The 221,495-nt window shown below is 70.0% G+C and carries 222 protein-coding genes and 1 riboswitch (2 of these 223 only partly in view); of the genes, 103 read left to right on the forward strand and 119 right to left on the reverse strand.

Annotated elements, in window-relative coordinates; all coding sequences use genetic code 11:
* Window positions 1–19, reverse strand: partial view of an MFS transporter gene (locus tag D9R14_RS01005; RefSeq protein ID WP_121621429.1) — the 5' portion only. 1,160 nt of this gene lie to the left of the window's left edge; only the first 19 of its 1,179 coding nucleotides appear in the window; it begins with the start codon at window positions 17–19; its stop codon lies off the left edge, out of view.
* Between the two features lie 151 nt (window positions 20–170).
* Between D9R14_RS01005 and D9R14_RS01010 the strand changes: the two genes are divergently transcribed.
* A complete protein-coding gene (locus tag D9R14_RS01010) occupies window positions 171–1,073 on the forward strand; it encodes a LysR family transcriptional regulator (RefSeq protein ID WP_121621430.1) in 903 nt (300 codons plus the stop codon).
* Window positions 1,074–1,172: 99 nt separating this feature from the next.
* Window positions 1,173–1,367, forward strand: coding sequence for a hypothetical protein (locus tag D9R14_RS01015; RefSeq protein ID WP_121621431.1), 195 nt, complete (start codon window positions 1,173–1,175; stop codon window positions 1,365–1,367).
* A 12-nt stretch (window positions 1,368–1,379) separates the two neighbouring features.
* On the opposite strand, the gene D9R14_RS01020 is transcribed toward D9R14_RS01015, so the two are convergent.
* Window positions 1,380–2,648 carry a glycerate kinase type-2 family protein gene (locus D9R14_RS01020; protein WP_245420461.1) on the reverse strand — a complete coding sequence of 423 codons (1,269 nt, stop codon included), beginning with the start codon at window positions 2,646–2,648 and terminating at the stop codon, window positions 1,380–1,382.
* 318 nt (window positions 2,649–2,966) lie between these two features.
* Between D9R14_RS01020 and D9R14_RS01025 the strand changes: the two genes are divergently transcribed.
* A complete protein-coding gene (locus D9R14_RS01025; RefSeq protein ID WP_147452922.1) occupies window positions 2,967–4,037 on the forward strand; it encodes a COG3904 family protein in 1,071 nt (356 codons plus the stop codon).
* Window positions 4,038–4,073: 36 nt separating this feature from the next.
* Here D9R14_RS01025 and D9R14_RS01030 read toward each other — a convergent pair whose 3' ends face one another.
* Window positions 4,074–4,991, reverse strand: a complete 918-nt coding sequence (locus D9R14_RS01030) for a LysR family transcriptional regulator (protein WP_170168434.1) — start codon at window positions 4,989–4,991, stop codon at window positions 4,074–4,076.
* Between the two features lie 109 nt (window positions 4,992–5,100).
* On the opposite strand from D9R14_RS01030, the gene D9R14_RS01035 reads away from it, so the two are divergent.
* The 8 genes from D9R14_RS01035 to D9R14_RS01070 all read left to right on the forward strand — a co-directional run bounded on the left by D9R14_RS01035 (window position 5,101) and on the right by D9R14_RS01070 (window position 13,305).
* Entirely contained in the window at window positions 5,101–6,492 is a 1,392-nt protein-coding gene (locus tag D9R14_RS01035) for an acyclic terpene utilization AtuA family protein (protein WP_121621434.1), read from the forward strand.
* Window positions 6,489–6,920 (forward strand): AtuA-related protein, encoded by a 432-nt coding sequence (locus D9R14_RS01040; protein ID WP_121621435.1) that lies wholly within the window; start codon window positions 6,489–6,491, stop codon window positions 6,918–6,920. The genes D9R14_RS01035 and D9R14_RS01040 overlap by 4 nt, the downstream gene beginning before the upstream one ends.
* Before the next feature lie 18 nt (window positions 6,921–6,938).
* Window positions 6,939–7,958: a Bug family tripartite tricarboxylate transporter substrate binding protein gene (locus tag D9R14_RS01045; RefSeq protein ID WP_184759585.1), complete on the forward strand. Its 1,020-nt coding sequence runs from the start codon at window positions 6,939–6,941 to the stop codon at window positions 7,956–7,958.
* A gap of 184 nt (window positions 7,959–8,142) precedes the next feature.
* A complete protein-coding gene (locus D9R14_RS01050; RefSeq protein WP_121621436.1) occupies window positions 8,143–9,084 on the forward strand; it encodes a TAXI family TRAP transporter solute-binding subunit in 942 nt (313 codons plus the stop codon).
* A gap of 201 nt (window positions 9,085–9,285) precedes the next feature.
* Entirely contained in the window at window positions 9,286–11,418 is a 2,133-nt protein-coding gene (locus D9R14_RS01055) for a TRAP transporter permease (protein ID WP_121621437.1), read from the forward strand.
* Between the two features lie 7 nt (window positions 11,419–11,425).
* On the forward strand, window positions 11,426–11,806 hold the full coding sequence (locus D9R14_RS01060; RefSeq protein WP_245420463.1) for a DUF1850 domain-containing protein: 381 nt from the start codon (window positions 11,426–11,428) through the stop codon (window positions 11,804–11,806).
* 46 nt (window positions 11,807–11,852) lie between these two features.
* Window positions 11,853–12,752 carry a methyltransferase domain-containing protein gene (locus D9R14_RS01065; RefSeq protein WP_425510215.1) on the forward strand — a complete coding sequence of 300 codons (900 nt, stop codon included), beginning with the start codon at window positions 11,853–11,855 and terminating at the stop codon, window positions 12,750–12,752.
* A gap of 91 nt (window positions 12,753–12,843) precedes the next feature.
* Entirely contained in the window at window positions 12,844–13,305 is a 462-nt protein-coding gene (locus D9R14_RS01070; RefSeq protein ID WP_121621438.1) for an acyl-CoA thioesterase, read from the forward strand.
* A gap of 90 nt (window positions 13,306–13,395) precedes the next feature.
* Here the strand turns inward: D9R14_RS01070 and D9R14_RS01075 are convergent, their stop codons facing one another.
* Window positions 13,396–14,331 carry a peptidylprolyl isomerase gene (locus tag D9R14_RS01075; protein ID WP_245420465.1) on the reverse strand — a complete coding sequence of 312 codons (936 nt, stop codon included), beginning with the start codon at window positions 14,329–14,331 and terminating at the stop codon, window positions 13,396–13,398.
* Window positions 14,332–14,706: 375 nt separating this feature from the next.
* On the opposite strand from D9R14_RS01075, the gene rpmF reads away from it, so the two are divergent.
* Both rpmF and D9R14_RS01085 read left to right on the forward strand, forming a co-directional pair.
* Window positions 14,707–14,892: a 50S ribosomal protein L32 gene (rpmF, locus tag D9R14_RS01080; protein ID WP_121621440.1), complete on the forward strand. Its 186-nt coding sequence runs from the start codon at window positions 14,707–14,709 to the stop codon at window positions 14,890–14,892.
* 345 nt (window positions 14,893–15,237) lie between these two features.
* Window positions 15,238–15,645, forward strand: a complete 408-nt coding sequence (locus D9R14_RS01085) for a hypothetical protein (protein ID WP_121621441.1) — start codon at window positions 15,238–15,240, stop codon at window positions 15,643–15,645.
* Between the two features lie 131 nt (window positions 15,646–15,776).
* Here D9R14_RS01085 and D9R14_RS01090 read toward each other — a convergent pair whose 3' ends face one another.
* Together D9R14_RS01090 and hisS are read right to left on the reverse strand one after the other, a co-directional pair.
* A complete protein-coding gene (locus D9R14_RS01090; protein ID WP_121621442.1) occupies window positions 15,777–17,276 on the reverse strand; it encodes a phosphomannomutase/phosphoglucomutase in 1,500 nt (499 codons plus the stop codon).
* A 344-nt stretch (window positions 17,277–17,620) separates the two neighbouring features.
* The gene (gene hisS / locus D9R14_RS01095) at window positions 17,621–19,165 is read right to left on the reverse strand and encodes a histidine--tRNA ligase (protein ID WP_121621443.1); all 1,545 of its coding nucleotides are present in this window, start codon (window positions 19,163–19,165) and stop codon (window positions 17,621–17,623) included.
* Window positions 19,166–19,600: 435 nt separating this feature from the next.
* Here hisS and D9R14_RS01100 point away from each other — a divergent pair, with 435 nt between their 5' ends.
* On the forward strand, window positions 19,601–20,230 hold the full coding sequence (locus D9R14_RS01100; protein ID WP_121621778.1) for a GNAT family N-acetyltransferase: 630 nt from the start codon (window positions 19,601–19,603) through the stop codon (window positions 20,228–20,230).
* 37 nt (window positions 20,231–20,267) lie between these two features.
* On the opposite strand, the gene D9R14_RS01105 is transcribed toward D9R14_RS01100, so the two are convergent.
* Window positions 20,268–20,597, reverse strand: coding sequence for a DMT family transporter (locus D9R14_RS01105; protein ID WP_121621444.1), 330 nt, complete (start codon window positions 20,595–20,597; stop codon window positions 20,268–20,270).
* Between the two features lie 163 nt (window positions 20,598–20,760).
* On the opposite strand from D9R14_RS01105, the gene D9R14_RS01110 reads away from it, so the two are divergent.
* Both D9R14_RS01110 and sfsA read left to right on the forward strand, forming a co-directional pair.
* A complete protein-coding gene (locus D9R14_RS01110; protein ID WP_121621445.1) occupies window positions 20,761–21,237 on the forward strand; it encodes a PaaI family thioesterase in 477 nt (158 codons plus the stop codon).
* 9 nt (window positions 21,238–21,246) lie between these two features.
* The gene (sfsA, locus tag D9R14_RS01115) at window positions 21,247–21,960 is read left to right on the forward strand and encodes a DNA/RNA nuclease SfsA (RefSeq protein ID WP_121621446.1); all 714 of its coding nucleotides are present in this window, start codon (window positions 21,247–21,249) and stop codon (window positions 21,958–21,960) included.
* Between the two features lie 194 nt (window positions 21,961–22,154).
* Here sfsA and D9R14_RS01120 read toward each other — a convergent pair whose 3' ends face one another.
* From D9R14_RS01120 to D9R14_RS01130, 3 genes are all read right to left on the reverse strand, one after another.
* Entirely contained in the window at window positions 22,155–23,189 is a 1,035-nt protein-coding gene (locus tag D9R14_RS01120) for an ABC transporter substrate-binding protein (protein ID WP_121621447.1), read from the reverse strand.
* 103 nt (window positions 23,190–23,292) lie between these two features.
* Window positions 23,293–24,066 (reverse strand): ABC transporter permease, encoded by a 774-nt coding sequence (locus tag D9R14_RS01125; RefSeq protein WP_170168435.1) that lies wholly within the window; start codon window positions 24,064–24,066, stop codon window positions 23,293–23,295.
* Window positions 24,066–24,830, reverse strand: coding sequence for an ABC transporter ATP-binding protein (locus D9R14_RS01130; RefSeq protein ID WP_210210791.1), 765 nt, complete (start codon window positions 24,828–24,830; stop codon window positions 24,066–24,068). Before D9R14_RS01130 ends, D9R14_RS01125 begins: the two co-directional genes overlap by 1 nt.
* Window positions 24,831–25,182: 352 nt before the next feature.
* On the opposite strand from D9R14_RS01130, the gene D9R14_RS01135 reads away from it, so the two are divergent.
* The 3 genes from D9R14_RS01135 (at window position 25,183) to D9R14_RS01145 (ending at window position 29,367) form a co-directional block, all read left to right on the forward strand.
* Window positions 25,183–26,778 carry a UbiD family decarboxylase gene (locus D9R14_RS01135; protein ID WP_121621450.1) on the forward strand — a complete coding sequence of 532 codons (1,596 nt, stop codon included), beginning with the start codon at window positions 25,183–25,185 and terminating at the stop codon, window positions 26,776–26,778.
* Between the two features lie 169 nt (window positions 26,779–26,947).
* Complete coding sequence (locus D9R14_RS01140; protein WP_170168436.1) at window positions 26,948–28,534, forward strand: class I adenylate-forming enzyme family protein; 1,587 nt, start codon at window positions 26,948–26,950, stop codon at window positions 28,532–28,534.
* A 179-nt stretch (window positions 28,535–28,713) separates the two neighbouring features.
* Window positions 28,714–29,367 (forward strand): flavin reductase family protein, encoded by a 654-nt coding sequence (locus D9R14_RS01145; RefSeq protein ID WP_121621452.1) that lies wholly within the window; start codon window positions 28,714–28,716, stop codon window positions 29,365–29,367.
* On the opposite strand, the gene D9R14_RS01150 is transcribed toward D9R14_RS01145, so the two are convergent.
* From D9R14_RS01150 to D9R14_RS01160, 3 genes are read right to left on the reverse strand one after another with little or no spacing between them, the layout of a single operon-like run.
* The gene (locus D9R14_RS01150; protein ID WP_121621453.1) at window positions 29,342–30,481 is read right to left on the reverse strand and encodes an alginate O-acetyltransferase AlgX-related protein; all 1,140 of its coding nucleotides are present in this window, start codon (window positions 30,479–30,481) and stop codon (window positions 29,342–29,344) included. The genes D9R14_RS01145 and D9R14_RS01150 overlap by 26 nt on opposite strands.
* Before the next feature lie 50 nt (window positions 30,482–30,531).
* The gene (locus D9R14_RS01155; RefSeq protein ID WP_121621454.1) at window positions 30,532–31,950 is read right to left on the reverse strand and encodes an MBOAT family O-acyltransferase; all 1,419 of its coding nucleotides are present in this window, start codon (window positions 31,948–31,950) and stop codon (window positions 30,532–30,534) included.
* A 24-nt stretch (window positions 31,951–31,974) separates the two neighbouring features.
* Entirely contained in the window at window positions 31,975–32,757 is a 783-nt protein-coding gene (locus D9R14_RS01160; protein WP_121621455.1) for an NAD kinase, read from the reverse strand.
* Window positions 32,758–33,035: 278 nt separating this feature from the next.
* Between D9R14_RS01160 and D9R14_RS01165 the strand changes: the two genes are divergently transcribed.
* Window positions 33,036–35,282 carry an FUSC family protein gene (locus tag D9R14_RS01165; RefSeq protein WP_170168437.1) on the forward strand — a complete coding sequence of 749 codons (2,247 nt, stop codon included), beginning with the start codon at window positions 33,036–33,038 and terminating at the stop codon, window positions 35,280–35,282.
* Window positions 35,283–35,319: 37 nt separating this feature from the next.
* Here the strand turns inward: D9R14_RS01165 and D9R14_RS01170 are convergent, their stop codons facing one another.
* A complete protein-coding gene (locus tag D9R14_RS01170; RefSeq protein WP_170168438.1) occupies window positions 35,320–36,255 on the reverse strand; it encodes a helix-turn-helix domain-containing protein in 936 nt (311 codons plus the stop codon).
* Window positions 36,256–36,641: 386 nt separating this feature from the next.
* On the opposite strand from D9R14_RS01170, the gene D9R14_RS01175 reads away from it, so the two are divergent.
* Window positions 36,642–36,935, forward strand: a complete 294-nt coding sequence (locus D9R14_RS01175; protein ID WP_121621458.1) for a hypothetical protein — start codon at window positions 36,642–36,644, stop codon at window positions 36,933–36,935.
* 35 nt (window positions 36,936–36,970) lie between these two features.
* Entirely contained in the window at window positions 36,971–37,252 is a 282-nt protein-coding gene (locus D9R14_RS01180; protein ID WP_184759587.1) for a hypothetical protein, read from the forward strand.
* Between the two features lie 148 nt (window positions 37,253–37,400).
* Here D9R14_RS01180 and D9R14_RS01185 read toward each other — a convergent pair whose 3' ends face one another.
* Window positions 37,401–38,534, reverse strand: a complete 1,134-nt coding sequence (locus tag D9R14_RS01185) for a 2'-deoxycytidine 5'-triphosphate deaminase (RefSeq protein WP_121621460.1) — start codon at window positions 38,532–38,534, stop codon at window positions 37,401–37,403.
* 87 nt (window positions 38,535–38,621) lie between these two features.
* Window positions 38,622–38,704, forward strand: a riboswitch (SAM riboswitch).
* Between the two features lie 84 nt (window positions 38,705–38,788).
* Here D9R14_RS01185 and D9R14_RS01190 point away from each other — a divergent pair.
* The 13 genes from D9R14_RS01190 to D9R14_RS01250 all read left to right on the forward strand — a co-directional run bounded on the left by D9R14_RS01190 (window position 38,789) and on the right by D9R14_RS01250 (window position 49,652).
* Complete coding sequence (locus D9R14_RS01190; RefSeq protein ID WP_121621461.1) at window positions 38,789–40,009, forward strand: O-succinylhomoserine sulfhydrylase; 1,221 nt, start codon at window positions 38,789–38,791, stop codon at window positions 40,007–40,009.
* Between the two features lie 254 nt (window positions 40,010–40,263).
* A complete protein-coding gene (locus D9R14_RS01195; protein ID WP_170168458.1) occupies window positions 40,264–40,980 on the forward strand; it encodes an SDR family NAD(P)-dependent oxidoreductase in 717 nt (238 codons plus the stop codon).
* 249 nt (window positions 40,981–41,229) lie between these two features.
* A complete protein-coding gene (locus D9R14_RS01200) occupies window positions 41,230–41,436 on the forward strand; it encodes a hypothetical protein (RefSeq protein WP_121621463.1) in 207 nt (68 codons plus the stop codon).
* A 142-nt stretch (window positions 41,437–41,578) separates the two neighbouring features.
* Entirely contained in the window at window positions 41,579–42,379 is an 801-nt protein-coding gene (ubiE, locus tag D9R14_RS01205) for a bifunctional demethylmenaquinone methyltransferase/2-methoxy-6-polyprenyl-1,4-benzoquinol methylase UbiE (protein ID WP_121621779.1), read from the forward strand.
* 34 nt (window positions 42,380–42,413) lie between these two features.
* Window positions 42,414–44,018, forward strand: coding sequence for a 2-polyprenylphenol 6-hydroxylase (gene ubiB / locus D9R14_RS01210; protein WP_121621464.1), 1,605 nt, complete (start codon window positions 42,414–42,416; stop codon window positions 44,016–44,018).
* Between the two features lie 97 nt (window positions 44,019–44,115).
* Entirely contained in the window at window positions 44,116–44,376 is a 261-nt protein-coding gene (locus D9R14_RS01215; protein ID WP_121621465.1) for a FitA-like ribbon-helix-helix domain-containing protein, read from the forward strand.
* Window positions 44,373–44,801: a type II toxin-antitoxin system VapC family toxin gene (locus tag D9R14_RS01220; protein ID WP_121621466.1), complete on the forward strand. Its 429-nt coding sequence runs from the start codon at window positions 44,373–44,375 to the stop codon at window positions 44,799–44,801. The genes D9R14_RS01215 and D9R14_RS01220 overlap by 4 nt, the downstream gene beginning before the upstream one ends.
* Window positions 44,801–46,015 (forward strand): bifunctional phosphopantothenoylcysteine decarboxylase/phosphopantothenate--cysteine ligase CoaBC, encoded by a 1,215-nt coding sequence (gene coaBC / locus D9R14_RS01225; protein WP_121621467.1) that lies wholly within the window; start codon window positions 44,801–44,803, stop codon window positions 46,013–46,015. Before D9R14_RS01220 ends, coaBC begins: the two co-directional genes overlap by 1 nt.
* The gene (gene dut, locus D9R14_RS01230) at window positions 46,012–46,476 is read left to right on the forward strand and encodes a dUTP diphosphatase (RefSeq protein WP_121621468.1); all 465 of its coding nucleotides are present in this window, start codon (window positions 46,012–46,014) and stop codon (window positions 46,474–46,476) included. The genes coaBC and dut overlap by 4 nt, the downstream gene beginning before the upstream one ends.
* Window positions 46,477–46,498: 22 nt before the next feature.
* Window positions 46,499–46,939: an RrF2 family transcriptional regulator gene (locus D9R14_RS01235; RefSeq protein ID WP_121621469.1), complete on the forward strand. Its 441-nt coding sequence runs from the start codon at window positions 46,499–46,501 to the stop codon at window positions 46,937–46,939.
* A 56-nt stretch (window positions 46,940–46,995) separates the two neighbouring features.
* Window positions 46,996–47,982: a cysteine synthase A gene (gene cysK / locus D9R14_RS01240; protein WP_121621470.1), complete on the forward strand. Its 987-nt coding sequence runs from the start codon at window positions 46,996–46,998 to the stop codon at window positions 47,980–47,982.
* A 102-nt stretch (window positions 47,983–48,084) separates the two neighbouring features.
* Window positions 48,085–48,996, forward strand: coding sequence for an aldo/keto reductase (locus tag D9R14_RS01245; protein ID WP_121621471.1), 912 nt, complete (start codon window positions 48,085–48,087; stop codon window positions 48,994–48,996).
* Window positions 48,996–49,652: a DUF6064 family protein gene (locus tag D9R14_RS01250; RefSeq protein ID WP_121621472.1), complete on the forward strand. Its 657-nt coding sequence runs from the start codon at window positions 48,996–48,998 to the stop codon at window positions 49,650–49,652. The genes D9R14_RS01245 and D9R14_RS01250 overlap by 1 nt, the downstream gene beginning before the upstream one ends.
* Before the next feature lie 24 nt (window positions 49,653–49,676).
* Here the strand turns inward: D9R14_RS01250 and D9R14_RS01255 are convergent, their stop codons facing one another.
* Window positions 49,677–54,509 carry an NAD-glutamate dehydrogenase gene (locus D9R14_RS01255; RefSeq protein ID WP_121621780.1) on the reverse strand — a complete coding sequence of 1,611 codons (4,833 nt, stop codon included), beginning with the start codon at window positions 54,507–54,509 and terminating at the stop codon, window positions 49,677–49,679.
* 331 nt (window positions 54,510–54,840) lie between these two features.
* Here D9R14_RS01255 and D9R14_RS01260 point away from each other — a divergent pair, with 331 nt between their 5' ends.
* The 19 genes from D9R14_RS01260 (at window position 54,841) to D9R14_RS01350 (ending at window position 74,483) form a co-directional block, all read left to right on the forward strand.
* On the forward strand, window positions 54,841–55,410 hold the full coding sequence (locus D9R14_RS01260; RefSeq protein WP_121621781.1) for a peroxidase-related enzyme: 570 nt from the start codon (window positions 54,841–54,843) through the stop codon (window positions 55,408–55,410).
* Between the two features lie 320 nt (window positions 55,411–55,730).
* On the forward strand, window positions 55,731–56,501 hold the full coding sequence (locus D9R14_RS01265; RefSeq protein WP_121621473.1) for an ABC transporter ATP-binding protein: 771 nt from the start codon (window positions 55,731–55,733) through the stop codon (window positions 56,499–56,501).
* Between the two features lies 1 nt (window position 56,502).
* The gene (locus D9R14_RS01270; protein WP_121621474.1) at window positions 56,503–57,216 is read left to right on the forward strand and encodes an ABC transporter ATP-binding protein; all 714 of its coding nucleotides are present in this window, start codon (window positions 56,503–56,505) and stop codon (window positions 57,214–57,216) included.
* A 52-nt stretch (window positions 57,217–57,268) separates the two neighbouring features.
* Entirely contained in the window at window positions 57,269–58,480 is a 1,212-nt protein-coding gene (locus D9R14_RS01275; protein ID WP_121621475.1) for an ABC transporter substrate-binding protein, read from the forward strand.
* 60 nt (window positions 58,481–58,540) lie between these two features.
* Window positions 58,541–59,422 (forward strand): branched-chain amino acid ABC transporter permease, encoded by an 882-nt coding sequence (locus D9R14_RS01280; protein WP_121621476.1) that lies wholly within the window; start codon window positions 58,541–58,543, stop codon window positions 59,420–59,422.
* Window positions 59,423–59,432: 10 nt separating this feature from the next.
* The gene (locus D9R14_RS01285; protein WP_121621477.1) at window positions 59,433–60,428 is read left to right on the forward strand and encodes a branched-chain amino acid ABC transporter permease; all 996 of its coding nucleotides are present in this window, start codon (window positions 59,433–59,435) and stop codon (window positions 60,426–60,428) included.
* 178 nt (window positions 60,429–60,606) lie between these two features.
* Window positions 60,607–61,584, forward strand: a complete 978-nt coding sequence (locus tag D9R14_RS01290) for an HlyD family secretion protein (protein WP_121621478.1) — start codon at window positions 60,607–60,609, stop codon at window positions 61,582–61,584.
* A gap of 56 nt (window positions 61,585–61,640) precedes the next feature.
* Window positions 61,641–62,573 carry an ABC transporter ATP-binding protein gene (locus D9R14_RS01295; RefSeq protein WP_245420507.1) on the forward strand — a complete coding sequence of 311 codons (933 nt, stop codon included), beginning with the start codon at window positions 61,641–61,643 and terminating at the stop codon, window positions 62,571–62,573.
* Window positions 62,570–63,736, forward strand: coding sequence for an ABC transporter permease (locus tag D9R14_RS01300; protein WP_121621479.1), 1,167 nt, complete (start codon window positions 62,570–62,572; stop codon window positions 63,734–63,736). The genes D9R14_RS01295 and D9R14_RS01300 overlap by 4 nt, the downstream gene beginning before the upstream one ends.
* A 329-nt stretch (window positions 63,737–64,065) precedes the next feature.
* Entirely contained in the window at window positions 64,066–65,730 is a 1,665-nt protein-coding gene (ccoN, locus tag D9R14_RS01305; RefSeq protein WP_121621480.1) for a cytochrome-c oxidase, cbb3-type subunit I, read from the forward strand.
* An 11-nt stretch (window positions 65,731–65,741) separates the two neighbouring features.
* Entirely contained in the window at window positions 65,742–66,503 is a 762-nt protein-coding gene (gene ccoO, locus D9R14_RS01310) for a cytochrome-c oxidase, cbb3-type subunit II (protein ID WP_121621481.1), read from the forward strand.
* Window positions 66,504–66,506: 3 nt separating this feature from the next.
* Window positions 66,507–66,668, forward strand: a complete 162-nt coding sequence (locus D9R14_RS01315; protein WP_121621482.1) for a cbb3-type cytochrome c oxidase subunit 3 — start codon at window positions 66,507–66,509, stop codon at window positions 66,666–66,668.
* 4 nt (window positions 66,669–66,672) lie between these two features.
* The gene (ccoP, locus tag D9R14_RS01320; protein ID WP_121621483.1) at window positions 66,673–67,554 is read left to right on the forward strand and encodes a cytochrome-c oxidase, cbb3-type subunit III; all 882 of its coding nucleotides are present in this window, start codon (window positions 66,673–66,675) and stop codon (window positions 67,552–67,554) included.
* Window positions 67,555–67,939: 385 nt separating this feature from the next.
* Window positions 67,940–69,418 carry a cytochrome c oxidase accessory protein CcoG gene (ccoG, locus tag D9R14_RS01325; RefSeq protein WP_121621484.1) on the forward strand — a complete coding sequence of 493 codons (1,479 nt, stop codon included), beginning with the start codon at window positions 67,940–67,942 and terminating at the stop codon, window positions 69,416–69,418.
* Window positions 69,419–69,443: 25 nt separating this feature from the next.
* Complete coding sequence (locus D9R14_RS01330) at window positions 69,444–69,947, forward strand: FixH family protein (protein ID WP_121621783.1); 504 nt, start codon at window positions 69,444–69,446, stop codon at window positions 69,945–69,947.
* Window positions 69,948–70,160: 213 nt separating this feature from the next.
* Window positions 70,161–72,368, forward strand: coding sequence for a heavy metal translocating P-type ATPase (locus D9R14_RS01335; protein ID WP_121621485.1), 2,208 nt, complete (start codon window positions 70,161–70,163; stop codon window positions 72,366–72,368).
* Entirely contained in the window at window positions 72,365–72,514 is a 150-nt protein-coding gene (gene ccoS / locus D9R14_RS01340) for a cbb3-type cytochrome oxidase assembly protein CcoS (RefSeq protein WP_121621486.1), read from the forward strand. Before D9R14_RS01335 ends, ccoS begins: the two co-directional genes overlap by 4 nt.
* Window positions 72,511–73,635 (forward strand): hypothetical protein, encoded by a 1,125-nt coding sequence (locus tag D9R14_RS01345; RefSeq protein WP_121621487.1) that lies wholly within the window; start codon window positions 72,511–72,513, stop codon window positions 73,633–73,635. The genes ccoS and D9R14_RS01345 overlap by 4 nt, the downstream gene beginning before the upstream one ends.
* 92 nt (window positions 73,636–73,727) lie before the next feature.
* Window positions 73,728–74,483, forward strand: a complete 756-nt coding sequence (locus tag D9R14_RS01350) for an SDR family oxidoreductase (protein WP_121621488.1) — start codon at window positions 73,728–73,730, stop codon at window positions 74,481–74,483.
* A 9-nt stretch (window positions 74,484–74,492) separates the two neighbouring features.
* Here D9R14_RS01350 and D9R14_RS01355 read toward each other — a convergent pair whose 3' ends face one another.
* A complete protein-coding gene (locus tag D9R14_RS01355) occupies window positions 74,493–75,989 on the reverse strand; it encodes a TrkH family potassium uptake protein (protein WP_121621489.1) in 1,497 nt (498 codons plus the stop codon).
* Between the two features lie 19 nt (window positions 75,990–76,008).
* Window positions 76,009–76,401: a Co2+/Mg2+ efflux facilitator ApaG/CorD gene (gene apaG / locus D9R14_RS01360; RefSeq protein ID WP_121621490.1), complete on the reverse strand. Its 393-nt coding sequence runs from the start codon at window positions 76,399–76,401 to the stop codon at window positions 76,009–76,011.
* A 230-nt stretch (window positions 76,402–76,631) separates the two neighbouring features.
* Between apaG and pdeM the strand changes: the two genes are divergently transcribed.
* A complete protein-coding gene (gene pdeM, locus D9R14_RS01365) occupies window positions 76,632–77,345 on the forward strand; it encodes a ligase-associated DNA damage response endonuclease PdeM (protein ID WP_121621491.1) in 714 nt (237 codons plus the stop codon).
* Window positions 77,346–77,354: 9 nt separating this feature from the next.
* On the opposite strand, the gene D9R14_RS01370 is transcribed toward pdeM, so the two are convergent.
* The 4 genes from D9R14_RS01370 to D9R14_RS01385 all read right to left on the reverse strand — a co-directional run bounded on the left by D9R14_RS01370 (window position 77,355) and on the right by D9R14_RS01385 (window position 81,396).
* Window positions 77,355–78,557, reverse strand: coding sequence for an MFS transporter (locus tag D9R14_RS01370; protein ID WP_121621492.1), 1,203 nt, complete (start codon window positions 78,555–78,557; stop codon window positions 77,355–77,357).
* Window positions 78,558–78,779: 222 nt separating this feature from the next.
* Complete coding sequence (locus D9R14_RS01375; protein ID WP_121621493.1) at window positions 78,780–79,355, reverse strand: Smr/MutS family protein; 576 nt, start codon at window positions 79,353–79,355, stop codon at window positions 78,780–78,782.
* Complete coding sequence (gene mltA, locus D9R14_RS01380; protein ID WP_121621784.1) at window positions 79,352–80,476, reverse strand: murein transglycosylase A; 1,125 nt, start codon at window positions 80,474–80,476, stop codon at window positions 79,352–79,354. Before mltA ends, D9R14_RS01375 begins: the two co-directional genes overlap by 4 nt.
* Window positions 80,477–80,676: 200 nt before the next feature.
* Window positions 80,677–81,396, reverse strand: coding sequence for a Tim44/TimA family putative adaptor protein (locus tag D9R14_RS01385; protein ID WP_121621494.1), 720 nt, complete (start codon window positions 81,394–81,396; stop codon window positions 80,677–80,679).
* Window positions 81,397–81,851: 455 nt separating this feature from the next.
* On the opposite strand from D9R14_RS01385, the gene D9R14_RS01390 reads away from it, so the two are divergent.
* Genes D9R14_RS01390 through D9R14_RS01400 form a run of 3 tightly spaced genes read left to right on the forward strand, consistent with a single transcriptional unit; the run spans window position 81,852 to window position 84,817 of the window.
* Window positions 81,852–82,817, forward strand: a complete 966-nt coding sequence (locus tag D9R14_RS01390) for a tripartite tricarboxylate transporter substrate binding protein (RefSeq protein WP_121621495.1) — start codon at window positions 81,852–81,854, stop codon at window positions 82,815–82,817.
* Between the two features lie 42 nt (window positions 82,818–82,859).
* Window positions 82,860–83,324 carry a tripartite tricarboxylate transporter TctB family protein gene (locus D9R14_RS01395; protein WP_121621496.1) on the forward strand — a complete coding sequence of 155 codons (465 nt, stop codon included), beginning with the start codon at window positions 82,860–82,862 and terminating at the stop codon, window positions 83,322–83,324.
* A complete protein-coding gene (locus D9R14_RS01400) occupies window positions 83,324–84,817 on the forward strand; it encodes a tripartite tricarboxylate transporter permease (RefSeq protein WP_121621497.1) in 1,494 nt (497 codons plus the stop codon). The genes D9R14_RS01395 and D9R14_RS01400 overlap by 1 nt, the downstream gene beginning before the upstream one ends.
* A gap of 42 nt (window positions 84,818–84,859) precedes the next feature.
* Here the strand turns inward: D9R14_RS01400 and D9R14_RS01405 are convergent, their stop codons facing one another.
* The gene (locus D9R14_RS01405) at window positions 84,860–87,742 is read right to left on the reverse strand and encodes an EAL domain-containing protein (protein WP_121621785.1); all 2,883 of its coding nucleotides are present in this window, start codon (window positions 87,740–87,742) and stop codon (window positions 84,860–84,862) included.
* Between the two features lie 606 nt (window positions 87,743–88,348).
* On the opposite strand from D9R14_RS01405, the gene D9R14_RS01410 reads away from it, so the two are divergent.
* Window positions 88,349–88,531 (forward strand): DUF1192 domain-containing protein, encoded by a 183-nt coding sequence (locus D9R14_RS01410; protein WP_394010125.1) that lies wholly within the window; start codon window positions 88,349–88,351, stop codon window positions 88,529–88,531.
* A 322-nt stretch (window positions 88,532–88,853) separates the two neighbouring features.
* The gene (locus D9R14_RS01415) at window positions 88,854–89,327 is read left to right on the forward strand and encodes a hypothetical protein (protein WP_147452923.1); all 474 of its coding nucleotides are present in this window, start codon (window positions 88,854–88,856) and stop codon (window positions 89,325–89,327) included.
* A 55-nt stretch (window positions 89,328–89,382) separates the two neighbouring features.
* On the opposite strand, the gene rpmE is transcribed toward D9R14_RS01415, so the two are convergent.
* A complete protein-coding gene (gene rpmE / locus D9R14_RS01420; protein WP_121621499.1) occupies window positions 89,383–89,607 on the reverse strand; it encodes a 50S ribosomal protein L31 in 225 nt (74 codons plus the stop codon).
* 116 nt (window positions 89,608–89,723) lie between these two features.
* Here rpmE and D9R14_RS01425 point away from each other — a divergent pair, with 116 nt between their 5' ends.
* Window positions 89,724–91,535: an ABC transporter transmembrane domain-containing protein gene (locus D9R14_RS01425; protein ID WP_394010210.1), complete on the forward strand. Its 1,812-nt coding sequence runs from the start codon at window positions 89,724–89,726 to the stop codon at window positions 91,533–91,535.
* Between the two features lie 10 nt (window positions 91,536–91,545).
* On the opposite strand, the gene D9R14_RS01430 is transcribed toward D9R14_RS01425, so the two are convergent.
* The 4 genes from D9R14_RS01430 to D9R14_RS01445 form a co-directional block, all read right to left on the reverse strand.
* The gene (locus D9R14_RS01430; protein ID WP_121621501.1) at window positions 91,546–92,001 is read right to left on the reverse strand and encodes a GNAT family N-acetyltransferase; all 456 of its coding nucleotides are present in this window, start codon (window positions 91,999–92,001) and stop codon (window positions 91,546–91,548) included.
* A gap of 10 nt (window positions 92,002–92,011) precedes the next feature.
* Window positions 92,012–92,290, reverse strand: coding sequence for a type II toxin-antitoxin system RelE/ParE family toxin (locus D9R14_RS01435; RefSeq protein WP_121621502.1), 279 nt, complete (start codon window positions 92,288–92,290; stop codon window positions 92,012–92,014).
* 188 nt (window positions 92,291–92,478) lie between these two features.
* Complete coding sequence (locus tag D9R14_RS01440; protein ID WP_121621503.1) at window positions 92,479–93,501, reverse strand: peptidoglycan -binding protein; 1,023 nt, start codon at window positions 93,499–93,501, stop codon at window positions 92,479–92,481.
* 3 nt (window positions 93,502–93,504) lie between these two features.
* Window positions 93,505–94,602, reverse strand: a complete 1,098-nt coding sequence (locus D9R14_RS01445; protein ID WP_184759589.1) for a flagellar motor protein MotA — start codon at window positions 94,600–94,602, stop codon at window positions 93,505–93,507.
* Window positions 94,603–94,960: 358 nt separating this feature from the next.
* Between D9R14_RS01445 and D9R14_RS01450 the strand changes: the two genes are divergently transcribed.
* From D9R14_RS01450 to trxA, 6 genes are all read left to right on the forward strand, one after another.
* Complete coding sequence (locus tag D9R14_RS01450; RefSeq protein WP_170168441.1) at window positions 94,961–97,423, forward strand: sensor histidine kinase; 2,463 nt, start codon at window positions 94,961–94,963, stop codon at window positions 97,421–97,423.
* The gene (tsaE, locus tag D9R14_RS01455; RefSeq protein ID WP_121621505.1) at window positions 97,420–99,021 is read left to right on the forward strand and encodes a tRNA (adenosine(37)-N6)-threonylcarbamoyltransferase complex ATPase subunit type 1 TsaE; all 1,602 of its coding nucleotides are present in this window, start codon (window positions 97,420–97,422) and stop codon (window positions 99,019–99,021) included. The genes D9R14_RS01450 and tsaE overlap by 4 nt, the downstream gene beginning before the upstream one ends.
* A gap of 13 nt (window positions 99,022–99,034) precedes the next feature.
* Window positions 99,035–99,757: a nucleotidyltransferase family protein gene (locus D9R14_RS01460; protein ID WP_121621506.1), complete on the forward strand. Its 723-nt coding sequence runs from the start codon at window positions 99,035–99,037 to the stop codon at window positions 99,755–99,757.
* Window positions 99,758–99,770: 13 nt separating this feature from the next.
* A complete protein-coding gene (gene addB, locus D9R14_RS01465; protein WP_121621507.1) occupies window positions 99,771–102,812 on the forward strand; it encodes a double-strand break repair protein AddB in 3,042 nt (1,013 codons plus the stop codon).
* Entirely contained in the window at window positions 102,809–106,333 is a 3,525-nt protein-coding gene (addA, locus tag D9R14_RS01470) for a double-strand break repair helicase AddA (protein WP_170168442.1), read from the forward strand. The genes addB and addA overlap by 4 nt, the downstream gene beginning before the upstream one ends.
* An 85-nt stretch (window positions 106,334–106,418) precedes the next feature.
* On the forward strand, window positions 106,419–106,739 hold the full coding sequence (gene trxA, locus D9R14_RS01475) for a thioredoxin (RefSeq protein ID WP_121621509.1): 321 nt from the start codon (window positions 106,419–106,421) through the stop codon (window positions 106,737–106,739).
* An 85-nt stretch (window positions 106,740–106,824) separates the two neighbouring features.
* On the opposite strand, the gene truA is transcribed toward trxA, so the two are convergent.
* Genes truA through def form a run of 3 tightly spaced genes read right to left on the reverse strand, consistent with a single transcriptional unit; the run spans window position 106,825 to window position 109,105 of the window.
* A complete protein-coding gene (truA, locus tag D9R14_RS01480; RefSeq protein ID WP_121621510.1) occupies window positions 106,825–107,592 on the reverse strand; it encodes a tRNA pseudouridine(38-40) synthase TruA in 768 nt (255 codons plus the stop codon).
* A 30-nt stretch (window positions 107,593–107,622) separates the two neighbouring features.
* On the reverse strand, window positions 107,623–108,546 hold the full coding sequence (gene fmt / locus D9R14_RS01485; protein ID WP_121621511.1) for a methionyl-tRNA formyltransferase: 924 nt from the start codon (window positions 108,544–108,546) through the stop codon (window positions 107,623–107,625).
* A gap of 40 nt (window positions 108,547–108,586) precedes the next feature.
* Complete coding sequence (gene def / locus D9R14_RS01490; protein WP_121621512.1) at window positions 108,587–109,105, reverse strand: peptide deformylase; 519 nt, start codon at window positions 109,103–109,105, stop codon at window positions 108,587–108,589.
* Between the two features lie 81 nt (window positions 109,106–109,186).
* Here def and D9R14_RS01495 point away from each other — a divergent pair, with 81 nt between their 5' ends.
* Complete coding sequence (locus D9R14_RS01495) at window positions 109,187–110,371, forward strand: DNA recombination protein RmuC (protein ID WP_121621513.1); 1,185 nt, start codon at window positions 109,187–109,189, stop codon at window positions 110,369–110,371.
* A gap of 17 nt (window positions 110,372–110,388) precedes the next feature.
* Here D9R14_RS01495 and D9R14_RS01500 read toward each other — a convergent pair whose 3' ends face one another.
* The 6 genes from D9R14_RS01500 to D9R14_RS01525 form a co-directional block, all read right to left on the reverse strand.
* Complete coding sequence (locus D9R14_RS01500; RefSeq protein WP_121621514.1) at window positions 110,389–110,628, reverse strand: hypothetical protein; 240 nt, start codon at window positions 110,626–110,628, stop codon at window positions 110,389–110,391.
* Window positions 110,629–110,680: 52 nt separating this feature from the next.
* Window positions 110,681–110,920 carry a hypothetical protein gene (locus tag D9R14_RS01505; protein WP_184759591.1) on the reverse strand — a complete coding sequence of 80 codons (240 nt, stop codon included), beginning with the start codon at window positions 110,918–110,920 and terminating at the stop codon, window positions 110,681–110,683.
* Between the two features lie 191 nt (window positions 110,921–111,111).
* Window positions 111,112–111,819, reverse strand: coding sequence for a dienelactone hydrolase family protein (locus tag D9R14_RS01510; RefSeq protein WP_121621515.1), 708 nt, complete (start codon window positions 111,817–111,819; stop codon window positions 111,112–111,114).
* Window positions 111,820–111,958: 139 nt separating this feature from the next.
* On the reverse strand, window positions 111,959–112,300 hold the full coding sequence (locus D9R14_RS01515; RefSeq protein WP_121621516.1) for an iron-sulfur cluster assembly protein: 342 nt from the start codon (window positions 112,298–112,300) through the stop codon (window positions 111,959–111,961).
* Window positions 112,301–112,500: 200 nt separating this feature from the next.
* The gene (locus D9R14_RS01520) at window positions 112,501–112,995 is read right to left on the reverse strand and encodes a hypothetical protein (protein ID WP_121621517.1); all 495 of its coding nucleotides are present in this window, start codon (window positions 112,993–112,995) and stop codon (window positions 112,501–112,503) included.
* Window positions 112,992–113,858: a xanthine dehydrogenase gene (locus D9R14_RS01525; RefSeq protein ID WP_121621518.1), complete on the reverse strand. Its 867-nt coding sequence runs from the start codon at window positions 113,856–113,858 to the stop codon at window positions 112,992–112,994. The genes D9R14_RS01520 and D9R14_RS01525 overlap by 4 nt, the downstream gene beginning before the upstream one ends.
* A 287-nt stretch (window positions 113,859–114,145) precedes the next feature.
* Between D9R14_RS01525 and D9R14_RS01530 the strand changes: the two genes are divergently transcribed.
* Both D9R14_RS01530 and grxD read left to right on the forward strand, forming a co-directional pair.
* Complete coding sequence (locus tag D9R14_RS01530; protein ID WP_121621519.1) at window positions 114,146–114,379, forward strand: BolA/IbaG family iron-sulfur metabolism protein; 234 nt, start codon at window positions 114,146–114,148, stop codon at window positions 114,377–114,379.
* A gap of 53 nt (window positions 114,380–114,432) precedes the next feature.
* A complete protein-coding gene (gene grxD, locus D9R14_RS01535) occupies window positions 114,433–114,765 on the forward strand; it encodes a Grx4 family monothiol glutaredoxin (protein WP_121621520.1) in 333 nt (110 codons plus the stop codon).
* A 7-nt stretch (window positions 114,766–114,772) separates the two neighbouring features.
* Here the strand turns inward: grxD and D9R14_RS01540 are convergent, their stop codons facing one another.
* The 21 genes from D9R14_RS01540 to D9R14_RS01635 all read right to left on the reverse strand — a co-directional run bounded on the left by D9R14_RS01540 (window position 114,773) and on the right by D9R14_RS01635 (window position 126,208).
* Window positions 114,773–115,204, reverse strand: a complete 432-nt coding sequence (locus tag D9R14_RS01540) for a group II truncated hemoglobin (protein WP_121621521.1) — start codon at window positions 115,202–115,204, stop codon at window positions 114,773–114,775.
* Window positions 115,205–115,233: 29 nt separating this feature from the next.
* On the reverse strand, window positions 115,234–115,401 hold the full coding sequence (locus D9R14_RS23010; protein WP_170168443.1) for a hypothetical protein: 168 nt from the start codon (window positions 115,399–115,401) through the stop codon (window positions 115,234–115,236).
* Between the two features lie 10 nt (window positions 115,402–115,411).
* Complete coding sequence (locus D9R14_RS01545; protein ID WP_121621522.1) at window positions 115,412–115,756, reverse strand: DUF6156 family protein; 345 nt, start codon at window positions 115,754–115,756, stop codon at window positions 115,412–115,414.
* A gap of 14 nt (window positions 115,757–115,770) precedes the next feature.
* A complete protein-coding gene (locus tag D9R14_RS01550; protein ID WP_121621523.1) occupies window positions 115,771–116,217 on the reverse strand; it encodes a Rieske (2Fe-2S) protein in 447 nt (148 codons plus the stop codon).
* 11 nt (window positions 116,218–116,228) lie between these two features.
* Window positions 116,229–116,468 (reverse strand): hypothetical protein, encoded by a 240-nt coding sequence (locus tag D9R14_RS01555; protein ID WP_121621524.1) that lies wholly within the window; start codon window positions 116,466–116,468, stop codon window positions 116,229–116,231.
* 63 nt (window positions 116,469–116,531) lie between these two features.
* Window positions 116,532–116,843, reverse strand: a complete 312-nt coding sequence (locus D9R14_RS01560) for a ferredoxin (RefSeq protein ID WP_121621525.1) — start codon at window positions 116,841–116,843, stop codon at window positions 116,532–116,534.
* A gap of 74 nt (window positions 116,844–116,917) precedes the next feature.
* Complete coding sequence (locus D9R14_RS01565) at window positions 116,918–118,117, reverse strand: DegT/DnrJ/EryC1/StrS family aminotransferase (RefSeq protein ID WP_121621526.1); 1,200 nt, start codon at window positions 118,115–118,117, stop codon at window positions 116,918–116,920.
* Window positions 118,114–118,383: a DUF6129 family protein gene (locus tag D9R14_RS01570; RefSeq protein WP_121621527.1), complete on the reverse strand. Its 270-nt coding sequence runs from the start codon at window positions 118,381–118,383 to the stop codon at window positions 118,114–118,116. Before D9R14_RS01570 ends, D9R14_RS01565 begins: the two co-directional genes overlap by 4 nt.
* 35 nt (window positions 118,384–118,418) lie before the next feature.
* On the reverse strand, window positions 118,419–118,775 hold the full coding sequence (locus D9R14_RS01575) for a DUF3024 domain-containing protein (protein WP_121621528.1): 357 nt from the start codon (window positions 118,773–118,775) through the stop codon (window positions 118,419–118,421).
* A gap of 12 nt (window positions 118,776–118,787) precedes the next feature.
* Window positions 118,788–119,027 carry a nitrogen fixation protein NifZ gene (locus tag D9R14_RS01580; RefSeq protein WP_121621789.1) on the reverse strand — a complete coding sequence of 80 codons (240 nt, stop codon included), beginning with the start codon at window positions 119,025–119,027 and terminating at the stop codon, window positions 118,788–118,790.
* On the reverse strand, window positions 119,027–119,353 hold the full coding sequence (locus D9R14_RS01585; protein ID WP_121621529.1) for a nitrogen fixation protein NifZ: 327 nt from the start codon (window positions 119,351–119,353) through the stop codon (window positions 119,027–119,029). Before D9R14_RS01585 ends, D9R14_RS01580 begins: the two co-directional genes overlap by 1 nt.
* Window positions 119,350–120,132 (reverse strand): 4Fe4S-binding leucine-rich repeat protein, encoded by a 783-nt coding sequence (locus D9R14_RS01590; protein ID WP_121621530.1) that lies wholly within the window; start codon window positions 120,130–120,132, stop codon window positions 119,350–119,352. The genes D9R14_RS01585 and D9R14_RS01590 overlap by 4 nt, the downstream gene beginning before the upstream one ends.
* A complete protein-coding gene (locus D9R14_RS01595; RefSeq protein ID WP_245420469.1) occupies window positions 120,125–120,664 on the reverse strand; it encodes a tetratricopeptide repeat protein in 540 nt (179 codons plus the stop codon). Before D9R14_RS01595 ends, D9R14_RS01590 begins: the two co-directional genes overlap by 8 nt.
* Before the next feature lie 14 nt (window positions 120,665–120,678).
* Window positions 120,679–121,011 (reverse strand): HesB/IscA family protein, encoded by a 333-nt coding sequence (locus D9R14_RS01600; RefSeq protein WP_121621531.1) that lies wholly within the window; start codon window positions 121,009–121,011, stop codon window positions 120,679–120,681.
* 12 nt (window positions 121,012–121,023) lie between these two features.
* Window positions 121,024–121,248: a YfhL family 4Fe-4S dicluster ferredoxin gene (locus D9R14_RS01605; RefSeq protein WP_121621532.1), complete on the reverse strand. Its 225-nt coding sequence runs from the start codon at window positions 121,246–121,248 to the stop codon at window positions 121,024–121,026.
* Window positions 121,249–121,262: 14 nt separating this feature from the next.
* A complete protein-coding gene (nifB, locus tag D9R14_RS01610) occupies window positions 121,263–122,774 on the reverse strand; it encodes a nitrogenase cofactor biosynthesis protein NifB (protein WP_121621791.1) in 1,512 nt (503 codons plus the stop codon).
* A gap of 375 nt (window positions 122,775–123,149) precedes the next feature.
* Complete coding sequence (locus tag D9R14_RS01615; RefSeq protein WP_121621533.1) at window positions 123,150–124,010, reverse strand: SIR2 family NAD-dependent protein deacylase; 861 nt, start codon at window positions 124,008–124,010, stop codon at window positions 123,150–123,152.
* 1 nt (window position 124,011) lies between these two features.
* On the reverse strand, window positions 124,012–124,230 hold the full coding sequence (nifT, locus tag D9R14_RS01620; protein ID WP_121621534.1) for a putative nitrogen fixation protein NifT: 219 nt from the start codon (window positions 124,228–124,230) through the stop codon (window positions 124,012–124,014).
* Window positions 124,231–124,299: 69 nt separating this feature from the next.
* A complete protein-coding gene (nifS, locus tag D9R14_RS01625) occupies window positions 124,300–125,496 on the reverse strand; it encodes a cysteine desulfurase NifS (RefSeq protein WP_121621535.1) in 1,197 nt (398 codons plus the stop codon).
* Between the two features lie 51 nt (window positions 125,497–125,547).
* Window positions 125,548–125,847, reverse strand: a complete 300-nt coding sequence (locus tag D9R14_RS01630; protein ID WP_121621536.1) for a NifU family protein — start codon at window positions 125,845–125,847, stop codon at window positions 125,548–125,550.
* Window positions 125,848–125,887: 40 nt separating this feature from the next.
* Window positions 125,888–126,208 (reverse strand): iron-sulfur cluster assembly accessory protein, encoded by a 321-nt coding sequence (locus D9R14_RS01635; protein WP_121621537.1) that lies wholly within the window; start codon window positions 126,206–126,208, stop codon window positions 125,888–125,890.
* Window positions 126,209–126,585: 377 nt separating this feature from the next.
* On the opposite strand from D9R14_RS01635, the gene D9R14_RS01640 reads away from it, so the two are divergent.
* A complete protein-coding gene (locus D9R14_RS01640) occupies window positions 126,586–127,176 on the forward strand; it encodes a hypothetical protein (RefSeq protein WP_121621538.1) in 591 nt (196 codons plus the stop codon).
* Between the two features lie 38 nt (window positions 127,177–127,214).
* Here the strand turns inward: D9R14_RS01640 and D9R14_RS01645 are convergent, their stop codons facing one another.
* Window positions 127,215–127,628 carry a Rieske (2Fe-2S) protein gene (locus D9R14_RS01645; RefSeq protein ID WP_121621539.1) on the reverse strand — a complete coding sequence of 138 codons (414 nt, stop codon included), beginning with the start codon at window positions 127,626–127,628 and terminating at the stop codon, window positions 127,215–127,217.
* 157 nt (window positions 127,629–127,785) lie between these two features.
* Between D9R14_RS01645 and D9R14_RS01650 the strand changes: the two genes are divergently transcribed.
* Window positions 127,786–128,244, forward strand: a complete 459-nt coding sequence (locus D9R14_RS01650) for a hypothetical protein (RefSeq protein ID WP_121621540.1) — start codon at window positions 127,786–127,788, stop codon at window positions 128,242–128,244.
* 131 nt (window positions 128,245–128,375) lie between these two features.
* Entirely contained in the window at window positions 128,376–128,690 is a 315-nt protein-coding gene (locus D9R14_RS01655; RefSeq protein ID WP_121621541.1) for a hypothetical protein, read from the forward strand.
* Window positions 128,691–128,711: 21 nt separating this feature from the next.
* Here the strand turns inward: D9R14_RS01655 and D9R14_RS01660 are convergent, their stop codons facing one another.
* From D9R14_RS01660 to nifH, 10 genes are all read right to left on the reverse strand, one after another.
* Window positions 128,712–129,407 carry a nitrogen fixation protein NifQ gene (locus D9R14_RS01660; protein ID WP_121621542.1) on the reverse strand — a complete coding sequence of 232 codons (696 nt, stop codon included), beginning with the start codon at window positions 129,405–129,407 and terminating at the stop codon, window positions 128,712–128,714.
* 10 nt (window positions 129,408–129,417) lie between these two features.
* Window positions 129,418–129,714, reverse strand: coding sequence for a ferredoxin III, nif-specific (gene fdxB, locus D9R14_RS01665; RefSeq protein ID WP_121621543.1), 297 nt, complete (start codon window positions 129,712–129,714; stop codon window positions 129,418–129,420).
* Between the two features lie 100 nt (window positions 129,715–129,814).
* Window positions 129,815–130,015, reverse strand: coding sequence for a CCE_0567 family metalloprotein (locus tag D9R14_RS01670; protein WP_121621544.1), 201 nt, complete (start codon window positions 130,013–130,015; stop codon window positions 129,815–129,817).
* A 20-nt stretch (window positions 130,016–130,035) separates the two neighbouring features.
* Window positions 130,036–130,527, reverse strand: a complete 492-nt coding sequence (locus D9R14_RS01675) for a NifX-associated nitrogen fixation protein (protein ID WP_121621545.1) — start codon at window positions 130,525–130,527, stop codon at window positions 130,036–130,038.
* Window positions 130,528–130,537: 10 nt separating this feature from the next.
* The gene (gene nifX, locus D9R14_RS01680) at window positions 130,538–130,936 is read right to left on the reverse strand and encodes a nitrogen fixation protein NifX (protein WP_121621546.1); all 399 of its coding nucleotides are present in this window, start codon (window positions 130,934–130,936) and stop codon (window positions 130,538–130,540) included.
* Between the two features lie 23 nt (window positions 130,937–130,959).
* Window positions 130,960–132,342, reverse strand: a complete 1,383-nt coding sequence (gene nifN, locus D9R14_RS01685; RefSeq protein ID WP_121621547.1) for a nitrogenase iron-molybdenum cofactor biosynthesis protein NifN — start codon at window positions 132,340–132,342, stop codon at window positions 130,960–130,962.
* 4 nt (window positions 132,343–132,346) lie between these two features.
* Window positions 132,347–134,266 (reverse strand): nitrogenase iron-molybdenum cofactor biosynthesis protein NifE, encoded by a 1,920-nt coding sequence (gene nifE / locus D9R14_RS01690; protein WP_121621548.1) that lies wholly within the window; start codon window positions 134,264–134,266, stop codon window positions 132,347–132,349.
* A 153-nt stretch (window positions 134,267–134,419) separates the two neighbouring features.
* Window positions 134,420–135,979: a nitrogenase molybdenum-iron protein subunit beta gene (gene nifK, locus D9R14_RS01695; RefSeq protein WP_121621549.1), complete on the reverse strand. Its 1,560-nt coding sequence runs from the start codon at window positions 135,977–135,979 to the stop codon at window positions 134,420–134,422.
* Window positions 135,980–136,060: 81 nt separating this feature from the next.
* Window positions 136,061–137,563, reverse strand: coding sequence for a nitrogenase molybdenum-iron protein alpha chain (gene nifD, locus D9R14_RS01700; RefSeq protein ID WP_121621550.1), 1,503 nt, complete (start codon window positions 137,561–137,563; stop codon window positions 136,061–136,063).
* Window positions 137,564–137,622: 59 nt separating this feature from the next.
* The gene (gene nifH, locus D9R14_RS01705; RefSeq protein ID WP_121621551.1) at window positions 137,623–138,501 is read right to left on the reverse strand and encodes a nitrogenase iron protein; all 879 of its coding nucleotides are present in this window, start codon (window positions 138,499–138,501) and stop codon (window positions 137,623–137,625) included.
* 435 nt (window positions 138,502–138,936) lie between these two features.
* Between nifH and D9R14_RS01710 the strand changes: the two genes are divergently transcribed.
* Window positions 138,937–139,401: a SufE family protein gene (locus D9R14_RS01710; RefSeq protein ID WP_245420471.1), complete on the forward strand. Its 465-nt coding sequence runs from the start codon at window positions 138,937–138,939 to the stop codon at window positions 139,399–139,401.
* Between the two features lie 222 nt (window positions 139,402–139,623).
* Here D9R14_RS01710 and D9R14_RS01715 read toward each other — a convergent pair whose 3' ends face one another.
* The 10 genes from D9R14_RS01715 to D9R14_RS01760 all read right to left on the reverse strand — a co-directional run bounded on the left by D9R14_RS01715 (window position 139,624) and on the right by D9R14_RS01760 (window position 153,512).
* Window positions 139,624–140,904: a cysteine desulfurase gene (locus D9R14_RS01715; RefSeq protein WP_121621552.1), complete on the reverse strand. Its 1,281-nt coding sequence runs from the start codon at window positions 140,902–140,904 to the stop codon at window positions 139,624–139,626.
* A complete protein-coding gene (sufD, locus tag D9R14_RS01720; RefSeq protein ID WP_121621553.1) occupies window positions 140,901–142,229 on the reverse strand; it encodes a Fe-S cluster assembly protein SufD in 1,329 nt (442 codons plus the stop codon). Before sufD ends, D9R14_RS01715 begins: the two co-directional genes overlap by 4 nt.
* A 3-nt stretch (window positions 142,230–142,232) precedes the next feature.
* Window positions 142,233–142,994, reverse strand: coding sequence for a Fe-S cluster assembly ATPase SufC (sufC, locus tag D9R14_RS01725; RefSeq protein WP_121621554.1), 762 nt, complete (start codon window positions 142,992–142,994; stop codon window positions 142,233–142,235).
* Between the two features lie 34 nt (window positions 142,995–143,028).
* A complete protein-coding gene (gene sufB / locus D9R14_RS01730; RefSeq protein ID WP_121621555.1) occupies window positions 143,029–144,516 on the reverse strand; it encodes a Fe-S cluster assembly protein SufB in 1,488 nt (495 codons plus the stop codon).
* Between the two features lie 53 nt (window positions 144,517–144,569).
* Complete coding sequence (locus D9R14_RS01735; RefSeq protein WP_121621556.1) at window positions 144,570–144,764, reverse strand: 4Fe-4S binding protein; 195 nt, start codon at window positions 144,762–144,764, stop codon at window positions 144,570–144,572.
* A 629-nt stretch (window positions 144,765–145,393) separates the two neighbouring features.
* Window positions 145,394–147,259 (reverse strand): nif-specific transcriptional activator NifA, encoded by a 1,866-nt coding sequence (nifA, locus tag D9R14_RS01740; RefSeq protein ID WP_121621557.1) that lies wholly within the window; start codon window positions 147,257–147,259, stop codon window positions 145,394–145,396.
* A gap of 476 nt (window positions 147,260–147,735) precedes the next feature.
* Window positions 147,736–150,099 (reverse strand): putative bifunctional diguanylate cyclase/phosphodiesterase, encoded by a 2,364-nt coding sequence (locus D9R14_RS01745; protein ID WP_121621558.1) that lies wholly within the window; start codon window positions 150,097–150,099, stop codon window positions 147,736–147,738.
* A gap of 167 nt (window positions 150,100–150,266) precedes the next feature.
* Window positions 150,267–151,262, reverse strand: coding sequence for an Hsp33 family molecular chaperone (locus tag D9R14_RS01750; protein WP_121621559.1), 996 nt, complete (start codon window positions 151,260–151,262; stop codon window positions 150,267–150,269).
* 43 nt (window positions 151,263–151,305) lie between these two features.
* Complete coding sequence (gene argF / locus D9R14_RS01755; RefSeq protein ID WP_121621560.1) at window positions 151,306–152,313, reverse strand: ornithine carbamoyltransferase; 1,008 nt, start codon at window positions 152,311–152,313, stop codon at window positions 151,306–151,308.
* Window positions 152,310–153,512, reverse strand: coding sequence for an aspartate aminotransferase family protein (locus D9R14_RS01760; RefSeq protein WP_121621561.1), 1,203 nt, complete (start codon window positions 153,510–153,512; stop codon window positions 152,310–152,312). Before D9R14_RS01760 ends, argF begins: the two co-directional genes overlap by 4 nt.
* Window positions 153,513–154,051: 539 nt before the next feature.
* Here D9R14_RS01760 and D9R14_RS01765 point away from each other — a divergent pair.
* Window positions 154,052–154,573 carry a GcrA family cell cycle regulator gene (locus D9R14_RS01765; protein WP_121621562.1) on the forward strand — a complete coding sequence of 174 codons (522 nt, stop codon included), beginning with the start codon at window positions 154,052–154,054 and terminating at the stop codon, window positions 154,571–154,573.
* Window positions 154,574–154,838: 265 nt separating this feature from the next.
* On the opposite strand, the gene D9R14_RS01770 is transcribed toward D9R14_RS01765, so the two are convergent.
* Together D9R14_RS01770 and mnmA are read right to left on the reverse strand one after the other, a co-directional pair.
* Window positions 154,839–155,486, reverse strand: coding sequence for a class I SAM-dependent methyltransferase (locus tag D9R14_RS01770; RefSeq protein WP_121621563.1), 648 nt, complete (start codon window positions 155,484–155,486; stop codon window positions 154,839–154,841).
* A gap of 104 nt (window positions 155,487–155,590) precedes the next feature.
* Window positions 155,591–156,763: a tRNA 2-thiouridine(34) synthase MnmA gene (gene mnmA / locus D9R14_RS01775; protein ID WP_121621564.1), complete on the reverse strand. Its 1,173-nt coding sequence runs from the start codon at window positions 156,761–156,763 to the stop codon at window positions 155,591–155,593.
* Window positions 156,764–156,956: 193 nt separating this feature from the next.
* Here mnmA and D9R14_RS01780 point away from each other — a divergent pair, with 193 nt between their 5' ends.
* The gene (locus D9R14_RS01780) at window positions 156,957–158,633 is read left to right on the forward strand and encodes an electron transfer flavoprotein-ubiquinone oxidoreductase (protein ID WP_121621565.1); all 1,677 of its coding nucleotides are present in this window, start codon (window positions 156,957–156,959) and stop codon (window positions 158,631–158,633) included.
* A 283-nt stretch (window positions 158,634–158,916) separates the two neighbouring features.
* The gene (locus D9R14_RS01785) at window positions 158,917–160,614 is read left to right on the forward strand and encodes a formate--tetrahydrofolate ligase (protein ID WP_121621566.1); all 1,698 of its coding nucleotides are present in this window, start codon (window positions 158,917–158,919) and stop codon (window positions 160,612–160,614) included.
* Window positions 160,615–160,689: 75 nt separating this feature from the next.
* Here D9R14_RS01785 and D9R14_RS01790 read toward each other — a convergent pair whose 3' ends face one another.
* Window positions 160,690–161,043 (reverse strand): DUF1428 domain-containing protein, encoded by a 354-nt coding sequence (locus D9R14_RS01790; protein WP_121621567.1) that lies wholly within the window; start codon window positions 161,041–161,043, stop codon window positions 160,690–160,692.
* Between the two features lie 279 nt (window positions 161,044–161,322).
* On the opposite strand from D9R14_RS01790, the gene D9R14_RS01795 reads away from it, so the two are divergent.
* Together D9R14_RS01795 and yihA are read left to right on the forward strand one after the other, a co-directional pair.
* Window positions 161,323–163,572: a transglycosylase domain-containing protein gene (locus D9R14_RS01795; RefSeq protein WP_121621568.1), complete on the forward strand. Its 2,250-nt coding sequence runs from the start codon at window positions 161,323–161,325 to the stop codon at window positions 163,570–163,572.
* 85 nt (window positions 163,573–163,657) lie between these two features.
* Window positions 163,658–164,356, forward strand: coding sequence for a ribosome biogenesis GTP-binding protein YihA/YsxC (yihA, locus tag D9R14_RS01800; RefSeq protein WP_121621569.1), 699 nt, complete (start codon window positions 163,658–163,660; stop codon window positions 164,354–164,356).
* Window positions 164,357–164,824: 468 nt separating this feature from the next.
* Here yihA and D9R14_RS01805 read toward each other — a convergent pair whose 3' ends face one another.
* Complete coding sequence (locus tag D9R14_RS01805; protein WP_121621570.1) at window positions 164,825–165,019, reverse strand: hypothetical protein; 195 nt, start codon at window positions 165,017–165,019, stop codon at window positions 164,825–164,827.
* Between the two features lie 226 nt (window positions 165,020–165,245).
* Window positions 165,246–165,791: a cold-shock protein gene (locus D9R14_RS23460; RefSeq protein WP_394010102.1), complete on the reverse strand. Its 546-nt coding sequence runs from the start codon at window positions 165,789–165,791 to the stop codon at window positions 165,246–165,248.
* 501 nt (window positions 165,792–166,292) lie between these two features.
* On the opposite strand from D9R14_RS23460, the gene D9R14_RS01815 reads away from it, so the two are divergent.
* Together D9R14_RS01815 and D9R14_RS01820 are read left to right on the forward strand one after the other, a co-directional pair.
* Complete coding sequence (locus D9R14_RS01815) at window positions 166,293–167,987, forward strand: SulP family inorganic anion transporter (protein ID WP_121621572.1); 1,695 nt, start codon at window positions 166,293–166,295, stop codon at window positions 167,985–167,987.
* Window positions 167,988–167,996: 9 nt separating this feature from the next.
* Window positions 167,997–168,692: a nitroreductase family protein gene (locus D9R14_RS01820; RefSeq protein ID WP_121621573.1), complete on the forward strand. Its 696-nt coding sequence runs from the start codon at window positions 167,997–167,999 to the stop codon at window positions 168,690–168,692.
* A gap of 5 nt (window positions 168,693–168,697) precedes the next feature.
* Here the strand turns inward: D9R14_RS01820 and D9R14_RS01825 are convergent, their stop codons facing one another.
* Both D9R14_RS01825 and D9R14_RS01830 read right to left on the reverse strand, forming a co-directional pair.
* The gene (locus D9R14_RS01825) at window positions 168,698–168,931 is read right to left on the reverse strand and encodes a hypothetical protein (protein ID WP_121621574.1); all 234 of its coding nucleotides are present in this window, start codon (window positions 168,929–168,931) and stop codon (window positions 168,698–168,700) included.
* A 237-nt stretch (window positions 168,932–169,168) separates the two neighbouring features.
* On the reverse strand, window positions 169,169–169,444 hold the full coding sequence (locus D9R14_RS01830) for a metal-sensitive transcriptional regulator (RefSeq protein ID WP_121621575.1): 276 nt from the start codon (window positions 169,442–169,444) through the stop codon (window positions 169,169–169,171).
* A gap of 139 nt (window positions 169,445–169,583) precedes the next feature.
* Here D9R14_RS01830 and D9R14_RS01835 point away from each other — a divergent pair, with 139 nt between their 5' ends.
* A complete protein-coding gene (locus tag D9R14_RS01835; RefSeq protein WP_121621576.1) occupies window positions 169,584–172,217 on the forward strand; it encodes a heavy metal translocating P-type ATPase in 2,634 nt (877 codons plus the stop codon).
* 19 nt (window positions 172,218–172,236) lie between these two features.
* Here D9R14_RS01835 and pncB read toward each other — a convergent pair whose 3' ends face one another.
* Both pncB and D9R14_RS01845 read right to left on the reverse strand, forming a co-directional pair.
* The gene (gene pncB, locus D9R14_RS01840) at window positions 172,237–173,529 is read right to left on the reverse strand and encodes a nicotinate phosphoribosyltransferase (protein WP_121621577.1); all 1,293 of its coding nucleotides are present in this window, start codon (window positions 173,527–173,529) and stop codon (window positions 172,237–172,239) included.
* Between the two features lie 145 nt (window positions 173,530–173,674).
* Window positions 173,675–173,962 carry a YARHG domain-containing protein gene (locus D9R14_RS01845; protein ID WP_121621578.1) on the reverse strand — a complete coding sequence of 96 codons (288 nt, stop codon included), beginning with the start codon at window positions 173,960–173,962 and terminating at the stop codon, window positions 173,675–173,677.
* 175 nt (window positions 173,963–174,137) lie between these two features.
* Between D9R14_RS01845 and gcl the strand changes: the two genes are divergently transcribed.
* The 7 genes from gcl to D9R14_RS01880 all read left to right on the forward strand — a co-directional run bounded on the left by gcl (window position 174,138) and on the right by D9R14_RS01880 (window position 182,180).
* Entirely contained in the window at window positions 174,138–175,913 is a 1,776-nt protein-coding gene (gcl, locus tag D9R14_RS01850; RefSeq protein WP_121621579.1) for a glyoxylate carboligase, read from the forward strand.
* Between the two features lie 233 nt (window positions 175,914–176,146).
* The gene (gene hyi / locus D9R14_RS01855) at window positions 176,147–176,926 is read left to right on the forward strand and encodes a hydroxypyruvate isomerase (protein ID WP_121621580.1); all 780 of its coding nucleotides are present in this window, start codon (window positions 176,147–176,149) and stop codon (window positions 176,924–176,926) included.
* 185 nt (window positions 176,927–177,111) lie between these two features.
* Window positions 177,112–177,990, forward strand: coding sequence for a 2-hydroxy-3-oxopropionate reductase (locus D9R14_RS01860; protein WP_121621581.1), 879 nt, complete (start codon window positions 177,112–177,114; stop codon window positions 177,988–177,990).
* 278 nt (window positions 177,991–178,268) lie between these two features.
* Complete coding sequence (pyk, locus tag D9R14_RS01865) at window positions 178,269–179,783, forward strand: pyruvate kinase (protein ID WP_121621582.1); 1,515 nt, start codon at window positions 178,269–178,271, stop codon at window positions 179,781–179,783.
* 224 nt (window positions 179,784–180,007) lie between these two features.
* Window positions 180,008–180,481: a CYTH domain-containing protein gene (locus D9R14_RS01870; RefSeq protein ID WP_121621583.1), complete on the forward strand. Its 474-nt coding sequence runs from the start codon at window positions 180,008–180,010 to the stop codon at window positions 180,479–180,481.
* A gap of 290 nt (window positions 180,482–180,771) precedes the next feature.
* Complete coding sequence (locus D9R14_RS01875; RefSeq protein WP_121621584.1) at window positions 180,772–181,083, forward strand: YMGG-like glycine zipper-containing protein; 312 nt, start codon at window positions 180,772–180,774, stop codon at window positions 181,081–181,083.
* 155 nt (window positions 181,084–181,238) lie between these two features.
* Window positions 181,239–182,180, forward strand: coding sequence for an ArgK/MeaB family GTPase (locus D9R14_RS01880; protein WP_121621585.1), 942 nt, complete (start codon window positions 181,239–181,241; stop codon window positions 182,178–182,180).
* Window positions 182,181–182,208: 28 nt separating this feature from the next.
* Here the strand turns inward: D9R14_RS01880 and D9R14_RS01885 are convergent, their stop codons facing one another.
* The 4 genes from D9R14_RS01885 to D9R14_RS01900 all read right to left on the reverse strand — a co-directional run bounded on the left by D9R14_RS01885 (window position 182,209) and on the right by D9R14_RS01900 (window position 184,067).
* Entirely contained in the window at window positions 182,209–182,481 is a 273-nt protein-coding gene (locus D9R14_RS01885) for a hypothetical protein (RefSeq protein WP_121621586.1), read from the reverse strand.
* Between the two features lie 132 nt (window positions 182,482–182,613).
* On the reverse strand, window positions 182,614–183,024 hold the full coding sequence (locus D9R14_RS01890) for a TIGR02301 family protein (RefSeq protein WP_121621587.1): 411 nt from the start codon (window positions 183,022–183,024) through the stop codon (window positions 182,614–182,616).
* A gap of 39 nt (window positions 183,025–183,063) precedes the next feature.
* Window positions 183,064–183,528 carry an NUDIX hydrolase gene (locus tag D9R14_RS01895; protein ID WP_121621588.1) on the reverse strand — a complete coding sequence of 155 codons (465 nt, stop codon included), beginning with the start codon at window positions 183,526–183,528 and terminating at the stop codon, window positions 183,064–183,066.
* Window positions 183,529–183,671: 143 nt separating this feature from the next.
* The gene (locus D9R14_RS01900; protein WP_245420477.1) at window positions 183,672–184,067 is read right to left on the reverse strand and encodes a hypothetical protein; all 396 of its coding nucleotides are present in this window, start codon (window positions 184,065–184,067) and stop codon (window positions 183,672–183,674) included.
* Window positions 184,068–184,286: 219 nt separating this feature from the next.
* Between D9R14_RS01900 and D9R14_RS01905 the strand changes: the two genes are divergently transcribed.
* Both D9R14_RS01905 and D9R14_RS01910 read left to right on the forward strand, forming a co-directional pair.
* Window positions 184,287–184,850: an HD domain-containing protein gene (locus D9R14_RS01905; protein WP_121621793.1), complete on the forward strand. Its 564-nt coding sequence runs from the start codon at window positions 184,287–184,289 to the stop codon at window positions 184,848–184,850.
* On the forward strand, window positions 184,847–185,353 hold the full coding sequence (locus D9R14_RS01910; RefSeq protein WP_121621590.1) for a tyrosine phosphatase family protein: 507 nt from the start codon (window positions 184,847–184,849) through the stop codon (window positions 185,351–185,353). The genes D9R14_RS01905 and D9R14_RS01910 overlap by 4 nt, the downstream gene beginning before the upstream one ends.
* Before the next feature lie 33 nt (window positions 185,354–185,386).
* Here D9R14_RS01910 and D9R14_RS01915 read toward each other — a convergent pair whose 3' ends face one another.
* Window positions 185,387–185,836, reverse strand: coding sequence for a potassium channel family protein (locus D9R14_RS01915; protein WP_170168444.1), 450 nt, complete (start codon window positions 185,834–185,836; stop codon window positions 185,387–185,389).
* 104 nt (window positions 185,837–185,940) lie between these two features.
* Window positions 185,941–186,258, reverse strand: coding sequence for a hypothetical protein (locus D9R14_RS01920; protein WP_121621592.1), 318 nt, complete (start codon window positions 186,256–186,258; stop codon window positions 185,941–185,943).
* Window positions 186,259–186,389: 131 nt separating this feature from the next.
* Between D9R14_RS01920 and D9R14_RS01925 the strand changes: the two genes are divergently transcribed.
* On the forward strand, window positions 186,390–186,830 hold the full coding sequence (locus D9R14_RS01925; RefSeq protein WP_245420479.1) for a cupin domain-containing protein: 441 nt from the start codon (window positions 186,390–186,392) through the stop codon (window positions 186,828–186,830).
* A 7-nt stretch (window positions 186,831–186,837) separates the two neighbouring features.
* Here the strand turns inward: D9R14_RS01925 and gmk are convergent, their stop codons facing one another.
* The 7 genes from gmk to fabD all read right to left on the reverse strand — a co-directional run bounded on the left by gmk (window position 186,838) and on the right by fabD (window position 193,555).
* Window positions 186,838–187,512 (reverse strand): guanylate kinase, encoded by a 675-nt coding sequence (gene gmk / locus D9R14_RS01930; protein ID WP_121621594.1) that lies wholly within the window; start codon window positions 187,510–187,512, stop codon window positions 186,838–186,840.
* 11 nt (window positions 187,513–187,523) lie between these two features.
* Window positions 187,524–188,444 carry a YicC/YloC family endoribonuclease gene (locus D9R14_RS01935; RefSeq protein ID WP_245420481.1) on the reverse strand — a complete coding sequence of 307 codons (921 nt, stop codon included), beginning with the start codon at window positions 188,442–188,444 and terminating at the stop codon, window positions 187,524–187,526.
* 41 nt (window positions 188,445–188,485) lie between these two features.
* Window positions 188,486–189,556, reverse strand: a complete 1,071-nt coding sequence (mltG, locus tag D9R14_RS01940) for an endolytic transglycosylase MltG (protein ID WP_170168445.1) — start codon at window positions 189,554–189,556, stop codon at window positions 188,486–188,488.
* A gap of 131 nt (window positions 189,557–189,687) precedes the next feature.
* The gene (gene fabF / locus D9R14_RS01945) at window positions 189,688–190,950 is read right to left on the reverse strand and encodes a beta-ketoacyl-ACP synthase II (RefSeq protein WP_121621595.1); all 1,263 of its coding nucleotides are present in this window, start codon (window positions 190,948–190,950) and stop codon (window positions 189,688–189,690) included.
* 121 nt (window positions 190,951–191,071) lie between these two features.
* A complete protein-coding gene (locus D9R14_RS01950) occupies window positions 191,072–191,308 on the reverse strand; it encodes an acyl carrier protein (protein ID WP_013165911.1) in 237 nt (78 codons plus the stop codon).
* Window positions 191,309–191,714: 406 nt separating this feature from the next.
* On the reverse strand, window positions 191,715–192,455 hold the full coding sequence (fabG, locus tag D9R14_RS01955; RefSeq protein WP_121621596.1) for a 3-oxoacyl-[acyl-carrier-protein] reductase: 741 nt from the start codon (window positions 192,453–192,455) through the stop codon (window positions 191,715–191,717).
* A 119-nt stretch (window positions 192,456–192,574) separates the two neighbouring features.
* Window positions 192,575–193,555, reverse strand: coding sequence for an ACP S-malonyltransferase (gene fabD / locus D9R14_RS01960; protein ID WP_121621597.1), 981 nt, complete (start codon window positions 193,553–193,555; stop codon window positions 192,575–192,577).
* 202 nt (window positions 193,556–193,757) lie between these two features.
* Here fabD and D9R14_RS01965 point away from each other — a divergent pair, with 202 nt between their 5' ends.
* From D9R14_RS01965 to D9R14_RS01975, 3 genes are all read left to right on the forward strand, one after another.
* Window positions 193,758–195,170: an exopolysaccharide biosynthesis polyprenyl glycosylphosphotransferase gene (locus D9R14_RS01965; RefSeq protein WP_121621598.1), complete on the forward strand. Its 1,413-nt coding sequence runs from the start codon at window positions 193,758–193,760 to the stop codon at window positions 195,168–195,170.
* Between the two features lie 23 nt (window positions 195,171–195,193).
* Window positions 195,194–196,156 (forward strand): glycosyl hydrolase family 18 protein, encoded by a 963-nt coding sequence (locus D9R14_RS01970; protein WP_121621599.1) that lies wholly within the window; start codon window positions 195,194–195,196, stop codon window positions 196,154–196,156.
* A gap of 212 nt (window positions 196,157–196,368) precedes the next feature.
* Window positions 196,369–197,142, forward strand: coding sequence for an FkbM family methyltransferase (locus tag D9R14_RS01975; protein WP_121621795.1), 774 nt, complete (start codon window positions 196,369–196,371; stop codon window positions 197,140–197,142).
* A 41-nt stretch (window positions 197,143–197,183) separates the two neighbouring features.
* Here D9R14_RS01975 and D9R14_RS01980 read toward each other — a convergent pair whose 3' ends face one another.
* The 6 genes from D9R14_RS01980 to D9R14_RS02005 all read right to left on the reverse strand — a co-directional run bounded on the left by D9R14_RS01980 (window position 197,184) and on the right by D9R14_RS02005 (window position 205,076).
* Window positions 197,184–198,026 (reverse strand): FkbM family methyltransferase, encoded by an 843-nt coding sequence (locus D9R14_RS01980; protein WP_121621600.1) that lies wholly within the window; start codon window positions 198,024–198,026, stop codon window positions 197,184–197,186.
* Between the two features lie 28 nt (window positions 198,027–198,054).
* Window positions 198,055–199,386 carry a hypothetical protein gene (locus D9R14_RS01985; protein WP_147452924.1) on the reverse strand — a complete coding sequence of 444 codons (1,332 nt, stop codon included), beginning with the start codon at window positions 199,384–199,386 and terminating at the stop codon, window positions 198,055–198,057.
* A complete protein-coding gene (locus D9R14_RS01990) occupies window positions 199,383–200,216 on the reverse strand; it encodes a WecB/TagA/CpsF family glycosyltransferase (RefSeq protein ID WP_121621602.1) in 834 nt (277 codons plus the stop codon). The genes D9R14_RS01985 and D9R14_RS01990 overlap by 4 nt, the downstream gene beginning before the upstream one ends.
* Before the next feature lie 63 nt (window positions 200,217–200,279).
* Window positions 200,280–201,155 (reverse strand): polysaccharide biosynthesis/export family protein, encoded by an 876-nt coding sequence (locus D9R14_RS01995; RefSeq protein WP_121621603.1) that lies wholly within the window; start codon window positions 201,153–201,155, stop codon window positions 200,280–200,282.
* 275 nt (window positions 201,156–201,430) lie between these two features.
* Window positions 201,431–203,569 (reverse strand): exopolysaccharide transport family protein, encoded by a 2,139-nt coding sequence (locus tag D9R14_RS02000; RefSeq protein WP_170168446.1) that lies wholly within the window; start codon window positions 203,567–203,569, stop codon window positions 201,431–201,433.
* A gap of 205 nt (window positions 203,570–203,774) precedes the next feature.
* The gene (locus tag D9R14_RS02005; RefSeq protein ID WP_121621604.1) at window positions 203,775–205,076 is read right to left on the reverse strand and encodes a lipopolysaccharide biosynthesis protein; all 1,302 of its coding nucleotides are present in this window, start codon (window positions 205,074–205,076) and stop codon (window positions 203,775–203,777) included.
* 194 nt (window positions 205,077–205,270) lie between these two features.
* Here D9R14_RS02005 and D9R14_RS02010 point away from each other — a divergent pair, with 194 nt between their 5' ends.
* Window positions 205,271–205,660: a hypothetical protein gene (locus D9R14_RS02010; RefSeq protein ID WP_121621605.1), complete on the forward strand. Its 390-nt coding sequence runs from the start codon at window positions 205,271–205,273 to the stop codon at window positions 205,658–205,660.
* Between the two features lie 15 nt (window positions 205,661–205,675).
* On the opposite strand, the gene D9R14_RS02015 is transcribed toward D9R14_RS02010, so the two are convergent.
* On the reverse strand, window positions 205,676–205,951 hold the full coding sequence (locus D9R14_RS02015) for a hypothetical protein (protein ID WP_121621606.1): 276 nt from the start codon (window positions 205,949–205,951) through the stop codon (window positions 205,676–205,678).
* 250 nt (window positions 205,952–206,201) lie between these two features.
* Between D9R14_RS02015 and D9R14_RS02020 the strand changes: the two genes are divergently transcribed.
* Both D9R14_RS02020 and D9R14_RS02025 read left to right on the forward strand, forming a co-directional pair.
* Window positions 206,202–206,702: a DUF721 domain-containing protein gene (locus D9R14_RS02020; RefSeq protein ID WP_245420483.1), complete on the forward strand. Its 501-nt coding sequence runs from the start codon at window positions 206,202–206,204 to the stop codon at window positions 206,700–206,702.
* Window positions 206,703–206,934: 232 nt separating this feature from the next.
* Window positions 206,935–207,609, forward strand: coding sequence for a DsbA family protein (locus D9R14_RS02025; RefSeq protein ID WP_121621798.1), 675 nt, complete (start codon window positions 206,935–206,937; stop codon window positions 207,607–207,609).
* A gap of 39 nt (window positions 207,610–207,648) precedes the next feature.
* Here the strand turns inward: D9R14_RS02025 and D9R14_RS02030 are convergent, their stop codons facing one another.
* Window positions 207,649–208,065, reverse strand: coding sequence for a tautomerase family protein (locus D9R14_RS02030; RefSeq protein ID WP_121621607.1), 417 nt, complete (start codon window positions 208,063–208,065; stop codon window positions 207,649–207,651).
* A 104-nt stretch (window positions 208,066–208,169) separates the two neighbouring features.
* Here D9R14_RS02030 and D9R14_RS02035 point away from each other — a divergent pair, with 104 nt between their 5' ends.
* Window positions 208,170–209,045 (forward strand): LysR substrate-binding domain-containing protein, encoded by an 876-nt coding sequence (locus D9R14_RS02035; protein WP_121621608.1) that lies wholly within the window; start codon window positions 208,170–208,172, stop codon window positions 209,043–209,045.
* A gap of 45 nt (window positions 209,046–209,090) precedes the next feature.
* Here D9R14_RS02035 and thiE read toward each other — a convergent pair whose 3' ends face one another.
* The 4 genes from thiE to D9R14_RS02055 all read right to left on the reverse strand — a co-directional run bounded on the left by thiE (window position 209,091) and on the right by D9R14_RS02055 (window position 214,258).
* The gene (thiE, locus tag D9R14_RS02040) at window positions 209,091–209,729 is read right to left on the reverse strand and encodes a thiamine phosphate synthase (RefSeq protein ID WP_121621609.1); all 639 of its coding nucleotides are present in this window, start codon (window positions 209,727–209,729) and stop codon (window positions 209,091–209,093) included.
* A gap of 348 nt (window positions 209,730–210,077) precedes the next feature.
* On the reverse strand, window positions 210,078–211,403 hold the full coding sequence (glcF, locus tag D9R14_RS02045; RefSeq protein ID WP_121621610.1) for a glycolate oxidase subunit GlcF: 1,326 nt from the start codon (window positions 211,401–211,403) through the stop codon (window positions 210,078–210,080).
* 82 nt (window positions 211,404–211,485) lie between these two features.
* Entirely contained in the window at window positions 211,486–212,715 is a 1,230-nt protein-coding gene (gene glcE, locus D9R14_RS02050; RefSeq protein ID WP_121621611.1) for a glycolate oxidase subunit GlcE, read from the reverse strand.
* Between the two features lie 46 nt (window positions 212,716–212,761).
* Window positions 212,762–214,258: an FAD-linked oxidase C-terminal domain-containing protein gene (locus tag D9R14_RS02055; RefSeq protein ID WP_121621612.1), complete on the reverse strand. Its 1,497-nt coding sequence runs from the start codon at window positions 214,256–214,258 to the stop codon at window positions 212,762–212,764.
* A gap of 151 nt (window positions 214,259–214,409) precedes the next feature.
* On the opposite strand from D9R14_RS02055, the gene D9R14_RS02060 reads away from it, so the two are divergent.
* The 3 genes from D9R14_RS02060 (at window position 214,410) to D9R14_RS02070 (ending at window position 216,471) form a co-directional block, all read left to right on the forward strand.
* A complete protein-coding gene (locus D9R14_RS02060; protein ID WP_121621613.1) occupies window positions 214,410–215,345 on the forward strand; it encodes a LysR family transcriptional regulator in 936 nt (311 codons plus the stop codon).
* A gap of 120 nt (window positions 215,346–215,465) precedes the next feature.
* Entirely contained in the window at window positions 215,466–216,179 is a 714-nt protein-coding gene (locus D9R14_RS02065) for an AzlC family ABC transporter permease (RefSeq protein WP_121621614.1), read from the forward strand.
* Window positions 216,166–216,471, forward strand: coding sequence for an AzlD family protein (locus tag D9R14_RS02070; protein ID WP_121621615.1), 306 nt, complete (start codon window positions 216,166–216,168; stop codon window positions 216,469–216,471). The genes D9R14_RS02065 and D9R14_RS02070 overlap by 14 nt, the downstream gene beginning before the upstream one ends.
* Before the next feature lie 2 nt (window positions 216,472–216,473).
* Here the strand turns inward: D9R14_RS02070 and D9R14_RS02075 are convergent, their stop codons facing one another.
* Both D9R14_RS02075 and D9R14_RS02080 read right to left on the reverse strand, forming a co-directional pair.
* Window positions 216,474–216,929: a DUF3592 domain-containing protein gene (locus D9R14_RS02075; RefSeq protein WP_121621616.1), complete on the reverse strand. Its 456-nt coding sequence runs from the start codon at window positions 216,927–216,929 to the stop codon at window positions 216,474–216,476.
* Between the two features lie 88 nt (window positions 216,930–217,017).
* A complete protein-coding gene (locus D9R14_RS02080; RefSeq protein WP_170168447.1) occupies window positions 217,018–217,734 on the reverse strand; it encodes a thioesterase domain-containing protein in 717 nt (238 codons plus the stop codon).
* A 252-nt stretch (window positions 217,735–217,986) separates the two neighbouring features.
* On the opposite strand from D9R14_RS02080, the gene D9R14_RS22785 reads away from it, so the two are divergent.
* Window positions 217,987–218,295, forward strand: a complete 309-nt coding sequence (locus D9R14_RS22785; RefSeq protein WP_147452925.1) for a hypothetical protein — start codon at window positions 217,987–217,989, stop codon at window positions 218,293–218,295.
* Window positions 218,296–218,314: 19 nt separating this feature from the next.
* Here D9R14_RS22785 and D9R14_RS02085 read toward each other — a convergent pair whose 3' ends face one another.
* The 4 genes from D9R14_RS02085 to D9R14_RS02100 form a co-directional block, all read right to left on the reverse strand.
* Window positions 218,315–218,989, reverse strand: a complete 675-nt coding sequence (locus D9R14_RS02085) for a LutC/YkgG family protein (protein WP_121621618.1) — start codon at window positions 218,987–218,989, stop codon at window positions 218,315–218,317.
* Window positions 218,986–220,458, reverse strand: a complete 1,473-nt coding sequence (locus tag D9R14_RS02090) for a lactate utilization protein B (RefSeq protein ID WP_121621619.1) — start codon at window positions 220,456–220,458, stop codon at window positions 218,986–218,988. The genes D9R14_RS02085 and D9R14_RS02090 overlap by 4 nt, the downstream gene beginning before the upstream one ends.
* A gap of 4 nt (window positions 220,459–220,462) precedes the next feature.
* Window positions 220,463–221,266 (reverse strand): (Fe-S)-binding protein, encoded by an 804-nt coding sequence (locus D9R14_RS02095; RefSeq protein WP_121621620.1) that lies wholly within the window; start codon window positions 221,264–221,266, stop codon window positions 220,463–220,465.
* A 137-nt stretch (window positions 221,267–221,403) separates the two neighbouring features.
* Window positions 221,404–221,495: the end of a L,D-transpeptidase family protein gene (locus tag D9R14_RS02100; protein ID WP_121621621.1), read on the reverse strand. Its footprint extends 451 nt past the window's final position; only the last 92 of its 543 coding nucleotides appear in the window; its start codon lies beyond the right edge, outside the window — the gene reads right to left on this strand; it ends in the stop codon at window positions 221,404–221,406.

Genomic DNA, 221,495 nt, shown 5'->3' on the forward strand with positions numbered 1-221,495 from the left:
CATAGAGAGCGACGGGCATGGTGGTTCGGGTCCGTGGTGCGCGAACGATGTGCGGTGCAACATGGACTGTGCCACGTCCATGAACTAGCATGCCGATCATCACAGCATTCATGAATTGAAGTCAGCAATGAGTCGATTGCCCTTGGCTCGGACGTTGGACCGTTAAAGGCATGAGCCAGGACATCAACCGCTCGGGCGAGATGGAGGTGTTCGTGCGCGTGGTGGAGCAGGGCGGCTTCTCCGCCGCCGCCCGCCTCTCGCGCCTCACCCCTTCCGCCGTTTCGAAGCTGGTGGCGCGGCTGGAGCGGCGGCTCGGCGTGCGGCTGCTCCAGCGCTCCACCCGCAGGCTCCAGCTCACCCCGGAAGGCGCCGCCTTCTACGCCCGCGCCACCCGCATCCTCGACGAGATCGCCGCCGCCGAGCAGGAGGCCGCGGCCGGCGCCGCGCCGCGCGGGCGCCTGCGGGTCAACGCCTCGGTGCATTTCGGCATGGCCTACCTGCTGCCGCTCCTGCCCGCCTTTCTCGAACGCCATCCGGAGATGAGCGTCGACGTGGCGCTCACCGACACGGTGGTGGACCTGATGGAGCAGCGCGCCGACGTCGCCATCCGCGTCGGCCCCATGCGCGATTCGCGCCTCGTGGCGAAGAAGCTGGGCGAGAGCCGCAACATCGTCGTGGCGGCGCCGTCCTACATCGCCCGCCACGGCCTGCCGCGCACCCCGCACGAACTGGAGCGGCACAACCGGCTGCGCTTCTGCTTCACGCGCATCGTCGAGGGCTGGCCGTTCCTGGACGGGACCGGCGGCATCGTCACCGTGCCGCCGGACGGCAATGCGCTGGTGAGCGACGGCGAGGCCATCAAGGCGCTGGCGCTCGCCGGCCTCGGCCTCGTGCGGGTGTCGGAATTCCAGGTCCGCGCCGAGGTGGCGCAGGGCCTGCTGGTGCCAGTGCTGGAAGATCTCAATCCCGGCGACCTGTCCGAGGTGCATGCGGTCTATGTGGGCGGCGCGGGGCCGCTCTCGTCGCGAATCCGGGCGTTCGTGGACTTCCTCGTCGAGAACGTGCGGATCTGACCGCCGGCAAGGACAGCCCGCAAGGCCGGCGGTGGATCGCCCTGCCGCCTTCGGGCGTTGGACCGGGACGGCATGCGCCGGGCACCAAGGGAGCGACCCATGACCGAGAAGGCGATCATCAACGAGCGCGCGCGCCAGCGCATGGAGCGCGACTACGATCCGAACCAGACCGCAGGCGCGGCGCCCGCGCCCGAGGTGCGGATCGCCAACGCGCTCGAATACATCGCCTTCCAGCTCGGCCAGATCAACCGCAAGCTCGACGGCATCATCACGCAGCCGAAGGACAAGCGTTAGCGTCCGCGCCGCTCACCGCACCAGGATGGCACGGAAGTCGTTGACGTTGGTCAGCGTCGGCCCCGTCGTCACCAGGCGGTCGAGGGCGCTGAAGAAGCTGTAGCCGTCATTGTTGGCGAGGAAGGCCTCGGCGTTCAGCCCCTTGGCCTCGGCTTCGGCCAGAATGGCGGCGTCGAACCAGGCCCCCGCATTGTCCTCCGTGCCGTCCACCCCGTCGGTGTCGCAGGAGATGGCGGAAACGCCGGCGATGCTCTTCAGCGCCACCGCCAGCGAGAGCAGGAATTCCACCGAGCGCCCGCCGCGCCCCTTGCCGCGCACCGTGACGGTGGTCTCGCCGCCCGAGAGCAGCACGCACGGCGCGCCCGCCGGCAGGCCGTGGCGCGCGGCCGAGGTGGCGATGCCGGCGAAGACGATGCCCGCCTCCCGCGCCTCGCCCTCGATGGCGTCGCCCAGGATCAGCGGCGCGATGCCCAGCGCGCGCGCCTTGGCGGCGGCGGCCTCCAGCGCCATCAGCGGGGTGGCGATCATGTGCACGTCCTGGCCGGGGATGGCATCGCCCGCCACCCGGTTGGCGCGGAGCACCGCCTCCATCTTCGGGTCGATGTCCACCTTCCAGGCCTTCAGCAGGCCGAGCACCGCCTCGGGGTCGGAGGCCTCGGGAATGGTGGGGCCGGAGCCGATGGCGCCGGGATCGTCGCCCGGTACGTCGGAGATCAGATAGGTGACGGCGCGCGCCGGGGCGATCGCGGCGGCAAGCCGCCCGCCCTTGATGGCGGAGACCGACTTCCTCACCTTGTTCATGACGCCGATGGGCGCGCCGGACTTCAGCAGCGCGCGGTTGAGCGCCTGCTTGTCCTCCAGCGTCAGCCCTTCCGCCGGCAGGGTAAGGAGCGCCGAGGCGCCGCCCGACATCAGGCAGACCACGAGATCGTCCGGCCCCGCCGAGCGGGCGAGCTCCAGGATGCGGCGGGCCGCGTCGAGCCCCGCCTGGTCCGGCACCGGATGGGCCGCCTCGACGATCTCGATGTGACGCGTCTCGCAGCCATGGCCGTAGCGGGTGACGATGAGGCCCTCGCAGGGCCGGCCCCATTCCTCCTCGAAGGCGCGCGCCATGCGAGCCGAGGCCTTGCCGGCGCCGATCACGATGGTGCGCCCCTTCGGCGGCTCGGGCAGCCTGCCGGCGAACTTGCCCTCGGGGAGCGCGGCGGCGAGCGCGGTCTCGAACAGAGCGATCAGGATGTCCCGGTCGGTCATCGTGGCGGCGGGTGAGGTCTCGGGCATATCCGGCTCGGGCGTTTCCTGGTTTTCGTTCTGGCAGCCGATCACTAGACCGGCGGCTGCGCGCCATCAATGTGCCGACGGAAAAGGATGCTTCGCGCGGGCGGAAAAGGCGCGCGCCTTTGTCCCCCAGGCTACGGCCCCGGCCGAAGCCAGACGCTGCGCCAGCGCACGCCCCGGGGGCCATCCCGGAGAGGGTGGGAGGGCAGGAGCGCGGGGGTCGCGCGGCCCCCTCCAGTTGGAGGAGGCGCGGCCGGCCAGCCTTGATCTAGACTGCACTGGTCGGCGCGCCTGCCGGCGCGCAACATGGGAGGGCGGTCCATGAGAACGGGGTTGGCGAGCGTTGCCGGCGCGCTCGTGCTCGGCATCTGGAGCGGCGGCGCCGGCGCCGAGCCCATGCGCTTCACCTCGGACTGGCAGGGCGGCAATTGCGAAAGCTGCAGCTGGATCCGGGCCGAGGGAACGATCGAGCACGACACGCCCGAGAAGTTCCTTCAATTCCTGAAGGACGACGAGGGGTTCGAGGGCAAGTTCGTCTATTTCAACTCGCCCGGCGGCAACCTCGCGGCGGGGCTGAAGCTCGGCCGCATCATCCGCCAGCGCAAGTTCAACACCGCCGTGGGCAGTTCCAGGGAGGACCAACCCGGCTCCTCCGAACGGCGGACGACGCCGGCCCGGTGCGCCTCCGCCTGCGGCTTCGCCTTCCTGGGCGGCGTGGTGCGCGTCGCCAAGGCCAACGAGATCGGGCTGCACCAGTTCTACATGAGCTTTGCCCAGGAGCGGCCCGATGCGAAGGTGTTCTCCGCCATCGATGCGTCCAACGACCAGATCCTGACCGGCCTCCTGCTGGAATACACCACCGGCATGGGCGTCGATGCCCGCTATGTCCGCATCGCCGCGGCGACGCGGCCCAACGAGATGCACTATCTCAGCGAGCGGGAGGTCAACGACCTGCGGGTGAACTGGGAACCCGACGAATTCCTGCCCTGGACAATCGAGGCCGTCGGCGACGGCATCATGGCCGTCTCGAAGTCCAAGGGGCGAAATCTCACCGCCGCCCTGTTCTGCCGGAAGGACAAATCGGTCTGGTTCCGGTTCTCGGTCATGAAGGAGGGCGAGCGGCACCGGCTGGAGGGGCTCGGCTCCGTGCGGGAACTCGCGGTGTTCGGGTTTCCGGCAGGCGTCGCGGATTTCGTCGTCGAGGACCGGTCCTGGAACCAGACGCTCGACGTCCGCCTGCGCCAGTTCGACCTCGCCAGGCTGCCCAAGGACGCGGACGACTTCGTCATCGATCCGGTGGAGTCGTTCAAAGGCGGACACGGCGTGTTCACCAAGCTCAATCCCAAGGGCGCGGAGATGAATTTTCGGGCGGCGCTGAGGAACTGCCTCTAGGGCGCACGGCGGGAGGCGGAACGGCTGCGGGCGGCGTCAGCGCGGGGGCGCGGTGCCGGGCGTGATGCCGGCGGCGCGGAAGGCCGCGCGCACCGCCGCGGCGAGAGCCGCCGCGGCCGGCGAGAGCTCGCGCCCGGCGCGGGTGATGAGGCCGAGCCCGCGCGCCACCAGCGGCGCCTGGAGCGGGCGCACCGCGACGCCTTTGCGCGGGAACATGGCGAAGGTCAGTTCCGGCAAGGCTGTGATGCCGAGGCCCGAGGCGACCAGCGCCACGGCGGAGGGAATCTGCTCCACCTCGTAGCGCGGCACCAGAGCGAGGTCCGCCGCGGCCATGGCGTTGTCCACCATGCGCCGCACCGAGGTGGTGCGGGCAAGCGCGACGAACGCAAACGGCGCGAGCGCCGCCCAGGCGAGCGGCGTGCGGCCGGCGAGCGGATGGCCGCGCGAAGTGATGAGGTGCATCCGGTCGGCGCCCAAAGGCTCAAAGGCGAGCGTGTCGCCCACCGGCCGCATGGTCACGGCGAGGTCGGCAACGCCCTCTTCCACCAAAGCGGCGGCGCGCTCGTGCAGCACGTCGAACACCGAGACCTCGGCCTCGGGATACTGCGCCCGGAGCCCCGCCACCGCCTGCGGCAGGATGGCCGAGGCGATCGAGGGCAGCAGCGCGATGGCGATGCGCGGCCGGCGCGCGCCGCGCTCGGCGATATCCCGCAGCCCGGACCGCACGTCGCGCACCACCTCCTCGGCGAGGCCGGCGAGCGCCCGCCCGTCCGCGGTCAGCGCCACCTTTCGGGTGGTGCGCTCGAACAGGCGCACGCCCAGCTCCTGCTCGATGCGCCGGATGGTCTCGCTCAGCGCCGGCTGCGAGATGCCCAGCATGCCGGCGGCCTGCGTGAAGCTCGGCGCCCGCGCGGCGGCGGCGAACACTTCGAGCTGGCGAATGGTGATGTTCATAACATCGCCCTTATAATTCATCGTATCGATCTATTTGACTTGATGAATTGCGCCTGTCTACGCTTTTCCCATGCCCACGCCAGACGGGCGGACGACGACGGGGAGACGTATGGCAGAAGGTCCGGACGCGCTCGTGCGCATCGGCAGCGGGGCCGGCTTCGCCGGCGACCGGCGCGACGCCGCCGTGCCGGTGGTGGAGATGCTCCGCGCGCTCGACGGCCCGCGCTACCTGATCTTCGAGACCCTCGCCGAGCGCACCCTCGCGCTCTGCCAGCTTGCCCGCAGGCAGGACCCGGAGCGGGGCTACAGCCCGGCGCTGGAGGGCTTCCTCGCCCCTGTGCTGGAGCGGTGCCTTGCGAGCGGCATCCGGATCGTGGGCAATTTCGGCGCCGCCAACCCCGTCGCCGGCGCGCGCCGCATCGCCGCCATGGCGCGCGCGCTCGGCCGGGCGCCGAGGATCGCCGTGGTGGACGGGGCGGACCTCGCCGGCCGGCTCGACCCCGAAGGCTTCGCCGCGCGCGAGGTGGGAGGGCGCCTGCTCGCCGGCCATCCCATGCCGGTCTCGGCCGATGCCTATCTCGGCGCCCGGCCCATCGCCGATGCGCTCGACGCGGGCGCCGACATCGTCGTCACCGGACGGGTGGCCGATCCCGCCCTCGCGCTCGGGCCGCTGATGCACGCCTTCGGCTGGCGCGACGACGATTGGGACCTGCTGGCGGCCGGCACGCTCGCCGGCCATCTGCTCGAATGCGGCAGCCAGGTGAGCGGCGGCTATTTCGCCGATCCCGGCATCAAGGACGTGCCCGGCCTCGACGAGGTGGGCTTCCCGGTGGCCGAGATCGCCGCCGACGGCAGCTTCGTCATCGGCAAGCCGCCCGGCACCGGCGGGCGCATCGACCGCTTCACCGTGACCGAGCAGATCCTCTACGAGATCCACGATCCCGCCGCCTATCTCACACCCGACGTGGTCCTCGACGTCACCGGCGTCCGGGTCGCGGAGGTGGGGGTGGACCGGGTGCGGGTGTCGGGCGCGCGGGGGCGTCCGCGGCCCGAGACGCTCAAGGCCACCGTATGCGTCGAGGCCGGCCATCTGGCCGAGGCCGAGATTTCCTACGCCGGCCCCGGTGCCGCGGGCCGGGCGCGCCTCGCCGCCGACGTGGTGCTGGCGCGCCTCGCCCGGCGCGCGCCGGGCCTCGCGGTGCGGGTGGATGCCATCGGCATCGCCAGCCTGTTCAACGACACCGCCGGCGCGGCGCTCGCCGCCGCCTTCCCCGAAAGCCGCGCCGAGGATGTGCGCCTGCGCTTCAGCGCCCAGAGCACGGACACGGCGGCGCTCGGCCTGCTGCTGGACGAGGTGGAGGCGCTCTATTGCGCCGGACCCGCGGGCGGCGCCGGCGTGCGGCGGCATCTGACGCCGCGGCTTGCCAGCGCCTCCTGCCTCGTGGAGCGCGACCTCGTTACGCCCGCAATGTCGCTGCTCGGTCCGGAGGCCGCGCCATGACCCCCCACACCGCGACGGACGTTGCTGCGCCGCCGGACCGAACCGAAGCGCGCGTGCCGCTGCGCCTCGTCGCCCATGCGCGGGCGGGCGACAAGGGCAACCGGCTGAACCTCGCTTTGGTCTGCCGCACGCCCGAGGCCTTTCCGCTGATTGCCGCGCAGGTGACGGCCGAGCGGGTCGCCGCGCTGTTCGCCGCCCGCCGGCCCGGCCTGGTGGTGCGCTACGACCTGCCGAACCTCTGCGCCTTCAATTTCGTGCTCGACGACGTGCTGGACGGCGGGGTGAACGCCTCGCTCGGCCTCGACGGTCACGGCAAGTCGCTCTCGTTCCTGCTCCTCGCCCTGGAGGTCCGCGTGCCTGCGGATCTCGTCCGGGCGCTCGCCCCTCCGGCCGCGGCCACGGCCGCGCCGGCAACACCAAGACCCTGACATTCCGGGAGAACCGCCATGAGAACCGCCATCAGCCAGACGACCCCCGTTTCCAGGCCGCCGCGACGCCTGATGCTCGCAACCCTCGCCGCGCTCGCGGCCGCGCCGCTCCTCGCCTTCGCCGCGCCGGCGGCGGCGCAGGAGGCCTATCCGACCCGGACAATCCGCTTCGTCGTGCCGTTCTCCGCCGGCAGCGCCACCGACACGCTGGCCCGCGTGCTGGGCGAGAAGGTGTCGTCCATCCTCGGCCAGCCGGTGGTGGTGGAGAACCTGCCGGGCGCCACCGGCCAGATCGCCGCCAGCAACGTCGCCCGCGCCGCGCCGGACGGCTACAGCGTGCTGATTACTTCGAACTCCACCCACGCCTCCAACCAGGCGCTCTACAAGAAGCTCTCCTACGACCACATCAAGGATTTCGAGCCGGTCACCACGCTCGGCACCATCACGCTCGCGCTGGTGGTGAACCCGTCGGTGCCGGTGGCGACGACCAAGGACTTCATCGCCTATGCCAAGGCGAACCCCGGCAAGCTCTCGTTCGGCGCCGGCTCGACCTCCTCGCGGCTCGCGGTGGAAATGCTGAAGACCGGGGCGGGCGTGGACATCCTCTACGTGCCCTACAAGAGCAACCCGCAGGCGGTCAGCGACCTGCTCGGCGGGCAGATCCAGGTGATGTTCGCCGACATCTCCACCACCCTGCCGCAGGCGCGCGCCGGCAAGCTGAAGGCGCTCGGCGTGTCGAGCGCGGAGCGCTCCAAGCTCGCGCCCGAACTGCCGACCATGCGCGAGGCGGGCATCGCCGACTACGAGCTGATCGCCTGGTTCGCCGCCTTCGTGCCGGCCAAGACCCCGGCGCCCGTGATCGCCACGCTCAACAAGGCCATGGTGCAGGCCATGGGCGACCAGAGCGTGCAGACCGCGCTGCTGAACGCCGGCATCGAGCCCAATTCCTCCACGCCGGAGGCCCTCGCCAAGCTGGTGGCGTCGGAGACCAAGAAGTGGGCCGAGATCACCAAGGCCGCCGGCATCGAGCCGGAATGATCGCTTCCCCAACGACAGTTCGGTAGATTACAACCATCCGGTGCGGGCCCGCGGCCCGCACCGGATGGTCCGCTTTTCGCGGGGCGGACACTTAGACTTTAGTCGCGGGAAAGGAAAAACCTGCTGGCCTTTGTCCGGCAAGCGGGTAGCTTCTCGCCAACCACATCAGCAGGAAGGGACGCCAATGAAAAAGCTCGTCATGGCGACGCTCGCCGGGGCCCTCGCACTCGCGCCCGTCGCCGCCAATGCGGAATTCGTGAACGTCCTCACGGGCGGCACCTCGGGCGTGTACTATCCGCTCGGCGTCGCCATCTCCAAGGTGATCGGCGAGAAGGTTCCGGGCGCGCGCCCCTCGGTGCAGGCCACCAAGGCTTCGGTCGAGAACCTGAACCTGATCCAGCAGGGCAAGGGCGAGGTCGCCTTCACCCTCGCCGACAGCCTCGCCGACGGCGCGGCGGGCAAGGAAGAGGCCGGCTTCAAGGCGCCCCTCACCAAGGTGCGGGCGCTGGGCGGCATCTATCCCAACTACATCCAGATCGTCGCCTCCAAGGAGTCCGGCATCAAGTCCATCGCCGACCTGAAGGGCAAGCGCCTGTCGGTGGGCGCGCCGCGCTCGGGCACCGAGCTGAACGCCCGCGCCATCCTGAATGCCGCCGGCATCAAGTATGAGGACCTGGGCAAGCTCGAATACCTGCCGTTCGCCGAGTCGGTCGAGCTGATGAAGAACCGCCAGCTCGACGCCACCCTCCAGTCCGCCGGCCTCGGCGTCGCCTCCATCAAGGATCTGGCGAACTCCGTGCCGATCGTGGTGGTGGAGGTGCCCGGCGCCGTGATCGACAAGATCGGCGCGCCCTATCTGAAGGCCACCATCCCGGCCAAGACCTATGAGGGCCAGGACGTCGACGTCGCCACCGCGGCGGTGCCGAACTTCCTCGTCACCCGCGCCGACCTCAAGGACGACGAGGTCTATGCCATCACCAAAGCGATCTACGAGAACCTGCCGGAGCTGGCGGCGGCCCACGCGGCGGCCAAGACCATCAAGGTCGAGAACGCCATGAAGGGCTCGCCCGTGCCGTTCCATCCCGGCGCCGCGAAGTACTTCAAGGAAAAGGGCGTGACGCCCTGAGGCCCGGCCGGCGTCCCGCAGGCCAGGGCGCCTTTCGGTCCCAGCGCCCGGACCGGGCGGGTTGAATCACAATCCGCCCGATCCGAGTTCCGGACTTCATCTCGAAGGGCGCGCGGGCGTCGTCACGGCAGCCCCGGTCCGCACCGCCTTCCTCCCGGCGCGCGTCGCCGCCCCACTGACCTGCACAGCTGCGGCCCGCTCATGACCTCCTCGCTCCACACCCCGAACACGGTTCCCCCCGTCAGCCACGACATCAACAATCCCAACCACGGCGCCGCCGTGGTGGTGGACGATGCGCTGCTCGATCTCACATGGGGGCCGGGCGCGTGGGGCCGGGCGGTGTTCTGGATCGCCGTGGCGTTCTCCGCCTTCCAGGTCATCACCGCCGCCTGGAGCCCGCTGGCGAGCCAGATCGTGCGCTCGGTGCATGTGGGCTTCCTGCTGCTGGTGGTGTTCGCCATCGCCGCCAACCACAAGACCGGCCCCGAGCGGCTCGCGCTGTGGGCGCTCGGCATCGTCTCGTTCGTGGTCGGCCTCTATCACTGGGTGTTTTATTCCGACCTGATCGCGCGGGCGGGCGACCCGAGCACGATGGACATCGCGGTGGGCGTGCTCGCGGTCGCGCTCGTGTTCGAGGGCTCGCGGCGCCTGATGGGCGCGTCGCTGCCCCTTATCTGCGCGGCCTTCATCCTCTACGGGCTGTTCGGCCAGTATCTACCGGCGCCGCTCGACCACCGGCCGTACGACTTCGTGCAGGTGGTGGACCAGATGTTCCTCGGCACCGAGGGCATCTACGGCACGCCAACCTACGTCTCCTCCTCCTTCATCTTCCTGTTCATCCTGTTCGGCGCGTTCCTGGAGCGCGCCGGGATGATCCAGCTCTTCAACGACTTCGCCATGGGCACGGTGGGCCACACCAAAGGCGGCCCGGCCAAGGTGTCGGTGATCTCCTCGGCGCTCATGGGCACCATCAACGGCTCGGGCGTCGCCAACGTGGTCACCACCGGCGCCTTCACCATCCCGCTGATGAAGAAGTTCGGCTACCGCCCCGCCTTCGCCGGCGCGGTGGAGGCCACCGCCTCCATGGGCGGGCAGATCATGCCGCCGGTGATGGGCGCGGTCGCCTTCATCATGGCCGAGACCATCGACGTGCCCTATGCCGACATCGCCACCGCGGCGGTGATCCCGGCGTTCCTCTATTTCTTCACCGTGTTCGCCATGGTGCACCTGGAGGCAGGCAAATACGGCCTGCTTGGCCTGCCCAAGGCGGAATGCCCGGACGCGCTGAAGGCGCTGGTCACGCGCTGGTACCTGCTGTTGCCGCTGGCGGCGCTGGTGTGGCTGCTGTTCTCCGGCTACACGCCGCTGTTCGCCGGCACGGTCGGCCTGGCGCTGACCGCGCTCATCGTGCTTGGCACGCCGATCGCGCGGCTGATCGGCCCCTACGGCCTGCGGGTCGTGTTCTGGATCGCGCTCGGCCTCGCCGCGGCGAGCTTCCTGGAATACGGCATCAACGGCGTCGCCTTCGCGGTGCTCGGCCTCGTCGTGCTGCTGTTCTTCGTGAAGGGCGGGCGCGAGACCCTGCGCATCAGCCTGGAGAGCATGGCGGACGGCGCGCGCAACGCGCTGCCGGTGGGCATCGCCTGCGCGCTGGTCGGCACCATGATCGGCATCTTCACGCTGACCGGCGTCGCCACCACCTTCGCCACCTTCGTGGTGGAGGTGGGCAAGAGCTCGCTGTTCCTGTCGCTCGTCCTGACCATGATCGCCTGCCTGATCCTGGGCATGGGGCTGCCGACCATCCCCAACTACATCATCACCGCCTCGATCGCGGGACCGGCGCTGCTGGAACTGGGCGTGCCGCTCATCGTCTCCCACATGTTCGTGTTCTATTTCGGCATCATGGCGGATCTGACCCCGCCGGTGGCGCTGGCCGCTTTCGCCGCGGCGCCCATTGCCGGAACGTCGGGACAGGCCATCGGCTGGATCGCGACGCGCATCGCGCTCGCCGGCTACGTCGTCCCCTTCATGGCGGTCTACGCGCCGGCGCTGATGCTGCAGGAGGGCGACCCCATGGCGGCTTCCATCGGCTTCTGGCCGGCCGTGGTCTATGTGTTCCTGAAGGCGGTCCTCGCCATCATCCTGTGGGCGGGGACCGCGACCGGCTATCTGCTCGGCCCGCTGAACGTGGTGGAGCGCCTGATTGCGTTCGGCGCGGCGGCGCTGCTCATCCTGTCATTGCCGCTGACCGACGAGCTGGGCTTCGGCGCCGCCGCCCTCCTGCTCGCCTGGCACTATTGGCGGACCCGGCCGGCCCGCGCGGCCGCGGCCTGAGCGGGCGGTGGGCGCGCTCGCCTGCCTGATCGCCGGCGGGCAGATGGTGCGCCTCGGCGCCGCCTTCACGCTCGCCTGGACCCATTCGGTACAGAAGAGCGATTGGCAGGAGGACTGGCGCGCCACGCCGGACGGCCTGGTGGTGGTGGAGATGCGGGTCGAGGGCTCCGGCGCCGGCATGGAGCCGCCCGAGGGCGCCGTGCTGGAAGGCGGGCGCTACGTCGCCCGGCCGCAGGCTGCGCCCCTGAAAGAGGTGATGCTGCGCCGCTCCGGCGCCACCGCCGACTGGCGCATCTGCATCGATGGGCGCTGCCGCGCCATGGGCGACATGATCCCGGCGGACGCCGACCCGGTCACGCTGGCTCTGTGCCCAGACGTGCCGGGCTGAGCGCCCTCGGGATGCGCCCGGCTGCGGGAAGGCCTATATGCGGAGCATGAGCGACGACGCATCCGGGGCCATGGCGGGCCCGCTCCTGTTCGACCGCGCGCTGCTGCGCCGGCGGCTCGACCGCGCGGCCGGGCTCGGCCCCGCGACCTTCCTCATCGACCGCGCCGCCGAGGACCTCGCCGACCGCCTCGGCGCGGTGAGCCGGCGCTTCGAGACCGCCCTCGATCTCGCCACCCCCACCGACGCCGCCGTCCGCGCCCTTGAGGGACACCCGGCCGTGGGGCGGGTGATCCGCGCCGCGCCGCTCGACGCCGGCCTCAGGCCCGGCGACGTGGTGGCCGATCCCGAGGCCCTGCCGTTCGCCGGCGAGTGGCTCGACCTCGCGGTCTCGCTGCTGGCGCTGCACTGGGTGAACGACCTGCCGGGCACGCTCGCCCAGGTGCGCCGCGCGCTCCGGCCGGACGGGCTGTTCCTCGCCGCCATGCTGGGCGGGCGCTCGCTGAGCGAGCTGCGCCAGGCCTTCGCCGAGGCGGAGAGCGAGACCACCGGCGGCCTCTCGCCGCGCGTCGCCCCGTTCGCGGACGTGCGCGACCTCGGCGGCCTGCTGCAGCGGGCCGGCTTCGCGCTGCCGGTGACCGACGTGGACAAGGTGGTGGTGCGCTACGGCTCGCCGTTCGCCCTGTTCGACGACCTGCGCCGCATGGGCGCCACCAATGCGCTCACCGAGCGCCGCCGGGTGCCGCTGCGGCGGGCGACGCTGCTGCGCGCGGCCGAGATCTACCAGCAGCGCTTCGCCGATCCCGACGGGCGCGTGCGCGCCACCTTCGAGATCCTGTGGCTCTCCGGCTGGGCGCCCCATGCGAGCCAGCAGAAGCCGCTCAAGCCCGGCTCCGCCCGCATGAGCCTTGCCGAAGCGCTCGCGCCGAAGAGCCAGAACCGGCCTTGAGCCCACCCGCTTGGCACCGTATTGCGGGGGCGGGGCGCCGCCATCGGCGGGCGCGCGGCATGAGGGATGCGACGATGACGGGGACCGGACGATGAGCGGCCAGGGTTCGGCAGGCGGGCGCGAGGCGCCCTTCACGCGGGCGGACTTCACCCACACGCTGGAACTCACCACCAGGTGGGCGGACGTGGACGTCTACGGCCACGTGAACAACGTGGTCTATTATTCCTATTTCGACACGGTGGTGAACGAGCGCCTGATCCGCGCCGGCGTGCTCGATCCCGCCACCAGCCCGGTGATCGGCCTCGTGGTGGAGACGCGCTGCACCTATTTCCGCAGCCTCAACTTTCCGGCGCCGGTCATCGCCGGCATCAAGGTGGCGAAGCTCGGCACCTCCTCGGTGCGCTACGACATCGCCTTGTTCCAGGGCGAGGAGGCGGCCTGCGCCGCCCAGGGCACCTTCGTGCACGTCTATGTGGACCGCGCCAGCCAGCGCCCGGTGCCGATCCCGGACGACGTGCGCGCCGTGCTGGCGGAGCTGGTGCCGCAGGGCTGACACGCCGCCGAAACGAAAGCGCCGGCCCGGACGGGGTCCGGGCCGGCGCATGGTTCCTCAGCCGCGGGCGCTGCCGCGCGGCGGGCGCGCTCAGGGCTTGGTGGGCGCCGGCGCCGCGGGGGCGGCAGGCGCGGCGGGAGCCGCAGGAGCGGCCGGGGCCGCCGCGGCGGTCTTCTCGACCTTGCCCTCGGCGCGCAGCTTGGTGACCAGGTCGGCCTGCGACTTCTGCACCAGGAAGCGCTCGATCTCCTCCTCCACCTGCGCGAACGGGGGCACCGCGCTCTCGCGCTTGTCCTCGATCTTGATGACGTGCCAGCCGAACTGGGTCTTCACCGGGTCGGACACCTGGCCCTTGTCGAGCTTGAAGGCGGCCTCGGCGAATTCCGGCACCATCTGCTCCTTGGTGAAGTAGCCGAGGTCGCCGCCGTCCTCGCTCGAATCCTTCGAGTTCTCCTTGGCGAGCTTGGCGAAGTCCGCCCCGGCCTTGGCCTTCTTGGCGATCTCCTTGGCCTTGGCCTCGTCGTCCACCAGGATGTGGCGCGCGCGCACCTCGGTCTCGGGCTTGCGCTGCTTGGAGAACTCCTCATAGGTCTTGCGCTTCTCCTCGGCGGAGACGGCCTTGGTCGCCGCGTCGGTCAGGAGCACGTCCACCAGCGCCTTGGTGCGGGCGAACGCCATGCGCTGCTGGAACTGGGGCGTCTGGTCGAGCTTGGCGGCGGTCGCGGCCTGCGCCAGCAGCGTCAGGTCGGTGAGGTAGGACAGCACGTATTCCAGCCGCTGCGGCCCCTGGAGCTGGGGCGGGATGTTCGGGCCCATCTCCTCGGCCGCGAGCGCGAGGTCGCTGGCGCGGATGGGGCTGCCGTTCACCGTCACGAGGACCGGGTCGGCGCCGGCCGCGGGCGCCGCGGCCGCCGGCGGGGTCGCGGCCGGCGCGGTGGCGGGCGGCGTGGCCTGGGCGAAGACGGCCGTGCCCGTCGCCGCAACGAGGGCAAGCGCGAGAGCGGCGGTGTGGACGGAACGCTTCATGGGTCCGGTTTCCTCGGAAGTAGGTGTGCCCCTCGGGCGGCCCATGCGGAGCCGCCAGCGCCCATCCATCGCGGGCGGATGGGCCTTTTCCATGGCAGCGCGGCGGCAGCGCGGCGCGCGCGGAGGATAAAGTCCCGCCCGGGGCGAGCGGCGCGCACCCTCGCTTACCTCGTGAGGCAATACAAGGCCTCGCCCGCAACATGATCGTGACCGCGGCGGGCCCGGCTTTCGGCCGCGTGGCGATTCAGCCGGGGCGGGGCTTCCGCTTCCGCCAAAGAGACTGTATAAGGCGCGCCTTCAATTCGATCGCTGGTTTGGCATAACCTGCGCGAACCGCCGCAGCGGGCAGAAGGCTCGCTTTGAGGAGTTTAGGACATGGCCGTCCCCAAGAGAAAGACTTCGCCGTCGCGTCGCGGCATGCGCCGTTCCGCCGATGCGCTGAAGCAGCCGACCTACGTGGAAGACAAGGATTCCGGCGAGCTGCGCCGTCCGCACCACCTGGACCTGAAGACCGGCATGTACAAGGGCCGGCAGATCCTGAAGGCGAAGGCCGAGGCCTGAGCCCGCGCCGAGGCGCGGCCGGCCCTGAGCGCCGCCGCCCGGAGCGCGGACCTTGGGCACGCAGGCGATTCGCCGCGCGCCGCCGGGCCGCCCGGGAGCGAAACGCCGAGATCGATGAGATCGATCGGCCGCGCCGGTGCAACTCAACTGGGCGAACGGGCAGGACCGCGCTGCGGGAGCAGGTTCTGATCGCCGCCCGTCCGGGCACCCCGGATGAGTTCCGCTTAGCGTTCTCCGTCATCGTCCCTTCGCTGCGGGCGGTGACAGTCCTGGCACGATTTGCGATCCCCTCGGCAGCCGCGGCGCGGCGCGCCGGGACAAGGGGGTCCGATCGAGGAGAAGCCGATGCTGACGCCTATTCCGCTGCTCATCGTCCCGCTTGCGATCTTCAATATCCTCGCCTTCCTGACTCCCGGCCTCGACTGGCGCACCTCGCTCACCGTGGTGGAGATGCTCTCGGGGGCGAAGTGGGACATCAGCCTCGCGGAGGCGTTCATCGCCTTCAGCCTCGTGGTGCTGTTCTTCGAGGTGCTCAAATCGACGCGCATCACCTCGCGCTCGATCATCGATCACATGTTGTCGATGCTGCTGTTCGCGGTCGCTCTGGCCGAGTTCCTGCTGGTTCCGCAGGCCGGCAACTCGGTGTTCGCGCTGCTGTTGTGCATCATGCTGTTCGACGTGGTGGCCGGCTTCTCGATCTCGGTGCGCGTTGCCCAGCGCGACTTCGCCATCGAGCCGCGCGACCACACCTAGATCGGCCCGGCCTTTCTACACGCGAAGCCGCATCCGCTTCGCACGCGAATGCGTTCGGCCTGTCCGGCTCGGGGTGACGCGGTGCGGAGCCGGCGCCAGCCCACCGGTCCGCACCCTCGCCGCCGCAGCCGTCAGATGGTCTGGTTGTAGGCGCCGACTTCCGGATGGGTGCGCAGCACGCCGTCCACCTCGGCGAACATCTCGCGCATGCGGGCTTCCGAGACCGGGCTCTCCACCACCACCACCAGTTCGGGCTTGTTGGAAGAGGCGCGCACCAGGCCCCAGGAGCCGTCCTCGCAGGTGACGCGCACGCCGTTCACCGTCACGAGGTCGCGGATCTTCTGGCCGGTCACGAGCGCGCCCTTGGCGGCGAGGTCCTCGTAATACTTCACCACCTCAGCGACGATGCCGTACTTGGCCTCGTCGGCGCAGTGGGGCGACATGGTGGGCGAGGACCAGGTCTTGGGCAGCGCCTCGCGCAGCTCGGAGAGCTTCTTGCCGGGATTGCGGTCCATCATGTCGAGCACGGCGATGGCCGAGACGAGGCCGTCGTCATAGCCGCGGCCCACCGGCTTGTTGAAGAAGTAGTGGCCGGACTTCTCGAAGCCCACCAGCGCGCCGGTCTCGTTCACCCGGCGCTTCATGTAGGAGTGGCCGGTCTTCCAGTAGTCGGCCTTGACGCCGAGCTTGATGAGCTCCGGATCGGTGGCGAACAGGCCGGTGGACTTCACGTCCACCACGAAGGTGGAGTTGGGATAGATCTTGGCGAGGTCGCGGGCCAGCATCACGCCCATCTTGTCGGCGAAGATCTCCTCGCCATGGTCGTCCACCACGCCGCAGCGGTCGCCGTCGCCGTCGAAGCCGAGCGCGAGGTCCGCCTTGTGCTCCAGCACCGCGTCCCGCATGGCATGGAGCATCTCCATGTCCTCGGGGTTCGGGTTGTATTTCGGGAAGGTGTGGTCCAGCTCGCAGTCGAGCGGGATCACCTCGGCGCCCAGCGCCTCCAGGATGCGCGGCGCGAAGGCGCCGGCGGTGCCGTTGCCGCAGGCGGCGATCACCTTGATGGGGTGCTTGAGCTTCGGCCGGTCGGTGAGGTCCTTGATGTAGACCTCCGGGAAGTTCTCCACGAAGTGGTAGGCGCCGCCGCCCCTAAGGTCGAACTTCGCGCCGAGCACGATCTCCTTCAGGCGGGTCATCTCGTCCGGCCCGAAGGTGAGGGGGCGGTTGACGCCCATCTTCACGCCGGTCCAGCCGTTGTCGTTGTGCGAGGCCGTGACCATCGCCACCGCCGGAACGTCGAGCGCGAACTGGGCGAAATAGGCCATGGGCGACATGGCGAGGCCGATGTCATGCACCTTCACGCCCGCCGCCATGAGGCCGGAGACCAGCGCCAGCTTGATGGACGAGGAATAGGAGCGGAAGTCGTGGCCGGTGACGATCTCCGGCTTCACGCCCATCTCATGGATCAGCGTGCCCAGGCCCATGCCCAGCGCCTGCACGCCCATCAGGTTGATTTCCTTCTGGAACAGCCAGCGCGCGTCATATTCGCGGAAGCCCGTCGGCTTCACCATGGGCTCGGATTCGTACGCATAGGTGTTCGGCACGAGGACGGGCTTGGGCGTCGGGAACATGAGGGGGCTTCTCCGCGCGGGCAGAATGTGTCGCGGATGTGCCGATAGCACGGAATCGTGACCAAACACATGGCGGCGCAGCATTTGGGGCCGGGATGGGGCGTGGATGCTCTGGTCAAGCCGGAGCATGACGGCAGTTCGGGATGGGATGGGCGGCATCCGCATTCCCGCCGTCGCGGCTTGGGGATGGAGCGACCGGCATCCGTATCCCCGCCGTCGCCCTCCGGCTTGACCGGAGGGCCCATGCTGCGGCCGGGCGCGACGCGGGGAGGTCGCATGGATGCTCCGGTCAAGCCGGAGCATGACGGCGGTTTGGGATGGGGTGGGCGGCGTCCGCCGCCCCCTCAGTCCGCGAGGCCCAGCGTGCCCTGCGCGCGCCGCTCCAGGATGGCGCGGATGGCGGCGACCATCTCGGTCTCGGGCACGGCGAGCTGCGCCGGGCGGGCGGCGCGGTATTCGGCATTGTCGGCGATGGAGGCGGCGATCCGCGCGCCCTCCACCAGGTCCTTGATCTGGACCTCGCCGGCCGCCTTCTCGTTGGAGCCCTGGATCACCACCGCCGGAGCGCCGCGCCGGTCGGCATATTTCATCTGCGCCTTCATGCCGGCGCCGCCGAGATACATCTCGGCGCGGATGCCGTTGGCGCGCAGGTCCGCCACCATCTTCATGTAGTCGGCGATGCGCGCCGGCTCCTTGTCCATGGCGAGCACCACCACCGGGCCGATCTCGGCATCCGCATCGAGCTTGCCGAGGGCCGCGAGCGCCGCGAGCAGCCGCGACACGCCGATGGAGAAGCCGGTGGCCGGCACCTTCTCGCCGCGGAAGCGGGCCACGAGGCCGTCATAGCGCCCACCGCCTGCCACCGAGCCGAACCGCACCGGGCGGCCATCCTCGTCGGTGATCTCGAAGGTGAGCTCGGCCTCGTAGACCGGGCCGGTATAGTATTCGAGGCCGCGCACCACCGAGGGGTCGATCTTCACGCGGTCGGAGTAGCCGGCGGCCTGAATTAGTTCTTCAATCTGAAGAAGCTCATCGATCCCCTCAGTGCCAATTTCGCTCGTAGAAATGAGTCTTTTCCAATCGAGTAATGGGGCTGCACCAGAAGTAGAATTATGAGATGTGAATGACAGGACAGTTGCAATTTCCCTGTCATTGAGTCCTGCGCCCTTGGTGAAGTCGCCGCTCTCATCCTTGCGGCCAGGGCCGAGCAGGAGGGCGACGCCCTCGGCGCCGAACTTGTCGAACTTGTCGATGGCCCGCAGCACGGTCAGCCGCCGGCCGAAATTCTCGTCGCCGCCAAGGCCGATGGCCTCCAGCACGCCGTCGAGCACCTTGCGGTTGTTGACCCGCACCACATAGGAGCCGCGCGGGATGCCCACCGCCTCCAGCGTGTCGGCGGCCATCATGCAGATCTCCGCGTCGGCGGCCACCGAGGGCGCGCCCACCGTGTCGGCATCGAACTGCATGAACTGGCGGAACCGGCCCGGCCCCGGCTTCTCGTTGCGGTAGACGTAGCCGGCGCGCCAGGAGCGGTAGGGCTTGGGCAGCTTGTCGAAATTCTCCGCCACGTAGCGGGCGAGCGGAGCGGTGAGGTCGTAGCGCAGCGACAGCCACTGCTCGTCGTCGTCCTGGAACGAGAACACGCCCTCGTTCGGCCGGTCCTGGTCCGGCAGGAACTTGCCGAGCGCGTCGGTATATTCGAACGCCGGGGTCTCCAGCGCCTCGAAGCCGTACAGCTCGTACACGCCGCGAATCTTCTCCAGCATGGCGCGGGTGGCGGACAGCTCGGCGCCGGTGCGGTCGGCGAGGCCGCGCGGCAGGCGCGCCTTCGGCCGGTCGCTCTTCTTGGTATCGCTCGGCTGGTCGGTCGGCTTATCGGTCTTGGCCATGGCTGCTCGCGCCCGCGAAGCGGGAATCCTGATGTTCAAAGGCTGGGGGCGTCTTAGAGGAGCCCCGCCGGTGCGGCAAGGCTGGGCGTCCCCCCGGCGGATGGCCGATTCGCGCGCTCGGGGATCGCGGCCGAATGAGGGCCGAGCCCGGATGGTGCAGCGCAGCAGAAGTGCACAAACCGCATGGCAGCACGTTTCCCGTTTCATTTCATGGCCGTAACCGCTCTTTGCCCGATGGCGGGAAAGGGACGGAGCACTTGATCCAGGTCAATATGCTTGACCTTTGTTGCAACGCACATAAGTTCCGCTGCGGAGGAACCCCGGGGGCATCCGAGGACGCCGTGGCGCATGCGCCCGGCAGGGTGTCGTTGGCGACAAGCCGCCGGCCGAGAGCGAACGCTCACGCCGGAGACGACGCCACAAGTGGAGACCACCATGACCGATCAGGTCGCACCGGGCATCATCCGCAAGCTGTGGGCGGGCGAAGCGGAAATCTTCCGCGATCACCTCCTGCGCCTCGATGCGGACAGCCGCCGGTTTCGGTTCGGCTCGGCCGTATCCGACGAATTCGTCGCGCGCTACGCCGCCCGCGCCTTCCGGTCCGGCGCCATCGTCCACGGCTGCTTCGTGGACGGGGAACTGCGCGCCGCGGCCGAGCTCTACCCGCTCGGCGACGTGCTGCCGGGGGAGGCGGAGGCCGCCTTCAGCGTCGAGCACGCCTACCAGAACCACGGGCTCGGCACGCTTCTTCTGGAGCGCGTGATTCTCATCGCCCGCAATCGCGGTATCCGCACCTTGTGCCTCAATTGCCTGGCGCAGAACCGGCGCATGCAGCAGATCGCGCGCAAGTTCGATGCCGAGCTGAGCTTCGACAGCGACGAGGTGGTCGCGTCGCTGAACGCCCCCTTCCCCACCGCCCTGTCGCTGGCGCGCGAGGCGGCGGCGGACGCGCAGGGCATGGCGGGCGCCGTGCTCCAGGCCCAGCGGCTCGCCACCGGGCGGATGTTCGACCTGTTCCTGCCCGCCGGCCCTGCGGCCGCCGCGCCGGAGCTGGCCGGCTCCTGACCGGAAGGAGCGCGGCTTGTCCGCGCTCCGTCGCCCTTCAGTGGGCCGCGGTCTTCGAGAACAGGTTCACCACGATCACGCCGGCGATGATGAGGCCGAGGCCGATCATGCCGGCAAGGTCCAGCGCCTGGCGGTAGTAGACCCAGGCGAAGCCGGCCACCAGAACGATGCCCACCCCGGACCAGATCGCATAGGAGATGCCGACCGGGATGTCGCGCAGCGTGAGCGACAGGAAATAGAAGGCAGTGCCGTAGCCCAGCGTCACGATCACCGACGGCCAGAGCCGGGTGAAGCCCTCGGCCGACTTGAGCGCCGAGGTCGCCACCACCTCGGCGACGATGGCGATGAACAGATAAGCGTAGCTCATGGCGCTTTCCCCCCAGGTTGGCGCGCCGCCTACTGAGGCGCGGGCGCACGGCCAAGTCAATGGCCGCGCCTGCGGCGCCGTCCCGCATCCGGCGGGGCTGCGCCGTGCGGCAGATGCGCTATCTTTCCGGCACCTCCCGCCCCTCTCCCGGAGACCCATCCCGATGGCCGATGCCGCCGCGCGCCCCGCCGCCTTCGTTCCCGCCGATCCGAACTTCGAGGCGCGCGTGCGCGACAGCTTCGCCCGCCAGCCCTTCATGGAGATCATGGGCGCGGCGCTCGGCGCCATATCGCCGGGACGGGTCGAGGTGGTGCTGCCGTTCGACGCCAAGGTGACCCAGCAGCACGGCTTCTTCCACGGCGGCGCCATGGGCGCCATCGCCGACGTTGCAGGCGGCTATGCCGCCTTCTCCCTGTTCCCGGCCGACGCGACCGTGCTGACGGTGGAGTACAAGATCAACATCATGGCCCCCGGCAAGGGCGAGCGCCTGGTGGCGGCGGGCGAGGTGCTGCGCTCCGGCCGCACCCTGACGGTGGTTCGGGTGGACGTGCATGCGGAGGCGGACGGCCGGCGCGTCCACTGCGCCACCGGCACCCAGACGCTGATCCGCCTCGACGGCAAAAGCGACGGCAAGGCCTGAGCGCCCGCCATGCGCTTTCCCCTGCCCCTCGTGCCGGCGCGTCTGCTGCGCCGCTACAAGCGCTTCCTCGCCGACGTGGTGCTGGCTGACGGAACCGAAGTCACGGTCCACGTCGCCAATTCCGGCGCCATGCTGGGGCTCATGGAGCCCGGCGCGCGTGTCCTGCTCTCGCCGGCTGCGGGGCCGGGCCGCAAGCTGCCGTTCGGCTGGGAACTGGTGGAGGCGGATTTCGGCGCCGGCCCGGAATGGGTGGGCGTCAACACCATGCATCCCAACCGCCTGGTGGCGGAGGCGATCGCCTCGGGCCTCGTGCCGGAACTGGCCGGCTACCAGCGCCTGCGCCGCGAGGTGAAATACGGCCGCAACAGCCGCATCGACATCCTGCTGGAGGACGACGCGCGCCCGCCGTGCCTCGTGGAGGTGAAGAACGTCCACCTCATGCGCCGGCCCGGCTTTGCGGAATTCCCCGACTGCGTGACGGCGCGCGGTGCCAAGCATCTGGTGGAGCTGGGCGAGATGGCCAAGGCCGGCAGCCGGGCGGTGATGGTCTATCTGAGCCAGATCGGCTCGGCGCGGCAGATCGGCTTCGCGCGCGACCTCGATCCCGGCTACGGCGTCGCCTTCGACGCGGCGCGCGCGCTCGGGGTGGAGGCCATCGGCCTCGTCTGCCGGCTCGACGCCGAGGGGATCGAGGTGGCGCGGCACGTGCCGGTGGTCGGCTGACGCCAAGGCCGGCGGCGACGAAAAAAGGCCGCCGCTCCGAAACCGGAGACGGCGGCCCAGAAGCGCCCGGGGGCGCCTTGCACCTGTTTTTGGCGCCTGGAGGGCGCCTTGCACCTGTTATTGGCGCCTGGGGCGCCTTGCACCTGTTGCGTGCCGGGCCTCCTACCGGGGCCCGGCCGATCGTCAGCCGCGGCTCACTTGACCGGACCGTAGGCCTTCCACAGCGGCTCGAAGGAGGCGTCGACCACGTCCTTGTAGGCCGGCGCCGGCTCCTTGATGAGGCCGTTCGGCACCAGGAGGTCCATGGTCTTGCCGATCATCGCCTCGTTCATGTAGGGCACGTAGGTCTTGGCCTGGGTCTCCACCGAGATGCGCATGGCCTTGGGCTGGCTGTCGCCATACTCCTTCAGCGCGATCTGCGTCACCTCTTCGACGTTCTTCGGGTCGGCGATGAACTTCTGCGCCTTGACGATGGCCCGCACCACCTTCTCGGCGACCGGGCGGTTCTTGGCGAGATAGTCGCGCGTGGTCTGCAGCACCACATAGCCCATGTCCTGGAACAGGACCGGGCCCTGGCCCACGGTGGTGTTGAGCACATAGACCCATTCGCCGAGCCCCTCGACCGCGATCGGCCCCCACGGCTCGGTGACCATGGCGGCGTCGATCTCGCCCGCCTTGCCGGCGGCGAGCTGGCGGTCGGCACCGCGGATCGGAACCAGCGTCGCGTCCTTCTCCGGGTCGATGCCGGCCGTCTTCAGAATGTAGCGCGTGGACACGTCGGTGAAGCCGCCGCGCGACAGGGTGCCGATCTTGAGCCCCTTGAGGTCCTCCACCTTCGGCGCGCGGCCGAGCTTGTCGGCGATCTCCTTGCGCAGGATGATCGCGCCGGCATAGTTCGACTGGATGTTCATGATCGTGACGATCGGCTGGTTCGCCTTCGCCGTCTTCACGTTGTTCTCCAGCGCCCCGTTGAGGAACTGGAGCGAGCCGCCCATCAGCGCGGCGGTGGCCGGCGGGCCGCCGGAGAAATATTCGAGCGTGACGTCGAGGCCCTCTTCCTTGAAGAAGCCCTTGTCGCGCGCGACCACCAGCGGCAGGCCGAAGATCGACTTCACCGACACGCCGATATTGAGCTTGGTGTCCTGGGCGGCGGCCGGCGCGGCGATCGCGAGGCCGAGCGCGGCGATGGCGATGGCGGCGAACCTGCGCCTTGTGTGTTCCCCATTCATGGCGTTCTCCCTCAACAGGTTGGTCTTGTTTTCCGTCCGGCTCTGCGGCGCCGGGGAACCGTGTGCCCCGGCCAGCCCGCGGAGGACCGGCCGGGGGCGGGGCTCAGCTCAGGGCCTCGTCGCGCCACCGCAGAAGGCGGTTCGAGGTGGCGACGAAGGCACGGTCGATGCTGAAGGCGAGCACCATCAGCACGATGAGCGGCATGATCATGCCGGTGGTGTCGAAGGCGCCGGCGGCGCTATCGATCATGTAGCCGATGCCGGCGCGGGCGGAGATGAACTCGCCGACGATGGCGCCGATGATGGCGAAGGAGATGGACACCCGCAGCGCCGAGAAGATCCACGGCACGCAATTGGGCAGCAGCACCTTGTAGAACACCTGGTAGCGCTTGGCGTGGATCACCCGCATCATGTTGATGAGCTGCGGGTCCGCCGCCTTGATGCCCTCGTAGGTGTTGAGCATGATCGGCACCACCACCAGCGAGAAGGCGAGCAGGAACTTCGACGCGAAGCCGATGCCGACGAACATCACGATCAGCGGCGCCAGCGCCACGCGCGGCAGGCTGTTCATGGCGATCACGAAGGGTTCCAGTGCCGCCCCGAGCACCCGGCTGACGCCGAGGACGAGGCCGAGCATCACGCCCACCACCGCGCCGGCGGCAAGGCCCGCGAGCGCCTCCTGCATGGTGATGTAGGTGTGGTAGGTGATCTCGTTCTCCTTCAGGGATTCCCAGAAGGCGACCGCGATCAGCGACGGGCTGGAGGTCCAGAACACCGGGATGAGGCCGAAGCGGGCCGAAAGCTCCCAGCCGCCGACGATGACGACCAGCAGCACCACCTTCAGAATGGTGACCTGACGCGCGCTGTCCTGATCCATCATGCCCTCCCCTGCATCGCCTTGAGCGCCTCGCCGCGCAGGTCTTCCCAGATCGCGTCGTGCAGCTCGGTGAAGCGCGGCATGTGGCGCACCTGGTCGAGGGTGCGCGGACGCGGGATGCCCACCTCGTATTCGGCGAGGATGCGGCCCGGACGCGAACTCATCACCAGGACGCGGTCGGCGAGCGCCACCGCCTCGGCGAGGTCGTGGGTGATGAAGAGCACGCTCTTCCGGTTCTCCTCCCAGTATTTCAGGAACATCTCCTGGATCAGCAGCTTGGTCTGGGCGTCGAGCGCCCCGAACGGCTCGTCCATGAGGATGAGGCGCGGATCGTCCACCAGGGTGCGCGCGAGCGAGACGCGCTGGCGCATGCCGCCGGAAATCTCGCGCGGGAAGTGGTCCTCGAAGCCGTCGAGGCCCATCACGGTGAGCATCTCGCGGGCGCGCTGCTCGCGCTCCGCCTTGGCGATGCCCTTCACCTCCAGGCTGATGACGGTGTTCTGGAGCACGTTGCGCCACGGCAGCAGCGCGTGCTGCTGGAACACGTAGCCGAGGGGCGCCTCGGTGCCGCCGGGAGGCGCGCCGAACACTTCCACGGCGCCGCTCTGCACCGGCGTGAGGCCGGCGATGAAGTTCAGGAGCGTGCTCTTGCCGCAGCCGGACGGCCCGACGACGGAGACGAACTCCGCCTCCTTCAGCGTGAGGTCCACATGGTCGAGGATCTGCAACTGGCGCTTCTGCCGGTCCATGAGACGGTAGCTCAATCCGGCAATCCGCACCGCATCCCTGCGATCCGGACCACCCGACCCCGCAACCACCTGAAGCCCAGATCGAGCCGCTCCCATGCGCATCTTCCCATTCGTAAGCTTTATTTATCGCATACCTATACCTAAATCTGAGGCGAGGTCCAGCCAGGGGCCGAATATGGTTCATGCCGTTTATGAGGGGGAGTGAGCGGTTTCCTATATTATAATACCGTTAATGCACAATATCTCATTGGCCTATGAAGAAATTTCAATCCCGTCGCGCCGCCGACGGCGTTCACTAGAACCGTAGAGCTGAGTTACGAATACGCGTAAATACGCGCTTAAATACCAAATCATCCAGGAGCCGCCCATGACCCTCGCCCACAAGCCCACGGCCGACCTCGCCAGCATCCAGAACCACCCCAACCGGCACCTCTTGGACCTGCGCGGCACGCTTGCCTGGCTGGAGCAGCAGGGCGACCTCGTGGTGACCGACAAGGAGGTCAATCCGGACCTGGAACTGACCGGCCTCCAGAAGCTGATGGACGGCGCCTGCCCGGTGCTCTTCAACAATGTGAAGGGCAAGCCCAACCATCGCCTGCTCACCAACCTGTTCGGCGACATCAACGCCGTGAACAAGATGTTCGGCTGGGCGTCCGACAAGGAGCGCACCCAGAAGCTCGCTTATGCCCTCTCCCATCCGCTGCCGCCGGTGGAGATCTCCCAGGCGGATGCGCCCTGCCAGGAAGTGGTGATCGAGAACCCGGACGACGTGAACCCCTTCCTGGTCGCCATCCGCCACACCGAGCTTGAAAGCGAGATGACCATCGGCTCCGGCATCCGCTGCGTCTCGGGCGCGGCGTTCGGCGGCGGCACGGACCTCGGCTACAACCGCATGAATTTTCGTTGGGGCAATGTCGGCACGTTCCAGATCTCGCCCGGCTCCCACATGTGGCAGGTGGTGAGCGAGGCTTACCGCAAGAATGAGCGCGTGCCGCTGACCTTCTGCTTCGGCGTGCCCGCCGCCTGCACCCTGCTCGCCGGCGCCGCGTTCGACTATGTGATCCTGCCCTATGGCTGCGACGAGATCGGGGTCGCCGGCGCGGCGCAGGGCTTCCCGGTGCGCCTCGTGAAGGCCCGCACGGTGGACGCCTATGCGCTCGCCGACGCCGAGATCGTCATCGAGGGCTATATCGACCCGCGCGACAAGCGCTTCGAGACCGCCGAGGCCGAGGCCGACCAGACCCAGGGCCGCCACCATTTCCACCCGGAATGGGCCGGCTACATGGGCAAGGCCTACCGCGCGCCCACCTTCCACGTCACCGGCATCACCACCCGCAAGCAGGAATCGAAGCCGATCGTGTTCGCGCTCGGCGCCCATACGCTGGACGAGCACAACATCGACACCTCGATCCGCGAAGCGGCCATGTTCGAGCTGTGCAACCGCATGCAGCCCGGCATCGTGCAGGACGTGAACATCCCCTACTGCATGACCGACTGGGGCGGCGTCATCATCCAGGTGAAGAAGCGCAACCGCATCGAGGAAGGCTGGCAGCGCAACTTCCTCTCGGCGCTGCTCTCCACGTCCCAGGGCATGCGGGTGGCCATCGCGGTCAGCGAGGACACCAACATCTACTCCATGGACGAGATCATGTGGTGCATCACCACCCGCGTGAACCCGCGCACGGACATCCTCAATCCCACCCCGGGCGGGCGCGGCCAGACCTTCATGCCGGCCGAGCGCATGACCGCCGGCGACAAGGAATGGACCGCCACCAACACCTCCTACGAGGGCGGCATGGGCATCGATGCCACCGTGCCCTACGGCTACGAGGAGGACTTCCTGCGGCCGCAATACCCGGTCTCGAAGGTCAAGCTGGAGGACTTCCTCTCGCGCGACCAGATCACCAAGGTGCAGGCGCGCATGAGCGGCTGGACCGAGCTGCTCGCCAAGACCGGCCACTGAGGCGTTCATCGGCGCCGGCCAGCATGGCCGGCGCCCGGCATCGGCGACCGGCGCGGCTCAGCCGCGCCGGTCGCCGCGGAAGGCGGGCGGAGCGGCGGACTGGGCCGCACCGTCCGCCTTCCCAAACCATTTGCGAATGCAGCGACATTTGCGGGCGCGGGAGGCCCCCATGGACGACATCTTCAGCGGCCATCAGCTGGACATTCCCTTTGCGTCCGTACCGGAACTCCTGGCGCGCTATCGCGACCGCGACCCGGGCCGGCTCGCCCTCGTCGACCTCGACCAGGGCAGCGAGATCACCTTCGGCGCACTGGCGGACGTGGTCGACCGCATCGCCGCCCGGCTGCTGGCGCTCGGCGTCGGCAAGGGCGACAAGGTGCTGCTGCTCTCCGACGAGTGCATCGAGAAGCTGCTGCTCTGGCTCGGCGCGTGGCGCATCGGCGCCGTCGTGTGCCCGCTCAACATCGAGCTCAACAACGCCTACATCGCCGACTTCGCGGACGTTCTGAAGCCGAAGGTCGTGCTCTACGAGAACGGCCTCGACTACGGCGCCATCACCGGAGCCGGCCCCACCGTCCGCTTCGGCGCCTGGCGGCAGGACGGCGCGGCTGACCCGGCCGACGACTTCTTCTCGACGCTTCCCGCCGCCGTGGCGCCTGCGGATCTGCCTGCGCCGTACGGTCCGCTGGACATGGCCGCGGTGTTCTGCACCTCGGGCACCACGGACCGGCCCAAGGCGGTGGTCTACGACCATGCCGCCTACTGGCTCAGCGGCCTCTCCACCCTCGACATGCTCGGCCTCACCGAGGATGACAAGGCGCTGGAATATCGTTCGTTCGGCTGGAACTCGGCGCAGGTTCTCTCGCTGATGCCGTTCCTCCAGAAGGGCACCACGCTCCACATCGCCAAGCGGTTCTCGCACTCGCGCTTCTTCGAGTGGATCCAGAAATACGGCATCACCTTCGCGGCAGGCGTTCCGACCGTGCTGAACATGCTGCTCAACAAGCCGCTCGGCTATACCGCGGACGACCTGCCGACCCTGCGCCTGATGTCCTGCTCCTCCGCGCCGCTCAGCGCCGAGCAGTGGGTGAAGTTCGAGACGATGTACGGCATCACCCTGCTCCAGCTCTACGGCATGTCGGAGGCCGGCTGGATCTGCGGCAACCGCCACTACAAGGCCAAGCTCGGCACGGTGGGCCTGCCGGCCAAGCACCAGGAATTCGCCATCGTCGACGGCGAGGGCAACGAATGCCCGCCCGGCGTCGAGGGCTCCGTGACCATCGGCGGGCCGCAGACCGCGCTTGGAACCCTGCGCGACGACGGCACCATCGAGCCGGTGCGCGGCCTCCGCATCAAGACCGGCGACCTTGCGGTGCGCGACGCGGACGGCTTCATCACCGTCACCGGGCGCACCAAGGACCTGATCATCCGCGGCGGCATGAACATCGCGCCCGCCGAGATCGACGGCGTCATCCTGGCGAGCGACATGGTCCTCGAAGGCTCCGCCATCGGCGTGCCCGACCCGATCTATGGCGAGGAGGTGGTGTGCGTGGTGGTTCCGAAGAGCCCCGACATCACCGGCGAGCAGATCGCCGCCTATCTGCGCGCGCGCCTTCCGGCGCCGAAAGTGCCGAAGAAGATCTACTTCGCCGAGAGCCTGCCCAAGAGCGACCGCGGCAAGGTGCTGCGCGACAAGCTCCGCGAGACCCTGCCGGAGCTGACCGAGGCGGCGGTTGTGAACCTCAAGGCGTCCTGAAAGGCGGCGCCCTGAGACGCGGTGCCCCGCCCCGCTCGCATGAGCGGGGCTGCGGTCATGCGAAGTCGCGGCATGACCGCGCCGCAGACATTGCCTAAGATCAGGCCGATCCGCCCCCTGGGCGCGCCCTGGCCGCCGCGCGGTCGGGTGCGCCGACTAATTCCCGCGCAGAGGCCCCCATGTTCTACGAGCCCGCCAAGAACGACCACGGCCTGCCCCACTCCCCGCTCAAGGCGATCATCGCGCCGCGGCCCATCGGCTGGATCTCCAGCCTGTCCGCCGACGGCATCGCGAACCTTGCGCCCTATTCCTTCTTCAACATGATCGGCGACGACCCGGCGCTGGTGATGTTCTCCTCCACCTCGCGCAAGGATTCGGTGGCGAACATCGAGGCCACCGGCGAGTTCGTGTGCTCGCTCGCCATCGCCGACCTGATCGACGAGGTGAACGTCTCATCGGCAGCCGTGCCGCCGGACGTGAGCGAGTTCGACCTGACCGGCCTCGCCAAGGCGCCCTCGCGCCTCGTCAAGCCGCCGCGCGTCGCCGCCGCCCCGGCCGCGCTCGAATGCGTCCATGTGGAGACCATCCAGCTCAAGGGCCGCGACGGGCGCAAGGCGGACCAGTACATGGTGATCGGCGAGGTGGTCGGCGTGTTCATCGACGACGCCGCCATCGTCGACGGCCGGTTCGACGCCGCGCGCGTCCACTCGCTCGCCCGCTGCGGCTATCTGGACTATTCCGCCATCGAGCACCTGATGGAGCGCGCGCGCCCCGGCCGCGCCAGCCTGCCCGGCATGGTGGAGGCGCTCAGGGCGAAACACGCGGCGGAGTAGCCGCGGCGGGCGGCGGATTGCGCTCCGGCGCGCCCCGGCAGGGCATGAACCGCTCGCTCGGCGCGAAGATCAGGATGTCCGGCTTGAACCGGTCCACCGCATTCAGGTCGAAGCGGCAGTTGCGGTGGTGCATCCAGGCGAAGGCCGAGGTGCGCTGGGCCAGATATCCGCTCCAGAAATGCTGGGTGTAGCTGTCGCCGATCAGCATGACGCGCGGCCCGGGCCGGCCGGTCTCCTGGGCGTGCGGCGGAAAGGGATCCTTCGGATCGGCCGCCGGCATGACGCCCTCGATGGGTGTCAGGTTCTGCCGGCCATCATAGGGCGCCTTGAGCGGGTACACGACGTCCGGAAAGTCCGGCTTGGTCGAGCCCATGATGCGCAGCAGGTCGCCCCTCATATTGGGCCGCGGGGGGCCGATGGCATCCGCGGGATCGACCGCCAGGTCCAGCCGCCCGACCGCTGCCATGACCGCATTGTAGGCGAGCAGCGAGCCGCGGTGGTTCCAATGGCTGTCGAGGAGGAACTGGACCGGCCCTCCTGCCTTTCCCGCCTGGATCACCGGCCGCACGTCGACGAAGGCGAGGCCGCGCGCCTTCATCTCGTCCCGCAGCAGGTCGTACTCCGTCGGAGAGGTCCGGCGGTTGCGCGCATATTCGGGCAGCAGCTCGTAGTTGACGGTGGCGCCGTTGGGCGGCACGAACATGACGAACGTCCCGCCGAGCCGGCGCATCTCCGCATCCAGCATCGTGGCCACGTCCGCCAGCTCGCGCACCATGGCCGGCCGCACCAGCTGGCCCACCGACTGTTCCAGCGCCTGCTGGTCCTTGATGAAGAGCTGCCCCTTCTCGCCGACGAGCACGCGCCGGCTGCCGGTGGTGCCGAGCCATTTCTCATAGGTGCCGTGCGCCACCAGAACCGCGCCGCGGAAGCCGAACACGTTGTTGATCCAGGGGTCGAGACGCTCGGCCGCCCGCTCCCACCAGTGCGCCTCCGGCTCGATCACGGTGCGGGCCGGCGCCGGAAGATCGGGCAGCACGAGGCCGAAGGTCGGCAGCGTCAGCACCGCAAAGAACACGAAGGCCCAGTAGCGGCGGAAGGCCATCAGAAGCGGCATGGCTCAAGCCTCCTGGCGCGGCACGGGGAATGGGTAGCGTCAAGCATGGGTCAGAAGCGGAAATAGAGGAAGGGACTGTAGGCCGCGGCGCCGACCGAGATGGCGCACAGCACGAACAGCAGCGCCACCACGATCGAATCCACCATGCCGTAGATGCGCAGGCGCAGCCGCTCCGGAAGCTTGCGCCCGCCCGGCCGGGGCAACCCGAACATGGAGAGCGGCCAGCCGATGAGCATCACCACCACGGTGCTGATCTGGATGGTGGAGATCACGCTCGCCGAGAGCGAGCCCAGCCCGTTCAGCCCGATGAGGCCCTGGAACATCTCCAGCGCGCGCGGGATGCTGTCGGAGCGGAACCACACATAGGAGGTGCACACCACCAGCAGCACGTAGGCATGGGCGACGACGCGCGGCGCGGCGGCGAGCCAGGTGCCGAAGCGGGTGCGCTCCAGCACCAGGAAGGTGCCGTGGTGCAGGCCCCAGACCACGAAGGTCCATTGCGCGCCATGCCACAGGCCGCAGAGGAAGAAGACCGTCCACAGATTGAGCAGGGTGCGCGCCTCGCCGAGGCGATTGCCGCCCAGCGGAATGTAGAGATAGTCGCGGAACCAGCTGGACAGGCTCATGTGCCATCGCCGCCACAGGTCGGCGATGGAGATCGACCCATAGGGCAGGTTGAAGTTGCGCGGGAACTTCAACCCCATCGCGAGGGCGAGGCCGATGGCCATGTTGGAATAGCCGCCGAAGTCGAAATAGATCTGCAGCGCATAGGCCTGCATGCCGAGCCAGGCCTCGGCGAGATTGGGCGGGTTGGGCGAATCGAACACCGCGTTCGCCAGCGGCGCCAGTTCGTCGGCGATCAGCACCTTCCAGCTGAGGCCGATGACGAAGATGCGCAGGCCCGCCGACACCCGCCCGAGCGTGGTCCGCCGGTCGCGGATGCGCCGGTTGATCGTCGAGTAGCGCACGATCGGGCCGGCCACCAGCTGCGGGAACATGGTGATGTAGAGCGCCAGTTCCTCGAACCGGCTGTTCGCGCTGGCGCGGCGCCGATAGACGTCCACGAGATATGAGATGGCGTGGAAGGAAAAGAAGGAGATGCCGAGCGGCAGGGGCAGGTACACCACGGGCAAGGCGAGCCCGGCGGGAGCGAGAATGTGATTCAGGTTCTCCGCGAGAAAGCCGGAATACTTGAATATAATCAGGCCGGACAGGTTCAGCGTCACGCCCACAGCCAGCATGCGCAGGCGCCAGCGCTCCGATCGCGGATCGATCACCAGGGCCATGACATAGTTCATGACGATGTAGACCGCGAGCACGATGACGTTCGCCAGCCCGCCCCAGGCATAGAAGACCAGCGAAAAGGCGAGCAGCACGAAGTTCCGCACCCGCGTGCCGCGTGCAATGAAATAGCACAGCAGAAACAGAGGCAGGAAATAATAGAAGAAGGAGACGGAAGAGAAGACCATGTCAGATCGCGACTGAGGTTGGCGCTAATAGACGAACTGTTCGCGCAGAATGCGTTCCTCAAGCCCATGATCGGGATCGAACAGCATGTCCACGGAAGAGTTGCGGTCCAGGCGCGCGGAAACGGCGATGATGTCGCGCACCTCCTGGTGATCCGCCACCGCGCTCACCTGACGCTTCTCAGCCTCCAGCACGGCGATGTCGATGCGGGCGTGATCGGGCACCAGGGCGCCGCGCCAGCGGCGGGGCCGGAACGGCGAGATGGGCGTGAGCGCCAGCAGCGGCGTGCCGAGCGGCAGGATCGGGCCGTGCGCCGAGAGATTGTAGGCCGTGGAGCCCGCCGGGGTGGCGACGATGATGCCGTCGCAGATCAGTTCTTCGAGCCGCACCCGCCCGTCGATGGAGATGCGCAGCTTCGCCGCCTGGAAGGTCTGGCGCAGCAGCGAGACCTCGTTGAAGGCCGGCGCGCGGTGCCGCCCCCCGGAGGCGTCCACCGCCTCCATGATGAGGGGATGGATGCGCACCCGCTGGGCGCTGGCGAGGCGCTCGGTCAGGCCGTCCTCGCGATAGGTGTTCAACAGGAAGCCGACGGTGCCCCGGTTCATGCCGTAGATCGGGATGTCTCGGTCACGGAAGCGGTGCAGGGTCTGGAGCATGAGGCCGTCGCCGCCGAGCGCGACGATCACGTCCGCATCGTCCTCGGCTGCGGCACCATATTGCTCCGACAGCCTCAGCCGCGCGGTCTCCGCCTCCGGCGTCGCGCTCGCCACGAAGGCGATATTCTCGAACGGGCGGGACGTCTCAAGCATGAACCATCCGATGGGGGGTCTAACCGCCTGGCGCGGCACCGGATGCGCGGACCGGCGGCCCCTTCTAGAGCCAATTGCCGTCCGCAACAAGCGAGCGCCGGGCGCGCCCACGGCCTGCCGCACAGGCAGCACGGCACCTTGCGCGCCCGTGTCCGGCAGCCGGCCCCGGGAGCCGGGGCGCGTTCGCGCCGGGTCAGCCTGAGGGCATGGGCGCCCTCTGGACACCTCGCGCGAACCGTGACTTGGTGCGGCGTCACGCCGGAGCCCGAGCGCGCACCATGAGCGAAACCCCCGCCACCGCCCTCGGCACCAGCGAAGGTTCGACCGGAGGCCCCTATGCCGGCCGGGTGGTGCGGTGGCTCGCGATCCACGATCCGGGAGGCATCGATACAACCCGCGCGCTGCAGCTTGCTGTCGCGTTCGTGATCGTCATCACGCTGGGGTATTCCACCTCCCGCGCCTTCGGCCTCGGGCTCGATGTTCCGTTTCCGCTGATGGCGGGCGCCGGGGCGCTGGTGCTCGTGACCTTCACCCCGGCGGCCAGCCGGCGCACCGAGGCGCGCACCATGGGGCGCATCTTCGCGCTCGCCATGGCCTTCCTGCTGGTGCTGATCGCGGTCGGCCCCGGCGAGGGGCACGGCAACGAGATGGTGCAGAAGCTGCTGCTGGTGCCGCTCTCCTTTCTCGCTCTGGTGCTGCGCCGGTCCGGCATGGACGGCCAGCGGCTCGGCCTCTCGCTGATCGTGGTCGCGACCGTGGGCACCATCCTCGCGCCGACGCGGGCGCAGGCGGTCTATTTCCTGGTCGCCTTCTGTCAGGGGGCGGCGGTCATGGTCGCCCTGCGGCTGTCCCCCTGGCGGCCCTCGGCGGTCCAGGCGTTCGTGAACTCGGCCCACGACGTCGAGGAGATGCTTGCGGCCTATCTGCGCGATATGTCCGAGGCCGTGCGCGCCGGCCGGCCGTTCCCGGCCGATCTCGGCCCCGAGGTGGGCGCGGCGCGGGCGCGGGTGTGGAACGCGCTCGCCAACGCCTCCGCCGAGGACCCCGGCGCACGCATGGATTTCGAGCACCTGCGGGCGAAGATCTATCGTCTGCGCGTCGCGGTGCTTCTGCTGGCGAGCTGCATTCCTGCCACCGGCCGCGGCGGGCCGGACTGGCGCGCGCCGTTCGCCAATGCCGCGGACCACATCGCCCGCCGCCTGGAGGTGCTCGACCGCGTCGACGACAAGGCGGAAGAGCGCTTCGAGCGCGCCATCGAGACCCTGAGGGCGGCGGCCTTCGACACGTCGCTCGATCCGGCGGCGCGCTTCGCGCTCCTGCGCGCAGTGACGGCCTTCGAGCGCCTGTCCCTGGTGGTCACGGGCATCGCCGCGCAGGAGATCGCGCCCTTCCCGCCGCCCCATGCGGAGGAGGACCAGCCGCCGGCGCCCGCGCCGGTGCCGCTGCTGATCCGCGGGCCGGATGGACGGCGCACCTTCTCGGCGCCGCTCAAGGTGGCCTGTCAGGGGCTCGTCGCCACCGCCATCACCACCTCGCTCGACCTCGCCTTCCACCTGGAGCATGCCTACTGGGCCACCATGACGGTGATGTTCGTGCTCGGGAACAGCGTCGGCGAGACCTTCATGCGGGTGCGCTACCGCACCGTGGGCACGCTGATCGGCGTCGCGCTCGGCATGGGCATCTTCCTGGTGCTCGATGCCCACCTCTGGCTGCTCGCCGCCTTGTGCGTGTTCGCCCAGATGATCGGCATCGTCACGCAGAAGGACCGCTACGACGTCGCCTCGGCCGCCACGGGCTTCTCGGTCATCCTCGGCCTGCACCTGATCGCCGGCCTCGGCCCGGAAGGCATGCTCGCCCGCATCTACGAGACCGTGATCGGCGCCGGCATCGCCCTCGTCGTCTCCTATGCGGTGCTGCCGGTCTATCTCACCGACCAGTTCCGGCCCGAGGTGCGCGCGCTTCTGAAGCGCTGCCGCGACAGCTTCGCCAGCTGGTGGCCGCGCACGCAGGGCGAGCGCATCAGCATGGCGCCACTGGCGCGCGAGGTGCGTCAGCTGGATCTGCGCGTGCCGCAGCTCGGCGCCGAGCAGGTGTTCGGCCATTCCGCCGGCGACGTGGTCAACATCGCCTCGACGCTCGACGTGCTGATGACCTATCTCGCGCTGCTGGAAGACGTGACGCAGCGCCTCGCCCTCGCCGCGCCGCAGGACGAGGTGGTCGCGCTCGCCGAGACGGCCCGCTCGCGCACCCTTAACGCATTCGCCCAGGCGCTGGGCGAGGCCAGCGCCGACCAGGGCGCGGCCGCCGCTCCGGCGGTGGAGGCGGCCGTGCCCATGGTGCTCGCGCTGGCCGACGATCCGCAGGTGGAGCAGGCGCTGCCGCTGGTGGCCGATTATCTCGCCTACTCGGAAGCGGTGCAGCGCCCGCTCGCTGAATTGCGCATCATGCTCAGCGACCAGGCGCCCTGGAATCGCGCGGCGGCGCTCGCCGCCGGCCGGGCCGCGCCGCAGGCGGCAAGTCCGTAGGATCGCGCCGCCGCGCCAGCCCCACGGGCCCGGCGCGCTAGTGCTGCGCGCCCGAACCCGCGCCCGCGGCGGCGTCCTCTTGCGCGCGCATGGCGAAGGCGTGCCGCGCCGTGCAGTCCAGGAGGGCGAAGGAGGCGGCGAGGAAGTCGGCGACGCCTGCGCGCCCGGCGGCCGAAAGGCCGTAGCCCTGGTGCTCGCCGTCCCGCCCGGAGGCGCGCACCACGAGGCCCGCCTCCATGGCGTCCCGCAGCACCTGGAGCACATGGGTGCGCGAGAGATGGAAGCGCCGCGCCAGATCCGCAACGGTCGGCGGCGGCGCGTCGACCTCCCGCGACACGAGGAGCGCGAACAGCAGGATGATCCCGCCGTCGCGGTCGGCGAAGGGGATCAGGCGGGGCGCGCCGTCGAGCACGCGGAAGCCGTGCCGGAAGCTCTCGCCGATCGCGGTCACCAAAGCGCGGCAGAACAGCGGGTCGTCGAGCACCGCCAGCACCCGCGCGGCCACGCCGCCCAGCGGCTCCATGGCGGCGAAATGCAGCCGCCACCGGGTGCGGAACGAGGCCCACATGCGCTCGGTCGGGGCCAGCGGGCGCTCGCGCCGGTCGCCCTTGCCCTCCGCCGGGGCGAGGTAGCCGCTCCAGCGCATGAGCGCGAGCAGCGCCTTGGCCCGCCCGTGGCTGCACAGGCCGGTCTCCTGGCACAAGGCGGTCATGCGGGCGGCGGTGATGCCCGCGCCTCCGGGCTGCGCGTCCAGATAGAAGGCGAGGAACGAGAACATCATCCGCCCGCGGTCGTTCAGCACGCGGTTGAGCAGCGGATGGTTGTCGTAGGTCTCCACGGTCCCGCGCGCCGAGGCGAGCAGCGCCGCCCCGAAGCCGGGGGAAGCCTTGAGGGCCGCCTGCGCCTCCGGCCCCGCGCCAGCGGCGAGCCAGTCCGGCCAGGAATCGGCAACGTCGATTGAAGGGGCGAGCATGGCCCCGCTCGGCTGGGGCATACCGCTCGGTCCGTTCGTGTCGTGCCATTCTAGTGCGGGCAGCCGGGGATTTGAACCAACCTCCCCGATATGCCCGCCCGGCGGAGCGGCCGCATGCCGTACCGCGCTCCCGCACGTCGCTCCTCCCCGGCGCGATCTTGAGCGGGATCGGCCCGCGCCGACCTGTCGTGACGGCAGATGCGGCTCATCTTCGCCATTGGTCGCGCCGCGTTTGCGGTTCTAATGGCGCTCCGAGGCACGCTCGTCCGATTCGACCGGCGAAGGCATGCGAGTGTCCGCCCGCACGTCCGCGTCCCCGTCCCCGCGACGGTCGATCCGGGCCTCGGGCTTCGGGCGCCTCCGGGCGCCAACAAGGGAGTAAAGCCATGTCCAAGATCGCGCATCTCGTGCTGGCCGGCGCGGCCACGGCCCTGTTCTTCGGCGCGGCCCCCCAGCCGGCGCATGCGGTGGTCTATTGCAAGACCGTGGGCGTACCCAAGGGGTGCGTCGCCCGTCCGGCGGCTCCTGCTGCCCGCGCGGCGGTCTATTGCACCCGTCCCGGCTATCCGGTGGGCTGCGTGGGCGGCGTCGGCGCTCCGGGCGTCGGCGTGGGCGCACCCGGACCCGGCGTGGCCCCGGCCAATCTCGGCGGCCCGGTGAACCGCGTCGGCGTCCGCTGAGACGCCCAGCGAACCATAAGCAAGGAGACGAACCCATGAAGACCACGATTGCCGCGACGGCGCTCGCGCTCGCGACGCTCGCCATGGCCGGCGCCCCGGCGCTCGCCGACAAGGCCGCGGCCGACCAGTGCGCGGCCGGCCTCGATGCGCAGGCCCAGACCATTTACCAGGCCACCGCACCTGGCTTCGCCGCCGCGTCGGACAAGCGCGGCTTCGTCACCGACAAGGTGCGCGGGCTGGTGATGGGCGGCAGCGTGCCGCAGGGCACCGCCCGCGAAGCCGCCCAGGCGGCCGTGGTCTGCCTCGAGAAGCTCTGAGAGCGCGCCGGTCCGTCCGCGGACCGGCGCCCGGTCTCACGGGAATCCGAGCGCGCGTCGTCCGGACCGCGGGGTGTTCCGGACGGCGCTACGTTCTCGTTGCGGGAACGAGAGCGCGCCTTGCCGCCCGGCGCCTGCGCCGGGCGGCTCAGGCGCCGCCGTCGCGACCCGCGAACGGCTTGAAGTGCTTGGACAGCTTGAGGCCCTGCCCCTGGTAGTGGGACTTCAGATCCGCCCCGTAGAGCCGCTCCGGCCGCCCGGCCATGCGCTCATAGACGAGCCGGCCCACCGTCTGCCCGTGCTCCAGGATGAACGGCACCTCGCGCGAGCGCACCTCCAGCACGGCCCGCGCGCCCACGCCGCCCGCCGCGGCGCTGCCGAAGCCGGGATCGAAGAAGCCCGCATAATGCACCCGGAACTCGCCCACCAGCGGGTCGAACGGCACCATCTCGGCCGCATAGTCCGGCGGCACGTGCACCGCCTCGCGGGAGGCGAGGATGTAGAAGGCGTCCGGATCGAGCACCAGGCTCGGCGTGCCGCCATTCCGGCGCACGCGGATCGGCTCCCAGAAATCCTCGACCTCCAGGTCGCCCGGCTGGTCCACGTCCACGACGCCCGTGTGCCGCTTGGCGCGGAAGCCCTGGAAGCCGGAGAGCGCCTCGCCGGCGAGGTCGACCCCGAGCGCGATGCCGCCCGCCGCCACGTCCGGTGAGGCCGCGTCCACCAGCCGCTCGCTCTCCTGGAGATTGAGAAGCTCAAGGTCGGACAGCCGCGCCACCCCCCGCCGGAAGCGGACCTGCGACAGGCGCGAGCCGGTGCGCACCAGGATGGGGAAGGTGCGCGGGGAAATTTCCAGATAGAGCGGTCCCGAATAGCCCGCTGGTATCGTGTCGAACGCCCGCGCCCCATCGGTGATGACGCGCACGAACACGTCGAGCCGGCCGGTGGAACTCTTCGGGTTCGCCGCCGCCGCGAGGTCGAACGGCAGCTTCAGGTGCTCGAACAGCTTGACGAGATAGACGCAGCCGGTCTCCAGCACCGCGCCGGAGCCGAGGTCCAGCTCATGGAGCGCCAGCTCGGACAGACGCTCCTTCACGGTGCGCCCGGCACCGGGCAGGAAGCTCGCGCGGATGCGCCAGGCGGTGCGCCCCAGCCGCAGATCGAGGCTGGCGGGCTGGATCTGATCCGCGTCCAGCAGCCGCTTGGTCGCAATGGCGCCTTGGGTCACCAGCGCCGAGATCGCCTCGGCGGGAAGGATCCCAGGCTTGGAAAGCTCGGCCACGGTCGCCCCCTTATCCGTTTTCCCGGTCCCGATCGTTCGATCTAACGAACAAATCCCTTGACGCCAAGGTCGCCGCAACCTTATCTCGATCCCGTTCGTGGTGAATTTGGGCCGGCCGGCTTGCAGCCACGTTAAACAACTTTGAGCTAAAAGGCCGGGGACGAGCGGTGCGGCGAACGGCATCTGCCGCGACTTTGAGGTCGCGCGCAAGCCTTGCGCTCCGGCTTCGCTCCCGGCCTGCCCTGGAGGCAGACATGTCGGTGGCGCCCAAGACCCCTTCCCGCTTCGTGCCCAAGGACCCCAAGGCGCTCCACCCGGAGACGCGCTTGGTGCATGCCGGCACCACCCGCTCGCCGTTCGGCGAGACCTCCGAGGCGCTCTACCTCACGCAGGGCTTCGTCTACGACAATGCGGAGGCCTGCGAGGCGCGCTTCAAGGGCGAGGATCCCGGCTTCGTCTATTCGCGCTATTCCAACCCCACCACCGCCATGTTCGAGGAGCGCATGGCGCTGCTCGAAGGGGCGGAAGCCGCCCGCGCCACCGCGTCCGGCATGGCTGCGGTGAACGCCGCGCTGCTGTGCCAGCTCAGCGCGGGCGACCATGTGCTCGCGGCCCGCGCGCTGTTCGGCTCGTGCCGCTGGATCCTGGAGGACTTCCTGCCGCGCTTCGGCGTCGAGACCACGCTGGTGGACGGCACCGACCTCGATGCCTGGCGTGCGGGCGTGAAGCCCAACACCAAGGTGCTGTTCCTGGAGAGCCCCACCAACCCGACGCTCGACATCATCGACATCGCCGCGGTGGCCGAGATCGCTCACAAGGCGGGCGCCCGCCTGGTGGTGGACAACGTGTTCGCCACGCCGCTGCTCCAGCACCCGCTGGAACTCGGGGCGGACATCGTCGTCTATTCCACCACCAAGCACGTGGACGGCCAGGGCCGCTGCCTCGGGGGCGTCATCCTGTCCTCGCAGCAGTTCGCGACCGAGCACCTGCAGACCTTCCTGCGCCAGACCGGCCCCTCCATCTCGCCCTTCAACGCCTGGGTGATGCTGAAGGGCCTGGAGACGCTGGCGCTCCGCGTCGAGCGCATGCAGGCGAGCGCCGGCAAGATCGCCGACGCGCTGGCGGGCGAGGCGAAGATCGCGAAGGTGATCTATCCCGGCCGCGACGACCATCCGCAGGCCGCGCTCGCCCGCCGGCAGATGTCCGGCGGCGGCACGCTCGTGACCTTCGTGGTGGACGGCGGCAAGGACGGCGCGTTCCGCTTCGCCAATGCGCTGCGCCTCATCCGCATCTCCAACAATCTGGGCGATGCGAAGAGCCTCATCACCCATCCCGCCACCACCACGCACCAGCGTTTCACCCCCGAGGCGCGGGCGGAGATGGGCATATCCGACGGCCTGCTGCGGCTCTCGGTGGGGCTGGAGCACCCCGACGACCTGATCGACGACCTGAAAGCCGCCATCGCGGCGCTCTGAGGCCGGGCAAGCGAGCCGCAGTGCGGCCCTTCCTTCGCTCCGATGGCCACGGCTGGCGCTTGACCTTTGGCGCGGCGGGGTGCTGCTAGGGGGCACCGTCCAGGCGGGAATGCGCCTGGGCGGTGAAACGGGCCCTGAACCTTGTTGGAGCATTGTCTCGGCCCGATTGTGCCGCTGGCAGGCTGGGACAGAGGTGAGGGCCGGCCAGGGGTCCGCGCGAGGGAAGAATGAGCACCGAAGAGCCGCCGCGCATCATGCTGCTCACCGGCGCGTCCCGCGGCATCGGGCACGCGACGGTGAAGCGATTCTCGGCCGCCGGCTGGCGCGTCATCTCCTGCTCGCGCCATGCCTTTCCGGAGCAATGCCCCTGGGGCGCCGGGCCGGAGGACCACATCCAGGTGGACCTTTCGAGCCCGCTGAGCACCAAGGACGCGGTGGCGGAGGTCAAGCGCCGCCTGCCCGAGGGCAAGCTGCACGCGCTGGTGAACAATGCCGCCATCTCGCCCAAGGGGCAGGGCGGCTCGCGCCTCGGCACGCTCGACACCGATCTGGAGACCTGGGTGGACGTGTTCCAGGTCAATTTCTTCGCGCCCATCATCCTGGCGCGGGGCCTGGCGGCGGAACTGGAGAAGGCGCAGGGCTCGGTGGTGAACGTCACCTCCATCGCCGGATCGCGGGTGCACCCCTTCGCCGGGGCGGCCTATGCCACTTCGAAGGCGGCGCTGGCGGCGCTGACGCGGGAGATGGCCTCCGACTTCGGCCGGCGCGGCATCCGCGTGAACTCCATCGCGCCGGGCGAGATCGACACCGCGATCCTCTCGCCGGGCACCGAGAAGATCGTCGCGCAGATCCCCATGCAGCGCCTGGGGACGCCGGACGAGGTGGCGAAGATCATCTACGTGCTGTGCAGCGAGACCTCGTCCTATCTCAACGGGGCGGAGATCCACATCAATGGCGGCCAGCACGTCTGACCGCCCCGCGGGCGGTCTGCCGGCCGCTCTACAGAATTAATAGCTTGTTAACCAAGCCTCTTGTGGGCAGGGGATGCCGCATTTGGCCCCCACATCATCCCATCCCCGTCAAATTCACGCCCGCTTCTCCGGCCTATTTTGCCGCGTGCCATAGATGCACGCCCCCCGAGCGGGGTTTTGTTTCAGGTTTGTAAAAATCTGTAACAGGCTCTGCTTGGAATGCGCCGTGATTATTGATGGAGCGTGACTATGACGATCACCATCAACCTGCCGATCTTTCCGCTGCGCCGAGAGATCGCTGCCCTCAAGCGGCACCTTGGCCGCAAGCTGACGACCCCCGCGGCCACCCGCGCCTCGGCATCGGTGCGCGAGGACACGCGCTATTCGCTCGACGGGTTCGAATTCGACGTGGCCGCCATGGCGCATCTGCCGCAGGGACCGCGTTCCGCGCGCTGAGCGCGGCAGGGCGCGGGGCGTTCGGCCCTGCGCGGGCGCGCCGCATGCGGCGCGCCGTCTCGTCCCGGCCCCGTTTGTGGCGCCCGCCGCCGTCATCCGATAAGGTCCGCCGCCTACACGAACGGATCGCGGCGCCAACATGATGACGGACCCCACCCCCGACACCTTCCGCGACGCGCCGCAAAGCGGCGGGGCGGCCGAGACCCATTTCGGCTACCGCACCGTGCCGCTCGACGAGAAGCAGTCGCTGGTGGACGACGTGTTCCACAAGGTGGCGCGCCGCTACGACATCATGAACGACCTCATGTCCGGCGGCCTCCACCGGGTGTGGAAGGACGCGCTCCTCTCCAAGGTGCGCCCGCCTCAGAGCCCCCGGCCCTTCCGCCTTCTGGACCTCGCCGGCGGCACCGGGGACGTCTCCTTCCGGGTGGTCGAGGCCGGCGGGCCGGGCACCACCGCAGTGGTCGCCGACATCAACGCCGAGATGCTGGCGGTGGGCCGCGAGCGCGCCGAGAAGCGCGGCCTCGCCGAGCGCGTGGAGTTCGCCGAGGCCAATGCCGAGGCGCTGCCCTTCCCCGACCGCAGCTTCGACGCCGTCACCATCGCCTTCGGCATCCGCAACGTGCCGCGCATCCCGGTCGCCCTCGCCGAGATGCGGCGCGTGCTGAAGCCGGGCGGGCGCGCCTTCGTGCTGGAGTTCTCCAAGGTGGACGTGCCCGGGCTGGATGCGGTCTACGACGCCTATTCCTTCCGCGTCATCCCGGCGCTCGGGCGCATGGTGGCGGGGGATGCGGAGCCCTATCAGTATCTCGTGGAATCGATCCGCCGCTTCCCCACCGCCGAGGCGTTCGCCCAGCTAATGCGGGAAGCCGGCTTCGCCCGCGTTGATTTCATGCGCATGACCGGCGGCGTGGTCGCGCTTCATTGGGGCTTCCGCATCTGATGGGCGACAGCTGCCTGCGCGAAGGGCGCGCGCCGTGATCTTCGTCATCGCCGATGCCGCCCGCCTCGCCCGTGCCGGCTATGTGCTGGCGCGCGAGGGCGTGCTCTCGCTCATGCCCATCGAGCCGGCCCCGCCGCTCGCGCGTCCGTTCCTGCGCCTCGCCCGCATCATCGCCCGGCGCGATGCCGGAACCCGCGCGGCGCGCTTCTCGGCGGCGCTGTCGCGGCTGGGGCCCTCTTACGTGAAGCTCGGCCAGTTCCTCGCCACCCGGCCCGACGTGGTGGGCGCCGCCGTGGCGCGGGATCTGGAGGTCCTGCAGGACCGCATGCCGGTGTTCGGCCAGGACGTGGCCGAGGCCACGGTGGCCGCCGCATTCGAGCGTCCGCTGAACGCCGTTTTTCCGGTGTTCGGCCCGGCGGTCGCCGCCGCCTCCATCGCCGAGGTGCACAAGGCCGAGGTGTGGGAAGACGAGCGAGACGACGAACAGGGGAATAGGCGGGACCAGGGCGGGACCAGGCGGGACGTGGCGGTGAAAATCCTGCGTCCCGGCATCGAGCGCCGGTTCGGCGCCGACATGGCGAGCTTCCGCCGCCTCGCCCATTTCGCCGAGGAGAACTTCCCCGAGGCCCGGCGCCTCAGGCTCGAAGCGGTGGTGGAGACGCTCGCCCGCTCGGTCTCCATGGAGATGGACCTGCGCCTCGAAGCCGCCGCCTATGCCGAGCTCGCGGAGAACACCCGAGAGGACGCGGAAATCCACGTGCCGCAAGTGGACTGGAACCGGTCCGGCCGCGAGGTGCTCACCACCGAGTGGATCGACGGCATCAAGCTGTCCGACAAGGCCGCGCTGGTGGCGGCCGGGCACGATTTGAAGGCCATCGCCCGCATCGTGATGCAGACCTTCCTGCGCCAGGCCATGCGCGACGGCTTCTTCCACGCCGACATGCACCCGGGGAATCTGTTCGTTGATTCCCAGGGCCGCCTCGTGGTGGTGGATTGCGGCATCATGGGCCGGCTCGGGCTCAAGGAGCGGCGCTTCCTGGCCGAAATCCTCTACGGCTTCATCACCCGCAACTGGCGCCGCACCGCCGAGGTGCATTTCGAGGCCGGCTACGTGCCCGCGCACCATTCGGTGGACGACTTCGCGCTCGCCATCCGCGCCATCGGCGAGCCGATCCACTCGCGCCGGGCGGACCAGATCTCCATGGCGCGCCTTCTGGCGCTGCTGCTGGAGGTGACGGCGCTGTTCGACATGCGCACCCGCCCGGAACTGATCCTGCTGCAGAAGACCATGGTGGTGGTGGAGGGCGTCGCCCGCTCGCTCGATCCCAAGCTCGACATGTGGAGCACCTCCGCCCCGGTAGTGGAGGAATGGATCGCCTCCAATCTCGGCCCCGTGGGTCGGCTCCAGCAGGCGGGCGCCGGCATCGGCGAGGTGGGGCGCTTTGCCGCCGACATCCCGGCGCTCCTCTCGCGCACCTCCCGCGTCGTGGAGCAGATGGACGTCGCCACGCGCGACGGGCTGCATCTGTCACCCGATACGCTCGACGGCATCGGCCGCGCCGAGGCGCGGCGCGCCTTCTGGGGCAACCTCGCCCTGTGGGCCATCGCCGCCGGACTGCTGCTCAACTGGCTGCGGTGAGCGCTCGCCGGCAGATGGCGAATGGGATAGAGTGATTGCACTGCAATCACTCCCTCGATGGGCGAGGTGATCGCCAAGGAAATGCCGGGAGGCAGCGATGGCCAGCATCACCATCCGCAATCTCGATGAAGAGACCAAGCGCCGGCTGAAGCAGCAGGCGGCCCGCCACAACCGCTCCATGGAGGAGGAGGCTCGCCAGTTGCTGCGCAAGGCCGTGGTGGAAATGCGTGAGCCGTCCATCGCTGCCGCGATTGCCGCGATCGTCGATCCCATCGGCGGTGTCGAGCTGGACCTTCCGCCAAGGGCGCGGGAGCGCGAGCCGCCGACATTCGACGACTTTCCGGACGATGAGCCGTGATCGTCCTCGATACGAACGTCCTGTCCGAACTCATGCGGCCGCGCGCCGACAGGTCGCCGGCGGTCGTGGCCTTCATGTCGGGCTATCGCCAGTCGGACTGCTTCATTGCGGCAGTCACCCTGGCGGAGATGCTCGTGGGCGTCGCGCTCAAGCCACCCGGCCGGCGCCGCGATGCACTGGCCCGCTCGGCGGAGATGATCGCCGGCCAGTTCGCGGACCGCGTCCTTCCGTTCGATGACCGGGCCGCGCGGATCTATGCGTCGATCTGGGCAGGGCGGCGCCAGCGCGGCCTCCATTGCGCGGCGCTGGATCTCCAGATCGGCGCCATAGCGCTTGCCAGCGGCATGTCGCTTGCGACCCGCAACCTCTCCGACTTTGCCGAATGCGGCCTCACCCTCGTCGACCCCTGGCAGGATACGCCCTGATGCTCGCCAAAAAACGCATCCTCCTCGTCATCGGCGGCGGCATCGCCGCCTATAAGTGCCTGGAGTTGATCCGGCGCCTGAAGGAGCGCGGCGCCAAGGTGCGCGCCATCCTCACCACGGCGGCGCAGGAGTTCGTGACGCCGCTCTCGGTGGGCGCCATCACCGGCGAGCGGGTGTTCACGGATCTGTTCGACCTCACCGCCGAGCACGACATCGGCCATATCCGCCTGTCGCGGGAGGCGGACCTCGTGGTGGTCGCACCCGCCACCGCCGACCTCATCGCCAAGATGGCGAACGGCTTTGCCGACGATCTTGCGTCGACCGCCCTGATCGCCACCGACAAGCCGGTGCTCATCGCTCCCGCCATGAACCCGCGCATGTGGAGCCACCCGGCGACCCGGCGCAACGTGGCGCGGCTGAAGGAGGACGGCGTGCTCACCGTGGGTCCCAATTCGGGCGCCATGGCCGAGCGGGACGAGTTCGGCGCCGGCCGCATGGCCGAGCCGATGGAAATCCTCGGCGCCATCGAGGAGATGCTGAGCCCGCAGCAGCAGATCCTCAAGGGAAGGCGGGTGCTCGTCACGTCGGGGCCGACCCATGAGCCCATCGACCCGGTGCGCTTCATCGCCAACCGCTCGTCCGGCAAGCAGGGCCACGCCATCGCCGCCGCCGCCCGCGCGGCCGGGGCGGAGGTGGTGCTGGTCTCCGGCCCCGCCGAGGTGGCGGACCCGCAGGGCGTGCGCACGCTGCATGTGGAGAGCGCGCGGGACATGATGGCGGCGGTCGAGGAGAACCTGCCGGTGGACTGTGCGATCTTCGCCGCCGCCGTCGCCGACTGGCGGGTGGCGGACGCTTCCGATCAGAAGATCAAGAAGGACGCGGGCGGCGCGCCCACCCTGCACCTCGTCGAGAACCCCGACATCCTCGCCTCCATCGCCCGCCACCACACGCTGCGCCCCCGCCTCGTGGTCGGGTTCGCCGCCGAGACCGAGCAGGTGGTGGCCCACGCCAAGGCCAAGCGGGAGAGGAAGGGCTGCGACTGGATCGTCGCCAACGACGTCTCGCCCGCGACCGGCATCATGGGCGGCGACCTCAACACCGTGCATCTGGTTTCCGCCGCGGGGGTGGAGGACTGGCCCTCCGCCTCCAAGGCCGAGGTGGCGCGCCGCCTCGTGGCGCGCATCGCCGCCGCGCTCGGGGAGGCGGGACGATGAGCGCGCCGGTGCTGCTTCTCCAGCGCCTGCCCCACGGAGCGGACCTGCCGCTGCCCCATTATGCGAGCGCCGACGCCGCCGGCCTCGACCTTGTCGCGGCGGTGCCTGGCGATGCGCCGCTGGTGCTGGCGCCCGGCGCCTTCGCGGCGGTGCCGACCGGGCTCGCCATGGCCCTGCCGCGCGGCTTCGAGGGTCAGGTGCGGCCGCGCTCGGGCCTGGCGCTGAAATTCGGCGTCACCGTGCTGAACGCACCCGGCACGGTGGATGCGGACTATCGCGGCGAGGTGAAGGTGATCCTCGTCAACCACGGTCCCGCACCGTTCATCGTCGAGCGCGGCATGCGCATCGCCCAGATGGTGGTGGCGCCGGTCGCGCAAATAATGCTGGAAGAATCCGGGGATTTGGGCCAAACTGCACGCGGCGTCGGTGGTTTTGGGTCAACCGGGCTAAGCGGCGCCTGAATTTTCAACAAGTCACAGTGCTATGCCGCGTTTATCCGACAAAAGCCTTCTCGCCATTGCCGCCGTGGTGGACGTCGCCGTCCATGCGCGCGGAACGCCCGTGGCCGCCAAGGCGCTGGCCGCGCGCCACGGTCTGCCGCCGCGCCGTCTGGAGCCTGTGCTTCAGGCGCTGGTCCATGCCGGGGTCCTGAAGGGCGTGCGCGGCCCGCGCGGGGGCTATGAGCTGGCCCGCGAGCGCCGCCGTGTCTCCGTCGCCGAAATCGTGCGGGTCGCGGAAGGCGCCGAGGAGGAGCGGGAGATCGTCCTGCCGCCCCTCGTGACCGAGGTGGTGCAGCCCGCGGTGGCTGCCGCCGAGGAGACCTTCGACGCCGCGCTCGACGGCGTGACGCTGGAAGACCTCTGCCGCGCCGCCGACCGCAACGGACACGGCTCCGAGAACGATCGCATCGACTTCGCCATCTGAAGGACGGACGCCGCGTCACGCTGCACCGAACCACAAGAACACACAGGAGAAACCCCATGGCTGATGCTGCCGTGAAAGTCGTCCCGAACACCGGGCCGCGTCCCGGGCGCGGCCGGGTCTACGACTCCATCACCGAGACCGTCGGCAACACGCCTTTGGTGCGCCTGAAGCGCCTGCCGCAGCTGCGCGGCGCCAAGGCCGACATCCTCGCCAAGCTCGAATTCTTCAACCCCATCGCCTCGGTGAAGGACCGCATCGGCGTCGCCATGATCGACGCCATGGAGGCGGCCGGGGCGATCGACCAGGATACGGTGCTGGTGGAGCCGACCTCCGGCAATACCGGCATCGCGCTCGCCTTCGTCGCCGCCTCGCGCGGCTACCGCCTCATCCTGGTCATGCCGGAAAGCATGTCGGTGGAGCGCCGCAAGATGCTGGCGCTGCTCGGCGCCGAACTGGTGCTCACCCCGGCGAGCCTCGGCATGAAGGGCGCGGTCTCGCGCGCCGAGCAATTGCTGCGCGAGCTGCCCAAGGCGGCGATGCCGCAGCAGTTCAAGAACAAGGCGAACCCGGACGTCCACCGCCGCACCACGGCGGAGGAGATCTGGAACGACACCGACGGCAAGGTGGACGCGGTGGTGGCCGGCGTCGGCACCGGGGGCACCATCACCGGCATCGGCCAGGTGCTGAAGCCGCGCAAGCCCTCGCTGCGCATGATCGCGGTGGAGCCGGAGGACAGCCCGGTCCTGTCCGGCGGCCAGCCCGGTCCGCACAAGATCCAGGGCATCGGCGCCGGCTTCGTGCCGGAGGTCCTCGACCGCGCTGTGATCGACGAGGTGGTGACGGTCGGCAACCAGACCGCCTTCGACACCGCCCGCGCGCTGGCGCGCTACGAGGGCATTCCCGGCGGCATCTCCGCGGGCGCGGCCGTCGCGGCCGCGCTCGAGGTGGCGGTGCGGGACGACATGGCCGGAAAGACCATCGTCGCCATCGTCCCGTCCTTCGCCGAGCGCTACCTCTCGACGGCCCTGTTCGAGGGGCTCTGAGGCTCCGGCCCCGCGCGCACACCAAAGCGTGAAGGCGCGGGGCTGACCTTCCGGCAGCGGGGGCGGTTACTTTCGCATGCGCGAAAGGACACCGCCGCCGCCATGCCATTGACCCGCCGCCGCTTTCTGGAACTCGCCCCCGGCGCGGCGCTGGCCGCCCTGCCGATGCCGTCCGCCGCCCAGCCGTCCGCCCTCCTGACGCGGGTGATCCCGTCGAGCGGCGAGGCTGTGCCTGCGGTGGGGCTCGGGACCTGGATCACCTTCAATGTCGGCAATGATCCCGTCCTGCGCGCCGAGTGTACCGACGTCATGTCGGCCTTCTTCGCCGCCGGCGGGACGCTCATCGATTCCTCGCCCATGTACGGCTCGTCGCAGCCGGTGATCGGCCATGGCCTCGCGCGGCTGAAGCCGCAGCGCCTGTTCTCCGCTGAGAAGGTCTGGACCAGCGGCGCGAGCGCCGGCGCGGCGCAGATCGAGCGCTCGCGCCAGCTCTGGGGTGTCCCCCGCTTCGACCTGCTCCAGGTGCACAATCTCCTGGACTGGCAGACGCAGCTGCCGCGGCTGCAGGCCATGAAGGCGGCGGGGCAGGTGCGCTATGTGGGCATCACCACATCGGAGGGCCGGCGCCACGCCGAGCTGGAGCGCATCATGCGCGAGCAGCGGCTCGACTTCGTGCAGCTGAGCTACAACGTGCTCGACCGCGAGGCGGAGGCGCGCCTGCTGCCGCTCGCCGCCGACCGGGGCATCGCCGTGCTCGTCAACCGGCCGTTCCGCCAGGGCGCGCTGACCCGCGCGCTCGCCCGCGCGCCGCTGCCGGGATGGGCGGGGGACATCGGTGCGACCACCTGGGCGCAGGCGCTGCTCAAGTTCATCCTCGCCCACCCGGCGGTGACGGTGGCCATCCCCGCCACGAGCCGCGTGGACCATGTGCGGGAGAACCTCGCCGCCGCCTCCGGCCCGCTGCCCGGCCGGGCGCTGCGGGAGCGCATCTCCGCGGACGTGAAGGCGCTGTGATGGGCGAGTGGTGGACCTACAGTCCCGAGGACTTCCTGATGTTCTCGCCGCGCGTCTACTGGCGCATGTTCGCGCTGACCAACGGGGCGCTGTGGCCGCTGCCGCTCGTCGGGCCGGCGCTGGCACTGGCGGCCGGACTGCTGTGCCTGCGGGCACGGGGCGCGCGCGTCGCGCTGGCGATGCTCGCGGCGCTGTGGGCGTTCGTGGGCTGGGCGTTCCTGTGGAACCTCTACGGGGTCGTCAACTGGGCGGTGTTCTATGCCGCGCCGCTGTTCGCGCTTCAGGCCGTGCTGCTGGCCCTTGCGGCCGCGCGAGGTCCGGCACAACAGCGCCCACCTGTGCCGCGGCAGGCCGCGGGCGCGGTCCTGGTGGCGCTCGCCGCCGCCTATCCGCTGCTCGCGCCCCTTGCGGGCCGCCCCCTGTCGGAGGCGGAGGTGTTCGCGCTGGCGCCCGACCCCACCGCCATCGGCACGCTGGGCATCCTGCTCATCGCCGGCGGCGGGGCCGGGCTGTGGCCGGTCCCGGTTCTGTGGTGCCTGTTCAGCGCCGCGACCCTGTGGGCGCTCGGCACCGCGCAGGCCGCCCTCCCGTTTGCGGCCGCTGTGGCCGCGCCGGCGGCCGCCTTGTTCTGGCGCGGCGCCCCGGCACGGGCCTGACCGGCGCCCGTCAGTCGGTCCCCGTCACCCCCGCGCGAGGTCCGACAACAGGCTCGCCGCGAGCGTCAGCTTGGAAAGGCTGAGGCCGGTCGCGGCGATGTCCTTCACCGTCGCCCGCATGCGCTCCACCTCGGTGCGGCGCGCCGCGACATAGGCTTCCACCGCCTGCTCCCCGGCGCCGCCGGTGGCCAGCATCTCCACCGTCGCGCGGCGCAGGAAGGTCTCGATCTCACCCAGCGCGCGGTCGAGAGCCAGGCGGTCGTAATAGTCGGTGGTGGCGATGATGCGCGCCTGGGTGATGAGATCGTCCACCGCGAAATAGCGTCCGGCGGCATAGAAGGTGGAGGCGGCATCCGTGATCGCGCGGCCCGTGGCCTGCGCCACCAGGGCGATGTCCGTGGCCGCCGCGAGCGCCGGCATCAGGACCAGCCGGCGCGCGAGGTCGGCGGGAACCTCCTTCGCCTCCAGCTCGCCGGAGCGCGCGGCGCGGCGTTCCCGCCAGGCTTCGGGCAGGCTCTCCTCGATGGTGTCCACCACCGCGGCGATGCCGTCCGCATACTGCGCCACCACCGCCTCGGCACCGTCGGCGAACGAGGCGTTGCGCAGGAACCAGACGATGCGGCCGACCAACAGGTCCTGCACACTGGTGTAGAGGTCGAGCTGGACCGCACCCTCCACCTTGTTGTCCAGAGCGTCGATGGCCGCCGTCAGCTCCGGCAGTCGGTAGACGTCGCGCACCGTCACATAGGCGCGCGCCACCGCGCCGGCATCGGCGCCGGTCTGGTCGGCGATGCGGGCGAACGCGGTCGGGCCGCCTTCGTTGATCAGGCCATTGGCGAGCCGGGTGGCGATGATGTCGCGCTTGAGGCGATGGTGCGCCACCGCGTCGGGGAAACTGCCCTCGACCGCGTCCGGGAAATAGGCCGAAAGCTCGCGGACGAAATAGGGGTCGTCCAGCGCCGGACAGGCGAGCAGGTCCTCGTGCAGCGTGAGCTTGGCATAAGCGAGCAGCACCGCCAGCTCCGGCCGGGTGAGGCTCTCCCCGCGCGAGCGGCGGTCGGAAAGCTCCATGTCGGTGGGCAGGAACTCCACTGCCCGGTCGAGTTCGCCGCGCAGCTCCAGCATCTGCATCAGGCGCTGGTCGAAGGCGAGCTCGCTCACGCCGCGCCGCTCGGCGAGAGAGAGCGCCAGCGTCTGGCGGTAGTTGTTGACCAGCACGAGGGCGGCGACATCGTCGGTCATCTGCTTGAGCAGCGCGGCGCGGTCGGGCCGGGTGAGGACGCCCTGCTCCAGCGGCAGAGCGAGCGCGATCTTGATGTTCACCTCCACGTCGGAGGTGTTCACGCCGGCGGAATTGTCGATGGCGTCGGTGTTGAGCCGCACCCCGCGCCGCGCCGCCTCGATGCGGGCGCGCTGGGTCATGCCGAGGTTTGCGCCCTCGCCGATGACGCGCGCGCCGAGCTCGCCGGCGGCGATGCGCACCGGGTCGTTGGCCCGGTCGCCGGCCTGGGCGTCGGTCTCGGTGGAGGCGCGCACATAGGTCCCGATGCCGCCGAAGAACAGCAGGTCCACCTTCGCCTTGAGGATGGCGTTGATGAGTTCGGCCGGCGCCATCTCCGCCTTCTCCACGCGCAGCAGCGCCCGCACCTCGGCGGAAAGCGGGATGCTCTTGGCCGAGCGCGCGAACACGCCACCACCGGGCGAGATCAGGCTCGCGTCATAGTCGGCCCAGGAGGAGCGCGGCAGGTTGAACAGGCGCTGGCGCTCGGCGTGGCAGCGGGCCGGGTCCTGCGGGTCGGGGTCGAGGAAGACGTGGCGGTGGTCGAACGCCGCCACCAGCTTGATGGCGGAGGACAAGAGCATGCCGTTGCCGAACACGTCGCCCGACATGTCGCCCACGCCCGCCACGGTGACCGGGGTGGTCTGGATGTCGATGTCCAGCTCGCGGAAATGCCGCTTCACCGCCTCCCAGGCGCCGCGGGCGGTGATGCCCATGGCCTTGTGGTCGTAGCCCACGGAGCCGCCCGAGGCGAAGGCGTCGTCGAGCCAGAAGCCGTGGCGCGCCGAGATGGCGTTGGCCGTGTCGGAGAAGGTGGCGGTGCCCTTGTCGGCGGCGACCACCAGATAGGGATCGTCGCCGTCGAGCCGCACGGTGTCGGCGGGGTGCACCACCGCGCCGCCCTTCAGATTGTCGGTGATGTCGAGCAGAGCGGAGACGAACACCTCGTAGGCCGCCGTGCCCTCGGCCATCACCGCCTCGCGCGGGCCGGAGGGCAGGCGCTTCGGCACGAAGCCGCCCTTGGCGCCCACCGGCACGATGACGGCGTTCTTCACCTGCTGCGCCTTGACGAGGCCGAGCACCTCGGTGCGGAAATCCTGCGGCCGGTCGGACCACCTGAGGCCGCCGCGCGCCACCGGCCCGAAGCGCAGGTGCACGCCCTCGACGCGGGGCGCATAGACGAACACCTCGTAGAGCGGGCGCGGCAGAGGCAGCCCTTCCACGTCGGCGCTGCGGAACTTGATGGCGATCGCCTCCCGCTCGCGGCCCTCGGCGTCGCGCTGGTAGTAGGTGGTGCGGATCGCCGCGCCGACGAGGTTCACGAAGCGGCGCAGGATCCGGTCGTCATCGAGGCTGGAGACCTTGGCCAGCTCGGCGTCGATGGCCGCGCGCAGCGGCGCCTCGCGGGCCTCGCGCGCCTCGGGAGCGGGGTCGAGCGCGGGATCGAAGCGGGCGTGGAACAGCGCCACGATCTGCCGGGCGAGCGTCTCGTGGGCGGCGAGCGCGGTCCACAGATAGTCCTGCGAGAAGGGGATGCCGGCCTGACGCAGATAGCGGCCGAGCGCGCGCACCAGCGCCGCCTCGCGCCAGCTCAGCTCGGCGTCGAGCACGAGCGTGTTGTAGCCGTCATTCTCGGCGGCGCCGCGCAGCACCGCGTTCAGGCAGTCCTCCAGCCGGGCGGGCGAGGCGGCCATGGAGATGGCGCCGCCGTCGGCGCGCTCCAGCGACATGTCGTGCAGCCAGGAGCGCGTCGCGCCCTCGCCCGCGGGCTCGATGCGGTAGGTGCGCTCGTTGATCGCCTTGAGGCCCATATTCTCCAGCATCGGCACGCGGGTGGAGAGCGGCAGCGGCTGGCCGAACGAAAGCAGGCGCAGGGAGATGCGCCCCTCCCCGTCCTCCGGGCGGCGATAGAAGTCGATGGCGATCGGCCGCTCGTCCGACATCCGCTCCAGGAGGTCGATGTGGGAGAGCGCTGTGTCGATGTCGTAGGCGGCGACGTAGCCGGCACCGAAGGCGCCGCCATAGCGGGCGGTGAGCGCCTCGGCCGCCTCCGGCGCGTGGCGCGCGGCGATGGCCGCGCCAAGCTTCTCGCTCCACGACATCACGAGGCCCGCGACCTTCGCCTCCAGGCCGGCGCGGTCGGCGGGCGGAATGCGCCCGCCCCGGCGGCCGATGATGAAGTGCACGCGCGTCAGCGGAACGTCCGGCAGGAACACCGGGGTGAAGGTGGAGACGTGACCGTCATAGGACGAGGCGAGCAGGGCGCCGACCGCCTCGCGCACCGTGGAATCGTAGCGGTCGCGCGGCAGATAGACGAGCACCGACACGAAGCGGTCGAAAGGGTCGAGCCGCGGCAGCACGCGCACGCGCGGCCGGTCGTAGAGAGACAGGATTTCGCTGGCATAGGCCAGGAGCGTATCGGCGTCGATCTGGAACAGGTCGTCGCGCGGGTAGGTCTCCAGCGCCGTCGAGAGGGCCTTGCCCGAATGGCTCTGCGGATCGAGCCCGGCCCGCTTGAGCACCGCCTCGGCCTTCAGGCGCAGATAGGGGATCTCGCGCACCGAATGGGTGTAGGCGGTTGAGGTGAGCAGGCCGATGACGCGCAGCTCGCCGGTCAGCCGGCCCTTCTCGTCGTGGATCTTGATGCCCACATAATCCATGAACGCCCGGCGGTGGACGCGCGAGCGCAGGCTCGCCTTGGTGAACAGCAGCGGCTGGGGACCTTCGAGGAAGGCGCACACCTCCGGCGTCGTCACCACCGGGTCGGCGCCGAGCCGCAATTCGTGGACCGAGGGGTCGCGCAGCACGCCGAGCCCGCTGTCTGCGACCGCGACGAGACCGCCATCGGCGGCAAGGTCGTAGCGCCGCACGCCGAGGAAGATGAAATTGTCCTCGGTCAGCCAGTCGACGAGGTCGGCCGCCTCCTCGCGGGCGTCCTCGTCGTAGCTGTGCTTCTCTTTCCTCAGGCTCTTGCCCAGCGTGCGCACCTGCTTGCGCATCGCGTGGAAGTCCTCGTTGATGGCGCGCACGTCCGCCAGCGTCTGCTCCAGAGCACCCTTGAGCTCCGCACGCGCCGCAGTGCCGAGCGCGGCCACGTGCAGGTGGATCAGGCTTTCGTGGCGCGCCTCCTCGTCCTTGCGGCCCTTTGCCGGAAGGAGCGTAACGCCGCCGTCCTTGGTGCGGTCGAGATGCAGGATCGGGTGGGCCACCAGTTTCAGCTCAATGCCGCGGTCGGCCAGTTCCCCGGCGAGCGAATCGAACAGGAAGGCCATGTCGTCGTTCACGGTCTCGATCACCGTGACGGCGCCGCCCATCGCCTCGGGATTGAACACCCGCACGTCGCTGCCGCCGGGCGCGGCGACCCGCTCCATCACGTGTGCCCAAGCCTCCCGCACCAGCGCGGCGAGGGCAGAGGCGGGCAGGCGGGCGATGTCCTCGGGCGCGGGCGCGGCGAGGAACAGCTCCACAAAGGCGTCCGGGACCGGCGGCTCGGCGCCGCCGAGGAGTTCGCGCACCCGGTCGGCGCGCGCCGCGAAGTCGACATCCGCACCGGCGGCTTGAAATTCACGGACGTTCATGGCCATTCCCCCAAGGCTGCCGACACCCTTGAAAGTGGGTGCGCGGTCGACCACCCTTCGGGCGCCCCGAAGGCAGTCAGCATGTGGTGCGCCACCGCGACGCGAAGATGACGAGGCAAGGCTTATGGCAACGAAAATGCGTGCTTCCGGTCGCAAGGGCCAGGAAAACCAGAGCAGCGCTGAAAAAACGCGCACGCCCGAAAAGAAGGCGCCCGTCGCCAAGCCGGCGAAGGCCTCCCGCGCGGTCGCCGCCAAGGCCTCCGGCAAGGCTGCCGCCAAGCCCGCCGCGCGCCCGGCGCCCAAGGCCGCCGCCGCCCGCGGCCGCGACGACCTGCCGGCGATCGCGCTCGGGCTCGCCCCGGCGGAGCTGGACGCGCCGACGAAGGCCTATTTCGACAAGTGCATGGAGAAGATCGGCTTCGTTCCGAACGTGCTTGCCGCCTATGCGTTCGACATGGCGAAGCTTTCCGCCTTTTCCGCCATGTATAACGACCTCATGCTGGCGCCATCGGGCCTGACGAAGCTGGAGCGGGAGATGATCGCGGTGGCGGTCTCCAGCGTGAACCGCTGCTATTACTGCCTCACGGCCCACGGCGCGGCGGTGCGCCAGCTCTCGGGCGATCCGGTGCTCGGCGAGCAGATGGTGATGAACTATCGCGCCGCGCGGCTCGACGGCCGCCAGCGGGCCATGCTCGACTTCGCGGTCAAGCTCACAGAGCGCCCGCACGAGGTGGAGGAGGCGGACCGCGACGGCCTGCGGCGTCTCGGATTTTCCGAGCGGGACATCTGGGACATCGCCGCGGTAACGGCGTTCTTCAACATGTCGAACCGGATCGCCTCCGCCACCGACATGCGGCCTAACGAGGCCTACCACGCCCAGGCGCGCACGCCGGCGGGCTGACCCTAAGCCCGGCCGGGACGGGAGACCGCACCGGCCGGCTCGCGCGCACCGCAAGGACAGTGCCGCGACTTTACCTTTGTCCCGAAGCGGAAAATCATAAGGCAGCCGTGATATTTCACAACCGCGTGGCCAAGCCGTTAGACGAAGGCAGCATCGTTTTCCGAATTGCTTCATGCCGCTGGACCGCCTATTGACGGCGCCACGGCGCGCCGTGCTACGGTGCGCTGCAAAGAGAAGCGTGCCGCTCAAGGCGCCGTTCCAGGGACGAGTGTCGGCGGGCCCGAGAGCCGCCGGCCGAACAGCGAGGGCATACCGCGATCATGGACACTGTCTCAGACGTGCCCTACATCGTTGAAGCAACGGGTCTCACCAAAGAATTCAAGGGGTTTGCGGCGGTCAAGAACGTCGACCTGCGGATTCGCCGCAACACCATCCACGCCCTCATCGGGCCCAATGGTGCCGGCAAGACAACGTGCTTCAACCTCATCACCAAGTTCCTTGAGCCGACACGCGGAACCATCCGCCTGAACGGGCGCGACATCACGCGCACGCCGCCAGCGGACGTGGCGCGGCTCGGCATGGTTCGCTCGTTCCAGATCTCGGCAACCTTCCCCCACCTCACCGTTGTCGACAATGTGCGCATCGCGCTGCAGCGGCCGATGGGCAATTCGTTCCATTTCTGGAAGTCGGAGTCCTCGCTCGACAGCCTGAACGAGCGCGCCATGGCGCTTTTGGCCGATGTGGACCTGACCACCTATGCGGACCACCTGGCGGTGGAGCTGCCCTACGGCCGCAAGCGCGCCTTGGAGATCGCCACCACGCTGGCGCTCGACCCGGAGATGCTGCTGCTCGACGAGCCGACCTCGGGCATGGGCCGCGAGGACATCGCCCGCACCGCCGACCTCATCCGGCGCGTCTCCAAGAACCGCACCATCCTGATGGTGGAGCACAACCTTTCGGTCGTGGCGGACCTGTCCGACACGATCACGGTGCTCGCCCGCGGCGAGATCCTCACCGAGGGTCCCTATGCCGAGGTGTCCAAGAACCCGCAGGTGATCGAGGCCTATATGGGCACCGGTGGAGCGCATTGAGATGGCCGTGAACGGATCGCCTTTGCTCGACGTGAAGGACCTGCACGGCCACTATGGTGAGAGCCATGTGCTGCACGGCATGACCTTCGAGGTCCATCCCGGCGAGGTGGTGACGCTGCTCGGCCGCAACGGCGCCGGCAAGACCACCACCATGCGGGCCATCATGGGCCTGCTGCGCAAGCGCACCGGCTCCATCCGCTACGAGGGCGCGGAGACGGTCGGGCTGCCGCCGAACAAGATCGCCCGTCTCGGCATCGCGATCTGCCCCGAGGAGCGCGGCATCTTCTCCTCGCTCTCGGTGCGCGAGAACCTGCTGCTGCCGCCGGTGGTGCTGCCCGGCGGGCTGAGCGTCGACGAGATCCACGAGCTGTTCCCGCGGCTCGAGGAGCGGCGCAACAGCCAGGGCACCAAGCTTTCCGGCGGCGAGCAGCAGATGCTGGCGATCGCGCGCATCCTGCGCACCGGCGCCAAGCTGCTGCTGCTCGACGAGCCGACCGAGGGGCTCGCGCCCGTGATCGTGCAGCACATCGGCGAGATCATCCGAACCCTGAAGAAGAAGGGTTTCACCGTGCTGCTCGTCGAGCAGAACTTCCATTTCGCCTCGACCGTCGCCGACCGCCACTATGTGGTGGAGCACGGCCGGGTGGTGGACATGGTGGAAAACGACAAGATCGCGGAAAACGCGGCGCGTCTTGAAGCTTTCCTCGGCGTCTGAGCCGGGCTTCCTTGCACAATCATGCCGGCTTCGGCCGGCGGGAGGAGAACAGATGCGTCTTGCAGCCATTTTCCTGGCAGCCAGCTGCCTTGCCGGTGCCGGCGCGGCCTATGCCGCCGATCCCATCCCGGTGAAGATCGGCGTGCTCAACGACCAGTCGAGCCTCTATGCCGACCTCGGCGGACAGGGCTCGGTCTGGGCCGCCAAGAAGGCGATCGAGGACTTCGGCGCGGCGGCCAAGGGCCTGAAGGTGGACGTGATCTTCGCGGACCACCAGAACAAGGCGGACGTGGGCACCTCGGTGGCCCGCCAGTGGTATGACGTGGACGGCGTCGACGCGATCGTCGACACCCCGAACTCGGGTGTCGCGCTCGCGGTCTCCGGCGTCACCAAGGAGAAGAACAAGGTCTTCATCAATTCCGGCGCGGCCACTTCCGACCTCACCGGCAAGGCCTGCACCCCGAACACGGTGCACTGGACCTACGACACCTGGGCGCTCGCCAACGGCACCGGCAAGGCGATCGTGAAGACCGGCGGCAATACCTGGTTCTTCCTCACCGCCGACTATGCCTTCGGCCACGCTCTGGAGCGCGACACCGAAGCGGTGGTGGTCGCCAATGGCGGCAAGGTGCTCGGCAAAGTCCGCGTGCCGCTCAACAATGCCGACTTCTCGTCCTTCCTGCTGCAGGCGCAATCCTCGAAGGCGAAGATCATCGGCCTCGCCAATGCCGGCGGCGACACCATCAACTCCATCAAGCAGGCGGCCGAGTACGGCATCGTCGCGGGCGGCCAGAACCTCGCCGGACTGCTGATCTTCCTCACCGACGTGCACTCGCTCGGTCTCAAGACGGCGCAGGGCCTGAACCTGACCGCCGCCTGGTACTGGGACCAGACCGACGCCAACCGCAAGTTCGCCGACGAGTTCGCCAAGGCCAATGGCGGCAAGCGGCCGACCATGGTGCAGGCGGGCGTCTATTCCGGTGTGCTGCACTATCTGAAGGCGGTCGAGGCGCTGAAGTCCGCCAAGGACGGCGCCGCGGTGGTGGCGGAGATGAAGAAGATCCCCACCGACGACCCGCTGTTCGGCAAGGGTGAGGTGCGCGCCGACGGCCGCCACATCCACCCCATGTACCTCTACCAGGTGAAGACCCCGGCCGAATCCAAGGGCCCGTGGGACTACTACACCCTGAAGGCGACCATCCCGGCCAACGAGGCGTTCCGCCCGCTGTCCGAGAGCGATTGCCCGCTCGTCAAGAAGGGCTGATCCCTTTGTCCCGGGCCGGCCTTTCGGGGCCGGCCCGCCTTTCCTGAAGAGACACTCGCGATGTTCGAACTCCTCGGCATTCCGCCTCAGGCGCTGTTTGGCCAGCTTCTGCTCGGCCTCATCAATGGCGCGTTCTACGCCATGCTGAGCCTCGGGCTCGCGGTGATCTTCGGCCTGCTCAACGTCATCAACTTCACCCACGGCGCGCAATACATGATGGGCGCGTTCGGGGCGTGGATGCTGCTGAACTATCTCGGCATTCCCTTCTGGGGGGCGCTGGTGCTCTCACCGCTGGTGGTGGCGGTCATCGGCATGGTGATCGAGCGAACGCTCTTGCGAAGGCTCTACCACCTTGACCATCTCTACGGCCTGCTGCTCACCTTCGGCCTCGCGCTCATCATCGAGGGCCTGTTCCGGCGGCAGTACGGCTCGTCGGGCCTACCCTACGACAACCCGCTGCCGGGCGGCACCAATCTCGGCTTCATGTTCCTGCCGAACTATCGTGGCTTCGTGGTGGTGGCCTCCCTCGTCGTCTGCCTCGCGACCTGGTACGTGATCGAGCGCACCAAGCTCGGCTCCTACCTGCGCGCCGCCACGGAGCGGCCGGACCTGGTGCAGGCCTTCGGCATCGACGTTCCGCGCATGATCACGCTCACCTACGGCTTCGGCGTCGGCCTCGCCGCGCTTGCCGGCGTGCTCGCCGCGCCCGCCTACCAGGTGAGCCCCACCATGGGCTCCAATCTCATCATCATCGTGTTCGCGGTGGTGGTGATCGGCGGCATGGGCTCCATCATGGGCGCCATCGTCACCGGCTTCGGCCTCGGCGTCATCGAGGGCCTCACCAAGGTGTTCTATCCCGAGGCCTCGTCCACAGTGATCTTCGTCATCATGGCCATCGTGCTCATGGTGAAGCCCGCCGGCCTGTTCGGCACGGCCAAGTGAGGGCGCGCACATGAGCACTTCCCCGACCACCGCCGCGCCGCCCGCCGCCACCGTCCGGACGCCCCGCACCGGCATGCTCGCTTTGTTCGGCATCGCCGCCGTCGCCGTGATGCTGGTGGCGCCGTTCGGCGTCTATCCCGTGTTCCTGATGAAGGTGATGTGCTTCGCGCTGTTCGCGTGCGCCTTCAACCTGCTGCTCGGCTATACCGGGCTCCTGTCCTTCGGCCACGCCATGTTCTTCGGCGGCGCGGCCTATATCTGCGCCCACACCATCAAGGTGCTGGGCTTCTCGCCCGAGATCGGCATCCTTGCCGGCGTTGCCTTCGCCGCCTTCCTCGGGCTGCTGGCGGGCCTGCTCGCCATCCGCCGCCAGGGCATCTATTTCGCCATGGTGACGCTGGCGCTGGCGCAGATGTTCTTCTTCTTCTGCCTCCAGGCGCCGTTCACCGGCGGCGAGGACGGCCTGCAGGGCGTGCCGCGCCGGCCGCTGTTCGGGCTGATCGACATCAGCAAGGACATCAACCTCTATTACGTGGTGCTGGCGATCTTCGTGTTCGGCTTCCTCGTCATCTACCGCACCATCCATTCGCCGTTCGGGCACGTGCTGAAGGCGATCCGCGAGAACGAGCCGCGCGCCATCTCGCTCGGCTACCGGGCAAACCAGTACAAGCTGCTCGCCTTCGTGCTCTCGGCCGCGCTGACCGGGCTTGCCGGCTCCACCAAGGTGCTTGTGTTCCAGCTCGCCTCGCTCACCGACGTTGCCTGGCAGATGTCCGGCGAGGTGGTGCTGATGACGCTGGTGGGCGGCATGGGCACCATCCTCGGCCCCATCGTCGGCGCCGCCATCATCGTCACCATGCAGAACTACCTCGCCGGCCTCGGCGAATGGGTTCTGGTGATCCAGGGCGTCATCTTCGTCGCCGCCGTGTCGCTGTTCCGCCGCGGCATCGTCGGCGAGATCATCGCCATCGTCAGCTACTACCGCAGCGGCAAGCAGCAGCCCTGACCGGCTGCCGATCGGGGAGACGGAGGCACGCCTCCGTCTCGGACCGGCGCTCCGCGGCCCCGCGCCGCATTGGCCGATGCGCCGCCGGCGTGACTCTTCCCGCACGATGCGCTCTGCTGCGGTCCTCACCGGGACCGGCCGCGCCGGTCCCGGCTGGATGTTCCGTCCGAGGCCGCTTATGTGCCCGATTCACCGCCTGCGCCGCGCATCGTTCGCCGGCCTGCTTGCCATCATGCCGCTCGCCCTCGCCGCCTGCGGACAGAACGGCGCTCAGGTTTTTTCCGGCTATGTGGAGGGCGACCTGCTCTTCATCGGCCCCGAGGAGGCCGGCCGCCTCACCGGCCTCGCCGTCCGGGAGGGCGACAAGGTCAAGGCCGGGGACGTTCTGGCCCGGGTGGAGGACGACCTCCAGCAGGCCGAGGTGCGGGCCGCCGAGGCGCAGCTGAAGCAGGCGCAGGCGCAACTCGAGAACGCCCGCTCGCCGCTCCAGCGGCCCGAGGAGATCGCCATCCTGGAGGCCTCCGAGACCCGCGCCACGTCAGCACTGGACCTCTCGCGCATCGAGCTTGCCCGGCAGAAGCAGCTGGTGCCCAAGGGCGCCTCCTCGCAGGCCAATCTCGACGCCGCCCAGCATGACTACGACGAAAAGCAGGCCGCCCTCGACGAGGCCCGCCGGCGCATCTCCGCCGCCGGCATCGCCGCGCGCGAACACGAGATCGAGGCGGCCCAGCAGGCGGCCGACGCCGCCAAGGCGCAGCTGGAGGTGGCGCGCATCCGCCTTGCCCGGCGCGCTTTGAAGGCCCCGGCCGACGGGGCGGTGCAGACCGTCTATTACCGCGTCGGCGAACTGGTGCCGGAGGGCCGCCCGGTGGTCTCGGTGCTGCCGCCGGGGCTGGTGAAGGTGCGCTTCTTCGTGCCCGAGGCGGCGCTGCCCAAGGTGGCGGTGGGCCAGGAGATCGACGCCACCTGCGACGGCTGCCCGCCGCTCAAGGCCAGGGTGTCGTTCATCGCCGACGCGGCGGAGTACACGCCGCCGATCATCTACAGCCGCGAGGAGCGCGCGAAGCTGGTCTATCTGGTCGAGGCGCGGCCCGCCGATCCCGCCGCCGCCCGGCCCGGCCAGCCGGTGAGCGTGACCCTGGGGCCGAAGCCGTGAGCGAGCGCGCCGCCGCGCCGGCCGGGACTGGCGAGCGATCTGCCGCCGACGTCGCCATCGCGGTGGAAGGGCTCAGCAAGCGGTTCGGCGCGAACCTCGTGGTGGACGACCTCACCATGACGGTGAGGCGCGGCCAGATCTACGGCTTCCTCGGCCCCAACGGCTCGGGCAAGACCACGACCATCCGCATGCTGTGCGGGCTGCTCACGCCCGACGCCGGCCGCGGCACCTGCCTCGGCATGGACATCCTGACCCAGGGCCGGGAGATCCGCGCCCATGTGGGCTACATGACGCAGCGCTTCTCGCTCTACCAGGACCTGTCCGTGAAGGAGAACCTGGAGTTCGTCGCCCGCCTCTACGGCGTGCCGAAGCCCGAGGCGGCGGCGCAGGCGGCGCTGGAGCGGCTCGGCCTCAAGGGACGCGGGCGCCAGCTCGCGGGCGAACTGTCGGGGGGCTGGAAGCAACGCCTCGCGCTCGGCGCCTGCATCCTGCCGGGGCCCGACCTGCTGCTGCTCGACGAGCCCACCGCCGGCGTCGACCCCCAGGCGCGCCGCGAGTTCTGGGCGCAGATCCACGCACTGGCCGCCGAGGGGCTGACGGTGCTGGTCTCCACCCACTACATGGACGAGGCCGAGCGCTGCCACGAGATCGCGTACATCGCCTACGGCCGGCTTCTGGCCCAGGGCACGGTTGCCAACGTGATCGCCGCCTCCGGGCTTCACACCTACACCGTGGACGTGAAGGGCGAGGGGCCGCGCGAGGCGAGCCAGCGCATCACCGACCTCTCCCAGAAGCTCTCCGCGGCGCTGGGCGTCGACATGGTGGCGCCGTTCGGCACCTCGCTGCACATCTCCGGCCGCGACGCCGCGGCGCTGGAGGCCGCCATCGCCCCGTTCCGTGGCGAGCCGCACCTCGTCTGGCGCAAGGACGAGCCGACCCTGGAGGACGTGTTCATCGACCTCATGCGCGGCAAGGACGCGCGGCGATGACGGCGCGCACCGGCGTCGCCGGTTTCCTCGGCCGTGTCACGGCGATGATCGTGAAGGAATACATCCAGCTCACGCGGGACCGCGTGACCTTCGCCACCATGATCATGATCCCGCTGCTGCAGCTGGTGCTGTTCGGCTACGCCATCAACACCACGCCGCGCCACCTGCCGACCGCCGTGTTCTCGCACGAGAATTCCGACGTCTCCCGCGCCATCCTCGCCGCGCTGCGCAACACCGCCTTCTTCTCCTTCGTGCGCGAGGCGCAGAGCGTGGAGGAGGCGGAGCACCTGGTGCGCGCGGGGGAGGTGCTGTTCTTCGTCGAGATCCCGGCCGGCTTCGAGCGCAGCCTCAGGCGGGGCGACCGCCCTCAGATCCTGGTGGCGGCGGACGCCACCGACCCGGTCGGCACAGGCAACGCGCTCGCCGCGCTCTCCGGCGTGGTCGCTTCCGCGCTGGTGCGCGAGCGCTTCGTCGGCGCCATCGCCGAGGAGGCGCAGGGGCGCGAGGCCACCAGCCAGGATGCGTTCGAGATCGTCCAGCACCGGCGCTACAATCCCGCCGGCACCAGTCAGCTCAACATCGTTCCGGGCCTGCTCGGCACCATCCTCACCATGACCATGCTGATCTTCACCGCGCTCTCCGTGACGCGCGAGATCGAGCGCGGCACCATGGAGAGCCTGCTCGCCATGCCGATCCACCCGGTGGAGATCATGCTGGGCAAGATCGTGCCCTATGTGATGGTGGGCATCCTCCAGGCGGTGCTGATCCTCGGCGCCGGCATCATCCTGTTCGCGGTGCCGGTGGAGGGCAGCGTGGCGGTCCTCTCGGCGGCGACGCTGCTGTTCATCACCGCCAACCTGTCCATCGGCTACACCTTCTCCACCCTGGCGCAGAACCAGCTCCAGGCGGTGCAGATGTCGTTCATGTTCTTCCTGCCCTCCATCCTGCTGTCGGGCTTCATGTTCCCCTTCTCGGGCATGCCGCAATGGGCGCAGTGGATCGGCGAGGGACTGCCGCTCACCCATTATCTGCGCATGGTGCGCGGCATCCTGCTGAAGGGCTCCGGCCTGTCCGATCTGGTGCGCGACGGGGCGGCGCTGTTCGGCCTGATGCTGCTCGCCATGGGCATCGCCGTGGCGCGCTTCCGCCAGACGCTTGATTGATCCGGCAAGGTACAAGGCGCAGCTTTGCCGCGCGGCAAGATGCCGCCAAGCTGACCGGCCGAAATCTCTCTTTCGGCGAATGAAAAACAGGCGCCGGGACGAGCCGAAAGCGACATCAACCTGAGGGTGAGTTGGTCGGGCAATAGTATGGTGGAAGATCAATCCGCCGGAAGTCGCTGATAAACCGCGACCCGCCGCCGCAGCGCGCATGCGCCACGCGGCCTCACGCACCTTTGACCTGTATCAAGGTGAAATTGGGACCGCCGCGCATGGTGCGGCCTGGGTCCAGCGGCCGAGATTCCATTGCTGCGGAGCGAGGGGTTCTGCATATGTCAACCATACAAGATCCAATCCAGGCCCCGGCCAAGTCGATGAGATTCGGCGAGATGGCGGCGCTGGTGGGCTTCTCCGCCTTCGCCTTTCTCTCCATCATCATTGCGGCCAAGGCGTACACACCGGAATACGCGTTCCACGCCTATCTGTTCGCCGCGGCGAGCATCGCCAGCGTGTTCGCGATCGGCAACCGCTACATGAACCGCCCGGCGGGTGCGGTGCCGCAGTTCATCGACGGCAAGCCGAACTACAATTTCGACGTGGTGAAGGTGGGCACCATCTTCGCGGTGGTGTGGGGCATCGCCGGCTTCCTGGTGGGCGTGATCGCCGCGCTCCAGCTCGCCTTCCCCATGTTCAACTTCGACCTGCCCTGGATTTCCTTCGGCCGGCTGCGGCCGCTGCACACCTCGGCGGTGATCTTCGCGTTCGGCGGCAACGTGCTGATCGCCACCTCCTTCTACGTGGTGCAGCGCACCTCGCGCGCGCGCCTCGCGGGCGATATCGCGCCGTGGTTCGTCATCCTGGGCTACAACTTCTTCATCGTGATCGCGGGCACCGGCTATCTCCTGGGCATCACGCAGTCGAAGGAATACGCCGAGCCGGAATGGTATTCCGACCTGTTCCTGACGGTGGTCTGGGTCACATATTTCCTGGTCTTCCTGGTGACGGTTCTGAAGCGGACCGAGCCGCATATCTATGTGGCCAACTGGTTCTACTTCGCCTTTATCATCACCATCGCGGTCCTGCACCTGGGCAACAATGCGACGATCCCGATCTCACTGTTCTCGCCCAAGTCCTACATCGTCTGGTCCGGCGTGCAGGACGCCATGTTCCAATGGTGGTACGGACACAACGCGGTGGGCTTCTTCCTCACCGCCGGCTTCCTCGCCTTGATGTACTACTTCATCCCGAAGCGGGCGGACCGGCCGGTCTATTCCTACCGGCTGTCCATCGTCCACTTCTGGGCGCTGATCTTCATCTACATCTGGGCCGGCCCGCATCATTTGCACTACACGGCGCTGCCGGACTGGGCGCAGACGCTGGGCATGACCTTCTCGGTGATCCTGTGGATGCCCTCCTGGGGCGGCATGATCAACGGCCTCATGACGCTCTCGGGCGCCTGGGACAAGCTGCGCACCGACCCGGTCATCCGCATGATGGTGGTGGCGGTCGCATTCTACGGCATGTCGACCTTCGAGGGTCCGATGATGTCGGTGAAGGCGGTGAACTCGCTCAGCCACTACACCGAATGGACCATCGGCCACGTGCATTCCGGCGCGCTGGGCTGGGTCGCCTACATCTCGTTCGGCGCCATCTACTGCCTGGTGCCCTGGCTCTGGCATAAGAGAGAAATGTATTCGATGAAGGCCGTGTCCTGGCACTTCTGGGTCTCGACCCTCGGCATCGTGCTCTACATCTCCTCCATGTGGGTGGCGGGCATCCTCCAGGGCCTGATGTGGCGCGCTTATACCAAGCTCGGCTTCCTGGAATACTCGTTCATCGAGACGGTGGAAGCCATGCACCCGCTCTACGTGATCCGGGCGGCCGGCGGCATCCTGTTCCTCGCGGGCGCCCTCATCATGGCCTGGAACGTCTGGAAGACCATCACCATGCCCGAAGCCGCCGCCGAGCCCAAGCTCGCGCTGGCGCCGGCGGAATGACGGAGGCAGACATGGCGTCCCAAGGAACGTCCACCAGCACGTCGATCTGGTCCAAGCACCAGATTTTCGAGAAGCACTCCTACTGGCTGATGCTGGGCATCCTCGTGATGATCTCCATCGGCGGCCTGGTGGAGATCGCACCGCTCTTCTACCTGAAGAGCACCATCGAGAAGGTGGAGGGCATGCGGCCCTACACGCCGCTGGAACTCGCCGGGCGCAACATCTATGTGCGGGAGGGCTGCTACAACTGCCACTCGCAGATGATCCGCCCGCTGCGCGACGAGGTGGAGCGCTACGGCCACTACTCGCTGGCGGCCGAAAGCATGTACGACCGCCCGTTCCAGTGGGGCTCCAAGCGCACGGGCCCGGACCTTGCCCGCGTCGGCGGCAAGTATTCGGACCTCTGGCACCTGGAGCACCTCAACAATCCGCGTGCGGTGGTGCCGGCGTCCATCATGCCGTCCTATCCGTGGCTGGCGCAGACCCGCCTGAACGCCAAGCACATCGCGGAAGACTTGCGCGTGCAGCAGATTCTCGGCGTGCCCTACACGGACGAGATGATCGAGAAGGCGCAGCAGGACCTGAAGACTCAGGCCACCAGCGACGCCGACGACGCGGACGGCCTGCAGAAGCGCTACCCGAAGGCCCAGGTGCGCGACTTCGACGCCAATCCGGGCACCATCACCGAGGCGGACGCGCTGATCGCCTACCTCCAGATGCTCGGCACGCTCGTGGACTTCAAGCTCTACGACAACAAGGCGAACGTGAGGTGAGCCATGAGCGATACCTATAACGCCCTCGCCGGGTTCGCCCAGACCTTCGGTCTCATCCTGTTCGTCGCCGCTTTCGCGGCGGTGGTGGCCTACGTTTTCTGGCCGTCGAAGAAGCGCAAGAAGGACTTCGACGACGCCGCCCAAATTCCTCTCAAGGAGGATTGATCCGGTGAGCACGACACACGATCACCACGGTCCCGTGGACCCGGCAACGGGCGTCTCCACCACCGGCCACGAGTGGGACGGCATTTCCGAGCTGAACAACCCGCTGCCGCGCTGGTGGCTCTGGGTGTGGTACGCCACCATCGTCTGGGCGGTGGGCTATTGGCTGCTGTACCCGGCCTGGCCGCTGATCTCCGGCGCCACGCCCGGCCTGCTCGGCTGGAACTCGCGCGCGGCGGTGCAGATCCAGATCGCCGACCTCAACGCGCTGCGCGCCGAGAGCGCGGCCAAGCTCGCCAGCGCCTCGCTCGAACAGATCGAGCAGACACCGGCGCTCCTGAACCTCGCCCGGGCGCAGGGCCGTGTCGCCTTTGCCGACAATTGCGCGCCCTGCCACGGCGCGGGCGGCGGCGGTGCCACCGGCTATCCCAACCTCAACGACGACGACTGGCTCTGGGGCGGCTCGCTGCCGCAGATTCAGCAGACCATCCAGTACGGCATCCGGTCCGGTGATCCGGACGCGCACCAGGGCAACATGCCCGCCTTCGGCAAGGACGGCATTCTCCAGAAGCCGGAAATCTCGGCCGTGGCGGACTATGTGCGGGTGCTCGCCGGGCTGCAGAAGCCGGGCGCCGACCAGGCCAAGGGCCAGGAGGTCTATGCCGCCAACTGCGCCGCCTGCCACGGCGACGACGGCAAGGGCAACCAGGAGCTCGGCGCCCCGAACCTGACTGACGGCATCTGGCTCTACGGCTCCGACAAGGCCACCATCGAGCAGGGCATCATCAACGGCCGCGGCAACGTGATGCCCGCATGGCACGCGCGTCTCGATGCCACCACCATCAAGGCGCTGACGGTCTACGTCCACTCGCTGGGCGGCGGCCGCTGATCGCCCGCACCGTGGGGACCGCAGGGGTCCCCGGTGAGAAGCAAGGGCGCTGCGCGAAGCCGGACCGGCTCGCGCAGCGCCCGTATTCCGCGATGTCAAAACGTCGCGCGGCCAATCGCGGCGCGACGAGATGGCGGCCTGACCGGTGCAACATTCTAGATTACGAATGTTGCAAGACCTCCAAGGTCTCTCCCGGGCCGGCCTGACTCAGGATGTCCGTCGCCCTTCGGCGCCGGGCGCATCCTGGGACCAATCCTCCGAGGGGGCACGGAGGGCGCCCGGGCCGCACGGTACGACGGCCAGGATCGGGCAAGGAAGGTCCAGGAAGGACCGTGGCATCTGCTCCCGCCGAAGCGAGGCGGGGCCAAACTCGGCGATCGATACGATGACTGCCCTGTCAACGAAGCCCAAGCAGACGAGCGCGGCGGACGCCGCGGTGCTGGCGCATGCCGCGGACGTGGACGACATTCCGCTCTACGAGGCGCGCAAGCAGATCTATCCGCAGAGCGTCCACGGCCGCTTCCGCACCATCAAGTGGATCGTGCTCGCGATCACGCTCGGCATCTATTACTTCCTGCCCTTCGTGCGCTGGGACCGGGGCCCGGACGCGCCGAGCCAGGCGGTGCTGATCGACTTCCCCAACCGGCGCTTCTACTTCTTCTTCCTGGAGATCTGGCCGCAGGAATTCTACTACGTCGCCGGCCTGCTGATCCTCGCCGCCCTGATCCTATTCCTGATGAATGCGGTCGCGGGGCGTGTGTGGTGCGGCTACATGTGCCCGCAAACCGTGTGGACCGACCTGTTCATGGCGGTGGAGCGCCTGATCGAGGGCGACCGGCGCGAGCGCATGCGCTCGGACGCGGCGCCCTGGACGCTCGACAAGTTCGCCCACAAGACACTCAAGCACTCGGTCTGGCTCTTGATCGCCTGGTGGACCGGCGGCGCCTGGGTGCTCTATTTCGCCGACGCGCCGACTTTGGTGGTGGAACTCGCCACCTTCCAGGCGCCGGCGATCGCCTACATGTCCATCGGCGTGCTCACCTTCACCACCTATGCCCTCGCCGGGCACATGCGCGAGCAGGTGTGCACCTATATGTGCCCGTGGCCGCGCATCCAGGCGGCGCTGACGGACGAGTATGCGCTCAACGTCACCTATCTCTACGACCGCGGCGAGCCCCGCGCCTCCGTGAAGAAGGCGGCTGCGGCGCGCGCCCACGGCGAGAAGGCCGGCGACTGCATCGACTGCGACCAGTGCGTCGCCGTATGCCCCACCGGCGTCGACATCCGCAATGGCATGCAACTCGCCTGCATCCAGTGCGGCCTGTGCATCGATGCGTGCAACACCGTGATGACCAAGGTGGGCCGCCCGGGCAACCTCATCACCTATGAGAGCGAGGCGAACCTTGAGGCGCGCATCGCCGGCAAGCCGTTCGTGCAGCGCATCATCCGGCCGCGCACGGTGCTCTATGTGGCGCTGATCGTGCTGGCCTGCGGGCTGATGCTGACGGCGCTGATCGGCCGTTCCACCGAGGGCATCGCCGCGATCCACGACCGCAATCCGGTGTTCGTGCGCCTGTCCGACGGCGCGATCCGCAACGCCTACACTGTTCGGCTCACCAACAAGCAGCTCGCCGAGCGCACCTTCGCGCTCTCGGTGGACGGCGTGCCGGGCGCGCAGCTGGAGGTGATCGGCGACGAGGCGGACCGGCTGGTGGTGGGACCCGACCAGACGCGCGAGCTGCGGGTGCTGGTGACCACCCGCGACAAGCTGGAGCCCGGCGCCTCGCTGCCGGTCACGTTCGTGCTGCGCGATAAGGATGCGGACCTGAGCGCCAGGGTCGCGGACCACTTCATCGGGCCTTGAGGGGGCGATCATGACGGAGCATGCCATGACGGCAGACCGAGGCGGCGGCGGACGTCCCCGCGAGATCACCGGTCGGACGGTGCTGTTCGCCCTCCTCGCCTTCTTCGGCGTGGTGGTGGGCGTGAACGTGGTCATGGCGCGGTTCGCCGTCACCACCTTCGCCGGGGTGGAGACCGAGAGCTCCTACAAGGCCGGCCTCGCCTTCAAGGGCGAGCTCGCCGCCGCCGAGCGGCAGGAGGCGCGCCACTGGGCGGTGGACGTCAGCCTTGAGTCCGCCGGCCAGGACCGCACCGTCCTGGTGCGCGCCACGGACGCCGCCGGGCAGCCGCTGGTCGGGCTCGTGGCCGACGGGCGGCTGGCCCATCCGACCGACGGACGCCGGGACGTCGACCTCGATATCGAGCCTTTGGGCCAGGGTCGCTACCGCGCCAAGGCCGCGGCGGGGCCGGGCCAGTGGGATCTGGTGATTGATTTCTCGCAAGGCGGCGAACGCGTGTTCCGGTCCAAGAATCGGGTGCAGCTTCCGTAAGCCTCCGAGGGCAAGCCGGCCGCGAGCCGGGATCCCGAGGGAGCGTCGAGACTGTCGGACAGCACGTCCAGTCACCGGCTGTCCGGGCCTTGGAGTACGATAGGACGGCCGGTTCGTCGCGCCGGCGCGCTATCGTACTCCTTCTCTAATTTCAGGCGGCCGGCGCGGACAGGGCTGGCCGCGGTGCACGCGGGAAGGATGCCCGGAGTGGGTATGGCCCAGGCAGTCGACTACTCGATGTTCGTCGCCAAGGGGGAGGACGGCCTTCCCCAGATGAGCCTCGCCGTCGACGGCATCGACTGCGCCGCCTGCATCGGCGACATCGAGAAGGGGGTCGCGGCGCTGCCCGGCGTGGTGCGCGCCCGCCTCAACTACTCCACCCACCGCTTGACCGTCGCCTTTGAGGAGGACACGGCGCCTGCTGCGGTGGTGGGGCGGCTGGAGGCGCTCGGCTATCGCGCCCATCCGTTCGCCGGCCGCGCCGAGGAGAGCGAGGCGCGCCACGCGCAATGGCTGCTGCGCTGCCTCGGCGTGGCGGGCTTCGCGGGCATGAACATCATGCTGCTGTCGGTCTCGGTGTGGTCCGGCAACGTCACCGACATCACCCCCGAGACGCGCGACTTCTTCCACTGGATTTCCGCGCTCATCGCGCTTCCGGCGGCGGCCTATGCGGGCCAGCCCTTCTTCCAGAGCGCCATGCGGGCGCTGCGCACCCGCACGCTCAACATGGACGTGCCGATCACCCTCGGCGTCCTGCTCGCGCTCGGCATGAGCGTGGTGGAGACCGCGCTGAGCCAGGAGCACGCTTATTTCGACAGCGCCATCATGCTGCTGTTCTTCCTTTTGGCGGGCCGCTACCTCGACCATGAGGCGCGCCGGCGCACCCGCGCGGTGGCCGGGAACGTCGCGGCGCTGCGGGGCGACATGGCGCACCGGCTGGAGGCGGACGGCGCGCAGGTGCTGGTGCCGGTGCAGGCGCTCAAGCCCGGCGACCTGATCCTGGTCGCGGCCGGCGAGCGGGTGGGCGCGGACGGCGAGGTGGTCGCCGGCGCCTCCGCCGTCGACGAGGCGCTGGTGACGGGCGAGACCCTGCCGCGGGTGCTGGCGGCCGGCGATCATGTCTATGCAGGCAGCCTCAATGGCGCCGGGGCCATCACGGTGCGCGTCACCGCTGGCGGCGAGAATACGCTGGTGGACGACGTGCAGCGCCTGCTCGACGGCGCGCTCGCCGCCAAGAACCGCTATGTGCGCCTCGCAGACCGGGTATCGCGCCTCTACGCCCCCGTGGTCCACCTCACTGCGCTCCTGTCCGCCATCGGCTGGCTCGCCTACGGCGCCGGGCTGCACCAGGCGGTGATGATCGCGGTGGCGGTGCTCATCATCACCTGCCCCTGCGCCCTCGCGCTCGCGGTTCCGGCGGTCCAGGTGACGGCCACCGGCCGCCTGTTCCGCGCCGGGCTCCTGGTGAATGCCGGCGACATGCTGGAGCGGCTCGCCGGCGTCGACACCGTGGTGTTCGACAAGACCGGCACGCTGACCCTCCCCGATCCCGCCTTGCGCCTGCCTGCGGGGGCCGACCCCGCGCTTCTCGCGCTCGCCGGCCGGCTCGCGGCCGCGAGCCGCCATCCGCTCGCCCGCGTGGTCGCGGCCCATGCGGACGGCCCGCCCCTCGCCGAGGTGCAGGAGGACAGCGGCCAGGGCGTGCGCGCCCTGGTGGACGGCGTCGAGGCCCGCCTCGGCAGCCTCGCCTTCTGCGGCGCACAGGCGCCCGCCGATCTGCCTCCCAGCTCCTCGCTCATGGCCGTGCGGCACGGCGCGCGCACGCTCGTCATGGGCGTCGACCAGGAGCTTCGGCCCGACGCCATAGCCGTGGTCGACGCCCTCAAGGCGCGCGGGCTCGATGTCCTGATCTTCTCCGGCGACCGCCCGGCGGCGGTGGCGCCGGTGGCCTGCGCGCTCGGCATCGCGCGGTTCGAGGCCGGCATGAAGCCCGCCGACAAGATTGCCGCGCTCGACCGGCTCAAGGCCGAGGGCCGCAGCGTGCTGATGGTGGGCGACGGGCTCAACGACGCACCGGCGCTCGCCGCCGCCGCGGTCTCGCTCTCCCCCGCCACCGGGGCCGCGGTGACGCAGGCCCATGCGGACGCCGTGTTCCTGGGCCGCCGCCTGCTGCCGGTGCTGACGGCGGTGGACGGCGCGCGGGTGGCGGCACGGCTGATGCGCCAGAACCTCGGGCTCGCCATCCTCTACAATTTCATCGCGGTGCCGCTTGCCATTGCGGGGCTTGTCACGCCTCTGGTGGCGGCGCTCGCCATGTCCGGCTCGTCGATCCTCGTCACGCTGAATGCCTTGCGCGCGGCGCGGCCTGGCCGCAAGGATGAGGCCGCCGAAGCCATCGCCCTCAAGGAGGCGACCGCATGAACGTGCTCGTCTATCTGGTGCCGCTCGCGCTGCTGCTCGGGCTGGGCGGTCTCTTCGCCTTCCTGTGGAGCCTGAAGAGCGGCCAGTATGAAGACCTCGACGGGGCCGCGGTGCGCGTCCTGTCCGACGACGACCTCGCCAAATGAGACCGGCGGTGGGCGTCGCCGCGCCGCGCGCGGGCATGCTGGTATGCGTGTGCGACCCGCAGCTGGACGTGCCCGCCAACGACAATGCCCGCGGCCCCGCCGGCATCGTGCCGCTGGCGCTCGGCTTCGCCTTCGCGGTGCTGGCGCAGACGGTGGCTTCCGCCGCGCTGCCGCTCGCGGGCGCCCAGCTCGCCCCGCGGGAAGGGCTGGCGACCCTGCCATTCGCGGCGATGCTGCTCGGTGCCGCGCTCGCCTCCTTCCCCGCCTCGTTCCTGCGCGATGCGTTCGGCCGGCGCACCGGCTTCGCGCTCGGCGCCTCGCTCGGCATCGCCGGCGGCGTGCTGCTCGCGGCGGCGCTGGTGCAGCGCCAGTTCGCCTGGGCCTGCCTCGGCGCCCTGTGGCTCGGCATGGCGCAGGGCTTCTCCTTCTTCTACCGGCACGAGGCCGCGGCCGCGTCGGGCCGCCCGGCCGCCGCCACAGCCGGCGTTCTCGCGGGCGGCCTTCTGGCCGCGCTCGCCGGGCCGACGCTGGCCGCGTTCGCGGAGGACCTCGTCGCCCCCTATTTCCTGGTGGGCGCGGCCGGGCTCGCGGCGCTCGCGCACACCGCCTCGCTCGGCGTCGCGGTGCGCCTCGCGCCCGATCCGCTGCCGGTGTTCCGCGCCAAGGAGTGCGCACCGCTCTCGGCCATCGCCGTGCCGACGGCGCTCGGCGCGCTCGCCTGGTTCGGCATGAACGCGGTGATGTCCGGCGCACCGCTCGGGCTGGTGGGCTGCGGCATCGGCGAAGCCGCTGTGTTCGGCTTCGTCGCCCTGCACGTGGCCGCCATGTATGCCCCCGCCGTGCCGCTGGCGCTCCTGGGCGACCGGGTGCCGCCCTATGCACTCGCCGTGCTCGGCGTGGCGCTGGTGGCGCTCGCGGTGCCACTCGACCTGATGCGCACACCGGAGGCGATCACCGCTGCGCTGGTGATGGTCGGCGCCGGCTGGTCGGTGGCGACCGTGGGCGCGACCTCCGCCATCTACCGCGCCGGCCCGCCGGGGCGCCTCGCGCTGGCGCTGCATGACGGCGGCCTGTTCCTCGCCGCCATCCTCGGCGCGATCGCCGGCGGCCTCATGGCCTGATGTCGGAGCGCGGGTTCCGGCGCCGCGCGTGCGCGGCTATAAGCTGGCCCTGATCCGAAGGGCGCTTCGCCGCCCGCCGAGCGAGGCGCGTCATGTCCCATCCCTTCTCCCTGTCCGGGCAGACCGCCCTCGTCACCGGCTCGGCGGCCGGGCTCGGCTTCGAGATCGCCGCCGCGCTGGCGCAGGCGGGCGCGCACGTGCTGGTGAACGGGCGCGACCAAGGCCGCCTCGCCGCCGCCGCCACGGCCATCATCCGCAAAGGCGGCCATGCCGAGCCGTTCCTGCTCGACGTGTTCGACGCCGAGGCGGTGACGGCGCGCATGGCCTCGGCGCCGCCGATCCACATCCTCGTCAACAATGCCGGCGCGCGCGACCGGCGCGGCTTTCTCGACATGGAAACCGCGGATTTCCGCGCCCTGATCGAGCTCGACCTCATCGCGCCGGCGCACCTCACCCGCGCGGTGGCGCGAGCCATGGCGAAGCGCGGCGAGGGCGGGCGGATCATCAACATCACCTCCATTGCCGGCCCGCTCTCCCGCGCCGGCGATGCGGCCTACACCACGGCGAAAGGTGGATTGGAGGCGCTGACTCGGGCGCTCGCGGCGGACCTCGGGCCGCACGCCATCACTGTGAACGCCATCGCGCCCGGCTACTTCCTCACCGAACCCAATGCGGAACTCGCGCGCGACCAGGCGGTGGGCGAATGGCTCTCCCGGCGCACCTCGCTCGGGCGCTGGGGCCAGCCGGGCGAGATTGCCGGGGCGGCCGTGTTCCTCGCCTCGCCGGCCGCCTCCTACGTCACCGGCCATGTGCTGGCGGTGGACGGCGGCTATCTCGCGCACTTCTGAGGCGGCGCGTCAGCGGTTCCAGAAGCGCGGCAGCACCAGCACCAGGACGGTGAGGATTTCGAGCCGCCCCAGCATCATGGTGAGGGTGAGCAGCCAGATGGCCGCGTCCGGCAGGCTGCCGAAATTGGAGGCCGGCCCCACCACCGGGCCGAGCCCCGGCCCCACATTCGCAAGGCAGGCGATGGCCGCCGAGAAGGCGGTGACGATATCGAGCCCCATCAGATTGAGCCCGATGGCGGCCACCAGGAACGTGAAGATGAAGAGGAACACGAAGCCCAGCACCGAGGCCACCACGTCGTCCGCCACCGGCGCGCCGCCGTAGCGCACAGGGAAGACGCCGCTGCGGAACGAGACCCGCTTCAGGTGCTGCCGGATCGCCTTGCCGGTAATGGCGATGCGCATCGCCTTGAGCCCTCCGGAGGTCGACCCGGTGCAGCCGCCGAGGAACATCACGACGAAGAAGATGGCGTCCGACAGCGGGCCCCAATTGGTGTAGTCGACGGCCATCAGGCCGGTGGTGGTCATGAGCGAGACCACCGTGAACAGCGCCCCACGCAGCGCGGTCTCGCCGGAGGCGATGCCCTGGAACACCTGCTGAACGAACGACAGCGCGGTGAAGAACAGAATCAGGCCGAGGAACACCCGCACCTCGGAATGGGTGATGAAGCGCCGCGTGTCGCCGGAGAGCGCCCGCACATAGAGGGGAAACGGCAGCGCACCGACGATCATGAAGACGATGGCCACATAGTCCACCGCCGGATTCTTGAACACGCTCAGCGAATAGTCGGAATTGGCGAAGCCGCCGGTGGAGAGCGTCGACATGGCGAGCGTCACCGCGTCGAACGTCCCGAGCCCGGCCATGGCGTAGGCGACGGCGCACAGGAGCGTCAGCAGCAGATAGGCGGTCAGCAGCCCCTTGGCGACCGCGCCGGCCCGCGGCAGGAACTTGTCCGACTTGTCGGAGGATTCCATGCGGAACAGCTGCATGCCGCCGATGGAGAGCACCGGCAGCACGGCGATGGCGATGGCGATGATGCCGACCCCACCGAACCAGTGCAGCAGCGCCCGCCAGAGCAGGATGCCCGGCGCCTGGGCGTCGAGGCCGCTCATGGTGCTGGCCCCGGTGGTGGTGAGGCCGCTCATGGCCTCGAACACCGCCTTGGTGAAGGAGAGCTGCGAGGACCCCCACATGAGCGGCAGGGCCGCGAACAGCGCCAGGACGATCCAGACACTCGAGGTCAACAGGAAGGCCTGGCGAAGGTCGAGCTTCTGCACCTTGTGCTCGCGCCCCGACATCCACAGCAGGACGCCGACGAAGATGGTGACGGCCGCGGCGCCGATGAACGACTGGTGGCCGCCCGAGCGCGCGGCGAAGTCCACGAACGCGGGCAGCAGCATGCTGACGCCGAGGATGGCGAGCAGGATGCCGAGCGTCGCCGCGACCGGGCGCAGGTTCAGCGTCGACAGCGCCTGCGCCTCGACGGCCGGAAGGCGGGCGGTGTTCATGCTGCCCCGCTCCTCGATGTCAGTTGAGCACGCGACGCATGTCCGGCATGTCGAGCGAGAACGCCGGCACCTCCACCGAAAAGGCCTCGCCGCTTTCGGTGACCATGTCGTAGCGCCCGCTCATGATGCCGGTGGCGGTGGTGAGCGGCACCCCGCTGGTATATTCGAAACGCCCGCCCGGCGGCAGCACCGGCTGCTCGCCCACCACTCCCGGGCCGTGAACCTCTTCGGTGCGCCCGTTGGCGTCGGTGATGATCCAGTGGCGCGCCTTCAACTGCACGATCTCGGAACCGAGGTTGGTGACTTCGATGGTATAGGCCCAGAAATAGCGCCCCTGGTCCGGCTCCGAGCGCTCGGCCACGTAGCGCGGCGTCGCTGTCACCTGGATCTGGCGCGTGGTCGCCCGGTACATCCCTGCCTCACCCCCCTGGCACGTCCATGGCACGCGGACGTCCGGCCCGCGAGGGGACAGTGGACCGGCCTGCGCCCGGGTGCAATATGCCGGTGGCGACGACAAGGGACGGGTGTCCGAAAGGCACGGCCGGCCGGGCCGCCGGCGTGCCGGCTCCCGCGCGGCAGGCCGGCTCCGCGGCTCCCACAGCTCCGCTTGCTCCCTGCCGGCGGATCAGCACAATCGCCCCCATGCTCGCGCGCGCCGAATCACCTCCCGCTCCGCCCTGCGCCGCCGTCGAGGCGATCTGCGGGCGCGAGGCGCTGCTCGATCCCTCCGGCGCGCTGTTCCTGGTGGAGGAGCGGGCGCTGGTCGTGGCGGACATGCACCTGGAGAAGGGCTCCGCCTTCGCCCGGCGCGGGCAGATGCTGCCGCCCTATGACACTGCCGAGACGCTGGCGCGCCTCGCCACTCTCGTCGCCCGGTTCGGGCCGCGCCTCATCGTGGCGCTGGGCGACAGCCTGCATGACCGCTGGGGCGCCGAGCGCATCGGCGCGGAGGCGCGCGCGGCGCTCGCCGCGCTGCAGGCGGGCCGTGACTTCCTCTGGATCGCCGGCAACCACGACCCGGAGCCGCACGGGCTCGGCGGCGCCTGCGCGCCCGGTCTCGACATCGGCGGCGTGCGCCTGCGCCACGAGCCGGGCACCGGCCTCACGAGCGGGGCGGGCGAGATCTGCGGCCATCTCCACCCCGTCGCCCGCGTGGCGCGGCGCGGGCGCGCGCTCCGGCGGCGCTGCTTCGTGACCGACGGCGCGCGCATGGTATTGCCCGCCTTCGGCGCCTATGCGGGCGGCCTCGAAGTCTCCGCCCCGGCCATCGCCGGCCTGTTCGGGCGCGCGGGCTTCACCGCGCACCTTCTGGGCGAGGGCCGCACCTATCGGCTGACCTCCGACGCCTGCTTCTGAGCCGCGCCCTCAGCGCAGGCGCCACAGCACGGCGAGCAGGACCGCCGCCGTGACGGCGAGTCCCACCAGCGCCGCGAACACCGCATCCGCCCCGCCCGCCGCCAGCAGATAGGCGGCGACGGACGGCGAGAGCGCCTGCGCCAGGAGCGCCGGCCGCGCCAGCCGTCCGGACAGGACCGGGTAGCGCTCCGCCCCCAGCAGGGCGAGCGGCGCCGTGCCCTTGGCGATGGAGAAGATGCCGTTGCCGGCCCCATACGCCACCAGCGCCACCGCCACCACCGGGAAGCCGGCGGCGAGCAGGCCGACGCCGGTTCCCATGAACGCCACCGCGCCGGTCATGGTCCAGAGCGGGTGATGCCGCCCGCCGCTCGCCTGCTCCACCAGCCGGGCGAAGACCTGGGCGGGGCCGATCAGCGTGCCCGCTGCCACCGCGGCGGCGAGGGTGACGCCCTGCGCCTGGAGCAGCATCAGAAGCTGTATGGAGATGATGGCGGTGATGGTGCCGGTGGCGGTGATGATGCCGGCCAGCAGCAGGAAGCGGGTGCGCTCGGCGCCCACCAGCACCACCGTACGGCCCGCTTCCCCCCGCGCGCGCGGCGCCGGCTTCGGCAGCGGCGCGGGCAGCGCGAGGAACAGCAGCGGCATGCACACGCCAAGATGGATCGCGGCATAGGTGAGGCAGGTGCCGCGCCAGCCGAGATGCGCCTCCAGGAAGGCTGAGATCGGCCAGCAGACCGTGCTGGCGAAGCCGCCCCACAGGGTCAGCGCGGTGATGGCGCGCCGGGCGGCGGCGCCGTGGATGCGGCTCAGCGTGGCGAACGCCGCGTCGTAGAGGCACGCCGCCATGCCGGCGCCCATGACGCACCAGCCCAGGGCGAACACCGCAAGGTTCGGCGCCAGGCCGAGGGTCGCGAGGCCGAGCGCCAGCAGCCCGCAGCCCGCCGTCATCGCCGGCCGCCCGCCCCGCGCCCCGATCAGCACCCCGACCCGTGGCGCCGCCAGCGCCGCCACCAGGAGACCGAGCGACATGGCCCCCATGACCCATTGCAGCGGCCAGCCGGTATCGGCGGCGATGGCGGGGGCGAGCACGGCGAGCAGGTAATAGGACGAGCCCCAGGCGAGAATCTGCACCACGCCGAGCGCGGCGATGGTGCCCCGTCCGGCGCCGGGGACGGGCGCGAGCGGCGCGGCAGCGGGGGCGCTGCCGGTCATGGACGGCACGCGCCGGGCGATGGGTGGGGGAGTTCCTGCCGGAGTGCTCGGCGGGATATTTGGAGGGGAGCCCGGCAGCGCGCATCGCGCCTTCGCATCGCCTCCCGTCCCATGGTGCGCTCCCCCGCCAGATGCCCGATCGAAGTCCGGCTCTTAACAGCGATTCGCCAGCTTGCCGAGTGCGTTATCGGCAGACCTAGACGCCCCGCTGCGGCGCTCCGCTCATGCCTGCCGGCGGCGGATGCGCACATAGAGGGCGCCCTCGCCGCCATGGCGGCGCCCGGCTTCCTCGAAGCCCACCACGATCGCGCGCAGGTCCGGCTCGGCGAGCCAGAGCGGCACCGCGCGGCGCAGCACCCCGCGCGCGCCCTCATGGAGCCCGAGATCGGCGACGGCGGTGCCGCGCTCGCCCTTCCCGGTTATGACGAGCACCACGCTGAGCCCGCCGGCTTGGGCCTCCTGGAGGAACTGGCGCAGGCGCCGGTGGGCGGCGGCCTGGGAGAGCCCGTGCAGATCGAGCCGGGCATCCACCGCGGCGCCGCGCGCGAGGCGGCGCCGCGCCTTCGGCTCCAGCGCGGCGAGCGGCGGAACGGCGGGCGCGGGGACAGGCACGGACGACCGGCGGAGAGCCGTCCCGCGCGCCGGCGGTTCAGCCAGCGGCGGCGCGGGCTCCGGCTCCGGCGGCGAGGCATCGGCAGGGACGGGCTGCGGGCGCAGCGGCGTGACCGAGCGGGTCACCTGGTCCCACAGCGCCCGCTCCTTCTCGTCGAGCGTCCGGCGCCGCCCGCGCCGGCTCATCTCGGGGCGCCTGCGGCGGGGGGCGGGGCGAGGCGCGGCACCAGAAGCGTGAAGCCGCCGGGATGGCGGATGCGTCCGGCGCGGGAGCCCGCCTCCCGCCCCGCGCCGAGATAGAGGTCCGCCCGCGCCGGCCCGCGGATCGCCGAGCCGGTGTCCTGGGCGATCGTGAGATGGCGGAACGGCTCGGCGCTGCCCGGGGCCGACAGCGGCAGGTCGGCCTCCACGAACACGGGCGAGCCGTAGCTGTGCAGGTGCCGGTCCACGGCGATGGAGCGCCCCGCCGTCAGCGGCACGCCCTGCGCGCCCATGGCGCCCGCCTCCGGCGGCAGGTCCAGCGCCTTGAAGAACACGTAGGACGGGTTCTCGCGACGCAGCGCCCGCCCGGCCTCGGGGTCGGCCTCCATGAAGGCGCGGATGCGGTCCATGGACATCTCGTCCCGCGGCACGATCCCGCGCTCGATCAGCAGCCGGCCGACGGGCAGATAGCGGTGGCCGTTGAAGCCGTCATAATTGAGCTTCAGCACCCGGCCGTCCGGCAGGCGCACCCGGCCGGAGCCTTGGATCTGCATGAAGAACAGGTCAACCGGGTCCTTCAGGAAGACGATCTCCAGCCTTTGGCCGGCGAGCGCCCCGTCCTCGATGGCGGCGCGGTCGAAATAGGGCACGAGGCGGCCATCCACCCGCCGGCCCACGGGCCCGGAATTGGCGGTCGGGCTCTCCATCACGAGGTCGGGCGGCCGGGCGTGGACCGGCACGGAGAAGACCTCCGAGGGCGTGAGCGCGCCTTCGGTCTCCACCTCGTAATAGCCGGTGTAGAAGCCCTGCGCGCCGCCGTCCGGAACCACGCGGAAGGGCCGGAAATTGGCCTCGAAGAACAGCCGTGCCAGCGCGGGCGACGGCGTCGCCGGGCCGAGCCGGCGGGCGGCGGCGCAGGCCTGGGCCAGGCCCGCCTTCAGCGTCGGCACCGATCGGGGGCCGGCCTCCGGCAGGACGCGGCCCAAGGCGGCGCAGCTCTTCAGGAAGGTCACGAAGGCGGCAGCCGCGTCGTCCTCGGCCCATCCCCTGAGCGCGCCGTAGGCGACCGGGTCGAGCCGCGCCCCGGCAAGGGCGGGCGGCGGCATCACCGCCGGCGCGGGGGAGGACGCGGCGGGCGCCGCAGACAGGCACAGGCTGAAGCTCAGCGCGACCGCGCCGGCGGCGATGCCGGCGCGGCAGGCCCGAGATCCAGCGGACGCAAACGCAATGCGGCGGCGCCATCCGGCACCGCCGCGAAGAGAATGGATGATCGGCGCACCGCGCACCGCAGCCTCGCCTTCCCGCCTTACTGGGCGGCTTCGGTGGCCACCAGCTTCCAGTTGGGATCGCGGGCGCCGAGTTCGCGGGCGAAGGTCCACACGTCGGTCACGTCGGCCACGGTGTCGGGACTGCCGTCCACCACCGAGCCGTCGCGCGCCCGCGTCACCGAGATCAGCTTGGAGACGAAGCGCACCGTGAGCTGGGCGTTGCGCCCGCGCACCGTGGCGTCCTGCATCTCGGCGCGCTCGATGGAGACGAAGTGCGATTCCATGGTCTCGCCCCGGCTCTCGCGGTCGGCGATGGCGGCGACGAAGCCCTCATAGACGTCCTTCGCCAAAAGGTCCTTCAAGAGCTTGCGATCGCCGGCCGCGAACGCGGTGACGATCATCTCGTAGGCCGCCTTGGCGCCGGTCAGGAAGTGCTTGGCGTCGAAGTCGCTCTCCTGGCGGGCGATCTCGTCGAGCGCCGCGGCGATGGCGGTGCCCTCCTCGGTCACGCCCTCCCAGCGGAAGCCGGCGGGCTGCGGCTCGGCCTCCTCGGCACCGGGCGGGGGCGCCGCCGGGGTGCGCTCGGGCAGCGTCACCACGTTGCTTTCCGGCGCCGGCTGCGGCGGGCGCGCGGCGTCGCGCGAATAGGGATCATAGGGCGGCCGTTCGCGCCCGGTGCGCTGGCCGAGCACGCTGCGCAGCCGCACGAAGATGAACACGGCCAGAGCCAGAAAGATGATCGTGTAGATGTCGAGCACTGCGCTTCGCCATGCCTTGCGCCCCGGCGACCCCCGCCACCGGGACATCGTTGCCTCGTTAAAGGCCGGAGCCCCGCAGCCTCGCAAGGCGCGGAAACCGACCTCTCGAACCGGAAGACGCCGCGGCGGTCCATGCCGCATCCCGCGCCGCGCGCCCTCCCGACCTTCCGGATACGCACGCCGCGCCCATTGGGCGTCGCCTTCCGCGTATCCTGTCTTATCGCGTACGCCTTGTTACGGCGCACCTCGCTTTATGTACGTCGCCTGCGGCCGAGCGCCAGACCCAACCAGCGCGCAGCGCGCGTTTTCCGACACCTTACGGCAGGGGAAGGCGCCGCGCCACCTCCGCTCGCAGGCGCGAAGCGACCCGATTGACCGTCCCGGCGCCCTACCATACAGTTTATCAAAACGATTAGAATTCGGCCGCAGAGCCGTGCTCAGGGAGAAAACGCCACATGCGCCGCCTTCTTGCCGCGGGGCTCGCCCTCGCTTTTTCCGCGCTCGCAGCACCGGCCTCCGCCGCGGGATATCCGGACCGGCCCATCACCATGATCGTCCCGTGGGGCGCCGGCGGCGGCACCGACGCGGTGGCGCGCATCGTCGCATCCCTGCTGGAGCGCGACCTCGGCCAGCCCGTGGCGGTGGTGAACCGCACCGGCGGCCAGGGCGTGGTGGGCCACCAGGCGATCGCCGACGCGACGCCGGACGGCTACACGCTCGGCCTCATCACGGTGGAGATCGCCATGATGCACTGGGCCGGCCTCACCCCCCTCACCCCCGCCTCCTACACGCCGCTGGCGCTGATGAACGAGGACCCGGCCGGCGTGCAGGTGCGCACCGACGCGCCCTACAAGACGGCGCAGGAGCTGCTCGACGACATCAAGAAGAACCCCGGCAAGTTCAAGGCCTCCGGCACCGGCCAGGGTGGCATCTGGCACCTCGCGCTCGCCGGCATGCTCTCCTCGCTGAAGATGGACCCGGCGAGCGTGCCGTGGGTGCCCTCCAACGGCGCGGCGCCGGGCCTGCAGGATCTCGTCGCCGGCGGTGTCCAGGTGGTCACCTGCTCGCTGCCCGAGGCGCGCTCGCTGATCGACGCCGGCCGCGTCAAGAGCCTCGCCATCATGAGCCCCGAGCGCTCCAAGCTGATGCCCAACATCCCCACCCTCAAGGAGGCCACGGGTTCGGACTGGGCGATCGGCGCCTGGCGCGGCGTCGCCGCCCCCAAGGGCCTGCCGGCCGACGTGTCTACCAAGCTCCAGGCGGCGCTCAAGAAGGTCTATGAGAGCAAGGAATACCAGGACTTCCTGTCCGGCCGCGGCTTCGGCGGCAAGTATGCGGACGGTCCCGGCTTCGGCGCCTTCATGGCCGCGGCGGATGCCTCGCTCGGCAAGGTGATGAAGGAGGTGGGGCTCGCGAAGTAGCGCGCCGCCGCCACCCCTGCCCCACCCGCAAGAGACGGTGCCATGCGCGTCAGCGATCTCATCGTGGGCCTTCTGGTCCTCCTCGGCGCGGCGGCGCTCTATTCCGCCGCCTCCACCTTCCCGCCCATACCGGGTCAGCAGTACGGGGCCGACGTGTTCCCGACGCTGACCGCGGCGGGGCTCGCCGCCTGCGGCTTCATCCTGTGCGCCGGCGCGGTCCGGGCCGGGCCGTTCCCGCTCGCGCAGGCGACCTGGATCCGCGAGCCCGGCGCCCTGCCGCGTGCCCTCGCCACCATCGCGCTCACCGCCGCCTACCTGGTGCTGGCGCCTTTGCTCGGCTTCATCCCGGCGGCGAGCCTGGTGCTCGCCGGCCTGTTCCTGCTGGTCAGGGTGCCGCTCAAGGTGGCGGTGCCCGTGGCGCTCGCCACCGCGCTCTTGACCTGGTGGGCATTCGCCCACGGCCTGCGCGTGCCGCTGCCCCGCGGCTTCATCGAAGGGTATCTGTGATGGACGCCATCGAGGCCGGCATCGCCATGGTGATGCGGTGGGACGTGATTCTCACCATTCTGGCAGCCTCGGCATTCGGCATGGTGGTGGGCGCCATTCCCGGCCTCACCGCCACCATGGCGATCGCGCTCCTGGTGCCCATCACCTTCTTCATGGAGCCGCTGCCGGCGGTGGGCGCCATGATCGCCTGCTCGGCCATGGCGATCTTCGCCGGCGACATTCCCTCCACCCTCATGCGCATGCCCGGAACGCCGGCCTCCGCCGCCTATACGGAGGAATGCTACGCCATGACCCGCAAGGGCCAGGCGGAGGTGGCGCTTGGCGCCAACGTCCTGTTCTCGGCACTCGGCGGGCTGTTCGGCACCTTCATCCTCATCCTCGCCGCGCCGCTGCTCGCCGAGGTGGCGCTGGGCTTCTCCTCGTTCGAGTATTTCTGGCTGGCGCTGCTCGGGCTCGCCTGCGCCATCTTCATCGGTGCGGGTTCGCCGGTGAAGGGGCTCATCTCGCTGCTGCTGGGCCTGTTCATCGCCCAGGTGGGCATCGACAATCCGGGCGGTCTGCCGCGCTTCACCTTCGGCTCGACGGAGCTGCTCGGCGGCATCGACTTCATTCCCGCCATGATCGGCCTGTTCGCCATGTCGGAGGTGATCCGCACCATGGCCACCGGCGCCCGCGACTGGAACGTCAAGCAGGTCTCCATGGGCAACCCCCTGAAGGGCTGGGGCACCATGTTCGTGAAGTACTGGCCGCAGCAGATCCGCGGCAACCTCACGGGCACCGCCATCGGCATCCTGCCCGGCGCGGGGGCGGACATCGCCGCCTGGGTGTCCTACGCCACCAGCCGCAAGTTCTCGAAGCAGCCGGAAAAATTCGGCACCGGCCACGTGGAAGGCATCATCGAGAGCACCTCCTCCAACAATGCGGCGCTCGCGGGCGCCTGGGTGCCGGCGCTGGTGTTCGGCATTCCCGGCGACAGCATCACCGCGGTGGTGATCGGCGTGCTGTACCTCAAGGGCCTCAATCCCGGGCCGATGCTGTTCGTGAACAACCCGCAGACCATCTATGCGGTGTTCACCATCTTCATTCTCGCCAACCTGCTGATGATCCCGCTCGGCCTCCTGGCGCTGAAGGCGGGCACGGCGCTGCTGCGCTTCCCGCGCCGCATCCTGATCCCGATCATCCTCATGTTCTGCATCGTCGGCTCGTATGCGGTGAACAATTCCCCCTACGGCGTGGTGCTCATGCTGGTGTTCGGCGTGCTCGGCTTCCTGATGGAGGAGCACGAGATCCCGATCGCGCCGTGCGTGCTCGGCATCGTGCTCGGCAAGCTGCTGGAGGAGAGCTTCGTCACCTCCATGATCAAGGCGGACGGCGACCTGCTGGCCTTCTTCGAGCGGCCGATCTCCGGCACGCTCGGGGCGCTCACCATCCTGGTGTTCGTGTGGCCGATCTGGTCGTCCCTGCGGGCGCGACGGCAGCGCCGGGCAGCGTGAGGACCGGGACCGAGGCAGGAGGCGCGCCGCCGGCGCGCCGGACTATTCGGCCGCGGCCCGCCGCTTCTTGGCCTCCACCGGAGCCGGCTCGATCAAGGCGCGGCATTCCTCGGCGGTGAAGGGCTCGCCGAAGACCAGGCCCTGGGCGTATTCGCAGCCCAGCTCCGCCATTTCCACCGCTTCCTGCTCGCGCTCCAGGCCCGAGGCGATGACGTCCATGCCGAGGTCGTGGGCGAGGTCCACCAGCGAGCCGACGATCACCGGCCGCGCGGCCCGCGCCGGGCCCTTGGAGGTGTCGCGCACGAAGCGCTGGTCGATCTTGATGGCGTCCACCGGGAAGCGCTGCAGATAGGGCAGAGAGGAATAGCCGGCGCCGAAATCCGTCAAGCACAGCCCCGCGCCCAGCTCGCGCATGCGCGCCAGCACCACCGCGGCGTATTCCGGATTCTCCATCACCAGGCTCTCGGCCACCTCCAGCTTCAGCGAGCCCACCGCCACCGCGTTGCGGGCGAGCACCGACTTCAGATCCTGGATCAGATCGTGCCGCAGAAGCTGGCGCGAGGAGACGTTGACGTGCATGAACAAAGGCGGATCCACGCGCAGCATGCGCTGCCACTGGCCGAGCTGGCGCGCCGCCTTGTCGAGCACGAACAGGCCAAGGTCGAGCACCAGCCCGGTCTCCTCCGCAAGGCGCCAGAATTCGGAGGCCGCAAGCTCGCCGAGGCGCGGGTGGTTCCAGCGCACGAACGCCTCGAAGCCGCCGATCGCCCGGTCCTCCAGGCGCACCACGGGCTGGTAGCGCACCGTGATCTCGTTCTTCGAGAGCGCCTGGCGCAGCTCCGCTTCCAGCACCACGCGGTCGATCTTCTGCTGGCGCATGGCGGGGCGGAACACCTCGATGCGGTCGCCGCCGATGCGCTTGGCGTAATACATCGCCAGCTCGGCGTCCTTCAGCACCTCGTCGCGCTTGCCGACCTCGGGGCCGGAGAGCACGAGGCCGATGGAGGCGGTCACGAACACCTCCTTGTCGGCGAAGGTGATGGGCGCGCGCAGCGAGCGGCGCAGGGTGTCGGCGAAGGTGGTGATGCGCTCGGGGTCGCGCTCCGACATGAGGATGAGGCCGAACTGGTCGCCGGACATCCGGGCGAGCGTGTCCTGCGGCTTCATCAGGCGCATCAGGCGCCGCGCCACCGTCAGAAGGATGGAGTCGGCCATCGCCATGCCGACCTTGACGTTGACCTCCTTGAACCGGTCGAGGTCGATCACCATCACGGTCGGCTTCACCTTCTCGTCCAGCTTGGCGAAGGTGAGCGCCTGGCCCAGCCGGTCGAGGAACAGCTCGCCGTTGGGCAGGCCGGTGAGGTTGTCGCGCACCGCGTCGTGCAGCAGGCGTTCCGCGGCGATGCGCGCGCCGGTGACGTCGGTCAGCGTGCCGATGCAGCGCACCACCTCGCCGTCCGCGCCCACCACCGGGCGGGCCTTGAGGTTGAACGTGAGATAGTGCCCGTCGATGGCCCTCAGGCGGAAGTCCTGGTCGATGCGCCCGCGCCGCTGATCGATGATGCCGTCGAGCGTCGCCCGGAAGCGGTCGCGGTCGGCGGGGTGGAGCACCTCCAGCCAGCCCGCCGCCTCGGTCTCCAGCGAATGGCGCTTGAGGCCGAGCGCCTCCTCCGCCTCGGGCGATGTGTAGATGCGGTCCGTGTCGACGTCCCAGTCCCACACCATGAGGCCCGAGCCGGCGAGCGCCAGCGCGCGGCGCTCCAGTTCCGAGGCCGAGCCCTGCACCCCGCCGATGCCGGCGAACGCATGCTGCATCACCGTGAAGCCGATCAGCATGACGATCAGCACCAGGCCGCCGGAGAGCGCGGCCGCCGCCAGATCGTTGGTGACGAGGCCCGCCACGGTCAGCCCGGCCATCACGACCCAGACCACCAGAAGCGACCAGGTGGGAATGATGAGCACGGCGCGGTCGTAGCCGTGCTGGGAGAGCCAGACCACCACCGCGAGCCCGGCCACCGCGACCGCCAGCAGCGACAGGCGGGCGATGCCGGCGGCGACCGGCGCATCGAGGATGGCGAGCACCACCAGGGCCGCGAGGAAGGTCAGCCAGCCGGCCGCCACGTGCACGTAGCGCACGTGCCAGCGGTTGAGGTTGAGATAGGCGAACAGGAATACAAGCAGGGTCGCGGTCAGGATCGCCTCGCCGGCTGCGCGCCAGAACTGCTCGGCGATGGGCGACAGGCCGAACACCTTCGACCAGAAGGCGAAATCGAGGCCGATATAGCCGAGCACCGCCCAGGCCAGCGCCGCGGCCGCCGGGAACATCACCGAGCCCTTCACCACGAACAGGATGGTGAGGAACAGGGCGAGCAGGCCGGCGATGCCGATGACAATGCCGTGGTAGAGCGTGAAGGCGTTCACCCGGTCCTTGTAGGCGTCGGGCTTCCACATATAGAGCTGCGGCAGGTTCGGCCCGCCCAGCTCGGCGACGAAGGTGACGGTGGAGCCGGGATCGAGCGTGACCAGGAAGACGTCCGCGTCGGGCGAAGCCTGCCGCTCCGGCTTGAAGCCCTGGCTGGGGGTGAGCGAGACGAGGCGCCGGTTGCCGAGATCCGGCCAGAACAGGCCCGATCCCACCATCCGGTAGTAGGGCGCGACAATGAGGCGGTCCACCTGCTCGTCGGTGTTGTTGGAGAGCGCGAAGGCGATCCAGTCCACATGGTTTCGGCCGTCGGCACTGCGCACCTCGATGCGGCGCACGACGCCTTCCGAATCGGGGGCCGTGGAGAGCTGGATGCGGTCGCTGTCTGTGGTCTGGCGCTGAACCGCAGGCAGGAGATCGATCAGGTTCGCGTCGAGGCGAACGGCCACGGCATCCACGGCCCGGGCATCGCCGGGCGAGGCAAGCAAAGCGGCGATCGCCATCAGGACGACAAGGAAAACCTGCAAATCCGGGCCTCCGCACCCGCTGTCCGGACTGGCCGGACCAGTCTTGAAGCGCCAGGTTCGCCGCCTCGTCGGCGCCCGAAACCCGGCGGCCCCCACCTTTGCGAGGCCATCCGCCGTCATGGGCCGGATGGCCTGCCAGCGGACGGCGGCGCGGCCGAAGCCGCGCTTGCCGGCGCATTCGTCCGGCGGAAGCGAGTGCTCTATCGACGCCGTTGGACCGAAGCAAGGCAGCCGCCGCGCTGCGCCCGGCCTGCCCCGTCCGAGGGCGTCCTCCCCGCGCACAGGTCGCGGCACGGGGGTACTTGAACGGGCACCTTAAGCGGGACAAGCCCGCGCGGAAATCCCTTTTTCGCCTGACCTAGGAGCAGCCCCGCGGCATGAGCGACATTTGGGCATGGCCGCAGGGCGCCTGCCGCCGCCGGTTCACGAACCCGTGATAGACGCCCCCGCACCACGGCATCGTCCGGCGCCGGCGGAGGAGGTTTCTTCGCGGCCCCGGTCACGGCACAATGTCCGCCCCAGCGCCGTGTGAACGCCGGGCGAGGTCCCTCGCCTGCTGGGTCGGACATCAAGGAGACGATCGTGGAGGAAGACCGTCCCGCTGCAGCCCCCGCGCCGATCATCGGGGCGGACCTCTCGCGGCTCTCGGTGGCCGAGATCGAGGCCCGCATCGCCGAACTGAAGACGGAGATCGCCCGCCTGGAGGAGGCACTTTCCCGCAAGAAGGCATCGCTCGACGCCGCGAATGCGGCCTTCAAGTTCTGACGCGGCGCGAGAGCCGAAACTCTTCCGGCTGCGGCGGCAGCGCGGTACGGCATTTTGCGAGGGGCAGGGGTTTTATCCCCAAGCCGTTAATCTCCCGTTAATTTTCGCCGCACATAATCAACTTGTCCGTCGAAGGTGATTCTCCCGGACATCTGGCAACTCTCCCTGTCAGACTACAGAGCCGCCGCAAGGCGGCTCTTCTTTAAGCCCGCCCCCGCAATCCCCGCTATTTGCCAGCCGCCCGGCTTTACCCAGCCCCGGCCGCGGCGCATGTCTGTCCGGCGCCCACCGCCGCTGCGGGCGACAGGATTGGCGAAGGATCATGGGACGTTCCGGGCAGACACGGGAGACGGGGGATCGGCTGGCACGGCTCGTCACCGATGTGCTCGACGCTGCCGCCGAGGCGCGGCGGACGCTGGCGCGCATCTGCGCCCAGGCCGAGGAACAGACCACCGGCGGCGATCCCGCCGCATTCTCGCACGCCGCATTCTCACGCTTCGTGGAGGAAACCGCGCTCGCTGCCTTGCTGCTGCGGGCGGCGCGCGAGGGCGACCTCGGGGCGGACGCCGCCCGGCGCGAGATGGAGCGGCTTGGCCCCTGTCCGGCGGGCGCCGCGCAATGGCCCGCCGCGCTTCAGGCCGATGCCGCGCGGCTCGCCGGCCTGCGGCGCGCCCTCGCGGCCCAGGATGCGGAGGCTGCGGCCGACATCCTCCACGCTCCGGCCCAACGCAAAGAGCCGCGACGGCGGCCTTCCGGCCGCCCGCGGCTCCGACTGGTCGAAAGCGAGGGTCGCTAGCTCTGCGGCCGGCCTGCGGCGTGCGCGCGCATGGCGCGCCGGCCGGCCCGCGCGATCACTTCTTGAGAAGCGCGCCGAACTTGTTCTTGAAGCGCGAAACGCGGCCGCCGCGGTCCATGATCTGCTGGCTGCCGCCGGTCCATGCCGGATGGGTGCGCGGATCGATGTCGAGCTGAAGGGTGTCGCCCTCCTTGCCGTAGGTCGACCGGGTCGTGTACTCCGAGCCGTCCGTCATCACCACCTTGATGAAGTGATAGTCGGGATGGATGTCGCTCTTCATCGGTTCAATCCTTTTCGCCGCGTCGTGCCCCTTTACAGGGCGCCGCGACGCTCAATTTCGGTTCCTGCCGGAAGTGGCGGGTCTATAGCCGAGTGCATGCTTTGACACAAGCCGGCCTGACCACCGATCTCGCGCCCGCCGCGCGCGACCCCGAAACACCTGTTCCCGCAACGCCCAAGGCGCGGCGCGACCTGAAGCCGCTCGCCGGCCTGTGGCCCTACGTGTCGCGCTGCCGCGGCCGTATGCTGGCCGCGCTCGCTGCGATCCTGACGGCAGCGCTCGCCACGCTCGCTTTGCCGGTCGCGGTGCGGCGGATGATCGATTTCGGGTTCGCCGTCGACCACCAGGGCATGATCGACCGGTATTTCGCCGTGCTGGTGGCGGTCGTGGCGGTGCTCGCCGCGGCCTCGGCCGCCCGCTACTACCTCGTTACAACCCTGGGTGAGCGCGTGGTGGCGGACCTGCGCACCGCGGTGTTCGCGCGCCTCGTCTCGCTGGACGGCGCCTTCTACGACCAGGCGCGCACCGGCGAACTCACCTCGCGTCTCACCGCCGACACCACGCAGATCAAGTCGGCGGTCGGCGCCTCGGCCTCCACCGCCTTGCGCAACCTCGTCTTGTGCCTCGGCGGGGTGGCGATGATGGTGGTGACGAGCCCGCGTTTGTCGGGCCTCGTTCTGGTGGCGATCCCGATCATCGTCCTGCCGCTGATGGCCTCGGGCCGCAAGGTGCGCCGCCTCTCGCGCCTCGCCCAGGACACGCTGGCCGACGCCTCGGCCTATGCGTCGGAGGCGGTCTCCGCCATGCGCGCACTCCAGTCGTCCAGCGCCGAGGGCGCGGCCCGCGCCCGCTTCGAGGGCGAGGTGGAGCGCGCCTACGGCGCCGCGCTCGCGGCCTCGCGCTCGCGCGCCTGGCTCACCGGCATCGCCATCTTCCTGGTGTTCGCCAGCATCGTCGCGGTGCTGTGGGCGGGCGCCCAGTCGGTGCTCAACGGCACCATGACCTCGGGCGAGCTGTCGCAGTTCGTGCTCTATGCGGTGCTCTCCGCCGCCTCGCTCGGCAATCTGTCGGAGACTTGGGGCGAGGTCTCCGCCGCCGCCGGCGCCGCCGAGCGCATCGGCGAGCTGCTCAAGACCGAGCCTCAGGTAAAGGCGCCGGAGCGCCCGCTCGCTTTGCCCGCCCGGATCTCGGGCGCCATCCGCTTCGACGAGGTGAGCTTCTCCTACCCCACCCGCCCGGACGCGCGGGCGCTGCACGGCGTCTCGTTCGCGATCCGCCCGGGCGAGCGCGTGGCGCTGGTCGGCCCCTCGGGCGGCGGCAAGAGCACGGTGTTCCAGCTCCTGGAGCGCTTCTACGACCCGCAAGGGGGCCGCATCCTGCTCGGCGACGACGACATCCGCCTGTGCGACCCGGAGGCGGTGCGCCGCCAGATGGCGATGGTGCCCCAGGAGGCGGTGATCTTCGCCGACACCGTGCGTGGCAACATCCGCCTCGGCCGCCCGGACGCCACGGACGCCGAAGTGGAAGCGGCAGGGCGCGCCGCGCTGGTGGACGAGTTCACGCAGAAGCTGCCCGAAGGCTGGGACACGCCGGTGGGAGAGCGCGGCGTGACGCTTTCCGGCGGCCAGCGCCAGCGCATCGTCATCGCCCGTGCCATCCTGAGGGAAGCACCGATCCTGCTGCTCGACGAGGCGACGAGCGCCCTCGACGCGGAGAGCGAGAAGCTGGTGCAGACCGCGCTGGAGCATTCCATGGCCGGGCGCACCAGCCTCGTCATCGCCCACCGGCTCGCCACGGTCCTGTCCGCCGACCGCATCCTGGTGATGGAGGATGGGCGCATCGTCGACGAGGGCACCCACTCGGAACTGGTGGCGAAGGGCGGGCTCTATGCCCGCCTCGCCACGCTCCAGTTCAATCAGGGAAACTGAGCGAACGGGATCAGGCGGGCCGCCATTCCATCCGGAAGGTGCGCCGGCCGGAGAGCGGGTTTGCGCCCTCGGCGACGATGGCGAGGCCGATCTTCTGGTAGAAACGCACCGCGCGCGGATTGTCCTGGTTCACGTCGAGCGCGACCAGGGTGGGCGAGATCGCCCGCGCCTCATCCATCAGCGCCTCGGCGGCGCCCTGCCCCCAGAAGCCGGGTCCGACCACGAGCTGGTCGAGATAGCCGGTGCCGGGATGGATCACGACGAAGCCGGCGAGCACGGCCGTCGCCGCCTCTCGCGCGACGCGCACCCGCGCCCCACCCGCCGCGAGCTGTGCCAGATGGTCCATGATCCATGGCCGGCGCGCCTCGAAGTCGATCTCCGGCATGGCCCTGGCCCAGCTCGCGACCCACAGGTCGATCATCTGCGGCAGGAGCTCGGGCGCGGCGTCGTCAAGGGCGTAGGTCATGGCGATCGGCTCAGTGTCGGCGGGATGTGTGCCGCACATGGAGGGTGGTGACGGCGTCCGGCCGCGACAGATAGAAGACCCGGAACGACCGACGCGGCACGGACAGGACCAGCACGCCGGGCGCGTCCGTTTGGCGCCCGCTCTCCGGGTGGTCCGCCAGTATTGCGACGGCGCGCTCGATGTCGGCCACCACGCGCCGCGCGGCCGGCGGACGTTCCCTCGCTATGAAATCGAGGATGGCGCGCAGGTCTGCCGCCGCCCTGGGGCTGAAGAGCAGCTGGCGCGCCACGCGTCGTCACCGATGGCGTGTCATGCGGTACAACGCTCGAAAAGCGCACGTATCTCGGCGTCCGCGACCGAGTCACCGGCCTCGACCTGGACCTTCTGCGGGACAGTCCGGAAGGCGATCCAGCAGGAGTTGCAGCCTCTTGTCCATCCTTCAATCCTAGCGCCGCCGAGGGGGCGGCGGAAGGCCCCTCACCGCTCGGTCAGCTTCAGCTCGATGCGGCGGTTGCGGGCGCGCGCTTCGTCGGAGGTGCCGGTGTCGAGGGGCTGGAATTCGCCGAAGCCGGCGGCGATCAGGTGGCGCGGGCTCACGCCGCGGCTGATGAGATACTGCACCACGGCGATGGCGCGCGCCGCCGACAGCTCCCAGTTGGAGGGGAATTGCGCGGTGGCGATGGGCCGGTTGTCGGTGTGCCCGTCGATGCGCAGCGCCCAGTCGATGTCGGGCGGGATGTTCTTCTCCAGTTCCAGGATTGCCGAGGCGAGCTTGTCGAGCTGAGGCAGAGCCTCGGCCTTGGGCACCGCCGAGCCGGGATCGAAGAACACCTCCGACTGGAACACGAAGCGGTCGCCCACCACGCGGATGTCCGGCCGGTTGCCGAGGATGTCGCGCAGGCGACCGAAGAATTCGGAGCGGAAGCGGGTCAGCTCCTGCACCCGCTGGGCCAGGGCCACATTGAGGCGCCGGCCGAGGTCGGCGATCCGTGCCTGGCTCTCCTGGTCGCGCTTCTCGGAGACGCCCAGCGCCTCCTCCAGGGCCGCCATCTGCCGGCGCAGCGCGGCGATCTGCTGGTTGAGGAGGGAGATCTGGTCCGCCGCGCGGGCGGCGGCGTCGAGCCCGGCGTCGCGCTCGCGCTTGAGCGCGTCCTCGCGGCTGGCATCGGGGGCGGCCGGCGCGCTCGCCTGGGCGCGCTGGAGCGTGTCGCGCTCGGCCTGCGCCGCGTCAAGGCCAGCGCGCAGGGCGGACAGCTCGCCCTCCATATTCTGCCCGCTCGCCCGTTCCAGCGAGAGCAGCTCGGTCAGCTGGCGGATCTGCGCCTGGAGGCGCTGCATCACGTTGTCTTTGCCCGACATCTCCTGGGTCAGGAAGAACTGCGTGAGCATGAACACCGACAGCAGGAAGATGAACACCAGGAGCAGCGTGGACAAGGCGTCCACGAACCCCGGCCAGTAGTCGATGCCGCGCTCGCGCGCGCCGCGCCGTCCGAGGGCCATGGGTCAGCCCCTCCGCCGCGCTTCCGCCGAGGCGGCGTCGATGCGCTCGACGAGGCGGCGCACCTCCTCCTGCTGGCTGCCCTGAGCCTCGATCATCTGCTTCAGAAGCGCCTGTTCGGAACGCATGTGGGTGACGAGGCCCTGGAGGCTCTCGGCCAGCTGCGCCATGGCGGTGGTGACGCGCTGGGAGCCGGCCTCCGTCATGGTCTTCTCCAGCCGGCCCATGGCGGCGATCAGCGGGTCCATGTCGATCGGCGACGGCGGCGGCAGAAGGGCGAAGGGCGGCGGCGCGGGCGGGCTTGCGGGCACGGCGGCCCGCTCGGCCGCGGGCGGCAGGCGCTCCGGCGCGCGCGCCGCCTCGCGGGCAGGCAACGGCGCCTGGTCGAGATCGCGCACGGTGGTGGAGAGCCAATCCTCGAGGTCGGTGTAGAAGCGGTTCTGCGCCTGGCCCGCCTGCAGGTCCAGGAAGCCCAGCACCAGCGAGCCGGACAGGCCGAACAGCGAGGACGAGAAGGCGATGCCCATGCCGCCGAGCGGCGCGGCGAGGCCGGTCTTCAGGTCCTCGAACACCGAGCCGGAATCCGGCCCCACCTGGAGCGCGCCGATCACCGAGCTGATGGAGGAGACGGTCTCCAGCAGGCCCCAGAAAGTGCCGAGCAGGCCGAGAAACACCAGAAGGCCGGTGAGGTAGCGCGCCAGCTCCCGGCTCTCGTCGAGGCGGGTGCCGATGGAATCGAGGATCGAGCGCATGGTCGCCTGCGAGATCGCCATGCGGCCGATCCTGTCGCCGAGCAGCGAGGCCATGGGCGCGAGCAGGGTCGGCGGGCGCGAGACGGCAAGTCCCGGATCGGCGAGGCGGAAGGAGTTCACCCAATCAACTTCCGGAAACAGCCGCGCCACCTGCCGGATGGCGAGGATGATGCCCACCGCCAGCACGCCGAAGATCACCCCGTTGAGCCCGGGATTGTTCATGAAGGCTTCGAGGATCTGCCGGTGCAGCACCGCGGCCAGCGCCGCGCACAGCAGCAGAAAGACGATGATGCGGACGAGGAAGATGCGGGGGGACGACACCTTCAGATATGGATCCACCACGCGCGCCATGGGCCTGCCCCGCTTTCCCTGGATTGCGATTCGCGCCCTGGATTGCGATTCGCGCCGATCCGGCGATCAGCGCCGGTGAACCGCCATTCGAGGCGAAGTCGCCGCCGAATGCGCCGCCGACTATGGCACACCATACCTCAAATGGAACCGCGCCGGGCCACAGGACGATGACATTGGCCGCTCGCGGGCGGCCCTGGCGGCCACGCTCGTGTTCCGCCGGCGCCGCCCTGCGGCCGCGCAAGCGATGCTGCGCCCCTTCAATGCCGGCGGGGGCTCCGTTACAGTCGTTTTGTGATTCGCGGGTGCCGCCGGCGCCCCCGCCGTCGAGGAAAGGATACCCGGTCTGATGGCGGGGCGCATGCGGCAACCGCGCTGCCGGAACACCGGCCCGGACACCGGCCGGAACAACCGGGCCGCTCCCTCCTTCGCCGGTGGCGTCCTCGCGGCTCTTGCCGCGACACCAGCCGCCGCGGCCATCCCCGGCGTTCCCGGCGAACTCGTTTCCCAGTGGCTGCCCTGGCTCGCCGCCGGTGCCGGAGCGCTGGCCGGTCTCGGCGCGCTTGGCGTGCGCCGCAAGAGCCGGCAGGTGCAAGCGCGGGCCGAGGCGCAGGCGCGTGCGGACGCCGCCGCCGCGGCGCGCGCCCGGGCCCAGCTCCGCACGCTCAAGGCCCTGCTCTCGGGCGACGCGCCCCACGCCGTGGTGTGGTCGGCACGGGACGAGGCGCCCGAAGGCCTCGGCTTGCCGGAACCGTCCTTCGCCTCCCTCCTCGGACCCGAGGGCGCGGCGGAGGCGGACGCGGTCCTCGCGGCCCTGCGCGCCGCGGCCGATCCGACCCATGTCGCGCGCACCCTCGCGGCGGCGGACGGCCGCGGCCTGATGCTGGAGGGCCACGCGCTCGGCGGGGCCGGCATGCTGCTGCTGCGCGGCCTCGCCCATGCCGATGCCGGCCCGTCCGACCCGGCGCTGGAGATGCTGCTCGACGTGGTGCCCACGCCGGTCTGGCAGCGCCGCCCGGACGGCACGCTGGCCTACGGCAACGCGGCCTTCCTGCGCACGGCCGGCGCCGCCACGCTCGACGAGGCGCGGAACGCCGGCCTCGACCTGCTCGACGCCAAGGCCCGCGCCGCGGCCGTCGAGGCGACACGGGACACGAGCGTTTTCCGCGGCCGGGTGAAGGTGGTGGCGGAAGGCCGGCGCTGCCAGTTCGACGTGGTGGAGATGTCCGGTCCGTTCGGCACCGCGGGCTGCGCCATCGACGTGACCGAGGCGGAGGCCGCCCGCGCCGAGACCGCGCGCACCATCGCCGCGCACCGCCGCACGCTCGACCAGCTGACCACGGCGGTGGCGATCTTCGGCCCTGACGCCCGCCTCGTATTCCACAACGCCGCCTATGAGCGCCTGTTCGACCTGCCCCCCGCCTTCCTCGACCAGCGGCCCTCGGACGGCGAGATTCTGGAGGATCTGAGGGTCCGGCGGAAGGTGCCGGAGCAGGCGAACTTCCGCGCCTGGCGCGCCGAGCTGAAGGACGCCTACCGCGCCATCGAGCCGATCAACGACTTCTGGCACCTGCCCGGCGGACAGATGCTGCGCGTGGTCATCACCCCCAACGCCGAGGGCGGCGTCACCTATCTGTTCGACGACCTTTCCGAGCACATGGCGCTGGAGAGCCGCTACAACAGCCTCATCCGCATCCAGGGCGAGACCCTCGACGGCCTCGCGGAAGCCGTGGCGGTGTTCGGCTCGGACGGGCGGCTCGACCTCTACAACGTGGCGTTCATGACGCTCTGGTCGCTGGATGCCCAGGTGCTGGGGGACAAGCCCCACATCGACGCGGTGGCCGCTTTGTGCCGGCCGCTGCACGGGGAGAGCCAGGCCTTCTCGCGCATTCGCGGCGTCGTCACGGCCATCGAGCGGCGCGAGCCGCTGAGCTTCCGCATCGAGCGCCCCGATGCCCGCGTGCTGGACGGCAGCGCCCAGCCGCTGCCGGACGGCGGCACCATGGTCACCTTCCGCGACGTGACCGACAGCGCGCAGATCGAGCGCGCCCGCGCCGAGCGCGAGCGGGCGCTGGTGGAGCGCAACGAGGCGCTGGAGGCGGCGGACAAGCTGAAGAATGCCTTCGTCGGCCACGTCTCCTACCACCTGCGCACGCCGCTCAACACGCTGGTGGGCTATGCCGACATGCTGCGCGAGGGCATCGCCGGCCCGCTCAGCACGCGCCAGCGCGACTATCTCGACCACATGCGCCAGTCCTCGGACGCGCTGCGGGCGCTGATCGACGATTTGATCGACCTCGCCGCCATCGATGCCGGAGCCATGGAGCTGGACTTCGCCGAGGTGGACGTGGCCGAGGCCCTTGCCGGCGCCGCCGATGCGGTGAGCGGGCTCGCGGCTGAGGCCAAGGTGCGCCTCGTGGTGACGGCGCCCGCCGACGCCGGCCGCTTCACGGCCGATGCCCGGCGCGTGCGCCAGATCCTGTTCAACCTGCTCTCCAACGCCATCGCCGTCTCGCCCGAGGGCGCGGCCGTGACGCTCGCCGCCGAGCGCCGGCCGGACGGCCTCGTGCTCAGCGTGCGCGACGAGGGGCCGGGCGTGCCGTCCGAGGTGGCGAAGACGCTCTTCGACCGCTTCGAGAGCCGCAGCGCCGGTCCGCGCCACCGGGGGGTGGGGCTGGGCCTCGCCATCGTGCGCTCGTTCGTGGAACTGCACGGCGGAGCGGTCAGCGTGAAGGCCGCGGGCGGGCGCGGCACGCTCGCCACCTGCCTGTTTCCCGATCGCGGCGCGCTGCGCACCGACACCGCGGGAGAGGCGGCGGAATGAGCATGCGCTTCCACCGTGTCCAAGGCCGGCCCAACGCATTCGAGGTGGACCTGCCGGACCTTCCGGCGGTCGCCCGCCTGGGCGAGGCCCTCGCCGCCTGGTTCGGGGTGAAGGACACGCTCACGCTCTCCGGCGACCTCGGCGCCGGCAAGACGGAGCTGGCGCGGGCCATCGTGCGCGCATTCGCGGGCGAGCGCTTCCTGGAGGTCCCGAGCCCGACCTTCCCGATCATCCTCAGCTACGACCTGCCGCGCGGCCGCTTGGTGCATGCCGACCTCTACCGCATCTCGTCGGACGAGGAGCTGGACGAGATCGGCTGGGACGAGATCGGCGACGATGCCTTTCTCCTGGTGGAATGGTCCGACCGCGCTGGCGGCCGGCTGGCGCCCGAGCGGCTCGACATCGCCCTCGTGCCGGCGCTCGATCTCGGTCCGGAGGCGCGGCGGGCGCACCTCACCGGACATGGCGCCTTCGGCGAGCGCCTGCACCGGCTCGCCATCGCCGACGAACTGGTGCAGGCGAGCGGCTTCGGCGCGGCCGACTGGCGCTTCCTGCAGGGCGACGCCTCGGCGCGCTCCTACACCCGGCTGGTGCTGCCGGACCGCAGCGCCATCCTCATGAACGCCCCCCAGCGGCCGGACGGCCCGCCGGTGGCGCGCGGCCTGTCCTACAGCCGGCTGGTCCACCTGGCCGAGGACGTGAAGCCGTTCGTCGCCATGGACCGAGCGCTGATCGCCCAGGGCCTTTCCGCGCCCGCCATGGAAGCGGCGGACCTCGATGCCGGGCTGCTGGTGATCGAGGACCTCGGGCGCACAGGCGTTGTGGCCGGCACCCCGCCCGCGCCCATCAAGGAGCGCTACGAGGCCGCCATCGAGCTCCTGGCGGAGCTGCACGGGCGGGTCCTGCCCGACCTGCTGCCTGTGGCGCCGCGCATCGACCATGCGCTCGCGTCCTATGACAAGGACGCCTTCCTCGCCGAGCTGGACCTGATGCTCGACTGGTACCTGCCCGCCCGCGGCATGCCGGCGGACGCGGTGGTGCGCGAGGAATTCCGCCTGCTCTGGCGCAACACGCTGTCACCGGTTCTGGCCGAGCCGAAGACCTGGGTGCTGCGCGACTACCACTCCCCGAACCTGATCTGGATGGACGAGCGCGAGGGCCTGCGCAAGGTGGGCCTGATCGACTTCCAGGACGCGGTGCTCGGTCCGGCCGCCTATGACGTGGTCTCCCTCACGCAGGACGCGCGCGTCGACGTGCCCGAGGCGCTGGAACTGCATCTCGTCAGCCACTACGTGAAGCAGCGCCGCGCCCAGGACCCCAACTTCGACACCCGCGGCTTCGCCCGCTCCTACGCCACCATGGGGGCGCAGCGGGCGAGCAAGATCCTCGGCATCTTCACCCGGCTTGATCGGCGCGACGGGAAGCCCCATTACCTGAAGCACCTGCCGCGCATCCGGCGCTATCTGGCGCGCAGCCTCGGCCACCCGGAGCTCAGGTCGCTGAAGACCTGGTACGAGGCCGTGCTGCCCGCGAAGGACCTCGCCCGGAACGGCGGCGAGGACGGCACGAGCGACAAAGGCAAAGACCCGAGCCAGTGAGGGACCCCATCCCGTGACGCGCATCGAAACCGCCATGGTGCTCGCCGCCGGCCTCGGCACGCGGATGCGCCCGCTCACCGACACCGTGCCGAAGCCGCTGCTGAAGGTCGCCGGGCGCGCCCTGCTCGACCGCGTGCTCGACCGCGTCGCCGAGGCCGGCATCGGCACCGCCATCGTCAACGTGCACCACCATGCGGACCTGATGGAGGCCCACCTCGCGGCCCGCCAGGGACCGCCGCGTATCGTCGTCTCGGACGAGCGCGACGCGCTGCTGGAGACCGGCGGCGGGGTGGTGCGGGCTTTGCCGCGGATCGGCGACAGGCCGTTCCTGTCCATCAATTCCGACACCATCTGGATCGAGGGCCTCAAGCCCAACATCCCGCGCCTCGCCGAGACCTTCGACCCCGCGCGCATGGACGCGCTGCTGCTGGTGGCCGCGAGCGCGCTCTCCATCGGCTATGATGGGCTCGGCGACTTCACCATGGACACTGACGGCCGTCTGACGCGGCGCGGCGAGCGCATGGTCTCGCCCTTCGTCTATGCGGGCGCCGCGGTGCTGGCGCCGAAGCTGTTCGAGGGCCTCGCGGAAGAGCGCTTCTCGCTCAACCGCGTGTTCGACGCCGCCGCCGCGGCCGGCCGCCTGTGCGGGATCCGCCTCGAAGGGATATGGATGCACGTGGGCACGCCCGATGCCATCGCCCTCGCCGAGGAGGCGATCCGGCGCTCCAGCGACTGAGCAAAACGCGCCGATGCCCCGGGTCCTGACCCTTCCCCCCTCCGCCGCCTTCCTGCCCGCCTTGGCGCAGGGGCTTATGGACGGCGCCGTGGTGGAGGGCTTCGCCCCGCGCGGCGATCCGCTGGCGCTCGCCGGCGCCACCGTCTTCCTGCCCACCCGGCGCGCCTGCCGCGCCTTCGCCGACGCGCTGCTGGAGGCCTCCGGCCGCGAGGGGCTGCTGCTGCCGCGCATCGTGCCGCTCGGCGACGTGGACGAGGATGCCCTCGCCTTCTCCGAGGACGCGCCGCTGCTCGCCGCGCCCCATGCCATGAACCCCACGGCGCGGCGCATCGCGCTGGCGGCGCTGGTGGCACGCTGGCGCGCGGCGCTGGCAGCGGGGGCCGGGCAGGCGGCGGTGGCGGCCGGCCCGTCGGCGACCTTCGCGCTCGCCGACGCGCTGGCGCACCTGTTCGACGACCTCACCACCGCCGGCATCGGCCCGGAGCGCCTGAAGGGCCTGGTGCCGCGCGAGCACGACCCCTATTTCGAACTAAGCCTCGACTTCCTGCGCATCGCCCGCGCCGGCCTCACAGCCCATCTCGCCGAGACCGGACAGGTCGAGCCGGCCCAGCGGCGCGACGCGCTGGTGGAGGCCGAGACGGCGCGCCTTCGGGCGCTGGGCGCACAGGCCGGCCCGGTGATCGCCGCCGGCTCCACCGGCTCGCTGCCCGCCACCGCGCGGCTGCTGAAGACCATCTCGCGCCTGCCGCTCGGCGCCGTGGTGCTGCCGGGCCTCGACCAGATGGCTGAGGATGCCGCCTTCGACCGGCTCGCCAAGCCGGACGACGGCGCGCCGGACCATCCGCAATACGGCCTCGCGCGCCTGCTGAGCTTCCTGGAGGTGGCGCGGCGCGACGTGATTGCGCTCGCCCCGCCGGCCCGCCCCGCGCGCGAACGCCTCGCCAGCGAGGCGCTGCGCCAGGCGGAAACCTCCGACGCCTGGGCGAGCCTCGACGCCCGCCTGCCGCCGGAGGCGCGCGCCGACGCCATGGCCGGCGTCAGCGTGGTGGAGGCGCAGGACCCGCGCGAGGAGGCGCTCGCCATCGCCCTCCTGCTGCGCGACGCCCTGGAGCGGCCAGGCGCAAGCGCCGCCCTCGTCACCCCGGACCGCGACCTCGCCCGCAGGGTCGCGGCGGAGCTGGAGCGGTTCGGCGTCAGCGTGGACGATTCCGCCGGCACCCCGCTCTCGGAGACCGGCATGGGCCGGCTCGCCAGGCTCGCCACAGCGGCGGCGGCGACGGACCTGGCGCCGGTGACGCTGTTCGCCCTTCTGTCCCATCCGCGCGCCACGCTCGGGCTCGATCCGGACGCGAAGGCCGAGGCGCTCGCGGCGCTGGAGCTGGCGGTTCTGCGCGGCCCGCGGCCGAGCCCCGGCGCGTCCGGCCTGCTGGCGGCGCTCGACGCCTTCGACCGGACCGCGCTCCATCCGCGCGACCCGCGCCGCCGGGTGAGCGCGCCCCGCCTCGCGGCCGCACAGGATCTCGCGCACCGCCTCGCCGCCGCCCTGGCGCCGCTGCTGGCGCTCGCGGGGCGCACGCCGCGTCCGTTCCCCGATCTGGTCGCCGCCCACCGCGCGGCGGTGGAGGCGCTCGCCGGCCCGCTGGACCGGGATGCCGACGACCCGGCCGAGGCCGCCCTCGCCGCCGCCTTCACCGAGATCGGCGACGGCGCGGCGCACGGGCCGGACCTGACCCTGTCGGACTATGCCGACGCCGTCGTCACCCTCTTCGGCGACGCCATGGTGCGCCCGCTGGCCCGCGGACCGGAACGCCTGCGCATCCTCGGCCCGCTGGAAGCGCGCCTGCTCGCCTTCGACCGCATGATCCTCGGCGGGCTGGTGGAAGGCACCTGGCCGGCTTTGCCGGAGACCGACCCCTGGCTTAGCCGCCCCATGCGCGCCGAACTGGGGCTCGATTTGCCGGAGCGGCGCATCGGCCTTTCGGCGCACGACTTCGCCCAGGGCTTCGCCGCGACGGAGGTGGTGCTCACCTATGCGGCGAAGGTGGGCGGCGCGCAGAGCGTGCCCTCGCGCTTCGTGCAGCGCCTTCGCACGGTCGCCGGCCCGGCGCTGTGGCAGGAGGCCGCCGTACGGGGTGGGTACTGGCGCGCGGCCGCGGCCGGACTGGACGTGGCGCCGGCGGTGCCGCGCCTCGCGCGGCCCGCCCCGGTCCCGCCGCTCGCGCTGAGGCCACGCCGGCTGACCGTGACAGAGATCGAGACGCTGCTGCGCGACCCCTATTCCATCTATGCCCGCCACGTGCTCGGCCTTGCCCCCCTCGATCCGCTGGATGCCGCGCCGGGCGGCGCCGAGCGCGGCAGCGCGCTGCACGCGGCGGTGGGCCAGTTCGCCCGCGACTTTCCCCACGAGCTGCCGCCCGATGCGCTCGAACGCCTCATGGACTACGGCCGCGAGGCGTTCCGCCCGCTGGAGGCGTTCGCCGCCGAGCATGCGCTGTGGTGGGCCCGCTTCGAGCGCGCCGCGGCCTTCCTGGTGGCGCTGGAGCGCGAGCGCCGGCCGGCGCTCGACCGGGTGGTGGCGGAGACCTCCGGCACGCTCACGCTCGATCTGCCCGCCGGACCGTTCGAGCTCGCCGCCCGCGCCGACCGCATCGAGCTGCGCACCGACGGGCGCGCCGACATCCTCGACTTCAAGACCGGCACCGCCCCCACCGCCCGGCAGGCGGCCTCCCTCTCGCCCCAGCTGCCCCTGGAGGCGGCCATGGTGCGCAAGGGCGCCTTCAAGGAAGTGCCGGCCGCCGAGGTGGGCGAACTTTCTTATGTCGAACTGAAGGGCGGCGCGACGGGCGGGGAGGTGAAGCCGATCACCGGCAAGAGAAGCGCCACGGAGCTGTCGGACGACGCCCTTGCCGGCCTGACGAGCCTGCTCGCCGCGTTCGACGATCCGGCGCAGGGCTATCGCTCGCTGGCGGCGCCCCAGTGGCGCGGGCGGTTCGGCGACTTCGACCATCTCGCGCGGGTGCGCGAATGGGCATTGGGCGGGGAGGAGGACGAATGAGCGCGCCGCCGCCCGATCCTGCCCGCGGCCCCCACGCCGAGGCGACCCGGCGCCAGGAACTGGCGTCGCGGCCGGAGCATTCCGCCTGGGTCTCCGCCAATGCCGGTTCGGGCAAGACCCATGTGCTGGCACAGCGCGTGATCCGCCTGCTGCTCGCCGGCACGCCGCCGGGGCGCATCCTGTGCCTCACTTATACCAAGGCCGCCGCCGCCAATATGGCGAACCGGGTGCTGAAGATCCTCGGCGAATGGGTCAGCCTCGACGATCCGGGGCTCGACGCCGCCATCGCCGGCGCCCATGGCGGACCGGCGACACCGGCGCTGCGCGCCCGGGCGCGGCGCCTGTTCGCCGCGGCGCTGGAGACGCCGGGCGGGCTGAAGATCCAGACCATCCACGCCTTCTGCGGCGCGCTGCTGCACCGCTTCCCGTTCGAGGCGCAGGTGGCCGCCGGCTTCCGCGAGCTGGACGACGCCGGGCGCGCCGAGATCATGGGCCGGCTGCGCGCCGACCTCGTGGTGGAGGCCGCAGCCGATCCCGACGGGCCGCTCGGCCGTGCTCTGTTCGGCCTCATGGCGGAGATGTCCGACGCGAGCCTCACGGCGATGCTGGAGGCGGCGGTGGCGCAGCGCGCCGGCATCGCAGCGCTGGGAGCAGACGCGAGCACCCGCCGGGCGGGCCTTGCCGCCGCCCTCGGCCTCCCTCCCGCCATCACCAGCGACGGCGTGCGCGCCGCCATGCTCGCGAGCCCCCATCTTCCGCGCGGCGCATGGCCCGGCGCGGCCGAGGCCATCGCCGCGGCCGGCAGCGCCAACGACAGGAAGCGCGCCGCCACCCTCCTCGCGGCGGCCGAGGCGGAAAGCGACGCCGAGGCGCTCGCGGCCTATCTGGACGTGTTCTTCACCGACAAAAGCGAGCCGCGCGCGGCGCTCCTCACCAAGGCGGCGTCCGCCGCCGAGCCGGGCCTTGCCGCGCAGTTCGCGGACGAGCAGGCGCGCCTTGTCGCACTCCAGGAGGACCTGCGCGGGGCGCTGGCCCTGGAGCGCACGCTTGCCGCCCATACGCTCGGCGCGCGCATCTGCGCCCGCTACCAGGCGGAGAAGGCGGCGCGCGGGCTGCTGGACTTCGACGACCTGATCGAGAAAGCGTCCGGCCTGCTGAACGCCGTGCCGGCCTCCTTCGTCCATTTCAAGCTCGACCAGGGCATCGACCACATCCTCGTGGACGAGGCGCAGGACACCAGCCCCGCCCAGTGGAAGGTGGTGGAGGGACTGACCTCCGACTTCTTCTCCGGCGCCGGTGCGCGCGAGAGCGTCACCCGCACCGTGTTCGTGGTGGGGGACGAGAAGCAGTCCATCTTCTCGTTCCAGGGGGCGGAACCGGCGGCATTCGGCGGCATGCGCGCCACGTTCGAGCAGAAGGCCGGCCGCGAACGCTTCGCCCGGGTGGAACTGCCCCACTCCTTCCGCTCCGCGCCCGGCGTGCTGGCGGCGGTGGACGCGGTGTTCCGGAGCGAGGCCGCCCATCGCGGCCTGACACTGGAGAACATCGCCCCGGCCCACGCGCCGATCCGCGCCGATGCGCCGGCCCTGGTGGAGGTGTGGCCCACCACGACGCCCGAGCCGAAGCCGGAGGTGGACGACTGGCGCCGGCCGCTCGACGCGATCCCGACCGACGATCCGGTGAACGCGCTCGCCAGCCGCATCGCCCGCTTCGTTCAGGCGGCGGTGGCGCAGGGCATCGCGGTGCCCTCGCGCCAGAACCGGCCGCTGAAGGCGGGCGACGTCCTCATTCTGGTGCGCCGGCGCGGCAAGATCTTCGAGGCGGTGATCCGGGCGCTGAAGGAACTGGGCGACCCGCGCGTCGCCGTCGCCGGGGCGGACCGCCTCGTGGTGGCGCAGCACATCGCCGCCATGGACCTGATGGCGCTCGCCGACGCGCTGCTCTCGCCCGAGGACGACCTGGCGCTCGCGGCCGTGCTGAAGAGCCCGCTGTTCGGCTTCACCGACGACGACCTGATGGCGTGGTGCCCCGGCCGCACCGGGCGCCTCGCCGACGCCCTGGCCGTGCACGCCGCCGCCGAGCCCAGGCTCGCGCAGGCGCTGGAGCGGCTGACGCGCTGGCGCGGCGCGGCACTTTGCCAGCGCCCGTTCGACTTCTATGCCGGCGTTCTGGGCCGCGACGGCGGGCGGCGCGCCTTCCTCGCCCGGCTCGGCCCGGAGGCGGCGGACGCCATCTCGGAATTCATGACGCTGGCCCGCACCTACGAGCAGTGGGAGGCGGCGAGCCTGCCCGGCTTCCTCGCCTTCCTGCGGCGCGGCGGCGCCGAGGTGAAGCGCGACATGGAGGGCGGCCGCGACGAGGTACGCGTCATGACTGTCCATGGCGCCAAGGGGTTGGAGGCGCCGCTGGTCATCCTCGCCGACACGGTGGACATGCCGCGCTCGCGGACCGAGGGCGGCTTCCTCAGGCTCGCGGCGGACGCCGGCGCGCCGGTGCCGGTTCTGGCGCCGCGCAAGAGCGAGGACCCGGGCGCCGTTGGGACGGCGCGGGCGCGGGAGACGGCGCGCGAGCAGGAGGAGCACCGCCGCCTGCTCTATGTGGCGCTGACCCGGGCGGAGGACGCTCTGGTGGTGTGCGGGGCGGAGACTCGGCAGCCGGCCAAGGGCAAGGCCCACGCCCGGCCGGAGGGGTGCTGGTACGACCTCGTGCGCGACGCGCTGGCCGATGAAGCCGTTGAATCTCAGGCGCTTGGCTTCGAGGGCACGGTGCTGCGCTGGGGGTCGGGCCTGCGCCTGGCGGGGGCGCCGGGGGCGCCCGCGGAGGCGGCACCGCCCGGGCCGGCCATGACCTTCGGCCGGCCGCCCCCGGAACCGGCGCGCCGACCCCTGCGCCCCTCGCGGACCGCCGTGCCGAAAGGGGCGCAAGCCTCTGGAACGCAAGGCTTATCACCCGCCATGTCGCCGCTGGTGCGGGGCGATCTCGTGCACCGCCTGCTGGCGGCGCTGCCGGCCCTGCCCGACGCCGAGCGGGAGGCGGCGGGCTGGCGTTTCCTGGCCGAGACCAGCCGCCTGGTCCCGGAGAAGACCCCAGAATCTACCCGAATCCCGCAATTGGTCCCGCGGGACATCCTGGACGAGGCGCTGGCGGTCCTGCGCCATGCGCCGCTCGCGGACCTGTTCGGCGCCGGCGGCCGCGCGGAGGTGCCCGTCATCGGCGTTCTGACCGCAGCCGACGGCACCCGCCTTGCCGTCAACGGCCGCATCGACCGGCTCGTCGCGGACCCGGAAAAGCTGCTGCTCGCCGACTTCAAGACCGATCGGAATCCGCCGCAAAGCCTTGCGGAAGTTGATCCGGCTTACATCTCCCAGCTCGCCGCCTATGGCGCCGTGCTCGGCCGCGCGCTGCCCGGCCGCACTCTGTCCGCCCGCCTCGTCTATACCGCCGGGCCGGTGGTGATCGATGTGCCGCAGGCCATGCTCGATGTCGCGCTGTCCCGCCTCTTGAGCCTCACCTCGGCGTGACGTGCCTTGACGGGATGGGGAGCGTCTCCCTACGTTCGGCATCAACATCGGGTATTTCGCCCCTTCGCCGCCTACGAGGTATGCCATGGCCGTGGAAAAGGTTTCCGATCAGAGCTTCGACGAGGACGTGCTGAAGTCGTCCGCGCCGGTGATTGTCGACTTCTGGGCGGAGTGGTGCGGCCCCTGCCGCATGGTGGCCCCGATCCTGGACGAGGTGTCCGGCGAGATGGGCGAGAAGGTCCGCATCGTGAAGCTGAACGTGGACGAGAACCCCAACACCGCGTCCAAGTACGGCATCATGTCGATCCCGACCTTGCTGCTGTTCAAGGACGGCAAGATCGCGTCCCGCCAGGTGGGCGCCGCCCCCAAGGCGAAGCTGGTGCAGTGGATCAACGGCGCCATCTGACGCGAACCGCCGGCGCGCGGCGCCGGCGTAAAGTCTCGCCGATCGGGCGCCCGGCCTTCGCCGCGGCGCCCTTTTGCCGTTGGCCTCAGCCGCCCGGCGCGGGCGCTTCGTCGGGGCGATAGTCGACGCCGACGAGATAGAGGCCGCAGGCCGGCGCCATGGGGCCGCAGCGCCGGCGGTCGGCGGCCTTGAGCGCCGCCTCCAGATCGTCCGGGCTCCACACCCCCTCCCCTACACGCACCAGCGAGCCCACTATGGAGCGCACCTGGTGGTGCAGGAACGAGCGCGCCGAGGTGGTGATGCGGATGGCGTCGCCGTCGCGCGCCACGTCGAGCCGGTCCAGCGTCTTCACCGGCGAGGCGGCCTGGCACTCGGCGGCGCGGAAGGTTGAGAAATCGTGCCTGCCCAGCAGCCGCTGCGCCGCCTCGTGCATGCGCGCGGCATCGAGCCGCTTCGGCACCCGCCAGGCCCGGTCGCGGTCGAGCGCGAGGTCGGGGCGGCGGTTGACCAGCCGGTAGAGATAGTGCCGCTTCACCGCCGAGAAGCGGGCGTCGAAGTCGGCCGCCACCCTCTCCGCCGCGAGCACCGCCACCGGATGGGGGCGAAGCTGCGCCGTCATGGCGTCGCGCACCTGGTCCGGCCGCCAGTCGCGCGACAGGTCGACGTGCGCCACCTGCCCGGTGGCGTGGACGCCGGCATCGGTGCGGCCGGCGCCGGAGACCGTCACCTCTTCGCCGCAGAAGCGCGCGAACGCCTCCGCCAGCACCCCCTGCACGGTGGGCTGGCCGGCCTGGACCTGCCAGCCGCAGAACGGGGTGCCGTCATATTCGATGGTGAGCTTGTAGCGGGGCATGACCGATGGGACGCGGCGGGCGGCGCCGCGTCAAGCGAGCCGGGTTCCCGGCGGAACCTTGTTGCCGGACAGGAAGGCCGCCGCGCCGGCCGGCTGCTTGCCGGCCTTCTGCACTTCGAGCAGGCGCACCGCCCCCGCGCCGCAGGCGATCGTGAGCGCATCGTCCAGCACGGTGCCGGGTTCGCCCGCGCCGTCCGCGAGGGTCGAACGCAGCACCTTCACCCGCGCCTCGTCCGCCCCCAAGGGGAACCAGGCGCCGGGGAAGGGCGAAAGGCCGCGGATGCGGTCGTGCACCTCGCGCGCGGGCCGCGTCCAGTCGATGCGGGTCTCCGCCTTCTCGATCTTGGCGGCATAGGCGACACCCTCCGCCTTCTGCGGCGTGAAGGCGAGCGCGCCGCGCTCCAGCGCCGCCAAAGCGCGGGCCATCAGATCGGCGCCCACCAGCATCATGCGGTCGTGCAGGTCGCCGGCGGTCATGTCCGGACCGATGGGGATGCGCTCCACGAGGCCCACCGGCCCGGTGTCGAGGCCCGCCTCCATGCGCATCACCGCGACGCCGGTTTCCCTGTCCCCCGCCATGATGGCGCGCTGGATCGGCGCGGCGCCGCGCCAGCGCGGCAGCAGCGAGCCGTGCAGGTTGAGGCAGCCCAGTTCGGGCACGTCGAGGATCGCCTGCGGCAGGATCATGCCGTAGGCCACCACCACGGCCACCTCGGGCGCGAGGTCTTGGAACGCCGCCAGTTCCTCCTCGCTCCTCAGGCTGCGGGGCGTGCGCACGGGAATGCCGAACCCCTCGGCGATGCGATGGACCGGCGAGGGCGTGAGATCGAGCCCGCGCCGGCCGGCGGGTGCCGGCGCGCGGGTATAGACCGCCGCCACGTCGTGGCCGCGCGCGACGATCTCGGTGAGGGTGGGCACGGCGAAATCCGGCGTGCCCATGAAGACGATGCGCATCTTGGGTCTCGTTCGCTGCGGCCACGGGCGGCGCGCCGTGTCAGCCTTCGGCGTCGCGCTTCGCCTGCTTGGCGAACTTCTTGATGACGCGGTCGCGCTTGAGCTTGGACAGGTGGTCGATGAACAGCACGCCGTTCAGGTGGTCGATCTCGTGCTGCACGCAGGTGGCGAACAGGCCGTCCGCCTCCATCTCGCGCAGCTTGCCTTCGAGGTCCATGAAGCGGATCGCCACGCGCGCCGGGCGCTCCACCTCCTCGTAATATTCGGGAATGGAGAGGCAGCCCTCGCTGTACACCGACAGCTCGTCCGAAGCGGCGACGATCTCGGGGTTGATGAGGGCGAGGGGCTTCTTGTCCTCGCCGTCGCGCGCGGTGTCGATGGTGACGATGCGCCGCTCCACGCCCACCTGGATCGCCGCGAGGCCGATGCCGGGCGCGTCGTACATGGTTTCGAACATGTCCTCCACCAGCTTGCGCACCTCGCCGTCGATCTTCGCGACCGGCTTGGAGATGGCGCGCAGCTTGGGCTCGGGGAGGATGAGGATGGGCCGGATGGACATAAGCGGCAGATAAGCGATGACGTGCGGATGGTCAATGTGTTCGCACTTTGTTCACGCCTTGTGATGCAGTAGAAGAAGATCATGTTCGACGTGCTCTTCGTCCTTGCCGGCCGTGCTGTGACCCCCGCCGAGGCGCTTGCCGCTGGGGCGGCGGCCGTGGCGGTGCTGCTGCTGGTAATCCTCGCCGCCATGTGGCGGCTGTCGCGCGCGCGGGCCGTCGCCCATGCGCAGGACACGGTGCGCGCGCTTGAGCTGGAGCGGCGCCTGCGCGAATTGGCGCGCATCCAGGCGGAGACGGCGGGGCGCGTCCAGTCCATGGGCGAGACGCTGGCCCACCGCCAGGGAGAACTCGCCCGCGCGGTGGCGGAGCGGCTCGACGCCACATCGCACCGGCTCGGCGAGAGCATGTCGTCCTCGGCCCGCGCGACGCACGAGAGCCTCGCCCGGCTGGCCGAGCGCCTCGCCATGGTGGAGCAGGCGGAGCGGAGCCTTTCCGACCTCTCCTCGCAGGTGCTCTCCTTGCGCCAGACCCTCGCCAACAAGCAGGCGCGCGGCGCCTTCGGCCAGGCGCGCATGGAGGCGATCGTCGCCGACGGCCTGCCCAAGGACAGCTTCGCCTTCCAGCACACGCTGGCAAGCGGGCGGCGGCCGGACTGCGCCATCTTCCTGCCCGGCGACCCGCGCCCGCTCCTGATCGACGCCAAGTTCCCGCTGGAGGGCGTGACGGCGTTCCGCGAGGCGACGACCATGGAGGCGCGCAAGGCCGCCGGCCAGCGCCTGCGCTCCGACCTGATGAAGCATGTCGGCGACGTGGCCGAGCGCTATCTCGTGCCGGGGGAGACGCAGGACATCGCCCTCATCTTCGTGCCCTCCGAATCGGTCTATGGCGAGATCCACGAGCATTTCGACGCCGTGGTGCAGGACGCGTTCCGGCGCCGCGTGGTGCTGGTCTCGCCCTCGCTGCTGATGCTGGCGGTGCAGATGGTGCAGGCCATCGCCAAGGATGCGCGCATGCGCGAGCAGGCGGACCGCATCCGCGCCGAGGTGGGGGCGCTGGTGGCCGACGTGGCGCGCCTGCGCGAGCGGGTCGGCGACCTCGGCAAGCATTTCGCTCTTGCCGGCGATGACGTCGCCAAGGTGCTGGTCTCCGCCGACAAGATCGCCCGGCGCGGCACGCGGCTGGAGCAGTTGGAGTTCGAGGCGCCGGCCCCGCCCGCCCCGGCGCTGCCGGTGGCGGCGAACGACGAGCGGCCGGCAGCGGAATGAGGCCGGCGCCGGCTCGCCTAGAGCGGCACGCCGAAGAAGTCCTCGTCCGCCCCGCCCCAGGCCTCGTGCAGCGCGAGGGCGCTGCGCCAGCGGGCGAGTTCCTCTTCGCTCGCCTGGCGGTGGGTGATGGCGCCGTCCGCCTGCTCGCCCAGGAGATAGGGCCGCGCATTGCGCAGGAAGCGGTTCAGCGCCCTGGTGTCGTTGGGACGCACCACGCAGCGGGGCGTCTCGTCCACGAGGATGGTGGTGGGCAGCATGGTCCCTTCTCCTTCGCCGATGGCACGGGACCGGAGCCGCGGCCCCGCGCGCTCAGAAGCCGTCCGCCTTGCGTCCCCAGGGGTGCGCCCCCGGCACGAGCCCGGCCTTGATGCCGGCCTTCTCGATGTCGGCGAGGCTCCGGTAGAAGGTCGCCTCGTGCACCAGCGTGCCGGTCTTCGTGGTGATCGCCACGTAGCGCGCCGGCAGGTCGGCCTCGCACAGATAGCCGCCGCCGGGATCGTCGACGCTGCGCACGTTGCCGTCCCAATCCACGAAATACCCGCTCGACATCAGGCGCCTCCCCTGCGGCCGGCCGTCCGGCCGGCCCTCCGGGCCGGCGCAGCAAGGAGCTTGCCAAGCGCCCGGACCCCCGCGGCGCGGCCGTGCGCCCGGCGCGGGCGTCGCGAATGCCACAGGGCGCGGAGCCGCGCGTCGATTTCCGCACATGGCGTCATGGCGCGCCGTCCTCCTGCGCGTCGCCCTCAGTCCATGGGCGGGCCCATGTCATCCTTCTTATCGGCGTCCTTCTTCTTTCCCTTCTTGTCGGTCTTCGCGAGCGCGTAGGCGCCGGCATTCTTCATCGACGCCGGCGGCGCGCCCTGAACATATTGCGCGATCCAATTGAGGGTGCGCGCCTGCGCCTTGCCGGCGCTGTCGGCGTCGTAACCGGCCGCGCCCTCGGCCGCGAAGCCGTGGGCGGCGCCGGGATAGGTGAAGGCGCTCACGTCCGGCCGCACGAAGCGGAACTGCGTCACCTCCTCGACCGGAATGAGCTGGTCCGCCTCGCCGAAATGCATCAGCGTCGGCACCTTGCACTTGCCGCGCTGGGTGCCGGAGACGCCCTCGCCGTAATAGCCGATGGCGCAGGCGATGCCCTGCACCTCGTTGGCGGCGAGGAAGGCGAGATAGCCGCCGCGGTCATAGCCCACCACCGCCACCTTGCCCACGTCCTTCACCGCGTCCACCGTCGCCTGGACGGCTGCGAGCGACCAGGCGGTGTCGGCGTCCGGCGCGAGCGCCGGCGCGACCGCCACATAGCCTTCGGCGGCGAAGCCGTCGGCGATCCGGCGCACGCCGTCGCCGGACGCCAGCGCCTCCGGCAGGATGACGACGGCGCCCTTCGGCGCCTCCGGCGGGTCCGCCCGATAGGCGGCAAAGGTCTGGGCGTCGCTCGCAGTCAGTTCGATCATGGCAGCCCTCATGGGTTGGCGTTCACCCGGCACCGTCGCGCGCCGCAGCGGTGAACACCCCTCCCCTGCATTTAGAGGGCCAGTTTCCGAACAATCGGGACAAATATTCTGCAGGAAATTCCGGAAAATACTTGGCGCGTTAAAGCAGACCCAGTTCGAGCTGCACCTCTTCCGACATGCGGGAGCGGTCCCAGGGCGGGTCGAACACGAGGTTGACCTTCACCTCGGCGACGTCCGGCAGCGTGCGCACCGCCTCCTCCACCCATCGCAGCATCTCCCCGGCCACCGGGCAGCCCGGGGCGGTGAGCGTCATGTCGATCTCCACCGCGGCGGCGGTGCGCCAGTCGATGCGGTAGATCAGGCCGAGGTCGTAGATGTTCACCGGGATTTCCGGGTCGTGCACCGTGCGCAGCGCGGCGATCACGCGCTCCGTCCTCTCCGCCGTGTCGGGGGGCAGGGTGGCAATGTCGAGGTCCGTCATGTCGTGCCGCCTTTCCTGGCGCCGGACGGCGCCTGCGAGGGCCGGTCTCATCGCACCGGAGCCGCCGCGGCGATGCCTGCCGTGCGTGGCAGGGCAAAGGCTTGCGACGCCTCCGGTCTCATGAGGGGGAGCCGTGCAAGCGCGATGCCACGCACGGCCGCGGGACGGGATGACGCAGGATCGCGGGCGTTTCGGCTCTGTCAGCGCAGCCCCGCGGCCAGTTCCGCCACCACCGGCCACCCCACCGCGCCCGTGGGATCGAGCACCCGCAGCGCGTCGAGCATCGCGGCCGCCGCCTCCGGCTCCTCCCGGCGCAGGTGGATGAAGGCCAGTGCCTTCAGGGTGTAGAGCGCGAACCGCGCGGCCCCGTCGGCGGCGAGCGGCTGCGGCGACCAGGCGCGCCAGTCGGCGGGCCAGCCGGCCTGCCGCGCCGCCTCTTGAAGCCCGCTCCGGGCGGCGCCGAGCGCCGCGTCCAGATTGCCCTGGTAGGTGTGGATTTTGTAGAGGCAGAAATAGACCGGCAGGGCCTCCGGCGCCGCCGCCAGCGCCTTCCGGAACAGCGCCTCCGCCGCCGCACGGTCCCGCCGGTAGGCGACGACGCCCTGCTGGAGCAGGTCGTCGATCTCCCGCGGCAGGTCGCCGAAATTGGTCGTGTCCGGCGAAAGGCGCAGCTCGATCGGATGCGGTGCGCTCATCGCACGAGGTGCATCTGCGGGGCGGAGGTCGCCCGCTCGGCCTTGTGCCGGGCGAGCGCGCGCGTGACGCCCTTGGCGATGGCGCCGGCGCGCGTATCGATGCCGGTCCAGCTCGCGCTGCGCCCGCGCGGATCGACCTCCAGCAGCTTCATGCCCTTCGGCACCTCCGTGCCGTCGCGGGCCACGCCGCGCACGAAGCCGTCGAACGGCGCACGCACCGGCGTGCCGGCCAGATAGCCGACGATGAAATCCTTGTAGACGCGGGTGCCGATCTCGATCGCGGTGTGCCAGCGTCCCGCCGCCTCGGCCCGCGCGAAGCGCGCCGCAAGCTGGCCGCCGAGGCTGGAGGGCACCCCGTCCGGCGGCGCGGTGGTGCCATCGGTGATGACGCGGCCGGCGAGGCCGGGGCGGGTCTCCACCGCCACGTCGCAATTGAAGCCGCTGGAGAAGCCCGGCCCCACCCCCACCGTGAACTGGCCGAGACGCCTGAGGTCCGGCGTCACCTGGTATTTGTGCATGCGGGCGTCGACCAGGATGTCGATCGCGCCGATGACGATGAGGTCGAGCAGGCCGAGATCGGTCACCATCACGCCGGCCCCGGTGGTGAGGCGCTCGCGGATCTCCATGCTGCTCCCGGCGCGCGCCGCCACCACCCCGGCGAGCGCCGCCGCATCGTCGTAGAGCGCGTCGTGGAACGCCATGCGGCGGCGGATCACCGGCGGCACGGGATCGTGCGAGAGGACGACGCCGTAGCCGGCCCAGAACAGGTGGACCGCCACGGCGGACGCGATCTCGTTGGTGCCGAGGATGACGGCGAAGGGGGGAAGGGCCCCGCGCCGGCTCCCCTGTCTCATGTCGCTCATGTGCGGTCCTCAACTGGGCTGATGCCGAGAAGCAAGAGCCAGGCCGTTTCCGGGCACCACCCGGCCGGACCGCGCCGAACCGCTATTTCCCACAGGGGCGAACGGCATGCGGGCGGCGTCGCATCCCGGACAGCGCGCCGCGCCGCCCTGTCGCATGTCCGACACGCTGTTCCGGGCAAGGCCGGCCGGCGCGCCGCCGCCCCGCGCCATCGGCGCCGCGGCGGTTGCGGCGGGCCGGTTGGTTTCCCGCTTGCATGAAGCAGCGCAATTTCGAGGGAGACACAGCGATGGCCATGGCGGCAGCCGACATCGAACAGCTCGTGAAGGCGGCGTTTCCGGATGCCGAGGTGGTGATCGTGGACCTCGCCGGCGACGGCGACCACTACGCCGCGCGCATCACGTCGGAGGCCTTCAAGGGCAAGAGCCGGGTGCAGCAGCACCAGATGGTCTACGCGGCGCTGAAGGGGAACATGGGCGGCGTGCTCCACGCCCTCGCTCTGGAGACCATCGCCCCCGCCTGACCCGCGCCGGGCCGGGCTTTCATCCGCAACAGGATTTTCTCAGGAGACATGCCATGGGCAGCACCAGTGACCGCATCAAGTCCATCATCGACGGCGCCGACGTGGTGCTGTTCATGAAGGGCGCTCCCGCCGCCCCGCAGTGCGGCTTCTCCGGCGCCGTGGTCCAGGTGCTGGCGCAGGTGGGCGTGCCGTTCGCGAGCTTCGACGTGCTCTCGGACCCCTATGTGCGCGAGGGCATCAAGGAATTCTCGAACTGGCCGACCATCCCGCAGCTCTATGTGAAGGGCGAGTTCGTGGGCGGCTGCGACATCGTGCGCGAGATGTTCAAGGCCGGCGAGTTGCAGGCCCTGCTGGCCGAGAAGGGCATCCTCGCCCCGGCACAGTGAGCGCAGTTCAGGCCCCCGGCCGGTGGCCCGCGTCGTGCGGATTGCCGGCCGTGTTGCGCATCCAGTCGGCGAGCTTGGCGAGGGTGGCGTAGATCGCCTCGCGCGCCGCGGCGTCCGCCACGGTCTCGTCCAGCGCGCCGCGCATGCACAGGAGCCACGCGTCGCGCTCCGCGTCGCCGATGGGAAAGCCCAGGTGCCGCTGGCGCAGGCGCGGATGGCCCTTTTCCGGCGTGTAGAGCGCCGGCCCGCCGGTCCATTCGGTGAGATAGCGCTTCAGCACCTGCCGGATGGGGGCGAGGTCGTCGGGATGCATGGCGCGGATGCCCTCCGCCTCCGGCAGGCGGTCCATTCGGTCGTAGAAGGCCTCGACCAGGCGATCAATGACCGCCACGCCGCCGAGGCGCTCGAACATGGTGATCTCCTGAACCGCCTCGCTCATATCCGTCCTTCCCGGCGCGGAGCGCGCCGCTATTCTTCCATGTTCGGCAGGAGGATAACCTCCGCCGGCGCGCCCGGCCCCTGGCCGGGAACGAAGTCGAGCGCGCTCACCAGAGAGAGCCCGCCGTCGCTCTCCATCAGCACCACCGCCTCGGGCGGCAGGCTGGCGAGCGCCTCCAGGAGCTGGGCGACCGTCATTGCCGCCCCCTCAGCCGCCGCCGACGAGGCGGCCGGCCTCGTCGTAGAGAAGCTCGGAAGGCTCCTCGTCCAGCATCGCCACCACCGCCCGGGCCAACGCGCCGCTGGCGTGATAGCCGTAGCTGTGGGTCAGCTCCACCTCGCCATAGACCACCTTCTCGAACCCGGTCAGCCGGCCGGCCGCGTCGTAATAGGCGCGGATATAGGTGTTGCGATGGCCGAGCCCTTCCTCGGGAAGCGGGCTCACCAGGTTGAAGGGCAGCTTCACGCCCGAATAGGACAGGAAATAGCGGCAGGCGACGCGCGCGCCATCCCCCGACGGGGTCGAGGATGCGGCGCTCGAAGAAAGGGACATTGCAGCCATTCGCCTCAGCCCGGATGGATCATGATGTCCATGGTCTCGTCGTCGCCGTCATAGCCGCTCGCGCCGTCATCCTCGACGAGAGCGATGCCGCACAGGCACACGTCCGATCCCATGAGCGCCAGCGGGATGGGCTCAAGGCTCGCGCCCTGGCACGGGCCTTCCAGGCACAGGCCGCTCGCGATCTCGAACTTCGCCCCGTGGCGGCCGCAGCGCAGATGCGCCTTGTCGGGCGTGAAAAAGCTGCCGTCGCCGATATTGAGCCAGACCTTCCCGTGCGGGCAGGCATTGAGGTAGCCCACGAATTCGCGCGGGCGCACCCGCACCACGACGATGCCGTAGGGCCGCGCCTCGCCCTCGTCCGTCCGCCGCGACAGGCTGAAGGCCTTCGCGCCGCCGGGCGGGATGCTCTCGGCCTCGCAGATGGCATAGACCTCGATGCCCGGTTGCGTCATGGCCGGCGCCTTCAGGCGGCGGCGCCGGCGGCGGCCGCCTTCAGCGCATCGAACTCGGCGCGGGGAATGCGGAACACCCCGCGCCCGCCGGACAGCGGCTGGAAATAGGACGGGTCCGAATTCTCGCGCAGGTAGAAGAACCATTCCTGCGGCGTCAGGCCCGACGGGCGCTCGCCGATCTCCACCACCGTGGCGTCGGGCGCGAAGCGGGCGTGGACGAGAATCTTGGCTTCCGTGGTCTGGGCGTCCATGGGATCACTCCGTCTCGTGGGTGGGCGGGCGAGGCGCGGCGCGCCTCCCCGCGATTGAGGGCGTCAGAAGCCCGAGAACTCGCCGAGCAGTTCCACCTTGACGTTCTCGGTGCCCAGCACCTGCGCGAAGCAGGCGATGCGGGACTTCGAGCCGACGCCGACGATGGTGTCGAGCTTCTCGTTCTCCTCGCGCGTGGTCTTGGAGATGCCCTTGCGGCCCTCCAGCACGAAGATGTGCGCCGCGTCGCCGCAATTCTCCGGGCTCTGCTCGGGCAAGGTCGGCACGACCTCGCGGATGGCGCTCCAGAGATTGGTGCCCTCGGGCACCTCGATGCTCTTGCTGGCGGGAAGAACCGTGACAGTAATCGTGGACATTGCCCTGCTCCGTTGGTGTCGATCTTGTCGTGACCTTCGGCTTGACGTGCCGTCTTGGTCGGCTCTCTGCGGCCTCAGTAGATGGCGGCGCCTGCCCCCACGTTCACCGAGGCGTCCTTCATCGTCGCGACGATGAACTCGATCTCGTCCTCGGCGAGGTGCCCATGGAACGGCAGCGCCACCGCCCGGTCGGCCACCTTCTCGGTGACCAGGAGGTCGCCCTTGCGATATCCGAGGTCGAAATAGTGCCGCTGGAGATGCAGCGGGTTGGCGTAGGCGGCGGCCTCGACGCGCTCGACGCCGAGATCCTCGACAATGGCGTCGCGGCTCGATTTCGAGAAGCGCGTGCCGAGATGGACCAGGTAGAGGAACCAGTGCACCTCGGTGACGTCCGGCCCCACATAGGGGTCCTTGATGCCTTCGAAGGACTGCACATACTGGTAGTAGAGCTGCTCGGTGAGGCGGCGCCGCTCCAGGATCTCGTCGATCCGCTTGAGCTGGGCGAGGCCGAGCGCGGCGGTGAGGTCGCTGATCGGCGCCTGGAACGGCGCGTTCATGGAGACCACGACGGAGGAGCGCTCCTCCAGCCGGTGGGAGCGCAGGCGCCGCAGCGCCATGGCGATGTCCACGTCGTCGGTCACCAGCATGCCGCCCTCGCCGCACACCAGCGGGCCGGGCTGCGAGAAGTCGAACACCGCGACATCGCCGAACGTGCCCACCAGCCGGTCCTTGTAGCGCGAGCCGATGGCCTCGGTGGAATCCTCGATCAGGATCAGCCCGCGTTCGTCCGCGAGCGCGCGCAGCGGGTCCCAGGCGGCCGGGTGGCCGTTGGTGTTGGCGGCGACGATGGCCTTGGTGTTTTCGGTAATCTTCAGCGCCGCCTTCTCCGGCACCAGCGTTCCGGCCCAATAGTCGATGTCGGCGAACACCGGCCGCGCGCCGCAGAGCGTCACGGCGTGGGCGGTCTCGCGGAAGGAATAGGCCGAGCACACCACCTCGTCGCCCGCACCGATGCCGTAGGCCTTCAGCGCCAGAAGCAAACCGAGCGTGCCGGAGGGCACGGCGACGGCATAAGCGCGTCCGACATAGGCCGCGAAGGCGGCCTCGAACGCCTCCATCACCGGCCCGCCGGACAGACGCGGCGAGCGGATCACCGCGTCGATGGCAGCAAGCTCCGCCGTCGTCACGTCCGGGTCGGACAGGGGAATGAAGCGGCCCTCGGGCAGGCTGGGTGCGGCGTCGAGGTCGTCGTCCATCACCGCGGGCTCGCTCATGGCGCATCGCTCCGTCTGGCGAGCACGAGGCCGGTGGCCCGCGCGGGATCGTCGGTGAGCTGGACGCAGTGGTCGCGGGCGTCCATCAGGTGGAGGTCGTAGGCGCCCACCGTGCGGAACGGCGCCTCCACCACGTCGGAGGCGTCGCAGCGGGTGAAGGCGACGCCGGGAAAGCGCGCGCGCAGGGCCGGAAAGACCTGCCCGTCCGCCGGCGGCGCCGCCAGCATGCCGGCGATCACGCCGAGGTCGTCCTCGTTCAGCGCCATGGTCCCACTCCCTCAAGGCGCCCGCGCGGGCGGGCTCACTGCCAGAACTTGCGGTGCTCGTCGAAGGTCAGCACATCGAGCACGGCGGACAGCCGGGCATGGCGGCAGTCCCACGCCCACAGCCCCTTGCCGTGGTCCTTGCGGAACAGGTCCCACTGTCCCTGCTCCTCGTCGAACAGCAGCAGCGCGATGTCGACGATGCCGCCGTCCGGGTCGATGTTGCGCGAGCAGCAGGCGCTCTCGATCCGGTAGCCGCCGGGCACCGGCTGTACCGCCGGCTCGACATAGCGGTAGCGGCGCCGCGTCTTCAGCGCCCGCTCCACCCGGCGCTTGTCGAGATCGTTCGGCTGGGCCTTGCCGCCCATGGACATGCCGAGCATTGTCGCGGCCATGGCGCGCCCCCATCACACCGGCTCGATCTCTTCTTCGAGGCAGCCCACCACGAGCCGCTCGGTGAACTCGACCAGGTAGATCGGCGTGTTGCTGTCGGTGTGCATGCCCACCTGGACGATCTCGCCGGTGGTGCCCTCGGCCGCCAGCAGCGCGTCCTCCGGCACGTCCGGATAGCCGCCGTCGTTGCGCAGCTCGATCAGGGTCTTCACCCTCTGGCCCCACTGGAATTTCGGGGAGCGCGGCTCGAACATCATCGCGCCATCCCCCCGACGGCCGGCAGCGGCAGGTCGATGTCCTCGTCGCGGTTGACGACCGGGTCGAGTTCCTTCTTCTTCATGCCGACGCGGTTGCCGCTCTCCATGAATTCGACGCCGTAGATGTAGAACTGCTGGAGAAACGTGCCGATGGAGACCACGTAGCCTTCCTCGCCCTTCTTCGCGAGGATCTCGCCGATCTCCTTGCCGGCATAGGTGCCGTCATTGCGGATGGTGCGCTTGGCCTTCACCTTCTCGCCGAAGGAGAAATACGGCGGCTCGGTGATCTCCACCACGTCGCTGTCGCGGACGATGTTGCTCATCTCGGCATCTCCCTCATGAACTCTCCGGGCTCGGGCCGAAGCGCGCCGCGGGCGCGGGCCATCTCGCGCACCATCATGTCGGTGTCCTCCAGAAGGTCGCCGAGCAGCGTCGGGGAAAGCCGGCTCGCCACCTCGTGGCGCACGCGCCAGTCGGGGTCGGCCTTCAGCCGCGCCAGCAGGTCCGGCGCGAGGCGCCGCGCCGCCTCCAGGCGCACGCTGGCGGACGGGTCGTCCGCCATGCGCAGCAGCCATTCGGCGGGCAGGCGCTGCGCCACCACGCGGCGCACCTCCACCTCCGGATCGTCCATCAGCCGGGAGAGCAGCGGCGGCGCCACCCGCCGCGCGACGACCATGCGCACGTAGTAGTCGGGGTCCGCCAGCATGGGCACCAGCTCGGCATCGTCCAGCAGCGAGGCGATGCGGATGCGCACTTCGCGGTGCGGGTCCTGGCGCAGGCGCAGGATCAGCCGCCTGGGCAGCCGGCGGGCCGCGTTCCATCGCACCGTCTCCTCGGGATCGTCGAGCAGCGGCGGCAGGAGGAACACGTCCGCATGCTTCGCCGCGATGGCGCGCACCTCGAAATGGTCGTGATGAACGTAGGTATTCGCGAGCGCGGGATTCCAGGTGAAGAAGCGGTCGATGCGCCGGGCGTAGCGGTCGTTGACGCAGGCATGCTTCAGCTTGCAGCGGCCCTCCGCGCGCATGGCGTCGTGGATGCAGGCACCGCAGTCGATGTGCGCGCCGCGCCAGTCGATGGCCTCGTCGATCGCGTCAGTCATCGCCGGCCTCCGCGCGGTCGAGGACGTCGATGAGCAGGCGAGCGCCGATCCTGTCGGCGGGGTCGAGCTGAAGCAGCTTCTCGGCCGCCGCGCGGCCCTCAGCGAGGTTGCCGAGGCGCATGTTGAGATAGGCGTAGCCCTTCAGCGTGAAGAGGAAGAAGCGCGGCATCAGCGCCTCGTAGCGGCCGAACAGCGCGTCCTCGGGCGCCACGTCGCGCCAGTCGGCGGGCAGGTTGGTCTCGCGCTGCGCCTTGGAGAGGCAGATGCGCGCCACCTCCAGGCACTCGGCGAGCCGGCCCTTGTAGAAATAGAAGCGGTAGAGGCCGATCAGCACCGCCGCGTGGCCGGGCGCGATGGCCTCCGCCTGGCGCAGATGCGCCTCGGCGACCTCGCCCAGATGGTAGGACAGGCCGGCCTGCCAGAGGTGCCAGTTGGCCTCCTCCGGCAGGCCGCCGCCCAGCAGCGCGTGCGCAAGCAGAGCGTCTTCCGCGAAGGCGGAAGGCTCGGCCGTCATGGCGCGCGCGGCGTTCATGCCCGCCCCGCCGCTCACAGACCCGCCGGCAGCGCCTGGCCGTGGGAGGCGCAGGTCGTTGCCTTGGGATCGTGGAAGACGAGGCCGGTCTTGGCGGCGGTGTCGGTGAAGTCCACCGTGACGCCGTCGAGCAGGATGCGGCTCTCTGCCGGCAGGAACAGCCTGACCGCGCCCTTCTGCACCACGGCATCGCCCGGCATGGGCTCGCGCAGCACGCAGATGTCGGCATTGAGGCCCGAGCAGCCGCCCGGCGAGACCGCGAGGCGGAAGCCCGCCCCCGGCCCGCCGTCGGACATCACCATGAGCCGCATGAACTTCTCGGCCTTGGGGGTGATGGTGAAGTTCATCGTCTTTTCTCCTCAGGCCGGGACCTGGTAGCGCGGAAACGCGGGGTCGATGACGCAGGTATTGTCCACCGGGCAGACGGCGGCGCACTGCGGCTCGTCGAAGTGGCCGAGGCACTCGGTGCACTTCTTCGGGTCGATGACGAACGTGCCGTTCTTCTCGGAGATGGCGACGTTCGGGCACTCCGGCTCGCAGGCCGAGCAGGAGGTGCACTGGGAGGCGATGATCTTGAGGGTCATGGCAGGTCCTCGCCTCACGCCGCGCTGATGAGAGCGCCCTGGCGGATCGCCGCATCGCCGCGCGCGACGTGCTCGATCTCGCCGCTCTTCACCTTGTCCAGGTAGTCCTTGAACCAGGTGATGGCGCTCTTCTCGATGAACTCGTGGGCATACTGGTCCACGGGGTCGATGCCGGCCTTGGCGAGGTCCGCCTTCGGGCAGCCGCCGACCTTGGCGACGAACACCGCGTGGCAGTCGTTGATGGCGCGGATCACGGTCTCAAGGCTGTCCTCGTCGCCGAAGCCACCCTGGCAGTAGAGGTCGACGCGGCGATGGCCGACGAACTTCGCGCCGGCGGTGGAGAGCTCGTAGACCTGGAACTCCTTGGCGTGGCCGAAATGCTCGTTGATGAGGCCCGAGCCCTTGGTGGCGACGGCAACCAGCAGCTTGATGTCGCTCTGCGCGCCGGCGAGCGTCTCCAGCTCCTCCTGCTTGGCCGCCACCTTGGCGACACGCTCCTCCTCCACCATGGCCTGGTAGGCCTTGCGGCCCTCCATGTCGTAGTTCACGTCCATGGCCATGATCTTGTCGGTGGTGAACTCGGCCGAGCGGTCCTCGCCCAGCAGCCCCACCGCGTCGGCGCGGCACTGGCGGCAGTGGCGCATCATGTTCATCTCGCCCTCGCAGCTGTCCTGCAGGGCCTTCAATTCCTGGGCGGAGGGGCCGCGCTGGCCGTTGAGGCCGAACACGGTGCCGTGCTCGGGCGCGGAGATCAGCGGCATGATGTTGTGCAGGAAGGCGCCGCGCGACTTCACGGCCTTGTTCACCTCGACCAGGTGCTGGTCGTTGATGCCGGGGATCATCACCGAGTTGATCTTGCACAGGATGCCGCGTTCGGTGAGCATCTCCAGGCCCTGGAGCTGGCGATCGGTGAGGATCTTCGCCGCCTCGTAGCCGGTGTAGCGCTTGTGCTTCCAGAAGATCCACGGATAGATCTTCGCGCCCACCTCGGGGTCCACCATGTTGATGGTAATGGTGACGTGGTCGACATTGTAGCGGGCGATGGTGTCCACATGGTCGGGCAGCGTCAGGCCGTTGGTGGACAGACAGAGCTTGATGTCGGGCGCGGTCTTCGAGATCAGCTCGAAGGTCTTGAAGGTCTTCTCGGGGTTCGCCAGCGGGTCGCCGGGGCCGGCGATGCCGAGCACGGTCATCTGCGGGATGGTGGAGGCCACCGCCAGCACCTTCTTCGCCGCCTGCTCGGGCGTCAGCTTCTCGGAGACGACGCCCGGCCGGCTCTCATTGGCGCAGTCATACTTGCGATTGCAGTAGTTGCACTGGATGTTGCAGGCCGGCGCCACGGCCACATGCATCCGGGCATAGTGGTGGTGGGCTTCCTCGGAATAACAGGGATGGTTCTTCACCTTCTCCCAGATCTCGGTGGGCAGGTCGTTCTGCCCCGCGCCCGAGCCGCAGCTCGCCTTGCCCGAGCTGCCGGACGTGCCGCAGCCCTTGTGCTCGGCCATCTTCTGCATCAGGTCGTCCATGTCGATGTTGGTTTCGACATTGGTCCCGACGGCGTCCCCCACATGCTCAGTCGTCGCGTCCATGGTGGTGCTCCTCGTCTTGAGCAGGATCCAGTCATCCTGAGGAGACGTGAGCAACCGGCGTGCCAGCCGCTGCGGCGGAAATTAATTCATTTATTTCATATACATATTTGACATTCCGCGCTGTCGCGTTGCGCACACGGGACAATCCGGCGCGCCGCCGACATGTTGGAAAGGTTACATGTTCGCGGCCTCGGAACAGTCTTTCGGCGGCGCTCTTGATCTCGGTCAATGCGGAGCCTTGAATCCGAACGCCGGCAGGCCTCCATGGGAGGCATGCCGGCGTTGGGAAATGCGCGCTGGGACGCCGGGCGGTCAGGCCGCGGTCAGGATCTGCGTCGCCCGGTCGAGCGGCACCGCCAGGGGGATGATGCCGTGGCCGAACAGGAAGCGCAGCTCGTTCTTCGTCAGCGCGTCCGGGTCCACCACCGCATAGTTCGGGCCGCCGGAGCGCTTGATGATCTGCCGCGCATAGTTGCGCAGGAGCTGGTCGTGGAACCGGCAGCCCAGGAACAGGAAGCCCCGCTCGGTGCGGCGATCCTTCACGATGTCCGGGATCGGCGTCTGGATGTCGATCTCGGTGAGGACCTCCACATAGTCCGCATCCGAGATCAGGAAGTTCTTCGCCGGCACCGCTCCGCCATGGGGCTTGTAGAGCAACGTCGTCCAGCCGGGCGCGGCGGCCTTGCCGGTCTCGGCGCCGGCGGCGTCGTAGAAGCGGTACCAGCGGTCCTCGCCGATGCCGGCACGGGTGATGCCCTGCACCTCGCCCCAGTCGGCGCGATCAGCGAGCGCCGCGCGCATGGCGCCGTCATACCAGGTGTCGACGATCATCGGCAGCCTGAGGCCGGCGAGAAAGGCATGGAGCGCGGTGGGCGGCACGGGGGTCGCGAACGCCTCGGCCATCAGCGCGGAGACGGTGTTGCGGTGCCTCGTGCTCTCGATGTGCTGGGCCGCGGCCCAGGCATTGCCCTTGGCGCGCTTCGGCAGCGCGACCTTGGTGCCGAGGAAGGCGGCGAGCGCCTCCGGGGTCATGGGCACGCTGGTCGGGGCGGCGACGCCCGGTCCGAGATAGGGCACGATGGCGCCCGCCTTGAGGCCGGCGGCCGCCTTGGCGATCACCGCCTCCGCGTCGGCGAGCCGGACGATGTCCGCGGTGGGGACCGGGGCGTTCATCTCACTCCTCCTCGCTGCCGCGCTTCTTGGCATTGACGGTGATGGGCAGGCTGGTGCCCGGCGCCATCTCCGGCAAATCGAGCACCCAGCCATTGGCGATCTTGATCCAGCCGCCCCACAGGCTCTCGTGCTCGAACGCCACGATGGGCTCCTCCAGGTCCTTCTTCGGGACGTAGATGGAGAGGCCGGTCTCGGGAGAACGGCGGATCATGACTTTCATGCGGTGGCTCCTGGATGAAGGGTCGGGCGCCGCCGGCGGCGGGCGGCGCGATGTCGGGGAAAGGCGGGATCAGCCATGGACGGCACCCTCCGGCTGGCGCGCCTGCCAGGCGGGCGACATCTCCCGCAGGGCGGCGACGATGCCGGGCAGCGCCTCCAGCACGCGGTCGACGTCGGCGCCGGAATTCTCCCGCGAGAGCGACAGGCGCAGCGCGCCGTTGAGCGCCCGGGCCGGCAGGTTCATGGCCTTCAGCACATGGGACGGCTCGGTGGAGCCGGAGGTGCAGGCCGATCCCGTGGAAGCGGCGATGCCGGCCCGGTCGAGCCGGTTCAGGATCGCCTCGCCGTCGAGAAAATCGAAGGCGAGGTTGGCGGTGTTGGGCAGGCGGTTTTCGCCGTCGCCGTTCACCCGGCAGCCCTCGATGCGCTGGAGCAGGCCCTGCTCCAGCCGGTCGCGCAGGCCGCGCACGCGCGTGCCCTCGTCGGCGAGGTGGGCGAGCGCCAGCTCGGCCGCCTTGCCGAGGCCGACGATGGCGGGCACGTTCTCGGTGCCGCCGCGCCGCCCGCGCTCCTGGTGGCCGCCGCGGATCAGCGGCCTGAACTTCACGCCCTTTTTCACATAGAGCGCGCCGATGCCCTTCGGGCCGTGCAGCTTGTGGCCGGAGAGCGAGAGCATGTCGATGGCGGTGGCCTTCACCTCCATGGGCACCTTGCCCACCGCCTGCACCGCATCGGTATGGAACAGCGCGCCGGCGGCCTTCGCCATCTCGGCGAGCGCGGCGACGGGGAAGAGCGTGCCGGTCTCGTTGTTGGCCCACATCACGCTGGCGAGCGCGGTGCACGGGCCGAGCGCGGCCCGGTAGGCGTCGATGTCGAGGCGCCCGGCGTCATCGACGCCGATGTAGTGCACCTTCACGCCGCGGGTCTTCTCCAGGTGCGCCGCAGGCGCGAGCACCGCCTGGTGCTCGACCCTTGTGGTGACGATCTCGCTGCGGCCCTCGGCCTCGCCGGCCTCAAGCGCCGAGAGCAGCGCGGCATTGTCGGATTCGGTGCCGCCGGAGGTGAAGACCACCTCGTGGTCGAAGGCCGCCCCGATGAGCGCCGCGAGCGCCCTGCGGGCGGCCTTCACCGCCTCCGCCACGTCGGCGCCGAAGGCATGGGTGGAGGAGGCGTTGCCGAACTGGTCCGAGAAATAGGGCAGCATGGCCGCCACCACGTCCGGGTCGGTGCGCGTCGTCGCGTTGTTGTCGAGATAGACCGGCCGCACGGACGACGCCTCCCTGTTGAGGCCCGAAGGCCAGCCGCGAAGGCGCCGCCGCTACTGGGCGACCTTGATCGGCGCCGTGGGGCCGGCCACGGGCACGAGGCGCACGAACTCGCCGAGGCGCTCGATGAGCTTGGCCTGGATGCCCTCCATGGTGGCGCTGGCGAGCTTGCAGAACACGCAGGCGCCCGTGAGCTTCACGAACACCTTCGCGCCCTCCACATTCACCAGCACGCAGTCGCCGCCGTCGCGCTTGAGGTTGGGGCGGATCTCCTCGATCACCTCCTGGATCAGCGCCAGGCGGTCGGTCTCGGCACGGGGCGCGGGGGCGCGCTGTTCGGTTTCCTGCAGCATCTCGGTCCTCTTCTCGGTGCGGGGTGGGGCCGAAAGGCCGTCAGCCGAACGACTTGCCGCAGGAGCAGCTCGACGTGGCGTTGGGGTTTTCGAAGGTGAAGCCCGAGCCTTCGAGCGCCACCACGAAGTCGATGACGGTGCCGGCGAGCAGTTCGTGGCTCTTGTTGTCCACGAACACCTTCACGCCGTCGCGCTCGATCACGGTATCGTCCGGATCGGCGCCGTTCACGAGGCCCATCATGTATTTGTAGCCGGCGCATCCGCCCGCCTCGACCATGATGCGCAGTCCGCCCACCGGCTTGTCGGCTCCGGAGATGGCGCTGCGAACGGCGTTCAAGGCGCTGTCCGTCAGATTGATCATCGCTCGACCTTCATTGAGAAAGGGGTCGAGCCCCAACTGGCAAGAGCTGTGCCAGACCATAATGCTTTAGAATATAATGATTTTCCGCTCCCGGGATGTTGCGTTTGCGACGCGTGTCCGGTTTCGGACAGGGCCGGAGGACGACGCGGACCGCCCGCCCTTCGGGGCCTGCGTCCTTGCGTCCGGCGGCGCCGCGCGGTGCGCGCCCAAGTCATTTACGCCACGGGAATTTTCATGACGGCGCGCGCGGCTCAGGCGGGCCTGGCGGGCGCCGCGGCGTCCTGTCCGGCCGTCGTGGCGGGCAAGCGGCAGGGCCCTTGCATGAAGCGCCGTGCGGCGCCCGCGGGCGCGGCGTTGCGCAATCCCGGAGACCCCCTATGACGACCATCGAGAAGACCGCCCTGGGCAAGCTGGACCAGGAGGGTCGCCTTCTCAATGCGGTGCTCAAGAGCCCGACCACCAAAGGCGAGCGCTTCGGCTTTCGCGGCGACATCGCCCTGAAGTTCCAGGCCCAGCTCGCCGACGAGAAGCGCCCGCCGGACTATTGCGTGGAACAGGTGCTCACCATCGCCCCCGAGGGCGCGGGCACCATTCCCGTGATGGCCGGCTACCTGCACAACTTCGCCTATCTCGACGACGTGGCGAAGGTGCTCGGCCCGCTGCTCGGGCCGGACGGCAAGTACTTCATGTTCTGCAACAACATCGATCTTCTGGCGAAGTACAAGGTGGAGCACGGCGGGCTGAGCTTCTACGTGCTGCCCTGCGACGAATCCACCGTGTGGAAGGAGATGCTCGACCTCATGGGCATCGACAAGAACGACATCAAGAAGCTCGATACCGCCGGCAAGCTGGACTATGTGCTCGATTCCGCGCTGGACTGGAGCGCCGACTACGAGCCGATCAGCTTCGAGAAGGGCGTCTCGGTGATGGAGCCGGTCAAGAACCGCAACGAGAACCGCCCCGTCTGATCCGCAGGCGCGACCGGCAGAGGGGCGCGACGAGCCCCTCACGCCTCCTCGTCGTCGCAGAACGATGCCGCCGGCTCGTCCTCCGCCAGCGTCACGCCGGTCACGCAGATGTCGCCGTCCAGCACCTCCAGCGCCACCGGTGTCAGCGCGCGGCCCTTGCAGGGGCCCTCCAGGCACATGCCGGTGCCCAGCTCGAACAGCGCGCCGTGCTTGCCGCACATGATGCGAACGCCGTTGGGATCGAGGAACTGGTTGCGCTCCCAGTCGAGCTTCACCCCGTCATGCGGGCACCGGTTGGCATAGCCGAACACCTGCCGCCCCCAGCGCACCACGAAGATGCTCCACGGCACCTCCTTGCCCGCCTCGTCCAGGCGCACGAGCTGGAAGCCGCGCGCCTTCTGGCTCGGAATGTCGCTCAGGGCGCAGATGGCATAGGCGATGTCGGCGGCCATGGGTCTTCCTTGAAAGACGATCAGGTCCACAGGCCCCTGCAAGAATCGCGCGAGATGCCGGCCGCCGGCGCCGAACAACGCCTGCCGCAGCGCCGGCCTATGCTTGGCATGGTTCTTGATCCGCAGCTTTCGACGCCCGATCCCAGAGGAGTTTGCAATGAACGTGACGTCGGAATTCGCCCAATTCTCGCTGGACGAGATCAAGGCGCTGCTCGACGGCGGGACGCTCACCATCTATTCGGTGGCCCGCCCCATCTCGGCCGACCACGCGGTGGATCGCAGCGCCGTCCTCGCCACCTTCACCTTCGCGGCGCCCGCCTTCGGGCCCCCCGCCGACCGGTTCGAGGCGCCGGCCTTCGTCGCCAATCCGGTGGCCGCCAACAGCGTCGGCACGCCCGGCTTCGCCCGCGCACGCAAGGCGGACGGCACCACGGTGGCGGACTTCTCGGTCGGCCCCGGCCCGCGCGAGATCAAGCTCGCGGAAGTGTCCTGCTCGCCCGGCGCGCCCACCAAGGTGGTGAGCCTGCGGATCGACGCGGAGGGTGGCTGGCCGGAGCGCCCGGACTATTACGACGCCCATCCGCGGCCCGGCTACGCGCTGCCCAAGGTGTTCTGAGCTCGGGCCTGCGCCCGGATGTCCGACATTCGACAGGCGCCGCAGCGGTCCGCGACGGCGCCTTCGCCGAAGGGGGCGTTGCCGACGACACGCCGATCGCCGCCTGAGGCGGCCCGTCAAGGAACAGACCCATGCCGACGCTCGTGAAGACCACCCAGGACGGCCGCAAGCTGGAAGTGGCGGGCCTCGCCATCCTGCTCGACGGCCAGCTCGAAGCCTTCGAGCTGATCGAGGTGAAGCAGCACCCCAACCGCCGCCGCATCTGGGAGGCGATGCCCGAGGCGACCCACATCGCCGGCCGCGTGCCCCTGACGCAGGCGGAGGCGGAAACGGTGCTCGAAGCCTTCAAGCAGGCGGAGGCGGAGATCCTGAAGAGCCCGGCCGCCATCAACGAGCGCTTCCGTATCGCCGCCATGTGGAAGGCGCGCGAGCAGGGCATCGAGTGAGCGGCGAGGCTGCGCCGCGCTTCACCGCTCGGGAGCGCGGGTGACCTGGGGCGCGTGCGCACCCTGGGCGGCGACCATGCCGAGCGCGGCGCCGTTGCGGGCGATGGCAAGCCGCGATTCCCCGTCCTCGGCGCCGAAGCAGGCCTGGAAGTCGTCGCACTCGGCGCAGACCGGAGCGGTGCACAGCGTGAAGCCGGCCGAGCCGCAGACCATGCGATAGAGGAACTTCTTCCACTTCATGTCATGGGCGTTCTTGGCCTTGAGCGGCGCGAAGTGGCGCGCCATCAGCTCCGACAGCTCGCCCCGGTTCCTGAGCCCGAGGTCCTGCCACAGATGATGCGGCGCGCGGGCGCGGCGGGCGATGAGGGCGATGAGCGCCCGCTGCAGCCGGCCGGCGCCCGATACGTGCCCCGAGGCGTACCCCGACGCGTACATGGCGAGGATGTCGCGGATGTTGCGCTCCTCCTCGTCCACCTCCACCGGCGCGTCCGGCACACGCTGGGCGATGTAGTCCACCTTGTCGGGAAACAGATCGCCCACCAGCGCCAGGAGCGCGCCGCGCTCCAGCCCGAGGCCGGCCAGCGCGCCGGTGCCGCCAGCGTCCGCCTCGTCGAGCGCGAGCGACAGGATGGCGGCCACCACATGCCGGTCAAACGGGTCGCCCGCCGGGGTGCCCGGCGTCTCCATCAGGGCGCGATAGATGTCGGCGGCGACCATGTCTCCCTCCTCAAGCGGCGGCGCGGTCCGGGCCGTGGGTCTGGCAGCTCGCCGGGCACACCCGGGCGCAGGCGCCGCAGCCGATGCAGGCGCCGCTATCGTTCATGGCCATGACCTTCTTCTCGATCTCGTCGTCCTCGTCGTCGTCGAGCATGACGAGGTCGCCCTCCTCGTTGATTCCCTTCAGGATCATCACGTCGCGGCCGCAGACCTTGTAGCAGCGGCCGCAGCCGATGCATTTGTTCCTGTCGATGTCCAGCAGGTAGTCGGGCTGCCAGGCGCGCCCGTCGCGGGTTTCGTTAGACATGCCGTTCGGCCCTTTCCAATGCTCTGCCTGCGGCGGTCCGCTCCAGGCCGGACCGCCGTGGGTACCTGCGTTCGGGTGCGCGACGCGCGGGCGCCTCGGCTCAGGCGGCTTCCAGGCTCTTCAGCTCGGCGCGCTTCTTCTCCAGCTCCGCGAAGGCGTCATGGGCCTTCTGCGCCACGTCCATGATCTGCTGCCAGTTGATGGGCAGTTCCTCGGACAGATCGTGCAGGTCCATCTTGGACTGCGTGGCCTTGGCGGAGAGCTTCTTCAGTTCGGCCTTCAGGGCTTCCACATCGCTCATGGGGCACCTTTTCTCTGAGGTCAGTAATTGGCGACGTCCGGGAACTTCTCGATCATCTCGATGCCCGATTTGACGAACTTGTCGCCCTCCTCGGCGAGCTTGGCGAGATTGTCGAAACCGTAGCGGTGGACGTCGCGCAGCTGCTTGTTGACGACGATCAGCCGCCCGCCGATCAGCACCATCCGGCCGAAGCCCTCGTGGCTCATCTTCAGCATCGGCGAGATCATCACGCCGGTGGCCTTCTCGATGGAGAGGCACACCGCGTTGAAGAACAGCTCCATGCGCCAGATGGTGTCGGGATCGGGATCGCCGATGATGGGCAGCGCGCGGCGCGCCTCCTTGTCGACGATGTAGGGCTCCAGCAGGTCCAGGTCGGCCTTGCCCTCCCAGGCGCCGTGCGAATCCTGCGCGCGCCAGATCTTGATCAGCTCCTTGACGAAGGGATGATCCTTGGCGGCCGCGATGGCTGCCTCCCGGGCGGCGTCCTTGTCGATTACCGGCGCGTCGGACATGGTTCTTCCCTCATTCCTCGTCGAAGTCGAAGCTGCGGTCCTGGCCCTTGCCCATGACCTTGCGCAGCCAGGGCGGCGGATTGCCCTTGAGCACGCCTTCCAGCTTGACGATGAGATCGGAGATCTCCTCGGGCTGGGCGACCTTCATGGGGTGGATGTTGTTGGCCACCACGCGCGCGGCGCCGGAGCCGCCGATGGCGGCCACATAGAGGATGGCGCAGTCCTTGATCGCCTCGATCTTCGGGGCGAGCTTGTCCTCGTTGCCGTCCTCCTTGAGGTCGCCGTCGAACGCGACGGCCTCCACGAAGTGATGGCCCTCCGGCCCCACCTCGTAGATGGCGATGTTCTTGGCCCAGCCGAAATGCGCGTCCACGCGCTTGAGGTCCTGGGTTGCGAAAGCGACTTTCATCGGCGGGTCCCCTTCACGCTCGACTAGTGGGAGGTGGGCGCAGCGGCGCCGTGGCCGTCGGCCCGGTCGAGGGCCCACGTTTCGGGCGTCGGCTCGTGGTGTGCCTCGTGGTCGGCCATCACCAGGTTCGCCATGTGGAAGACGAGGTCGCGGGTGCCGCGATAGCCGACCGACAGCAGGTGCCCCGCCCCCAGCCGGTCGAACATGGGAATGCCGATGCGGTAGAACGGGATGCAGAGCCGCGCCGCGGCCTGGCGGCCGTGGGAATGGGTGACCAGCAGGTCGCCGCCGCGCTCCTTCGCCCGCGTCTCCAGGTCCTCCAGGTCGCCGATCAGCACCTCGTCCGCCGGCAGGCGCTCCAGCACCGGCGACGGGGTGGTGGTGACGGCGGCCACCAGGTGGGCGCCCATCTCGTGCAGGAACGAGCCGACATCGAACAGCAGGTCCGGCTCCGCCCCCATGGCGACCTTGCGGCCGCCGAGATGGAAGTGCCCGTCCAGCATGGCGTCGACCAACTGGCCGCGCTGGCGGCGATACTTCAGCGGCACCGGCCGGCGGGAGATCTGGGAAAGGTGCATGATGAAGGCGTCGTTGGGCGCAAGCCCGCACAGGCGCTCGAACAGCGTGAAGGGCACGCCGGTCTTCTTCTCCATCGCCTCGCCGGCGCGGCGCATCTGCGCGCCGATGCAGATCGTGTGCGCCGCCTCCCCGAGGGTCGCGATCTCCTCCACGGAGATGCCGCCGATGGTGGTGGGCGAGAAATCCTCGGGAATGTGCCCGTCGAGCGAGGAGGCGAGGTCCGGCAGGAACGAGGGCTTCAGCCCGAAATCCTCGATGATGGTGCGCAGTTCATCGAGGTCGCCGGGGGTGAGGTGGCAGCCCGGCAGCACGGTGACGCGGCTTTCGTCCTTCGGCGTGCCGAGGGCCGGCTTCACCAGCACCTGGACCATCTTGGCCACGGTCTTCTCCCAGCCGTCCTGGAACGCGTCCTTGAAGTCGGGGGTGGAGACGTAGACCAGCGGGAAGTCTTTGAACTGCGGATGCTTCTCGCGGATCAGCCTGATGTAGCCGTCCACGTCGTCGCCCTTGGTCTCGGTGACGCCGGTGGAGCAGATGCCGATCATCTCCGGCTTGGTGCGGGTGTAGATGTTCAGGATCGCCTGCTCGACGTTCTCGTAGCCGCCCAGCACCGTCGCCACCTCGCTCATGGCGGTGGTCTGCATGGGGATGGCTTCCTTGAAGTGGCGCACGAACAGTACCAGGCCGAACGAGGTGCAGCCCTGCGAGCCGTGCAGCAGCGGCATGGACTTCCTCACCCCCATGAAGGCGAGCGCGCCGCCGATCGGCTGGCTCATCTTCAGCGGGTTGACCGCGCAGGACTTCTTGGGAACGGTGACGATGGCCATGGCGCTACTCCGCCGCTTCGAGGGCGGGGGAGAGGAGGCCGTCGAGCAGGCTCTCGATGCGCTCCTCGCAATTGCCGCAGCCGGTATTGGCCTCGGTCGCCGCGCGCACCTCGGCGATGTTCTTGAGGCCCTTCTCGCGCACCAGGTCCTCGATGGCGCCGACGGTGACATTCTTGCAGCCGCAGGCCTTCCGGGCGCGGCGCTTCAATTCCGCAGCGAGCGGATCGGGCACGATCCCGGGCGCAGGCGGGACAGCCTGCGCGGGAGGCGGGGCGGCGACAACGCCCAACGCCTCCAGGATCTCCTCGATCCGCCCGCTGCAGGCCCCGCACCCGCCGGAGGCGTTGGTGTGCGTGCGCACGCCCTCCACCGTGGTGAGTGCATGGGCCTTCACGGCGTCCTCGATGGTTCCGAGGTCGACGCTCTTGCAGTTGCAGATCTTCTTAGCCCGGCGGGCGGCTTCCGCCTTCACCGGGTCGGCGGCGAGCGCGGCGGCCTCCGCCTCCAGCTCGGCGAGGGCGCGGGCCTGCCAGGAATTCTCGGGCTTGTCCCAGGGCGCGGGCTGGCGCACCTGTTCCCACACGGGATTGTAGAGCGCCTTGTCGATTTCCTCGACCAGCTTCACCATGCCCACATAGCCCATATAGGCGTGGTGGCGCTCCTGGTTGATGTCGAGCCAGGGCATCGCGGCCTTCAGCGCGATGAACTGCGAGCGGCCGCCCGACAGCATGATGTCGGCCTTCGCATCCTTGAGCATCTTGTACATTTCGCGCGGCGTCATGTCCTCGATCATGTGGGCGTCCTGGCCCATCAGCTCCTTGATGCGCTCCTTGTCCTCCTTGGTGGACTTCTTGACCGAGGTGCCGACCAAATCGAGGCCGGCCTCCTGGAGCGCCGCCACCACCGACCAGGACTTCACGCCGCCGGTGATGAGCAGCACCTTCTTGCCCGCAAAACGCGGCTTGAACTTCGCGATCGCGTCCCAGGCCTTCTTCTCCTCGCGGGCGATGAGGGCCTCGGTGCGTTCCATCAGCTCCGGATCGGCGCCGCGCTCGATCAGCATGCGGGCGATCTCGCGCAGGGAATCCGAGGTGTCCTCGATGCCGTAGAACGAGCCCTCGAAGAACGGGATGCCGTAGCGCTCCTCCATCTTGCGGGCGACGTTGATCATCGCCTTGGAGCACACCATCATCGCCGCCTTGGCGCGGTGCGAGGAGGCGACATCCTTATACTTCCCGTCGCCGGAGATGCAGGCGAGGATGCGGATGCCGAGCGCGTCCAGCAGCGGCTTCACCTGCCACAACTCGCCGGAGAGATTGTATTCGCCGATGATGTTGATGTCGTAGGGCGTCGTGTAGTCCGGCTCCTTGGTGCCGATCACATGGTCGAGGATCGCCTCGCCCGCGAGCTTGTTGCCGAGATTCTTCGGGCCGACGAAGCCGGGCGCGTTCACCGGGATCACCGGCGTGCCGAACTTCTCCTTCGCCGCCTTGCAGACCGCGTCGATGTCGTCGCCGATCATGGCGGGCACGCAGGTCTGGTAGACGAAGATCGCCGGCGGGTCGTACTTCTCGACGATCTCGCGGATCGACTTGAACAGGCGCTTCTCGCCGCCGAACACCACGTCGGTCTCGTTGATGTCGGTGGTGAAGGAGGTGCGCCAGAGGTTAGAGCCGGAGGACTTCGCGCCGCGATTGTCCCAGCTGTTGCCCTCGCAGGCGATCGGGCCGTGCACCAGGTGGGCGACGTCGGTGAAGGGTTGGAGCGCGATCTTCGCGCCGTCGAAGGCGCAGCCGCCGGCCGCGCCGCCGGGCTGAAGCTGCTTGGTGCAGCCCTTCTTCTTCTCGGCCTCGGACTTGTTCTGGTTCTTCGCGCAGCCGGGCTCGTTGAAGACCTCTTGGACGGTGGCCGAGAGCGAACTCATGGGTCTCACTCCTTCAATCGAGCGGATGGCGTCGGGCGGGCGGCGGATGTCTGTCTGGTGGTCGCGCCCGCGGCGCGCGGGCCGGGGTCGGCGTGATCTCTCCGTGGGGGATCGCCCGGGCGCGCGGCCCGGGCGTTCTTGAGGAACCCGCGATCAGCGGATGATGTCGAAGCTGTAGTCGGTCTTCGACGGCACGTTGGTGTTGCGGTCGATCTCGTCGAAGATCTTGTCGAGGATCGTGATCAGCACGTTCATGCCGCCCTGATAGCCCCACACCGGCCGGCGGTGGTGGTGGTGGCGGTCGAACACCGGGAAGCCGATGCGGATCAGCGGCGTGCCGGTGTCGCGCTCGAGATACTTGCCGTAGGTGTTGCCGATCAGGAAGTCGACCGGCTCCGTGAACAGGAGCGAGCGCATGTGCCACAGGTCCTTGCCGGGATACGCCTTGCAATTGGCGCCGAACGGCGAGGTGTCGAACAGCGCCTGCACCTTGTCGGCCCATTTCTGGTTGCCGTTGGTGGCGAGCACGTGGGTCGGCTCGGCGCCCAGCTCCAGCAGGAACGCCGCGAGCCCGAGGCACAGGTCCGGATCGCCGTAGATGGCGAACTTCTTGCCGTGGATGTGGGCGTTCGAGTCGGCGATCGCGTCCACCAGGCGGCCGCGTTCCTTGGCCAGTTCCTCGGGGATCTCCTTGCCGGTGATGCGGGCGATCTCCATGAGGAAGCGGTCGGTGCCGCCGACGCCCACGGGGTGGTTCAGCGCCACCACCTGCTGGCCGTGATTGGCGATCATGGGCAGGGTCTTCTCGGTGCAGTATTCCTGCATCGAGATGGTGCCCTTGGCGTGGAGCGCGTTCGCCGCCTCCTCCAGCGTGGTGCCGCCGTCATACATGCGGAACTCGCCGTCGGTGGGGGTGTCGAACACCTCGGAATTGTCGACCAGGATGGTGTGGTCGACACCGAACAGGTTGAAGATGCGCTTCACCTCGCGGGTGTTGCCGACCGTGTAGCCGTCGAACCCGCCGATGAAGTTGATGCTCTCGTTGGGCTGGCGCTCCAGCTTCGGCGCGGTGCCGGCCTTGCCGTCCCAGAAGTGCTCCAGGATGCCCTTGAGCGCGTTGTCGTAGCCGGTGACGTGGCTGCCGACGAACGCCGGGGTGTGCGCGAAGGGCACGTCGAACTCGGCCGGAACCGAGCCCTTCTCCTTCGAGGTCTTGATGAAGGCGTTGAGGTCGTCGCCGATCACTTCCGCCATGCAGGTGGTGGAGACCGCGATCATCTTCGGCTTGTACATGGAATAGGTGTTGGCCAGGCCGTCGATCATGTTGTTCAGGCCGCCGAACACCGCCGCGTCTTCCGTCATGGACGAGGAGACGCAGGAGGACGGCTCCTTGAAGTGGCGCGAGAGGTGCGAGCGGTAGTAGGCGACGCAGCCCTGCGAGCCGTGCACGAACGGGATGGTGCCCTCGAAGCCCACCGCCACGAACACCGCGCCGAGCGGCTGGCAGGCCTTGGCGGGATTCACGGTGAGCGCCTCGCGGGCGAAGTTCAGCTCCTTGTATTCGGGCGTCTTGGCCCATTCCCGCACGCGCTCGACTTCGGCCGGATCGCGGGGGTTCTCGAACATCTTCTTCTTGTTGGCCAGCATCTGCTGGTACTCGGGACCGCGGAACAGCTCGAAGTGATCGAGCACATTGTCAGCACTCTGTGGCATGACGAACCCCTTTGATCTGTCGAATTCGCGATGGCCGCTCGCTTGCCCCCGCCCGTGGGCGGGGGCGGCGTGGCGGCAGGTTCATTCCGCCGCCAGGAGGGTGGGCTTGGGGGCCGCCTTCCAGGGCGCCTGCGTCATCTTCCAGACGGGCGAGTTGATGGCCATGTCCATGTCGCGCGCGAAGATCGCGAAGCCGTCATAGCCATGGTAGGGGCCGGAATAGTCCCAGGAATGCATCTGGCGGAACGGCACGCCCATCTTCTGGAAGACGTACTTTTCCTTGATGCCCGAGCCGACCAGGTCCGGCTGGATCTTCTCGACGAACTTCTCGAACTCGTAGCCGGTCACGTCGTCATAGATGATGGTGCCATCCTTGACGTAGTGCTGGGCCGTGCGCTGGTAGTCGTCATTGTGGGCGAACTCGTAGCCCGTGCCGACCACTTCCATGCCCAGGTCCTCGTAGGCGCCGATGACGTGACGGGGACGCAGGCCGCCCACGTACAGCATCACCGTCTTGCCTTCGAGGCGCGGGCGATACTTGGCGATCACAGCGTCCATGAGGGGCTGGTACTTGGCGATGACGCGCTCCGCGCCCTCCTTGATCTTGTCGTCGAAGTAGCTGGCGATCTTGCGCAGCGATTCGGCGATCTTGGAGGGACCGAAGAAGTTGTACTCGCACCACGGGATGCCGTACTTCTCTTCCATGTGGCGCGAGATGTAGTTCATCGAGCGGTAGCAGTGCAGCACGTTGAGCTTGGCCTTCGGGGTGGCCTCCAGCTCCGCGAGCGAGCCGTCGCCCGACCACTGCGCCACCACCCGCAGGCCCATCTCCTCCAGGAGGATGCGCGAGGACCAGGCGTCGCCGCCGATATTGTAGTCGCCGATGATGGCGACGTCGTACGGCGAGGGCTCGAAGCGCGGCGCCGCGTCGGCGGGGATCTTGTCGAAGATCCAGTCGCGGATGGCGTCGTTGGCGATGTGGTGGCCGAGCGACTGCGACACGCCGCGGAAGCCCTCGCAGCGCACCGGCACGATGGTCTTGCCGTCATACTCCTTGGACTTCGCCTTGGAGACCGCCTCGATGTCGTCGCCGATCAGGCCGATGGGGCATTCGGACTGCACCGTGATGCCGTTGTTCAGCGGGAACAGCTCCTGGATTTCGTCCATGATCTTGGCGAGCTTCTTGTCGCCGCCGAAGACGATGTCCTTTTCCTGGAAATCGGAGGTGAACTGCATCGTCACGAAGGTGTCGATGCCGGTCGTGCCGATATAATAGTTGCGGCGGGCGGCCCACGAATACTGGCCGCAGCCGACGGGGCCGTGGGAGATGTGGATCATGTCCTTGATGGGACCCCACACCACGCCCTTGGAGCCGGCATAGGCGCAGCCGCGGATGGTCATCACGCCCGGAATGGACTTGATGTTGGACTTCACGCCGCAGTCCGACTTGCCGGCCTCGTGCACGTTGAGGTGCTTGGCGCGGCGCTTGGCGGTCTTCTCGGGATAGACCTTCAAGACCTCGTCGATGATTTCCTTGTTGCGCGCCTTGATCTCGGCGACGCTCTGGGATTGAGCCAGGCTCATCTTGGATCTCTCGCTTTAGAGGGCGTGGGCCGGCCCCTCGGGAGCCGGCCGTTCCGGTGTCAGACGGCGAGCTCTGCGGCGGTCTTGCCGACTTCGCTCTCGTCCACGGACTTCATGATGCCGTGCTCCATGAGCATGTCCTCAAGCTCGTCCATGGTGATCGGCGTCGGGATGATGCCCTTGCCGCCATTGTTGTGGACGCGCTCCGCGAGGTTCCGGTAGTGCTGCGCCTGCTGGCTCTCCGGCGCATACTCGATCACCGTCATGCGCCGCAGCTCCGCGTGCTGCACGATGTTGTCGCGCGGCACGAAGTAGATCAGCTTGGTGCCGAGCTTGGCCGCCAGGGCCTCCGCCAGCTCCAGCTCCTTGTCGGTCTGGCGCTCGTTGCACACCAGCCCGCCGAGGCGCACGCCGCCGGAATTGGCGTACTTCAGGATGCCCTTCGAGATGTTGTTGGCCGCATACATGGCCATCATCTCGCCCGACATGACGATGTAGATCTCCTGCGCCTTGTTCTCGCGGATCGGCATGGCGAACCCGCCGCACACCACGTCGCCCAGCACGTCGTAGGACACGTAGTCGATGTCCTCGTAGGCGCCGTTCTCCTCCAGGAAGTTGATGGAGGTGATGACGCCGCGCCCCGCGCAGCCGACCCCCGGCTCCGGACCGCCCGACTCCACGCAGCGGATATCCTGGAAGCCCACCTTCATCACGTCCTCGATCTCGAGGTCCTCCACCGAGCCGGCGTTCGCCGCCAGGGAGAGGATGGTGTCCTGCGCCTTTGCGTGCAGGATCAGGCGGGTCGAATCCGCCTTCGGGTCGCAGCCCACGATCAGGATGCGGTGCCCCATCTGCGCCAGCGCCGCCAGCGTGTTCTGGGACGTCGTCGACTTGCCGATGCCCCCCTTCCCGTAAAACGCGATCTGTCTCAGCGACATCTTGCTCTCCTCAGGGCTTGTGCGGACCCGGCGCTGCCAACCGTGCGCGAACCGGGTCCCGATCGTCCTGCGACCGCGGCGCGGGTGCGGATCTCTCTTGTCCGCACCAGGGCGCGCCGGCGGTCGCGGAGCACCCGGAAAGGACTTAAGCAACCCGCGTGCCACGACTTTTCGTTCTTGAAAATCGTTCAAATCTAAGGGGATAGACGCCGCCCCGAATTCCTTCGGGCATGTTCAGAACCCGACATCGGGCCGCGGCGGCCGGACAGCCAAGAGCCGGGCTGTCCGAAACGGGACAAGGTGTGTCGGCGGCGCTGGAAAGAAAAAATCACGTAACTCCGGATATTTACGTAGGTCTCGCCGGTGCGGTACGGCGCTTGCTTGACCCGCCGCGAGAATTCCGCGCGCAGGCCGCGCATCGCCGGGAGAGCGCCCATGATCGCAACCATGACCGCAACCGTGACCGCGCCCCTGCCGCCGGTGGCGGACATCGCCGAGAACTTCGCGCTGCTCGACCAGTGGGACGACCGCTATCGCTATGTGATCGAGCTCGGCCGCGCCCTGCCGGCGATGCCGGAGGCGCTGCGCACCGAGGCCACCAAGGTGCAGGGCTGCGCGAGCCAGGTGTGGCTCTTCACGCAGGTGCAGGACACCCCCGCCGGGCCGGTGCTGGCCTTCGTGGGCGACAGCGACGCGCACATCGTGCGGGGCCTCGTGGCGATCCTTCTGGCGCGCTTCTCCGGAGCGCCCGCGCGCGACATCCTCGCCGCCGACGCGCTCGCCTTCTTCGCCAGCCTGGGATTGAAGGAGCACCTCACCCCGCAGCGCTCCAACGGCCTGCGCTCCATGGTGGAGCGCATCCGCCGGGATGCGATGGCGGCGCTGGCGGTGGCGGCCTGAGGGAGAGCGTCGCCTGACCATTTTTGCCGTCGCGTTCCGGCCAAAGCCGCCGTCATGCTCCGGCTTGACCGGAGCATCCATGCGCAACGCACAAGTGCCAGGCATCGCAGTTCTTGGCGTTGGCGCCGCGGTCGCTTGGGCCTCCGGTCAAGCCGGAGGGCGACGGCGCGCGGAGGATCGACGGCACGCGCACAACCCGGAGGACGGGCGCTTCCCCTATCCTCAGCCGAACATCGCCTGCGCCTTCCGGAGCGCGGCCGCGAGCGAGTCCACCTCCGCCGTCGTGCTGTAGAGCGCGAACGAGGCACGGCAGGTGGCGGAGACGCCGAAGCACTCCAGCAGCGGCATGGCGCAGTGCGTGCCGGCGCGCACGGCGATGCCGTCGCGGTCGATCAGGGTGGCGAAGTCGTGGGCGTGGCCACCGGCGATGTCGAACGAGACGATGGCACCCTTGTCCTTCGCCCGGCCGATGATGCGCAGCCCCGGGATCGCGCTCAGCTGCTCCTCGGCATAGGCCGTGAGCGCGCTCTCGTGCGCCCGGATGCGGGCCTTGCCGATGGAGGCGATGTAGTCCACCGCCGCGCCGAGGCCGATGGCCTGGACGATGGGCGGCGTGCCCGCCTCGAAGCGGTGCGGCGGCGCGCCGTAGGTGACGGTTTCGCGCGTCACGGTGCGGATCATCTCGCCGCCGCCGTTGAAGGGCGGCATGGCGGCGAGCAGGTCATGCTTGCCGTAGAGCGCGCCGATTCCGGTCGGCCCATAGAGCTTGTGGCCCGTCACCACGTAGAAGTCGCAGTCGAGGTCCTGGACGTCCACGTCGAGATGCACCGCGCCCTGCGAGCCGTCCACCAGCACGGGTATGCCGCGGGCATGGGCGATGCGCACCACCTCCTTTACCGGGAGGGTGGTGCCGAGCACGTTGGACATCTGGGTGATGGCGACGAGCCTGGTGCGGTCGGTCAGCAGCTTCTCGAATTCGTCGATGAGGAAGTTGCCGTCCTCGTCCACCGGCGCCCATTTCAGCACCGCGCCCTTCTCCTCCCGCAGGAAGTGCCAGGGCACGATGTTGGCGTGGTGCTCCATGATGGAGAGCACAATCTCGTCGCCCGCGCCGACATGGGCGCGCCCCCAGGTGGCGGCCACGAGGTTGATGGCCTCGGTGGCGGAGCGGGTGAAGACGATCTCCTCCGGCCGCCCGGCATTGAGGAAGCGCCGCACGCTCTCGCGCGCGCCTTCATAGGCCTCGGAGGCGGCATTGGCGAGATAATGCAGGCCGCGATGGACGTTGGCATATTCGCGCGTCTCGGCGAACCGCATGCGGTCCAGCACGGCGAGCGGCTTCTGGGCCGAGGCGCCGTTGTCGAGATAGACGAGCGGCTTGCCGTAGACCTCCATGTCGAGGATCGGGAAGTCCTTGCGGATCAGCGCCACGTCATAGCCACCGTCGGCGACGGCAGGGTGGAGCGCGCGCGCTCCCTCAAGCGGGGCCAGGGGCGAGTTCATCGGCGCGCCAGGAGGAAGGCGCGGATGGCGCCCATGAGCGCGTCGCGCACCGTTTCGTCCTCGATCTGGTCCACCACCTCGCCGACGAACGCCTCGATGAGCAGCGCCTCGGCCTCGGTCGCGGGGATGCCGCGGGCCATGAGGTAGAATTTCTGGTTGGCGTCGAGCGCGCCGGCGGTGCAGCCGTGGCCGCACTGCACGTCGTCGGCGAAGATCTCCAGCTCCGGCTTGGCGTTCGCCTCCGCCGTGTCGGACAGCAGCAGCGCGCGGCTCATCATGCGGGCGTCGGTCTTCTGCGCCGCCTGGCGCACCGCGATGCGGCCCTGGAACACGTCGCGCGCGGCGCCGTCCAGCACGGCGCGGAACGCCTCCCGGCTCTCGCAGCGCGGCGCCGCATGCTCCATGACGAGCGTCGTATCCGCATGCTGGCGGCCCGACAGGAGGCTCGCGCCGCAGACATGCGCCACCGTGTCGGCGCCGTCGAGGCGGATGGCGAGCTGGTTGCGCACCAGCGCGCCGCCCAGCACGAAGCCGGCCTCGCTGAAGGCGGCCTCGGCGCCCACGCGCGCGCTGAGGCTCGCGAGGTGCTGCGCGGCGGACCCTTCCGCTGTGACCTTCACGCGCGAGACCCGGGCGCCGTCGCCGGCGACGATCTCCAGCGCGCCATTGACCTGGTAGGCGATGTCCGCCGGCCCTTCGTGGGTCTCGATGAGGCTGACGCTCGCCTCCTCCTCCGCCACCAGGAGCGAGCGCACGAACAGCGCCGCCGGGGCGGCAAGATCGGCCACATGGACGATGTGGATCGGCCGGGCGAGCGCCGTGCCCTTGGCCACATGGATCACCACGCCGTCGCCCATGAGCGCGGTGTTGAGCGCCAGCACCGCATCGTCCGACGGCACCACCTGGCCGAGATGGCCAGCCACCAGCGGATCGCCCTGCGCCAGCGCCGCGGCCATGGACAGGATGGCGAGGCCCGGCTCGGGCGAGAGGTCCGACAGCCCGGGCACGAACGCGCCGTTCACCACATAGAGCCGGCGCGCCGCGACGGCGGCGAACAGCGCGCCCTTCCCGCCCGCGCGCGCCTTGGCCGCGGCGTCGGGCGGCGCGGCGAGGGGAGCGGCGTCGCGCATCAGGGTGCGCAGATCGGTATAGCGCCAGGCCTCCACCCGGCGGTGCGGCAGGCCGCGCGCCGAGAACTGGGCGAAGGCGGCGGCGCGGCCGGCGGCGATGTCCGGCGTGCCCGGAAGCCGGTCCGCGGCGGCGGCGAAGGTCTCGGCCAGCGCCAGCTCCGCCGGGGTCTTCATGAGGTGGACGGCGGCGGCCATGGCTCAGGCCGCCTCGTTCTGGAACTGGGCGTAGCCGGTGGCCTCCAGCTCCAGCGCCAGCTCCTTGCCGCCGGTATGGACGATGCGGCCCGCCGCCAGCACGTGCACCACGTCCGGCACGATGTAATCGAGCAGGCGCTGATAGTGGGTGATGACCACCATGGAGCGCTCGGGCGCGCGCAGCGCGTTGACGCCGGCCGACACCACCTTGAGCGCGTCGATGTCGAGGCCGGAATCGGTCTCGTCCAGCACGCAGAGCTTCGGCTCCAGCAGCAGCATCTGCAGCGTCTCATTGCGCTTCTTCTCGCCGCCGGAGAAGCCCACATTGAGCGGCCGGCGCAGCATCTCGGCAGTGATGTCGAGGCTCTTGCCGATCTCGCGCACGCGCTTCAGCAGTTCCGGCGAAGTCATCTCCTGTTCGCCCCGCTTCTTCTTCTGCGCGTTCACCGCCGCGTGCAGGAACGCCATGGTGGAGACGCCGGGGATCTCCAGCGGATACTGGAAGGCGAGGAACAGGCCGAGCGCGGCGCGCGCGTCGGGCGTAAGCTCGGACAGCTCCACGCCGGCAAGCCTGATGGAGCCGCCGGTGATGACATAGCCCGGCTTGCCCGAGAGCACGTAAGAGAGCGTGGACTTGCCCGCCCCGTTCGGCCCCATGATGGCGTGCACCTCGCCAGGATTGACGGTCAGCGAGAGGCCGTCGAGGATCTTGCGCCCCCCTTCGATCTCGGCGTGCAGGTCTTCGATTTCGAGCAGGGGGGTCATGGGAGCGGTCCTCTGTCGGGGGGGGCGCCGGCGGTCAGCCGACGCTGCCTTCGAGGCTGATGGAGATGAGCTTCTGCGCCTCCACGGCGAATTCCATGGGCAGCTGCTGCAGCACGTCGCGCACGAAGCCGTTGACCACCAGGGCCACCGCCTCCTCCTGGGAGAGGCCGCGCTGCATGGCGTAGAACAGCATGTCCTCGGAGATCTTCGAGGTGGTGGCCTCGTGCTCGAACTGGGCCAGCGGGTTCCGCGTCTCGATATAGGGCACGGTGTGCGCGCCGCATTCGTCGCCGATCAGCAGGGAATCGCAATTGGTGAAGTTGCGCGCGCCGGTGGCCTTGCGATGGGCCGAGACCAGGCCGCGATAGGTGTTCTGCGAGCGCCCGGCGGAGATGCCCTTGGAGATGATGCGGCTCGACGTGTTCTTGCCGAGGTGGATCATCTTGGTGCCGCTGTCCACCTGCTGGCGGCCGTTGGAGATGGCAATGGAATAGAATTCGCCGCTCGAATTGTCGCCGCGCAGGATGCAGCTCGGATATTTCCAGGTGATGGCGGAGCCGGTCTCCACCTGGGTCCAGGAGATCTTGGAGTTCCTGCCCCGGCAGTCGCCGCGCTTGGTGACGAAATTGTAGATGCCGCCCTTGCCTTCCGCGTCGCCCGGATACCAGTTCTGGACGGTGGAATACTTGATCTCGGCATCGTCCATGGCCACCAGCTCGACCACCGCGGCGTGCAGCTGGTTCTCGTCGCGCATGGGCGCGGTGCAGCCTTCGAGATAGCTGACGTAGGAGCCTTCGTCGGCGATGATGAGGGTGCGCTCGAACTGGCCGGTGTTCTTCTCGTTGATGCGGAAATAGGTGCTGAGCTCCATCGGGCAGCGCACGCCCTTGGGGATGTAGACGAACGAGCCGTCGGAGAACACCGCGCTGTTGAGCGTCGCGAAGTAATTGTCGGTGGTGGGCACCACGGTGCCGAGATATTTCTTCACCAGATTCGGGTGCTCGTGCAGTGCCTCGGAGATCGGCATGAAGATGACGCCGGCCGCCTTCAATTCCTCCTTGAAGGTGGTGGCGACGGACACGCTGTCGAACACCGCGTCCACCGCGATCTTGCGCGGCTCGCCCTCGGGGCGCTCGACGCCGGCGAGAATCTCCTGCTCGCGCAGCGGGATGCCGAGCTTCTCGTAGGTCTTGAGAATCTCCGGGTCCACCTCGTCCAGCGACTTCGGCCCGTTGCCGCCCTTCTTGGGTGCGGCATAGTAATAGAGGTCCTGATAGTCGATCGGCGGATAGGCGACGCGCGCCCAGTCGGGCGCCTGCATGGTCAGCCAGCGGGCATAGGCGTCAAGCCGCCATTGGAGCATCCAGTCCGGCTCGTTCTTCTTGGCCGAGATGAAGCGGATGATGTCCTCCGAGAGGCCCTTGGGGGCCTTCTCGGTGTCCACCAGGGTCTCGAACCCGTATTTGTACTGGTCGACGTCGATGAGGCGGACCTGCTCGATCGTCTCTTGTACCGCGGCCATCCGATCCTCCGTTCAACTGGACCTGTCCGTGGAGCCGTGCCGGCCCGCGCTGCTCAGGCAGGGATGCAGGTCTTCTCGACCGGGCACACGACGGCGCACTGGGGGGTGTCGAACGATCCCTCGCACTCGGTGCACTTCTTGGGATCGATGATGTACATGTCGCGCTTGAGCGAGATGGCGGCGTTCGGGCACTCAAACTCGCAGGCGCCGCAGACGGTGCATTGGGAGGCGACGATCTTGTAGGCCATTGGCTTTCCCCGCATGTGCAGAAGATGGCGGACAAGCCCCTCTTTCAAGCCGCGTGCCAGACTTTAATTATTTGATTTTAAAAGAAAAAATCCTGCAGATTGGCGGCGAGAGGTGTCGCGCCCCCGACACGGTGTCGCAAGTGCGACAGGCCGGGAAGGGGCAGAGCTGGCGCAGGCGCAGGGCGTTTCCCGGCGAAGCCGCCGTTATCCGCGCCGTCATCCGCGCCGTCATGCCCCGGCTTGTCCGGGGCATCCACCCGGCCGTTCGCCCTGCGCTCCAAGCCCGATCACAGGCCCGGCCGCCGGTGGATCCCCCGGACAAGCCGGGGGATGACGCTGGGGAGCAGCTCGCGGCAAGGCATCGAGCGAGGGGAAGGAGCGCGCGAAGCGCCCCCTGAACCGCCGTCATGCTTCGGCTTGACCGAAGCATCCATCCGCCGTCCGGCCTTGCGTCCGGCCGCGGAGTGGGCCCTCCGGTCAAGCCGGAGGGCGACGGCGGTAAGGAATGGTGCCCGGGGTTGCGCACCAGCCGCGGCATGGATTCCCCGGACAAGCCGGGGGATGACGCTGGAGCAAGGGGTGACGCAGGCGCGGGGCCATGCCGCCGGCTGCGGAAGGGTCGCCGATGCTCAGAAGCGCTTGATCTCGATGTCGTGCTTCTTCAGCGCGTAGCCGATCTGGCGCGGGGTGAGGCCGAGCAGGCGCGCGGCCTTGGCCTGGACCCACCCGGCGCGCTCCATGGCATCCACCAGGCGCTCACGCTCGCCGGCCTCGTCCGCCGCGCCGGACAGGGCGGCGGGGGCCGCGGGCAGGCGCGCCACCGCGCCGGCGCCGGGCGAAGGCATGGCCGCGGCGAGGGGGGCGGCGTGCTGCGGACCGGACATCGGCCCCGCTTCCCCGGTCTCGACGGGTTCAGGGCGCGCGCTCGGCCGCGCCACCACCGGCAGGGGAATGTCGATGGGCCGGCGCGAGGCCGGCGGCGAGCTTTTCCACAGCAGAGCCGAAAGGCATTCGTTCTGGGCGCAGGCGAAGTCCGAGGCGCTGATGGCGGCGCCCTGCGCCAAAGTGGCGGTGCGCTGCACGCAATTCTCCAGCTCGCGCACATTGCCGGGGAAGCCGCAGGCCATCAGCACGTCCAGCGCGTCGCGGCCGAACGACAGCTCGCGGGCATTCTCCTTGTTGAAGCGGCCGAGAAACTCGCCGGCGAGCAGCGGGATGTCGGAGCGCCGGTCGCGCAGCGAGGGCACGAGGATCGGGATCACCGTGATGCGGTAATAGAGGTCGGCCCGGAACTCGTTCTTGGAGACCGCCTCCTCCAGGTTCTTGTTGGTGGCCGCCACCACCCGGACATTGACCTTGATGGTCTGGGAGCCGCCGACCCGCTCGAACTCCTGCTCCTGCAGCACGCGCAGCAGCTTGGCCTGGAAGGCGGGGGAGATCTCGCCGATCTCGTCGAGGAACAGCGTGCCCTTGTCGGCCAGTTCGAAGCGGCCCTTGCGGGCGCCCACCGCGCCGGTGAAGGCGCCCTTCTCGTGGCCGAACAGCTCGCTCTCCAGCACGCTCTCCGGCAGGGCGGCGCAATTGACCTTGATGAATGGCCCCTTGGCGCGGCTGGACAGCTCGTGGATCGCCTTGGCGATCAGCTCCTTGCCGGTGCCGCTCTCGCCGCGCAGCAGCACGGGGGAATGGGATTTCGCGACGATGGTGATCTTGTCGAGGAGCTGGCGCAGTTCCGGGCTCTCGCCGATGATGCCGTCCACCAGCACCTTGCGGCGCTCGCGCACCGCGGGCTTCAGCGCCGACAGTTCCTTCTGCAGGCGGCCGCTCTCGGCCATCAGGCGCTCGCGGTCGCGCGTCACCACCCGGTGCAGCTGCACGGTCTGGGCGATCAGGTTCGCCACCATGGTGAGGAAGCGCACGTCGGAATCGAGCCGGAACACCGAGCGGCCGTCCCACACCCGGTCGATGGTGAGGGTGCCGATCACCCGGCCGCCCACGCGGATGGGCACGCCGATGAAGGAAACCCGCACCTCGTCGGTGGCGCCGAGCGCCATGGCGTCGGCCGGGCTAAAGGCGGGATGGCTCGCCACGTTCTCCGCCACCAGCGGCACGGCGGTGGCGACGACCTGGCCGATCGCCTTCTCCGGCAGGCGGGCGCGGTAGCGCTGGTCGGTGCCTTCGTTCCAGCCGACGCCCACGGTGATGTCGGGAATGCCGTCGTCGGCCAGCAGCGAGATCACCCCGTGCCGCATCTGCATGAAGGAGGAGAGCAGGTTGACCACGCTGGCGAGCGTGGTCTCCAGGCGGTTCGGCGCGGTGAGGATCTTGGAGATTTCGTAGATGCCCGTCAGCGCCACGTCGCTGAGCGCGACCAGCGGCACCTGCACCGGGGGATGGCCATTGGCGTGAGCGCCGGAAGGAAACGCGGCATGCGCGCCTGCCTGGGCGCCTGAATCGCGCGCGGAAGAGGAAGTGAGGGTCTTGTCCTCGATCATGGCACGGCCTCCGTCACTCCAGTGCGCTCTCTCCGTCGGCTTTTGTCTGATTACGGACACTTTGATTTAGATTTATTCGCATGTCGTGCTCATCGTGACAGCACGCAAGCCTATAAATTAGGCTTATATTGATATTGCTTGTTTATTTGGCTTAAGCGCCGCACGCAGCCGTCATAATGCCGCGCCTTCAACGGTTTGGCACGACGCCGCGGCCCCCGCGCGTACGACCAAGGTTGCAGAAGATTCGCCGGTGCGGCGGGAGGTGGCGTCGCGCCACCTCCCGCCTGCCCCCCCGGGCTTCCCTCCCCTTCCCCGCGCCGACGTGCGGGGAATTCGGCCCGCAACCGGTTGCGGAACGAGGGGATGGAGCAAGATCGGGGCCGCCTGGGCAGCCGCAACAACTCTATGATAAACAAAGATAATTCAGATCTACCGCAGGCACCGGCCCTGTCGGCATCGCGACAGGCGCGCGGCGATCAGGCGATCAGGGCGATGCGGGCCGCGAGGGTCTGCGGCCCTTCGGCGCGCAGGAAGGCCGAAACGTCCTCGGCCGGCATGGGCCGCGCGAACAGGTAGCCCTGCGCCAGCTCGCATCCCCGCGTCTTGAGAAAGCGGGCCTGGCCCACGGTCTCCACGCCTTCGGCCACAACCTGCATGCCGAGATTGCGCCCGAGCTCGATCACCGCGCAGACGATGGCCGTATCGAAGGCGTCCTGCTCGATGTCCTTCACGAAGCTCTGGTCGATCTTGATCGTGTCGATGGGCAGCTGCTTCAGGTGCGTGAAGCCGGCATAGCCGGTGCCGAAATCGTCGAGCGCGATGCGCACGCCGGCGCGGTACAGCTCGTCCAGGATCGGCGCCACGAAGTCCGAATTGCGCCCGAGGAACACCGTCTCCGTGATCTCCACGTCGAAATGGTGCGCCTCGACGCCGGCGGCGTGGAAGTGGCGCAGCAGCGACGTGCCCAGTTCGCGATGGGTGAACTGGGCGGGCGAGACGTTGAGCGCCATCCGCCCGATGCCGTGGCCCGCCTCCAGCCAGCCGCGCACGTCCGCCGCCACGCGCCGCGCCATGCGCTCGCCGATGGTGAAGGCCAGTTCGGCATCCTCCATGGCAAGGTTGAAGGCGGCGGGGGCGAGGACGGTCTGGGCGTCGCGCCGCCAGCGCACCAAAGCCTCGAAGCCGACCAGCCGGCCGGTATGGAGCGCGATCTTCGGCTGGTAGTAGGGCAGGATCTGGTCGTCGGCGAGCGCGGCGGCGATGTCGCGCGAGAGCGAGACGCGCTCGGAGACCGCGTGGCGCATGACCGTGCTGTAGACGACCGCGCGATTGCGGCCCTGCTGCTTGGCGGTGTAGAGCGCGAGATCGGCGTCCTTCATCAGCTCCGCCGGCGCCAGGTCGTGCTCCGGGCAGGCGGCGATGCCGACGCTGGCGCGGGTGGAGAGCTGGCGCCCCTCGTGCTGCACCGGCCGGCGCAGCTCGGAGATGATGGCCTGGGCAAGCCGCTGGCCGGCGGCAAGCGCCTCGCGGGCGCGCAGCAGAACCACGAACTCGTCGCCGCCGAAGCGCGCCAGCGTGGCACGCTCGCCCACCACGAGCGAGAGCCGGTGCGCGGTCTCCATGATGAGCACGTCGCCGGCGTCGTGGCCCAGCGTGTCGTTCACGTCCTTGAGGCCGTCGAGGTCAACCATCAGCAGGCAGACGCCCTGCTCCAGGCGGCGTTCGCGGAAGGCGCGCTCCAGATGCTCCTGGAAGGCGGCGCGGTTGGGCAGCCCGGTGAGGGCGTCGTGCGCCGCCGCGTGGCGCGCCTTCTGCTCGGCGGCGAGGCGCTCGGAAAGGTCGATCACCGCGGCGACGATGCAGGGCGTGCCCTCCATCTCGGTCAGCCGGGCGGCGAGCATCACGTCGCGCATGCTGCCGTCGGCGAGCCGGATGCGGGTCTCGAACCCGCTCAGCGAGCCTTCCGCCTCCAGGTGCCGCACCAGGCCCTCGCGCACGGCCGGATCGTCATAGACCCGCAGGATGCTGGTGCCCACATGCTCGCTCTGGGGCGCCCCATAGAAGCGTGCCGCGACGTCGTTGTATCTCAGGATGCGCCCGTCCTTCAGCGTAGTGACCACGAGCGGCACCGGCACCGCCTGGAAGGTCTTTTCCAGGATGTTCTCGCTCTCGCTGAGGCGCGCATTGGCGCGGCGCGCGGCCTGGATCGCCGCCCACTGGCGCCGATCGAGCCGGTTGGCACGCGAGACCATGAGGAGCAGCGCCCAGTTGAGCACCGCCAGCGCGAGGCAGAGCCCCACCGCGAGGCGCCAGCCCGCCGCCGGATCGATGTAGCCCGCGAGCATCAGCACGCTGGCGCCAACGCCGCCGATCAACGTCCAAAGGAAAGGCAGCGGCACCGTCAGGTAGAACACGGTGGGCAGGAGCAGCACCACGAACAGGGCCAGGTCGCTGCGCGAACTGACCAGCACGGCCACGCCGGCCGCCGTGACCCACTGCCAGAGCACGGAGATGAGATAGATGCCCCGGACGGTGACGGCGGTCTGCGCCAAGCCGAGGCACAGCAGCGAGACCGCGACGACCGCAAGGCGCGCGGGAACGGCGACGTAGAAATGGTCCGTGCCCGCAAAGCGCCAGTCGCTCAGCAGGAAGGCGGTGTTGAGCACGGCCGAGAGGGCGAACAGGAGGCGCGCATTGCGGCGGAAGTCCGCGAAGCGGTCGATGCGGAAGCGCCGCTCCAGCGCGGCATCGGCGAATTCGCCGCCCAGCGGCGTCAGCCTCGGCTCGCTCGCCGCCGGGCCGGCGTCGGCTTCTCGATGATCCCCCGCACCCCGTGTCATCGATCTCCCTACCCCTCGCGCGGCGAAGCAGCGCGAATGGTGCCTTCTGACCGGCCCTGGCGCCAGCGGGATTTGCTTACCGGACCAAGGGATACCCGGAAGGACCGCGCGCGGCGCCGCGGCAGGTCAGGCCGTGGTATTCCTCGCTCGATGCCCGCGCGTCCGGCTCAGGCCTGCGTCCCGCCCAGCACCTCTTCGGCGGCAAAGCGGTAGACGCGGCCGCAGAACTCGCAGGTGACGGTCACCTTGCCGTCGTCCTGGATCATGTCGCGCCGCTCGTCGCGGGTGAAGGAGGCGAGCACGCCTGAGACCCGCTCGCGCGAACAGGAGCAATGGGCGGAAATCGCGAGGGTGTCGAACACGCGCACCCCGCGCTCGTGGAACAGGCGATAGAGCAGGCGCTCGCTGGAGAGATCGCGGTCGATCAGCTCCACGTCCTCCACCGTGCCCACGAGGGAGCGGGCCTCCACCCAGGCGTCGTCCTCGGCCAGCTCATGGGGCTCGGCCCCTTCCGGAGCGTCACCGCCCGGCAGGTCGGCCATGCGGGCGCGGCTTGCGTCCTGCGGCAGGAACTGGGCGATCAGCCCGCCCGCGCGCCAGGACGAGGCGGCGCCGCCGGGGCGCACCTCCTCGCCCACGGCGAGGCGCACCCGGGTGGGGATCTGCTCGGACTGCATGAAGTATTCGTGCGCCGCCGCCTCCAGGCCCGAGCCGTCCAGCGCCACCACGCCCTGGTAGCGGTTGGCCGAGAGGCCCTGGTCGATGGTCATGGCGAGGTGGCCCTTGCCGAGCAGCGCCGCGGGCGAGGTGGCGTTGCGGGTCTCGGCCTCGGCGAGCGCCTCCTTGTCGAAGCGGGCATAGGCCCGGATCTTGTCCGGGCTCACGAAGTCCGCGACCACCATGTCCACCGGCCCGTCGGTCTGGGTCTGGAGGATGAAGCGGCCCTCGAACTTCAGCGACGAGCCGAGCAGCACGGCGAGCGCCACCGCCTCGCCCACCACGCGCTTCACCGCCGGGGGATAGTCGTGATGCGCCAGCACCGCGTCCAGCGTGGGGCCGAGCCGCACGGCGCGGCCGCGCAGATCGAGCGCGTCCACCTGAAACGGGGTGATGATGTCGTCCGTTGCCACGCCCGAGGCGTCCCGGGACCGCTCAGCACCCATGATGAGACCTCACCCGCCGCTTTTTCCGCGGCTTTCCCGCAGCTTACCTGCCGGCCGCGTCGAAGCACCAGGCCAGGATGCCCTTCTGCGCGTGCAGCCGATTCTCGGCCTCATCGAACACCACGGACTGCGGCCCGTCCATCACTTCGTCGGTCACTTCCTCGCCGCGGTGGGCCGGCAGGCAGTGCATGAAGATGGCGTCCTTGCGCGCGCGCGCCATCAGCGCGGCGTTGACCTGGTAGGGCTTCAGCAGATTGTGGCGCAGCCGCTCGGCCTCCTCGTCGCCCATGGAGACCCAGGTGTCGGTGAGGACGCAGTCGACCCCCTCCACCGCTTCCTCGGGGTCGCGCATGAAGGTGACCTTGGCCTTGGTGCGCTTGACGAAATCCCGGATCGCCGGGCTCGGCGGCAGCTCCTTGGGGGTCGCCACCTTCATGGCGAAGTCGAACCGCTCGGCGGCGTGGATCCAGGAGGCAAGAACGTTGTTGAAATCGCCGGTCCAGGCGACCTGCCGGCCCGTGATGGGGCCGCGGTGCTCCTCGAAGGTCATCACGTCCGCCATCACCTGGCAGGGATGCGACAGGCGCGTGAGACCGTTGATGACCGGCACGGTGGCGTATTCCGCCAGTTCCATCAGGTCGCCATGCTCCAGGATGCGGATCATGATGGCGTCGACGAAGCGCGAGAGCACGCGGGCGGTGTCGGCGATGGATTCGCCGCGCCCGAGCTGCATCTCCTGGCCGGTGAGCATGATCGTCTCGCCACCGAGCTGGCGCATGGCGAGGTCGAACGACACGCGGGTCCGGGTGGAGGGCTTGTCGAACACCATGGCGAGCGACTTGCCGGCAAGCGGGCGTGCCTCGTCGCCGGCGCGGCGCCGCGCCTTCAGGTCCTTGGACAGTTCCAGCACCCGGCGCAGCTCGCCCGCCGGGATGTCCGACAAATCGAGGAAGTGGCGCGCGCCACCCGGCAAGGCGGCCGCCTTGCCGTTGGCCCCGGCGTGCCCATTGGCCTTGCCGCCCGCCGCCTTGGTCTTTCCGCCTGCCTTCATTCCGCCGCCCCCCTGGTCGGAGCGAAGCTCTTCTCGAGACGGACGCAGGCAGCCTCGATCTTGTCGGCGGCCAGCATCGCCTCCTCCTCGCTCACATTGAGCGGAGGCAAGAGACGGACCACGTTGTCGCCCGCGCCGGGCGCGAGCAGCCCCTCCTGGCGCAGCGCCACCACGAGGTCGCCGGCCGGCACGTTGGCCTTGAGGCCCATGAGCAGGCCCTCGCCGCGCACCTCGGCGATGATCGCCGGGTGGCGGTCCTTGATCTCGGCGAGGCGCTGGTTGAAGCGCCCGGCCACCTGGTTCACGTGGTCGAGGAAGCCCTCGGCCAGCACATGGTCGAGCACCGCATTGCCCACCGCCATCGCGAGCGGGTTGCCGCCATAGGTGGAGCCGTGGGTGCCGAGCGTCATGCCCTTGGCCGCCTCCTCGGTGGCGAGGCACGCGCCGAGCGGGAAGCCGCCGCCGATGCCCTTGGCCACCGCCATGATGTCGGGCGTGATGCCGGCCCATTCGTGGGCGAACAGGCGGCCGGTGCGGCCCATGCCGGACTGCACCTCGTCGAGCACCAGCAGCAAACCGTGCTCGTCGCAGATCGCGCGCAGGCCCTTGAGGAAGGCGTGCGCGGGCACCCGCACGCCGCCCTCGCCCTGCACCGGCTCCACCAGGACGGCGCCGGTCTGCGGCGTGATCGCCGCGCGCACCGCGTCGAGGTCGCCGAACGGCACCTGGTCGAAGCCCGGCAGGTCCGGCCCGAAGCCTTCCAGATACTTGGCGCTGCCGCCGGCGGCGAGCGTCGCCAGCGTGCGGCCGTGGAAGGCGCCCTCGAACGTGATGATGCGGTTCTTCTCGGGGTGGCCCGAAGCGTACTGGTACTTGCGCGCCATCTTGATGGCGCACTCCAGCGCCTCGGCGCCGGAATTGGTGAAGAACACCGTGTCGGCGAAGGTGGCCGCGCGCAGCCGCTCGGCCAGCCGCTCCCCGCCGGGGATGCGGAACAGGTTCGAGACGTGCCACAGCTTGCCCGCCTGCTCGGTGAGCGCGGCCGCAAGGCCGGGATGGGCATGGCCGAGGATGTTCACCGCGATGCCGGCGGTGAAGTCGAGAAAACGTCGCCCGTCCGTCGTGACGAGCCACGAGCCCTCTCCCCGTTCGAAATCGAGGTCGATGCGCGCATAGGTCGGCAGGACGGCGGGGATCACGACTTCCTCCAGTGCGGGGCTTGCCCGCCCGCTTGCGCCTCGAACACCGGCGGCCATCCTGACCGGCCGCAGTCGAGGCCCTCCCGGGCAAAGCATTCCCTGAGCCGGCTCGCAGGTGGCCGGAAATTAAAAAGGGCCGCCCAAGCGGGGGCGGCCCGACAATTTTCTCAATACTAATGATCGCGCGCGCGAGGTCAACATCGCCGCCGGCCCCCGCAACGGCCGCGGGAGGGGGCGCAAAGCGGACGCGATCCACAGAAAGGTGAGTCCCGCGTGCAACGACCTGGGGAAAACGGGCCGGGCACCGAATCAGGAGTCTGTCGCCCGGCGCGTGCATATTGTAGGTTAATTTTTAGTTGGCCACGACATATCGTGCGCCACTCTTCCTCGGGACGGTAATTGTGGCCGACTCCCGCGCGATCCTGCGCGGGGGCTCGCGGGAGGAGTCCGGCTTTTCCGGGCGGCGTGGCGGCGCCGCGGCACAGCGTCCGGCGCCCTGTTTCCGGCGCCACCCAAGATGCGGCAGAAGGAGACGAGCCATGAGCTGGACCGACGAACGCGTCGAGCTTTTGAAGAAGCTTTGGGGCGATGGCCTGTCCGCGAGCCAGATCGCGGGAGAACTGGGCGAAGTGACCCGCAATGCGGTGATCGGCAAGGTGCACCGTCTCGGCCTGTCGGGCCGGGCCAAGACCGCGCCCACGGCGGCACGGCCGCGCAAGCCGATGCGCGAGGCGGAACCGCGTCGCGACGAGCGCCCGCAGCGGCCCATGACTCACGGAAACACGGCGCTGGCGCCCAGTCTGGAGCAGATGGTGCAGGAGGCCCCGGCCCCGGCGCCCCAGTCGGCCGACAACGTCGTGCCCATGGGCCAGCGCTGCACCATCATGAACCTGACCGAGAGCACCTGCCGCTGGCCCATGGGCGAGCCGGGCACGGACGGCTTCTATTTCTGCGGCGGCAAGACCAAGCAGGGCCTGCCCTATTGCGCCCACCACGCGCGCATCGCCTACCAGCCGGTGCAGGACCGCCGGCGCGACCGGCGCCTCGCTTATCTCGCCTGAGCGGGGGCGCCTGAGCGGGGGCGCCTGCCTGCGCCGCGCGCTTCGGCCGGCAGCCACACGGTCCCGGGCCAAGCCCCGGGACGGGGCGGGATGTGTTGAGAATCCTGCCGCTCGGGACGCATCGCCCGAAAGCGATAGCCGTGCGGCGATCCGGGCGCGGGGCAGAGGGGCTTCCGCGCTCCCGTCCCGGCGGCCCGTCGACAGCGCTTCGGAGGGCGACAATCGGCTGGGACAGGGACGCAGCAGCGCCCCCGGTGCCGCGCCTTCAGTCCATCGCCTTGCGGCGGATGCGCACCAGCTTGAAGAAGCCGACCGGGAACACCGGGCTCATCTCCACCACTTCCATATCGGGGTGGCGCGCGGCCCAGGCTCTCAGGCGGCCGGCCTTGAAGGCGATGCTCCAGCCCACCCGCTTCACCAGCGGCGCCAGCGCCTGCTCGATGTGCATGGCCGGGCCGTCGTCGGCGCCGAGCTTGGAGGCGATGACGATCTCGCCGCCCGGCTTCAGCACGCGGCGCATCTCGTCGAGCGCGCCCTCCGGGTCCGGCACGAGAGTGATCACGAAGGGCACGGTGACGGCGTCGAAGGTGGCGTCGGCGAAGCCGAGGCGGCAGGCGTCCATGGCGGCCAGAAGGCCCACCTGGTCGAGCCCGCGCGTGACCTTCTTCTCCACTGCCTTCTGAAGCATCTCGAACGACAGGTCGATGCCGCTGACGCACGTGCCCTTGGGATAATAAGGAAGAACCAGGCCGGTGCCGACGCCCACTTCCAGGATCTGCGGGCCGCAGGTGGCGGCCGCGCGCGCGGCCTTGCGCTGGGCGTCCGCCAGCAGCTTCACATAGACCTTGTCGTAGATCGGCGCCCATTTGGCATAGGCGCGCTTCTGGCCTTCGAGATCGTACTGGACCGCCATCCCCCACCCCTCTCACGCCATCCAAAAGCCGGCCCACCCAGGCCGGCCTTCGGCCCCGAGCCGCCCTCCCGGACCGGCATCAGGCCCAGCCTTCAGGCCCGATCTCAGGCCACTTGCGCAACCGCCGCCGCCGCGCGTTCGGCGCCGACGATGGTGCCGCCCCCCAGAAGGCGGGCGGCGCCTGCACCCTGATCGTAAAGCACGCAAGCCTGCCCGGGGGCAACGCCCTCTTCGCCTACCGCCAATTCCACGACCGGCGCGCCGTCCGCCCAAGCGAGGTGCGCGGGTACGGGCGGGCGGGTGGAGCGCACCTTGACATGCACCTCTTGGCCCGCCGCGCAGGCGTCCTCGAAGGGCCCGTCGCCGAGCCAGTTCACGTCCGCGATGCGCACCGTGCGCACGGCGAGCGCCGCGCGCGGGCCCACCTTCACCTGGCGCTGGACGGCATCGATGCCCACCACATAGAGCGGATCGGGGCTGGCGATGCCAAGGCCCTTCCTCTGGCCGATGGTGTAGTGCATGACGCCGCGGTGGCGGCCGAGCACCCGCCCGTCGAGATGCACGATGTCGCCCGCCTCGGCCGCCTCGGGCCGCAGCCGCTCCACCACCTGGGTATAGTCGCCGCCGGGCACGAAGCAGATGTCCTGGCTGTCCGGCTTGTCGGCAACGTCGAGGCCGAACTCGGCCGCGAGCGCGCGCACCTGCGGCTTGGTGAGCCCGCCGAGCGGAAAGCGCAGCCGGGCGAGCTGCGCCGCAGTGGTGGCATAGAGGAAATAGCTCTGGTCGCGGCCTTCTTCGGCCGCGCGGAACAAGGCGCGCCCGCCGTCCGGCAGCGCCGCGCTCCGCACATAGTGGCCGGTGGCGAGCACCGATGCGCCCAATTCGCCGGCGGTGGCCAGGAGGTCGCGGAACTTCACCGTGCGGTTGCAGTCGACGCAGGGGATGGGCGTCGCGCCGGAGGCGTAGCTCGCCGCGAACCGGTCGATCACCTCTTCCTTGAACCGGCTCTCATAGTCGAGCACGTAATGGGGAATGCCGAGCCGGCGCGCCACTTCGCTCGCGTCGTAGATGTCCTGCCCGGCGCAGCAGGCCCCGGCGCGATGGATCGCCGCGCCATGGTCGTAGAGCTGGAGCGTGACACCCACCACGTCGTACCCGGCGCGGGCCAACAGCGCCGCCACCACGGACGAATCCACGCCGCCCGACATGGCCACCACCACGCGCGTCGAAGCGGGATCGCCGTCGATGTCGAGGAAGGGCAGGTCGGTCACGGGCATGGGCCGGGCAATGGGACGGGAAAAGCGGGAGCCCCCATCATATAGGGTGCGCCAGGGCCGGCGCAATTCTTCGCCAGCGAGACGGGACGATGCCCCGCCATTGCCGCGCTGCGGCAACTGCCGAATTGTCATCGCGCCGCAACCGTGGAAGAACTCCAGGGAAAGCACGATGACGCATAGGGGAGCCTGAGGGATGAGCGAGGCCGAGCTGCCGGAACGCGAGGGCATGGATTACGACGTGGTGGTGGTGGGCGCCGGGCCCGCCGGCCTCGCCACGGCCATCCGCCTGAAGCAGCTCGCCGCCGAGCGCGGAACCGACATCTCCGTGGTGGTGGTGGAAAAGGGCTCGGAGGTGGGCGCCCACATCCTTTCCGGCGCCGTGATCGACCCCGTCGGCCTCGATGCGCTGCTGCCCGGCTGGCGCACCGAGGCGGATGCGCCGGTCTCGGTCCAGGTCACCGACGACCGCTTCTATTTCCTCGGCCCGGCCGGCGGCATCCGCCTGCCCAATTTCGCCATGCCGCCGCTGATGAACAATCACGGCAACTATATCGGCTCGCTCGGCAACGTCTGCCGCTTCCTGGCGCAGAAGGCCGAGGCGCTGGGCGTGGAAATCTATCCGGGCTTCGCCGCCGACGAGATCCTCTATGACGGCAACGGCGCGGTGACCGGCATCGCCACCGGCGACATGGGCGTGGACAAGACCGGGGCGCAGAAGGCCGAATTCACCCGCGGCATGGAACTGCGCGGGCGCTACACCGTGTTTGCCGAGGGCGCGCGCGGCCACCTCACCAAGCAGCTGATCGCCAAGTTCGACCTCGACCGTGACGCCGAGCCGCCGAAGTTCGGCATCGGCCTCAAGGAGCTGTGGAAGGTCCGGCCGGAGAAGCACAAGCCCGGCCTGGTCCAGCACGCCTTCGGCTGGCCGCTCGACGGCAAGACCGGCGGCGGCGCCTTCCTCTACCACATGGAGGACGAGCAGGTGGCGGTGGGCTACGTGGTCCACCTCAACTATGAGAACCCGTATCTCTCGCCGTTCGACGAGTTCCAGCGCTTCAAGACCCACCCGTTCTTCCGCGACACCTTCGAGGGCGGCAAGCGCATCTCCTACGGCGCGCGTGCCATCACCGAGGGCGGCTTTCAGAGCGTGCCGCGCCTCTCCTTCCCCGGCGGCCTGCTGGTGGGATGCGCGGCCGGCTTCGTGAACGTGCCGCGCATCAAGGGCAGCCACAACGCCGTGCTCTCCGGCATGCTCGCCGCCGAGCACCTGGTGGAAGCGCTCGCCGGCGGCCGCGGCGCCGACGAGCTTGCGAGCTACGAGGAGGCCTGGCGCGGCTCGGCGGTGGGCCAGGACCTGAAGCGGGTGCGCAACGTGAAGCCGCTGTGGTCGCGCTTCGGGACCTTCCTCGGCATCCCGCTCGGCGCGCTCGACATGTGGACCAACACGCTGTTCGGCGCTTCGCTGTTCGGCACGCTCAAGCACGGCAAGACCGATGCGGCCTCGCTCAAGCCCGCCTCGCGCTTCAAGCCCATCGTCTATCCCAAGCCCGACGGCGTGCTGACCTTCGACAAGCTCTCCTCGGTGTTCATTTCCAACACCAACCACGAGGAGGACCAGCAGGTGCACCTCGTGGTGAAGGACATGGCGCTGCAGAAGGCCTCCGAGCACGACGTGTTCGCCGGTCCGTCCAACCGCTACTGCCCGGCCGGCGTCTATGAATGGGTGGAGGAAGGCGCCGACGCGCCGCGCTTCCAGATCAACGCGCAGAACTGCGTGCACTGCAAGACCTGCGACATCAAGGACCCGAACCAGAATATCACCTGGACCGCCCCGGAGGGCGGAGGCGGCCCGAACTACCCCAACATGTGAGCCGGATCGCGCCCCCAGCCGCCGGCTCGCGGGGATAACGGCGCGGCGCCGATTGCGCTTGCGGCGTCCCGCAGTGCATCGTGGGGCTGCCCACAATCCGGCGCCCTTGGATGGTGATCCCGGCACGTTAATCGCACGGTCATCCCCGGCTTGCCCGGGGGATCCACCTCACGGCCGGGTCTGCGTCTGCTTGCGGGCACGCGGAGCAAGCCTCCGGGTGGATGCCTTGGACAAGCCGGGGCATGACGGTTTCAACAATCAAGGCGCCACAAGGTCCTGCCGCATGCATCAGCGAACCGCCCGCCCGATCGATCCCAACTCGGATGCCGCCATCGCCGGCCGCGTCGCGCCGCTGCCGATCGAGCAGGTGGCTGCCAAGCTCGCCATCCCGCCCGAGGCGCTCTACCGCTACGGGCCGCACAAGGGCAAGCTGGGGCTGGATTTCGTCGGCTCGCTGGCGACCCGGCCGCGCGGCAAGCTGATCCTCGTCACCGCCATCAGTCCGACCCCGGCGGGCGAGGGCAAGACCACCACCACCATCGGCCTCGGCGACGCGCTGGCGCGGCTCGGGCGCAAGGCCGCCATCTGCCTGCGCGAGCCCTCGCTCGGGCCGGTGTTCGGCGCCAAGGGCGGCGCCACCGGCGGCGGCCACGCCCAGATCATCCCCATGCAGGACATCAACCTGCACTTCACCGGCGACCTGCACGCCATCTCGGCCGCGCACAACCTGCTCTCGGCGCTGATCGACAATCACGTCTACTGGGGCAATGCGCTGGAGATCGACACGCGGCGCATCGCCTGGCGGCGCGTGATGGACCTCAACGACCGCGCGCTACGGCACATCACGGTCGGCCTTGGCGGGCCGGCCAACGGCTTTCCCCGTGAGGACGGCTTCGACATCACGGTGGCGAGCGAGGTGATGGCCATCTTCTGCCTCGCCGAGAGCCTTGCCGACCTGGAGGCCCGGCTCTCGCGCATGGTGGTGGCGCAGACCCGCGCGCGCCGGCTCATCCGCGCCGAGCAGCTGGAGGGGGTCGGCTCCATGGTGGCGCTGCTGCGCGACGCCTTCCAGCCCAACATCGTCCAGACCATGGAGGGCACGCCGGCGCTCGTCCACGGCGGCCCGTTCGCCAACATCGCCCATGGCTGCAACTCGGTGATCGCGACGAAGAGCGCCCTCGCGCTCGCCGACTTCGTGGTGACGGAGGCCGGCTTCGGCGCCGATCTCGGGGCGGAGAAGTTCCTCGACATCAAGTGCCGGCAGGCGGGGCTTGAGCCGGCCGCAGCCGTGGTGGTCGCCACCGTCCGGGCGCTGAAGATGCACGGCGGCGTGCCGCTCAAGGAGCTGGGCACGCCGAACCCGGAGGCCGTGGCGCTGGGCGCCGGAAACCTCAAGCGCCACGTGGAAAACCTGCGCAAGTTCGGCGTGCCGGTGGTGGTGGCGCTCAACCGCTTCACCTCCGACACCGAGGCCGAGCGCGCGGCGGTGGCCGAGGCGGTGGCGCCGCTGGGCGTCAACGTCCACGACTGCTCGCACTGGGCAAACGGCGGCGCCGGCGCCGAAGGGCTGGCGCGCGAGGTGGAGGCGCTCGCAGTGACGCCCTCTTCCTTCCGCTTGCTCTATCCCGACGCGGCACCGCTTGCCGCCAAGATCGAGACCGTGGCACGGGAGATCTACCGCGCGGCGCGGGTGGAGTTCGCGCCCACCGCGCGGGCGAAGCTCGCCGAGTTCGAGGCGCAGGGCTTCGGCGCGCTGCCGGTGTGCATGGCGAAGACGCAGTATTCCTTCTCCGCCGACCCCTCTTTGCGCAACGCGCCGGTGGATCACGTGCTGCCGGTGCGCGAGGTGCGGCTCTCCGCCGGCGCGGGCTTCGTGGTGGCGCTGGCGGGCGACATCATGACCATGCCGGGCCTGCCCTCGAAGCCCGCCGCCCACGACATCTTCGTCACCCCCGACGGCATCATCGCCGGCCTGAGCTGACCGGTTCGAAAGGGCGGCCCCCTCCCCGCCCGGGAACCTCCGGACCCGAGCGAGGGGGCGGCGCCGGTGCGTGCCCTATAGCTCGACCTTGGCCTCGAAGCCGCCGAAGATCATGCGCCGGCCGTCGAACGGCATCTCCTCCATGGACGCCTTGATGCGCGCGTCTGCCATCACCTTCTCCATCACCGCGTCGCGATGGGCGCGGTCGGCATAGACGATCCAGGAGAACACCACCGTCTCGTCCGGCGTCGCCTGGACGGCGCGGGGGAACGAGGTCACCTCGCCATAGGGCACGTCCTCGCCGACGCATTCCACGAAGGCGAGCGCACCGTAGCTCTTCCAGATCTCACCGGCGGTGCGGGCGAAATCGAGATAGGCGCCGATCTTGTCCTTGGGCACCGGAACGACGAAGCCATCCACATACGACATGCGCGTGCTCCCTTGTTGCGCGCATTCCCTGGTGTGGCGGGTGCGCGTGCAGCAAGGACGCGCGCGGCGGTGCCGACCCGACACGCCCGGCGAAGGAATCCCCGCCCCGGCTTAACCCGGCCTTATGCGGCCGTGGCCGATGCTGCCGTAGGGGCGCCCGGTTCGCGCTCTCACGGCTCCTCACTTTCCGCCCATTTGGGTGGTGCAAGAGCGGGGACGGCGCGGCGCGACGGAGCAGAGGTCCCATCGATGGCGAAAGGCGGGCATGGCGGAGATGGGATGCGGCGCGAGCCGGTGCTGGGGCGCGCCAGCGCCGCCGGGCCGGGCGGCCTCGACATCCGCCTCGATCCCCGCGACCGCCCCGGCGCCGCGACCCGCACGCCGAAAAGCGCGCCCAAGAGCACCCCTAAGAGCACCCCTAAGAGCACGCTGAACCCCGACCGCATCGCGGACGATCCGCCGCGCGCGCCGAAGCGCAAGCCGCCCGAGGAGCCGAAGCCGCGCGCGGCCGCACGCAGCGCCGCCCGCAAGCCGGATCGCCGGTCCGGCCGGCGGCGCACGCCGCTCGCCTGGCGGCTGTTCAAATGGGGCGCGCTGCTCGGGCTGTGGGCGCTGATCGCGGTGGGCGGCCTCGTGGCCTTCGAGGCCTCCAAGCTCCCGCCCATGCACACATTGATGGTGCCGAAGCGTCCGCCCACCGTCACCGTCCTCGCCGCCGACGGCAAGACACTGGCGACGCGCGGGGACATGGGCGGCGTGGCGGTGCCGATCCGCGAACTGCCGCCCTTCCTGCCCAAGGCGTTCGTCGCCATCGAGGACCAGCGCTTCTACAGCCATTTCGGCCTCGATCCGGAAGGCCTCGCCCGCGCGCTCGTCACCAACGTCACCTCGCGGCGGCTGCGCCAGGGCGGCTCGACGCTGACCCAGCAGCTCGCCAAGAACCTGTTTCTGACCCAGGAGCGCACCGCCTCGCGCAAGATCCAGGAACTGGTTCTGGCGCTCTGGCTGGAGGCGAAGTTCTCGAAGGACGAGATTCTCGACCTCTATCTCAACCGGGTCTATTTCGGCGCCGGCGCTTATGGGGTGGAGGCGGCGGCGCAGCGCTATTTCGGCAAGTCCGCGCGCCAGGTGACGCTGGCCGAGGCGGCCATGCTGGCCGGGCTCGTCAACTCGCCCTCGCGCCTCGCGCCCACGCGCAACCTCAAGGGCGCCCAGACCCGCGCCGCTCTGGTGCTCGGCGCCATGCGCGACCAGGGCCTGATCTCCAAGGACATGGCCCAGGCCGCGCTCGCCCGTCCCGCCCAGCTCGCACGCCCCTCGGCGCCGGGCTCCAGCGGCTATGTGGCCGACTATGTGATGGACCAGCTCGAATCCTTCACCGGCGACGTGGTCGGCGACGTGACCGTGCGCACCACCATCGACCCGGCGCTGCAGCAGGCGGCGGAGCGCTCCCTGGAAGACACGCTGGCGAAGTCGGGCACGAAATTCGGCGTCGGCCAGGGGGCGCTGGTCAGCCTGGACACGGACGGGGCGGTGAAGGCGCTGGTGGGCGGGCGCTCCTATGAGGACAGCCAGTTCAACCGCGCGGTGACGGCGAAGCGGCAGCCGGGCTCGGCGTTCAAGCCCTTCATCTATCTCACCGCGCTGGAGCACGGCCTGAGCCCCGACACGGTGCGCGACGACGCGCCGCTCCAGCTCAAGGGCTGGCGGCCGGAGAATTCCACCCACGACTATCGCGGCCCGGTGACGCTGGAGACCGCGCTCGCGCTCTCGCTCAACACCGTCTCGGTGCGGCTCGCGCTGGAAGTGGGGCCGAAGGCGGTGGTTCAGACCGCGCACCGGCTCGGCATCACCTCCAACCTCGAACCCAACCCCTCGATCGCGCTCGGCACCTCCGAGGTGTCGGTGCTGGAGCTGGCGGGTGCCTATGTCCCGTTCGCGAACGGCGGCATCGGCGTCATCCCGCACGTGATCGACGAGGTGCGCGGCGCCGACGGCAAGGTCATCTACCGCCGCGCCGCCTCCGGTCCGGGCCGGGTGCTCGACCCGGCCTATGCCGCGATGATGAACCGCATGCTGATCCAGACCCTGGTGATGGGCACGGCGCGCCGCGCCGATCTGCCGGGCTGGGAGGCGGCGGGCAAGACCGGCACCTCGCAGGATTACCGCGACGCCTGGTTCGTCGGCTACACGGCGCGCTACGTGACCGCCGTTTGGCTCGGCAACGACGACGCATCGCCCACCAAGAAGGCCTCCGGCGCCAACCTGCCGGTGGAGATCTGGAGCCGCTACATGAAAGGCGCGCACCAGAACGTGCCGGTGGCCGAGCTGCCGGGCGGGCTGCGCTCGGCCGGCTTCGGCAGCATCGGCTACGGGCAGCCGGGCGTCAGCCTCCTGCCGCCGGAGGGCCTGCCCGACGACCGGCCTCCCGCCGTGGTCGGCCAGATGCCGCAGCGCCAGGCGGCGCAGGAGCCCATGACGCTGGACCGCTGGTTCGTGGAGACGTTTCTCGGCGGCGGACGGCGCTGACGCGCCTATGGGGGCAGACGGCGCCGGCGCCCCTCAAGGGGACGGCGCGCTTGCGCCGGGCGGCGCGCTCGGGAATAAGCGGGGCATGAGTTCTCAACCGAAAAGCCCGCCTGCCTCCGCCGCCGCTCCGGACGACGCGGAAGCCGCCGCCGCGACTGCCGCCCTCATCGAGCAGGGGCGGCTGCTGTTCGCCGCGCCGTGGGACTTCATCTCGGCCGCGCCCACCATCGAGACGCTGCCGCCCATGCAGGGCATGGAGATCGCGCTCGCCGGGCGGTCCAATGTGGGCAAGTCCTCGCTGGTGAACGCGCTCACCGGCCGCAAGGCGCTGGCGCGCACCTCGGTGACGCCGGGCCGCACGCAGGAGCTGATCTTCTTTCGCGCCTCCCCCGAGCTGACGCTCGTGGACATGCCGGGCTACGGCTTCGCCAAGGCCCCGAAGGAGAAGGTGGAGGCCTGGACCCACACCATCCGCGCCTATCTGCGCGGGCGGGTGAACCTCGCCCGGGTGTTCGTGCTGATCGATTCCCGCCACGGCATCAAGCCGGTGGACGAGGAGATCCTCGACCTTCTGGACAAGGCGGCGGTGTCCTACGCCATCGTGCTCACCAAGGCGGACCAGGTGAAGCCCACCGCATTGCCGCACGTGATCGCTGGCGTCGAGGACAAGATCAGGAAGCGCCCGGCCGCCTTCCCGGTGGTGTTCCCCACCTCCAGCAATACCGGCGCCGGCCTCGCCGAGCTGCGCGGCGCGGTCGCGCGCCTCATGGCCGAGCAGGGGTAGCAAGGCGGCAGCGCGCCCGGTCGCCGGATGGGCCCTCCGGTCAAGCCGGCGGGCGACGGCAGGGAAAGGGGCGACGGTGGGACGAAGGACGACGGCCGAGAAGGTATTCGGCGGTGGCAGAACGCTCCGCTGCATCCCCAGAAAGCCGCCGTCATGCCCCGGCTCGTCCGGGGGGATCCACGCAGCGGCCGGGCGGGCGCCCGGTCCTTCGAGCGGCCTGACGCGGCCCGGTGGATGCCCCGGACGAGCCGGGGCATGACGGTGGTGACACAAGAAACGGGGCGCTGAAGGAGAGGGAGCCGCACGGCGGACCCCAGGCCGCCGTCATGCTCCGACTTGATCGGAGCATCCATGCAGCCTGGCAGCGCCAAGCCGCCGAATGGGCCTCCCGGTCAGGCCCGAGGGCGACGCCGGGAATGGGGCGACGATTGGGAAAGGCGGTGGAACGGGTGCCGGCAGCGGCCGTGATCAGCGGCGGGCGTGCTGCTCTTCCTGGATCAGCGCCTCTGTGGCGGCAATGACGCCTTCCAGCTCCGAGATCTTGCGCAGCATGCCGTCGGATGGCAGCGTCGAGCCCTTGGCGGCGGTCAGGAGAAGATCGCGCTGGGCGGATTTCAGCCGATCGAGAAGGCCGGCCAGATCGGCCTCTGCCTGTTGCGGCATTTGAACGTGAACTCCCGTAAAATGACAGAAGCGGACGCAGCCTGCGGCGCGCCCGCCCCGACCTTTCGATGGACGAAGATCACGGCGTGTGCGCCGCGATACAAAGGCCAGCCTTGCGAAGACATACCCGGCGAAGGATGTCCGCAAGGCCGGAACAGACGCATCCGCAGCGACCGGCCGGCGCGCCAAGCGTGCCGGCCCAAAGCGCCCTGGATGCGGCGGATGCTCAGTCGGCGAGTTCGATGCCGCGCGCCTCAGGACCCTTCGGCCCCTGGCCCACCTGCACCACAACGCGCTGGCCCTCGGCGAGATCGCTGAGGCCCGAGCGGGAGATGACGGTGACGTGCACGAACACGTCCTTGCCGCCGCCTTCCACCGCGATGAAGCCGAACCCCTTATCGGGATTGTACCACTTCACCGTGCCGACGCGCTCCTCGGTGGGGCCGGTGGCCGCACGCGGGCCGCCGCCGGCGCCGCCCATGCGGGGGGCACCGCCGCCGCCGGGACCGGCGCCGAAGCTGCGGCGCGGAGGCGCCGCTTCGGCGGTGGAGGTGTCGACCTCGAGCACCTCGGTGACCTGGCGGCCCTTCTGGCCCTGGCCCACGCGAACCGAGAGCTTGGAGCCGGGAGGCACGCTCTCCTGGCCCGCCGCCTCAAGGGCGCGGGCATGCAGGAACACGTCGCCCGAGCCGTCGGCGAGCTCGACGAAGCCGAAGCCCTTCTCAGGGTTGAACCACTTCACCGTCGCGTCGATCGGCGGACCGGACGGCATCGGTGCACTGAAGCTGCTGCTCGGCGAAGAGAAGGCGCGGTCCCCACCGCCAAATCCGCGATCCCGCGGCGGCTGAAAATCGTCATCAAAGCCACGGCGGCGCGGCTCGCGGAAGTCTCGGTTACGGCTCATGTGTATTTCCGTTGAAGGTCAGTCGCCAATCCTGGCTAAGGGCCATCCACCACTGCGGGATTAATCTGCGTCCAATTGTGCAGTTTAGATTGCACTTCTCCGGCGACTTCAACGGCGCCTTCGCGTAACGCTCAAACCCCACCACCCGCTTCTTGCCTCGCAGCCTAATGGACATGGCCGGCTTGCAGTGCCCAAACTCAGCACCCGCGCACTCCGCCGGCCAAAAACGAGACTAACACAGTTCCGCTTCCTTTTGGTACATGAATGTTCGGCGCTCGCGCGCTGCCCGCATCCTGGAAAGTTTGCCGGCTCATCCCACGATTCCGCTCGGCCCCGAACTTCCGAGACCGCTGCGCAAAGAGGCAGCCCATGACCTTTGCCGCAAACACGGCGCCCGCCCGTCCGCCCCATCCGCAGCACCGGCGCGACGGCTTCGTCCCCAAGCTCGTCACCACCCTCATGCAGGGCTACCGCCTTGCAGACCTTCGTGCCGACGCGGTGGCCGGCCTTACGGTCGCCATCGTCGCGCTGCCGCTCGCCATGGCGCTGGCCATCGCGTCCGGCGCCTCGCCCGACAAGGGCCTCGTCACGGTGGTGGTGGCCGGCCTGCTGATCTCGGCCCTCGGCGGCAGCCGCTACCAGATCGGCGGCCCCACCGGCGCGTTCGTGGTGGTGGTGTTCAACGTCATCGCGCAGCACGGTTATGACGGACTTTTGATCGCCACCCTCATGGCGGGTGCGATGCTGCTGGTGGCCGGCCTCACCCGGCTCGGCAACTTCATGCGCTACATCCCCGAGCCGGTGGTCACGGGCTTCACCGCCGGCATCGCGGTCATCATCTTCTCCAGCCAGGTGAAGGATTTCCTCGGTCTGCCCATGGGTCAGGTGCCGGCCGAGTTCCTGGACAAGTGGATCGCCATGTTCAAGGCCGCGCCCGGCCTGTCGCTCGCCACCACCGCGCTGTCGGTGGGCGCGCTGGCGCTGATCCTGGTGCTGCGCAAGGTGGCGCCCAAGGTGCCGGGCTTCCTCATCGCCGTGGTGGCGGGGGCGCTGGTGGTGCCGCTGCTCGGCCTCCAGGTGGAGACCATCGGCTCGCGCTTCGGCGGCATCTCCGGCGCCATCCCCGCCCCGCATTTGCCCGACGTCACGCTCGCCCGCATGTGGGAGCTGCTGCCCAGCGCCTTCACCATCGCCTTCCTCGCCGGCGTCGAGAGCCTGCTCTCGGCGGTGGTGGCGGACGGCATGACCGGGGGACGGCACCGGCCGAACGCCGAGCTGGTCGCCCAGGGCGTCGCCAATACCGCGTCGGCGCTGTTCGGCGGCCTGCCGGCCACCGGCGCCATCGCCCGCACCGCCACCAACATCCGCGCCGGCGCCCGCTCGCCCATGGCCGGGGTGCTGCATGCGGTGTTCGTGCTGGCGGTGATGCTGGCGCTGGCGCCGCTCGCCGCCTCGATCCCGCTGGCGAGCCTCGCCGCCATCCTCATGGTGGTGGCCTGGAACATGAGCGAGGTGGACCGCTTCCGCCATCTCATGTCGGCCCCCCTCGGCGACCGGGTGCTGCTGATCTCCACCTTCGTGCTCACGGTGGCGGTGGACCTCACGGTCGCCATCGCCACGGGCGTGGTGCTCGCCGCCGTCCTGTTCATGCACCGCATGGCGGAGACCGCCAGCGTCGCCCCGGCCGAGTTCGGCACCGGCGAGGAGCACGACGCGCGCGGCAACCTGCCGGCGGGCGTGGAAATCTTCCAGGTGAGCGGGCCGCTGTTCTTCGGAGCCGCCGCGCGCTTCTCGGAGGTTCTGGAGAAGATCGGCCAGAAGCCGCGCGTGTTCGTGCTCGACATGACCGAGGTGCCGATGATGGACGCCACCGGCGTCAACGCTCTGTCGAACTTCGCCCGCCAGTGCGCGGGCGGCGGCACGGCGCTGGTGGTGGCGGGCCTCCAGGGCCAGCCGCGCACGGTGCTGGAGAAGATGGTGCACGGCGCGCCGGGCACCCATCTCGACCTCGTCGCCAACATCGACCAGGCGCTCGCTCTGGCGCGCATCAAGGCCGAGGCCTGAGCGCGGGCCATGGCCGATCGCCCTGCGGATGCCGACGCTTCCGCCGGCGCCCCCGAAGCCGGTGGCGGCCACCGCCACGGCGCGCCCGCGCGGCCGGCGGATGCGCCGCCGCCGGCGCCCATCCCGGTGCCCACCAGCGCCGAGATGCTGGCCCTGCTCGAAGCCCGCCGCTCCCTGCCGCTGCGCGCTCTGGTGCCGCCGGGTCCCGATGCGGCGGCGCTCGACCGCATGCTCGCCATCGCCGCGCGGGTGCCCGACCACGGCCGCCTCGTGCCGTGGCGCTTCATCGTGCTGGACGGGGAGGCGCGGCGAGCGGCCGGCGAGCGGCTCGACGCGCTCTATCTGGCGCAGAACCCGGACCTCGCCGCCGACAAGCGCACCATGTGGCGCGACTATCTGCTGCGCGCGCCGGTGACGGTGGTTGTGGTGAGCCGGCCGGACCCGGCGGCGAAGATCCCGGTGCTCAACCAGGTGCTCTCGGCGGGCGCCGCGGCCATGAACCTGATCTCGGCCGCCACGGCGCTCGGCTTCGGCGCCCAGTGGCTGCTGAAATGGCCGGGCCGTGACAGCGCAGCCGCGGCGCTTCTGGGCGTCGGCGAGAACGAGCAGGTGGCGGGCTTCATCCATATCGGCAGCCCGTCGGAGGTCGCCCCCGACCGGCCCCGTCCCGCGCGCGCCGACGTGGTGACGCGCTGGCGGCCCTGAGACGGTCACTCCGCCAGGGAGGCCTCGGCGACTCGCGCCTTCTTCAGGTAGATCCAGGACACATACAGAGCGGCGGCGCCGAACAGCGCCACCAGCACATAAAGGCCGATGTCGCCCAGGCGGAACAGGCCTGCGACCGCCCAGCCGGCGGCCACGGCGGTGGCGACCGCCTCGGTGGCGACGAGCAGGGCGGCGCTCGCCACCGTAAGCATCCTGCCGCCCGAACCCGAACCCGCCATGACCCACTCCCGAACCCAGTTTCCGGGGCTGCCGAAAACGCTGCCCCCTAAAGACCGGCCGGCAACCTGCCCGGCCCAGCGCGCCGGGTCAAGATCGCGCACCACGCCTGCGCGCCCCAGCGCTCGTTCAGCCGGCGTCAGGGCACCTGCGAGCGAAGCCGGTTCCGGCTCGGGCACCGAAGCCCAATGATCGAACATTAAGCGCGTGGGGCGCATCCCTGGACCACTGAACGCCTCTTACCGCTCGGCGCGGACGATCACATCCATCAGCTCGGCCACCTTGCGGCGCTGGTCCTCCGCATCGCCGGAGCGGATGGCGTGCTCGACGCAGTGCGCCACATGCTGGCGCAGCACCTCCTCCTCCACCTTCTTGAGCGCCGCGCGCACCGCGGCGATCTGGGTGATGACGTCGATGCAGTAACGGTCCTCCTCCACCATGCGGGAGAGGCCGCGCGTCTGCCCCTCGATCCGGGCGAGGCGCTTGAGGACACGGTCTTTGTCGGGGCTGTGCATGCCTTGCCATATACCCCCTGTGGGTATATGGGACAAGCCCAGATACCCCCCGGGGGTTAAAAAGCTTCGCCAATGTGAGCCAGCGCAAGGCCTTCGCCGTTCGAAAGGTCCCTTCTGGCACCAGATGTTTGGAGCCGTCATGGCACACGATCCTTCCACACAGGGCACGCCGACCGGCTCTTCGGGCCACGATGGCAACGGGCACGACCCCGCGAGTCACGACTGCTGCAGCGGCAAGGCGCCGCCCCCGCTCGATCAGTCCGCGGCGCCCAAGGCCGGCGCCTGCTGCGGCGGGCACGACCACGGCCAGCCCGCGCAGCCGCCCGCCGCGCCCGCCAAGGTCAAGGATGTGGTCTGCGGCATGGATGTGGATCCCTCGCCCGAGGCGGGCAAGCCCAGCACGATCCACGAGGGGCGCGCGTTCCACTTCTGCTGCAACGGCTGCAAGGCCAAGTTCGAGGCCGACCCGCAGAAATACCTCGAACCGCAGGTCGACCCGGTCTGCGGCATGAGCGTCGCGCCGGCGAGCGCCAAACATGCCGCGCGCCACGCGGGCAAGACCTATTTCTTCTGCTCGTCCTCCTGCGAAACCAAATTCAGGGCGGACCCCGGCGTCTATACCGGCGAGAAGGCGCCGCCCCCGCCGGCCGCCGTGCCCGAGGGCACCATCTATACCTGCCCCATGGACCCGGAGATCCGCCAGATCGGCCCCGGCATCTGCCCGATCTGCGGCATGGCGCTGGAGCCCGAGGTCGTGACGCTCGACGATGCGCCGAACGAAGAACTGGCGGACATGAAGCGCCGGTTCTGGATCGGCCTCGCTTTGACCCTTCCGGTGTTCGTTCTGGAGATGGGCCGGCATGTCGCCGGCCTCCACCTGCTGCCGCAGCAGCTTTCGAACTACGTTCAGTTCGCGCTCGCGACCCCGGTGGTGCTGTGGGTGGGCCGGCCCTTCTTCGAGCGCGGCTGGCTCTCGCTGAAGTCGCGCAACTACAACATGTTCACCCTCATCGCCATGGGCACGGGGGTGGCCTATCTCTATTCGATCGTGGGCACCTTCCTGCCCGGCCTGTTCCCGCACGGCTTCCATGCCCATGAGGGCGGGGTGCCGGTCTATTTCGAGGCGGCGGCGGTCATCACCGTGCTGGTGGCGCTGGGCCAGGTTCTGGAGCTCGGCGCCCGCGAGCAGACCTCCGGCGCCATCAAGGCCCTGCTGTCGCTCGCCCCCAAGACCGCCCTCCGCGTGAACGCCGACGGGACCGACGAGGAGGTCGCCCTCGACCTCGTCGCCCCCGGCACCGTGCTGCGCGTGCGCCCCGGCGAGAAGGTGCCGGTGGACGGCGTTGTCACCGAGGGCCGGGCGGTGGTGGACGAGAGCCTCGTCACCGGCGAATCCATGCCCGTCACCCGCGAGGCCGGAGAGACCGTGATCGGCGGCACGGTGAACGCCTCCGGCGCCTTCCTCATGCGCGCCGAGAAGGTGGGGCGGGAGACGCTGCTGTCGCAGATCGTGCAGATGGTGGCCCAGGCGCAGCGCTCGCGCGCGCCGATCCAGCGGCTCGTCGATCAGGTTTCCTCCTGGTTCGTGCCGGCGGTGTTCGCCGCCGCCTGCGTCGCCTTCGTGGTGTGGATGGCGGTCGGCCCCGAGCCGCGCCTCACCTTCGCGCTGCTCGCGGCGGTGAGCGTGCTCATCATCGCCTGCCCCTGCGCGCTCGGCCTCGCCACCCCCATGTCGGTGATGGTGGGGGTGGGGCGGGGCGCCCAGGTCGGCGTGCTGGTGAAGAATGCCGAGGCGCTGGAGCGCATGGAGAAGGTGGACGTGGTGGTGGTGGACAAGACCGGCACCCTCACCCTCGGCAAGCCCAAGGTTGTGGCGGTGCATGCCGGCCGCGGCATGGACGAGAACGACATCCTGCGCCTCGCCGCCAGCGTGGAGCGGGCGAGCGAGCATCCCATCGCCGCCGCCATGGTGGGCGAAGCCAAGGCGCGCGACCTGACGCTGGCCGCGCCGGCGGACGTGGCCGCGACGTCCGGCAAGGGGATCGCCGGCACGGTGGAGGGCCATCGCGTCGTGGTCGGCCACGCCATCTATCTGGGCGACAACGGCGTTCCCGTGGACCACCTGATCGCGGTGGCGGAGAGCCACCGCCGCGACGGCGCCACCACCGTGTTCGTGGCGGTGGACGGGCGCGCCTGCGGCGTCATCGCCGTCGCCGATCCGGTGAAGGAGACCACCGAGGCGGCGCTGAGGCGCCTTTCGAAGGACGGCGTGCGCGTGGTCATGCTCACCGGCGACAACAGGACCACGGCGCTCGCGGTGGCCAAGCGCCTCGGCATCACCGAGGTGGAGGCCGAGGTTCTGCCCGACCACAAGGCCGACGTTGTGACGCGCCTGCGCAAGGAGGGCCACGTGGTGGCCATGGCCGGCGACGGCATCAACGATGCCCCGGCGCTCGCGGTGGCGGACGTGGGCATCGCCATGGGCACCGGCACCGACATCGCCATGGAGAGCGCCGGCATCACGCTGCTCAAGGGCGACCTCAACGGCATCGCCCACGCCCGGTCGCTGTCGAAGGCGACCATGGCGAACATCCGCCGCAACCTCGTCTTCGCGTTCCTCTACAATGCGGCGGGGGTGCCGATCGCAGCCGGCGTGCTCTATCCGGCCATCGGTCTCCTGCTGTCGCCCATGGTGGCGGCGGCGGCCATGGCGCTCTCGTCGGTGAGCGTGATCGCCAACGCGCTGCTGCTGCGGGCCTGGAAGCCGCAATGAACCCCAGGGCCGGTGCGCGTCACACCAGCGCCGGCCGCGCCTCCTGGGCGCCGACCTCGAAGATGCGCTTGTAGCGCGCGATCTCGGCTGGCGGCCCCATGGCCTTGGTGGGGTTGTCGGAGAGCTTCACCGCCGCGTGCCCATTGGCGGAGATCACCTTGCAGACGATGGAGATGGGGTCGAGAGCGCCGTTCGGCACGAGGCCCCGGAAATCGTTGGTGAGCAGCGTGCCCCAGCCGAAGCCCATGCGGATGCGGCCGTTGAAGGCGCGGTGGATGCGCGCCACCTCCTCCACATCGAGCGCGTCGGAGAAGATGGCGAGCTTCTCGCGCGGGTCCTGGCCGCGCGCGCGCCACCAGGCGATGGCCTCCTCGCCGCCCGCCACCGGCTCCTTGCTGTCGATGCGGATGCCGGTCCACTGCGCCACCCAGTCGGGCGCGTGGGCGAGGAAGCCGGCGGTGCCGAAGGTGTCCGGCAGGATGACGCGCAGGTTGCCCTCATAGTCCTCCTGCCAGTCGGCCAGCACCTGGTAAGGCGACCAGGCGAGCTCCGCGTCGCTGCGGGCGAGCGCGGCATAGACCATGGGCAGCTCGTGGGCGTTGGTGCCGGTGGCCTCCACCTCGCGCCGCATGGCGATGAGGCAGTTGGAGGTGCCGAGGAAACCTTCGCCCAAGCCCTCGATCAGCGCCTGGACGCACCAGTCCTGCCACAGGAAGCCGTGGCGGCGGCGGGTGCCGAAATCGGCGATCTTGATGGGGGCGAGGGTCTTCAGGAACTCGACCTTCTCCCACACCCGCGTCATGGCGCGGGCATAGAGAATCTGGAGCTCGAACTTGCCCATGCCTTTGAGCACCGCACGCGAGCGCAGCTCGTTGATGATGGCGAGCGCCGGGATCTCCCACATGGTGGTCTCGACCCACGGCCCCTCAAACACCAGCTCGTACTGCCCGTCCCACTTCTCAAGGTGATAAGCGGGGAAGCGGAAGCCTTCGAGCCACGCCACATAATCGGGCGAGAACATCTGCCTCTTGCCGTAGAACATGTTGCCGCGCAGCCAGGTGCTCTCGCCGCGGGTGAGCGAGAGCGAGCGCACATGGTCGAGCTGCTCGCGCAGGGCGCCGATGTCGATGATGTCGGCGAGCCGGATCGAGGACGTGCGGTTATGGATGCCGAACGTCACCCGCGTGCCCGGATGGCGGCGGAAGATGGTCTGCCCCATCAGCAGCTTGTAGAAGTCGGTGTCGAGCACCGACCGCACGATGGGGTCGATCTTCCAGTCGTGGTTGTAGACCCGCGTGGCGATGTCGGTCATGGCGTCTTCGCGCTGGATTGGCGTTGTCTTGGGGAGCGTCCGGAACGGCGCGTCCCGGAAGGGCGCCCGTTGAGGGGCGCCCGCGGAGGGCGGCGCATCTATAGCACGTCATGCGGCCATGCGAGCCGTTCGCAGCCGGAGCGCCTCAGCGGCAGCCGCGCCGGGCCTCCCAGGCCTTGACCTCGTTCACATAGCGCTGCTGCGCCGGCGTGAGCTGGCCGTAGGGCGGAAAGCAGCGCTCGCCGAACGTGGCGATCGCGTCCTTGGTCTTGAAGCAATAGCCCTGCTCCGCATAGACCGCGTTGCGCTGATACCAGAGCGCCCGGCACGACAGTTCGCTCAAGGCCTGCGCGCCGGCGGCCGGGGCAAGGGCGCAGGCGCCCGCCGCGATCGCTGCCCATAGCGCCGTCCGAATGATCCCACGCCCCCGCATGCCCGCCTCCCCAGGTGGATGGCGCAGCCTAGCACCGGCGCCGCAGGCGGAGATAGAGGCGCCGATTTATTGCCCAGAAGGCATCAATGTCGTTCCATCTCTTCCATAGATGCGAAAAACGCGCGGGGGTATACAAAAGACCAAGGACAACCAAAAGCCCCCTGAGGAACACGCCATGGCCCGCATGAGAGCCGTCGACGCCGCCGTTCGCGTCCTGGAGAAGGAAGGTATCAGCACCGCGTTCGGAGTTCCCGGCGCGGCCATCAACCCGCTCTATTCCGCCCTGAAGGCGCGCGGCTCCATCCGCCACGTGCTGGCGCGCCACGTCGAAGGCGCCTCGCACATGGCCGAGGGCTACACCCGCGCGGTGGCCGGCAATATCGGCGTGTGCATCGGCACCTCCGGCCCCGCCGGCACCGACATGATCACCGGCCTCTATTCGGCCTCCGCGGATTCCATCCCGATCCTGTGCATCACCGGCCAGGCCCCGCGGGCGCGCCTCTACAAGGAGGACTTCCAGGCGGTCGACATCGAGTCCATCGCCAAGCCCGTCACCAAATGGGCGGTGACGGTGCGTGAGCCGGCCCTCGTGCCGATGGTGTTCCAGCAGGCGTTCCACGTGATGCGCTCGGGCCGGCCCGGCCCGGTGCTCATCGACCTGCCGCTGGACGTGCAGCTCGCCGAGATCGAGTTCGACGAGGAGACCTACGCGCCCTTGCCGGTCTACAAGCCGACGGCGACGCCGGCTCAGATCGACAAGGCCATGGAGATGATCCTCGGCGCCGAGCGCCCGCTGATCGTCGCCGGCGGCGGCATCATCAACGCGGATGCCTCCGACCTCCTCGTGGAGTTCGCCGAGCTCACCGGCATCCCGGTCATTCCCACCCTCATGGGCTGGGGCGCCATCCCGGACGACCACCCGCTGATGGCCGGCATGTGCGGCCTGCAGACCTCGCACCGCTACGGCAATGCGAACCTGCTCGCCTCGGACTTCGTGGCCGGCATCGGCAACCGCTGGGCCAATCGCCACACCGGCTCGGTGGAGGTCTACACCAAGGGCCGCAAGTTCATCCATGTGGACATCGAGCCGACCCAGATCGGCCGCGTGTTCGGCCCGGACTTCGGCATCGTCTCCGATGCCAAGGCGGCGCTGGAGCTGTTCGTCGCTGCGGCCGCCGAGCTGAAGCTTGCAGGACGGCTGCCGGACTGGTCCGCCTGGGCGGACGAGTGCCGCGCCCGCAAGCAGACCATGCTGCGCAAGTCTCACTTCGACAACGTGCCGCTGAAGCCGCAGCGGGTCTATGAGGAGATGAACGAGGCGCTCGGCCGCGACGTGACCTATGTCACCACCATCGGCCTGTCGCAGATCGCCGGCGCGCAGTTCCTGAACGTCTACTCGCCGCGCAACTGGATCAATTGCGGCCAGGCCGGCCCGCTCGGCTGGACCCTGCCGGCGGCGCTCGGCGTGCGCGCGGCGCGCCCGGATGCCAAGATCGTGGCGCTCTCCGGCGACTACGACTTCCAGTTCCTCATCGAGGAGCTGGCGGTGGGGGCGCAGCACAAGCTGCCCTATCTCCACGTGGTGGTGAACAACTCCTATCTCGGCCTGATCCGCCAGGCGCAGCGCGGCTTCGAGATGGACTTCGAGGTCTCGCTCGCCTTCGAGAACATCAATTCCGAGGAGGCCGGCGGCTACGGCGTCGACCATGTGGCGGTGGCCGAGGGCCTCGGCTGCAAGGCGATCCGCGTCCGCACGCCCAACGAGTTCAAGGGCGCCTTCGCCGAGGCCGAGCGCCTCATGGCCGAGCACCAGGTGCCGGTGGTGGTGGAATTCATCCTGGAGCGGGTGACCAACATCGCCATGGGCGTTGAGATCGACAAGATCACCGAGTTCGAGGACGTGCTGGACCTGCCCCTCGACCAGGTGAAGGCCCTGGAGCCGGCCGAATAGGCCGGGACCGCGCGGCCGTTCCAAGGCCCGCCGCCCGCCCGCGCGGCGTCATCCCCCGGCTTGACCGGGGGATCCACCCCCATTCCCTGGCGCCCCTTCTCAAGAAAACCGTGGATGCCCCGGACAAGCCGGGGCATGACGGTGGGATAGGAGCCGCGCCGCGGACCTGCCCCAAGAACACCTGCCCCAAGAACACCTGCCCTAAGAACCAAGGCTCAGCCAGCGGAGACGACATGCCCAAGTTCTGCGCCAACCTCACCATGCTGTGGAACGAGATCGACTTTCTCGACCGCTTCGCCAAGGCGGAGCAGGCGGGCTTCAAGGGGGTCGAGTATCTGTTCCCCTATCCGTACGAGAAGGAGGCGCTGGCGGAGCGGCTCCGCAAGCACGGCCTCACCCAGGTGCTGCACAACCTGCCGGCCGGCGACTGGGCCAAGGGCGAGCGCGGCATTGCCTGCCTGCCCGGCCGCGAAGGCGAGTTCCAGGACAGCGTCGCCCTCGGCATCGACTTCGCCAAGGCGCTCGGCACCACGGCGGTCAACTGCCTCGCCGGCATCACGCCCAAGGACGTGCCGGCGGAGAAGGTGCATGAAACTCTGGTGAAGAACCTGACGTTCGCTGCCGGCGAGTTCAAGAAGGCGGGCATTCCCCTCGTGGTCGAGGCGATCAACACCCGCGACATCCCGGGTTTCCACCTCACCAATACGAAGCAGACGCTGGCGGTGCTCGACGCCGTGGGCGCGGACGACATCTTCTTCCAGTACGACATCTACCACATGCAGGTGATGGAGGGGGACCTCACCCCGACCATGCGCACCAACCTCGCCCGCATCAAGCACATCCAGCTCGCCGACAATCCCGGCCGCAACGAGCCGGGCACCGGCGAGATCAACTATCCGTTCCTGTTCGGGGCTCTCGACGCCATGGGCTATGACGGCTGGATCGGCGCCGAGTACAAGCCCAGGACCACCACGGACGAAGGCCTCGGCTGGTTCGCGCCGTTTAAGGGGTAAGGCGCGCCATCAATTCGCGCGGGTGGCCCCTCTCCCCTTGTGGGAGAGGGTGGACCGCGGCGCAGCCGCGGGACGGGTGAGGGGTATCGCACCGCCGGCCCCCTCACCCCCGGCCCCTCTCCCACAAGGGGAGAGGGGAGAACCGCGGACCCGTGGACAACCAACACTCTTCAGGAGAAACGCACATGAACGTCGGTTTCATCGGCCTCGGCATCATGGGCCGCCCCATGGCGGGCCACCTCATCGATGCGGGCCACACGCTCTACGTCCATAACCGTTCGAAGCCCGCGCAGGACCTGCTCGACAAGGGCGCCGTGGACTGCGGCTCGTCGGCCGAGGTGGCGCGCAAGGCTGACGTCATCATCACCATGGTTCCGGATACTCCAGACGTGGAGAAGGTGCTGTTCGGCAAGGACGGTGTCGCCGAGGGCATCTCCTCAGGCAAGATCGTGGTGGACATGAGCTCCATCTCGCCGGTCGCCACCAAGGAGTTCGCGGCGCGGCTGAAGGAAAAGGGCGCGGACTATCTCGACGCCCCGGTGTCCGGCGGCGAGGTGGGCGCCAAGGCCGCCTCCCTCACCATCATGGTGGGCGGCGCCGACGCGACCTTCGAGACCGTGAAGCCGCTGTTCGAGAAGATGGGCAAGAACATCACCCTGGTGGGCGACGTGGGCGCCGGCCAGACGGCGAAGGTGGCGAACCAGATCATCGTCGCCCTCACCATCGAGGCCGTGGCGGAAGGCCTCGTCTTCGCCTCCAAGGCAGGTGCCGACCCGGCCAAGGTGCGCCAGGCGCTCATGGGCGGCCTTGCCACCTCGCGCATCCTCGAAGTGCACGGCGAGCGCATGATCAAGCGCACCTTCGATCCCGGCTTCCGCATCGAGCTGCACCAGAAGGACCTGAACCTCGCGCTCCAGAGCGCCCGCGCGCTGGGCGTGAGCCTGCCCAACACCGCCAATGCGCAGGAGCTGTTCAACGCCTGCGTCGCCCATGGCGGCGCGAAGTGGGACCACTCCGCCCTGGTGAAGGCGCTGGAGCTGATGGCCGGCCACGACGTGGCGTGAGCCGCGGTCCGCTCTCGCGGCCGGCGGCGGACCCCACACCCCCACCCTCTCCCTTTGGGAGAGGGTGTCCCCCGTCGCGCCCAGCCGCAAGCCGGGCGCTTCCCTCTCCCCGGCGGGGAGAGGGTCAGGGTGAGGGGAGCTCGGGGGGATCGGCGAAGCGCCCCGATGCGGCAACCCTGCTGCCTCTTCTGCGACTTTATGCTTACACGATTGCGGGCCATCATGACCTAAACACGCCAGCCCGTGCCCAACGAAGCCGGGAGCCAGGAGGACATCGGATGCCCAACAAGCGACACCACCAGAAGCGCGACCGCTCCACCAAGATCGTCGCCACCGTGGGGCCAGCCTCCAACACCGAGGAAAAGCTCAAGGCCCTGTTCCTGGCCGGCGTCGACGTGTTCCGCCTCAACTTCAGCCACGGCACGCAGGCAGACCACGGCGAGGTGCTGGCCCGCATCCGGCGCCTGGAGAAGGAGATGGGCCGGCCCATCGGCGTCATCGCCGACATGCAGGGTCCGAAGCTGCGCATCGGCCGGTTCAAGGACGGCGCGATCGCGCTGAAGCCCGGCGACGTGCTGCATTTCGATGCCGACGTGGATCGCCCCGGCGACGAGACCCGCGTGCCGATCCCGCACCCCGACATCCTTGAGGCGCTCACCGTCGGCTCCACCGTGCTGTGCGACGACGGCAAGGTCCGCCTCAAGGTGGTCAAGAAAGGCAAGGGTTTCCTGGAGGCCCAGGTGGTGGCGGGCACCAAGCTCTCCAACAACAAGGGCTTCAACATCCCCGACGTGGTGCTGCCGCTGTCGCCGCTCACCGAGAAGGACCGCCACGATCTGGAATTCGCCTGCGAGCAGGGGGTGGAGTGGATCGCGCTCTCCTTCGTGCAGCGGCCGGAGGACATCCACGAGGCGCGCGACCTCATCAAGGACCGCGCGGCCATCATGCTCAAGATGGAGAAGCCCGCCGCGGTGGAGCATCTCACCGAGCTGGTGGAACTCTCCGACGCCATCATGGTGGCGCGCGGCGACCTCGGGGTGGAGCTGTCGCTCGCCGAGGTGCCGGCGCTGCAGAAGCGCATGATCGCGGAATCGCGCAGGTTCGGCCGCCCGGTGATCGTCGCGACGCAGATGCTGGAATCCATGATCACCGCCCCGGTGCCGACCCGCGCCGAGGTCTCCGACGTCGCCACCGCGGTCTATGAGGGCGCGGACTGCGTGATGCTCTCCGCCGAGACGGCCGCCGGCCAGTTCCCGGTGGAGGCCGTGACCTTCATGGACGACATCATCCGCCACGTGGAGCGCGATCCCGGCTACCGGCAGGTGCTCGACGCCACCCAGGCGGAATGGGGCAAGACCATCGGCGACGCCGTCACCAAGGCCACCTATCAGGCGGCCATCGCCGTGGACGCCACGGCCTTCGTCGCCTTCACCTCCTCGGGCACCACGGGCCTGCGGGCGGCGCGCGAGCGGCCCATGATCCCGATCCTCGGCCTGACCCCGAAGGTGGAGACCGCGCGGCGCCTCGCTTTGTCCTACGGCGTGCACGCCGTGCACATGAAGGAGGACATCCACTCCTTCGGCGAGATGGTGGACACCGCGGTTCGGGTGGCGGTTGAGCACGGCCTCGGCAAGCCAGGCGACCGCCTCGCCATCACCGCCGGCGTGCCGTTCGCCAAGGCGGGCACCACCAACATCATGCGCATCACCACCATCGGCGCCACCAACCCGCCCTCGCGCCACGACGTGGACGCGGTGGCCTCCACCATGCCCCGGCGCAAGGTGCCGGCCTAAAGAGCGAGCCGGCGGCCTCTGGTCGCTTTGTGGGACCGTTCCGGCACGTTCCGCGCCACTGCACGGCCGCCCCTCCGGGCGGCCGTGGTTTTTTGACCACACGCCGTGGATATTGCACTGCAAGAAAACGTTTTCCCGCAGCGCAGCGCCGGGCACCGGCTGGACGCAGGCGGGGGCTTGCGGGCTATGGTCGGCCCGGCCTGTCGCCTGGGATCCGCTCCGTCATGTCCGTCGAAGTCGAGCGCAAGTTCCTCGTCACCTCCGAAGCCTGGCGCGCCGGAGCACGGGCCTGCCGCATCCGCCAGGGCTATCTGTGCCTCGGCGCGGATGCCACCGTGCGGGTCCGCCTCGCCGATGACGCGGCGTTCCTCACCGTGAAGAGCCGCACCGAAGGCATCTCGCGGGCGGAGTACGAATACGGCATCCCCTTCGCCGATGGCGTCGCCATGCTGGAGACGCTGTGCACCCGGCCGATCATCGAGAAGACGCGCCATTTCGTCGACCATGGCGGCAGGACCTGGGTCATCGACGTGTTCGGCGCGCACAATGACGGCCTCGTGGTGGCCGAGGTGGAGCTCGGGCACCCGGACGAGGTGGTGGACCTGCCGCCCTGGGCGGGCGAGGAGGTGACCTCCGATCCGCGCTACCGCAATTCCGCTTTGGTGAGCGCGCCGCTCGGCAGCGGCTGCGACATCTGACGTCGCGCCGATCGCCGAAGCAGCGTCTCCCCGCGGTCACCGTTGAATCCATAAAGCGAGAGGCCGCGCTGAGGCACGGTGGGACGGCGCCCGCACGGCCGGACAGCCGCTCGCTTGGCGGCCGCTTCCCGTCACGATCGGGGACCCCCTTCCGGCGGTCGCGGCCAAGGCCATGTGAGGCTTGAAGGAAAGCCAAACAACCCGCTCATCTGCCGTTCATGTTGGGCTTGATACACAGTCATTCATCGAGCGGGACCGGTTCCGGCCGTGCCCCGCGGGAGAGAAGCAAGATGACCTTCCGCACCGCTTTCATCGCCGCCTCGGCTCTGCTCCTCGCGAGCGCCACGGCGCAGGCCCAGAACAACACCGCCGCCGGCGCGATCTTCGGCGGCACCGCGGGCGCGCTGATCGGCGGCGCGGTCACCGGTACCGGTGGTGGCGCGGTGGCCGGCGCGCTGATCGGCGGCACCACGGGCGCGATCCTCGGCGCCCAGGCCGACCAGCAGAACCAGAGCTATTATTTTTGGGCCAATGACGGGCGCTGCTACCTGCACCGCGCCGACGGGGCGATCCTCAAGGCCTCCCGCAGTCGTTGCCAATGACGGGCTGTTGATCTGTTCCGTTCCCCCGCACGGATCCGATCAATGGAAGGGCGCCGGCGCAAGCCGGCGCCTTTTTCCGTTCCGCGGGCCGCAGATGCGGCCGCAGGCGCGCAAGCGCATTCAATTTCGGCCGCGCACGCTCTAGATTGACGGCGATGTCCGCCCCGCTCCCGCCCGTTCCCGACCTCGACCAGATCCGCGCCGCCGGCAAGCGCGGCGTCGCCCGCGCCCTCGCCGCGGTGGAGACGCAGCGCGGCACGCCCGCTCTGGCGGCGCTGCTCGACGCCGCGGCGCGCGCTGCGCAGGCCCACGTCCTGGGCCTCACCGGGCCGCCCGGCGTCGGCAAGTCCACGCTGACCAACGCGCTGGTGCACCGCGCCCGCGCCGCCGGCCTCGCGGTGGCGGTGCTGGCGGTCGACCCCTCCTCGCGCCGCACCAAGGGGGCGCTGCTCGGCGACCGGGCGCGCATCCAGACCGACCCCGAGGACCGGCAGGTGTTCGTGCGCTCCATGGCGGCGCGCGACCGGCTCGGCGGCCTCTCGGACGACGCGGTGGCGGCGGTGGTGCTGCTGCGCGCCATCTACGACCTCGTGATCGTCGAGACCGTGGGCGTCGGCCAGTCGGAGGCCGACATCTCGCTGGTGGCGGACACGGTGGTGCTGTGCATCCAGCCGGGGTCCGGCGACAGCCTCCAGTTCATGAAGGCGGGCGTGATGGAGCTGCCCGACATCATCGTCGTTACCAAGGCCGACATGGCGGACGTGGCGCGCCGCGCGGCAGCGGAGGTCACCGGCGCGCTCTCGCTTTCGGGCGGGGTCGGCGACTGGGCGGTGCCGGTGCTGCGCCTGTCCGCCTCCACCGGCGAGGGGCTCGCGGCGTTCGACGACGCCATCGCCCGCCACCGCGCGCACATGGCGGACGGCGGACGGCGCGAGGCGCTGCGCGCGGCACAGGAGGAGAAGTGGGTGGAAGAGGCGATCAAGGTGCGGTTCGGCACCCACGGGCTCGCCCGCGCCCGCCGCCTCGGCGCTGCGGGGCACGGCCCGTTCACGCGCGAGGCCGCGCTCGCGGCGCGGCTTACCGCCGATCAGGGCTGAAGGTAAGGGCTGAACGGGATGCGCCCGCTCAGTGGGCGCGGCCGACCAGCGTATATTCGCCCGCGCGCACCTTGCCGGCGAGCCGCTCGACGAATTCGGCGCACGGCTCCTCGCCATAGGTGGCGACCAGGCTGCGCAGCGCCGAGAACAGGGCCGCCTGCACCAGGCAGTCCTCGTCCAGTCCGTCGCGCACCGCCTCGACCCAGGCATCGTTGAGATAGCTGAGCGCCGCGTGGCGGTCGTCGGCCTCCGTCTCGCCAGCGTCGGGAATAAGGATCGGGTCGTTGGGCAAGGTGGACAAGGCGGTTTCTCCGCGCCGCATGCGGCGACGGGGATACCTTTAGCACGTTCTGCCTCTTGGGCAGCCCAGTTCTAACCAAAAGGTTAATGCCGGGGGCGGATGGCACCAGGCCCCGCGGCGCCGCGTGCGGCCTCAGTTGCCGCCGTAGCGCACGACGATGTCGTGGGCGAGCTTTCCCGCCTCCTCCAGCTGCCGCGAGACCGCGAGGCGAGCCGAGGGGGTGCAGGCGCGATAGACCTGGGCGTAGCTGGAATAGCCGCGGTTGAAGCTGCCGATCATCAGCCCGCGGCGGGCCTCGGAGGGCTGCTCGGCATCGAGCAGCGCCTGCATCTCGGCGCGCCAGCGCTGGGCCTCGTCCTCCACGCCGCAGAGCGGGCGCAGATAATGCAGCGCACCGAGGATCTCGGCGAGGCGCAGGAAATCCTGGTCGTAAGGCGGCGCGGCGCCCTCGGTCGGCCCGGCCGCGCGCGCCGGCGCGGTGCCGTGCGCGGCGAGCGCGAGCGCGGCGACGAGGGCGAGGCGGCGGAGGACAGGCAGGCGCATGGCTTTCAGGTGCGCTGCCGAGGCGCGCGGGTCAAGGGGTCAGGCCGAGGCGAAAGGCTGGGCGAACGGAGGGGCGCTGAGCCGGGCCAGCACCCGCTCGGCCTCCTCCACCACGGGGGCGAGCCCGCTGGTGGTGACAAGGCCCGCCACCTCGGACGGCAGGAACCAGCCCACCTCCGCCGCCTCCGGCCCGGTCTGCGGCTCTCCGGCGCGCCACAGCGCCGCGTGGGCTGCGACCACAAAATGCGCCTTCAGCGTGCCGTCGCTATCGCGGATGATGACGTCGAGCGCACGGGCGAGGGCGACGATCTCCGCCGCGACGCCCACCTCCTCCATCAGCTCGCGGCGCGCCGCCTCGGCCAGCGTCTCGCCCGGCTCGACGCGGCCGCCCGGCAGGCTCCACAGGCCGTTGCCGGGATGGGCGCCGCGCCGCGCCAGCAGCACGCGCCCGTCGCGGAACACGGCCGCACTCGCGGCGAGGGTGGGGCGGACGGCTTCGCTCATGGGGGAACTCCGCGGGGCATCGGCAGCGCCGCCGCCCTGAGGGCGCGCGAGGATCGGCCCGCGCTGCGGGCGCGCGGCAGACTAGCGGGTCGCCCGCCCCGGCCGCAACGGCCTGGACCGCCCCTTGTGGGGCGCTTCGGGCCTCAGGACTTCCCCTCTTCGGTGCGGAACACGATGCCGCATTTCTTGTGGATCGAGACCTGCTCGATCGCCTCCATCTCCCCCTTGAGGCGCGCCAGCTCGGCGGTCTGGGCATTGTCGCCGCCGACCATGAAGGCTGCGGGCCAGAAGATCACCACCGCCACGGCCGTCACCACCGCATCGGAGGCCGCTTGGCGGTTCTGGGTTCCGGTGAGCGCCACGGCGCGCGCGGAAATGCGCTCGGCCTCCTGCGCCAGCTGCTGGCAGTTGTAGCTCTGGAACTGCATGGGCGAGACATAGGCCGCCGAGACCTGGTCCGCCGATTTCGCACACCCCGCGAGGGCGAGCGCCCCGAGGGCCGCCGCCGCTCCCGCCACCCGTCCTGCTGCCGCCCGCACGCCATCGCCCCCCGACTGCCACCGAGGGGCGAACGCCGCCCCTGTAACAATCTAGAGCTGTATTGCAGATTTGCGCAACCCGCCGCCGCGCTCCCGGCATTGGCGCACCTGCCGCTCCGGCCTAACGTCCGCTGCGAGAAGGAAGGCCGATTCGTGAGCGAGACCAAGCCAGACCACCCCCCGGCGCGGCGCGCCGCGCCGCCCCGCGCCTGGCAGCGCATGCTATCCGGGCGGCGGCTCGATCTGCTCGACCCCTCCCCGCTCGACGTGGAGATCGAGGATATCGCCCACGGCCTCGCCCGGGTCGCCCGCTGGAACGGCCAGACCCACGGCGCGCACATCTTCTCGGTGGCTCAGCACGCGCTGCTGGTGGAGCGCATCGCCCGCGCGGCGTTCCCGGACATCGACGCCCGCTGGCGGCTGTGCGTGCTGCTGCACGATGCGCCCGAATATGTGATCGGCGACATGATCTCGCCCTTCAAGGCGGTGATCGGCGGCGACTACAAGGCGGTGGAGGCGCGCCTGCTGGCCGCCATCTCGCGGCGCTTTTCGCTGCCGGTCCACTGGCCGGCGGCGCTGGTGAAGATGGTCAAGAGCGCCGACCGCTCGGCCGCCTTCTACGAGGCCACCACCCTTGCCGGCTTCGCCGAGGCGGAGGCCCGGCGCCTGTTCGGCGCGCCGGCGCGGCTCGACCCCGCGGTGCTTCAGGAGTATTTGTCGCCCTGGACGGCGGACCGGGCCAAGGCCCGGTTCCTCGAACGGTTCGCGGAGCTGAAGCCATGATCCATGTCTGCTCCCTTTCCCGGCTCCACGAGACGGTGGAGCGCTCCGGGGCGCGCCACGTCATCACGCTGATGAACGGCGGCACGGTGCTGACGCGGCCCTGCAACGTCGATCCCACCAACCACTTGTTCCTCGGCCTCAACGACATCGCCGAAGAGATCGAGGGGCTGGTGGCGCCGGCGGACAGCCACATGCACGAGCTGTTCGACTTCGTCGCCGCCTGGCCGCGCGAGGCGCCGCTGGTGATCCACTGCTATGCCGGCATCTCGCGCTCGACGGCGGCGGCCTATGCCACCTTGTGCGCGCTGCTGCCGGAGCGCGACGAGATGGACCTCGCCTTGCGCCTGCGCGAGGCCTCGCCCACCGCGACGCCGAACCCGCGCATCGTCACGCTCGCCGACGCCGCCTTGCGCCGCGACGGCCGCATGGTCGCCGCCATCGCCGCCATCGGCCGCGGCAAGGATGCCTTCGAGGGCGAGCCCTTCAGCCTCGCCGTGGCGTGAATCCGGGCCGCGGTTCGTCGCCTCCGCAACGCGTCAGCGGCCGGCGTCCCGATCCGGGCCGCGCATGCGGGCGACGAACTCCACCAGGAAGGCGGTGGACCACGCCACCATCATCGGCCCGATGAGCGATTCGAAGCCGGCCAGGCTGCGGTAGTGCGAGCCGACCGAGACCCCGTCCGCGCCCACGGTGGTGTAGGTGGAGATGGAGAAATAGAAGGCGTCGACGGGCGACGTGATCGCGCCGAGCCAGACGAACGCCGCGGCCCAGATGAGGATCTCCACCAGGTGGGCGCCACAGAGGCTGAGCACCGTGGCGCTGATCACCAGCGCCTCGCGGAAGACGTGGTCGGCGTAGGACTTGCCGTGGATGCGCCGCAGAAGGCGCCGGCGCACGCCGGCGAGTATCACCGCATGCACGCTCACCGTCACCATGGCGAGAAGGATGGCGGCCATGATGACCGACAGATAGTCCCGCACACCCATCCCGACGCCGCTCCGTTCCGATCTCGCGGGTCGGGAAGCTAGCCGCTTCGTGGCCGGAGAGAAACCCAAACCCGGTGCCGCGCGGCGTCCGGCCATTGCGGGGGTCAGTTCTTGCGAGGTTCCTTGGGCGGGGTCACGTCGATCATCTCGCCGGGGCGCGGGGCGTCCTCGAAGCCGCGGGGGAAGCCGCCGCCGAAGCCGTCCTGCGGACGTCCGCCCGAGCGGAACTCGTAAACCCGCACGCCGCCGCCGCGCCGCAGGCCCGGCGCGCGGCCGGTGACGAGCGCATAGATGCCGCCGCCCACCATGAGGGCGGCGAGGATGACGCCGCCGGCGATCAGCAGGCCGCCGAGCAGCACGAAGATCAGGGCCGCCGTCGCCGCAGCGACCGCAAGGCCGGCGAGGCCGCCGAAGAGGGTCATGAACCTGTTCATGGGGCCGAGAATGAGCGAACATTCTGGCGGTCGTGAGACGGACGGCACCCAAACCGCCGCCGCGGGCTTGCGCCACGGATGCGAAAGGCGGCCCCATGACTATCGTGACACCGGACCGGATGATCGTCGATGAGAGCCGCGCCGACGATCCGTGCGGGCCAAGCCGCGCGTTCTGGATCAGCGAGGCCGGCGGCCTGACTCAGTTCGGCGCCTTTGTGCATGAGCTGCCGCCCGGTTCGCGGACCGCGCTCGCCCACTGGCACAGTGCCGAGGATGAAATGGTCTATGTGCTTTCGGGCGAGCTGACCGTGGTCGAGAATGGGACCGCGACGCCTCTCGGTGCGGGCGCGGCAGCGACCTTCCGGGCCGGCGATCCGATCGCCCATTTCGTCGAAAATCGCGGCCAGGACACCGCCCGATGCCTCGTGGTCGGCACGCGCGCGCCGGCCGATGCCATCACCTATCCGGATCATGGCCGCATGTGCATGCGGGACAGCGCCTCGCCGCAGGGCCGTTGGACCGACCTCGCGGGCCGCCCGGCGCGAAACCCCTATCTGTGAGGCAACGTCACAGCGCCGCGTGCAGGCCCTTCACGAACTCCGACAGACCGGTGAGACGCCCGATCTTCAGGCGCTCCGCCTGGAGGATGGCGGTGAGCCGAGCGAGGCTCTCCTCCACATCGTCATTGACGATGATGTAGTCGTATTCCGCGTAGTGCTCGATTTCCACCGCCGCCCCTGCCATCCGGCCGCGGACAACCTCGTCGCTGTCCTGGGCCCGCGAGCGCAGGCGCTTCTCCAGGTCCTGCGCGCTCGGCGGCAGGATAAAGACCTTGACCATGTCCTGACCGGCGGTTTCCCGCAGCTGCCGCACGCCCTGCCAGTCGATGTCGAACAGCACGTCGCGGCCCTCGCTCAGCGCCGCTTCCACCGGGGCGCGCGGCGTGCCGTAGAAATTGCCGAACACGGTGGCGTGCTCCAGCAGGTCTCCGGCCTCGCGCATGGCCTCGAAGCGCGGGGCGTCGACGAAGAAATAGTCCTTGCCCTCCTCCTCGCCGGGGCGCGGCGGGCGCGTCGTCACCGAGACCGACATGGTGATGCGCGGGTCGCTCGCCAGAAGGCGGCGCGAGAGCGTGGTCTTGCCGGCGCCGGAAGGCGAGGAGAGCACGAGCATCAGACCGCGCCGGGCGAGGCCCGCCCGGCCGTGCGGCGCGACGGAGGACGTGGGGGCGGACGGGGACATAAGCGGGCGGCTCACTCGACGTTCTGGATCTGCTCGCGGAACTGATCCACCAGCAGCTTCAGGTCAAGCCCGATCTGGGTCAGCGCCACGGAGCTCGACTTCGAGCACAAGGTGTTGGCCTCGCGGTTGAACTCCTGGGCCAGGAAGTCGAGCTTGCGGCCCACCGGACCGCCCTCGGCCAAAAGATGGCGCGCCTGCGCCACATGGGCGGTGAGGCGGTCCAGTTCCTCGCGCACGTCGGCGCGGGTGGCGATCAGGATCGCCTCCTGGCTGAGCCGGTCCGGATCGAGCGCCGGCGTCGCGTCCACAAGCGCACGCACCTGCTCTGCGAGGCGCGCCTTCACCGCCTCCACGCGGCGTTCCGGCAGCGCCTCGGCGGCGGCCACCAGGGCCTCGATGGCGTCGAGCCGGCCCGCGAGCACGGTGCGCAGCGCCTCGCCCTCGCGCGCCCGCATGGCGCACAACGCCCCGAGCGCCTCATCGAAGGCGGCGAGCGCGGCGGTGGTGAGCGCGCGCATCTCCGCCTCGCTCTCCTTCACCTCGCTGACCTCGACGATGCCCTTCACGGTGAGCAGCGCATCGAGGCTGGGGGCGGGGACGGAAAACTTGGCGGCGGCGGCCTGCGCGGCGGCGAGCAGCGCCTCCAGCGCCGGCTGGTTCACGCTGACGCTGACGCTGTCGCCCTCGCGGGTGGCGGCGAGGGTGGCATTGAGCGAGCCGCGGGCGAGATGGCGCCCCGCGAGCGCGCGCGCCTCGGCCTCCACCATGTCGAAGCCCGGCGGCAGGCGCAGGCGCACGTCCAGGCCCTTGCCGTTCACCGAGCGCACCTCCCAGGCGAGCCGCCAGGCGCCCGCGGCGGCCGCGGCGCGGGCGAAGGCGGTCATGCTGGCGAGGGGAGCGGGGCCGGCGGCAGGCGGCTGGGCTTGGGACATCGGGGGGGCCTGCGCGCCGGACAGGTGGGCCGGCGCGTCCTTCAGTTGGCGACGCCGGGAGCGGCAGGGGCGGCGGGAGCGGCCGGACGGCCCGCCTCGATGGCGCGCCAGCGGGCGACGTTCTTGTTGTGGTCGGCCAGCGTCTCGGCGAAGGCGTGACCGCCCGTGCCGTCGGCGACGAAGAACAGGTCGGTGGTCTTCGGCGGGTTGGCGACGGCCAGGATCGCGTCCTTGCCGGGATTGCAGATCGGACCCGGCGGCAGGCCGTCGATGGCGTAGGTGTTGTAGGCGGTGGCGGTGGAGATGTCGGTGCGCGTGATGGCGCGCCCGAGCGAGCCGCGCCCGCCGACGATGCCGTAGATGATCGTCGGGTCGGACTGGAGCCGCATCTTCTTGTTGAGGCGGTTGATGAATACGGCGGCGACCTTGGGGCGCTCGTCCGCCTCGCCGGTCTCCTTCTCGACGATGGAGGCGAGGGTGACGAGGTCCTGCGGCGTGCGCAGCGGCAGGCCCGGCGCGCGGCGCTCCCACGCGAGGCGCACCACCTTCTGCTGCGCCTCCGCCATGTCCTTCAGCAGCGCCTCGCGCGACATGCCGCGGATGATCCGGTAGGTCTCCGGCAGCAGCGTGCCCTCCAGCGGCACTGCGGGCGTCCCGGTGAGCATGTCATTCTCCATCAGGCGGGCCACCACCTGCTGGCTGGTGAGGCCTTCCGGGATGGTAACGGAATACTGGATGACCTTGCCGGACGAGATGGTGTCGATGACGCTGGCCATGGACTGGCCGGGCTTGAAGAGATATTCGCCCGCCTGCATGTTGGCGTTGGGCTTGGTCAGCTTCAGCCCGGCGATGAAGGTCAGCCAGTTCTCGATGACGCCGGCCTTCTCCAGCGTGTCCGCCATGTCGCGGATGCCGGCGCCGCGCGGGATCACCACCGCCTTTTCCTGGGTGAGCGGGCCGGGGCCGTTGAATTCGCGCTCGCCGTAGCGGGCGGCGAAGAGCCCGCCGACGCAGACCAGCACGAGGAAGGTGAAGATACCGGAACCGATGGTCGCGGCCGGATGCCGGGCGCTCCTCGACGGCAGGTGCGATCCCTTCTGGGGCTTGGCCATCCTCGGGTCTCCCTCGATGTGGTCGGCGGCCCGTTCTCGGGCATCGCGGCCGCTTTCGCAACCGGCCGCGTGCGCTTGTTATCGTCCCATTCGGGCGCCCGTTGGGCGGGCCGCATGCGACCCGCGCCGCGTCAGGCGGCGTAGCGGCGGAACACGACGGAGGCGTTGGTGCCGCCGAACCCGAACGAATTGGAGAGCACGGTGTCGATCTGGCGTGGCTTGGGCTTCAGCGGCACCAGGTCGATGGGGGTCTCCACCGCCGGATTGTCGAGATTGAGGGTCGCCGGGGCCACCTGGTCGCGGATGGCGAGGATGGAGAAGATCGCCTCCACCGCGCCCGCGGCACCCAGAAGGTGGCCGATGGACGACTTGGTGGACGACATGGCCACCTTGCCGGCGGCGTTGCCGAGCAGGCGCTCCACCGCGTGCAGCTCGATCTCGTCGGCCATGGTCGAGGTGCCGTGGGCGTTGATGTAGTCCACATCGCCGGCGGTGATGCCGGCCCGCTTCAGCGCCGCCGACATGCAGCGGAACGCGCCGTCGCCGTCCGGGGTCGGCGCGGTGATGTGGAACGCGTCGCCCGACAGGCCGTAGCCGATCAGCTCGGCATAGATCTTGGCGCCGCGCGCCTTGGCGTGCTCCAGCTCCTCCAGCACGACGACGCCCGAGCCCTCGCCCATGACGAAGCCGTCGCGGTCCTTGTCCCAGGGGCGGGAGGCGCGGGTGGGCTCGTCGTTATAGGCGGTGGCGAGCGCCTTGCAGGCGGCGAAGCCGGAGATGGAGAGCCGGTCCACCGGCGATTCGGTGCCGCCCGCCACCATCACGTCCGCATCGCCGAGGGCGATGAGGCGCCCGGCGTCGCCGATCGCGTGAGCGCCGGTGGAGCAGGCGGTGACGACGGCGTGGTTCGGCCCCTTCAGCCCGTGGGCGATGGAGACGTAGCCGCCGGCGAGATTGATGAGACGGCCCGGAATGAAGAAGGGCGAGATGCGGCGCGGGCCGCGATCCTTCAGCGTCAGCGAGGCCTCGGCGATGCCGTTGATGCCGCCGATGCCGGAGCCGATCATCACGCCCGAGGCGATCTGGTCCTCATAGGAGGTGGGATGCCAGCCGGCGTCGTTGAGGGCGAGGGTGGCCGCGCACATGGCGTAGACGATGAACTCGTCTACCTTGCGCTGCTCCTTCGGCTCCATCCACTGGTCGGGATTGTAGGTGCCGTCCGTGCCGTCGCCGCGCGGAATGGTCGCCGCGATCTTGGCCGCGAGGTCCGAGACGTCCAGATGCTCGATCTTCTTGACGCCGGTCTCGCCGGCAAGAAGCCGCCGCCAGGTGGGCTCGACGCCGCAGCCGAGCGGCGTCACCATGCCGAGGCCGGTGACGACAACACGTCTCATCTTCAGGACTCCAGATGGCCGGCCGCCCGGGACCGCGCCACGGCGCGGCCGCTCCGGCCCGGTGCGACAACGGCCGCGGGCGCCAGGCGCCGCGCGACCGTCGACTGTGCGGCAGACAGGATCAAGCCGCGTTCTTTTCCAGGAACTTGATGGCGTCGCCCACCGTCAGGATGGTCTCGGCCGCATCGTCCGGGATCTCGCAGTTGAAGGCCTCCTCAAAGGCCATCACGAGTTCCACGGTGTCGAGGCTGTCGGCGCCGAGATCGTCGATGAAGGACGCGTTCTCCGTGACCTTCTCGGGCTCCACGCCCAGATGTTCAGCGACAATCTTCTTCACCCGCTCGGCGATGTCACTCATCGATGCAACCCTCGTTGTTCGGATATCCGGTGCCGTTCGGCGGCTGATGGAGGGCATAATGCCTTTTTTCCGCCGTGCCCAGCCCCTTCGCACCGCCGGCCCTCTTCGGGCGGACGGTCTCGGGACACTGCGCCCGCTGAACGGGCGCGGCATGGCGATAAGGCCCCGACGGCTCCCCAGCCAGAACGGCCCGGGCCAGAAAAGGCCTGGACCAGAGCCTTGGCCCCTCCCGCCGGCCCGGACAGCTGCGCGCGGTCCGATCCGTGGCGCGCGGCCCGGCTCGTTCTTGTGGTGCGGCACCCTGCCTTTGCCCCCCGGTCAAAGGGAGCGCGGACGGGACACCTCGGCGCTCGTTAACACACTCGCGCCGTCTTTGCCAGCAACGCGCCGCGGCGCGCCGACCGGCTCAGATCATCGCCATGCCGCCGTTGACGTGCAGCGTCTGGCCGGTGACGTACTGGGCCTCGTCGGACGCGAGATAGACGCAGGCCGCCGCGATGTCGTCCGGCGTGCCGAGCTTGGCCGCCGGCACCGCCTTCAGGATGGTCTCGCGCTGCTTGTCGTTCAGCGCGTCGGTCATCGGCGTGGCGATGAAGCCGGGGGCGACGCAGTTCACCGTCACCCCGCGCGAGGCGACTTCCTGCGCCAGCGATTTCGACATGCCGATCATGCCCGCCTTGGCGGCGGCATAGTTGCCCTGGCCCGCATTGCCGGTGACGCCGACGATGGAGGTGATGGAGATGATGCGGCCCGCGCGGCGGCGCATCATGGTGCGCACGGCGGCGCGCGACAGGCGGAAGGCGGCGGTGAGGTTCACCGCGATCACCTGGTCCCACGCCTCGTCGGACAGGCGCATGAAGATGTTGTCGCGGGTGATGCCGGCATTGTTGACGAGGATGTCGATATGGCCGCCCAGCGCCTCCTCGGCGGCGGGCACCAGCTTCTCCACCTCTTCGGCATCGCCGAGATTGCAGGGCAGAACGTGGACGCGGCCGGACAGCTCGGCGGCCAGCGCCTCCAGCGCCTCGCGGCGGGTGCCGGAAACGGCGACGGTTGCGCCCTGGGCGTGCAGCGCCTTGGCGATCGCGCCGCCGATGCCGCCGGTGGCGCCGGTGACGAGCGCGGTCTTGCCGGTAAGATCGAACATCAGTTTCCCCAGTCCTCTTTATGCGTTCGGCGTCGGGGCCGGTGTGTGCCTGTCGGCGTCGGGAACGGTTCTGCCTCTCCCGCCGCCGCCCCGCAAGCGGAACCGGGGATATTAGGGCTTCAGGCCGCCGACGCGTTGCGCGCGGCGATGAAGGCGGCGACGTCCTCGGGCGTGCCCACGGCGCTCGCCGCGATCGACTTGTCGATGCGCTTGACGAGGCCGCACAACACCTTGCCGGCGCCCACCTCGACCACCGAGTTGATGCCGGCGCCCGCCATGTAGATCACGCTCTCGCGCCAGCGCACGGTGCCCGTCACCTGCTCCACCAGCAGGCGCAGGATCTCGGCCGGGTCGGAGACCGGGGAGGCGCGCACATTGGCGATCAGCGGCACGCGCGGCGTCATGATGGTGGAGCCGGAGAGCGCCACCTCCATGGCCTCGGCGGCCGGGCCCATGAGGCGGCAGTGGAAGGGGGCGGACACCGGCAGCAGCACCGCCTTCATGGCCCCCTTCTCCTTGGCGATGACCATGGCGCGCTCCACCGCGGCGCGGTCGCCGGACACCACCACCTGGCCGGGGGCATTGTCGTTGGCGGCCTCGCAGACGCCGTCCTGGGCCGCCTCTGCGGCCACCGCCACCGCCTGCTCGTAGTCGAGCCCGAGCAGCGCCGCCATGGCGCCCTCGCCGGGCGCCACCGCGTCCTGCATGGCGCGGCCGCGGATGCGCAGCAGGCGCGCCGCCTCGGTGATAGTGAGCGCGCCGGCGGCGGCGAGCGCGGAATACTCGCCCAGCGAATGGCCGGCGACGAAGGCGGCGTCGCGGGCGATGTCGAGCCCGGCCTCCGCCTCCAGCGCCCGAATGGCTGCGAGGGAAACCGCGAGCAGCGCAGGCTGGGCGTTGGCGGTCAGGGTCAGCGTCTCGGCCGGCCCCTCCCACATGATGCGGGTGAGATGCTCGCCCAGCGCGGCGTCCACCTCCTCGAAGACCGCCCGGGAGGCCGGGAAGGCGTCGGCGAGCGCCTTGCCCATTCCGACGGCCTGGCTGCCCTGGCCGGGGAAGATGAAGGCGGTGTGCGAGGATGTGCGGGACCCGCTGGACATGGGTCGTCCCTCCGGAATGAAAATTGGGGAGGGGAGAGACACCGGGATTGTGGGCGAGTCAAGGCAACCGCATCGACCGGTCTCCGGCCGTGTTCACCATATCCTCATTTCCACGGACTAACTTGACGGAACCGAACTTGTTCAGCAGAACCGGGCCGGATCGGCGACCCGGCTCGATTCTCCGCTCCTGGAATTGGCGACGATGACCCGTTGGACCCACGGCCTGGTGAATCGTCTGGTCATCCTGTGCGACGTCGTCATGGCGGCGCTCGCGGCCATCATCGCTCATCTGCGCTGGGAATTCCTGTCCTGGAGCCAGATGGTCATCCTCTGGGTGCTCGGCGCCTTCGTCTTCATCCAGATTCTGCAGATCGGCCGCGCCTATCGGGTCGAGCACTATGTGCGCCCCCTGCGGCAGATCGGCCACCTGGTGGTGGCGGGCGTTCCGGCCGGCGCCATCGTCGCGGTGGCGTACTACGCCATCATCCCGAATGACGACACCAATCTGTGGGCGCTGCTGGGCTGGGGCGGGCTGACCGCCGTGTGCCTGATCTTCGGCCGCCTCGTTCTGGTGCGGCTCGGCATCTCCCTGGTGCGGCGCCACGAGGTGCTGCATCGCGACGTGGTTCTGGTGGGCGACCGGGAGCGCTGCCGCGCGCTGGTGCGCAGATATCAGGAGGAGCATGCCAAAGGCGGCCTCCTCGCCTTCGTGGGCATCTTCGACGATCAGGCCGGGCGGCCGGACGAGGCCGCGCCGCCTGCGGGCCTGCCCCCCGTCATGGGCGACCTCGGCGCGCTGCTGGAATATGCCAAGGACGCGTCCATCGACATGGTGGTGATCTGCAAGTCCTGGCGCGATCCCACCGCCATCAACGCCATCGCCGAGCAGATGTACCGCATCGCCGCCGACGTGGTGGTGGAGCTCGATCCCGACGAGTTCATGCTGAACTACGCCAACCTCACCGTGCTCGCGGGCGAGCCGGCGCTGATGGTGCAGCAGCAGCCGCTGAAGGGCTCGCTCGGCCTCCTGAAGTGGGTCGAGGACTATGTGGTGGCCACCATCGGCCTGATCCTGACCGCGCCGATCCTGCTCGCCGCCGCCGTCGCCATCAAGCTCGACAGCCCGGGCCCGGTGCTGTTCCGCCAGCCGCGCCTCGGCCTGAACAACAAGGTCTTCCAGTGCTATAAGCTCAGGACCATGCAGGTCGACCCGGCCGACGACGGATCCAAGGGCACGACCCGCAACGACCCGCGCATCACCAAGGTCGGCGCGTTCCTGCGCTCCACCTCGATCGACGAACTGCCGCAGCTCCTCAACGTGCTGAAGGGCGACATGTCGGTGGTGGGGCCGCGCCCACACGTGCCCAACATGGAGGTCACCTCCAACGTGCGGTACGAGGCGATCCGCCAGTATGTGGCGCGCTACCGCATGAAGCCCGGCATCACCGGCTGGGCACAGATCAACGGCATGCGCGGCGGCATCCACACCCTTGAAAAGGCCGAGCGCGGCGTCGAGCTCGACCTCTTCTACATCGAGAACTGGTCCATATGGTTCGACATCCGGATCATGATCCTGACCATCACCAAGGGCATGGCAGGCTCCAACGTGTTCTGAGGACGGCGCTCGCCGCCGCCGCCATGGTCCTCGCCACCGCCGCGGGCACGGGTGCCGCGCGCGCCGAGGGCCGGCCCTTCCTCGCCTATCACGCGAGCTGGTACGAGGTGCGCACGGACGACCCGGCCTTGACCACCATCGCCCGCCTGCCGCCCTACATCACCCACCTCGCTCTGTCCTTCGCGCGGCCCGACCTGACCTATAAAGGCGGCCTCGACCTCGACGGCACCGGCCTGCAATATCCCTATTCGGGCACCGTGCTGAAGGGCGCCATCGCCGCCCTCAAGGTACGGGTGCCGCAGATGAAGGTGCTGGTCTCGGTCGGCGGCTGGAACTACCCGGCCTGGGACCGCTTCGATGCCGGCGCCCTCGCCCGCCTCGTCAAGGACCTCGGCGCCGACGGCGTCGATATGGACTACGAGACCCACCATCCCGACTGCCTGCGCACCCGCGCCGGGCGCATCGCCTGCCCCGGCGACGCGCTCTCGGTCCGGGTGGTGGAGGAGATCCGCCGCGCGCTGCCGCGGCCCTACGTGGTGAGCGTCGCCGGCTGGAGCGTCGGCGCCTATGGCGAGGGCGCGTTCGCCAATGCTCGGCCGCAGGGCGGCTATGCCGGCGTCACGCTGGCGCTGCTGCGGGCGCCGGTGGCGCAGGAGATCGACCTCGTCTCCATCATGTCCTACGACGCCGGTCCGGCCTTCAGGCCGGACGAGGCGTTCCGCGCCTATCGCGTCCACTGGAAAGGACCGCTGGCGCTGGGCGTCCAGGTGTTGCCGGGCACCAGCGGCGGCCCGCGCTTTACCCTCGATTATACCGCCCGCACCCTCGCCCGCGTCATGGACGATCCGCTGGCCGGCGCCATGCTCTATGCCCTGCGGCTGGAGCCGGAGGGCGTCACCAGCCCGGACAATCCCGACTACCGCTCGCTCGCGGTGGCGATCTGCGTCACGCTGGGCCTCGGAGACTGCACGGCGCGCATGCCCTGACCTAGGGGCAGCGGCGAGTTGTGCCTTGGCCGTTTCCGGCCCATTATAATGATACTCTTGGGCTCGCCGGATCCTTGCCGCGTCGAAGCCGGGCACCGGGAGCTCCGTGCCACCGCCAGCGGCCGGACGGGCGGCTTTGCCTCCGTCCCGTCACCGCGCTCAAAGCGAGTCATCCCGTGCTTCAGACCATCCGCGCGGCCGCAGAAGCCCGCATGCCCGGAGCCTTCGCACGGCTCTGCCCCGTCTTCGACCGCCTGGCCGCCCGCAACCCGCACCACGAGGTGCACCTTTTGCCGCTGCTCGCGCCGCCCGGCGAGATCGCCTGCGACGTCGGCGCGAATCGCGGCCTGTTCACCTACTGGCTGCTGCGCAACGGCAGCCGGGTCGTGGCCTTCGAGCCCAACCCCCACATGGTGCGCGTGCTGGAGCGGCGGTTCCCGGACCATGGCCGTGGCGAGCGGCTCACGATCGTGCCCGCCGCGCTCGGCGACACGCAGGGCAGCGCCACGCTCCACATCCCGCTCGGCTTCTCGCCGCTGGCGGCGCTCGACGGCGGGCTCGCCGAGCAGCAGGGGGTGCCCCTGGAGCGGGTCCAGGTGCCGCTGCACCGCCTCGACGACTGCGTCGAGGGCAATGTCGCGTTCCTGAAGCTGGACGCGGAGGGCTACGAGCTGAAGATCCTTGCCGGCGCCCTTGAGATGCTCGCCCGTGCGCAGCCGACCATCCTGGTGGAGGCCGAGGAACGGCACCGCGCCGGCGCCGTCGCCTCGCTGCGCCACCTGCTGGAGCCCATGGGATATCGCGGCTTCTTCCGCGATGGCGCGGCCATTGCGCCGATCGCCGCCTTCGATCCGGCGCGCCATCAGGCGCGCGATGCGCTCAATGCGGAAGGCTCGCGGGTGCTGCCGGGGCGCACCTATGTGAACAACTTCATCTTCGCCGCCCGGCCCCAGGTGATCGCGGGGCTCGAAGCCATGGCGGCCTGACACCCGCCGGCTTGCGGCCGGCGGGCTGGGATTTGCCGTGCTCAGGCGCGCGAGGGGTGGCGGGCGACGATGTTGCAGAACTCGGTCGGGCGCGTGCCGAGCGCGGTCAGCGTGCCGTCGTGGCTCACCTGGTAGAAGGCATAGCCGAGCGCCTTCAGCGCATTCCACGCCGCCGCAGGGTCGCCGCCCGCCTTGAACAAGGTCGGGCAGTTCATCTCGAAGATCACGGTCGGATGGTAAGTGGCGAGCGTGTGCTGGCCGCCGGCGATCACCATGCCCTCGGCGCCCTCCACGTCGATCTTGATGCAGTCCACCCGGTCCACCCCGGCGTCGCGCACCACCGCGTCGAGCGTGGTCATCGCCACCTGCTCGCTGCCCGCGTCGGAGCCGTCGGAGATCAGCGAGAAGGACTGCGGGTCGTCGCCCACCGGATTGTGGTGAAGCGCCGCCGTGCCCTCCTTGTCCGCCAGCGCCTTGGGCACCACGGTCACGTTGGTGAAGCCGTTGAGCGCGATGTTGCCGAGAAGCTGCGCCCGCGCCGCCTCGCCGGGCTCGACCGCGATCACCTTGGCCGCCTTCGGCGCCACCTTCACCGTGAACAGGCCGATATTGGCGCCCACGTCCACGAACACGTCGCCGGCGCCGACGAAGTTCTGGATCGTGTGCAGCTCCGGCTCCATGGCGTCGCGCAAAAGGAACGTGGAGAGCGTGGTGTAGCGGAAGTCCGCCGGCACCTGCACCTTCGGCCCGCCGGGGATCAGCTCGAACGGCGCCAGCGTGCCGGTCGGCACCGCGACGGCGAGCTTTGCGGCGCGGGCGAGCACCGTGAGCGGGGCCTCCCGGAAGCCCGGCTCATTGAACAGCTTCTGCACCCGTCTCAGCATGTGGGCCCCCGTGTCCGCGCGCGCGGCGTCAAGAATTCGATGGCCGGGGCACGTAGCCCCGGGGGATCGGCATGCGCCGGTCCCTGGAATGGTCGAGATAGACGGCGATCGCCATGATGACCCCCAGCTCCCCCGGCGTGAAGACGAGGGAATACACCGAAGACGAGACGATCATGAAGAGCACGTAGTCCGACAGCGCCTGCGAGAACGGCGTGCGGGTCCGCGTGGCCGCCCTCAAGGTGACGAAATACCCCCATCCATAGACTGCCGCGATCAGCACGGCGCCCAGGAGGCCGTATTCGAACACCACGCCGACCCAGCCGAGGTCGGCGATGTAGAACTGGTTGTTGCCGAAGATGTCCGCAAGGGTCACGGCGCCGAAGCGCGTTGTCGCACCGACCCCGAGCATCCAGCGCCAGGCGTCGTCGCCGAGGAAGCCGGTGGCGAGCGCGAACGAGGTGTTGCGCACCGAGAGCGAGGAGCCGAAGGCCTCGCCGCCGTCCGCGCCGAGCTTCCAGAACAGCAGCGCCACCGCCACCGGCAGCCCGAGCAGGCCGAGCCCCAGCATCAGCCGCCGCGGCATCCGCGGCATACTGGCGAGCGCCCCGAACCCGCACACCAGGAACGCCGCGGCGATGGAGGTGCGTTGCTTGTAGATGGACAGAAGCAGGATGAACGCCACCACCAGCCCCAGCGCCGGCCAGATGCTGGGGCTGCGCATGAAGCGGCGCACCAAGTAGAACATGCCGAGGAAGCCGAAGAACAGCGGCATGTAGATGCGGTAGCCGCGCTCGATCTCGTACAAAAGCAGCTTTCCCTCGGAGGGATCGCTGGTGTACCAGCGGGCCGGGATCGTCACCCACAGCACCACCATCAGCACGAAGGTGCCAATCCCCAAGGCAAGGCACGCCCGGCGCAGCCGCTCGTCCGGCGGCGCCAGCCAGTAGAGCATGGCGGACAGGCCGAAATAGAAGCTGAACGGCCAGATCTTCACCGTGGTGGTGATGGCGTCGAGGAAGCCGTTGCCGAGTTGCACCATGGAGATCAGCGGCGTGAAGCCGATCGTGTAGGCGAACAGCACCAGATAGACGTGCTTGGCCGGCAGATGCATGCGCGTCACGGCATAGAGCGTGAGCGGCAGCGTGATGATGGGCCACGCCTTGGACAGGAGATAAGGCGGCGGCAGCTCGTTGAGATAATAGAAGGTCTGGGCGAACAGCGGCAGAGTGGAGACCAGCACCGTCCAGCCGAACAGGCGCGGCAGCAGGTCGCCGCCCGGCCGCGCCAGCGACGTGCCGACGCTGCGGCGCAGGGGCATCACCACCCGCCGGCGGGGACGGTGGGTGACGACGCCGCTCACGGCGCCCCGCCGCCGGCGCCCGGCCGCTTCGGCGCCATGCCGTAGGCCGCGGGATCGAGCCGCGCCTTGGCGACCATCCACAGCACCGGCAGGGAATCCACGAACACCCGCCGGGCGTGGCCCTTCGGGTTGAGCAGCAGCCGGTGCAGCCATTCCAGGCCGTTGCGGCGGTAGAAGTCCGGCGCGCGCTCGACGATGCCGGTGACGAAGTTGAGCGAGGAGCCGACGCACAGGCCGGTGCCCACCGCGCCGCCGCGGCCCGCCACCATGCGGGCGAGATATTCTGAGGGCGGCGCCCCCACCACGAAGAACACGTAGCGCGCCGGATGGGCGACGACGAAGTCGACGCAGGCCTCAACCTCCTCCGGGCGGTTGATGAAGCCCATGGAGGGGATGTGCAGGTTCACCGCGCCGAGCCGGTACTGCTCCATCAGGCGGCGGCGCATCTCCTCGCTGCCGCCGATCACGGTGAGGGTGTCGCCGGGCCGGATGCAGTGGGCGAACAGATAGGTGGTCAGGTCGCTGCCGGCGGCCTGCGGGATATCGAGTCCGAACACCAGTTTGGCGAGGCGCCGCGGCGTCGCACCGTCGAGCAGGCGCAGCCAGGAATGGGCGTAGGCGTCGGCGAAGCGCGCGTCCTTCAGCTCGCCGAGGCGCGTGAAATGGGCGGCATTGGGCGTCACCACATAGGCGAAGGGCGCGCCGGGGGGGCGCGCCGCGATCAGCTCCGCCGCCTCCTTCACGCCGAGGGCGGTGATCTCGACGCCCAGGAACGGCACCCGGCGGATGGCCGGGGCCGCGGCGGGGCCGCTGCCGATCTCAGTGTCCATGGGCCGACCTTTCTGGCCGCCCGGCGCACCGCGCCGCCGAAGGTCCGGAACGCCGCCGGCCGGTCATGGGATGATACTGCCGGTATTGGTCGAGTAGCTGCCGAGGGTGTAGCTGAAGGTCCGCTGGAACGGCACCACCTTGTTGATGAACTGGTCGATCCACAGATTGACCTCGGCGATGGAGCTGCGCGGCACGTAGATGATGTCGCCCGACATCAGCGGCACGTCGTCCGGGAAGCCGGTCTGGATCAGGTCGCGCACATTGATGAGCCGCAGCATGGGCTCGTTGTTGGGTCCGCGGCGGATCAGCGCCACCTGGCCGGCGCGCGCCTCCTCGGTGAAGCCGCCGGCGAGCAGGATGCCCTGGAGCACCCCGGTGCCGGTGTCGGGCAGCTTGAAGGCGCCCTGGTTGGCCACCATGCCGCCCACATAGACGCGGGCCGCCGCCGCCTCTTCCAGCGAGATCACCACCTTCTGCTGTGCCAGTTCCTTGCGCGAGGCGCGGCTGACCGCCTCCTGCGCGCCGGCCAGCGTCATGCCCTCCACCCGCATCTGGCCCACGGCGCGCGGCGCCATGGTACCGTCGGGAGAGACGGTCAACTCCTCGTCCATCTCGCGGGTGATGAAATACTTGATCTTCACCTTGTCCCCCGGACCCAGCCGGTAGACCGGCATGACATTGGTCCAGGGCTTGAAACGCTCGGCATTGATCTCGGTGAAACGCAGTTCGTGCCCGGTGGTGAAGGGGGCGGTGCCGGTGTCGGTCGAAGTGGTGGTGCAGCCGGAGAGGACGGCGCCGAGCGCGAGGAGAAGCGCGGGCGCCAGCAGCGGTGCCAGCAGCGGTGCCGGTGCGCGCCCGCGCCGGACCGCGCGCGCTCCCGACCGGCCGGCACGGGGCCGGCGCGCGTCGCAGATCGCATCGCGGGGGGAAACGGGCATCGGCAAACTCCGGCTCGAAACGCGCCAGACCCGCTCCCCGAACGGTGATCGCGGCGGCCCCGGAGGACCGCGCGCAGGCCGCGGGAATCGGCAAACCTGGTAAACCGACGCTAAAAGCTTGTGGTTAATGGAGGGTTAGGCGCGGCCGCGAATGGTAAACGCCGGCCCCCGAAAGGGAGCCGCGGGCGCGCGGAGCGGCGCGCGGGCCGGCGGGCGGCCGCGCTGCAAAGGGCTGAGGATTGGGAAGGCCTGCGGGCCTGTGGCCGGAGCCGGCGTCAGGTGCGCCGGTAGATCCATTCGGGCAGGTAATAGCGGCGTCCGAAGAACACGAAGCCGAGCAGCGTGCCGCCGTTCTCCAGCACGCTGTCGCGCATGTGGAGCGCCGACGGCTTGCGGGTGCTCTCGGCGCCGATCATCAGGATGTTGCCGTCCGCCAGCTGGTTGAGCCGGTCGGTGACGACGAAGGTGCCCTGGACCGGCGAGCACACGATCACGCACTCGAACGCCTGCTTCAGTTCGTCGCGCATGCGCACGCCGTCCACCAGCGGCAGGCGCACGTTGAGCAGCGGCGACTTCTCCACGTCCACGGCCGCCCACAGCTGGGGCAGCGGGGTGCGGGTGACGGCGAGCCCGCCCTTCATCTCGAAGCCGGAGGCCAAAAGCGGCGCGGGCACCGGCGAGCACAGGTCGACGATCAGCGTGCGCAGGCCGCGCTGGGTGGCGAACTCCTCGGCGAGGCGGCGGCAGAAGGCGGGCGTTTCCTCGCCCCGCTGCGGCGCGAGGAAATGGATGAGCTGCAGCGGGCGGTCGTCCACCCGCGTGTCGAGCAGCAGGGTCGCGAGCCCACCAAGGGCGGTGTCGAGGGCGTGGGAGCCGGCATCCATGCTGCCGAACTCGGCCAGCACCGGCAATTGCAGCGCCCGCTCCGCCTCGCTCGGCATTATGAAGGTGGTGCGCAGCGCCGAGGCGATGGCGCCGGCCGCGGCGCCGAACAGGAGCCCGCCGAACAGGCCGGCGGCGAGGAACGGGATGGCGAGGTTGCGGCTCGTCACCGAGGCGCCGGCCTCCTGCACCACGCGCACGTTCGATTCGCGGGTCTTGGCGGCGGTCTCCTCGATGTTCGCCGCCACCGCCCGGCGCAGATATTCGCGATAGCCGTCGGAAAGCGTGTCGCGCCGGCGGTTCAGCTCGATGAGCTGGGTCTCGGCGCCGCGCAGGGCTGAAAGGCGCTGCTCGGCCACCTTCTGCTGCTGCTCCAGCTCGGTGAACTGCCGCCCCAGCGCGTCCTGCTCCACCCTCAGGCTCAGGATCATGTTCTGGACGTAGCTGATGGCCGGGTTGCGCACGTCGCGATCGGTGGAATAGGGCCGCTCGCTGCGGTTCTCCATCTTGTTGCGCACGGTGGCGATCTGGCGGTCGATGTCGCGCAGAAGCTGGCTGCCCGGCGCATATTGCGCCCTGATGCGGTCGCGCTCCACCAGCAGCCGCGTCAGCACGTTGGCGTCCTCGTCATTGCCCAGCGCGTCGGTCTTCTGGGTGAAGTCGAACACCTGCTCGGGCAGGCCCTTCATCTGCTTTTCCGCCTCGGCCAATTGGGCGGTGACGGCCACCTGCCGCTCGGCCACCTGGCGCCGGCGCTGGAGCAACGTGTCCACCTGGTTGGCGGCGAGGATGGCGTCCTGCGAGAAGTCGATGATGCCGACCTTGGACTTGAGCGCCTCGATCTCCCGGTCGGTGCCGGCGAGGTCCATCCGGAAGCGCTCGACCTCGATCTGGAGGATGCGCGCGGTCGGGTTCTCGAACACCTTGCGGCGATAGTTCAGATAGTTCTTCACCAGCGCGTCGGTCGCCTCCACCGCGAGCGCGCGGTTGGGCAGCGTGACCGAGACCTCGACCACGTTGGAGCCGGAGACCACCGAGGCGCGCAGCACCTTGCGGAACTTCTCGATCGACTGGTCCATCCGGTCGGCGTCGGATTTCAGGAACGAGGTGACGTAGCTGAGCAGGCCGGAGGGGAACAGGCGGTCGATGCCGATCTGCTCGATGGTGGCGCGCAGCACGTCGGCGCTTTCGAGGATCTGCACCTCCGATTCCACCTGCTTGAGGCCCTCGATGGAGAGCACGGCGGGGCCGCTGTCGGTGACGTTGGCATTGGTCACCTCGCGGCTCACGATCACCATGAGCAGGCTTTTCGCGGTGTACTCGGTCTTGGCCGTGAAGGCGGCGGCGAGCGCCAGCAGCAGCGGCACCATGGCCGCGATCAGCACGATGCGGATATGGAAGAAGGTGGCGATCAGGAAGTCGCGGGTGGTGAAGGCCGGCGCCCTGTTCTCGGGCATGAGGCCGCCAGCGTTGACGTCCTGGTCGCGGACCGTCCCCGTCGCATCCGCCCCGCCGTCCAAGGTCAAGCTCATCCGTGCCCTTCTGGTCCGCAATTGAGGCCCGGCGGACGCGATCCGCCGCGCGTGCTCCCCGCTCGGCCGCGACCCGCCGGCGCAGAATGCGAAATTGGCCCTAAGGGCCGGTTAAGGCGCCGGAAGCGGGCGGCTGTCCTTCCGTTACAGGCGGACTTCGGCAAATCAAGGCCCTTCAAGGGGCCGATCCGCGCGAAGCGGGCGCTCACAGCGCCCGCGGCATCAGCCGGCGCACGGCGAGCGTGGTGCCGATGCCGCCCTGGGCGATGAAGATGGCGGTGGCGATGGCCGCGCCGAGCATGCCGAAGGGCGGGATCAGCACTGCGCACAGCACGCAGCAGGAGACGAACTGCGCCGCGTTCAGCCAGCGCAGCACGCCGCCGTGGCCGGTCATGGCGAGCATGATGTCCTGGCAGGACAGGAGGCAGTTCACCAATTGGCCGACGCTCATGATGACGAGTGCGGTGGCGGCGATCTCGAATCCAGGGCCGATCAGCGCCAGCAGCGAGGCCGGAAACACCATCATCGCCAGCACCACCGGCACGCCGAATGCGGCCACCGTGAGCCGTACCTTGCGGTTCAGGCTCCGAAGTTCGTCCCATTCGCCCTGGCGGTGGTGCGCGGCGAACTTGGGCGCGGCGATGGTGCCGATGGAGATGATGACGACCCAGACCAGCATGGAGATGCGGTTGGCGACGCTGAACGCGCCCACTTCCGAGGGCATGCCGAAGGCGGCCAGCAGCAGCACCGGCAGCGAGTTGAGCGTGATCTGCACCACCTCCACCACGCCGAGCGGCAGCGCGGTGCGCCAGAGCGCCGGCAGGTGCTCCACCGCCGCCGCGTCGGCGTTGGGATCGTCGATCCTCAGGCGGCCGCGGTCGCGCCAGATGAGCACGACGCCGAGCAGCGCGGCGGCCAGGTTGGCGGCGGCGAGCGCGTAGAGGATGCCGTCGAGCGAATGCACTCCCGCCGCCAGGGCCGCCAGCGTGAGGCCGGGCCACAGCCCGTTCTGAACCAATTGCCCCAGGACGCCGCGGGTGAAGCCGGTGAGCGCGTGGCCGGTGAAGATGGCCAGCGTCTGCGGCACGATGGCCGCCGCCGAGATGGCGAGCGGAAATGCGAGGTCCGGCTCCTTGAAGACATAGACCGCGAGCGGCTGCGCCAGGAGGATGGTCGCCGCCGTGCCGAGCGCGCCGCCGAGCGTGACCCAGAAGGTGCCGAGAAGCAGCGCCCGGCGCGCCTCCCGGCCCTTGCGGATCGCCAGCTCGGCCGCGACGTGGCGCATGACCGCCTTCTCGAAGCCGGCGCGGGTCAGCGTCGAGATCAGCAGCACCCAGGTCAGGCACAGGAAGAACAGGCCGGATTCGTGGACGCCCAGCACCCGCGCGGCGATCATGTAGAGGCCGAGCTTGCCCACCATCTCCAGCGCGCGCACGCCCAGAGCGGCCATGTAGGCGCCGTAGGTGCGGACCATGTGGTAAAGCGTGTCGAGCCGGTTGAGCGTCATCTGGCCGAGACTGGCGCTGCCGGCCGGGGGCCGGGGCGGAGGGAGTTGAGACGATGCGAGACCAGACGGGCGCGGGCGCGCACCCGCCTGCCCTTGCGGGGCGAAGCGGACGTCCCGGCAACAAGCATGCCGGTTCGCCGGGCGCAAGCGCCGCCCGCAAGCCGGACCGCGCCGTCCCGAGCGGAGCGGAACGCGTGGCCGCGCGCCTCGCGCTGGCCATCGCGGTTGCCTTGCCGCTCCATCCGGCGCTTGCCCAGCTCGACGCGCAGGGCAAGAGCGACCTGCCGGGCCAGCAGTCGGTGGACCCGGAGCTGGACCCCTTCCCGTTCGACGGCCGGCTGGCGCTGCGCGCCTATTTCAAGCAGCGCCTGCCCTCCATGTGGTGGGCGAACGAGCCGGAATACAATCTCGGCCACTACTCGGTTACGGTGCACGTGCCGGATTCCTGGCGCGGCAACCCGACCTCGGCCCTGCTCGCGCTCTGCCCGCACGCCTACAGCAACCTGTGGACCGGCATCCGGTCGTTCGAGGTGAAGGCGATGTACAAGAACGCGCCCTGGCCCGGCGTGACCTGCCGGCCGTGAGCGCAAGCGGCCCGGTCAGCGCGGCGGGGCGGGCACGACCGGCGGCGCCGGCTCCTCGCGCAGGGCGCCGTGGGTCATCTGATTGACCTGCATGCGCTGCGCCCGGCGGCGCTCGTTCACACCCAGGAACATGGCGCGCAGGACGAAGCCGAAGAACACCATCGTGCTGGCGGTGGACAGGATGATGACGAGGCCCGCCACCACCTGGAACGCCACCGAAGGATAGAGCGCGGCGAGCGGGATGATGCTCAGCACGGCCAGGGTCAACACGATGGTTCGGAGCTGCGGCATGGCCTACGTCCGGAAAGCCGCGTCCGGAACGGCCGGGCGCGTTGGTCGGCGAAAATATCACCGCAGACCCATGAAATAAAGCTGAAGCCGGACGGATCTTGGGCCGGCCCCGAGGCCCGCCCGGACCGGGCGCAATGGCCCCTCCCTGCGCCCCGCCTGTGCCCACCGCCTGCCAGCGCCGCCGGGCCTCTCGCTTCAAGGACGGCCGCGGATTAGACTTGGCGCCCGTTTACCCTCGGAGCCACATCGCGTGAGTGCCCCGACCCGAAAGCCCCGCGGTCCGCGGCCGCTCGCCGACTATGTCGCGCCGGGCATCGCGGAGATGTGCGGCAAGGCGGGTATCTCGGTGGTGGAGGTGGTCACCAACTGGGACGAGATCGTCGGACCGGACCTCGGCCCGCGCTCGGTGCCGCTGAAGCTGCAATGGCCGCGGCGCGGGCCGGAGGGCACGCCCGGCGAGCCTGCGACCTTGGTGGTGCGGGTGGAAGGACCCTACGCGATCGAGATGCAGCACGCCGCGCCGGTGGTTCTGGAACGGATCAACGCCTATTTCGGCTGGCGCTGCGTCGGCCGCATCGCGCTGCGCCAGGGGCCGGTGCCGGCGCGCACCGGGCGCCCGGCCGCGCCGCCGCCGCCCGCTCCCGAAACGGTGGCGGCGGTGCGCGGCGAGATCGGCCGGTTCGAGGACGAGGCGCTTGCCGCTTCCCTCGCCCGGCTCGGCGCCCTGGTGCGGCGCGAGCGCCGCCGCTGAGGCCGGCGCGGGCTCCAGCAGCCGTTGACCAAGCCGTGATCGGCGCGCCGTTTGCCGCCTTGGATGCGCCATGCTAGAGGCCGATCATCTTTCCTGGAGCACGACGCGGCTCCCGACCCATGCTGAATTTGCCTCCAGAGCGCAGAGGAAACGCCCCTTTCCGCGGCCGGCACGGCCGCAGGGGGCGCCTGCCTACGCCGCGCATCAGGACCTGCCGGAGACCCGCCCGATGATGTTCACCCGCCGTCGTCTGCTCACCGGCGCTGCCGCCGTCGCCCTCGCCGCAGGCCTCGGCCTGCCGCTCACCGCCGGCGATGCCTTCGCCCAGGCCGGCGCCGAGGGACGGCCGGTCGACGCGGCCAAGGTGATGCTGCCCGAGGCCAGCCCGCTGCCGGTGAAGACGCTGGGCAATGCGGACGCGCCCGTGACCATCGTGGAGTATGCCTCCATGACGTGCAGCCACTGCGCCGCGTTCCACACCGGCACCTTCCCGGAACTGAAGAAGAAGTACATCGACACCGGCAAGGTGCGCTTCATCTTCCGCGAATTCCCGTTCGAGCCGGTGGCGACCGCGGCCTTCATGCTCGCGCGCTGCATGCCGGACGACAAGTATTACCCCATGATCTCGACCCTGTTCGAGACGCAGAAGGCCTGGGCGTTCGGCAACGATCCGGCCGCCGGCCTGCTCCAGGTGGCGCGCCAGGCGGGCATGAGCCAGCAGGACTTCGAGAAGTGCCTGACCGACCAGGCGCTGGCGGAGAAGGTGCAGGCGAGCGCGCTCTACGCCAACAAGGAACTGGGCGTGAACGCGACGCCGAGCTTCATCATCAACGGCAAGCTCTATTCCGGCGCGCTCTCGATCGCCGACATGGACAAGATCCTGACGCCCCTGCTCGCCGGCAAGTGACGGCCCCGGCCCGAGCCGGCGGCTCGGGCCGTTCTCGCGTCAGGCCGCCGCGGGGGCCTTGAGGCGCGCCGCCTGATAGCGCGCTTCCTGCGTGCGGCCGCCATAGCCGTAGGCGTCCGCCTTCACTTCTCGCACCAGCACATAGCTTTCCGGATCGAGCTCCGGCAGGAGCGCGCCCATGGCCGCGTGCACGGCCTCAAGGTAGGCGGCCTTCTCGTCTTTGGTGTTGGTGCCGTCGGTGACGATCACATCGAGTGCGAAGGAGCGCGTGGCCTTGTCGGCCAGCGCGCGGCCGGCCGTGAACCAGTGCGCCTCCGGAATGAACGCGATCTTCACCGCGGTCACCGCCGGGTCCTTGTGCAGGATGTCGCGCGTCAGTGCCGAAAGGCGCGCCGCCACCGCGCCGGCGAGGGCGTCGTCCGGGGCGCCGGACAGGGAAACATTGAGAAGCGGCATGGGGAATGTCCTCCGCGGCAGGGTGCGATGGAGACGGGATACGCCCATCCAATTCATCAGAAAAATTGAATTGAATAATACCGACATTTTGCGATTCTCATGGAATGACGCGCAATCTCGAACTCGACCTCCTGCGCAGCTACGTGGCGGTGGCCGATCTCGGCTCCATCTCCGCAGCGGCGCGCCGCGTGGGCCGCACCCAGTCGGCAGTGAGCCTGCAGATGGACCGCCTTGCCGAGGCGGTCGGCTTCCAGGTGCTGGAGCGCAAGGGCCGCACGGTGGTGCCGACCCAGCGCGGCGGCGCCTTCCTGGACGATGCGCGCCGCCTGCTCGACCTGAACGACCAGGTGCTGGCGCAGCACGTGCACGGCACGTTCGCGCAGCCGCTGCGGCTCGGCTTCGTCCAGGACGTGGGCGAGGACGTGCTGGAACGCATCCTGACCCGCATCAGCGCCCATTTCCCGCAGGCCCCGGTGTCGGTGCGCGTGTGCGCCACCTCGTCGATCCTGGACCAGTTGCGGGCCGAGGAACTGGACGTGGGCGTCGGCTTCCGGATGGAGAGCGACCTTCCCGCGCGCCCCTTCCTGCGCGAGCCCATGCTGTGGATCGCCGCCCGCAACCTGCGGATCGACCGCGACGCGCCGGTGCCACTGGTGCTGTTCGAGCATCCCTGCGTGTGCCGCAGCGCTGCGGTCGCCGCGCTGGGCGCGGTCGGACGAGCCTCGCGCGTCACCTTCTCCAGCCCCAGCCTCCCGGGACTGATGGCGGCGGTGGCGGCCGGCATGGGGGTGACGGTGCGCTCGCGCCGCTCGCTCCGCCCCGGCCTCGCGGTGATGGGCGACCTCTGCAGCGCACCGCTGCCGGACCTGGAATTCATGCTCTATGGCCGCCCCGGCGTGCGTCCGGCGGCGCTCGCCAAGGTGGAGGAAATCCTGGAGGAGGAGATCGCCCGCGAACACCGGCTGCACGCCGCGGCGTGACCGGCGGCGAGCGCCCCCGGCGCGGCCCCCGGGTGACCGAGCCGCTCAGCCGCGGGCGGCGGAGATGGCGGCCCTGAGGGCCTCCGCGGCCGCCTTGGGATCGGCGGCGGCGCAGATGGCCGACACCACGGCGACGCCCTCCACCCCCGCGCCGATCACGGCGCCGGCGATGGCCGCGTCGATCCCGCCGATGCCGACGATGGGAAGCGCGGTGAGCGCCCGCACCGCGGCGACGCCCTCGGGTCCGATGGCGGCGCCGGCATCCGCCTTGGTGCCGGTGGCGCGCACCGGGCCGACGCCGAGATAGTCGACCCCCGACAGATCGGACGCGGCGAATTCCGCTGGCGTCCCCACTGAGAGGCCGACGATGGCGTCCGGCCCAAGGATGGCGCGTGCCGCCTGGGGCGACAGGTCGTCCTGGCCGAGATGCACCCCGTCCGCGCCGACGGCATGGGCGACGTCCACCCGGTCGTTGACGATCAGCGCGATGCCGTGCGGCTTGAGCAGCGCCTTGAGCGCGCGCGCCTGCGCGACCAGGTCCCGGCCATGAGCGTCGGGATCGCGCAGCTGCACCAGGGTCACGCCCCCGGCCACGGCCGCCGCGACCGTCGCCGCAAGGCCGCGCGCGGCCACCTGGCGCGGATCGGTGACGAGATAGAGCGTGAGGTCGAAGGGATGGCGCATGGTCTGTGTCCTTCAGCGGGCCTCGCAGGGGTCTCGCAGGGGTCGCGATCTTGGCCCGCACCGGCCGCGGGAGAGCAAGGACGTTGCCGCGGGCGACGACATGGCCGCGAGGAAGGCCCGATACGCGATGCCGCCGTCTTCCCCCCGGCTTGTCCGGGAGATCCACCTCGCGGCCAAGCCAGCTTCCATATCCAGAAGGCCGGCGCAAGCCGGCCCGTGGATGCCCCGGACAAGCCGGGGCATGACGGCGCGGAGGATGGCAAACGTGGTCGCCCGGCGCCTCCGGCGGCATGTCGCCCGGCGTGAAGCCTTCCGTGCGGCGACAGGCTGGACCGGCCGCGCGCATGCTCACGCGGCCTTGGCCGCGCCGGCGGCGCCGAGGCCTTCCGGCACCGGCCCGCCGGTGGCCCAGTCCAGCAATTCCACCGTATGGACCACCGGAATGTTCGTGCCGGAGCCGATCTGCGTCATGCAGCCGATATTTCCGGCGGCGATGATGTCCGGCTTCAGCGCCTCGATATGGCCGACCTTGCGCGCCTTCAGCTCGGCGGCGATGTCGCTCTGGAGCATGTTGTAGGTGCCCGCCGAGCCGCAGCAGATGTGGCTCTCGAACGGCTCCGCAACGTCGAAGCCGACGCGCCGCAGCAGCGCGGTCGGCGGTCCCTTCACCTTCTGGCCGTGCTGGAGCGAGCAGGCGGCGTGATAGGCGACGCGGCGGCCGAGCGGCGCGCGCGCCGCCGGAAGGTCGAGGGTGGCGACGAACTCCGTCACGTCGCGGGCGATGGCCGAGACGCGCGCCGCCTTGTCCGCATAGGCCGGATCGAGCCGCAGCATGTGGCCGTAGTCCTTGATCGGCGTGCCGCAGCCGGAGGCGGTGACGACGATGGCGTCGAGGCCCGCGCCGTCCATCTCGGCGATCCAGGCATCCACGTTGCGGCGCGCGAAGGCGAGCGCCTCCTCCTCGCGGCCCATATGGTGCACCAGCGCGCCGCAGCAGCCCTCGCCGGAGACCCGCACCACCTCGACGCCGTGCCGGGTGAGGAGGCGCGTCGCCGCGTCGTCGATGCCGGGGCGCAGCACCGGCTGGGCGCAGCCCTTCAGCAGCGCTACGCGCGCCCGGCGCGGCCCCTCGGCCGGCGTCGCGCCGGGCAGCTCGCTCTGGCTCGGCCCATGCGGGATGCCGGGGGCGAGGCGCAGCATGGCGGCGAGCGGCTTCAGGCCCGGCACCTTGGCGAGCAGCGGCGCGAACGGCTTGCCGACTGCGGCGCCGAGCAGCGCGAAGCGGAAGCGCGCGGGATAGGGCAGCACCTTCGCCAGCAGCGTGCGGATCATGCGGTCGGCGAACGGGCGCCGGTAGGTCTTTTCGATATGCACCCGCGCCCCGTCAACCAGGTGCATGTAGTTCACGCCCGACGGACAGGTGGTCATGCAGGACAGGCAGGTGAGGCAGCGGTCGATGTGCTTGACCTCCTCCTCGGTGGCCGCGCGGCCGCCCTCCAGCATGTCCTTGATGAGGTAGATGCGCCCGCGCGGGCTGTCGAGCTCGTCGCCGAGCAGCACATAGGTCGGGCAGGTGGCGGTGCAGAAGCCGCAATGCACGCACTTGCGCAGGATGTCGTTCGCCTCCGCGACGCGTGGATCGGCGAGCTGGGCGAGGGAGAAGTGGGTCTGCATGGCTCAGCCGTGGCGCGAGGAGGCGGTCGGGGCGCGGAAGGGGGCGGGGGGTGTCACGGCGCTGGCCAGGGTCGACGCCATCTCACACCCCCGCATGCATGCGGCCGGGGTTGAGCACCCGCGCCGGATCGAAGCTGTCCTTCACGCGGGCGGCGAGCGCCGCGAGCGTCGGCGCCTCGGGCTGGAACACCGGCACGCGCGCACGCTCGGAAGCGGCGGCGCGGATCAGGGTGGCGTGGCCGCCATGGGGCGCGAGCGCCGCGCGCACCGCGTCCGCATGGCTGTCGGTGCCCGGCATCAGCGCCCAGACGAGGCCGCCTGCCCAGTCGCAATAGGTCTCGGCGCCGAGGTCGCGGGCAAGGTCAGCGGCCAGCTGCGGCCCGGCGGTGGGCTTTGTGGAGATGCGCCACACCGCGCGCTCGCCGGTGCCCCAGAAGGGGGCTGCGTCGCGCACCGCGCGCCAGAGCGCGGCGGAGGCCTCCTCCTCGATCACCGCGCAGGCGCCGAACGGGGCGAGCACCGCCGCCAGCATCTCGCGCCGCGCCCGCACCGAGGGCGAAACCCCTTCCAGCCGGAACGCGGCCGTGCCGGCGGCGACGCCCGGCAGCCGGGCGGCGACCGGCTCCGGCAGATAGGCCGCGCCCGACACCTCGCACGACGAGCCCATGGCAGCGCTCATGGCCTCGGCTGCCCGCGCCGGCGCGAGGCCGCCGACCAGCAGGCTCGCCTCCACCGGCGGGCGCGGCAGCACCTTGAGCGTGATCTCGGTGAGCACGGCGAGGGTGCCGAACGAGCCGCACAGCAGCCGGGGCAAATCGTAGCCGGTGACGTTCTTCACCACCCGCCCGCCGGACTTGAACGGCTCCGCCCGCCCCGACACCGCCCGCGCGCCGAGCGCATGGTCACGCACCGCGCCGTGGCTGATGCGGCGCGGACCGGCGAGGTTCGCCGCGAACAGGCCGCCGAGCGTGCCGGCGCAGGGCGCGCCGCCCAGCAGCGGCCCGAGGTCGGCGGGCTCGAACGCCAGCATCTGCCCGCGCGCGGCCAGCATTTCCTCGATCTCGCCGCGCGGGGTGCCGGGCCGCGCCGAGAGCACCAGTTCCTCGGGCTCGTAGAGGGTGACGCCCGAGAACTGCGAGAGGTCCAGCGTGCGCGCAGTCTGGATCGGCCGGCCGAGGCCGCGCAGGGTGCCGCGCCCGGCGATCTCCAGCGTCTTGGCGTCCGCCAGCGCGGCCCGCACCGCGTCGGCGACGCCGGCCTCGTCATAGGGGGTGATGATGTCGCCGCTGGTGTCGCCAGACAGGGTTTCCATGGTCGCGCCGCGCCGCCCGGTGTTCGGTGATGGAGGGTGCCGCGCGTCAGAAGCGCGGCAGGTCGGGGAAAGGCAGGACGCCGCCGGACACGTGCATGCGGCCGAGTTCGGCGCAGCGGTGCAGGGTCGGGAACACCTTGCCGGGATTGAGCAGGCCCTTGTCGTCGAAGGCGCACTTCACGCGGAGCTGCTGGGCGAGGTCCACCTCGTTGAACATCTCCGGCATCAGGTCGCGCTTCTCGATGCCGACGCCGTGCTCGCCGGTGAGCACGCCGCCCACCTCCACGCACAGGCGCAGGATGTCGGCGCCGAAGGCCTCCGCCGCGTCCAGCTCGCCCTCCTTGTTGGCGTCGTAGAGGATCAGCGGATGCAGATTGCCGTCGCCCGCATGGAACACGTTGGCGACCCTGAGGCCGTATTTCTGCGACAGCTCGCGCATGCGCGAAAGCACCAGCGGCAGTTCCTTGCGCGGAATGGTCCCGTCCATGCAGAGATAGTCGGGCGAGAGGCGCCCCACCGCCGGGAAGGCTGCCTTGCGGCCGGCCCAGAAGCCGAGCCGTTCCTCTTCGCTCTGCGACACGCGCAGCGTCACGGCGCGGCAGTCGCGGGCGATCGCCTCCACCTCGCCGAGCAGGTGCGCGCATTCCGCCTCGGGACCGTCCAGCTCGACGATCAGCAGCGCCTCCACGTCCAGCGGGTAGCCGACATTCACGAACGCCTCCGCGGCGGCGATGGCGTCGCGGTCCATCATCTCGATGCCGGCCGGGATGATGCCCTGGCCGATGATGCGCGCCACGCAGTCGCCGGCATCCTCGGAGGTGGGAAAGCCCACCAGCAGAGCGCGGGCGGTGTCGGGCTTCTTGAGCAGGCGCACCGTGACCTCGGTGACGACGCCGAGCAGGCCCTCCGAGCCGATCACCACCGAAAGCAGATCGAGCCCGCCGGCATCCAGGTGCTTGCCGCCGAGCCGCACGATCTCGCCGGTGATGAGCACCAGCTCCACCCCCAGCACGTTGTTGGTGGTGAGGCCGTATTTCAGGCAGTGCACGCCGCCGGAATTCTCGCCCACGTTCCCGCCGATGGAGCAGGCGATCTGCGAGGAGGGGTCCGGGGCGTAGTAGAAGCCGTCCTGCTCCACGGCGCGGGTGATGCCGAGATTGGTCACGCCCGGCTGCACAACGGCGCAGCGGTTGGCGTAGTCCACATCCAGGATGCGGTTGAACTTGCCCATGCCGAGCAGCACCGCGTCCTGGAGCGGCAGCGAGCCGCCCGACAGCGAGGTGCCGGAACCGCGCGGCACCACGCGGATTTCGTTCGCGTGGCAGTATTTGAGGATCGCCGCCACCTGTTCCGTGGTGGAGGGCAGCACCACCACCAGCGGCAGCTGGCGATAGGCGGTCAGCGCATCGGATTCGTACGGGCGCATGCCGCGCTCGGTCGCGATCACCCCTTCGCCGGGCACGATGGCCCGAAGGTCGGCGACGATCTCCTCCCGGCGGGCGAGAACCCGCTCATCCGCTTCCGGCAGCCTGAGGCCCGTCATGGCGGCGTTCCTTTAACGGTTCTATTTGGCGCCACTATAATCGGTTGAGAGGCAAAAGCTGTCGCTCATTGTTGCCTCGTGGGATAAAGTCGTTTTTAAAAGGGAAAAGATCGGACCCTGCGGCAGGGGATCGGCTCCTCGGACGTGAGCGATGATCGGCAATCTGGGCGACCTCGAAATCTTCGCGCGCATCGTCACCGCGGGCAGCCTTTCCGCCGCGGGGCGGGAGCTCGGATTGTCGCCGCCGGTGGTGTCGAAGCGCATCCAGCGGCTGGAGGAGCGGCTCGGCGCCCGCCTGTTCCAGCGCACCACCCGCAAGGTGACGCTGACCGAGGCGGGACAGGGCTTCTACGAGCGGGTGGTGAGCATCCTCGCCTCCATCGAGGAGGCGGAGAACCAGCTCGCCCGCAAGTCCTCGGAGGTGCGCGGGCTGCTCATGGTGGCCGCGCCCACCTCGTTCGGGCGCCTGCACATCGCGCCGTTCCTCGGGCCCCTGCTGGCGGCGAACCCCGACCTCGTCGTCGACCTGGAGCTGTCCGACGCCTTCGTGGACATTGTCGGCGAGGGGTTCGACGTCGCGGTGCGCATCGCCGACCTGGACGATTCCAGCCTCGTCGCGCGCCGGCTCGCGCCGGTGCACCGGGTGCTGTGCGCCACGCCGGACTACCTGAAGAAAGCGGGCGAGCCGAAATCCATCGCCGACCTCGCGCAGCATGTCCTGCTCGCGACCCACAGCCAGGACCCCTGGCGGCTGGAGGGGCCGGACGGGCCGATCACCCTGCGCACCCACTCGCCGCTGCGCACCAATTCGAACGAGGTGGTGCGGGCGGCGACCCTCGCCTCCATCGGCATCGCCTTGCGCTCCACCTGGGATGTGGGGCCGGAGCTGCGCTCCGGCGCGCTCAAGGTGGTGCTGCCGAAATGGCGCGCCTCGCACCGGGTGGGGCTGTTCGCGGTCTACCCCTCGCGCCGCTTCCTGCCGCAGAAGGTGCGCGTCTTCATCGACCACCTCGCCGGCCTCTATGGCACCGTCCCGCCCTGGGACGAGGGCCTGGAGCACCTGTTCGACCCCCGCGTCGCGGCGTGACGCACCCGCCGGCGCGCGGCCCTGCACCCAGTGCATGGCAGGCGGCGCGGACGCTGCGGAAATCGGGTTGGTCGATGGCCGCCGCTCCGCCATAAAAGGGCTCCCTCAAAAGCCGGTCCCATGCCCGCCGCCAAAGCTCCCGCCACGCTCACTTTGACCGGCGCCATCCAGGGCGCCCGCGAGACCATTCCGTTCATGCCCGGCCTCGCCGCCTTCGGCATGGCCTTCGGCGCCGCCGCGGCGCAGAAGGGCATGACGCTTGCGGAGGCCTGCCTGTCGTCGGGCCTGGTGTTCGCTGGCCTCGCCCAGATGGTGGCGCTGGAGGGCTGGACGCGGAACTGGACCTTCTCCGCGCTCATCGCCCTCGGCCTGCTCACCTTCACCATCAACCTGCGCCACGTGCTGATGGCGGCCGCCATGCGGCCATGGCTCGGCCAATTGCCGGCATGGCAGAGCTACGCCTCGCTGCTGCTGCTCGCCGACAACAACTGGGCGGCGGCCATGCGCTACCGCACCGAGGGGGGCTCGGACGTCGGCTATTTCGTCGGCGCCGGCTTCATCACCTGGGTGCTGTGGGTGGTGTCCACCGCGGCGGGGCACATCGTCGGCGGCGGCGTGCCGGACCCGAAGGCGATCGGCATCGACCTCGTGGTGCCGGCCTTCTTCGTCGCCATGCTGCTGCCCAACTGGCGCGGCCGGCGCGAGGCGGTGGGCTGGGGCACCGCGGCCGTGACCTCGCTCGCCGCGTCCTATCTGCTGCCCGGCTGGTGGTTCATCGCCATCGGCGCGGTGGCGGGTGCGTTCGCCGGAGGGTTCACCGATGACGAGCGTTGATCCCGGCACGCTCCTCGCCATCTGCGTCATGGCGGCCGCCACCATCTTCAACCGCACCGCCGGCTTCTTCCTGATGCGCCTCGTGCCGGTGACACCGCGCGTGCGCCGGGTGCTCGATGCGCTGCCGGGCGCGGTGCTGGTGGCGCTTCTGGTCCCGAACGCGGTGCGCGGCGACGCCGCCATGCTCTGCGGCCTCACCGCCGCATTGGTGGTGGCGAAACTCACCAAGAGCGATTTCCTGGCGGTGCTCGCCGCCATGGCCGTCGCTGCGGCGATCCGCGCCTTTCCCTGATTTCAGAACAGAAGCCGGCGCGCGGCGACGATCAGCACACAGCCGAGCGCCACGGCGAGGCCGAGATGGATCGCCCCGACGGGCGGCGCGGCACGGTCCAGCAGCACGTCGTCCGACAGAGCCGGATTGATGAACGCATCCACATAGTCCCCGGCCCGGAAGCGCCGTGCGAAGGCGGACCGGTCGGGCCAGATGCCGGCCGGCCAGTCGAGCAGCGTCAGGCGCGTGCTCTCATGCAGCTTGCCGCCCACCTGGTAGCGGTAGCGCAGCCCGCGGGCGAGCGAGCCGAAGGCGCGGGGCGGTCGGGGCGGACCGACGATGTGCGCCTTCACGGCCGGCCAGTCGGCGACGCGGCGCGCCTTGGCCCGCGCACCGGCCGCAACGGCGGCAAGGATCAGCCCGCCGAGAATGCCGAAGGACGCGAGATAGGCGATGACGCGCACGATGATTTCGAGCATGGCCGCTCCCGTCTCCCGCCGAGCGGGCACCCCGGTTCGGCGAGGCCATGCCAGCCGGCGTCAAAAGGTCGGCCGGGCGCGCCTGCCCTCAGAGGGGCTTGGCGCTGCCGGTCACGGCCGGAGCATTGGCGTTGGCCGCTCCGGGATGGGCCGGCGCCGACGCCGAGGTGGCGTCCGGGGTGGCCGCCGGCTCCGCGGGCTTCGGCTTGGGCTTCGGCCGGGCGGTGATGGCCTGCGCCATCGAGATCACCTCGGCATGCAGGCGCGGCGACTTCTCGATGTTGAAATGATCGATGCTGCCGGCGCCGTCGAGGTTGCGGTTGTCGAGCCGGCCCTTGAAGCCGGGGCCGGTGGCGAGGCGCTTTCCGTAGCCGTTGTTCGACTGGTAGTAGTTCACGAACCGCCCGCCCGAGGGGCCGATGCTGGTCACGCCGACCGGGTCGAAGGTGACGACGAGGCGCGGGGCGGCGCCGAGCGCGGTCAGGCGCTGCGCCATCTCGATGGCCGCGTCCGCACCCAGCGAATGGCCGACGATGATGATGGGCGCGTTGCGGTTGGCGCGGCTCTCGGCCGCCGCTTGGTCCGCAAGCTGCGGCCACACGCCGTATTCATGAACGGTTGCGGTGATGCCGCGCGCATTCAGCTTCTCGGCAAGGTCGTCCATGCCGAGCGAGAACACGTTGGCGAGCCCGCGCAGCAGGTAGACGTGGCCGGTCGTCTGCGCCGCGGCAGGCCCGGCCGCGAGGCCGGCCGACAGGAAAAGCGCGACGATCAGCGCGAAGGCAGAGCGCAGGGCTGACAGCATGAGTGACACCGCTCCAGATGGCGTCCGAGTTCTGCCGTCAATCGCGCGCCGGGGCAACAGCCGAGTGTTTGCCGGGCGCAACAATCCCCAGCGGCAGCCTGATTTTACGCCGGCGGCGTTGCACATCTGCATCAATCCGCATATCCCACACAACCTCCGGAAACAGGTATCCGGGTAATAACAAGCTTAACTTGTGGTTGTGTATTTTGAGTCCCCTTCTGCGGTCCCTCAAGTCAGGATGAGGAGAATTGAGTGGGTTACGCCTATTGGGAAGATTCCCTTGTAGAAGAACGCGCACCGGGACAAAGGCGGGGCCAGCCGCTGGCCAATTTGGGATTCCGTAACGACAAGGATGACGAGCGGCGCAAGCCGGTGAACGGGCGCGCCGAATCACCCCTCAAGCCGCCTGGCGGCATTCTCATCGTCGCGCTCTTGTCCGGCGTTTCCGGCGCAATCATGGGCCTGCTCTTTGGAGGCCATGTGACGATCGCAATCGCCGCCCTCGTGAGTCTGACGCTCGGATTGGCCTTGGGCCTTTGGAGCCCTCGGACAGGCGACTGACCGACATCGGGCTGGGCGCTCAGCCCACCAGCAGGATGTGCAGGCTCCTCGGCCCGTGGGCGCCGAGGAGCAGGGTCTGCTCGATATCCGCCGAGCGCGAGGGGCCGGTGATCCAGTTCACGGTGCGCGGCAGCACCCCCGGCCCGAACAGGACACGCACCCGGTCCCAGACGCTCTCGTAATCGGCGGCCACGTCGGCGGCATCGATCACCACCAGATGGTGGTCGGGCAGGAGGTTCAGCGTGCTGGGATTGTCGGGTCCCGAGAGCAGCACCAGCGTGCCCGATTCAGCGACCCCGGCATAAGCGTGGGAGAGGCCGACCAACTGGCGGCCGTCGGACGGGCCGATCCAGACGTCGAGGTTGGGCTCGCGCTGCCACGGCAGGTCCGCCAGCCGCGGATCGGCGCCGCGCAGGATGCTGGACGGCAGGTTGCGCGCCCTGAGATAGGCGGCGATGGCGGAGGGCACCTCGTCGCGCGTTGCGAGGCGGTCGAGGCTCGCATCGGCGGCGCGCGCCATGGTCTCGAACAATGCGATCCGCTCATCCGGCGGCAACTGGGCGCGCTCCGGCAGCACGCCGCGCGGATGGCGGGCGATGCGCTCCTCGACCTCGAAGCGGCGCGGCGCCTCCTGCGAGGTGACGCCGAGCGCCCGGCGGATGGAGGCCATGACGGTGTCGCGGGAGGAGGTCATGCGGCGTCTCCCCGCGCGGCTGCGGCCTCGGCGCGCGCCAGCGTCTCGCGCTCCTTGCGCTTGCGCCATTGCGCCTGGAAGGTGTCGCCCTCGGGCGCCGGGAAGTCGCGATACTTCGTCCAGCCGCCGGCGAGCGGAAGGCTGGAGAAGCGGCCCCTGGTCCGCCCCAGCAGCGCCAGCGCACCCATGGCAAGCCGCGTCGCCGGCCGGTAGAGCCAGCCGCGCCGGGCGAAGAAGCCCCAAACGCCGAGCCCGTAGCGCTGCGGCGCCGGGGTGAGGTGCCGCTCGAACTCCTTCTCGCGCCAGTGGCGCATGAGCTTCGGCAGCGGGATGCGCACCGGGCACACCTCCTCGCAGCGGCCGCAGAAGGTGGAGGCGTTGGGCAGGTTCGCGCCCTTCTCGATGCCGATCAGCGAGGGGGTGAGCACCGCGCCCATGGGGCCGGGATAGACCCAGCCGTAAGCGTGCCCGCCGATGGCGTGGTAGACCGGGCAATGGTTCATGCAGGCGCCGCAGCGGATGCAGCGGAGCATCTCGCGCAGCTGGCCGGCGAGCATGCCGGAGCGGCCGTTGTCGAGGATCACCACGTGGTACTCGCCGGGGCCGTCCGCATCGCCGGCGCGGCGCGGTCCGGTGGAGAAGGTGGTGTAGACGCTCATCTCCTGCCCGGTGGCCGAGCGCGCCAGCACGCGCAGAAGCTGGCTCACGTCCTCCAGGGTCGGCACCAGCTTCTCGATCGAGGCGAGCACCACATGGGCCTTCGGCAAAGTCTGGGTGAGGTCGCCGTTGCCCTCGTTGGTTACGATGATGGAGGTGCCGGTCTCCGCCACCAGGAAGTTCGCGCCCGTCACGCCCACGTCCGCCGCCAGGAAGCGCTGGCGCAGCTTGCCGCGCGCCTCGGCGAGCAGCGAGGTGGGCTCGGAGAGGTCGCGCTCGGGCGGCAGGTCCGCATGCACGCGGCGGAAGTCCGCCTCCACCTGGTCCTTGGTGAGGTGGATGGCGGGGGCGATGATGTGGGACGGCGCCTCGCCGCGAATCTGGATCAGATATTCGCCGAGGTCGGTCTCCACCGGCTCGATGCCGCGCGCGGCGAGGTGATCGTTGAGGCCGATCTCCTCTGAGATCATGGTCTTGCCCTTGGTCACCGTCTTCGCGCCGAGGCGCCTGCAGATGTCGGTGACGATGTCGCGCGCCTCGGCCGCGTCCACGGCGAAATGCACGTGGCCACCCATCTCCTTCACCTTGGCCTCGAAGCGCTCCATGTAGAGATCGAGATGGGCGAGGGTGTGGTTCTTGATGTCCCGCGCGCTGTCGCGCAGGGCCTCGAACTCCGGCATCTTGTCGGCCGCGCCGAGGCGCCGGGAGATGAAGCCCGGCCCGACTTTCGCGAGCGCGGTCTGCAGGTTCACGTCGTCCAGCGCGTGGGCGACGTTCTGCTTGAAGGCGGGCGAAGTGATCTCGACGCTCATGGGGTCACGCCTTCCCGGAAGGGGCCGGCTCGCCGATGGCCGGGCCGTCGCCCATGCCGGCGAGCACCTCGGCCACGTGGCGCGCGCGCACCGGGCTGCCCCGGCGCTGGAGCTTGCCGGCCATGTTCATGAGGCAGCCGAGGTCGCCCGCCAGCAGGGTTCCGGCGCCGGTCGCGTCGATATGGTCGGCCTTCTTGCCGACGATGGCGTCGGACACCTGCGGGTACTTCACGCAGAAGGTGCCGCCGAAGCCGCAGCAGGTGTCCGCCTCGCCCATCTCCACCAGCGAGAGGCCGTCCACCGTGGCGAGCAGCGCCCGCGGCTGGCGCTTCACACCAAGCTCGCGCAGGCCCGAGCAGCTGTCGTGATAGGTGACGGTGCCCTCATAGGCGGCCGCGACGCGGGCGACGCCGCGCACATCCACCAAGAACGAGACCAGCTCGAACACCTTGGCGCAGAAGCGGTCCACCCGGCCCATCCAGTCGGGATCGCCGACGAACAGCTCGGGGTAATGCGCCTTGATCATCCCGGCGCACGAGCCCGAGGGCGCCACCACATAATCATAGCCCTCGAACGCGACGATCACCTGCTCTGCAAGCGCGCGGGAGGTGGCGCGGTCGCCGGAATTGAACGCCGGCTGGCCGCAGCAGGTCTGGCGCGGCACGTCCACCTCGCAGCCGGCCTCCTCCAGCAGCTTGGCCGCGGCGAAGCCCACCGAGGGGCGCAGCGTGTCCACCAGGCAGGTGCAGAACAGGCCGACGCGGGGCGTCTTGCCTGCGTCCGTCTCGGTCGGGGAAGCTGGATGCATGGGGGACCTTAGGACCATTGAGCCGGGACCGGGGACGCGAGCGGCACCTGCGGCGCGGGGCCCCGCTCCTTAGAATGATCCTATAGCACCGGACCGCCGCCTGCGGAAAGCGAGCGGATGGGCGCAGCTCCCGCGCGTCACGGCGCGATCTCGATCACCGCGCCCGGCGCGAGGCGCTCCACGAGCCGGCGCAGATCGCCCCGCGTCAGCGCCACGCAGCCCTCGGTGG

The organism is Xanthobacter tagetidis, assembly GCF_003667445.1.
Taxonomy (GTDB): domain Bacteria; phylum Pseudomonadota; class Alphaproteobacteria; order Rhizobiales; family Xanthobacteraceae; genus Xanthobacter; species Xanthobacter tagetidis.

Coding starts and splice junctions, on each gene's coding strand:
- D9R14_RS01010 (WP_121621430.1), top strand. CDS start 171: ATGAGCCAGGACATCAACCGCTCGGGCGAGATGGAGGTGTTCGTGCGC.
- D9R14_RS01015 (WP_121621431.1), top strand. CDS start 1,173: ATGACCGAGAAGGCGATCATCAACGAGCGCGCGCGCCAGCGCATGGAG.
- D9R14_RS01020 (WP_245420461.1), bottom strand. CDS start 2,648: ATGCCCGAGACCTCACCCGCCGCCACGATGACCGACCGGGACATCCTG.
- D9R14_RS01025 (WP_147452922.1), top strand. CDS start 2,967: ATGAGAACGGGGTTGGCGAGCGTTGCCGGCGCGCTCGTGCTCGGCATC.
- D9R14_RS01030 (WP_170168434.1), bottom strand. CDS start 4,991: ATGAACATCACCATTCGCCAGCTCGAAGTGTTCGCCGCCGCCGCGCGG.
- D9R14_RS01035 (WP_121621434.1), top strand. CDS start 5,101: ATGGCAGAAGGTCCGGACGCGCTCGTGCGCATCGGCAGCGGGGCCGGC.
- D9R14_RS01040 (WP_121621435.1), top strand. CDS start 6,489: ATGACCCCCCACACCGCGACGGACGTTGCTGCGCCGCCGGACCGAACC.
- D9R14_RS01045 (WP_184759585.1), top strand. CDS start 6,939: ATGAGAACCGCCATCAGCCAGACGACCCCCGTTTCCAGGCCGCCGCGA.
- D9R14_RS01050 (WP_121621436.1), top strand. CDS start 8,143: ATGAAAAAGCTCGTCATGGCGACGCTCGCCGGGGCCCTCGCACTCGCG.
- D9R14_RS01055 (WP_121621437.1), top strand. CDS start 9,286: ATGACCTCCTCGCTCCACACCCCGAACACGGTTCCCCCCGTCAGCCAC.
- D9R14_RS01065 (WP_425510215.1), top strand. CDS start 11,853: ATGAGCGACGACGCATCCGGGGCCATGGCGGGCCCGCTCCTGTTCGAC.
- D9R14_RS01070 (WP_121621438.1), top strand. CDS start 12,844: ATGAGCGGCCAGGGTTCGGCAGGCGGGCGCGAGGCGCCCTTCACGCGG.
- D9R14_RS01075 (WP_245420465.1), bottom strand. CDS start 14,331: ATGAAGCGTTCCGTCCACACCGCCGCTCTCGCGCTTGCCCTCGTTGCG.
- rpmF (WP_121621440.1), top strand. CDS start 14,707: ATGGCCGTCCCCAAGAGAAAGACTTCGCCGTCGCGTCGCGGCATGCGC.
- D9R14_RS01085 (WP_121621441.1), top strand. CDS start 15,238: ATGCTGACGCCTATTCCGCTGCTCATCGTCCCGCTTGCGATCTTCAAT.
- D9R14_RS01090 (WP_121621442.1), bottom strand. CDS start 17,276: ATGTTCCCGACGCCCAAGCCCGTCCTCGTGCCGAACACCTATGCGTAC.
- hisS (WP_121621443.1), bottom strand. CDS start 19,165: ATGGCCAAGACCGATAAGCCGACCGACCAGCCGAGCGATACCAAGAAG.
- D9R14_RS01100 (WP_121621778.1), top strand. CDS start 19,601: ATGACCGATCAGGTCGCACCGGGCATCATCCGCAAGCTGTGGGCGGGC.
- D9R14_RS01105 (WP_121621444.1), bottom strand. CDS start 20,597: ATGAGCTACGCTTATCTGTTCATCGCCATCGTCGCCGAGGTGGTGGCG.
- D9R14_RS01110 (WP_121621445.1), top strand. CDS start 20,761: ATGGCCGATGCCGCCGCGCGCCCCGCCGCCTTCGTTCCCGCCGATCCG.
- sfsA (WP_121621446.1), top strand. CDS start 21,247: ATGCGCTTTCCCCTGCCCCTCGTGCCGGCGCGTCTGCTGCGCCGCTAC.
- D9R14_RS01120 (WP_121621447.1), bottom strand. CDS start 23,189: ATGAATGGGGAACACACAAGGCGCAGGTTCGCCGCCATCGCCATCGCC.
- D9R14_RS01125 (WP_170168435.1), bottom strand. CDS start 24,066: ATGGATCAGGACAGCGCGCGTCAGGTCACCATTCTGAAGGTGGTGCTG.
- D9R14_RS01135 (WP_121621450.1), top strand. CDS start 25,183: ATGACCCTCGCCCACAAGCCCACGGCCGACCTCGCCAGCATCCAGAAC.
- D9R14_RS01140 (WP_170168436.1), top strand. CDS start 26,948: ATGGACGACATCTTCAGCGGCCATCAGCTGGACATTCCCTTTGCGTCC.
- D9R14_RS01145 (WP_121621452.1), top strand. CDS start 28,714: ATGTTCTACGAGCCCGCCAAGAACGACCACGGCCTGCCCCACTCCCCG.
- D9R14_RS01150 (WP_121621453.1), bottom strand. CDS start 30,481: ATGCCGCTTCTGATGGCCTTCCGCCGCTACTGGGCCTTCGTGTTCTTT.
- D9R14_RS01155 (WP_121621454.1), bottom strand. CDS start 31,950: ATGGTCTTCTCTTCCGTCTCCTTCTTCTATTATTTCCTGCCTCTGTTT.
- D9R14_RS01160 (WP_121621455.1), bottom strand. CDS start 32,757: ATGCTTGAGACGTCCCGCCCGTTCGAGAATATCGCCTTCGTGGCGAGC.
- D9R14_RS01165 (WP_170168437.1), top strand. CDS start 33,036: ATGAGCGAAACCCCCGCCACCGCCCTCGGCACCAGCGAAGGTTCGACC.
- D9R14_RS01170 (WP_170168438.1), bottom strand. CDS start 36,255: ATGCTCGCCCCTTCAATCGACGTTGCCGATTCCTGGCCGGACTGGCTC.
- D9R14_RS01175 (WP_121621458.1), top strand. CDS start 36,642: ATGTCCAAGATCGCGCATCTCGTGCTGGCCGGCGCGGCCACGGCCCTG.
- D9R14_RS01180 (WP_184759587.1), top strand. CDS start 36,971: ATGAAGACCACGATTGCCGCGACGGCGCTCGCGCTCGCGACGCTCGCC.
- D9R14_RS01190 (WP_121621461.1), top strand. CDS start 38,789: ATGTCGGTGGCGCCCAAGACCCCTTCCCGCTTCGTGCCCAAGGACCCC.
- D9R14_RS01195 (WP_170168458.1), top strand. CDS start 40,264: ATGCTGCTCACCGGCGCGTCCCGCGGCATCGGGCACGCGACGGTGAAG.
- D9R14_RS01200 (WP_121621463.1), top strand. CDS start 41,230: ATGACGATCACCATCAACCTGCCGATCTTTCCGCTGCGCCGAGAGATC.
- ubiE (WP_121621779.1), top strand. CDS start 41,579: ATGACGGACCCCACCCCCGACACCTTCCGCGACGCGCCGCAAAGCGGC.
- D9R14_RS01215 (WP_121621465.1), top strand. CDS start 44,116: ATGGCCAGCATCACCATCCGCAATCTCGATGAAGAGACCAAGCGCCGG.
- coaBC (WP_121621467.1), top strand. CDS start 44,801: ATGCTCGCCAAAAAACGCATCCTCCTCGTCATCGGCGGCGGCATCGCC.
- dut (WP_121621468.1), top strand. CDS start 46,012: ATGAGCGCGCCGGTGCTGCTTCTCCAGCGCCTGCCCCACGGAGCGGAC.
- D9R14_RS01235 (WP_121621469.1), top strand. CDS start 46,499: ATGCCGCGTTTATCCGACAAAAGCCTTCTCGCCATTGCCGCCGTGGTG.
- cysK (WP_121621470.1), top strand. CDS start 46,996: ATGGCTGATGCTGCCGTGAAAGTCGTCCCGAACACCGGGCCGCGTCCC.
- D9R14_RS01245 (WP_121621471.1), top strand. CDS start 48,085: ATGCCATTGACCCGCCGCCGCTTTCTGGAACTCGCCCCCGGCGCGGCG.
- D9R14_RS01250 (WP_121621472.1), top strand. CDS start 48,996: ATGGGCGAGTGGTGGACCTACAGTCCCGAGGACTTCCTGATGTTCTCG.
- D9R14_RS01255 (WP_121621780.1), bottom strand. CDS start 54,509: ATGAACGTCCGTGAATTTCAAGCCGCCGGTGCGGATGTCGACTTCGCG.
- D9R14_RS01265 (WP_121621473.1), top strand. CDS start 55,731: ATGGACACTGTCTCAGACGTGCCCTACATCGTTGAAGCAACGGGTCTC.
- D9R14_RS01270 (WP_121621474.1), top strand. CDS start 56,503: ATGGCCGTGAACGGATCGCCTTTGCTCGACGTGAAGGACCTGCACGGC.
- D9R14_RS01275 (WP_121621475.1), top strand. CDS start 57,269: ATGCGTCTTGCAGCCATTTTCCTGGCAGCCAGCTGCCTTGCCGGTGCC.
- D9R14_RS01280 (WP_121621476.1), top strand. CDS start 58,541: ATGTTCGAACTCCTCGGCATTCCGCCTCAGGCGCTGTTTGGCCAGCTT.
- D9R14_RS01285 (WP_121621477.1), top strand. CDS start 59,433: ATGAGCACTTCCCCGACCACCGCCGCGCCGCCCGCCGCCACCGTCCGG.
- D9R14_RS01290 (WP_121621478.1), top strand. CDS start 60,607: ATGTGCCCGATTCACCGCCTGCGCCGCGCATCGTTCGCCGGCCTGCTT.
- D9R14_RS01300 (WP_121621479.1), top strand. CDS start 62,570: ATGACGGCGCGCACCGGCGTCGCCGGTTTCCTCGGCCGTGTCACGGCG.
- ccoN (WP_121621480.1), top strand. CDS start 64,066: ATGTCAACCATACAAGATCCAATCCAGGCCCCGGCCAAGTCGATGAGA.
- ccoO (WP_121621481.1), top strand. CDS start 65,742: ATGGCGTCCCAAGGAACGTCCACCAGCACGTCGATCTGGTCCAAGCAC.
- D9R14_RS01315 (WP_121621482.1), top strand. CDS start 66,507: ATGAGCGATACCTATAACGCCCTCGCCGGGTTCGCCCAGACCTTCGGT.
- ccoG (WP_121621484.1), top strand. CDS start 67,940: ATGACTGCCCTGTCAACGAAGCCCAAGCAGACGAGCGCGGCGGACGCC.
- D9R14_RS01330 (WP_121621783.1), top strand. CDS start 69,444: ATGACGGCAGACCGAGGCGGCGGCGGACGTCCCCGCGAGATCACCGGT.
- D9R14_RS01335 (WP_121621485.1), top strand. CDS start 70,161: ATGGCCCAGGCAGTCGACTACTCGATGTTCGTCGCCAAGGGGGAGGAC.
- ccoS (WP_121621486.1), top strand. CDS start 72,365: ATGAACGTGCTCGTCTATCTGGTGCCGCTCGCGCTGCTGCTCGGGCTG.
- D9R14_RS01345 (WP_121621487.1), top strand. CDS start 72,511: ATGAGACCGGCGGTGGGCGTCGCCGCGCCGCGCGCGGGCATGCTGGTA.
- D9R14_RS01350 (WP_121621488.1), top strand. CDS start 73,728: ATGTCCCATCCCTTCTCCCTGTCCGGGCAGACCGCCCTCGTCACCGGC.
- D9R14_RS01355 (WP_121621489.1), bottom strand. CDS start 75,989: ATGAACACCGCCCGCCTTCCGGCCGTCGAGGCGCAGGCGCTGTCGACG.
- apaG (WP_121621490.1), bottom strand. CDS start 76,401: ATGTACCGGGCGACCACGCGCCAGATCCAGGTGACAGCGACGCCGCGC.
- pdeM (WP_121621491.1), top strand. CDS start 76,632: ATGCTCGCGCGCGCCGAATCACCTCCCGCTCCGCCCTGCGCCGCCGTC.
- D9R14_RS01370 (WP_121621492.1), bottom strand. CDS start 78,557: ATGACCGGCAGCGCCCCCGCTGCCGCGCCGCTCGCGCCCGTCCCCGGC.
- D9R14_RS01375 (WP_121621493.1), bottom strand. CDS start 79,355: ATGAGCCGGCGCGGGCGGCGCCGGACGCTCGACGAGAAGGAGCGGGCG.
- mltA (WP_121621784.1), bottom strand. CDS start 80,476: ATGCCGCCGCCCGCCCTTGCCGGGGCGCGGCTCGACCCGGTCGCCTAC.
- D9R14_RS01390 (WP_121621495.1), top strand. CDS start 81,852: ATGCGCCGCCTTCTTGCCGCGGGGCTCGCCCTCGCTTTTTCCGCGCTC.
- D9R14_RS01395 (WP_121621496.1), top strand. CDS start 82,860: ATGCGCGTCAGCGATCTCATCGTGGGCCTTCTGGTCCTCCTCGGCGCG.
- D9R14_RS01400 (WP_121621497.1), top strand. CDS start 83,324: ATGGACGCCATCGAGGCCGGCATCGCCATGGTGATGCGGTGGGACGTG.
- D9R14_RS01405 (WP_121621785.1), bottom strand. CDS start 87,742: ATGGCGATCGCCGCTTTGCTTGCCTCGCCCGGCGATGCCCGGGCCGTG.
- D9R14_RS01415 (WP_147452923.1), top strand. CDS start 88,854: ATGGGACGTTCCGGGCAGACACGGGAGACGGGGGATCGGCTGGCACGG.
- rpmE (WP_121621499.1), bottom strand. CDS start 89,607: ATGAAGAGCGACATCCATCCCGACTATCACTTCATCAAGGTGGTGATG.
- D9R14_RS01430 (WP_121621501.1), bottom strand. CDS start 92,001: ATGACCTACGCCCTTGACGACGCCGCGCCCGAGCTCCTGCCGCAGATG.
- D9R14_RS01440 (WP_121621503.1), bottom strand. CDS start 93,501: ATGGCCCTCGGACGGCGCGGCGCGCGCGAGCGCGGCATCGACTACTGG.
- D9R14_RS01445 (WP_184759589.1), bottom strand. CDS start 94,602: ATGGCGCGCGTGGTGGATCCATATCTGAAGGTGTCGTCCCCCCGCATC.
- D9R14_RS01450 (WP_170168441.1), top strand. CDS start 94,961: ATGCGGCAACCGCGCTGCCGGAACACCGGCCCGGACACCGGCCGGAAC.
- tsaE (WP_121621505.1), top strand. CDS start 97,420: ATGAGCATGCGCTTCCACCGTGTCCAAGGCCGGCCCAACGCATTCGAG.
- addB (WP_121621507.1), top strand. CDS start 99,771: ATGCCCCGGGTCCTGACCCTTCCCCCCTCCGCCGCCTTCCTGCCCGCC.
- addA (WP_170168442.1), top strand. CDS start 102,809: ATGAGCGCGCCGCCGCCCGATCCTGCCCGCGGCCCCCACGCCGAGGCG.
- trxA (WP_121621509.1), top strand. CDS start 106,419: ATGGCCGTGGAAAAGGTTTCCGATCAGAGCTTCGACGAGGACGTGCTG.
- truA (WP_121621510.1), bottom strand. CDS start 107,592: ATGCCCCGCTACAAGCTCACCATCGAATATGACGGCACCCCGTTCTGC.
- fmt (WP_121621511.1), bottom strand. CDS start 108,546: ATGCGCATCGTCTTCATGGGCACGCCGGATTTCGCCGTGCCCACCCTC.
- def (WP_121621512.1), bottom strand. CDS start 109,105: ATGTCCATCCGGCCCATCCTCATCCTCCCCGAGCCCAAGCTGCGCGCC.
- D9R14_RS01495 (WP_121621513.1), top strand. CDS start 109,187: ATGTTCGACGTGCTCTTCGTCCTTGCCGGCCGTGCTGTGACCCCCGCC.
- D9R14_RS01500 (WP_121621514.1), bottom strand. CDS start 110,628: ATGCTGCCCACCACCATCCTCGTGGACGAGACGCCCCGCTGCGTGGTG.
- D9R14_RS01505 (WP_184759591.1), bottom strand. CDS start 110,920: ATGTCGAGCGGGTATTTCGTGGATTGGGACGGCAACGTGCGCAGCGTC.
- D9R14_RS01510 (WP_121621515.1), bottom strand. CDS start 111,819: ATGATCGAACTGACTGCGAGCGACGCCCAGACCTTTGCCGCCTATCGG.
- D9R14_RS01515 (WP_121621516.1), bottom strand. CDS start 112,300: ATGACGGACCTCGACATTGCCACCCTGCCCCCCGACACGGCGGAGAGG.
- D9R14_RS01520 (WP_121621517.1), bottom strand. CDS start 112,995: ATGAGCGCACCGCATCCGATCGAGCTGCGCCTTTCGCCGGACACGACC.
- D9R14_RS01525 (WP_121621518.1), bottom strand. CDS start 113,858: ATGAGCGACATGAGACAGGGGAGCCGGCGCGGGGCCCTTCCCCCCTTC.
- D9R14_RS01530 (WP_121621519.1), top strand. CDS start 114,146: ATGGCCATGGCGGCAGCCGACATCGAACAGCTCGTGAAGGCGGCGTTT.
- grxD (WP_121621520.1), top strand. CDS start 114,433: ATGGGCAGCACCAGTGACCGCATCAAGTCCATCATCGACGGCGCCGAC.
- D9R14_RS01540 (WP_121621521.1), bottom strand. CDS start 115,204: ATGAGCGAGGCGGTTCAGGAGATCACCATGTTCGAGCGCCTCGGCGGC.
- D9R14_RS23010 (WP_170168443.1), bottom strand. CDS start 115,401: ATGACGGTCGCCCAGCTCCTGGAGGCGCTCGCCAGCCTGCCGCCCGAG.
- D9R14_RS01545 (WP_121621522.1), bottom strand. CDS start 115,756: ATGTCCCTTTCTTCGAGCGCCGCATCCTCGACCCCGTCGGGGGATGGC.
- D9R14_RS01550 (WP_121621523.1), bottom strand. CDS start 116,217: ATGACGCAACCGGGCATCGAGGTCTATGCCATCTGCGAGGCCGAGAGC.
- D9R14_RS01555 (WP_121621524.1), bottom strand. CDS start 116,468: ATGGACGCCCAGACCACGGAAGCCAAGATTCTCGTCCACGCCCGCTTC.
- D9R14_RS01560 (WP_121621525.1), bottom strand. CDS start 116,843: ATGTCCACGATTACTGTCACGGTTCTTCCCGCCAGCAAGAGCATCGAG.
- D9R14_RS01565 (WP_121621526.1), bottom strand. CDS start 118,117: ATGAGCGAGCCCGCGGTGATGGACGACGACCTCGACGCCGCACCCAGC.
- D9R14_RS01570 (WP_121621527.1), bottom strand. CDS start 118,383: ATGGCGCTGAACGAGGACGACCTCGGCGTGATCGCCGGCATGCTGGCG.
- D9R14_RS01575 (WP_121621528.1), bottom strand. CDS start 118,775: ATGGCCGCGACAATGCTCGGCATGTCCATGGGCGGCAAGGCCCAGCCG.
- D9R14_RS01580 (WP_121621789.1), bottom strand. CDS start 119,027: ATGTTCGAGCCGCGCTCCCCGAAATTCCAGTGGGGCCAGAGGGTGAAG.
- D9R14_RS01585 (WP_121621529.1), bottom strand. CDS start 119,353: ATGAGCAACATCGTCCGCGACAGCGACGTGGTGGAGATCACCGAGCCG.
- D9R14_RS01590 (WP_121621530.1), bottom strand. CDS start 120,132: ATGACTGACGCGATCGACGAGGCCATCGACTGGCGCGGCGCGCACATC.
- D9R14_RS01595 (WP_245420469.1), bottom strand. CDS start 120,664: ATGAACGCCGCGCGCGCCATGACGGCCGAGCCTTCCGCCTTCGCGGAA.
- D9R14_RS01600 (WP_121621531.1), bottom strand. CDS start 121,011: ATGAACTTCACCATCACCCCCAAGGCCGAGAAGTTCATGCGGCTCATG.
- D9R14_RS01605 (WP_121621532.1), bottom strand. CDS start 121,248: ATGACCCTCAAGATCATCGCCTCCCAGTGCACCTCCTGCTCGGCCTGC.
- nifB (WP_121621791.1), bottom strand. CDS start 122,774: ATGGACGACCTGATGCAGAAGATGGCCGAGCACAAGGGCTGCGGCACG.
- D9R14_RS01615 (WP_121621533.1), bottom strand. CDS start 124,010: ATGAACGCCCCGGTCCCCACCGCGGACATCGTCCGGCTCGCCGACGCG.
- nifT (WP_121621534.1), bottom strand. CDS start 124,230: ATGAAAGTCATGATCCGCCGTTCTCCCGAGACCGGCCTCTCCATCTAC.
- D9R14_RS01630 (WP_121621536.1), bottom strand. CDS start 125,847: ATGCTGCAGGAAACCGAACAGCGCGCCCCCGCGCCCCGTGCCGAGACC.
- D9R14_RS01635 (WP_121621537.1), bottom strand. CDS start 126,208: ATGATCAATCTGACGGACAGCGCCTTGAACGCCGTTCGCAGCGCCATC.
- D9R14_RS01640 (WP_121621538.1), top strand. CDS start 126,586: ATGACGACCATCGAGAAGACCGCCCTGGGCAAGCTGGACCAGGAGGGT.
- D9R14_RS01645 (WP_121621539.1), bottom strand. CDS start 127,628: ATGGCCGCCGACATCGCCTATGCCATCTGCGCCCTGAGCGACATTCCG.
- D9R14_RS01650 (WP_121621540.1), top strand. CDS start 127,786: ATGAACGTGACGTCGGAATTCGCCCAATTCTCGCTGGACGAGATCAAG.
- D9R14_RS01655 (WP_121621541.1), top strand. CDS start 128,376: ATGCCGACGCTCGTGAAGACCACCCAGGACGGCCGCAAGCTGGAAGTG.
- D9R14_RS01660 (WP_121621542.1), bottom strand. CDS start 129,407: ATGGTCGCCGCCGACATCTATCGCGCCCTGATGGAGACGCCGGGCACC.
- fdxB (WP_121621543.1), bottom strand. CDS start 129,714: ATGTCTAACGAAACCCGCGACGGGCGCGCCTGGCAGCCCGACTACCTG.
- D9R14_RS01670 (WP_121621544.1), bottom strand. CDS start 130,015: ATGAGCGATGTGGAAGCCCTGAAGGCCGAACTGAAGAAGCTCTCCGCC.
- D9R14_RS01675 (WP_121621545.1), bottom strand. CDS start 130,527: ATGTCCGACGCGCCGGTAATCGACAAGGACGCCGCCCGGGAGGCAGCC.
- nifX (WP_121621546.1), bottom strand. CDS start 130,936: ATGAAAGTCGCTTTCGCAACCCAGGACCTCAAGCGCGTGGACGCGCAT.
- nifN (WP_121621547.1), bottom strand. CDS start 132,342: ATGGCCATCGTCACCGTTCCCAAGAAGTCCTGCGCGGTCAACCCGCTG.
- nifE (WP_121621548.1), bottom strand. CDS start 134,266: ATGAGTTCGCTCTCGGCCACCGTCCAAGAGGTCTTCAACGAGCCCGGC.
- nifK (WP_121621549.1), bottom strand. CDS start 135,979: ATGCCACAGAGTGCTGACAATGTGCTCGATCACTTCGAGCTGTTCCGC.
- nifD (WP_121621550.1), bottom strand. CDS start 137,563: ATGAGCCTGGCTCAATCCCAGAGCGTCGCCGAGATCAAGGCGCGCAAC.
- nifH (WP_121621551.1), bottom strand. CDS start 138,501: ATGTCGCTGAGACAGATCGCGTTTTACGGGAAGGGGGGCATCGGCAAG.
- D9R14_RS01710 (WP_245420471.1), top strand. CDS start 138,937: ATGATCGCAACCATGACCGCAACCGTGACCGCGCCCCTGCCGCCGGTG.
- D9R14_RS01715 (WP_121621552.1), bottom strand. CDS start 140,904: ATGAACTCGCCCCTGGCCCCGCTTGAGGGAGCGCGCGCGCTCCACCCT.
- sufD (WP_121621553.1), bottom strand. CDS start 142,229: ATGGCCGCCGCCGTCCACCTCATGAAGACCCCGGCGGAGCTGGCGCTG.
- sufC (WP_121621554.1), bottom strand. CDS start 142,994: ATGACCCCCCTGCTCGAAATCGAAGACCTGCACGCCGAGATCGAAGGG.
- sufB (WP_121621555.1), bottom strand. CDS start 144,516: ATGGCCGCGGTACAAGAGACGATCGAGCAGGTCCGCCTCATCGACGTC.
- D9R14_RS01735 (WP_121621556.1), bottom strand. CDS start 144,764: ATGGCCTACAAGATCGTCGCCTCCCAATGCACCGTCTGCGGCGCCTGC.
- nifA (WP_121621557.1), bottom strand. CDS start 147,259: ATGATCGAGGACAAGACCCTCACTTCCTCTTCCGCGCGCGATTCAGGC.
- D9R14_RS01745 (WP_121621558.1), bottom strand. CDS start 150,099: ATGACACGGGGTGCGGGGGATCATCGAGAAGCCGACGCCGGCCCGGCG.
- D9R14_RS01750 (WP_121621559.1), bottom strand. CDS start 151,262: ATGGGTGCTGAGCGGTCCCGGGACGCCTCGGGCGTGGCAACGGACGAC.
- argF (WP_121621560.1), bottom strand. CDS start 152,313: ATGAAGGCAGGCGGAAAGACCAAGGCGGCGGGCGGCAAGGCCAATGGG.
- D9R14_RS01765 (WP_121621562.1), top strand. CDS start 154,052: ATGAGCTGGACCGACGAACGCGTCGAGCTTTTGAAGAAGCTTTGGGGC.
- D9R14_RS01770 (WP_121621563.1), bottom strand. CDS start 155,486: ATGGCGGTCCAGTACGATCTCGAAGGCCAGAAGCGCGCCTATGCCAAA.
- mnmA (WP_121621564.1), bottom strand. CDS start 156,763: ATGCCCGTGACCGACCTGCCCTTCCTCGACATCGACGGCGATCCCGCT.
- D9R14_RS01780 (WP_121621565.1), top strand. CDS start 156,957: ATGAGCGAGGCCGAGCTGCCGGAACGCGAGGGCATGGATTACGACGTG.
- D9R14_RS01785 (WP_121621566.1), top strand. CDS start 158,917: ATGCATCAGCGAACCGCCCGCCCGATCGATCCCAACTCGGATGCCGCC.
- D9R14_RS01790 (WP_121621567.1), bottom strand. CDS start 161,043: ATGTCGTATGTGGATGGCTTCGTCGTTCCGGTGCCCAAGGACAAGATC.
- D9R14_RS01795 (WP_121621568.1), top strand. CDS start 161,323: ATGCGGCGCGAGCCGGTGCTGGGGCGCGCCAGCGCCGCCGGGCCGGGC.
- yihA (WP_121621569.1), top strand. CDS start 163,658: ATGAGTTCTCAACCGAAAAGCCCGCCTGCCTCCGCCGCCGCTCCGGAC.
- D9R14_RS01805 (WP_121621570.1), bottom strand. CDS start 165,019: ATGCCGCAACAGGCAGAGGCCGATCTGGCCGGCCTTCTCGATCGGCTG.
- D9R14_RS23460 (WP_394010102.1), bottom strand. CDS start 165,791: ATGCCGTCCGGTCCGCCGATCGACGCGACGGTGAAGTGGTTCAACCCT.
- D9R14_RS01815 (WP_121621572.1), top strand. CDS start 166,293: ATGACCTTTGCCGCAAACACGGCGCCCGCCCGTCCGCCCCATCCGCAG.
- D9R14_RS01820 (WP_121621573.1), top strand. CDS start 167,997: ATGGCCGATCGCCCTGCGGATGCCGACGCTTCCGCCGGCGCCCCCGAA.
- D9R14_RS01825 (WP_121621574.1), bottom strand. CDS start 168,931: ATGGCGGGTTCGGGTTCGGGCGGCAGGATGCTTACGGTGGCGAGCGCC.
- D9R14_RS01830 (WP_121621575.1), bottom strand. CDS start 169,444: ATGCACAGCCCCGACAAAGACCGTGTCCTCAAGCGCCTCGCCCGGATC.
- D9R14_RS01835 (WP_121621576.1), top strand. CDS start 169,584: ATGGCACACGATCCTTCCACACAGGGCACGCCGACCGGCTCTTCGGGC.
- pncB (WP_121621577.1), bottom strand. CDS start 173,529: ATGACCGACATCGCCACGCGGGTCTACAACCACGACTGGAAGATCGAC.
- D9R14_RS01845 (WP_121621578.1), bottom strand. CDS start 173,962: ATGCGGGGGCGTGGGATCATTCGGACGGCGCTATGGGCAGCGATCGCG.
- gcl (WP_121621579.1), top strand. CDS start 174,138: ATGGCCCGCATGAGAGCCGTCGACGCCGCCGTTCGCGTCCTGGAGAAG.
- hyi (WP_121621580.1), top strand. CDS start 176,147: ATGCCCAAGTTCTGCGCCAACCTCACCATGCTGTGGAACGAGATCGAC.
- D9R14_RS01860 (WP_121621581.1), top strand. CDS start 177,112: ATGAACGTCGGTTTCATCGGCCTCGGCATCATGGGCCGCCCCATGGCG.
- pyk (WP_121621582.1), top strand. CDS start 178,269: ATGCCCAACAAGCGACACCACCAGAAGCGCGACCGCTCCACCAAGATC.
- D9R14_RS01870 (WP_121621583.1), top strand. CDS start 180,008: ATGTCCGTCGAAGTCGAGCGCAAGTTCCTCGTCACCTCCGAAGCCTGG.
- D9R14_RS01875 (WP_121621584.1), top strand. CDS start 180,772: ATGACCTTCCGCACCGCTTTCATCGCCGCCTCGGCTCTGCTCCTCGCG.
- D9R14_RS01880 (WP_121621585.1), top strand. CDS start 181,239: ATGTCCGCCCCGCTCCCGCCCGTTCCCGACCTCGACCAGATCCGCGCC.
- D9R14_RS01890 (WP_121621587.1), bottom strand. CDS start 183,024: ATGCGCCTGCCTGTCCTCCGCCGCCTCGCCCTCGTCGCCGCGCTCGCG.
- D9R14_RS01895 (WP_121621588.1), bottom strand. CDS start 183,528: ATGAGCGAAGCCGTCCGCCCCACCCTCGCCGCGAGTGCGGCCGTGTTC.
- D9R14_RS01905 (WP_121621793.1), top strand. CDS start 184,287: ATGCTATCCGGGCGGCGGCTCGATCTGCTCGACCCCTCCCCGCTCGAC.
- D9R14_RS01910 (WP_121621590.1), top strand. CDS start 184,847: ATGATCCATGTCTGCTCCCTTTCCCGGCTCCACGAGACGGTGGAGCGC.
- D9R14_RS01915 (WP_170168444.1), bottom strand. CDS start 185,836: ATGGGTGTGCGGGACTATCTGTCGGTCATCATGGCCGCCATCCTTCTC.
- D9R14_RS01920 (WP_121621592.1), bottom strand. CDS start 186,258: ATGACCCTCTTCGGCGGCCTCGCCGGCCTTGCGGTCGCTGCGGCGACG.
- D9R14_RS01925 (WP_245420479.1), top strand. CDS start 186,390: ATGATCGTCGATGAGAGCCGCGCCGACGATCCGTGCGGGCCAAGCCGC.
- gmk (WP_121621594.1), bottom strand. CDS start 187,512: ATGTCCCCGTCCGCCCCCACGTCCTCCGTCGCGCCGCACGGCCGGGCG.
- D9R14_RS01935 (WP_245420481.1), bottom strand. CDS start 188,444: ATGTCCCAAGCCCAGCCGCCTGCCGCCGGCCCCGCTCCCCTCGCCAGC.
- mltG (WP_170168445.1), bottom strand. CDS start 189,556: ATGGCCAAGCCCCAGAAGGGATCGCACCTGCCGTCGAGGAGCGCCCGG.
- fabF (WP_121621595.1), bottom strand. CDS start 190,950: ATGAGACGTGTTGTCGTCACCGGCCTCGGCATGGTGACGCCGCTCGGC.
- D9R14_RS01950 (WP_013165911.1), bottom strand. CDS start 191,308: ATGAGTGACATCGCCGAGCGGGTGAAGAAGATTGTCGCTGAACATCTG.
- fabG (WP_121621596.1), bottom strand. CDS start 192,455: ATGTTCGATCTTACCGGCAAGACCGCGCTCGTCACCGGCGCCACCGGC.
- fabD (WP_121621597.1), bottom strand. CDS start 193,555: ATGTCCAGCGGGTCCCGCACATCCTCGCACACCGCCTTCATCTTCCCC.
- D9R14_RS01965 (WP_121621598.1), top strand. CDS start 193,758: ATGACCCGTTGGACCCACGGCCTGGTGAATCGTCTGGTCATCCTGTGC.
- D9R14_RS01970 (WP_121621599.1), top strand. CDS start 195,194: ATGGTCCTCGCCACCGCCGCGGGCACGGGTGCCGCGCGCGCCGAGGGC.
- D9R14_RS01975 (WP_121621795.1), top strand. CDS start 196,369: ATGCCCGGAGCCTTCGCACGGCTCTGCCCCGTCTTCGACCGCCTGGCC.
- D9R14_RS01980 (WP_121621600.1), bottom strand. CDS start 198,026: ATGCTGAGACGGGTGCAGAAGCTGTTCAATGAGCCGGGCTTCCGGGAG.
- D9R14_RS01990 (WP_121621602.1), bottom strand. CDS start 200,216: ATGGACACTGAGATCGGCAGCGGCCCCGCCGCGGCCCCGGCCATCCGC.
- D9R14_RS01995 (WP_121621603.1), bottom strand. CDS start 201,155: ATGCCCGTTTCCCCCCGCGATGCGATCTGCGACGCGCGCCGGCCCCGT.
- D9R14_RS02000 (WP_170168446.1), bottom strand. CDS start 203,569: ATGAGCTTGACCTTGGACGGCGGGGCGGATGCGACGGGGACGGTCCGC.
- D9R14_RS02005 (WP_121621604.1), bottom strand. CDS start 205,076: ATGACGCTCAACCGGCTCGACACGCTTTACCACATGGTCCGCACCTAC.
- D9R14_RS02015 (WP_121621606.1), bottom strand. CDS start 205,951: ATGCCGCAGCTCCGAACCATCGTGTTGACCCTGGCCGTGCTGAGCATC.
- D9R14_RS02025 (WP_121621798.1), top strand. CDS start 206,935: ATGTTCACCCGCCGTCGTCTGCTCACCGGCGCTGCCGCCGTCGCCCTC.
- D9R14_RS02030 (WP_121621607.1), bottom strand. CDS start 208,065: ATGCCGCTTCTCAATGTTTCCCTGTCCGGCGCCCCGGACGACGCCCTC.
- D9R14_RS02035 (WP_121621608.1), top strand. CDS start 208,170: ATGACGCGCAATCTCGAACTCGACCTCCTGCGCAGCTACGTGGCGGTG.
- thiE (WP_121621609.1), bottom strand. CDS start 209,729: ATGCGCCATCCCTTCGACCTCACGCTCTATCTCGTCACCGATCCGCGC.
- glcF (WP_121621610.1), bottom strand. CDS start 211,403: ATGCAGACCCACTTCTCCCTCGCCCAGCTCGCCGATCCACGCGTCGCG.
- glcE (WP_121621611.1), bottom strand. CDS start 212,715: ATGGAAACCCTGTCTGGCGACACCAGCGGCGACATCATCACCCCCTAT.
- D9R14_RS02055 (WP_121621612.1), bottom strand. CDS start 214,258: ATGACGGGCCTCAGGCTGCCGGAAGCGGATGAGCGGGTTCTCGCCCGC.
- D9R14_RS02060 (WP_121621613.1), top strand. CDS start 214,410: ATGATCGGCAATCTGGGCGACCTCGAAATCTTCGCGCGCATCGTCACC.
- D9R14_RS02065 (WP_121621614.1), top strand. CDS start 215,466: ATGCCCGCCGCCAAAGCTCCCGCCACGCTCACTTTGACCGGCGCCATC.
- D9R14_RS02070 (WP_121621615.1), top strand. CDS start 216,166: ATGACGAGCGTTGATCCCGGCACGCTCCTCGCCATCTGCGTCATGGCG.
- D9R14_RS02075 (WP_121621616.1), bottom strand. CDS start 216,929: ATGCTCGAAATCATCGTGCGCGTCATCGCCTATCTCGCGTCCTTCGGC.
- D9R14_RS02080 (WP_170168447.1), bottom strand. CDS start 217,734: ATGCTGTCAGCCCTGCGCTCTGCCTTCGCGCTGATCGTCGCGCTTTTC.
- D9R14_RS02085 (WP_121621618.1), bottom strand. CDS start 218,989: ATGACCTCCTCCCGCGACACCGTCATGGCCTCCATCCGCCGGGCGCTC.
- D9R14_RS02090 (WP_121621619.1), bottom strand. CDS start 220,458: ATGAGCGTCGAGATCACTTCGCCCGCCTTCAAGCAGAACGTCGCCCAC.
- D9R14_RS02095 (WP_121621620.1), bottom strand. CDS start 221,266: ATGCATCCAGCTTCCCCGACCGAGACGGACGCAGGCAAGACGCCCCGC.